Below are 228251 nucleotides of genomic sequence, written 5' to 3'. Positions count from 1 at the left end.
CGGGCGGGCTGGCCTATTACGAAAAGATGGGCTTCCGGGACCATTTGGTGGACCGCGCTGTTCCCCTGAAAGACGGCACCCCGGTGAACCGCATCACAAAACGCCTAAAACTCGACCCGTCTCATTAAGGTTTACGCGCCCGGCGCAAGAGAACGACGCCTGGCTTCTTTCTGCTAAAAATATGCAAATTCGACAGCCGCCAAACGCGCTCGGCTAAGTGTCGGACGCATTGGCCCGTAACCAGTCGACAAACACTTTCAGCTTGCCCGTCACCGTGCCGCGCCGCGTCAGCATGTAGTAGGCTAAGGTGGACTGGCCCTGCTCGAAAACACTGACCAGCCTGCCCTCTTTCAGGTCCGACGAGACCAATGCCCGCCCCTGCAGCGAGAACCCGTAGCCCGCCCGCGTCGCCGCCAGGACCATCGTGTTCATGTTGAAGTCTCTGACGTCCATTTTCGAGAAGTCCAGCCCCTGCTCGGCGGCCCAAAGCTGGGGTTCCTGCCGCCCCGGCTCTTGCAGCCAGACCTGCTTTTGCAGCGCGGCTATGTCGCCTTTGGGGACCCGCGCCGCAAGTTCGGGCGTGCCCACAACCACGTTGCCTGCGCTGACCAGATATTCCGCGTCCACCCCGTCCCAGCCGCCGCGACCGTAGCGAATTGCCAAATCAAACCCGTCGCGCTTCATATCCACCAGCGGGTAGCCGGGCACCAGCGCCAGTTTGATCTCAGGGTGGTCCGCCCAAAACGCGCCAATGCGCGGCATGATCCAGTTCTCCGCAAAGCTCGGGGTCATGGCGATCTGCAGGGGCCGGTCGGCCCCCAGCTCCCGCGTGGCGGCGACGCCGTTGGCGATCTCGGCAAATCCGTCCTGCAGGGCCGCCGCCAGTATGCGTCCCGCCTCGGTCAACCCCATGCCACGGCCTTCGCGTATCACCAGTGTCTGGCCCAGGTCGGCCTCCAACCCGCGCACGTGTTGGGCAATGGCGGCGTGGGTCACGTTCAGTTCCCGCGCCGCAGAAGAAAATCCGCCCAGCCGCGCCATCGCCTCAAAGGCGCGCAACGCAGATAAAGAAGGGATGTCCCGCCATTCCATTGCCGTACTGTTAGCTCCACTTACATATTCGAAATCTTCCTGACTCGGATATATAAGCCCATTGCTTCATAAATAATCAAGAACAGACGCAATGAAGGAGAAAGCCATGCTTTCAATTATCGCAGACGCCCTGATGACCGCTTCCCGCCAGGAACCCACCCGTTGGCCGGACAAAACCAATCCCTACGCGGACCGGTTCGTATCCGACCCCAATCGCAGGCAGGCCGCCCGGCGGCGCAGCCACAATCCCTATTCCTACTTCCAATAGGCCCCAACAGGCGCCCGAAAGGAGCCGTACCATGTTCAACTCACTGTCCAAGATGATCCTCGACGCGCAGCAGCGAAATCAGCATCCCGCTGAGGCGCATGACCCCCACCGGCGCGGCGCTATCACATCTCCCCGCGCAACCCGCCGCGAAGGCTCAACATACGAGCCCATCATCCGCACCTTCTGGTGACGCTGCCACCCTGTCAGCGCATCACACTGCCCGAACGCCTTGTCTCCCCTAGCCGCGTTCGGGCCTTTTTTGAGAACCCCAAAATGAACACCTCCTTCGACGCTGCCTTCGCAATCAAATGGCTCGCGTCTATCATCCAAATCTTGGGATATACCGCCACCGCATTCGGGGTCACACCATTGAACATCTACCTGTTTCTGGCTGGCGTCGCAGGATGGTTTATCGTGGGCGTGCTATGGAACGACAAAGCCATCATTTTGATTCATGTTGTCGCTGCGGGCGCGATGCTGACTGGTATCGCCGCGTCGACCTAACCGCAGGTTTGCCCTGCGGCTTGCACGATCCCGTCCGCGGCAGTCTTGGACCATCCCCGAAATGCCCCGCCGCGAAAATTCAGCCGCGTGCCGTCGGCCCAGACGACAAACGGGCTGCCATCGGGGCACACAGCGCGTGACACCGGCCCCTGGCCCACCAGCTTATCCATCGCGGCCACGGTCGAATGATCGGTGCGCCCGAAGTCAATCCGCAGTGGGCTGGCCACCAGCTGAATGCCGCGGCTATCCAACGTGTAGGGAATCGGGTCCGTCTTGGTCGCTGTGGCAGCGCCGTCGGTCGACGCGCACCCTGCAACCAAAGCCATGCCGAAAAGTGAGAAAACCAGCTGTTTCATTCCGCCCGTTCATCATTTGGCGTCTACACGGTGCCTATACGCAATCTAGACGTTTTCTATACACGAAAATTCGGCGCAAATCGACGGCGGTTAACGCGGGCTGCGCTTCGCCAATATCCGCTGCAAGGTTCGCCGGTGCATGTTCAACCGACGCGCCGTTTCAGACACGTTGCGGTCGCATAACTCATACACACGCTGGATATGTTCCCACCGCACCCGGTCCGCCGACATCGGGTTTTCCGGCGGCGGCGGCAGCTCGTCCCCCGAGGCCAAAAGCGCGTTGGTGACATCATTGGCATCGGCCGGTTTCGACAGGTAATCCGTGGCCCCGATCTTGACCGCCGCTACCGCCGTCGCAATCGCGCCGTAGCCCGTCAATACAACGATCCGCGCGTCCGGGCGGCGTTCCCGCAGCACCTCGACCACGTCCAGACCATTGCCGTCTTCCAGCCGCAAATCCACGACCGCATAGGCCGGCGGTCGGGCGGTCGCGACAGCCTTGCCGGCAGCCACGGTTTCAACCGCTTCCGGTTCAAACCCGCGCTTTTCCATGGCCCGTGCCAGACGGCGCAGAAACGGCTCGTCGTCGTCAACGATCAGAAGGGACCGGTCTTCACCGATCTCGTTCATCGTGCGTTCGCTCATCGTCAAAACCCTTCCCGGACTTCCATCTTGCGCAGCAATGTAGATCGCCACTCCTCACCGGTCAAACACCAGCGGACCAATGACTTACGAGGCCGCATTTGCATAGCACGCCACCGTCTCGGCCATTTGGTCGGGCGTCGCGTCACGGCGGAAGAAGTCGACAAAGCCCTTCTCCGGCAGCACCAGATAGGTAAATGTCGAGTGATCGACGAGGTAATCTTCCCCGCCGCCCGGCTGCTTTTTGTAAAAGGTCCGGTACGCCTGGCTGGCCGCTTTGACCTGGCCTGCGGACCCCGTCAGCCCGATCATCTTGGGGTGCATTACGTCCGTGAATTCAGCCAAAACCTCTGGCGTGTCCCGCTCAGGGTCAATGGTGATGAAGACCGGCGTTGCGTCCACGCCCTGCTCCTTCAAGACGTCCACGGCTTCCGCATTCCGGGCCGCATCCAGCGGGCAGACATCGGGGCAATAGGTGTAGCCGAAATAGACCAATGTGGGTTCGGTGATGACGTCCCTTTCGGTGACTGTCGCACCCGTTTCCGACACCAGCTCAAACGGCCCGCCTATGTCACCGCCTGCAACCGCGCCTTGGGAGCATTGGGCAAATTGGTCCTCACCGTCATTGGCCGTCAAGGTGAGGTACGTCGGCACCCCGATCATCAGTGCCACCAAGCCAACGGCGCTCCAAACATACGCTTTGTTCATATCGTCCACCTTGTCCGTGCTAAGTTGCCCCGTTGATCCCCCATCCCCCGTCCAGTATCAATCTGCCATTATGACGCTGCCAATCACGTTTCCCTGATGACCGACCTGTCCGCCGGATTGGGCGAGAGCAGATCCCGCAACGGGATGGTCCGGTTGCGCACCCTTATCATCTTGCGGTGGTTGGCGATTCTGGGTCAGGGCAGCGCAATTTTCATTGCCAGCCAGCTGCTGAAGCTCGACATACCGCTGGGCTTTTGCATGCTGGCCATCGGCGCGTCTGTGATATCCAACATGGTCGCTATTGCGATCTACCCGCAGAACCGTTGGCTGCCGGAAAATGAGGTGTTGCTGACGCTGCTTTTTGATCTCTCGCAGCTGGCGTTTCTGGTCTATTTGACGGGCGGGCTGAACAACCCGTTTGCCTTGCTTATCCTGGCACCGGTGACCGTGTCCGCGATGACAATGCGCACCCAGTCGACCTTGCTGATCGGTGGGTTGGCCATCGTATTGGTCAGCGCGCTGACGACCTTCCATATCCCGCTGCGGACCGACCAGGGCACCATCTTGGAGATGCCCGACGTGTTTGTCGCGGGCTTTTGGGTCGCTATCATGATCGGGATTGTGTTTCTGGCCATCTACGCAGGCCGGGTCACGTCCGAGACGCGGTCCATGAGCCAGGCGTTGCTTGCAACCCAAATGGCCTTGTCGCGGGAGCAGAAGCTGACGGATCTCGGCGGGGTTGTCGCGGCCGCCGCCCATGAGTTGGGAACACCTTTGGCGACCATCAAGCTGGTCAGCGCCGAACTGTTGGAAGAATTGGAAGACCGACCGGACCTCAGGGACGACGCCGCGCTGATCAGGGAACAAGCCGATCGCTGCCGCGACATCCTGCATTCCATGGGCCGCGCCGGAAAGGACGATCTGCACCTGCGCAACGCCCCGCTCAGCGCCGTTGTCGAAGAGGCCGCTGAGCCGCATTCCGGCAGGGGAAAAGCGGTGCATTTCAACTTCACCGCGGACACCGAAGACGACGGCCCGATGCCCGTCATCCTGCGCAAGCCAGAGATAATCCACGGGCTGCGCAACCTGATGCAAAACGCCGTCGATTTTGCGGAAGCCGAGGTTTGGATCGACGCGAGCTGGTCGCGCGATCAAGTCGTCATACGCGTCATCGACGACGGTCCGGGCTACCCGGTCGACTTGCTCGGCCGAATCGGAGAGCCATTCATTGGCCGACGCAGAAACAAGCGGCAATCGTCCAGCCGGCCCGAATATGAGGGCATGGGGCTGGGATTGTTCATCGCCAAAACACTGCTTGAACGGACAGGCGCAGAGATCAATTTTGACAATGGCTCCCCAGACTACGAAAACGCCGAAGGTCAGCTCCGAACGGGCGCAATCGCGGAAGCAACGTGGCCGATGGACACTATTGCGGCGGCCAATTCAGGCGACTCCCAGCCACTGGGGGACAACGTGCCGATCCAGATTTAACCAGCCATTAACCTCACCATGATTGTTTGCATTGGTCCTTCGCTTGCACAAAGGAAGACCCGTGACAGCTCTGCTCTTTCAACCCGCATTTTTCTTGTTCGCCGCCGGCCTTGCCACCGGATTGCTTGGGTGTTTCGCCCTTAGAAAGTCGCGGCCGTCGCCCCCCACCTCTGCCCCTGCCCCATCAGCGCAGATATTCACGTTCGAAGGTGAGGAATTGGTCGGCGTCAACGCGCCCGCCCGGGCGGCGTTATCTGCTGAAGACCTCGAACAGGATACACGCAAAAGGCTCATACAACGGCTCGCGGATATCTTCCCGCAATTTCCGCGTGCGCTGGATATTGCCATGCAGGAAAGCGCCGCGTTCGAATTGTCTGAGCTGACAACGTCCGGGCCAGTTTCCGCAAGTGTCGCGTGTGACGCCGGACATTGCCGTATCACCGTCTCTGGCCTTCCAAACCTGATGGCCAGCAGAGTGTTGGTGGACCGCGACGTCTCCGAATCGGTAGGTCAGGAGCTTGCAATTCTTCAGGGAACCGTCGCGACTTCGCCAACCGTGATCTGGCGGGAAGATCGGGTTGGAAATATCGATTGGGTCAACGCATCATATGTCTCACTGGTAGAACAATTTGCCCCCGCAGATCAGGAGGCATGGCCACCCCGCAGGCTGTTCGAAGGGGGCCAGATCGCGGCCCCCGGCGAAAAGGCCCACCCGAGGCGATCCCCACTGACCCTGAAAGATGGCACCACCCGGTGGTTCGACATCACCAGCTTCGGCCACGGCAACACGACGCTGCATTACGCCTGCGACGCCAGCAAAACCGTTCAGGCCGAAGAGTCATTGCGCAATTTCATGCAGACGCTGACCCAAACCTTTGCGGCACTGCCCATCGGCCTGGCCATCTTTGACCGGTCCCGGCAGCTGCAGCTGTTCAACCCCGCGTTGATGGACCTGACCAATCTTGAGCCGGAATGGCTGGCCGCCCGCCCGACGTTGTACGACACGGTGAACCGGTTGCGCGAAAAGCGCATGCTGCCAGAACGCAAGGATTTCAACGACTGGCGGGCCAAGATCAACGAGCTTGAGAAGCTCGCCGTCAACGGCACCTACATGGAGACGTGGATCCTTCCCAGCGGCCAGACCTACAAGGTGACCGGCCGACCACATCCAGAGGGCGCCGTTGCCTTTCTGATCGAAGACATCAGCGCTGAGGTTTCTCTGACGCGCAAGTTCCGCCGGGAGTTGGAGCTCAGCCAATCCATGATTGACAGCCTCCCCGAAGCGATTGCCGTATTTGACGCCACGGGCAACCTGGCTTTGTCCAATGACGCGTATTGCGAATTGTGGGGCACCGACCCGGAGCTTGTGCTGGAACAAACCGGTATTGTCGATGCCACACGGCTTTGGCAAACCAAGAGCCTGCCCACCCCGCTTTGGGGCGACGTCCGCGAATTTGTTTGTCACGCGGGTGACCGGACCGAGTGGTACGGCTCTACCGACCTCTCCGACGGGCGCCAGCTGAGCTGTCGATTTATGCCGCTGGCGGCAGGCGCGACGCTGGTCGGGTTCACCGCTCCCGACGACGCGGTGCTGCCTTTGCCAAAACTGCCGGAACTCGCGTCGCTCAACTCCTGACAAGGGCGGCGTTTTCGATCAGCCTTGCGAGTGGGGACGGTTGCAGTAAAACTCTTCCCCATGAGCGCAACAATCACCCTGCCTGACGAGGACGCAACGTTTCGCATGGCCGACTGTGTTGCGGATAACGCGGCGGCGGGTCTGACCGTCCTTCTCGACGGCCCGGTTGGCGCAGGAAAGACCACGTTGGCGCGTCGTGTCATTCAGACCCTGCAGGCCCGTGAGGGAAAGGCAGAAGAAGTTCCCTCGCCAACCTTTACCATCGTGCAAACTTACGCCGCCGGGTCGCTCGAAATCTGGCATGCCGACCTGTACCGCCTGACCAGCACGTCCGAGCTATTCGAACTTGGCCTGGAGGCCGCGTTCGACCAATCCTTCTGCCTTGTCGAATGGCCGGACCGGCTGGGTGACACCACGCCCCCGGCGCTGCGGGTGACGCTGTCCTATGGCGGTTCGGATACGTCCCGCAATTGCAGGCTCGAAGCCGATGGCCCGCTGGCCCAAAATCTGCAAACCACCCTTTTGAAGGCTTTCGCACCATGACCGCGGAGCGTGAACAGCACCTGCAGGCATTCCTGAAAATGGCAGGCTGGGCGGACGCACAACGAATTGTTCTGGCCGGTGACGCATCAAACCGCCGATATGACCGTCTGCGGCACCCCGACCTGGGCAAAGCCGTACTGATGGATGCGCCACCCGAGAAGGGCGAAGACACACGCCCCTTTATCAATATCGCGACCCATTTGCGTCAGGCAGGCCTTAGCGCGCCTGAGATCTTCGCACGGGACACCACCAACGGCTTTCTCATCATCGAAGATTTGGGCGATGATCTCTTTGCGAGGGTTCTGGAGAAAAACCCCGGTCCAGAGCTGCAGCTTTACCTCGCTGCCACGGATGCGCTTTACACGGCGCAGCAGGCTGAGCCGCCGGCGAACCTGCTGCCCTACGGCCCCAAAGAGATGGCGGATACCGCGCTGCTGGCTGCTGACTGGTACCTGACATATGCCGCCGAAAATCCGCCGGACATTCGGGAAGAATTCCACCTTCGCATCGCCGATCATTTACACAGCGCTCTCATCGGCCCGCCTGTGCTGGTGCAACGGGACTACCATGCCGAAAACCTGCTTTGGCTACCAGATCGCGACGGAGACCGCCGGGTCGGATTGTTGGACTTTCAGGACGCGATGATGGGCGACGCAGCCTATGATTTGGCCTCGCTTCTGAAGGATGCGCGCCGCGATGTGGACCCTTCGGTACAACATCAATGCATCGAACATTTCATCGGGGTTTCGCAATCCGACAAGCAACAGTTCGGGGCGCGCTATGCGGTCTGCAGCGCGCAGCGCAATCTGCGTATCATTGGCGTCTTTACCCGGCTCTGCGTGCGTGACGGCAAAGGCCACTACCCTGACATGTTGCCGCGCGTTTGGCGCAACCTTATGGACGACCTCACCCATCCTGACCTCGCTGAATTCGGGCAATGGGTACGGCAAGTCCTTCCCGCGCCAACCCCTGACATTGTCGCGCGGATCAAGGCCGCCAATGCCTGAGTCAGCCAACGATATTTTGATCTTCGGCGCCGGATTCGGCACCCGTATGGCGCCCCTGACTGAGACCACGCCAAAACCGTTGATCGAGGTTGCCGGCGCGCCGCTGATCGACCACGCGATCGGGTTGGCACGCGACCTGGCTTTGAACATCCACGTCAACGCGCATTATCTGGCGGATCAGATGGTCGCCCATTTACCACCCACGATTACAACGCATGTTGAATACCCCGACATTCTGGACACCGGTGGCGGCCTGAAATCCGCCCTGCCGAAGATGCACGGTGAGGCCGTTGTGACGTTGAATTCGGACGCGGTGTGGTCCGGCCCAAACCCGCTTGGCATATTGTTGGACGCTTGGCGCGACGACATGTCGGCCTTGCTGCTGTTGGTTCCGGTAGAACAGACGGTCGGATATGCCCGCAAAGGCAATTTTATCCTTGGCCAAGATGGGTCACTTTCGCGCAGTCCCGACGGTCAGGTCTACACCGGCGCGCAAATCATTCGTCGAGATGTTGTGGCGGCACATCCCGGGCGCGTGTTCTCGCTGAACGCCGTTTGGGACAGGCTGCTTGGGGAAGGCAAAGTTGCGGGCGTTACATACCCCGGACGATGGGCCGATGTTGGGACGCCGTCAGGCATCCCGCTGGCCGAAGCGATGCTGAATGTTTGACCCCAGCAAGACAGCGCGTGTTTTCGGAATGCCACCGGGTGTAGATTTTCCGCGCGCGCTTGTCTGTGGGCTTATCACGCGGTTCCAATCCCGCCCGCCGGAGGATCTGGCGCGCGTTCATCTGTATATGAACACGGCACGTATGAAGCGGCGTGTCGGCCAGCTATTTGCGGAGCACGGGGCAATGCTTCTGCCTCGCTTGCACCTCATAACCGACCTGTCGCGCGATCCGCACCTTGATTTGCCACCCGCCACCGATGGCCTAGTCCGAAGGCTGGAGCTTGCCCAGTTGGTGCGCAAACTGATCGAGACCGAAGAGACGCTCGCCGCGCGCGACATGGCCTTTGATTTGGCCGATAGCCTGGCCACTTTGCTGGAAGAGATGCAGGGTGAGGGCGTTAGTATCGAACAAATTCTTGCTCTCGATGTGGCCCAGCACTCGGACCACTGGAAGCGCAGCCTGACGTTTATCGAACTTGTCCGAAGGTTCCTCGACCCTGAGGCTGAGCTGGATACCGAAGGGCGGCAGCGCGCTGTGGTGGAGGCGCTCGCTTCGTCGTGGGACGCCAACCCGCCCGAACACCCGATCATCGTTGCAGGCTCCACCGGGTCCCGCGGCACGACGCGCGCCTTCATGCGCGCCGTGTCTCGTCTGCCGCAAGGCGCGCTTGTGCTACCTGGCTTCGATTTTGATATGCCCGGCAAGATTTGGGCAAAACTTGGCGCCACCGGCACAGGTCCGGCGGCTGAGGATCACCCACAGTTTCGCTACCACCGGTTGATGGAAGAGCTGTCTGTGACGAAAGATGATATCGCCAGCTGGGCCCCCGGCGCTTCCTTGCCAAGTCAATCTCGCAACCAGCTTGTGTCGCTGGCACTTCGCCCCGCCCCCGTCACCGATGCGTGGCTGGATGACGGCCCGGATTTGCTGCCTCTGACACATGCCACCGAAGCCCTTACATTGGTGGAAGCGCCAACCCAACGCGTCGAAACTCTGGCGATTGCGATGCGGCTACGAAAGGCGGCGCAAGAGGGCACGACAGCGGCGTTGATCACAACCGATCAGACCCTGACGCGCCGGGTGACGGCCGCATTGTCCGCTTGGCACATCACCCCCAATGACAGCGCCGGCGCGCGGCTGGACCTGTCGCCGCCCGGAAGGCTATTGCGCCAAACCGCTGCGATGATCGGGCAGGACGTAACGCCGGACCGGATGCTGGCGTTGTTGAAACACCCGCTGGTCTACGCCGACAATCGCAGTGCCCATCAGGGGCGTGTCCGGCATCTGGAAATGAAAGTGCTGCGCGGCGGCCCGCCAGCTTTGACACAGCAACACAGCCAGAACTGGGCGGAAGAGCGCGAGGCCGAAGACCCCGGGACCGTGGCCTGGCATGATTGGCTGTGGTCCTGCATCGCGCCATTGGCATCCCAGCGCGCGCAACCGCTGTGCGATCTCGTTGCGCTGCATCAGCAGGTCGCCGAACGGCTCACCCAAGGGCCAGACGACGGCACGCCCCATCTGTGGTTGAAAACGGCCGGGGAAACCGCACAAGCCGTGTTCGCCAAACTGGCCAAGGCCAGCGGCGTAGCCGGTCACTACACCGCCACGGAATACAGCGACCTCGTCAGCGCCTTGCTGTCCAAGGAAGAAGTCCGGGACCCGTTTTTCACCCATGCCAACATCATGATTTGGGGAACGTTGGAGGCCCGCGTTCAGGGGGCGGAGCTTGTCATCCTCGCCGGGCTTAATGACGGCACCTGGCCAGCAATGCCCAACCCTGACCCTTGGCTGAACCGAGATATGCGCGGGCAGGCCGGACTTTACCTGCCCGAAAGCCGCATCGGACTGTCGGCGCATGACTTCCAGCAAGCCATTGCCGCGCCCGAAGTCTGGTTGACCCGTTCCGTGCGCGACGCCGAGGCTGAAACGGTACAGTCCCGCTGGCTGAACCGCCTCCAAAACCTGATGACCGGATTGCCAGGCGACGGTCCAAAGGCGTTCGAGAACATGAGGAGCCGCGGCAAGGAGTGGGTTGACCTCGCGCAGGCCTATGACACCCCGCGCCTGAAACTGCCCAAGGCCGCCCGCCCTTCGCCACAGCCACCTGTTGATCACCGCCCAAAGAACCTTTGGGTGACTCACATCGAGACGTTGATCCGCGACCCATACGCGGTCTATGCGCGCCACATCCTCAAGCTAAGGCCATTGAAGCCCCTGCACGCCGAGGCCGACGCCGCGCTGCGCGGCGACGTCATCCACAAGGTCCTGCAGGCGTTTATTGCGGAGCACAAATCCGCGCTGCCCGAAGATGCCGCCGACAGGCTGCTAGAAAGGGCCGACGAGTTTTTGCATCGCCATGTGGCCTGGCCTGCGACCCGCGCCTTTTGGCGGGCCAAGCTGGCGCGGGCCGTGCCCTGGTTCATTCAATCCGAACAGGCGCGCCGCAAACTCGCAAAACCAGACGCGTTCGAGGCGGATGGCACCCGCACAATCGACAACCTTGGTTTCACTTTGAATGGACGGGCCGACCGGATCGACCGCGACCCATCCGGCGCGCTGGTGCTGTATGACTACAAAACCGGTACCCTTCCCACCAAGCCAATGCAGGAACACTTCAATAAGCAGCTGCCGTTATTGGCCGCCCTGCAATACGAGGGCTTTCCAGATGCCACGGTTGCGCAGGTCAGCTATGTTGGACTGGGGGCCTCGCCTGAAGAGATTGCTCAGCAGCTGACGCCCGACGAAGTCGCGAAAGTCTGGTCAGAGCTGGAAGCTCTGATCTCTGCCTACATGGACCCGGAAAAAGGTTACCCGTCGCGCCGCGCAGTGCATGAAAACCGCTGGGATCAGGACTACGACACCTTGGCCCGGTATGGCGAATGGGACATCACCGAGGATCCGATGCCAAGGCGGGTAGGACGATGACCGACGACGCAACCCGCGCCCAGATTGACGCGTCTTTGCCAAACCGCTCGACATGGCTGTCGGCGAATGCGGGGTCCGGCAAAACCCGCGTGCTGACGGATCGTGTGGCGCTATTGCTGCTGCAAGGCATCATGCCGCAGCGCATCCTGTGCCTGACCTACACCAAAGCCGCCGCATCCGAGATGCAGAACCGATTGTTCAAGCGTCTCGGGGAATGGGCAATGATGCCGGACGAGACCCTCAAAGTCAGCCTCATGGCGCTTGGTGTGAGCCCGGGTAAGATCAACTCCGAGCAACTCCGCAACGCGCGACGGCTGTTTGCCAAAGCGATCGAAACGCCGGGTGGATTGAAAATCCAAACCATCCACTCCTTCTGCGCATCGCTCCTGCGCCGTTTCCCATTGGAGGCTCAGGTTACACCCGCCTTCACCGAGATGGACGACCGCGCCGCCAAACTGCTGCGCGCAGATGTGCTGGACCAGATGGCCAACGACATGCCGGAGGTTGTGCAGGGCTTGGCGCAACACTTCACCGGCGAAGATCCCGACGCCCTGTTGGCCGAAATCACGCGCAATGCCGAAGCGTTTGCCAAACCGGTTAGCGAGACAGAATTACGCGCGCTTTTTGCATTGCCGGTTGGCACCACCAGTCAAACCATCCTGGACGGTGTATTCAACGGCGACGAGGCCCGGTTGATCGCAGACATGCTCCCGTTCCTGGATGCTGGCGGAGCGACTGACACCAAACTCGCCCAGGGACTACGCCAACTGAACTTGGACGCGCCAGACCTGTCGAGTGTTGCCGCGCTGGAACCCATTTGTCTGACCGGTGCAAAAACAAAGGAGCCGTACAGCGTCAAATCTACGCCCCCGACCAAATCCGTCGCCGCTGACATGGGGCCACTTAAAGACGCGTTCGACGCGCTCAAATCCCGCGTGGCCGATGTGCGCGAGGCGCGCCTTGCCCTTCTCTCCTTTCAACGCACTGCTACGTTGCACGCCTTCGCAACGCCGTTCTTGTCAAAGCTGGCCGCCGCGAAGCAGCAGCGTGGCAGCCTGGACTTCGACGACTTGATCCAGAAAGCCCGCCAGCTGCTGACCAACGAATATGTGGCCTCGTGGGTGCTGTTCCGCCTCGACGGCGGCATCGACCACATTTTGGTGGATGAGGCACAGGACACGTCGCCGGCGCAATGGGACGTGATCCGGCTGCTTGCTCAGGAATTCACATCCGGCCAAGGCGCGCGACCGGAGCCGCGGACGATCTTTGTGGTCGGCGACAAGAAGCAATCAATCTACTCGTTCCAAGGCGCGGATCCGGCAGAATTTGATCGAATGCGACGCTATTTCGAGGAGAAGCTCTCAGCGATTGCGGCACCGTTTGCATCCCGCGAGCTTCTGTATTCTTTCCGCTCCGCCGCGCCGATCCTGAAGCTTGTCGATCACGTCTTCACCGAAACTTTGCGAGGGGGGATGGGCGACGCGCTGGAGCACAAAGCGTTCAAGACGGAATTGCCCGGACGCGTGGATCTTTGGGACTGGATCGAAAGCGGGGATAAGGAAGAGGACAAGGCATGGTTTGACCCTGTTGATACCGTTGGCTCCGACCACCATTCCGTCCAGTTGGCGGAGCTGATTGCGCGTCAAATCCAGCATCAAATCATGCATGGGCAGATCACCGAAATCCAGCATCGTGACGGGATGGAAGAAGCGATCACCCGTCCCATCCGTGCCAAGGATTTCCTTATTCTGGTGCAGTCGCGATCCGCTCAGGCCGGCCTCTTCCACGAAATTATCCGAGCCTGCAAAACGCTGGGTCTGCCAATGGCCGGCGCGGACCGCCTGCGTGTTGGGGGAGAGCTTGGTGTGCGGGATCTCATCTCGCTCTTGTCCTTCCTTGAAACGCCGCAGGACGATTTGGCGCTTGCCGAAATCATCCGATCCCCGCTGGGAAATCTCAGCGAGGAAGACCTGTACTCGCTTGCCCATGGCCGCGACGGCCTCCTTTGGACCCAGCTAAACGCCCGCTCAGCCGAGTTTCCAGACATCTATGCCATGCTGGATGACCTGCTCAACCAGGCTGATTTCATGCGCCCCTACGACCTGCTGGAGCGGGCACTGACCTATCATCACGGCCGCGAACGGCTGCTATCTCGCCTGGGCGTCGAGGCGGAGGAAGGCATAGCGGCACTGCTGGATCAGGCCCTGACCTACGAGCGGTCTGAGGCACCGACATTGACCGGATTTCTAACCTGGCTTGCGACGGATGACGTCACGATCAAGCGGCAAATGGACAGCGAAGGCGACTTCATCCGCGTCATGACCGTGCATGGGGCCAAGGGGCTGGAAGCGCCAATCGTCATTTTGCCTCAAACCGGAACGACCAAGAATGACGTCCGCGACGACATTCTTGACGCAGGCGGCGCCGCGATTTGGAAAGCCCGTGCGACCGAAGCCACGCGCGCGCAAACCGACCTGACCGACGCCAAGAAGACCTTGCAGCAGCAGGAACGCATGCGGCTGCTCTATGTGGCGTTGACCCGTGCCGAGAGCTGGCTGATCGTTTGCGGGTCTGGGGACGTCCCGAAGAAAGGCGACACCTGGTACGAGATTGTCGAGAACGGATTGACCCGGGCGGGGGCTGTTCCAGGTTTGGAGGATACCAAGCTGCGACTTGCTCATCTCGATTGGCCCGCCGACACCACGACGCGGAGCCCGCAAGCGCAAGAGGAGCCCGCCCCCTTGCCGCGCTGGGCCACCGAGCCTTTGCCCGCACCAATCAACACGCCTGCAGCACTTTCCCCCTCCAACCTTGGAGGCGCGAAGGTTCTGCCCGGCATCCCGGACACCCTTTCGGAGGAGGACGCAAAAGCCCGCGGGACGGCGATACATTTGTTGCTGGAGCACCTCGCGAATGCCCCCAAATCGGAGCGCATCCGGCGGGCTGAGATGGTACTGCGCGGTTACGACAATCCGCTGGGGGAGGACCTGTTGGCCGTTGCAAACAAGGTGCTCGACGCGCCCCACTTGCAATTTCTGTTTGATGGCAGCGCCCTGGCGGAGGTTGACGTGACTGCAACTCTGCCTGAGTTGGAGGGGCGCCAAATCAATGGCGCCATCGACCGGTTGGTCATCACCGATGACACCGTTCTGGCCGTTGATTTCAAGTCCAACCGACATGTCCCGGCGACCCCGGAACAGACGCCTGACGGGCTGCTCAGGCAGATGGGCGCGTATGCGGCGGCGTTGGGGCAGATTTATCCAAATCGTCAGGTTGAGACGGCGATTGTGTGGACGGAAACAGCAGAATTAATGCGCTTACCACACGACATCGTGAGTGCAGCACTGCTGTGCACCACCAAACCTTGACGACTCTGCTATGCATCCATACGTTCTGGCATCTGACATATGCACTCACACCCCGGAGGGAATTACATGGCCACAGTAGCCGTAACAGACGACACTTTTGACGCCGAAGTCCGCCAAGCGGATGTGCCTGTTATCGTTGACTTTTGGGCGGAATGGTGTGGCCCGTGCAAGCAGATCGGCCCCGCTCTGGAAGAGCTTTCGGCGGAGTATGACGGCAAGGTCAAGATCGTCAAAGTGAACGTGGACGAGAACCCGAACTCCCCTGCCCAGATGGGTGTGCGCGGTATTCCGGCGTTGTTCATGTTCAAGGATGGCGAGGTGGTTTCCAACAAGGTTGGGGCTGCTCCGAAGGCGGCACTGGCAGGCTGGATCGACGAGACAATCGCCTAGTTTGGGACAATTTGGGACAAAAGTTTTTGCTCAAAAACCCAAAATGTACAAAACCCCGCGGCACAGGCAGCGGGGTTTTTTTTGACCGAAATGCTACAGGGTCCAAGCAACCTGGTTGTAGCACCACCAAAAGTATTGGAGGGTCGAGCCATTGTTAAGAGATTGCGCGATGGACGGCGGCCATGCAGAATTTGATGCAGGATTTGGATTGGTACGAACTGCATCCACACCCCAATGCGCGACCCAGACAGCCGGGCGAGCACGACCCTGAGAACGACCCGATCTATAGCTTGTTGTTCAACCGAACCCAGACCTGTTTCGCGGTCTTGGACGCAGCAAGAGTGCCCAACCTGGTGGAGCAACTTGAACAAAGTGAGCTTGAGCATCGATGCTTGTTCGTCGGGCAAGCGGAAGATGATTTGAACGAAGTTGCGCCATGGCTTGTTCGGCTGGAACCAGAGAACAGATTTACAGAAAACCTGTTGACGGACGGCCCCAACCCGGCGCCGTGGCATCTTTGGGGATATGAGCCTGGTGTATTCGTGCAATCATCTCTCAGCTTCGATGAAGTTTGGCGTCATCTACGCAAATTTACACAAGCTCCTGACCAACGCGGTCAGAATTTCTTTGTCAGGTTTTGGGACCCCGACTTCATCCTTACCTATTTGAAGCGCCCCGAAGCACCGGAAACACCCCTCATACGCAGCCTGTTCAGGCCGCTCATTATTGACCACTTCATCGCCTTCAATGTGTTTGACGAAGTGGTCCGAGTAAGCTTTCACGCGGACCGACGCGATTGGAAGGTGCCTCCAACTCCTAGCTTTGACACTCATCTGGTGGATCTCATTGGAACCGAACTTGCGAACCGACGCACTGCCCGAAATTTTGCGAGGGATTACCCCGCTATTCTGGACGATGTGCCCATGGCTGAAATTCGAGATCGGATTGCCAATGCCCGCAGCATTTCGCGCAGGATAGGCATTGACGGTCAGGGTATGCTGGGCACATTTATTTTGCTGGATGTCGTCTACGCGCCAGGGTTTTGGCGCGGACAAGATTTCGGCCACTATTGGAAAACGAATAAACTTGAACCAAACGCTCGCTTCAAAGCCTATCTTGATGTTTTGAAAGCGGAACTCGCAAAACAGGTTCCCGACTTTAAGGCTTGGTGGTAAAAATGCCGGCGATCTTATTACTCCCCCTCGTCAGCGGTGCCGTGCTTTTGGCCGGAGCGGCGATTTACACAATTCAAAACTCCCCTGGTGGCACACTGCGCCCCGGCACACGCACACCGCTTCAACCTGCGCCTGCTGGTCCATTGGATTTTGAAGGGCTGGCTGGCGGTTCTGACACCATCGACCCCCTGACAGAAACTGGCGAGGTTTATTCCTACGATAGCACCTCAGAGTCGCAAATTCGCGACCTGCAGAATGCAATGGCCGCCGAAGCCGAGACAACCTGCGAGTATTGCGCTCCTTGTGGTTTTCTTGCTGGCAAAGTGGTGAACGCGTCTTTCCCGTTTATCCCCGCCATGGATTACCAGCATCGCGTCTCCACAATGATGGGAGGCGGCGCACCGGTGTTGAATTTTTACCCCGAAATGCCAAGAATCGAAGAATGGTCAATAGCCGGGTCCCGCATGGACGGTTTCAATTCAGCGCTTTGCTTTCTCATCGAAGCGAAGATGGGTTACGGCAGGTATTTGGGGGAAAGCCCAATATCCGTCCCCGGACCGGGCGGAGAGCCAATAAACATTCTGCCCATCCTCGAGGAAGCTGTCGCAGTCGGGCGCATGGCGGCGGTGTCCACGCAGATGCGCAATCACAATACGCTGGCGCAAGGGTTTCCACTTCGCCCGGGAAGCCAGTATTTCTGGCACCACGTTTTCTGGTTCTGTAGCAACATCAAGTTGAAGCTCTATTGTTTTTCTTATGCGCGTATTAGCTTTCTGACCCGGCTTCGGGTCTTTCATATGCCGGTTAGCGCCTTGCCCCCCAGCATTTGGAGAACCTAATGATTGATGAAATCCTTGAAATCACCTGTTGGTTTCAACGGCCCGGCCCGTTCTTGTCGGATGCAGATCATGTCGTTGGGTTCCAACGCCTTTCCCAAGACCTTACGGAGGTGGCTCCGGGCCTGAAAGGACTGGCATTCAAAACGGACCAGGACGCTTCGCCCGTTCCCATAGATGACCCCGCATTGCCAAATACCGTGACCGATTTCTTTGAGCAGTTTCAAAAGGACCACCCTGACGATGAACTGTCCAAGTTTGTTTCTGGTAGCAAACCGTTCCTGGGGCCGGATGGGAAGGTCATCTGGCCATACCGCATCATGTACATGTGGGACGGGCTTCCCAACCATGATTGGCTGCGGATCGAGTGGCCGCTCAACTTCTCCGAAACGCGCATAACTGCCGAGTTGGTTGCAGACTTGGTGGGCATTCTGACCAGCTGGCGCACGGCCTCGTTGGTGAGTGCCGCGCCCTATGCGCTAAAAATTGCGGGTAAACGGTTCCCGGAATATCACAGCTCCGGCTTTGGGATTTGGTTGCCCAGCCTTCCAACCGGGATGGACATTGACGAGACCCATTTTGATCGGTTCATCAATGATGGCCGGCTCATCATGACCGCACCTGCTATGTTCAACCTCGCCGATGCGACCGCCGTGGAACGGCTCTTGAGAATTGACACACAGCTGATTGAGGCTGCGGCCCTGCCAAGCCTGGAGCAGTACCCTCCCCAACTATAGGGGCGTCCCCCAAGACGTACCGGGCTCATCGCTTATTGGGCGGCATAGGAAAGGCCCGGACCATTTCTGGTCCGGGCCCGTTGTTCAAGGCTGATAAGTGAGGGAAGTGACTCAGCCCTTGGAGAACTCTGGGTAGGCCTCCATGCCCAGCTCGGACGTATCGAGACCGTTGATCTCGTCTTCTTCCGAGACCCGGATGCCCATTGTGGATTTCAAGATGAACCACAGCAGGCCAGAGGCGACCACCGTGAACACCCCAACCACCAGGATCGAGTAGAGCTGCACACCCAGCGACGCGTCGCCGTTGGTGAAGGTCACCGCGATGGTGCCCCAGATACCGGCGAACAGGTGCACCGGAATGGCGCCGACCACATCGTCGATTTTCAGCTTGTCGAGGAACGGCACCGCGAAGACCACGATCACACCGCCCACTGCACCGATCAGCGTGGCCACGCCCAGCGACGGGGTCAGCGGCTCAGCCGTGATGGAGACCAGACCGGCCAGCGCGCCGTTCAGCACCATGGTGAGGTCCGGCTTCTTGTACAGCACCTGCGTCAGGATCAGCGCCGTGATGGCCCCGCCAGCCGCCGCCGTGTTGGTGTTGGCGAAGATGCGGGAGATGTCGGCCACGTTGCCAGCGGTATCCATGTACAGCTGCGAGCCCCCGTTGAACCCGAACCAGCCGAGCCACAGGATGAACGTACCCAAAGTCGCCAGCGTCAGGTTGGAACCCGGCATCGGGAAGACCTTGCCGTCTTTGTACTTGCCCAGCCGTGGCCCGAGGATGATCGCGCCGGTCAAAGCCGCCCAGCCACCCACGGAGTGCACCACGGTGGAGCCCGCAAAGTCGAGGAAGCCCATGCCGTCCAGGAAGCCGCCGCCCCATTTCCAGGACGCCTGGATCGGGTAGATGACGGAAGTCAGCACGACCGTGAAGATCAGGAACGGCCACAGCTTGATACGCTCGGCCACGGCACCCGACACGATGGACGCGGTCGCGGCGCAGAACATCAGCTGGAAGAAGAAGTCCGACCCGACGGAGGCGTAGGTCAGATCGGGCTCCGCGCCCTCAAGGCCAACGGGTTCCATCGCTGCAGGTGCGAAGGCCCCGATGATGCCTTCCATAGTCCAGCCGTCGCCGGGGTACATCAGGTTGTAGCCGATCAGGTAATAGAAGATGGAGGCCAAGGAAAACAGGCCCATGTTCTTGGTCAGCTGCATGGTGACGTTCTTGGACCGCACCAGACCGGCTTCCAGCATGGAGAAGCCCGCCGCCATCCAGAAGACCAGAAAGCCCGCGACCAGGAACATGAAGGTGGTGAAGATAAAGCCGATATCCGCGTTGGTCGGCGTGGTGTCCGCCTCCTGCGCGAAGCCTAGTGTCGGCAGCAGGGCTGCGACAGAGGCGGCGGTGAGAAGTGTTTTGATGTTCATTTTACTCGTTCCCATCTTGCGCGCTCAAAGCGCCTCGTCATTGGTTTCGCCGGTCCGCACGCGCACCGCTTGGCTCACGTCGAGCACGAAGATTTTGCCGTCGCCGATCTTGTCGGTCTTGGCCGTGGTGGTGATGGTCTCGACCACTTGGTCGGCCATGGCGGCGGCGACCACGATTTCGAGCTTCACTTTCGGCACGAAATTCACGGCGTATTCGGCACCGCGGTAGATTTCGGTATGACCGGACTGAGAGCCGAAGCCCTTGATCTCGGTGACCATCATCCCGCGCACGCCGATGGAGGTCAGCGCTTCGCGGACCTCTTCGAGCTTGAATGGTTTGATTGCAGCAATGATTAGTTTCACTGTTTTTTCCCTCTTCCGGATCCCGTCTGGCGGGCGATAACGGAACAAACAGCGCTGCAGCTGCAGCATTCAACGAGTCGGAGCGGGAAAATGGGCTGAAAACCGGCCCTGTCACACAAAATTTGCACAAATTTTAGTCAATGCTCAAATATTGAGCAGATGATGTTTCGAATGTGAGCGAGTTTCTCTCTACATTCGCGGCCAACCTCCCTATATCTAGAATGAAAAGAAAATAGCCATTCATAGAGCAGGTCAGAATGAGCAACACGGGCAAACGTAAGCCATTGGTGGCCGAAAAGCGCTATACGAAGGCAGCGCCCAAAAAGGCGGCCAAACCAGCCAAGCGAAAAACCAAGCGCCGCAGCAAACCCAAGAAGAAAATGGGATTGCTGGGCTATCTTTTTGCGCCGTTCAAATTCCTGTTCCGCCTGATCTGGAAACTGACATGGCGCATTGCCGCCATTGCCATCCTGCTGCTGGGCGGCGCTGTCGCCTACACCTACACCACATTGCCCGAGCTGGAGGCCTTGCTGGACGGGCGCACCCGTGGGTCGGTCACGCTGCTGGATCGCGAAGGCGTGGTTTTCGCGCGGCGCGGCGACCAGTTCGGCGGGCCTGTGAGCGCGCAGAATGTGGCCCCCGCCCTGAAAAACGCGGTCGTCGCGGCTGAGGATAAACGGTTCTACCGCCATCTGGGCGTCAGCCCGCGCGGCATCGCGTCCGCCATGCGCATCAATATGCGCGAAGGGCGCAAACCCTGGCAGGGGCATGGCGGGTCCACGATCACACAGCAAACAGCGAAGCTGCTTTGCCTTGGCGTACAATTTGATCCGGCCAAATGGAGCTCTGAGGCCAAGTACGAGGCAGATTGCCGCCGCACCACGCTCGCCCGGAAAGGGAAAGAAGCGCTGTTCGCCCTCGCCATGGAGGCCAAATACACAAAGGATGAAATCCTTTCGATCTACATGAACCGCGCCTATCTGGGTGGCGGCGCGCGCGGGTTTGAAGCGGCCTCGCAGAATTATTTCGGCAAGCCCGCGATCAACGTGAATATCCCCGAGGCCGCGATGCTGGCAGGCGTCTTGCCCGCGCCATCCCGTTACGCGCCCACCGGCAACCTGCAACGGGCCCGCGACCGCGCCGCGACCGTGCTGCGACTGATGCGCGAACAGGGCTACATCACCTCCGCCGAAGAAGCGGCCGCCAATGCTGCCCCTGCCGGCCTATCCAAAGCCGCCGCCGCCCGCGCGGGCGGGTTCTTCGTGGATTGGGTGATGGACAGCGCGCCATCTTTTCTGACCCGCGACACGACCGAAGACGTGATCATCAAATCCACCTTCGACAACCGCCTGCAGACCGCCGCCGAGGACGCGCTGGAATTTGTGTTCGAGACCAAGGTCAGCGCCGGATCGAAGGCGGAAGCCGCGATTGTGGTGATGTCGTCTGACGGCGCGGTGCGCGCCATGGTCGGGGGCCGCGAAAAGGTCACCGGCGGCTTCAACCGCGCGACAGAGGCGAAGCGGCAGACCGGGTCTGCCTTCAAGCCGTTCGTTTACGCCGCCGCAATGGATCTGGGCTTTCAATACGATTCAACCGTGGTGGACGAGCCGTTCACGATCAACATTCCCGGCTCAGGGGCGTACTCGCCCAAGAACTACTCCCGCGACTTCAAGGGCATGATGACCCTGACCGACGCGCTGCGCCAATCGATCAACACCGTCGCCGTCAAAGTGTCGGAGGCCGTGGGTCGCGACAACGTGCGCGACGTGGCAACGCGGTTTGGCATCGACAACGCGCTTGCCGACGGCCCGGCTTTGGCCTTGGGCGCGTCGGAAAGCACGTTGCTGGAGATGACCGGCGCCTATGCCGGCATTCTGAATGGCGGCAACGCGGTGACGCCTTACGGGCTGACCGAATTGCGCCTGAAAGGTGATGATGCGCCGCTCATGGGCAAGGAAGGTGGTATTGGGGAGCGAGTGATTACCCCCCAAGCCGCCGAGCAGCTGATCTACATGATGCGCCGCGTCGTCACCGACGGCACCGGCACCCGCGCGCGGCTGGACGACCGCGAGGTTGCGGGCAAGACCGGCACCACCAGCGCGGCCAAGGACGCGTGGTTCATCGGGTTTACGTCTGACTATGTGGTGGGGGTGTGGATGGGGTATGACGACAACACCCCGTTGAAGGGCGTGACCGGCGGCGGCCTGCCTGCCGACATATGGCGCGAAACGGTCGCGCGGGCGACAGCGGGGACACCGGTTACACCGCTGCCGATGATCCGCCCCGCCAAACCGCCGCGCGTGCAACCTGTGCAACCGCAACAGCAGCAGACCACGACCGCCCAAAGTCCCCGCCAACCGCAGCGCCAACAACGGCGTCAAACCACCGAGGACGTGATCCTAGATGTTCTGGGCAAGATTTTCGGGAATTAGGGCCTAGCCCGCCTTCTTCAGGTCAGCGGTCAGCCGCGCAATGCTGCCGCCACGACGGTCCAGCATCGCGCCGATCTCCGCACGCTCCGAGGTCAGCGTGTTGACGCCCTCAATGATGATGTTGAAGATCTTCGCCTTGCCGCTGCGGTCCGAGACCAGCCAATTCACCTTGAACGGCGCAGAGCCGCGCAGCTTGGCGGTGGACAGCACCTCGATGTTGCTTTTGGACTTACGCGACCCGCTGACGATGATCTGCCCGCCCACAAACTCGTTGAACCGGCGGCCGTATTTGCGGGTAAAATACCCGCGGAACGCTTTGACGTAGGCGTTGACCTCCGCCTTGGACGCCGTGCGACGCGCCGCCCCCAGCGTGGTCAGCGCGATGATGTTCACATCCGCGTACCGCGCGAAAACCCGTTCGAAATCGGCGATCATCGCGCTCTGCGACTTGCCGGAGGCGATGATCTTGTTGATGTCGCCCACCGCGGCATTGACCAGCTGCTCCGCCTGAGGGCCGGACAGCGCCGCCGCCGGGGACGCGCCGATTGCGGCTGTCGCTGCGAGACCCGCCAGAAACAGGCGGCGATCGGGGAGGTTATTCAAGGCCATAGACATCCTCATACGGGTCGACATCGTCAAGTTGGGTTTCGCCGGTCAGCGCGAAGCGCCGGTTCTGCAGGTAAAGCAGCCGCGCCTGCGCGTAGCTGTCCTCGCTCTCATATAGCACGGAATCCACCAGGTCGCGGAATTGGTAGCGGTCGCCGAACCGCGCCAGCACGGTCGAGCCGGTGGCCGCGGCGCGGTCCTGCCCCTCAAGCACAAAGTTCAGCGGGTTGGTCAGCGTGTCGACCACCCTGCCCGCCGCTTGCCGCGAGGTGCTGGGCCCCAGAATGGGCAGCTCCAGATAGGTGCCCTCCTTGACGCCCCAGACATGCAGCGTTTCGCCAAAGTCGCTGGGGTCGCGCGCGATGCCGGCCTCGGTGGCCACATCCAGCAGCCCGGCAAAGCCAAAGGTCGAATTCACCAGGAAGCGGAAGGTGTTGGCGCCCGCCTCCTCGATCCGGAATTGCAGCAGGTTGTTGAGAACGGTGCTAGGCAGGCTGAGGTTGGACGCGACATTGCTGACGCCCTTGCGCAGCGGGCCGGGCGCCGACTTGCCGTAGGCGTTGGAAATGGGGCGGACAATCGCGCGGTCCAACGACCGGTTTATCTTGTGGGTCTTGCGGTTGGTCGCCTCATACGGATCGGCGAAGCCCACCCCAACCGGCGCGGGCGTGCACCCGGCCAAGGCGACGCCGGCCAGAAGGAGCACCGCCAAAGCGCCCGGTTTTGCTTTCATCACAGGGAGATAACGCAATTTCCCATCCAATTTTGTTCAAGTTTGCGACTAAGACTTGGTATTTATCCAGACTTGGCCCTGCGCGCCAGAAGTTCAAGACACGATCTGATAATGATTTGGCGATAGGTGTTTGCGCGGCACAAGCACCATGGTAACCTCCCGCTCAAAACAAAAAGCGCGCTAAGGGCATACACACGTGAGACAGGACGCACTGCACTCTGGACGGGCAGAATTAGGAGCCGCGCGGCGTGAAAGCCGCCACCTGTTCTGGGCCGCCTTCATCTTCAGCATCTTCGTTAATTTGTTGATGCTGACAGGCCCATTATACATGTTGCAGGTCTATGATCGGGTGCTTGGAAGCCGGTCGGAGGAAACGCTGATCGCGCTGTCGATCCTTGTGGCATTTCTGTACGGCATGATGGGGCTTTTGGACTACGCCCGCGGCCGCGTTCTGGCCCGTGTCGGCGCGCGTTTCCAGGACAGGCTGGACCGGCGCGTCTTCACTGCAATGTTACGCAAATCGAACCTCGCGCCCAACGCCGCGGACACCAAGTCCGGGCTGCGCGACCTGGAATCGGTGCAGGGCCTGCTGTCTTCGCCTGCGTTGCTGGCCCTGTTTGACATGCCATGGACCCCGGTCTTTCTGGCCGCGATCTTCATTTTCCACCCCTGGCTGGGATACCTTGCCGTCGCGGGCGGCGGGCTGCTGATCCTTCTGACGGTTTTGAACCAGCGCATCACCCGCCAACCGCAACTGGATGCGAGCATCAATTCGGTGCAGGCGCACCGTCTGAGCGACGAGATCATGGACGAGACCGAGATCGTGCAGGGTCTGGGCATGCGCAAGGCCAGCTTTGACCGCTGGCAAAAGGTGCGCGAAGTGGCGCTGCGCAGCTCGCTTGTAAAAAGCGACCGCGCGGGCTCCATTACCGCGCTGACGAAAACCCTGCGCCTGTTTTTGCAATCTGCCATGTTGGGGCTGGGTGCATATCTGGTGCTGCAGAACCAGATGACCGCGGGTGCGATGATCGCGGGCTCCATCCTGCTGGGCCGGGCGCTTGCACCGATCGAACTTGCGGTCGGGCAATGGTCGCTTGTGCAACGCGCCCACCTTGGCTGGCAAAGCCTGACCGCGCTGCTTTCGGAAGTCGCCGAGTTGCCGGAGCGGACCCCCTTGCCAAAACCTGCGGCAAAGCTGGTGGCAGAGCAGGTGACCATCATCCCGCCGGGCGAAAAGCAGGCGACATTGCGCATGCTGTCCTTTGACCTGCAACCGGGCCAGGCCATGGGCGTCATCGGCCCATCGGGGGCCGGAAAATCCACCCTCGCCCGCGCGCTGACCGGCGTTTGGCCAACGGCTGGCGGCAAAATTCGGCTGGATGGCGCGGCGATTGACCAATACGACCCTGACGTTTTGGGTGACCACATCGGGTATCTGCCGCAAAAGGTGTCGCTGTTTGACGGCACAATCGGCGAAAACATCGCCCGGCTCGACCCCAACGCCAAGCCCGAGGACATTATCGACGCCGCCAAGAAGGCGGCCGCGCATGAGCTGATTTTGAAGCAGCCTCAAGGCTATGACACGCCGGTCTCGGCCGCACGTGGCCGACTGTCCGGCGGGGAATTGCAGCGCATCGGGTTGGCCCGCGCCCTGTTCGGCCAGCCCTCCATCCTGGTGCTGGATGAGCCCAACGCCAACCTGGACAATGACGGGTCAAACGCCCTGAACACCGCCATTCGCACGATGAAGCAAGATGGCAGGTCAGTGATCATCATGGCGCACCGGCCATCGGCCATTCGTGAATGCGAAACCCTGCTGGTGCTTGACGGCGGCATGCGCCGCGCCTTCGGCCCCCGCGACGAAGTGCTGAAAAGCACCGTGCAAAACCACGCAACCATCGCCAAAAAACCTGGACCGGGAGGCATGACATGACCGGCGAAAAATGGCCCGCCACCTTTCCGGTGATGCTTGGCAGCCTGGCGCTGATCATTTTGGTCGCGGGGTTTGGCAGCTGGGGCGTGATGGCCAATATCGCCGGCGCAATCATCGCGACCGGCAAGATCGAAGTCGACCAGAACCGTCAGGTCGTGCAACACCCTGACGGCGGCGTTGTGGCCACTGTCCAGGTCAGCGAAGGGCAGCGCGTCGAGAAGGGGCAAACGCTGATCACCCTGGAAGCCACGCAACTGCGGTCGCAACTGATCATTGCCGAAGGGCAACTGTTTGAAATTCTCGCCCGCATCAGCCGCCTTGAGGCGGAGCGGGACGGCACAGACGCATTGGCCGTCGACCCGCTTTTGGCGACGACAGCGCAGAACCGCCCGCAGCTGCAGAACCTCATCGACGGGCAGGAACGCCTGTTCCGCACCCGGTTAGAGGCGCGCGACCAGGCCGTCGAGCAACTGGAAAAACGCAAAGCCCAGATCGCCAATCAGGTGGACGGCATCCGCGCCCAGCAAGACGCGCTGAGCCAGCAGCTTGACCTTCTTGAAAGCGAAGTAACGGCGCAACAGGACCTGCTGGACAAAGGGCTGGCGCAGGCCAGCCGCGTGTTGGCCCTGCGCCGCGAAGACGCCCGCCTGCGCGGCCAGCTTGGTGAACTGACCGCCGCTGACGCCGAGAGCGAAGGCCGCATCACCGAGATTGACCTTGAGATATTGCGCCTCAAGACCCAGCGCGAAGAAGAGGCGATCACCCAGCTGCGCGACATGCAGTACCGCGAATTCGAACTGCGCGAAGACCGGCTGAATTTGCTGGAACGCCTGTCCCGGCTGGAGATCACCGCGCCGGTCTCGGGCCTTGTGTTCGGGCTGACCGTCTTCGCCGAACGCGCCGTGATCCGGCCCGCCGACCCGTTGTTGTTCATCGTCCCGCAAGACCGCCCGCTGCTGATTACCGGCGAAATTGATCCGCTCAACATCGACGAGGTGTTTCTCAATCAGGACGTCACGCTGCGGTTCTCCACCTTTGACGCGCGCAACACGCCCGAGGTTTTCGGCAAGGTCACCAACATATCCGGCGACGTTTTCACCAGAGAGTCGAACGGCCAGAGCTATTACCGGATCGAAATGGCCCTGAACGAGGGCGAGATTGCCCGCCTTGGCGATGTGGCGCTGGTGCCCGGCATGCCGGTGGACGCGTTCATTCAAACCGACGAACGCTCCCCGATTGCGTATCTGGTCAAACCACTGGCAGATTATTTCAACCGCGCCTTCCGCGAGACCTGACATCGCGGTTGCCCGCGCCGGTCGCCACGGCTAGCCTTCCGCCAACACCCACACTCAGGCGGAGGCCACCGACATGCCCGGAACTTTTGAAACCAAACTTGCCGATCTTGGGATCACCCTGGCGGACGCCCCGCCGCCCGCCGCCAATTACGTGCCGTCGGTGCAGGTCGGCAACCTGCTGTTCGTGTCGGGCCAGATCTCCAACGGGCCGGACGGGTTTATCACCGGCGTGCTGGGCGACGATATGAGCGTCGAGGACGGCGCCGCCGCCGCGCGGACCTGCGGGATCAGCCTGCTGGCTCAGGTCAAAGCGGCCTGCGGCGGCGATTTGGACCGGCTGGAGCGGGTGGTCAAGCTGACCGGTTTTGTGAACTCCACCAAGGATTTTGGTGACCAGCCCGCGGTGGTCAACGGCTGCTCCGACTTTCTGGTGGAGGCGCTAGGAGATGCGGGCCGTCATTCAAGGTCCGCCGTCAGCGCGGGCGCGCTGCCCTTTGGCGTGGCCGTGGAGATCGAAGGCATCTTCCAGATCAAACCGTGACGCTTCCGCCCAGCTTCTTCGCCAAGCCGATCACCCACCGGGGCCTGCATGACCGCGCGCGCGGGATCGTGGAAAATTCGCGCGACGCGTTTGAAGCGGCGATTGCGCAAGGCTTCGGCATTGAATGCGACCTGCAGCTGTCAGCCGACAACGAGGCGATGGTGTTTCACGACTACGACATGGCGCGGCTGACCGGCCTGCCCGGCCCGATCCAGCAGCGCGACGCCGCGACACTGGCCAAGACCCGGCTGACGGACAGCGCCAACACGATTGAGACACTGCCCGCGATACTCGACTTGGTGGCGGGGCGTGTGCCGTTGCTGATCGAGCTGAAAGACCAGGACGGCGCAATGGGGCCGAATATCGGCCAATTGGAAACCCGCACCGCCGCCGCATTGAAGGACTATCAGGGCGATGTGGCCGTGATGTCCTTCAACCCGCATAGCACCGCGCGCATGGCGGAGCTGCTGCCGGACGTTCCGCGCGGCATTGTGACCAGCAGCTACGATTATGCCGACTGGCCGCTGCCCAAGGATACGTGCGACCGCCTGCGCGGCATTCCGGACTACAAGCGCACAAAGGCCAATTTCATCTCACATCAGGTGGATGACCTGACCCGCGACCGCGTGGCCGAGCTGAAGGCACAAGGCTCGCGAATTTTGTGCTGGACGGTGCGGTCGCAGGCGCAGGCCGACGAGGCGCTGAAAGTGGCGGAAAATATCACGTTCGAAGGCTTCCTTCCGGCTTGACCCAAGCGCCCCCCACCCCATCTGTCAGGTGATGCAACCCGCGATGCCCCCGAGATGACCGAGACCGAAATAGAGATAACCGTGCTGGGGTCGTTGGCTGAGCTGACCCCGCAGGAATGGGACGCATGCGCCTGCCCGGAGGACACCGACGGCAGGCCCGAAGACCCGTTCACCACCTACCGATTTCTGCGGGCGTTAGAGACATCGGGATCGGTGGGCCAAGGCACCGGCTGGCAGCCGCAATATCTGATCGCACGCGCGGGGGGGCAAGTGATCGCGACCGCGCCGCTTTACCTCAAAGGTCACAGCCAGGGCGAGTACATTTTCGATTACAATTGGGCGCATGCCTATGAAAACGCGGGCGGGCGGTACTACCCGAAACTGCAATCGTCCGTGCCGTTCACACCAGCCACCGGCAGGCGGTTCCTGACGCGGCCCGGATGGGAGGAGACCGGCATAGCCGCGCTGACGCAGGGGGCCGTGCAACTGGCCGCCAACAATCAACTGTCCTCGATCCATGTGACGTTCTGCACCGAGGCAGAGGCGGACGCCGGCGCACAGATGGGGCTGATGCGCCGCGCCAGCCAACAGTTTCATTGGCACAACGGGGGCTACACAACCTTTGACGATTTCCTCGCCTCGCTATCGGCGCGCAAACGCAAGAACATCCGCAAGGAGCGCAAACAGGCAAACGCGTTTGGTGGCGAAATTCTGTGCCTGACCGGCGACCAGATCGAGCCCGAGCATTGGGACGCGTTTTGGGTCTTTTACCAAGACACCGGCGCCCGCAAATGGGGCACCCCCTATCTGACGCGGTCCTTCTTTGACGAGATGCAGATGAGCATGCGCGATGACATGCTGCTTGTGCTGGCCCAACTGGATGGCCGGTATGTCGCGGGCGCGCTGAATTTCATCGGGCGCAACACCCTTTATGGCCGCTATTGGGGCTGCCGCGAAGACCACCCCGCACTGCATTTCGAACTGTGCTATTACCGCGCGATAGACTTCGCGATTGCACACGGGCTTTCGACGGTTGAGGCCGGGGCGCAGGGCAGCCACAAACTGGCGCGGGGCTACCTGCCAGTGGAAACCCACTCGCTGCATTGGATGCGGGATGAGGGTTTCCGGGACGCCGTGGGCCGGTTTCTGGAGGCCGAGCGCGAGGCCATCAACGAAGAGATTGAGGTGCTGACGGAGTACGGCCCCTTCAAGAAAACACAAGGAGATGACCATGACTGACACTACCGATTTGGAACAAAACGGCTGGACAAGGTCTGAGGACGGAAAGGCCATCGAAAAGACCTTCAAGTTCGGGAACTTTGTGGAAGCGTTCGGCTTCATGACCAGGGCCGCCATCCACGCAGAAAAGATGAACCACCACCCTGAGTGGTTCAACGTCTACAACCGGGTGGAGGTGCGCCTAACGACCCACGATACGGGGGGCATCTCGCCACTGGACGTCAAACTTGGCGGCGTTATGGACAAGCTGGCGGGCTGATATGAAAAAGGCGACTCTGACAGAGCCGCCTTTCTCAATTCAATGGGGTCGCGCCTAGATCGAGGCCAGCAGCGCCTCCCCGCCGGAGGTTTCGCAGACGCCCGGACTTTCCTCGGCCTGCAGCACCTTGACGACGCCGTCTTCGGCATAAAGCGCATATCGCTTGGACCGGCCGTGAAGCCCCGCAGGTGGCGCGTCAAACGCCATTCCGATGGCGTTGGTCAGCTCGGACGCGGCGTCGCCCAGGAAGGTCAGGCCCGCGTCGGCTGCACCTGTGCTTTCGCCCCATGCGGCCATCACAAACGGGTCGTTGACCGACACGCAAATGATCTCGTCCACGCCTTTGGCGTCGAAATCGCCCTTGGTGCGCATAAAGCTGGGCACATGCGCCGAGGTGCAGGTGCCGGTATAGGCGCCGGGCAGCCCGAAGATCACGACCTTGCGGCCTTTGGTCAGGCTGGACAGCGATACGCCCTCCGGGCCTTCAGCGCCCATGCGCAGCAGGTTGGCATCTGGCAGTGTGTCGCCCACAGAAATTGTCATGACGGTTCTTTCCCTGATTGAGTTTGTCTTCGGGATGAATATAGGGTCCCCCAAGGCAATGGCCAGTCAGGAAAAGGGGAAGTGCGGTGACGCATGTTGTTGTGATTGGAGCAGGTCAGGCGGGGTCATCGCTGACCGCCAAGCTGCGCAACCTCGGGTTTGACGGCGACATCACCCTGATCGGCGAGGAGCCTGTCCCCCCCTACCAGCGCCCGCCCCTGTCCAAGGCCTACCTGCTGGGCGAGATGGAGGAAGAACGGCTCTACCTTCGGCCGGAGGCGTTTTACGACGAACAAAACATCACCTTGCGGCTGGGGGCGACGGTGGACAGCATCGACGCCAATGCGAAGACCGTGACGGTCGGCGGGGATCAGATTTCATACGACCACCTTGTGTTCACCACCGGATCAACCCCGCGCGCCTTGCCCGCCAAAATTGGCGGCACATTGGACGGCGTGCACGTTGTGCGCACGCTGGCTGATGTTGACGCCATGGCCCCCGAATTCGGCGACGGCCGCCGCGCATTGATCGTGGGTGGCGGGTATATCGGGCTGGAGGCCGCCGCCGTTGCCGCCAAGCTGGGCGTCAAGGCCATCGTCGTGGAAATGGCCGACCGCATCCTGCAGCGTGTGGCGGCAGAGCAGACGTCAGACTTTTTCCGAGACCTGCATACCGTGCACGGCGTTGAGATTCGCGAGGGCGTCGGGCTGGACCAGCTGAAAGGCGAGGGGCGCGTCACCGGCGCGCGCTTCACCGACGGCTCCGAGATTGACGTGGATTTCGTCATTGTTGGCGTCGGCATCACACCGAACGACCAACTGGCCGCCTCTGCCGGTGTGGCGTTGGACAACGGCATCAAGACCGACGCGCGGGGACAAACATCGATTGCCGGCATCTGGGCGGCAGGCGACTGCGCCTCCTTCCCCTATCGCGGGGCGCAGATCAGGATGGAAAGCGTCGGCAACGCGATTGACCAGGCGGAGCTGGTGGCGGAAAACATCATGGACGCAGGCAAGGACTACGACCCCAAACCGTGGTTTTGGTCCGACCAATTCGACATCAAGCTGCAGATCGCCGGGCTGAACAGCGGTTATGACATGGTGGTGACACGGGAGGACGGCGACGCCACGTCTTTCTGGTATTACAAGGGCCGCGAATTGCTGGCTGTGGATGCGATGAACGACCCGCGCAACTACATGATCGGCAAGCGGCTGATTGAGGCTGGCAAACACCCCGCGCCAGAGGTCATCGCCGACCAGGGCACGGATATGAAAGCCCTGCTCAAAGCATGAGGATCATCGCGGGGCGCTTCAGGGGCACGCACCTGACAGAGCTTGGCCAAGGCGACGATCCCGCCCATCTGCGCCCTACCACCGACCGCGTGCGCGAGAGCCTGTTCAACATGCTCGAAGGTGGGCGGTTCGGGTCACCTGTTGTGGACGCCCGCGTGTTGGACCTGTTCGCGGGCACCGGCGCTTTGGGGCTGGAGGCGCTGTCACGCGGGGCGGAACGTGTGTGTTTCGTGGAAAATGGCAAACCGGCCTTTCGCATCCTGTCCAAGAACATCGCCAAATTGCGCGCGGCGGAGGAAACCACCGTGCTCAGCAAAGACGCCACCAAACTGGGGCCGAACCCGTACAAACCGTTCACCCTGATCCTGCTCGACCCGCCTTACGGCAAGTCGCTCGGCCAAAAGGCCCTGCTGGAGGCCAAACAAAACGGCTGGATCGGCGCGGACGCGTTGATCGTTTGGGAGGAAGCCTCTGCCCAAATTGCGCCGCCGGGATTCACCCAGCTGGACACCCGCGCCTATGGCGGCACCCATATCACCCTGTTGGAGCCGGCATGAGCGATTGGCCCGACCATTTCTGCCCCGGCTGCGGCGTCAAACGTAAAGCGACGCCGCGCTATGTCTGGCACTTCTGCAATGACTGCCGCAACCGCGCGACCAACGGGTCGGGACGCGTGGTACAGTGCCAAAACGAGTCGATGTCGGGCGGCTTTCAATGGCGCTACGAGGGCGACGAAGACTGGACCAGCTGCCGCGGCCTTTATGCCCTCATTTCCAACCGCGACGTCTACCTGTCAGAAGCCCGTTTCGGCGGCATCGTGGCGCAGCCGCTGACCTCCCGCCAAAGGGCGGAAGGTCTAGAGGGGACATTCCGCAACATGGACGTTCGCAAACAGTAACCAACGGCGAAAGACCGCCATTGCAGCGGCCTTTCTGTGCGTTTGCATTTGCCTCAAGTCACGTCGGGGGCTCAGTTCCCAGCGACAAACGCCCGCGCATCTTCGACCAGGGCTGCGCCGTCCAGTCCTTTTTCGGTCAACTCGGCAATCCACTCGGCGGTTACCTCTTTCCCGAGCTCCTGAATGCGGGCGGTTTCCGCCTCGCTCAGCTCGGCAATCTCGTTGCCATCAGCCTTCATTGCCTCGCGGCCGACCACGTCGCCCTCGTCATGGGCGCGCCCGGCCCAGCCGCTGGCCTCGATCCCGGAATTGGCGTCAATCACGGCCTTCAAGTCGTCCGGCAGGCTGTCATATTTCGCCTGGTTCATCGCCCAGATGAAGTAGAGGTTATAAAGCGCCTTCTCGCCCGCCACGTCGGTGTGGCTGTCGGTCAGCTCGTTCAGCTTCAGCGAAGGCGACATTTCCCACGTGATCACCCCGCCATCGACCACACCTTTCGACAATGCTTCAGGGAAGGCCGGAACCGGCATGCCAATCGGGGTCGCCCCCATCTTGTCGAGCAGCAAAGTGGCGGGCCGCGACGGGCCGCGCAGCTTCAGCCCCTCGAAATCCTCGACCGACGCAATGGACGCGCCCTTTTTGTGGACGATGCCCGGCCCGTGCATGTGTGCCGCGATCAGTTTCACGTCCTTGAAGTCGTCCATCAGGTGTTTTTCGGTAAACTGCCACGCCGCGCGAGACGCCCGTTCGCCGGATTTCGGCGTCATGAAGGGCAGCTCCATCGCCTCGGCCTCGGGGAAACGGCCCGGCTGATAGCCCGGGATCACCCATCCGCCGTCGACCGCGCCGTCGCGGATCAGATCATACTGGTTCGGCGCTTTGCCGCCCAACTGCATGAACGGGTACAGTTCAACCTTGATGCGGCCGCCCGAGTCAGCCTCGATTTTGTCAGCCCAAGGCTGCATGAAATAGGTCGGGTTTGCCGATTTTGGCGACACGAAATGCTGGAATCGCAGCGTCACCTCTTGGGCGAACGCGCCCGAGGTGGTTGCCAATGCAATCAAAGCAGCGGTTGTTGTTTGGAAAAAGGTCATCTGAAGGACCCCCCGTATATAGTCTGAGCCAACGACGCGATCCTCGCCGCGTCGCAGCGTATATGTGGGGGTTTCGCGGTCAGTTGCAAGTGGTTCGCAACAAATAATCGTCAACATGTAGTGGTCGTTCGTCTTGTTCACCCAATGGTAATATGGGATGATCCATAAAAATCGAGCAATAAAACAAACCACCAACAGGCACCCGCATCCCATGCTAGACGCCACCAATCTGCTGTCCGATGTCTTCGGATTCGACGCCTTCCGCCCCGGCCAGGCCGAAATTGTGGAAGCCGTGTGCAATGGCGAAAACACCCTCGCCATCATGCCCACCGGCGGCGGCAAATCTCTGTGCTTCCAACTACCGGCATTGTACCGCGACGGGCTGACGGTCGTTATTTCCCCACTCATCGCGCTGATGCGCGATCAGGTGCGCGCGTTGAAGGCATCTGGGGTCTCGGCGGGTTGCCTGACCTCCGGCAACACCGAAGAGGAATCGGACGAGGTCTTCGCCGCCCTGCGCGCAGGCGAATTGAAACTGCTCTACCTCGCCCCCGAACGGCTGGCCAAAACCGCCACCCAAGACATGCTGCGCCGCGCAAATGTCACCCTGATCGCCGTGGACGAGGCGCATTGCGTCAGCCAATGGGGCCACGACTTCCGCCCCGACTACCTGCGCATAGGCCAACTGCGCCAATCCTTGCAGGTTCCGCTCGCCGCCTTCACCGCGACCGCCGACGCTGAAACGCGGCAGGAAATCGTGGGCCGGCTGTTTGACGGCGAACAACCCACCACCTTCCTGCACGGGTTTGACCGCCCCAACCTGACGCTGGCCTTTCAGGCCAAGAATTCGCCGCGCAAACAGATCCTCGACTTTGCCGATGCGCGCCGCGGCCAGTCCGGCATCGTCTATTGCGGCACGCGTGCCAAGACCGAAAGCCTCGCCCGCGCCTTGACCGAAGACGGCCATTCGACCTGCCACTACCATGGCGGCATGGACCCCGAAGACCGCCGCGTGGTGGAAACCCGCTTTTCCCGCGAAGACGGGTTGGTGGTTGTGGCCACCATCGCCTTCGGGATGGGCGTCGACAAACCGGACGTGCGCTGGGTCGCGCATGCCGACCTGCCCAAATCCATCGAGGGATACTACCAGGAAATCGGCCGCGCGGGCCGCGACGGCGCGCCTGCCGACACGCTGACATTGTACGGCGCCGACGACATCCGTTTCCGCCGTCAGCAAATTGACGAGGGGCTGGCCGATGCGGAACGCAAGATCGCCGACCACGCGCGGCTGAACGCGCTTTTGGGGCTGGCCGAAGCCCTGACCTGCCGCCGTGACGCGCTGCTTGGCTATTTTGGCGAGACCGAGATCACCTGCGGCAATTGCGACCTGTGCGAAACCCCGCCCAAAACCTTCGACGGCACCACCCATGTGCGCAAGGCGTTGTCCGCAATTCTGCGCACCGACGCGTGGTTCGGCGCGGGCCACCTGATCGACATCCTGCGCGGCACCACGACCGACAAGATCAGCCAGCGTGGCCACGATCAGTTGCCCACCTTCGGGGTCGGCGACGATCTGGACAAACGCGAATGGCAGGCCGTGTTTCGCCAGATGCAGGGCCATGACCTGATCCGCCCAAACCCCGACCGCCACGGCGCGCTGTTCATGACCGACAAGGCGCGGCCCATCCTGAAGGACGAGGCCTCAATCACCCTGCGCCGCGATACGATTGTAAAAGGGCGTTCAGGCCCGCGCGTGCGCACGTTGGTCTCCGACGAGGATGCGCCGCTGCTCTCGGCCCTCAAGGCCAAGCGCCGCGCCTTTGCGGAGGCTCAGGGCGTACCCGCCTACATCATCTTCAACGACAAAACGCTGATCGAGATGGCGGAAAAACGCCCCGCGTCGCTGGATGACTTCGCCCGCATCTCCGGCGTCGGCGCGAAGAAGCTGCAAAACTATGGCAAAGGGTTCCTCGATGTCATCAACGGTGCGGAAACGGAAACCCTGCACCCTGCGCGGCGCAAGCTGGCCGGCGGCAATGCCGGCTCCATCTACGACCGGCTGCTCGACGCCCAGAACCGGCTGAAAACCGGCGAAAGCGGCTTTGACAAACCGATCACCTGCTCGGCCTCGCTGTTGGCCAAGATCGCCGAAACCAGGCCGCGTGATCGCACCGCCATGACCCGCATCCTGGGCGACCGCCGCGCTGATCGGTTTGCCGACGCGTTTCTCGAAGTGCTGGCCGACAGCTAACACTGGACGCCGCGCCGCACCCCGCTAGATTACGCCTCAACCGAAGGGGATATTCCAAATGCTGACCGTCATCTCGCCCGCCAAAAAGCTCGACATGTCCGCCACGGACCTGGCCCCAACGCTGCCCGATTTTCAGGAGGACGCCAACCTACTGGCCAAATCCGCCTCCCGGCTCAGCGCGAAGAAACTCGGCGCGCTGATGTCGATCTCCGACAGCCTGGCCAAGCTGAACTATGACCGGTTCAAAGCCTTCGCACCGGCCTCCACGCCCGACAATTCCAAACCCGCCGCACTCTGCTTTGCGGGCGACACCTATACCGGGCTTGAGGCCAAAACGCTGGACGCCGATGAAATGGCCTACGCTCAGGACCATCTGCGCATCCTGTCGGGCCTCTATGGCCTGCTGAAACCCCGCGACGCGATCCAACCCTACCGGCTTGAGATGGGCAGCCGCCTGAAGACCGGCCGCAAAAACACCCTCTACGACTATTGGGGCGACAAAATCGCGCTCAAGCTGAACGAGGATGCCGAGGCACAGGGAACGGATACGCTCGTCAATTGTGCCAGCCAGGAATATTTCGGCGCGGTCGATCTGAACGCGCTGAACCTGACCGTTGTCACGCCCACCTTCCTCGAAGACAAACCGGGCGGCCCCAAGATCGTCAGCTTCTTTGCCAAACAGGCGCGCGGCGCCATGGCGCGGTTCATCGTGCAGAACCGGGTCACCTCGGCCGATGGTCTTCAGGATTTCGACACGGGTGGCTATAGCTATCAGCCGGACCAATCGACCCCCGAAAACCCGGTCTTCTTTCGATCCGAGGCGGCGCTCAATGCCTTCCGCGAAGCGTCTTAGGCTTCTTTCTGCCTAAAATATGCCGGGGGTATGGGGGCTGGCCCCCAATAAATCGGGGGTCTGGGGGTGAAACCCCCAGCCGGTCGACGCAGCACAGCTGCGGCGAAACTCAAGCCTTCAACGCCGCGTCATAGGCAACCAACTCGACCGTGTTGCCCTCAGGGTCGGTGGTGAACACCCCGCGCCAGCCAACCCACTCAAACAGCTCGACCCGGTATTGCTGCCCAATAGCCTCGTACCAGGTCATAACGGCCTCCTGTTCAGCATATGGCAGGCTCAGCGCAATATGGTGCAGCGACGACTTCGCCCCCGTTTCGACGTGATCCTCGCCGGTGGGGTGCAGGCCGGGGCGCACCGGCGCGGCCTTGCCAAACAGGGCCAGCACGGATGTATGCCCGCCAAACCCTTCGGCAATCTTGAAAAACACAATCGGTGCGTCCGCTTCGGTCATCAGCTCCAACCCGATCACGTCCCGATAAAACGCCACCATTGGCGCCACATCGTTGCACCTGATCGCAATCTCGCCCAAGGCGCGCACCTTGAAATTTCTATTTTCTTTCATCACGCTAGCTCCGTGTGAGACAGGCTTTGACCCGCACCCCATATTACCTTTAACCTGATACTAACCCTTTCACTCTGGTCAGGCAGCCCCCAGATCAGAACAAGACCAAACGCAAAAGGGACCAAAAAAGAGGACCCCGGGGACGATGAGTAAGACCACGCGCAGAGCCTTCCTTTTGGGCACCGGAGCCGTCATCGGCGGCTGGGCCACGCGGCGTTACTACACTGACCCTATCCCCGTGGGCACTCGGCTTGCGTCGCCTGCAGATCCGCTGATCCTCAACGACGCGTCCGAGCTGTCGCCGACCCCCGTGGCCAAGCACATCACCGTCACCGACAAGTTCGACGCCAAGTCCATCGCCGCCCTCCGCGCCGAGTTGAAAGACGCCGAGGCCAACCGCCGCCCCGTCATCGCCTCCGCCGCGCGTCATTCTATGGGCGGGCAGTCTATGGCACGGCAAGGCACCACCTACACCATGGCGCATGACTGGCTGGAACTGGACAAAACCAACCTCACCTACCGCACTGGGGCTGGCACCCGCTGGTCCACCGTCATCGCCCGGCTCGACGCCGAAGGCTTCTCTCCGGCGGTCATGCAGTCGAATAACGACTTCGGCGTCGCCTCGACCTACTCCGTCAACGCCCATGGCTGGCCCGTGCCCTTCGGCCCGATGGGGGCGACGGTCCGCTCCATCCAGATCATGCTTGCCGACGGGCAACTCATCACCTGCTCGCGTGACGAAAACGCCGACATCTTTCTGGCCGCCATGGGCGGCTACGGCCTGATCGGCGTCATCACCGAGATGGAGATCGCCATGGTTCCCAACGCCCGTTTGGAACCCACATTCACCACCGTAGACCCACTCAATTTCGGCCCCGAGTTTGTACAAGCCATCAAGGGCACCCCGAACGTACAAATGGCCTATGGCCGCATGGACATCTCCAAGGACCGTTTCCTTGAGGACGCCATGATGATCACCTACCGCCCCACCTCGGACCAATCCGACATCCCCCAAGCCCCCGGCTCCGGCTGGATGTCCAAACGCGCCCGCGACATCTTCCGCGCGCAGGTGGACAGCGACATCGCCAAGCATGGCCGTTGGTGGTTCGAGGCCAAGCTGGGCCCCTGGATCGGCGGCGGCGACACCACCCGCAACACGCTGCTGAACGAGCCGGTGATTACGCTCGACGACCGTGACCCCACCCGTACCGACATCTTGCATGAATACTTCATCGCGCCCGAAAACTTCGGCAGTTTCGTCTCTGCCTGCCGCGAGATCATCCCAAGCTCCTACCAGGAACTGTTGAACATCACCCTGCGCTATGTGCAGCCCGACCATGAAAGCTGGCTCAGCTACGCCCCCACCGACCGCATCGCGGCAGTGATGCTGTTCAGCCAGGAAATGTCGCTGCGCGCCGAAGAAGACGCCCGCCGCATGACCCAGAACCTGATCGACGCGGCCATCCGGTTGGGCGGCACCTACTACCTGCCCTACCGCCTGCATGCGCGCCAGGACCAGATCGTGGCGGGCTACCCCGGCCTGCGACCCTTCGCGGCCAAGAAACGCGCCATGGACCCCAAGCTGTTGTTCCGCAACGCGCTTTGGGACAATTACATCGCAAAGGCATAAACCTATGACCGCCCTCCGCATCATCGCCTTCGGATACGCCGCCGCCCTGTTTATTGCGGCGTCCCTCAACTACCTGCCGATCCCCGGCATCATCGACGAAAACGGCAACGCCTTTGGCGTCTTCGCGCTTGATTTGTTCGACGACAGCCTGCACGTGGCCTCCGGCCTCTGGGCGCTTGCGGCGGGGCTGATTTCTCATCGCGCGTCGAAAATCTTCCTCACATGGTTCGGCGCGCTATACCTTGCCGACGGCGCCATGGGCCTTGTGACCGGCTCCGGCTATCTCGATTTCGGCATCTTCGTCTACGGCTGGTACGAATATCCCAGCTTCCTGATCAAGCTTGCCGCCAACGTGCCCCACCTCTTTCTCGGCGGCTTCGCCCTGTTCTCTGCCTTCATGTTCGACCGCAAATGAAGCGCCTGCTGAAATGGTTGGGCCTGTCGCTCCTGCTGCTGATCCTCATCATCGCGGGCCCCATCCTCTATGTCGAAACCATGTGCCGCGGCGAGGCGCTTACCCAAGAGCAGGCTCAATACATCACCGACCCCGCCAACCAACGCCCCGAGGCGCGCACCTACATGGTCTACCCCGAATGGCACATCGTCTACGCCTATGAAGGCTACGCAGAAGCGCTGAAAACAGGCCACCCGCATAACTTCCCCTACCTCACGGCCATCACCGGCTTCTGGTCCGCCACCTGCGGGTTGACCGAACAGGCCGACCAATTGGGGGAGGCAGGCTTCAACTCCAAAGCAACCATCTACACCATCGGCGCGTCCTTCACGTTGGAGATGCTCTTCAAAGCCGCCTACGAGGAAACCATAGGTCGCCTGTTCTCCGCCTTTGCCCCGTCCCCGCAAGACGGTATCGAGGCCGAGATGGCCCAAGACTACGCGACCTTCCTACAGCAGGTTCCGTGGTACAAATACGACTTCCCCGCGTGGTCCGAAAAGCTTTGGGCCGCTGAGCCCGTCGCAACACGGGGATGGGAACGCCGCATCGCCCTCGGCCTCGAATGGGGGGCCAAGACGCAATACGCCAAGGTGATCGCCAATGCCGCCGCTGGCCTCGGTGCGGACGAGCTGCGTATGCAGGTCGCCATCACCGGCGTCGACGCCACGTACCTCGCCAGCCTGCCGGACGTCACGCTCATCGACCAGTCCGAGGACACCCTCATAGCCGAGGTCGCCCGCTACCGCGTCTTCACCACGCTGGCCCAAACCATCGCCAATGCCGACGGGCAATTCCTCGAAATCGCGGGCAATGACGACATCCTCATCAGCTATCTGGGCGCCACCCCGCCCGAGATACCCGACGCTGCAAACATCATCTCCTCCACCACCCGCGTGGGCTTTGCAGAGCAAAACCGCTATCTTATCGCCACCAAGGTCCCGAGCCTCACACAGACGCTCAACACTCTCGCCGGTCAACGCGGCGGCATTGAACATATCTATGACTATTGACCATCACTGTTTCAAAAATACCTCCCCCGGAGGGCCGGTTCGTCACATGAAACACCTTCTGATCTTAAGCGCCGCCCTGCTGGCATGGCTCACCATCGCCGCCGCCGCCATGGTGCCGGGCACGATCAACACGGCGGTCATCCCCGCGACGACGCGCGCGCTTCCCGACAATGTTGCCATCATCGGCACAAGGGGTCCCCTACTGGTGGTCTACAGCGAGGACCCAAACTACGTCCGCAACCTTTACAAGTCCGGCGTGAGGTTCGTCCTTCCCGCCCGCAAGAAAACCTGCCTTAACCTGCAAAATGCATAGCCACGTGGCAGTCAGAAAGAACCGACGTTAGATGGTTGTGCGCAATTGGTAGCCCGGCAAGAAAAGCAAACGCACCTTCGTCACCGAAAGGGCATTGTCCCATGTCACCCGATCTATGGCGAACAGAGCGCTGCCTTTCGGGACGCCGAAAATATCGGCGTCATCCGGTAGCGCCTGAATTGCTGAGAACGCAATATCGCCATGCGTATAGGGCGCATGTTTCAGCAACCACTCATTGGCGCTGAGCTCTTCAAACGTCTCGTCGAGAGCATCCGGGACGATGTTTGTATTGATCCAGCGATCTTCAACTGCATATGGCCCGTCATCCGCCAGATGAAGGGCACGGACATGTAGCAACGCCGCATCGGCCCTGGTTTTCATCGCGCCGCTGGTGCTGAGCGGCGGTACAGCAGTTTTGCGTTCGATGAGCTGGTAGCCATACCGGCCGCCGCGCTCTTCGACCTCATGCCGGATCACGGCGATATCGAGCGTCGCCTTTGCCACCGGCTGGGCCGCAACCCGGGTGCCGGCCTTGCGCCTGCGGTCCAACAGACCGCTATCGGCCAGAGAGCGCAACGCGCGGTTCACCGTCGAACGGGCGCACCCGAATTCGATTGCCAAATCCGCCTCGTTCGGGATCAGCTCACCCGGCGACCACTCGCGTGCATGAATGCGCCGCAAGACCTCGTCCTGCACGCTTTGCCAGTTGCGAAAGGTGGGCAAGGTCATAGGGCATCTTTCAAGGCGTCAATTGTCCGCTTGTACCCGGCGACGATCTGAGCGCGCCGGACGTGTTCACCGCCCCTTACCATATGCCGGCCAGCGGACCAAACATCCGTCACCAAGCGGTCGTCCCCCGCAAAAAGCCAGGAATCCAAGGCGGTGTCCCGCACACGGCCCCAAAGATGCTCAGACGCCGTATCCAATGCAAACATATCCGCCCAGTGTCCGGGTTCAATCCGCCCGGTGCGGCGCCCTGAAGCCTGTGCGCCACCGGCTACTATTTCGTCGAACAGACGTCTTGCCGTGGACTTGTGATGCGACGCAAACGCTGCGCGCGTGCCATCCCTGAGACGTTGTGAGTAATCCAGCGTGCGCAATTCCTCACTCAGTGAGACGCGGATGTTACTGTCGGAACCGATGGCAATGGCGCCTGAATTGTCCGTCCACCGCACCCCGTCAAATATGCCGTCGCCGAGGCTGCTTTCCGTCATCGGGCAAAGACCGGCGACGGCGCCGGAGCGGGCGAGCGCCACGGTCTCGGTTGGGGTCATCTGCGTGCAGTGAATGAGGCACCAGCGCGCATCCAATCCCATGTTATCCAAAGCCCAAGCCACCGGGCGGGCACCCCATGCCTGTTCAACCTGCTCAACCTCGGCCCGTTGTTCCGCAAGGTGCATATGGATTGGCCCGCTCGGGAAGGCGGTGCCATAGGCCTTGAGATCGGCGATCCCCACGGCCCGCAACGAATGAGGGGCCACACCAATGGACGCGTCACTCGAGGCAGCGCTGATCCCGCAGGACGCAACACTGTGAAGCGTCTGGAACCGCTCGAACGTATTACCAAACCGGATCTGGCCCGCCGTCAGGTCGCGCTGATCACACCCACCATACTGGTAATGGACAGGCAACAAACATAGCCCCATTCCCGTCTGATTGGCCGCGGCCATAACCCGTTCTGAGATCTCGGCAATATTGTCGTAGGGCGTCCCACCCGGCTGGTGGTGCAGGTAATGAAATTCGACCGATGCGCCGTAACCGGCTTCCAGCATCTCCATCTGCACAAAGGCGGTGATGGCTTCGACATGGTCGGGCGTCAGGCGATCAAGGAAGCGGAACATCAACTGCCGCCAAGTCCAGAAGCTGTCGGTTGGGTCCGGGCCACGGCGTTCGGTCAGCCCTGCCATGGCGCGCTGAAACGCGTGGCTGTGCACGTTGACTGGGGCGGGCAACAGCATCGGCACGCGCATCCCATTGGCGGTTGTATTCGGCTGAACCGCACTGATCCATCCATCGGCATCTATGTCGATGGAAACGCCGGATGCCCACCCACCCGGCAACAATGCGGTTTCGGCCCAAATCGTGGTCATTGTCGCTCCGCTTGACAGGTTATTATGTACGCACATAAAAACATTATGAGTGAATTTTAGCAAGCGAGTCGGTCTCATGCTCCTCACGAACGCCCACGTTGCGACCCTGCAAGACGATCACGGATATGGTCTGATCGCCGATGGAGCGATCGCGATTGAGGGTGCACGCATCGCGTGGGTCGGCCGCGCTGACGACGTGCCCGACAGTTACCGGACCGGCCCCGAACATGATTTGGGCGGTAGGCTTGTCACCCCCGCGCTGATTGATTGCCACACCCATGTGGTGTTTGGCGGCAACCGCGCGGCAGAGTTCGAGCGGAGGCTGAACGGTGCCAGCTATGAAGAGATTGCCCGCGCGGGAGGTGGGATCGTCTCCACCGTGGCCGCAACCCGCGCAGCATCGGAAAAGCGGTTGCTGGCCGACGCTTTGACGCGTGTGGACGCGCTGATCGCCGAAGGCGTCACGCTGATCGAGGTCAAATCCGGATACGGCCTCGATCAAGAGACCGAGCTGAAAATGCTGCGCGTCGCCCGCCAGATCGCGAAAGCCCGGCCCATCGGCACCCGCACCAGCTTTCTTGGTGCCCATGCGGTGCCCCCTGAATTCATTGGCCGGACGGATGCCTATGTTGACGAGATCTGCATCCCGACACTTCGCGCGGCTCATGCCGAGGGGTTGGTCGACGCCGTTGACGGGTTCTGCGAAGGGATCGCGTTTGACATCGCGCAGATTGCCCGTGTGTTTGACGTCGCGGTTGAGCTGGGATTGCCGGTCAAGCTGCACGCCGAGCAGCTGTCCCACAGCGGCGGCACGCGGCTGGCTGCAAAATACGGCGCGCTTAGTGCGGATCATGTTGAATACGCGACTGACGCAGATGCTCAGGCGCTTGCAAAGGCCGGGACCGTCGCCGCGCTGCTGCCGGGGGCCTTCTATACCCTGCGTGAAACCCAAAGCCCCCTTATCCAGTCTTTCCGCAACCATGGCGTGCCGATGGCCTTGGCCACTGACTGCAATCCCGGCTCGTCACCGCTGACATCATTGCTGCTGTCCATGAACATGGCCTGCACCCTGTTTCGCATGACACCGCTCGAAGCGTTGCTGGGTGTGACGGCCCATGCGGCTGCGGCGCTTGGCGCATTGGATTGCGGCAGGATTGTTCCGCGCGCCTCTGCCGACCTTTGCGTCTGGGATGTCAGCCACCCGGCAGAGCTCGCCTATCGCATCGGGTTCAACCCGCTTCACCACCGCATCTACAAAGGGTCGCTATGACCGTCACACTCACGCCCGGCATGGCAACGCTCGAGCAGTTGCACGACATCTGGTCAAACACCCACGCCGTTGTTCTGGACCCGTCATCTTATGCCGGCATCCATGCGGCCCAGGCGCTTGTGTCACATGCCGCCAATGGTGATGCCGCCGTCTACGGTGTGAATACGGGGTTCGGAAAACTCGCCAGCGTCAAGATCGCGGCCAAGGACGTGGCCACGCTGCAGCGCAACCTCATCCTGTCGCATTGCTGCGGCGTGGGCGAGGCGTTGGACGAAGCGACCACGCGCCTGATGATGGTCCTCAAACTGTTGTCGCTTGGGCGCGGCGCATCCGGCGTCGCGATGACCACAGTCGAGATGATCCAGGACATGCTGGAAAAGGGGGTTACGCCCGTGATCCCCTCCCAAGGGTCTGTTGGGGCTTCCGGCGATCTGGCGCCGCTGGCCCATATGGCCGCCGCGATGATTGGCGAAGGCGAAGCCATTTTTGATGGCACAAGAATGCCTGCCGGCGAAGCCCTCTCCCAAGCGGGCATCGCACCAATCGTGCTTGGCCCAAAAGAAGGCCTTGCCCTGATAAACGGCACGCAATTCTCAACGGCTTGCGCCTTGGTGGGCCTGTGGGGCGCTTGGCGCAATGCAGCAACCAGCGTGCTGACCTGCGCGCTTTCTACGGACGCCATTATGGGATCGACCGCCCCTTTGGAGGACGCGATCCATACGCTGCGGGGGCACGCAGGACAGATTGCCGTGGCCCGTGCCCAGCGGGCCCTGATGGAAGGCTCGCAGATCCGCGAAAGCCATGTGGACGGCGATAGCCGGGTGCAGGACCCCTACTGCATTCGATGCCAGCCGCAGGTGACCGGGGCGGCAATGGACCTTCTGCATTTTGCGGCACGGACCCTTGAAATCGAGGCAAATGCGGTCACCGACAACCCGCTGGTGTTGGTGGATGATGATCTGGTGGTTTCTGGTGGAAACTTCCATGCCGAGCCGGTGGGCTTTGCGGCGGACCAAATCGCCGTGGCCATTTCCGAGATCGGCGCAATTGCACAACGTCGGGTGGCGCTTATGGTCGATCCGACCTTGTCATTCGATCTGCCACCGTTCCTAACCCCAGACCCGGGCCTGAACTCCGGTCTGATGATTGCCGAGGTGACGACAGCCGCCCTGATGAGCGAAAACAAACATCTCGCCAATCCCTGCACCACGGACAGCACCCCCACCTCGGCCAACCAGGAAGATCACGTCAGCATGGCCGCCCATGCGGCCCGCCGGCTGTTGCGTATGAACAAGAACCTGAACGTGATCCTAGGTGTCGAGGCCATGTGCGGCGCGCAGGGAATTGAGTTTCGCGCGCCGTTGCACACCAGCGCCCCTTTGAAAACGGCGATGTCCGTGCTGCGTGGCAAAGTGCCGGCAATCGTCGAAGATCGTCATTTGGCCCCGTCAATCGAAGCGGCCGCCGGCTTGGTTGAAACCGGGGTTTTCGTCGCGTCCGCAGATTTGCCAGCCTACGTGCAGGGATGGGCCGAATGACCCCGGTCAGCGTCAAACAGGGCACAGGCCCGATCGTTCTGGGCCTGCCGCATACCGGAACGTTCGTGCCCGAAGACATCGCGGCCAAGCTGAACCAAAACGGACGCCAGCTGTCGGATACTGACTGGCATACCGACCAGCTTTATGACGGGTTGCTGTCGGACGCGACCACGGTCCGCGCGAACTTTCATCGCTACGTGATCGACGCCAATCGCGACCCGTCCGGCGCGAGCCTTTATCCCGGGCAAAACACCACCGCCCTGGTGCCGCTGACCGATTTCGACGGCAAGGATATCTGGGACATCCCGCCCACAATTGCCGATGTCGACGCGCGCCGCCGCGCGTATCACGCGCCCTACCACGCCGCGATGACGGAAGAATTGCAACGCGTCCGCGATCTGCATGGGGTAGCGATCCTCTTTGACTGCCATTCCATCCGCAGCAGAATCCCGCACCTGTTTGACGGCAAGCTGCCCGATTTCAACGTCGGCACAAATGAAGGCAACACCTGCGCCCGCCTGCTGGAAACCGCTGTCTACGGATTGTGTCGCGCCGAAGACGGCTACACCACAGTCCTAAACGGGCGGTTCAAAGGGGGGTGGACAACGCGCCACTACGGCCAGCCGGGCAACGGCATCCACACCATTCAAATGGAGCTTGCCCAGTCCACCTACCTGACAACCGAAGCCAGCCCCTGGGCCTATGACGCCGCAAAATCCACGCGCCTGCGTCGCCCGCTGTCCCGCCTGTTGGGCAAACTCTCGCACATCGTTTTGAACGGAGACCTCACATGACAAATTCCCGCCATAACCTGCGCGATATATACCCCCCAACCGGTTCCGATATCACCGCCAAGAGCTGGCTGACGGAGGCGCCGATGCGGATGCTGATGAACAACCTGCACCCTGACGTCGCTGAAAATCCCCATGAATTGGTCGTCTATGGCGGCATCGGCCGCGCCGCGCGCACGTGGGAGGACTTTGACGCCATCGTCGCGTCCCTCAAGGACCTTGAAGACACCCAAACGCTGCTTGTGCAGTCCGGCAAACCTGTTGGTGTGTTTAACACCCACAAGGACGCCCCGCGCGTGTTGATCGCCAACTCAAACCTCGTGCCGCATTGGGCGACCTGGGACCACTTCAACGAGCTCGATAAGAAGGGGCTGGCCATGTATGGCCAGATGACCGCCGGATCATGGATTTACATCGGCACCCAGGGCATCGTGCAGGGCACCTATGAAACCTTCATGGAAGCTGGCCGTCAGCACTATGAGGGCAACCTCAAGGGCCGCTGGATCCTGACGGCCGGCCTGGGCGGGATGGGCGGCGCGCAGCCTTTGGCCGCCGTCATGGCAGGCGCGTGTTGCCTAGCCGTTGAATGCGACGAAACCCGCGCCGATTTCCGGCTGCGCACCCGCTATGTCGATGAAAAGACGCATGACCTGGATGAAGCATTGGCCATGATCAACAAGTGGACCGCCGTGGGCGAGGCGAAGTCCGTGGCCCTCATTGGCAATGCCGCCGGCGTCTTTCCCGAACTGCTCAGACGCGGCATCAAACCCGATATGGTCACCGACCAGACCAGCGCGCACGACCCCGTTCACGGCTACCTCCCCCTAGGCTGGACCGTTGCGGATTGGCGCCGGAAACAGGAGACCGACCCCAAAGGCGTGGAAAAGGCGGCACGCGCGTCCATGAAAGTGCAGGTCGCCGCGATGGTCAATTTCTGGAATGCAGGCGTGCCGACGCTGGATTACGGCAACAACATCCGGCAGATGGCACAGGAAGAAGGGCTGGAAAACGCGTTTGCCTTCCCCGGGTTCGTCCCCGCCTATATCCGCCCCTTATTCTGCCGCGGCATCGGCCCCTTCCGTTGGTGCGCCCTGTCTGGCGACCCCGAAGACATCTACAAGACAGACGCCAAGGTCAAAGACCTGATCGCGGACCCGCATCTGCACAACTGGATGAACATGGCGCGGGAGCGGATCGAATTTCAGGGCCTGCCCGCCCGCATTTGCTGGGTTGGCCTCGGCCTGCGCCACAAGCTGGGCTTGGCGTTCAACGAAATGGTCCGCACGGGTGAGCTGAGCGCCCCTGTCGTGATCGGGCGCGATCATTTGGACAGCGGTTCTGTTGCGTCGCCAAACCGCGAAACCGAGGCGATGAAGGACTGCTCTGACGCTGTATCAGACTGGCCGTTGCTCAATGCGATGCTGAATGTGGCGGGCGGTGCGACATGGGTGTCGCTGCATCACGGTGGTGGCGTCGGCATGGGCTTCTCGCAGCACTCGGGCATGGTCATCTGCTGCGACGGAACCGAGGACGCAGACCGCCGGATTGCCAATGTGTTGTGGAATGATCCGGCCACCGGCGTGATGCGTCACGCGGATGCAGGCTATGATATGGCGCTTGATTGCGCGCGGGAAAACGGCCTCAACCTGCCGGGCATTCTGGGCCACTGACGGGCGGGTTTGCCAAACAGGCGCGGCCGCCCAATGCGACGCGCCCACCGTGGCGGACGCGTCCTCATATGCAGCTTCGTTTTGGCAAAAAATACTCAAATACCAGACAGATCAAGCCTGCCGAGACGCCCTCTTCCGCTCATGCGGGTCCAGATGGCGCTTGCGCAAACGGATGGCATTCGGGGTCACCTCAACCAGCTCGTCATTATCGATGTAGGCAATCGCCTCCTCCAGCGACATGCGCACCGGCGTCGTCAGCCGAACTGCCTCATCCGTGCCAGAAGCCCGCACGTTCGTCAGCTTCTTGCCTTTCAGCGGGTTCACCTCCAGGTCATTCTCCCGGCTATGTTCGCCGATGATCATGCCCTGATAGACGTTCTCCTGACTGCCTACGAAAAACTTCCCACGGTCCTCCAGGTTGAAGATCGCGTAGGCCACCGAAACGCCATTTTCCATAGAGATCAAAACCCCGGCGCGCCGCCCCGGAATGTCACCCTTATGCGGCGCCCATTCATGGAACACCCGGTTCAGAACCCCGGTCCCACGCGTATCGGTCAGAAACTCGCCGTGATACCCGATCAGCCCGCGCGACGGGACGTGCGCAATGATCCGCGTCTTGCCGGCGCCCGCCGGTTTCATCTCCGTCATCTCGCCTTTGCGAACGCCGGTGATCTTCTCAATCACCGACCCGGAATATTCGTCATCCACGTCAATGGTGACCTCTTCGACCGGCTCATGGCGCACGCCGTCAATCTCTTGAAACAGCACCTGCGGGCGCGAGATCGAAAGTTCAAACCCCTCGCGGCGCATGTTTTCGATCAACACGCCCATTTGCAATTCGCCGCGGCCCGCAACTTCAAACGCGTCGCCGCCCGGCGTGTCCGTGACTTTGATCGCGACGTTGCTTTCGGCCTCTTTCATCAGCCGGTCGCGAATGACCCGAGACTGAACCTTCTTGCCGTCCTTGCCCGCCAGCGGCGAGTCGTTGATCCCAAATGTCACCGTGATCGTCGGCGGGTCAATCGGCTGCGCCGGGATCGCGTCTTCCACCTCAACCGCGCAAATCGTGTCCGCCACGGTTGCCTTCGACATACCGGCCAGTGACACGATGTCACCGGCCTCAGCCACATCAATCGCCTCGAAATTCAGGCCCCGCGAGGCCATGATCTTGGTACAGCGGAACTGCTCGATCTTGCTCCCGTCGCGTGACAACGCCTTCACGGTCTCGCCAGCTTTCAGGGTCCCGCTCTCCACGCGCCCGGTCAGCAAACGGCCAATGAACGGGTCCGACCCAAGCGTCGTGGCCAGCATCCGAAACGGCTCGGCACGCGCCGCCATCTGTGCGGGCGCGGGCACATGGTCGACGATCAGGTCCAGCAACGCGGTCAAATCCTTGCGCGGGCCGTCCAGTTCCATATCTGCCCAGCCCGACCGGCCAGAAGCGTACATGGACGGGAAATCCAGTTGATCGTCATTCGCCCCAAGATTGGCAAAAAGATCAAAACACTCGTCCAGCGCGCGATCCGGTTCCGCGTCCTGTTTGTCGACCTTATTGAGCACCACAATCGGGCGCAGCCCCAGCGCAAGCGCTTTCGAGGTCACAAACTTGGTCTGTGGCATCGGCCCTTCGGCCGCGTCCACCAGCAGCACAACCCCGTCCACCATCGACAAGATGCGCTCCACCTCGCCGCCAAAATCGGCGTGACCCGGCGTGTCGACGATGTTGACGCGGATGCCTTTCCACTCAACTGACGTGGCCTTGGCCAGAATGGTGATCCCGCGCTCCCGCTCCAGATCGTTGCTGTCCATCGCCCGCTCGGCCACAGCCTGATTTTCCCGGAACGAACCCGACTGTTTCAACAATTCGTCCACCAGCGTGGTCTTGCCGTGGTCAACGTGCGCGATGATCGCAATATTGCGAAGGTCCATGAGATCTAACCTTGAATGGAAGTGTTGCGCGCACCTAACCGATACGCCCTACAAAGGCCAGCCCTTACACAGAGATGCGGCAATCGGGCTTCGTTTTGGCCAAAATACTCAAACCACGTCTAGGCAGAGCGACACCCCCTCGAAAGAGCAACGCGCCTGCCGATATCTCCTAGAAAAATGCGCGCGCAGGCGCTCAATGAGATCAGCGCAACCTCTGCAATATCCGCAGGCTGGCATAGCCGTCCTGCACCAGCCCCTGCGACTTCTGATACCGCCGCACCGCGTTGATCGTCAGCGGACCGATCTTGCCGTCAATCTTGCGTGTATCAAACCCTTTCGCGGTCAGCAGTTTCTGCATCTCGACCCGCTCCTTGAAGGTCAAAGCCCGGTCCCCGCGCGGCCAGCTGGCCTTGATCGCCGGCCCGCCGCGCAACCGGTCCGACAGATGCCCGACCCCGATCACATAGGCGTCGGCCGTGTTGTAGCGCTCGATCACCTCGAAATTCTTGAAGATCATGAAGGCCGCACCCTCGGCGCCCGCAGGCAGCAGGATCGAGGCCGCCCCATGGTTGGGCACGACCCGGCCCTGCATGTCCTTCACTCCCAAACCGCCCCAATCGGCGGGGGATTTCAGCACCTTGCGGTTGGCTAGCGTGTAGTCAAACCCATCCGACACCTGCACCTCAACCCCCCATGGCTGGCCTGTTACCCAGCCAAACTTCGCCAGATAGTTTGCGGTCGAGGCCAGTGCATCCGTGGGATTATCCGACCAAATGTCGCGCTTGCCGTCGCCGGTGAAATCCACCGCGTAGTCGAGGTACGAGGTCGGGATAAACTGGGTATGTCCCATCGCCCCCGCCCACGATCCGGTCATGGACCGGGGTGCGACATCGCCCGCCTGAATGATCTTCAGACCCGCAACCAGCTGCTGCTCAAAGAAGGCGCCACGCCGCGCGTCAAAGGCCAGCGTTGCCAGCGAACCCACCAGATCCTTGGATCCGCGAAAGGTTCCATAGGCGCTCTCCAATCCCCAAACAGCAGCGACCACATGTTTGTCCACGCCAAACCGCGCCTCTATCCGGTCCAGCACCGCGCCATGTTTGCGCATCGCCGCCTTGCCATTGGCAATCCGCGTGTCGCTGGCCGCTGAGTCCAGGTAATCCCACAAGGTCTTGGTAAATTCCGACTGGTTGCGGTCGCGTTTGATCACCTCGGGGTCATATGTCACCCCGCGAAACGCGCGATCAAAGGTCTCCGGCGAAATCCCTTTGGCCAAGGCCCGCCCCCGGAACCCTTTGATCCAAGTACCAAACCCGGCCTTATCCGCCACCTGCACAACCGGGGCTGAGACGGTCCCACGGATTTGAGGTCGAATGGAGCGCACAACCCCCGGCACTTGCGCGCCTGTCAGCACCACGCCCGATGTGCTGGCGGCTGCCAATTCAATCACCGGTCGCGGTTCGGGCCGCACAGAGCGTTCAAGTGCGATAGCCGGCACTGCCCCCGCCAAAGCCACGATTATCCCTGAAATTAACCTGTTCATCTGAGTACCGCCCGGATTTTTGTTCCGTTTCTTGTTGGCGGGCAATCTAGCGCTTCTCGGCCGAAGCTGAAAGCCCCGGCGCAGTATGCGCGCTATTTGCGGCGCGCGGCCTTCTTGCGCAGCTTTGATCCCTTCTTGCGGTGCTTGACCAGCTTGCGCCGCCCGCCACTGCCCCCGGGTCGTCGCCCGCCGGGGTTTTGCGGCACAGCGCGGCCCTCCAGTTCCAGCAAGTCGAGCGTTAACCCGCCGGTCATCGGTGTGGCCTCCGCAATGCGAACCAAGACGCGCTGCCCCAAACCAAGCGTCAGCCCCGTCTTTTCGCCCCGCAGTGTCTGCGCCTCGCGGTCATGTACAAAATACTCCCGCCCAATGCCACGCACCGGCACCAGCCCGTCCGCGCCGGTCTCGTCCAATTTCACAAACACGCCGAAGCTGACCGCGCCGGAAATGCGCCCCGCCACCTCGGTGCCAACCCGGTCAGCCAAAAAAGCCGCCAGGTAGCGGTCTGTCGTGTCCCGCTCCGCCACCATCGAGCGCCGCTCCGTCGTGGAAATATGCTCCCCGGTTTCTTTCAGGCCGTCTATCGCCGCCGCATCCAACCCGTCACCGCCCCATTTATGAGCACTCACCAGCGCGCGGTGCACGATCAGGTCGGCATACCGCCGAATGGGCGAGGTAAAATGCGCGTAATTCTTCAAGGCCAACCCGAAATGCCCGAAATTCTCGGGCGCATAGTAAGCCTGCGTCATCGACCGCAGGGCGCTGATATTCATCAACTCCGCATGTTCCGTGTCCTGCGCCTGCGCCAGCAGCCGGTTCAGGTGCCGGGTCTGCAAAACCTGCCCCTTGGCCAAGTTGAACCCAGACGCCCCCGCGATCTCCCGCAGGCTCTCCAGCTTCTCAGGCGAAGGTTCCTCATGCACCCGGAACAGCAGCGGCACCTTCTTTTCCTGCAACGTCTCGGCGGCCGCGACATTGGCCAGCACCATGAATTCCTCGATCAGCTTATGGGCGTCCAGCCGATCGCGAAACGCGACGCTCGTCACACGGCCTTCATCATCGAGCACTATCTTGCGCTCCGGCAGGTCCAGCTCCAACGGTTGCCGCCGCTCCCGCGCGGCTTTCAGGGCCTCATAGGCCACATAGAGGGGCGCAATCACACCGTCCATCAAAGGCGCAACCTTGTCGTTTGGCCGCCCGTCCTGCCCCGCCTGCACCTCCTCATAATTCAACGCAGCAGGGGAATTCATCAGCCCGCGCACAAACCGGTGCCCCAGCTTGTTGCCGTCCTTGTCCAGCACCATGCGCACCGCGATGCAGGCCCGCTCCACGCCCTCATGCAGGGAGCAAAGATCGCCTGAAAGCGCATCCGGCAGCATCGGCACCACGCGGTCGGGGAAATAGGTGGAATTGCCCCGTTTACGGGCCTCCCGGTCCAGCCGCGACCCCGGCGTCACATAATGCGCCACATCGGCAATCGCCACCCAAACCACGTGGCCGCCTTTGTTCTTCGGGTCGTCATCGGCATGCGCGTAGCAGGCGTCGTCATGATCGCGCGCATCCGACGGGTCGATCGTCACCAAAGGCAGGTCCCGCAAATCTTCGCGTTTTCCCAGCGAAACAGGCTTTGCGGCCTCGGCATCCGCAACCACCTCTTCCGGAAAATCATCCGGTATCTGGTGCTGATGGATCGCAATCAAAGACACCGCTTTGGCGGCAGATGGGTCACCCAACCGCGCGGTGATCCGCGCCTGCGGCAGCCCCATGCGGGACTTGGGCCCGGTCTGTTCCGCCTCGACCAGCTCGCCGTCTTTGGCCCCTTCGGTCGCGCCCGCAGCCACCCGCCATTCGCGGTCCGATCCTTTGTCGATCGGCGTGATCCGCCCCCCTTCGGAGGATGCCCTGAACAGCCCGATGATCTTTGCAGGCCCTGCGCCGATGCGCCGGATCAGCCGCGCCTCATAGGCGTGATCTTCGCCGCTCACCTTGGCCAATCTGCACAGTGCGCGGTCCCCTTCCGCCAAGGCCGGGTCACCTTTCTTCTCAACAAACAAGATGCGCGGCGCATCGCCCTCGCCTTCCCACTCGGCCGGTTCCAAAAACAGGTCACCGTCCGCATCTGGCCCAATGACCCGACAGACCGACACAGGCGGCAGCCCGTCCTTTTCCCGATAGGTCTTCTTGCGCTTGGTCAGATGGCCGTCCGCCTCCAGCTCCTTCAACATGCGTTTCAGGTCAATCCGCGCCTGCCCCTTGATGCCAAAGGCCCGCGCAATGTCGCGTTTGGCGGTTTTGGTCGGGTTGTCCGAAATCCATTGTAGAATATCGTCGCGGGAAGGAAGCTTGCTCATCCCTCAGCTCCTAGCATGGCCCACGGCGCGGCGCACTCAGCTTCTTTCTGCCCAAAAAATGCAAATCCCCAAGCGCTCAAAGGTCGCCAACGGTGTCCACATCACGCAGCCGGTCTACATGCGCTATGCGCAAGCCCGCCAAGCTGCGCTCGGTGTCGCGCAGCGCGTGCGCACTGGACCAACGCACGTCCGCAAAGATTCCCACAGGCACCGCCGCTGAGCGGCGCATACCTATGAGCCAGTACCCGCCATCCTCCGAAGGCCCAAAAACCGCCTCGGCGCGCCCAAGCGCCTTGAAGGCGCTTGCGACCCGCGCCGAAGTCACGTCAGGGATATCGGCACCGATGATGCAGACCGGCCCGGGCGGCAAGCCACGCAACAGCCGCCCCATCCGTGCGCCAAGGTCGCCCCGACCTTGCGCTATCCGTGGCAGATGGGCGGGCCAAACCCGGCTGGCCAGCCCCTCAGCGTCAGGCGACACCGCCAGCACCAGCTCCCAACGGGGGTCTTCAAGGCTGCGCAGCAACCGGTGCACCTGGTGGCGGAACCACCACGCCGCAGCCACCATCCCCAGATCAGCCCCAAGGCGGGTTTTGACGCGGCCCGGATGCGGCTCCTTGACCATGACGACCAGTGTTTTACGCAAAATAGTCCCGCAGAATGCGGCCATAGATCGCTTTCAGCTGGTGGATTTGGTCCACCCGCACCCGCTCGTCCACCTGATGCATGGTCTTACCCACCAAGCCGAACTCCACCACCGGGCAGTGATCCTTGACAAACCGCGCGTCTGAGGTACCGCCCGAGGTCGACATCTCCGGCACCTTGCCGGTCTCTGCCTCCACGGCCGTAGCGACCATGGCTGACAACTCGCCCGGCGGGGTCACAAAGCTTTCGCCGGACACCTTCACTTGCATCGAAATCGTGGCCCCGCTTTCTTCCGCCAATGCGTCCGCGACGCTCTGCAACCACTGGGCAATGGACCCCGAGCTATGCGCGTCGTTGAAGCGGATGTTCACGGTTGCGCGGCATTCCGCAGGGATCACGTTGTTGGCGGGGTTGCCGGTGTCAATCGTGGTGACTGCCAGGGTGGAGGCGTCAAAGTGGTCAGTCCCCTGATCCATCTCATGTCTGTCCAACTGGTCCACCAGCCGCGCCATCACCGGCACCGGATTCAACGCGCGGTGCGGGTAGGCCGAGTGTCCCTGCACGCCCTTCACCGTGAAATAGGCCGTCATCGACCCGCGCCGCCCGATTTTCATCATCTCGCCCATCTCGTTGGGACAGGTGGGCTCACCCACCAGGCAGCCGGTCATCGCCTCGCCTTGCTCTGACATCCAATCCAGCAACGCCACGGTTCCGTCCGTTGCCGGCCCCTCTTCGTCGCCGGTGATCGCCAGAATGACTGCCCCGTCAGGTGGCGACTCCCGCACAAAATCCACAGCAGCGGCGGCAAAGGCCGCGACGCCGGATTTCATGTCTGTGGAGCCACGCCCGTAAAGCCAGCCGCCCTTGATCTCGGCCCCGAACGGGTCAACGCTCCAGTCGGCAGCGTCGCCAACCGGCACCACATCGGTGTGGCCGTTGAACCCAAAGCTGCGATTGGCCCCTTTGCGGCCCCAGCGCGCATAGAGGTTGCAAACCTCGCCCCGATCAACGCGGTGACACTCAAATCCGGCCTCACCCAAAATGCGTTGCAGCAGCTGCAATGCCCCGCCTTCTTCCGGCGTGACCGAGGCGCATCGGACAAGGTCTGCGGTCAATGCCACCGGGTCAAGTGCTTGTGTCATATGGGTTTCCGTCCATGATGAGGCTTGCCCGTGTTCTGCCATGCCCCGCTCAAGGCAACAAGCAAAACGGCGTAATCCGCCATGGCCAGGTGCGTCAAAAATCGCAGTGGGTCGGCCCCAATTTGAACACAAGTTGGGCCGCAATGTCTTAAAATTATCAGTAAATCGCCCTTGATCGTTCACCAATTCGAACAGATTGGCAGTTACTCATTCCCCAACGGAAACCATGTTCGGTTTGTGTGGGATAAAGAGTTATGAAGCAGATCACAGTACAGGCATATGGCCAATTAGCATATCTCGGCAGGGTCTCGACCCAGCCGGAACTCGTGCTACAGGCAAATGGGCGGCCGTCAGTTGGCGGCGGCGTTCTTCCCGGCATTGGGAACATCAACGCGGCGCCACAGGCCTGCGCGGAAACAGGTCTGTTGGGGACCACGCGAGTGGCAACGCCAGACGGCCCGGTCGAATTGCAGGAACTGGTGCCAGGCGATCTGGTCCTTGATGGCAACAATGTTGCAGTCGCCGTGAAACACATTCTGAAAACCCCGATGACAAAAACGGCCATCTGCATCCGCGCGCCGTATTTCGGGCTGGACCAGGATCTGGTGATTGGCGCGGATCATCGCGTCGCGATTACGTCCGACACTGCAGAATACCTGTTCGGCGCTGAAACGGTGTTGGTGCCGGCTTGGGCCATTAAGGACGGGCGCAAGGCGCAGCATTGGGAACTTGCCCCGAAGGCACAGCTTTATCAAATCCAATTGGAAACCGCCGCGACCCTGAAAGTCGGCAAATGCGCGCTGGAAAGCATGCCGAAATCAGGTCAAACCGTCGGCAAGGTATTGTCGGTGGAAGAAGCCCGCTGTTTCGCGGCCGAGCACAAGTCCGGCTACCAGAACTAGGTCTCCGTCGCTCCCTGCCCTGACCCTTTTTCTTCAAAAAAGGTGGTGCTTTGCGCCACGACAATCGAATTCTCGTCGCGCGCGCGTTGCATCAGTTCGCGCTCTTCGTCCGGGATGTCATGTCCTTCCGCCAGCCTTTCGTCCAAGCTGCCGTAACCCGTCACGTCCAGAGGGGCCAATCCGGCCTGCTTGAGCAATGCCACGCATTCGCGAACGGCCTCCGCCTCGTCCACGCCGCTGGAATAGCAAACCATCGCCGCACCGCTGGCGCCGTCCGGCAGATCGTCACCGTCTTTGCGTCCAACCTCGACGAGCAAGGTAAACACCTGGTGCTTTGAGCCCGCCTTTGCCCCCGGTTTCGCCATTAGGTTTGCCCTTTTCGATCCGCATGCGTTCCCTGCGGGTCCGAGTGCCGCGCCGGCACAAAACTGTCAAGACTCTTGAGACGGGAAGGACACTTGGCTAGGGTACACGGTGCAACGTGGGGACGGCGCAATTATGTTAAGATTCATTATGTTGGCCGTTATGGCTTCTATCGCAATGCCGGTTATGGCGCAGGAAGATCCAATCAAGATCACAACTGTGACCCGCGCGCCCTTCTCGATGGTCGAGAACGACGCCGACATCGGTTTCAGCGTGGAGCTCTGGCAAATGCTGGCGGCCGACCTCGGGCGCCGCACCGAATTTGACCGCGCAGATACCTTCGCCGAGATGCTGGATCGCGTCAAAAACGGCGAGGCAGACGGCGCCATTGCCAACATCTCGATCACGGCAGAACGGGAAACCGCTCTGGATTTCTCTCAACCGATATTCAACAGCGGGCTACAGATCATGCTACCGCTGGAAAAAAGCGGGTCTTCTGTCCTCGGCGCGTTGTTCACCCGCGACATTGCGGTCGCCGTGTTGATCGCGATTGGCCTTCTGTTTGGCGGCGGAATGCTGATGTGGCTGTTTGAGCGCCGGCGCCAGCCCTATTTCGACCGCCCCGCAAAAGAGGCCGTCTTCCCGGCGTTTTGGTGGGCCCTCAACCTGGTGGTCAATGGCGGTTTCGAAGAGCGCATGCCAATTTCGCGAGCCGGCCGGTTCTTTGCTGTTGTCCTGGTGGTGGCCAGCCTGTTCATCGTCTCCGTGTTCGTTGCAAAAATTACTGCCGCGATGACGGTTGATGCGCTGCAGAACTCGGTCACTTCAGTGAATGACCTGGAGGATCGCAGGGTTGGAACGCTGCAAGACTCTACCGCCGCGCTGTATCTCGACCAGCGGGAAATCAACTACATCACCTTCGCCAACGTGGAAAATGCTTTCGCCGCGTTTGAGGCCAAAACGCTGGATGCCATCTTCTTCGACGGGCCGATCCTGTCCTACTACGTCCGCACACGCGGGGCCGGGAAGGCCCGCATGGTGCAGCGCGTGTTCAAGCCTGAAAATTACGGCATGGCGTTGCCGTCAGGCAGCCCGCTGCGCGAACCGATTAACCGCGCGCTGCTGCAAATGCGCGAAGACGGCCGCTATGACAGCCTTCGCACAAAATGGTTTGGATCGCAGCGGTGACTTAGTCCCGCAGCAACTCGTTGATGCCTGTTTTGGACCGCGTGCGCTCGTCCACCCGCTTCACGATGACCGCGCAATACAGGTTGATGCCGTTCTTCGATGGCATCGAACCTGCCACAACCACCGAGTAGGGCGGCACTTCGCCATACATCACTTCGCCAGTCTCGCGGTCCACGATCTTGGTGGACTGGCCGATGAACACGCCCATGCCAAGCACGGACCCTTCACGCACGATGCAGCCCTCAACCACTTCGGACCGCGCCCCGATGAAGCAATTGTCTTCAATGATGGTCGGCCCGGCCTGCATCGGCTCCAACACGCCGCCAATGCCGACGCCGCCCGACAGGTGCACATTCTTGCCGATCTGCGCGCAGGATCCGACGGTGGCCCATGTGTCGACCATGGTGCCCTCGTCTACATATGCGCCGAGGTTCACGAAGGACGGCATCAGCACCACGGTCGGCGCGATATAGGCAGATTTGCGGACCACGCAATTTGGCACGGCGCGGAAGCCCGCCGCTTTCCACTGATTGTCGCCCCAGCCTTTGAACTTGCTGTCGACCTTGTCCCACCAGCCACCACCTTGTGCGCCGCCGTCATGCTGCTCCATGTCTTTGATGCGGAATCCCAGCAGCACGGCCTTCTTGGCCCATTGGTTCACATACCATGACCCATCGTCTTGCTTCTCCGCCACGCGCAGCTTGCCGCTGTCCAACGCATTCAAAGTATCTTCGATCGCGTCGCGTTGCTCGCCGGTGGTGGCCGGCGTGATCGTGTCGCGCGCATCCCATGCGGCCTCGATTGCGGTCTCAAGTTGAGCGTTGGACATATGTCGGCTTCCTCTAATCGTGTGTGGCGTCAGCGTTGTGCAGCCTATAGACCTAACGGAACGCCAAAGGCAATCAAGAGGGCTACGATGAAAGACGACAACCGAAAGCACCCGTTCCGCTATTCCAAGCAGGACGTCGAAGCCGCACAAGAGGTGCCCGACACCCCGCAGACCCGCTCCCCCGCATATGCTTTGGCCTTTGCGGACAACGAATTCCTGTGCCGCGACGAATTGCGCCCGGTGCGGTTGCAGCTGGAACTGCTCAAACCGGAGATGCTGATGGATGAGGAAGACATCCGCTCCACCATCGTGCTGTTCGGCGGCGCGCGCATTCCGGAGCCTGCAAAGAAAGACACCGCGCGCACCGAAACGCTGTCGGGCCTGTCGCAATATTACGAAGAAGCCCGCATCTTCGCCAAACTGATGACCGAACGCTCTGACGGGCATGAGGACGTCATCGTCACCGGCGGCGGCCCCGGCGTGATGGAGGCCGGCAACCGCGGCGCCATTGACGCGGGCGGGCGCTCCATCGGGCTCAACATCGTGCTGCCACATGAGCAAGCCCCCAACGCATATGTCACGCCGGAGCTGTGCTTCAATTTCCACTACTTCGCCATCCGCAAAATGCATTTCCTGATGCGCGCCAAGGCCGTCGCCGTCTTCCCGGGCGGGTTCGGCACGTTGGATGAAACCTTCGAAGCGTTGACCCTGATCCAGACCGGCCGCATGGCGCCGGTTCCGTTCCTCTTGTTCGGCGAAGAGTTCTGGCGCTCCATCATCAACTGGGAGGCCCTGGCCGACGCGGGCACCATCTCGGAAGAGGATCTCAGCCTGTTCAAATTCGTCGAAACCGGCCAGCAGGCGATGGACGTGATCGACGCCTGGGAGAAATCCCCCGCCCGCGCGGCGATCCCGGGGCGCTGAAGTCTTCGGCTTACAACGGCCGCCTCGTCGCCCACCCCTGACCGAGTGTTTGCATAACGCCGGCAAGCTTGGAATGATTGCCCCAGATTCGTTCAAAACCTTTTAGCGACCTGATTTATGTCCACAATCTCGTTCGAGGCTGCCCCGCCTGAACATCAAGAGCTGCAATTGAATACCCAGCGCCATCGCTTTGCAGGGATCAGCAGCGATGCGTCGCCAGATGAGGCCTTGTTGCATCTGGCGTTTCATGGTGACCACCGGACATATCTTCTGGTTGATGGCACCCTTCGAAAAAAATGTCACAGGGCTGTTTGACCTTGATGTCGTAGACGTGCCCACGACCTGCTTGTTCAAGGGCGAGCTGTCCACAGATGTGGAAGAGGCAGCCCCCTATCTGGTCGACCTGACCTTGCCGGAGGATCAGAGCGTTGCCGGCCAAACCGCCCCCGCATTTCATCGCGACTATTTCGAAAAGCATTGGGGACGATCAACCGGTGTTCTTGTTCGGACCACCGCGTCCCATGATGAACTCCGCGACCACTTCCGAAAATTCACCAAAGTCCAATGCGAAAATGAAGACGGCTGGCAGTTCTTTCGATTTTGGGAACCAAGAATTGCGGCGCAGTATTTTTCAATCATCGCAACGTGGCCAGAACGGATCAGCAAATGGTTTACCACATCCGGGGGTCATCAGCTGACACTGCTCATCGAACAGGACAACGGGAAGGGCGTTTTGGAAGTCTCGCCCAACAAGCTGATACCGGCATCAAACCGCGCTGTGGGCCCTCTGACTCTCAGCAGTTACGAAATGGATGTGTTTCGCACGGATCAAACCCGACGCGATATCAACAAGATCTCAGGTTTGCTGAGGAAAACCTTTCCAACGGAGCTTAATCATCTCTCCGATAGCCTTCTGACGCGGGAGATCTCTCATGCGGTCTCCGTCGCCCGTCAAGCAGGATTCCTCCGGTTTGAAAACCTCTTCCTTATTTCAGCTTGGGCCGCATTTTTCGGGCGGCACTGGCTCAATAATCAGACCAGCGCGATACTGCACTCTGACCACGCGGAGGATGAGCGTATCAAAGCCCTCAAGCAGGCTATGAGCAAAAAGGAAACTCAGGATGGACCCTGATGAAATTACGGCTCGTGCAGAACCGGTAGGCATGGTCAACGCCGGAGAATTTGCATGTCCAACGGGCAAATGTGCCCGACCCATTGGCGTCCAGTTTTTGTACGATGACGGCTTCAATACACCCATTGTGGATATGCCCATAGAACTACGCGATGGTGCTGGCGCCATGCTGGTGGCTGAACTTCCGACGACCGCGCCAATCTCTGTTGGCGCGCGGGATGCTGTAACGGGCACGGGCGCGCTCAGAACCGATCTAGGTGTCGCGCTATATGGTGAAGCTCCTTACAACGGTGCCGCCCAAGCATTGACCAACCCCGGCCGCGACATCGGCGCAACTGAGCAAGAAGCTTGGGAACTGGAAAAAACACTCGTCGCCGGTCTGTTCGATTTCGAAGTCAAAATGACCGACAAGTTCGCACCCTTCGTGTTGGAATGGGAACGTGAGGGTTTTGCTGGCGCTGGGGCAGAATTCGTCAACGGCATAGGTAAGGGGCTGTCGAACTGGTGGAATAGCGAAAAAGAATTTTGGGGAAGCGCTTGGGGGTTTCTGAAAAGTTCCGCGGCAGCGATGGAAAGCTATTTGCGTCGAAACCCTGACCTGTCGCTGGGGCCGATAGGTATTTCCAATTTCCTCAGCCGCAAGCTGTTGGAGACGTGGAACAACAACGAAGACGAAATTTTCGAGGCGTTGGAAAAAATCAGCGCCTGTTTCAAGAAGCTGATGGCGGGGGACTTTGACGGCTTCATGACAGACCTGCTCAAGCTAAGCGGGCTGGCTGCGCTTGGCGGGGTAATCGGCGAATTTGGCGAATTGATCCAACAGTCGATCCAGGACGGTATCGAATGGATGAATGGCCTGATCGAAATTGTCTCTTACACGCCTGTTTTGGGCCTGATTGCCAATACCATGATGAAGGTCGTCTTTATGATGACACCCAACTTCTGGGCTAAGCTCTTTGGGGAAGGCACGGGCTTCATCCTCCCGGAAGTGTTGATTTGGGCCATCACGTCGATCATCGCCGCGCTATGTACCACGACCGGTGTTGGCGCTGCGGCCAGCGCCGGGTTGCTGGGAACCCGTGCTGCGAACTTGGCGCGCAAAATCCGCTCTGCCATCAAAGGGTCCGGTGCCGTTCGCGCTGTGCTCGCCTTCATGGACGACATCGCGAAGATCATTGAGCAAATCGGCCCACTCGGAACCAAGCTGCGCCAGGCCATCCGCTTTGCAGCCGACGACATAATGGACGCAAGACGCCGCATGTATCGCCCATCCTCCTACTATAAGCGAAGGTTGGATGAATTGGCTCGAACGCATCCCGGTGCGCATGGCCCTCAGAATCACGGTTGGAACGTATCAATGAAAGCGCTGCGAGAGCGTATCTTGTTAAAGAAAGACCCGGCCACCAATAAGATAAAGAATTTCGCACCGCCGTATTCGACCAAATTCAATTCTGCTGTCGATCAGGTGAGGGCCTACGACTATCTAATAGAAAATCTGGACAAGTACGAAGAACCATTAGCGAATGCAAGAAAGACCAATAACGACTACATAGTATTAAAGTTCGACATTGTTGACCTCTGGGAAGAGAAGGCCAATGTCAGGTTTTCGGGTTACAAGCGCGTTGGTTCTAGCAAAAATCCCTCCGGAGTCGATAGTGTAGACTTCACGGACGGAACTATCGCAACTGGATTTAAGGTCAGCCATCCGGACGACCCTGGACAACCACTAACGCTGATTTATGACAGCTCATACCCAAAGCCAAAGGAATAAGAATGCCACCTTTGAACAAAAAAGAGTTCGAGCTTCGGTACTCATCCGTTTCGTCTGTCTTCGATAGCTACTTCAATGCTGGGCATTTTGACGAAGAACGACTGACAAACTATGGCGATAATTCTGCTCCACACTCGGAATTTCTAGAAGAAAGGCTTCGCGAGTTTCTCGAGCATCGTCCCATAAACGACGACGAATACGAGAGATTCTTTGGCTTTGACTTCGACGGAACTGATAGGCTCTACGCCTATTTCGGGCTCGTATATAATTGGTTTTTCGCCAATGGCCCGGAACCAGATCTAACCGATTTTCTAAAGGACTAACGTGGTCGCAAAGGTCACTAATTCCGTCTATCTGTTTGGCGAAACATACCCAGAACTTCATTGGCTGTTCGAGACATATCTGGACGGCGACAGCGACCGGGACGAATTTCTGGAAGCCGAGGTCAAGGACAATAACGGCCCGTCTAAGCCCAGGCTCAAACAGGATTTCGAGCTGTTTCTGGAATACCGCCCTCTGCGGCACGAAGACTACGAACGCAAATTCAAAACCGATTTCGCATCAGAAACCGCGCTCTACAATTACGTGCTCGGCCTCTATCAATGGATTTACAAAGATAGCCCGGAGCCTGACTTGATCGACTTCTTGGCCGATTAACCTCACTCAAGGCACCAGCCTGTACTCCACAAATTCGGTCTTCTGGAAGAACCGGAAATTGTCGTCCGAGATCATGGTGACGCGGATGTTGCCCGCGTCATTCGCCCAGACGGATATGCCTTCCAGATTGTCATGCGTGCCCGGGGTGGTGGTCAGCAGCGTCTTTTCGTCCCGCAGCCGGCCCTGCCCGACAATGAAACTGCGGATGCGGGTGGAAAAAGCGGACACGCCGTTGAAATCGCGCTCCAGGATGTACAGCCGACCGTCTGGCCCGAAATCCGCCCCGACAACTAGGAATCCGCCGCGGCGCGGAATTTGCAGGCGGCTGTCCCACCGGCCTTTGTTGTTGCGCCAAACAGGGAACGGTCGGTCCAACCGGCCGGACCGCTCGGGCACCGTATACAGCACACCGTTGCCATCGACCGCCAAAGCCTCCAACGAGGAGTTGTTTTGCAAGTAACGAAAGGACGGTGGCATTTTCAGCACCTCGGACGGTCCGTCCAAAGCCGCGAACTTCCGAATGACATGATGCCCCTCAAACGAGACGTAGATGTCGCGCCCGTTATGCACGGCCAGCCCTTCGGCGTCCGTGCGATAGCTGACCAGCGGCTCTGCGTCGGTGCCCAGGATGGTGCGGAATTTGGCGTTGTCGATGCCTACGATCCGGCCACGGGACCGGACAAAGACCCCTTCGGCAAAAAGCCCCTTGTCGGTGGTCGCCAGAAAGCTGCTGCCATTGGCCGACACTTCGATGGAGGAGAAGCCGCCAAAGCCCTCTGCGGGCTCGCCCCAGGTGCGCGACCCGACAAGCTCCAATGACTGGGCCACCGCCGCGGCGCCCCAGACAAACAAAATCAGAACCGACAGGCTCAGTTTGATTGCAGCACTCCAACGCATTGGTTTGGTAGGTCGGCCAACCGCAATTCGCGGCGTTTCTTGGGCGGCGGGGCGTTCGGGTCAGGGGGCGGCGGGTTCAGAATGTTGTTGACCCATTGCTGCGCGTCGGCGCATCCGTCACCGGCCGGCGGCGGGGTCTGATCCACGCAGCCGCGCGACCCCTTGGGGCAGGCCAGCCGCACATGGAAATGGTAGTGATGCCCCCACCAAGGCCGCACTTTGCGCAGCCACGACCGGTCGCCCTTGGCGTCCTTGCACATCTGCACCTTGGCACCCGGGAAGACAAAAATCCGCGCCACGCGCGGGTCCGAGGCCGCAGCCTTCAGCACCTCGTGATGCCCACGCGTCCAACCCGAATTCACAAACGCGCCGTTGGACCGCCGCATCGAAATGGCCGAGATATTTTCCCGCTGGTTGGCGCTCAGGCTCATGGACTTTGCGGGGTTCATCCAGATGTCCGCGTCCAGCCCGATCTGATGGGACCGGTGACCCGTCAGCATCGGCCCGCCGCGCGGCTGGCTCAAATCGCCAACATATAGTCCTGCCCACCCCTGGCGGGTGGCCACCCGGCTTAGATCTTTGACAAAATCAACCGTGTCGGGATGCCCCCAATTGCGGTTGCGCGACAGGCGCATCGCCTGCCATGTCGGCCCGGTTTCTGGAAGCTGCACCAGCCCGGCGGCGCATCCGTTGGCATAAGACCCAAAAGCTGCAGGCGTTTGCGCCGACCCCGACCGCTTCGCCCCAAACAGCGTCTTTGCGATGATCTGCCCCTGCGCGCCCAGGTCTTTGCGCACCTCAGGCGCGGCGGCACGGTCCGACCCGCCACAACTTATCAAAACAACAGTGGAAAGCCCGGCGATTAAGTGGCGGAAGCCCATACCTCTTCATCCTCTCCTTCAGGTTTCACCCAGAGTAGCAGGATGAGTCCCAAAAGGAAGAGCACGATCACGGGACTTACGCCAATCCGCTGACTTTCTGAAACAGTTGTCACAATCGCAATCAGCATCGGCGCAAGAAAAGATGTGGCCTTGCCCGCAAGCGCATAAAGCCCAAAGGCTTCCGTCATGCGCTCGGGGTTGGCTTGCAACACCAACATGGTGCGCGACGCTGCCTGCAGCGTGCCTCCAGCCGCGCCGACAACGCAGCCGCAGAAATAAAATGCCAAGTCCGAGGTCGAGAAAGGCCCAAGCACATCCTCCATCGACACCATGACGCCGAAGATCGACTCTTTCGAAATGGACACAATCCCAATTGCCGCCAACATCAGCGCGACAATGCAGGAGACGATCACAGGCTTCGGACCAAACCGGCTGTCTGCACGGCCTCCCAAAAAGGCGGAAATCGCGCCCGCAATAATTGCCAAGATACCGAAGACCCCAACATCGACCACAGTCCAATCCAGAACGAGCACCGCGTAGACACCACCAAAAGTGTACATGCCGTTCAAAGCATCCCGATATAGCATCGATGAACCAAGATAGGCGGTGAGGCTCGGGCTCTTCGGAAGCTTCGATAGTGTGACTTTCAGGTCTGAAAAGCTCTTTCGCACTACGTTCTTGGGGAACGGTTTGTGCGGCCCCGGCTCACGCACCCAAAGAAAAAATGGGATCATGAAGATCATGTACCAAAGCGCGGTGAACGTCCCTACAGATCTGGTCCCTTCACGCAATTCCGGATCAAGGCCAAGTATTGGCTGAATTCCGATCAGCGTCTTTCCCTGCTCATTCTCAGCAAGCAGACAGAGGATCAACACGAGAGACACCAAACCGCCCACGTAACCAATCGAAAACCCGGTGCCGGACAGTTTTCCAATTTCCTCGCGTGGCCCCAAATCAGGCAACATGGCGTTGGTAAAAATTGTGGCGAACTCCATGCCAATCAGACCGATAATGAAGAGGCCCAGCACCAATGCGACGTTCATGACATTGGGCGCAGCCAACCAAACTCCACACGCCCCAACGACATACAGAGCTGAGAATACCCAGATAAACGGAAGCCGCCGGCCTGAGCTATCCGCGACAGCCCCCATTACCGGAGCCAACGCGGCAATCAACAGACCTGAAATTGTAAGCGCCCAGCCCCATGTTGACTGGGCCTGGGCCTTTGCTGCGCTCTCGATTAGGCCGCCGTCCATCAGCTGTTTCGCAACAACCGCAGCAAAATATGGCCCGAAAACAAATGTGAGCAATGACGTATTATACGGCTGGCTGGCCCAGTCGAACATCATCCAGCCGCGCACGCGCTTCTTTAACGGAATATCCGTCATACCTTCATTGTCCCCCAGACTATGTCGTGGATTAACCACCCGGAAACTATCGGAGGCAAGGTAAAACTTACCTTAATTTGTGACGCTTACGTCAGCGTCAGCTTTAGAATGGCGGCCATGGGCGCCGCGCCTCGGCGTCGATCCATGCCGCGATCCAGTTGGGAACATCTGGCGTTTCGGCACCAGGTGCCACGGCCTCCACAATTTTCGCAGTTGGCACGATGCCGTTTTTGTCCGTCACCGCTGCACGATAGAGGATATGCGAGGTCGCCTCCCCCTTGCTCCACATGGATTGCTCCAGATACAGAAATTTGTCATCCCAGCAGACGGCGCGCGACCGGATTTCGACCTTCTGAAACATCCGCACGCGGCGGCGATACCGCACCGACGCGCCCGCCATGGTCAGCCCCCATTTGTTGTCGTTCAATGCGCGGATCAGCCCCGCGCGTTTAGCGAGCGGCAGGCGGGACAGGTCGTACAAGGTCAGGGTGCGGCCGTTGTTCAGCTCCATCCACAGGTCAATGTCCCACGGCCAGCAGCGATGGGTCGACACATGCGTGTCCGTCAGCCCCAAATCGGGGGCATTGCGGAATTTTACGAATTCTTTGATCAGGCGGATGACAGGGTACATGCCCCTCAGTTGGCGCTTCTGGCCGCGAGGTCAACCCGAACCACGCGTCACGCCCATCTTGCGCAAAGGACGCCCGCGCACTACCTGTCTTGAACAGACCAAATCGGAGCCACTCATGACGTCCCTGTTTCAAATCCTGCTATTGCTGATCGGCGTGGTGCGCACCGTCATTATCATCCACTTCATCATGAGCTGGTTGATCAGCTTCAACGTGGTGAACCTGCGCCAACCCATCGTGGCGCAGCTATGGTTTGGTCTGCAGAGGTTGCTGGAGCCGATCTACGGCCCCATTCGCCGTTTTGTGCCGAACATCGGTGGCATGGATCTCAGCCCGCTGGTGGCATTGCTGGGCGTCTACGCGATCGAGATCATCCTGCACAACAACGCCAGCTTCTTCCTCTAAGACGCAAACGGCGCGGCGCTGCCCCAAAGCTGCTTGACCCGCTGGTCGCGGCCGCAGGCGTTGCGGTATTTCTTGTAGGCCTTGGCCTTGGACACCAACCCGAAACGGGTCAGCACCTTGTCGTTGCTCTTGTAGTAGTCCTGATGCCCCGCATCGGCGGCGTAAAACGGCCCGGCCCGCAAAATCGGCGTGACGATCTTCTGACCCAGCTCCGCCTCGGCGCGCGCTTTGGCGGCTTCGGCGGCCTGCTGCTCCGCCCCGTTGCTGACAAACAGCGCGGTGCGGTAGCTGGCGCCGCGATCGCAGAACTGCCCGCCCGCATCCGTCGGGTCGACCGAACGGAAGAACATGTCATAAAGCTTGCCCAGCGGCAGCTTGGCGTTGTCGTAGGTGATCTGCACCGCCTCGTAGTGGCCGGTCCCGCCTTTGGTCACCTGCTTGTAGGTCGGGTTGGCCAGCTTGCCGCCCGCAAATCCCGAAACAGCACCTTTAACGCCCGGCACACTTTCAAAATCCGATTCCACGCACCAGAAACAGCCCCCCGCAACGGTGATGGTCTTGGTCTCAGCATAGGCGCCGCCCGCCAGCATGGCGAAAGCGGCGGCAAGGAAAACGGGTTTCAGCATGGGAGCACTCCTGATCTAACGCTTGCGGTACGATCTAGGGGGCGGCGGCGCATCTCAACCCACGACCGCGTGAGCTCACCAATCGGTGATCAATCCAGGGCGTCCACGTACCCGTCAATCTGTTTGACCCGTTCGCCGCTGTTGGGGTGGGTCGACAGCCATTCCACCGGCTCCACGCCTTTTTTCGACATCTCCAGGAAGAACAGCTTCAGCCCCGCGGGGTTGTAGCCCGCGTCCCGCGTCAGGGAGACGCCGAATTTGTCTGCCTCCGCCTCATGCTTGCGCGAGAAGCTCAACGACAACAGCAGGTTGCCCTCCAGCAAAATGTCTTCAATGAACGGGCCGGTGTCGCCCGCAAGGAAGCCAATGATGAAATAGAGCCCCAACGACCGGTAGGTCTGCGTCAGCCCGTGCTTCTCAACCACATGCCCGATCTCATGGCCCAGCACCCCCGCCAACACGTCGTCTTGCCCGAAGCGTTGCGCGAATTGGTCGGTCATGATCACTGTACCGCCCGGCAGGGCAAAGGCGTTCGGCCCCACCTTTTCCATGTTGCGAAACAGCAGGTTGAAATTGGCGTCGTTCACGTCGTCGGCGGGCAGCGCGGCCAGCAGGTTGGTGAAGATGGCCCTGATGCGCTCCTGCTCGGCGTCATCCAGCGTGGTGGGTTGGGCGCGCATGGCAAAGTCGATGGTTTGCAGGGTGCCTTTGTCCAGCTGTTCCACCAATACGGGCGGGGTCAGCGCAATCGCGCCCGCAACCAGCAGGTCCAACCCGTATTTCCAGATGATGATGCAGCCAACAATCGCCGCCGCTACAAACCCGATCAGGCGCGGGCGAACGGCCTCGTATTCGTTCAGCTTTTCGCCGTAGGTTTTGCCCGTCAACGCGGCGATCTCTGCGCGGTCGTCGGTCTCGTAAAGGGCGCGGTCGGGAAAATGCAGCTTTCGGGCGGCTGTCCCAATTGGCGGGTCAACGCGGATCTGGCTTAGCGGGGCAGAGGTGATAACTGTGCCGGTGTTATCGACTATGTCGACGACAACGTCGTCTGGCCCCGACCCTTCGCCCTGAACGGGCGCGCGGGTCAACAGCCGCGCCGCAATCTGCGCAGAGCTGTTAGATGCAAAGGCCCGTCCTTCTACGGACAGGCCAAAGCGTTGATACGGATCGGTGGCGGCCACTTACAGGGGCATCCCGAAGTCGACGCCTTCCAGATCGGTATAGGCATCCGCGACTGACATGCCGTCTTCCACCTGCTTGCCCACAAAATCATCTAGCGACCCGCCGGGGATCAGGAAGGTCTGTGTCGCCAGGTATTTGTGCATCCGCACATGCGCCCATGGCAGCATCAGCCCCAAGGTAAAGGCCACAACAATCGCATTGGACAACGCGATCCACAAAAGCTTCGCCGGGCCAACGGTGGACCGGAATTGGTGTCCGCCTGTCAGGGTGGTGTTGTTGTACATCGTGTTGCGGATCATGGCCTGATAGATGAACCCTGCGGGCAGCAGGGCCACAAAGAACAACAGATACAAAAGGCCAAGAACTCCAAGCGCCGCCGGGTCCGGGTCGCCGCCGTTGTCCAGCGCTTCCAGCGCTTCAAATGCGCCAACAACGCTGTTGCCCAGAAGCAGGGCCGACAGCAGGCCCACCACCAAAACCCATCCGAACGCAAAGCCGAAGGCTTTGACGAAGGGTTTCAAGGAGACATCAAGCAGAAATTCGGCATTGCCCAAACGGTAGTTGTTCACCACGTATTGCTTGACGGCTTTGTCCACGATCGGGAAGGCAAAGAACATCACGACAATACCCGCAATGCCCAAAATTGCGCCCAGGGCCACGCTGCCGCTGGTAAATGCCAATGCGCCGCCGCCGCCCAAAAGCGCCGCGATCACGATATAGGCCACGATCGGCATCAGGATGAAGACCACAAAGGCGCGCCCTGTCTTGCCCACAAAGTTGAACCGTACGTTGGAGAAGCTGGAAACCCGCGCGTTGAACTGCATGGATTTCACGATCAGCCACGGGATCAACACCAGCAAGCCGAGCACCAGGATGATGCCAAGGAACGGCACCAGCGAAATGATCAGCGAGAACGCGACATAGCCACCGATGAAAATCAGGCGGCCAATCAGGATTTGCCCGCCGGTTGCGTGGTAGTCAAAATTGCGGTCCTGAACGAAGGTGTGGTTGTAGAAATATTTCTTGGTGCGCACCTTGGCCCATGCCGAATAGATGCCGATTGTAATGATGCTCAGCAGCAGGTTCACGATCCAGATGCCGAACCACTCGCCGGCCTTTCCGCGAAACTCAAACTGCTGGGTTCCGCCCGAACTCAGGTCACTCATTGCACTGTCCCTTTTTTGGTTAATTACTTGGGGGTAATCGTATCTCTGCCGCCCTGTCTTGTGAATCCCCTTTCTTTCCGGCCCAAAAAGCCGCTTTCTTGTCGATGGGATACGCGCTCTAGTGATGTCAAAGAATGGGGATTGAGCCATGAAAATTGCCTGCTGGTCCGGCCCGCGCAACCTGTCCACCGCGATGATGTACAGTTTCGCAAACCGCACCGATTTCACCGTCATGGATGAACCGTTTTACGGATCTTTTCTGCGCGAAACCGGCCTGCCCCATCCCATGGCCTCTGACGTGATCAAGGCGCATGAAAGCGACTGGGAAAAGGCCGCGGCCTCCTGCGCGGTCGAGGGGCGCCCGCATGTCTATCAAAAACATATGTGTCATCACATCTTGGAACAGACCCCCATGGGCTGGGCTGAGGACTGCCGCCATGTCTTCCTAATTCGTCATCCGGCCCGGGTGCTGGCCAGCTATCAGGCCAAGCGGGAAGAGGTGACGCTGAACGATATCGGCGTCGAACAGCAAATCGACCTGTATGAGGAATTCGGCGGCATTGTCATCGACAGCGCCGATATCCGGGACAACCCCGAAGCGATGTTGCGTGCGCTCTGCGCCGCGCTGGATCTGGATTTCGACCCGGCTATGCTGTCTTGGCCATCAGGCGGCATCGCCGAAGATGGCATCTGGGCACAACACTGGTACAACGCCGTCCACAAGAGCACGGGCTTTGCGGGGCCCGAAGGTCCGTTGCCGGACCTTTCAGGACATCTTGCAGAGCTGTGCGAGGATGCCCTGCCAGCATACGCGATTTTGCGCACGCAGAGGCTCAAACCTAGTTAACATCAGGTTAAAGTGATTACATTCAGAGGCTTAGAAGGTTCCCCGCGGGGAACCTTTTCGTTTACTTGAACCGCTTGTCGCGTGCGGCCAGCAGTTTGAGCCGCAGCGCGTTGAGTTGAATAAAGCCCGCCGCATCCGTCTGATCATAGGCCCCTGCGTCTTCCTCAAACGTCACATGCGCCTCGGAATAGAGCGAATGGTCAGACCACCGGCCAACCGTCCGCGCCGAACCCTTGTAGAGCTTCAGCTTCACGGTCCCCGTGACGTGCGCCTGCGAGGCATCGATTGCCGCTTGCAACATCTCGCGCTCCGGTGAGAACCAGAAGCCATTGTAGATCAGTTCCGCATAGCGCGGCATCAGCTCGTCCTTCAGATGTGCCGCCCCCCGGTCGAGCGTGATCGACTCAATCCCGCGATGGGCCTCCAACAGCAAAGTTCCCCCCGGGGTCTCGTACACGCCGCGGGACTTCATGCCGACAAACCGCCCCTCGACCAGATCAAGGCGGCCGCAGCCATGCTTTCCGCCCAGTTCGTTCAGCTTGGCCAGGACGGACGCTGGCGACATCGCCTCGCCATTGATGCTGACCGCATCGCCCCTCTCAAACCCGACTTCCACATATTCCGGGGTCTCGGGCGCATCTTCGGGATGCACGGTCCGCTGGTATACGTAGTCCGGCGCCATCTCGGCTGGGTCTTCCAGAACCTTGCCCTCGGACGAGGTGTGCAGAAGGTTCGCGTCTACACTGAACGGTGCTTCGCCGCGTTTGTCCTTGGCAATCGGGATCTGGTTTGCCTCGGCGAATTCCAGCAATTTGGTGCGCGACGACAAATCCCACTCCCGCCACGGTGCAATGACCTTGATGTCGGGGTTCAACGCATATGCGCTAAGTTCGAACCGCACCTGATCGTTGCCCTTGCCCGTCGCGCCGTGGGACACCGCGTCAGCGCCGGTTGCCTCCGCAATTTCAACCAACCGTTTCGAGATCAATGGCCGCGCGATCGACGTGCCCAGCAGGTAGAGCCCTTCATAGACCGCATTGGCCCGAAACATCGGGAAAACGAAGTCACGCACAAATTCTTCGCGCACATCCTCGATGAAGATGTTTTCGGGTTTGATGCCCAACAGTTCCGCCTTCTTGCGCGCGGGCTCCAGCTCTTCGCCCTGACCAAGGTCGGCGGTGAAGGTGACAACCTCGCAGCCATATTCGGTCTGCAACCATTTCAAAATGATCGAGGTATCAAGGCCACCGGAATAGGCGAGAACAACTTTTTTGGGCGCGGACATCAAAACGTCTCCGAAGATTGGGTGTTTGGCGGGCGATACCGCCTTCGCAGATGGGACGCAAGGCCGCGCGCCGATGTGATTGACGGCTGAGCGCGATCAGGCGTTAACTGAGCGGCATCAATTCCAAGGGGCACGACACATCAACATGACCGATTTTGAAACGGCGGCGCGCCGCGCAACGGCCCAGATGCGCCAGGTCTTCGACGCCACCCCGCTGCAGCGCAATGACTACCTGTCCGACAAATTTGACGCCAACATCTGGCTGAAGCGCGAAGATCTGTCGCCGGTTCGGTCTTACAAGATACGCGGCGCATTCAACGCAATGCGCAAGCAGCGCGCGCTGAACCCCGACCAACGGAACTTTGTCTGCGCAAGCGCCGGGAACCACGCGCAGGGGTTTGCCTATATGTGCAAGAGCTTTGAGGTTCGCGGCGAGATTTTCATGCCGATCACCACGCCCCAGCAGAAGATCGACAAGACCCGGGCCTTTGGCGGCGAAAACGTCAAGATAAGGTTAACCGGGGATTACTTCGACCAGACCCTCGCGGCCGCGCAAGCGCATTGCGCCGAGACTGGCGCGCATTTTCTGGCACCGTTCGACGATGTGGATGTGATTGAAGGCCAGGCCTCGGTCGCGGTTGAAATCCTGGACGGCCTGGAACACGCGCCCGATTTGGTGGTCTTGCCCGTCGGCGGCGGCGGGTTGTCGGCGGGGGTGACGAAATTCATGTCGCTGACCGCCCCCTCAACCGCGTTTCGATATGCGGAACCTGCCGGCGGTGCCAGCCTTGCCGCCGCATTGGCAAGTGGCGCCCCGACAACACTGCCCCATGTGGACAATTTCGTTGACGGCGCGGCCGTCGCCCGCATCGGCAATCATACATTTGCCGAACTGTCCGGGGTGAAACCGGACCATGTCCTCAGCGCGCCCGAAGACAGGATTTGCACCACCATCATCGAGCTACTGAATGTCGAGGGAATCGTGCTGGAGCCCGCAGGCGCGTTGGTGCTGGACGTGATGGACGAATTACGCCCCTTGGTGAAGGGCAAGACCGTTGTTTGCGTGACCTCGGGCGGGAACTTCGATTTCGAACGGCTGCCGGAGGTGAAGGAGCGCGCCATGCGCTACGCGGGGCGCAAGAAATACCTGATCTTGCGCATGCCGCAACGCCCGGGCGCTTTGCGCGAATTTCTTGACCTTCTGGGGCCAAATGACGACATCGCGCGGTTTGAATATTTGAAGAAGTCGGCCCGCAACTTTGGTACGGTGCTCATCGGCATCGAGACGGAGGACGCGGCCACTTTTGATGACCTGTTTGAAAAAATGGAGATCGCAGGATTTGAACACCGCGATATCACCAATGACCCCGTACTGTCTGAGTTTCTGATTTAGGCCTGCACGTCAGGCCACCTGTTTGTCGCGCTGATATCGGTCCAGGAATGCGTCCTTGGAGGTCGCGAACAATTCATTGATATGAGCCAAATCGGCATGCTGCGGAGCCGTTTCGGCCTGACTGCAAGCAACCTGAAAGGAATGAAACCCAAGATTTGCCGCGCTGCCTTTGAGGAAATGAAAATCCTCCGACAGGCTGGCGGGCGATTTTCCGGCCAAAGAGGCCAGCCTTTCTTCCACCTCCGCGATAAACATGCCCGCGATTTCGAGAAAATCTTCTTCCCCGAAATCCTGGCGAAGTTCTTCTGTGCGCACCCAATCGACCATATCACTTACCTATCCGTTCTGCGCGTCGAAGCAGACCGCAAATCCCTTAAGAACTTCCTTCCCCCGGGGAGTTTTTCAGTCGCATTTTAACGTTTACGCCATCTTAAGAGTAGGTGCCTCATGAGGCCCCTATGAGCCGAGCAAGTCTATTTCCGATACAAGACATTTCAACGCCTGACCTTTGGGATGACGAAGGCGTCACGAACCCTGACGCCCCGCCGCTGGTGCTTGTTGTGGATGACAGCGCCATGCAACGCGCGATGTTGATGAAGTCCCTCAGCAAATGGGGCTACGACGTCCTGGAGGCGGAGTCGGCAATGGACGGCCTTGCGATCTGCCGCGAACATGACATCACCATGGTGATCAGCGACTGGATGATGCCCGGCATGAACGGTCCCGAATTTTGCCATGCTTTCCGGCAGCTGGAACGGGAAAGCTACGGCTATTTCATCCTGCTGACCAGCAAGGCCGAGAGCCGCGAAGTCGCCGAGGGGCTGAATTCCGGCGCGGATGATTTTTTGACCAAGCCTTTTGTCTTCGGCGAATTGAAAGCCCGCCTGCGCGCGGGGGAACGTATCGTGGCCATGCATTCCCAGCTGGTTCAGAAGAACCGGGTGTTAAACAACGCCTTAACCACCATCCAGTCGCTGTATGACAATGTGGAACGCGACCTGTCGGAAGCGCGGCGGCTGCAAGAGTCGCTGGTACCGGAAACCGAGGTCGAGTTCGGCAGGGGCCGCGCCGCCTTGATGCTGAAACCCAGCGGCCATGTCGGCGGCGACCTGGTCGGGCAATTCCGCGTCAGTGACACGATGGTCGGGCTCTTTTCGCTTGATGTCTCCGGGCATGGTGTTGCCTCCGCCTTGATGACGGCGCGGCTTGCCGGATATCTGAGCGGGCAGTCTCCGACCCAGAACATCGCGCTGGTGGATCAGGGCCACGGGGTCTTTGTCGCCCGCAACCCGGCCGAAACCGTCAAGCTGCTGAACCAGACCCTATTGCGGGAGATGGAGACAGATCACTATTTCACCATGGCTCTTGCCATGGTTGACCTCAAAACGGGGCGCATGAATTGCGTGCAGGCCGGGCACCCGCACCCAATGATCCTGCGAGCAGATGGCCAGATTGAAGAGCTTGGAGGAGGCGGGATGCCCATCGGGCTGCTGCCGGATGCGCGCTATGACAGCTTCAATGCGAAGCTTAGACCGAACGACAAGCTGATCCTCTACTCCGATGGCGTGACCGAAGCCGAAAACCCGCAAGGCGAGCCGTTGGACGAGGCGGGCCTGATCGGGATGTTGCAGCGCACACCCGGACGAGACGGGGCCGAAATTCTGAACGATGTGTTGGTCGATCTGGAGGTTTTCTGCGGCACATCCGAATTTTCCGACGACGTGTCGGGGTTGATCTTTGAATATGACGGCTGAGGGCTATCGGCCAAAAAAGTTTTGGACGAATGCGCGGTCGCCAGGGTTGCCCAAATCGCGCATTGCGACCGCTGGCGTGACCCACCGCGCCTCATGGTGAGGTTCCAACGGAGGTGAGCGGCGCATGACAGGTCGCGCAAAATAGATGCGGCAAATTTTTTCGGCCCAGTAACCGTATTCCGGCATGTAGACGTAACGCCGGAACGCGCCCAGCCGGCGAGGCTCCGAAATGGTGTAGCCGGTTTCCTCTATGACCTCGCGGTGCAAACCCGACAACGGGCTTTCACCCGGGTCAATTCCACCACCGGGCAACTGCAATTCCGGCGCGGGTTCGGACTGGAACGTCACCAGCATCTTTTCCCCTGTCCACAAAATGGCATAGGCGCCATGGCGGATGCGGTAGGATTGGTCGGCCCGGATGGCCTCCCCATAGCGTTTGATCACGTGTTTCGCCTTTCTGCGGCCGGGGTTGCACGCCCTTTCTGCCAGCCTGCCACGCCAGATGCCATGCACAAACCGGGCAGCGGGGCTGCGCCACGCACCCAAACGCCCCCTTGGTCACAGGATTGCCCCGCCTATATAGACGCGGTATGCCAACAAAAGGCGCAAAGGGTATCCCCATGACACTTGGACAAAAAATCGCGTGGGACGACACAGTCCTGCCCTTCCAACTGGACCGCTCCGACATCCGGGGCCGCGTTGCGCGGCTGGACGGGGTGTTGGATCAGGTCCTGATGCAGCACAGCTACCCACCGGCCGTCGAGGCCGCCGTGGCCGAAGCCGCTTTGCTGACCGCTTTGATCGGACAGACCATTGATTTGCGCTGGAAGTTGTCGCTGCAAATTCGCGGCGACGGCCCGTTGCGCCTGATCGCCACGGATTACTATGGTCCCACCAAGGAAGGCGCGCCGGCGCGCATCCGCGCCTATGCCAGCTACGACGACGAGAAACTGCGCCCCGACGCGCCGCATTTTGAGCAGATTGGCAAAGGCTACTTCGCGATCCTGATTGATCAGGGCAAAGGCAGCAAACCGTATCAGGGCATCACGCCTTTGGCGGGCGGCAGCCTTGCGGCCTGTGCCGGCACCTACTTTGCCCAATCCGAGCAACTGCCGACGCGGTTTGCGTTGACCTATGGCCGCAGCCAGGAACCAGGCCAGGACGCCACCTGGCGGGCGGGCGGCGTAATGTTGCAGCATATGCCAAAAGCCTCGCCATTGATGGCAAAGGACGACGCCACCGGCGACGCGGGATTGCTGGACGGCGCCGACCTGCTGGACGGCGAAGAGGGTGAAAACTGGACCCGCGCCAACGTGCTGTTGGACACTGTGGAAGAGATGGAGTTGATAGGCCCATCGGTCGCCCCGACCGACCTGTTGGTGCGACTGTTCCATGAAGAGCGCCCCATCGTCTATGACGCGACCCCGGTCACTTTTGGCTGCACCTGTTCGGAGGAAAAAGTCCGGCAGTCCATGTCGATCTATTCGGCCAAGGACATCGGTCATATGACCACTGATGAGGGCACGTTGACCGCGGATTGCCAGTTCTGCGGCGCGCATTACGTGCTGGACCCGGCGACGCTCGGGTTTGAGGCTGAAGGTGCGGATGACCCGCTCAAGTGATCTGATAAAACGGATTGGGGCCGCGCTGGAACACCCCGGCGCGGCCTCCTCTGACTTTGACCTGAACCCAGGCGTGGTTTTACCTGAGGGGCGCGTCTTGCGCGACGCCGCTGTGCTGATCGTGCTGAATGATCTGGATGGCGCGCCACGGGTGACGTTGACCAAGCGCGCCTCCGGACTGAAGCACCACCCCGGCCAAATCGCGTTTCCCGGCGGCAAGAAGGACGACACCGACGTCAATCTGCGCGCCGCCGCTCTGCGTGAGGCCCGCGAAGAGATCGCCCTGCCAAGCGACGCCGTCGACATGATAGGCACCCTACCGGCCCACGAGACCGTCACGGGCTTTTCGGTCACGCCGTTCATCGCCCGCCTGACGCGACGCTTTGAGCCCATTTCAGAAATCGGCGAGGTCGCAGAGGTTTTCGACGTGCCGCTGTCCCATGTGCTGAGACCCGACAATTACATCGTCGAAGGCCGCATGTGGCAGGGCCAAAAGCGGCTCTACTATACCGTTCCATACGGCCCCTACTACATCTGGGGCGCGACCGCGCGGATGCTGCGCGGGCTGGCGGAACGGGTGCAGACATGACGCAGGTGACCGGCACATGGCTGAACGGCGCGGGCACGCAAGCCCTGTTTGACCTGTTTGAAACCGCCGGGCATCAGCTGTTTTGCGTGGGCGGATGCGTGCGTAACGCTCTTCTGGATCAACCCGTGGCAGATATTGACATGGCGACCGATGCGACGCCGCCCACCGTATCCGCGCTTTGCGAAGATGCCGGGTTGCGCGTGATCCCCACCGGGATGAGCCATGGCACCGTCACCGTCATCTCGGACGACATCCCGTTCGAGATAACCACGTTTCGCAAAGACGTCGCCACCGATGGTCGCCATGCCACAGTGGCTTACTCTGCCACCGTTGAGGAGGACGCGCGGCGGCGTGATTTCACGATGAACGCGCTTTATGCGGGTCGGGACGGCTCGGTTCTGGATCCGACAGGTGGCCTTGACGATGTGGCACGCCGGAACATCAGGTTCATCGGCGATGCCGGCGCTCGCATCGCTGAGGATTATCTTCGTATCCTAAGGTTCTTCCGGTTCTACGCCTGGTACGGCGACCCCGGCGAGGGCATTGACGCCGAGGGCCTAGCCGCCTGCGCCGAAGGCGCTGACGGTCTGGACGGTCTGTCTCGCGAACGAGTCGGGGCGGAGATGTGCAAATTGCTGTCAGCGCCCGACCCCGCCCCCGCTGTGGCGGCGATGGGGCAGTCGGGTATTCTGGCGCGGGTCATGCCCGGCGCGGACGCTGGCATTTTGGCGATCTTGGTGCATCTGGAAAACGGCATGACACCGGATTGGAGTCGCCGGGCCTTGGCGCTGGGTGGCGGAGACCTCAAAGCGGATTGGCGTCTTTCCAACAGCGATGCGTCAGACCTTGCAATGGCTCGGGGCGACTTGGCGTCAGACGCATCGGTGGCCGAGCTGGCCTACCGCTTTGGCTCAGGCCATGCCCGCAATGTCGCCTTGGTCCGGGCGGCGAGCTTGCAGCGGCCGGTTGACCCCGACCTGGAAGATGAAATTGCGCGCGGCGCAGCGGCGGAGTTTCCGATCAAAGCCGCCGATTTGATGCCGGCCTTTCAGGGCGCGGATCTTGGCGAGAAGCTACGCCAACTCAAGCAGGAGTGGATCGCGTCCGACTTCACCTCGTCTCGCGCTGCCCTGTTGGACTTATGAATATCGACCCCCTGTATATCTTTGTGTTTGCCGGACTGTTCTCCCCCGGGCCGAACGTAATTTTGCTTACCGCGTCAGGGGCGCGGTTTGGCTTCCGCCCGACGCTGCCGCATGTCTTGGGCGTCGCAGCCGGGGTGGGCGTGACGTCGGGGCTGACGGGCTTTGGCATCGGCGCCTTGCTGCTGGCACAGCCTACGCTTGCCTTGGCGCTTAAGCTCATCGCTGTCGCATGGATTATGTGGATGGCGTGGAAGCTGTTTCGATCGCGGTCCGGGCCGCAGGCCAAAACGAAAGATCGCCCCTTCACCTTCATCGAGGCGGTGCTGTTTCAATGGGTGAACCCCAAGGTTTGGGCCGTCGCCCTGGCCGCATCAGCGGGATATAGCTCAGGGCTGTCTCCGTCGGGTGAGGCCATTCGGTTGGCCACAGCGTTCAGCGGCATAAACCTCTTTGTTTGCTTGTTTTGGAGCTATGCCGGGTCCTTGCTGACTTACCTTTTGAGGACCCCGCAGGCATGGCAGATATTCACCACCGTGATGGCCCTGGCGCTTGCGGCCTCAGCAGTGATGGTATTCCTGTCGTAAAGACGATATACGGAACGGCTGAGCAGAGGCGATGCTATGTTTCGATACCTTGAAAATCTGGTAGACCCCTATGTGGCGTACGACGAAGTCGACGCCCCGCCGACCAAGCTGTGGCCATTCTTCAAGGCCTATTCCGCACCATTCAAAAAGCTGTTCTGGATCGCCGGTATCCTGTCGTTGGTGGTCGCCGCAGTCGAGATCGGACTGATCTACTACATGGGCCGGGTGGTTGACATCCTTGGGACTTCGGACCCCGCGACCTTCATGGCGGATCACGGTTTCGAGATCATTGCCGTCGCGCTGTTCATCGTCTTCCTACGCCCGATGATCCAAGCCTTGGATGTCGGCATATTGAACAACGCCATCCTGCCGAATTACGGCACGCTCTTCCGCTGGCGCGCGCATAAGCACGTGCTGCGCCAATCGGTGGGGTGGTTCGAGAATGACTTTGCCGGCCGCATCGCCAACCGCATCATGCAGACACCCCCCGCCGCGGGGGAGGCGATCTTTCAAGTGTTCGACGCGATCACCTTCTCGCTGGCCTATTTCGTGGGTGCGGCCATCTTGCTGGCGGATGCGGACCCGCGACTGGCCATCCCGCTGACCATCTGGCTGCTGCTTTACGCGTGGCTGGTGGCATGGACCATGAAGCGGGTCGGCCCAGCGTCGAAAGCGTCGTCAGACGCGCGCAGCCAGGTGACGGGGCGTGTGGTCGACAGCTACACCAACATCCATTCGGTCAAGCTGTTTGCCCATCACGACCGCGAAATCGATTTTGCCAAGGAGGCGATTGAGAACACCCGCCAAACGTTTGCGCGCGAGATGCGGATTTTCACCATGATGGACCTGATGCTGATGACGCTGAACGGGCTGCTGATCGTGGGCGTCGTGGGCTGGTCTATCTGGCTTTGGTCGCAGGGCACGGCCACCGTGGGCGGCGTGGCGGCGGCCACGGCTTTGACCCTGCGGCTGAACGCGATGACCGGCTGGATCATGTGGGCGCTGTCCTCCTTCTTCCGCTCGCTGGGCGTGGTGTCGGAGGGGATGGAGACCATCGCGCAGCCGATCACCTTGGTGGATAGCCGCAACGCCAAACCGCTGCACCTGACCGAAGGCGAGATCAAAATCCGCAACCTGTCGCACCACTATGGCGGCGCCGTGGGTGGGCTGAACGGCCTGTCGCTGGACATTGCGCCGGGCGAAAAGGTGGGCATCGTAGGCCGGTCCGGGTCGGGCAAATCGACGTTGGTCAAGCTGCTTTTGCGGTTCTACGACGCGGAACAAGGCGACGTGCTGGTGGACGGCCAGAACATCCGCGACGTGACCCAAGACAGCCTGCGCAGCCATATCGGTATGGTCAGTCAGGAAAGCACTTTGCTGCACCGTTCGGTGCGCGACAACGTTCTGTATGGCCGCCCCGACGCATCAGAGGCCGACATGATCGAGGCCACCAAGCGTGCCGAGGCGGATGAATTCATTCACGACCTGTCGGACCCCGAAGGCCGCAAGGGCTATGATGCTCATGTCGGCGAGCGCGGCGTGAAACTGTCGGGCGGGCAGCGCCAGCGGATCACCCTTGCTCGGGTGATCCTGAAGAATGCGCCCATTCTGGTGTTGGACGAAGCCACCAGCGCGTTGGACAGCGAGGTAGAGGCCGCGATCCAAGACACGCTTTATGGCGTGATGGAGGGCAAAACCGTGATCGCAATTGCGCACCGTTTGTCCACCATTGCGCGGCTCGACCGCATTGTGGTCATCGAAGAAGGGCGCATCGTGGAAAATGGCACGCATGACGCGCTTTTGGCGCAGGGCGGGCTATATGCTGGGTTCTGGCAGCGGCAATCGGGCGGCTTCCTGAACACCACCGAGGCGGCGGAATGATCAACGAAGCACTCAAACGGCTTGAACCGGTGCTGGCACGGCTCGGCAATCTTATCGACGCCTTCCAGCCCGCCGAAAGCCCGCCGCCGCGCACGCTCTGGGCGTTTTGCAAATGGTGTTTGGCAGGGTCGTGGCCGGTGCTTGGAATCGCCGCCGTGTTCTCTGCGATTGCAGGTACGATGGAGGCCCTAACCGCGCTGTTGCTGGGGTGGGTAATCGACGCTGCGACCGTCACCGCACCGTCAGAGTTCTTCGCCACCAACTGGCCGTTGGTGCTCCTGTTTGTCGGGTTCTTCCTGTTGCTCCGCCCGCTCACCTTCGGGATAAGCGCCGCGTTCAACGGCATCGTGGTGCCGCCGAATGTCTACCCGCTGATCCAAAGCCGTCTGCACCGCTGGACGCTCGGGCATTCGGTGGATTATTTCGACAGCGACTTCGCTGGCCGCATTGCGCAGAAGCAGATGCAGACCGCCCGCGCCCTGACGGATGTAACCGCGGAAACCATTAACGTGGTGTTCTTCGCCTTGGCCTCTATCGTCGGCTCGGTCCTGTTGCTGTTCACCATCAACGGCTGGATGGCGTTCGTTCTGCTGGTCTGGCTCATTGGCTACATCTTCATGATCCGCTGGTTCATGCCCCGCATCCGCAAACGCTCTGCCGCGCGGGCGGGGGCCCGGACCATGGTGACCGGGCAAGTGGTGGACACGATCACCAACATCAAGACCGTGAAGCTGTTCGGCCATGCGCGGCACGAAGACGAAAGCGCCCTGGGTGCCATGGCAACCCTGCGCGACCGCGCGTTGGAGTTTGGCGCTTTGTCCACTGGTTTCCGCTTCGCGCTCATGGCCACGGCGGGCATCCTGCCGATCCTGCTGATCGGTGGCACCGTGCTGCTGTGGCAAGGCGGCGGGGCAAGCACGGGCGACATTGCCGCAGCGGGTTCAGTGTCAATCCGCATTGCGCAAATGACCGGGTGGGTCAGCTTCGCGCTGATGGGGATGTACGCCAACATTGGTGAGGTTGAGGACGGGATGAGGACCCTGACCCCACCTCATCAACTGGTCGACCGTTGGGGCGCCAAGTCGCTTCAGGTCAGTCAAGGGCGGGTGTCATTCGAGGGCGTGACCTTCCGCTATGGCCGCGACATTGGCGGTATTGACGACGTGACCCTGACCATTGAACCGGGCGAAAAGCTGGGCTTGGTCGGCGCGTCCGGGGCAGGCAAGTCCACGCTGGTGGCCCTGCTATTGCGGCTCTACGACATCGAGAAAGGCGCGCTGCAAATTGACGGACAGGACGTGTCCGCCGTCACGCAAGACAGCCTGCGCCAGCAGATCGGCATGGTCACGCAGGAAACGGCGATGTTCAATCGTTCTGCCCGCGACAACATCCTCTATGGCAAACCCGGCGCGTCCGAAGCAGATGTGGTTGCGGCCGCCAAAAAGGCGGAAGCTCATGCCTTTATCCAAGGCCTTGAGGATCACAAAGGGCGCACCGGCTATGACGCCCATTTGGGTGAACGCGGTGTCAAACTTTCGGGCGGTCAACGCCAGCGGATCGCCATTGCACGGGCTATGATCAAAGACGCGCCCATTTTGGTGCTGGATGAAGCGACCTCGGCTTTGGACAGCGAAGTTGAGGCCTCCATCCAAGCCGCCCTTCAGGTCGCTATGCAGGGTAAAACCGTCATCGCCATTGCGCACCGCCTGTCCACGATCGCGCGGATGGACCGCATCGTCGTGATGGAAGACGGCCACATTGCCGAACAAGGCACGCATGACGCGTTGCTGGCGACGAACGGGCTTTATGCACGCTACTGGCAACGTCAGTCCGGCGGGTTTATAGGCATCACCGAAGCAGCCGAGTAGCCACATGACCCTGACCATCACACGCATCACCGCCGCCGGCGACGGCATGGCGGAGGACGCAGGCCCTTTCCCGCGCACCTTGCCGGGTGAGGAAGTTGACGTGGTCGACGGCACTGCCCGGTTGTTGACCCCGTCCCCCACCCGCGTCAAACCGCCTTGCCGCCATTTCAAAAGCTGCGGCGGCTGCGCGATGCAGCATGCTGACGACGGGTTTGTGGCTGATTGGAAAACATCGGTCATTGCCACCGGCCTCGCCGCGCGCGGGATTGAGACGGACATCCGCCCAATCCTGACCTCACCGCCCCAAAGCCGTAGGCGCGCCGCGCTGCATGGCAAGCGCACCAAATCGGGCGCGATGGTGGGCTTTCATGGCCGCGCCTCCGATGTGCTGATCGAGACCCCGGATTGCCAGTTGCTGGACCCCGCGATCATTGCGGCCCTGCCCATTCTGGAACAGCTGACCGTCATCGCCGCCTCCCGCAAAGCGGAGCTTGAGTTGGTCGTGACGCTGTCCGAGAACGGCATTGATCTGGATATGCGCAACTGCAAGCCGCTCGATCCTCGTGTCATCGGTGAGGTGTCGGCCTTGGCTGAAAAACACCGTTTTGCGCGCATCGCGTGGGACGGCGAGGTGATTGGCCTACGGGCGCCTCCGGTCCAGACATTTGGCCATGCGCTGGTTTCGCCACCTCCCGGCGCGTTTCTGCAAGCCACGTTGCATGGGCAAAACATGCTGATGCAGGCCGTGGCTGAGGCTGTTGGCGGGGCAAAACACGTGGCTGATCTGTTCGCTGGCTGCGGCACCTTCTCCCTGCCCGCCGCAGAGACGGCGGAAGTTTGGGCGCTGGAAGGCGAGGCCAGCCTAATTGCGGCGCTGGACCAAGGCTGGCGGCAAGCAACCGGGCTGAAAAAGGTGACCGCTGACACGCGCGACCTGTTCCGCCGCCCTGTCCTTCCGTCCGAGCTGTCCAAAACCGACGCTGTCATCATCGACCCGCCGCGCGCGGGAGCGGAGGCCCAAACCATCGAGCTGGCCAAATCGGAGGTCCCGCGCATCGCAGCGGTATCCTGCAACCCAGTGACCTTTGCGCGTGACGCGGACATACTCATCAAGGGCGGCTACCGCCTTGATTGGGTGCTACCTGTAGACCAATTCCGCTGGTCATCGCATGTAGAGCTTGCAGCCCAGTTCACCCGCGCCCATATGGCGTAGAACCCATAACGAGTGAGCAGTCAGTGAGCCGCGCAAAACTTCAGACCATTCTAGACGGAAACCGGTTCCGCTATTCCATCCTCGCGGTAATCTTGTTCAACGCAATTTTGCTGGGGCTGGAAACTGTCAAGCCGGTGATGGATGTCGCTGGACCGGCAATCTTGTTTCTTGATCAGGTTTGTCTGATCATCTTCACCGCCGAGCTGATCCTGAAATTCTATGCCTTCCGCTTTCAGTTCTTCCGCAGCGGGTGGAACATTTTTGATCTCATCATCGTCACTATTTCCTGGATACCAGGGTCCAACGGGTTGTCAGTCCTGCGCGCCTTGCGGGTGCTGCGGCTGCTGCGCGTTGTCTCGGTCGCGCCGTCACTGCGCCGCGTGGTCGAGGGGCTGATCACCGCCCTTCCGGGCATGGGGTCGGTCTTCGTTCTGATGGCGATGATCTTCTACATTGGGTCGGTGATGGCCACGAAGCTGTTTGGTGAAAGCTTCCCGCAATGGTTTGGTGACCTTGGAAATTCGGGCTATTCGCTGTTCCAGATCATGACGCTGGAAAGCTGGTCCATGGGTATCGTGCGCCCGGTGATGGAGGTCTACCCCTACGCGTGGATGTTCTTCCTGCCGTTCATCCTGATGACCACCTTCGCGGTGGTGAACCTGCTGGTCGGCCTCATCGTAAACTCGATGCAGGACGCCCACCACGTCGAAGACAACGAGAAAACCGACGCCTACCGCGACGAGATCAAGGAGCGGCTGGACGCTATCGAGAAGCTGTTGAAGGAACGCGCCTGACGGCCTTGACGACCTGCGCCACGCCGGATGCGATGACCATCAATACCAGCATTGTCACAGTCGTGGTCCCGTAGAACGTGGCCCTTCCAGCGACGTCCAAGTTGTTCAGGAACAGATATGGCAGCCCAGTGGTGACCGACCCAACCGGGGCATCATTCAACGGCCGGATGATAAATTCGATCCATACCAGATAGGCCACAGGCAGCGCCACCACCCACGCAGCCACCCGCTTCAGCCAGGTAAACGCGCCCAGCAGGAACACCGCGTCAAAGACCTGCAACGCGGGGCCCAGCCCATGCAAGAAGTACTCGTCATACCAAGGGCCCGGCTGGCCATCAGTGCCGTAGAATAACGACGGGTCCTCAAAGTAAATCTTCCAATACATCAGCACTACGGTCAGGTTCAAAACCACCGTGACGGAGGCGAAGACATCGCGATGCGCGGTGCTCCAGCCCATGGATAGGCGCAGCATGAACCACGCGGACAGTGTTGATGCCGTCAGCGCCCAGATCGTCAGAAACCGGAAGTGCCCGCCGACATAATCCCAGTTCCCGGTGAACAGCTTGTAGATGAAGAACGTGGCCGTCAGCAGAAAGATCAGCCAACGGATCGCGCGCATTGCGGGGGTTGTTTGGTCCATGGCAAAGCCTTTCCTGCTTGGGTTAGGAATTTAGGGCTTATGCCACGTCCGTAAACCGTGACGTTGGGTTCAGGCTCGCTTCGCGTCGAGATCGGCAATGCCAAGCGTGTCCAGCACCTTGGCCACAATCTGCGGCGCGTTCATCGCCGCCGTCGCATACATGTCGGCGGGGCTGGCCTGGTCGATAAAGATATCGGGCAACACCATAGAGCGGTATTTCAGCCCCCTATCAAACACGCCCTCGTCGCTCAGCAGTTGCGCCACATGGCTGCCGAAACCGCCAACCGCGCCTTCCTCGATGGTGATCAGCGCCTCATGATTTGCAGCGAGATCAAGGATCATCTCTCGGTCCAAAGGCTTCGCAAAACGCGCATCCGCAATCGTCGGGGTGATCCCTCGCGCAGCCAGACTTTCGGCAGCCTTTTGCACCTCTTGCAGGCGGGTGCCGAAGGACAGAATAGCAACCTTGCTGCCCTCCTGGATCATACGGCCCTTTCCGATTTCCAGTGGCACGCCTTTCTCCGGCAGGTCGACGCCAACGCCTTCGCCCCTAGGGAAGCGGAACGCGATGGGTCCGTCGTCATGCGCAGCCGCCGTGGCCACCATATGTACCAACTCTGCCTCATCGGCTGCCGCCATCACAACGATGCCGGGCAAGTTCGCCAGATAGGCCACGTCGAACGACCCCGCATGGGTCGCACCATCCGCGCCGACCAACCCGGCGCGGTCAATCGCGAAGCGCACCGGCAGGCGTTGCAGCACGACGTCGTGGACGACTTGGTCATAGCCGCGCTGCAGGAAGGTCGAATAGATCGCGCAGAACGGCTTCATACCGCCTGCGGCCAACCCGGCGGAAAATGTCACACCATGCTGCTCCGCAATGCCGACGTCAAAACAGCGCGAGGGGTAGCGTTCGTTGAACAGGTTCAGCCCGGTGCCGTCTGGCATAGCGGCGGTGACCGCGACAACCTTGCTGTCGGCTTCCGCCTCTTTGATCAACGCTTTGGCAAAGACCGAGGTGTAGCTGGGTGCATTCGATTTCGCCTTTTGCTGCTTACCGGTCACCACGTCGAATTTGGCGGTCGCATGGCCCTTGTCCATTGCCGCCTCAGCCGGGCCGTAGCCCTTGCCTTTCTTGGTGATCGCATGGATCAGGATCGGCCCGGTGGCGCGCTCTTTCACGGTTCGCAGAACCGCCAAGAGCTGCTCCATGTCATGGCCGTCAATCGGCCCGACATAGGAGAATCCCAGCTCTTCAAACATGGTGCCGCCCACGGTCATGCCTTTCAGCATTTCCTTGGCCCTGCGCGCGCCTTCCTGAAACGGCTCTGGCAGTAACGACACCGCGCCCTTGGCGGCGGCTTTGAATTCCTGAAACGGCGCACCGGCATAGAGGCGCGACAGGTAGGTCGACATGGCACCGACCGGCGGGGCGATACTCATTTCATTGTCGTTCAAAATAACGATCAGGCGCTTCTTCAGGTGGCCCGCGTTGTTCATCGCCTCATAGGCCATGCCCGCGCTCATCGAGCCGTCGCCGATCACGGCGATGCAGTCGCCCAGCCCATGTTCCGGCGCGCCGCCTAGATCGCGGGCCACGGCCATACCCAATGCTGCAGAAATAGAGGTCGAGCTATGCGCCGCCCCAAACGGGTCATACGGGCTTTCGCTGCGTTTGGTGAACCCCGACAGCCCGTCCTTCATGCGCAGGGTGCGGATGCGGTCACGGCGGCCTGTCAGAATCTTATGCGGGTAGCATTGGTGGGATACATCCCAGATCAGCCGGTCTTTCGGGGTGTCGAAAACGGCGTGCAGCGCTACGGTCATCTCGACCACGCCAAGACCCGCGCCCAGATGCCCGCCGGTTTCTGACACGGCGGAAATTGTTTCTGCCCGTAGCTCATGCGCAAGTTTCACCAGCTCGGTGTCATTCAGCGCTTTCATATCTGACGGGAATTGAACGCGGTCCAGCGTCGGGGTGTGGGGTCTGTCACTCATCTCGTGCACCTTTCCGCGCGTCATGTGTCGCGCGAGATAACGAACCGTGCGGCGGCCTTCAAGTTCTCCGCGGCGTCGCCATAGGGCGACAACGCCACTTCCGCCTCCGCCACCAACGATTTGGCCTTCGCCTTGGCCTCATCCATACCAAGCAGCGATACGAATGTCGCCTTCCCGGCGGCGGTGTCTTTTTGCAGGCGTTTCCCCGCTTTCGCGGCGTCGCCTTCTATATCCAAGATGTCGTCGGCAATCTGGAATGCAAGGCCCACGGCCCCCGCATATTGCCGCAGGGGTGCGGGGTCGGCTTTGCCTAGGATGGCACCCGCGCAGGCGGACCATTCGATCAACGCCCCGGTCTTGCCCGCTTGCAGCCGTGTTATTTGCTCCAATGTCAGGGGGGCCTTGGCGCTTTCGGCTTCGATATCCAGAACCTGACCCAGCACCATGCCTTCCGCGCCTGCGGCTTTGGCAAGGGTGGCCATCAATTCAACCCGCACGCCCGCATCTGATGAGGTCCGCGCATCTGCCAAAATCTCAAACGCCAGCGTCTGCAGCGCGTCGCCTGCCAAAACGGCAATCGCCTCGTCCCATTTGACATGTACGGTGGGGTTGCCGCGCCGCAGGTCATCGTCATCCATGCAGGGAAGATCGTCATGGACGAGCGAAAACGCGTGCAACGCCTCAATCGCCGCCGCGACGCGGTCGGCTTGGGTGGCTGGCACGCCGTGCAGTCGCGCGCCTTCCATCACCAGAAACGCGCGCAGCCGTTTGCCGCCCTGGCAGGTGTAGCGCATGGCGTCGGCGGCTGTGCCATCCAAGCCGGCCATGGCCTCATCCAATGCTATTTGAACGCGGGTTTGCGCGTCTTTCAGCGCGGCGGCGAACATTTACATGCCTTCGACAGGAGTGGTCCCGGAGGGCTGCCCGCCATCCAACGTGATCTGGGCGACCTTTTCTTCGGCCTCGGCCAGCTTGGCCTCGCAGCGCTTCTTCAGCTCCGCGCCGCGTTCGTACAGCTTGATCGAGTCCTCCAGCGGCACGTCGCCCCGCTCCAGCCGGTCAACCACGCCTTCCAACTCGCTCATCGCTTGCTCAAAAGACATCTCGGATACGGGTGTGTCGGTCATCGGCCCCTCGCCAGTAGAACTTCCAAATGCGCCTTGGTGGACGCTGCTAGTGCCTGCAAATCATATCCACCTTCCAAAGTCGAGACGACCTTGCCCCCGCAATGCGTATCGGCAACTTCACACAGCTTTTCGGTGATCCAGGCGAAGTCCTCCTCGGTCCAATTGAGATTGGCGAGGGGGTCGTTCGCATGGGCATCAAACCCTGCTGAGATCAGCAAAAGCTCCGGCTTGAAAGCCTCCAGCGCGGGGAATGCGATGCGCTCATAGGCGGCGCGCATGTCGCGGCCACCGGATTCGGGCTGCAACGGCATGTTGATCACATTGTCATGCGCCCCCGTCTCGCTTGGTGCGCCGCTGCCGGGCCAAAGGGGCATCTGGTGAGACGAAATGAACAAGGCCCGCGCTTCGTTCCAAAGCAGGTCCTGCGTGCCGTTGCCGTGGTGCACGTCGAAATCCACCACAGCGACCCGCGACAGGCCGTGCCGCTCCAACGCGTGCTTTGCAGCAATCGCGGCGTTGCCAATGAGGCAGAACCCCATCTGCGTCGCTGTCTCCGCATGATGGCCGGGCGGGCGCATGGCGGCGAAGGCGTTGTTGGCCTCCCCGCCCAGCACCATATCGACGGCTTTGGTCATCGCGCCCACGCCGCGCATCGCGGCCTGAAAGGAACCGGGCGACATATGCGTGTCCGCATCCAGCGAGGCAAATCCGCTCTCCGGCTCGGCGGCCCGAATTTTGTCGATGTAGCTTTGCGGGTGGCACAGCAGCACGTCGGCCTCTTCCCCCAAAGGCGGCCCCACTCGCAGCAGAGCGTCGTCCTCAATCGTATCAAGCGCCGTATAAATCGCCATCAACCGGTCGACCCGTTCGGGATGCCCGGGCGGGGTCACGTGGCTTAGGCCATCGGAGTGAGTCAAAAGCGCTGTTGTCATTGATTTTTATCCCAAGGCGGCCGCAAAAAGTGAAAGTAGGATCGCTCCAGTTATTGACCGTTGTAGGCGTCGCATCAGCTTAAACACAACATCGTCGGCCAGTACTGTGAGGCTAAAGACGTCTGGTCTAAAAAGAACGGCGGTTTGAAGTCGCGTCAAGTCGATCACCCAACCCGGAAAGACCCAACGGGACAGTGCCGAAAGCGGATCTAGCTGATCCATTGCACGCATGGACTCTGGGTCGATCGAAATCATTCTGCGTCTCAGCTTTAGCAAGGTAGCGGCGTTAAGCAGACACAAAATAGCGCGAAGGAAATCCATCAATCCGGCGCTAGCATGTACCCCGCCCCGCGTACCGTCTGCAGATAGCGGGGTTGCTTCGGGTCGGCCTCAATCTTGCGTCGCAGCCTCGTGATCTGCACGTCAACCGCACGTTCCTGCGCCTGTCCCTTGTCACGGCCCAGATCCTCAACGAGCTTTGAGCGCGAAAGCGGCTCCCCCACCCGACCTGAGAAGATGCGCATCAGCGACACTTCGGTCGCGGTCAGCCGTACCATGTCCTCGCCCCGCCACATCTCGCCGCGGTCGATGTCGTATCGGATGTCGCCCAGATGCAGCACCTTGGGGGCATCGTTGATCTCTTCCGTTGCCGGAACCCGTCGCAGGATGGCGTTAATGCGCAGCAGCAGTTCTTTTGGTTCAAACGGTTTCGGCAGGTAGTCATCCGCCCCCGCCTCCAGCCCGGAAATGCGGTCCGAGGACTCTCCCTTGGCGGTCAAAAGCAAAATCGGAGTGTCCTGCGTCTGCCGCAGCTCTTTGGTGAAGGTGATGCCGTCATCACCCGGCATCATCACGTCCAGCACGATCAGGTCGAAATCCAACCCTTCCAACAACCGCCGCGCGTGGTCCGCGTCGCGGGCTGCCGTGGTCCAGAACCCGTTGCGTGACAGGAACTGCTGCAACAGCGTGCGGATGCGTTCGTCGTCATCAACGATCAACAAATGCGCGTCGTTTTGGGAAAGGTCCGCCATCACATACCGTCCTTGAGCTGGTCAAAATGCTTGCGCATCTCGGGATCCATAATCTGTTGTAACACGCGGCGGAAGCCCGCAACCGCTTCTGGTCCCGCTTCGCGATAGGCTGCACGCATGCGTTTGCGCTGCGCCTCGCTCAGCACTTTTTCCAGCTCACGGCCCGCCTCGGTCAGGAACAAATGCCTTTCGCGCCGGTCTTTGACACCAACCTTGGATTCCACCAGCCCATCTTCGATCAGCGCACGCAGCACCCGGTTCAGCGACTGTTTGGTGACGCCCAGAATGTCCAAAAGGTTATTCACCGTGGTCCCGGGCGACCGGTGCACAAAGTGCAAAGCGCGGTGATGCGCGCGGCCGTATGATTTCTCTGACAGGATGCGGTCAGGGTCAGCGGTGAAGCCGCGATAGGCGAAAAACATCGCCTCGATCCCGCGCCGCAGCTGGTCGTCGGTCAGAAACAGCAGGTTTTCCCCACCGGGCCGGGTCTGCGACCCCAGTCCGTTCTCCGCCATGTCATGTCCCTCCTCGGTCAGGTGCCGGGTTCAGAAGTCAGTTTATGTCAGCCTTGTTGACTTTCCAAGACGCGAATGGTACCGAATCGACGAAATCGTGAAATATTATGTCCGAAACGGACCAATATTGCGCAACAAATGAAAACGCTCGAAGGCGGCGATGAAAGGAAGACAACAATGGCTGGTGGCTATGATGATCGTGACGGCGTCATCTGGATGGATGGCAAACTTGTAAACTGGCGCGATGCCAACGTCCACATTCTGACGCATGGCATCCACTACGCCTCCTCCGTTTTTGAGGGTGAGCGGTGCTACAACGGCAAGATCTTCAAATCGCGCGAGCATTCTGAGCGTCTGCGTTTCTCGGGCGACGAGCTGGACATGCCCATCCCCTACACTGTCGACGAGATCGAGGCCGCCAAGGTCGCCGTGCTGGAAGCCAACGGTTTCACCGACGCCTATGTGCGTGCAATCGCTTGGCGCGGGGCTGGCGAAGACATGGGTGTCGCGTCCAACCGCAACCCGGTCCGCATGGCCGTGGCTGCGTGGGAATGGGGCAATTACTACGGCGACGCCAAGATGAAGGGCGCCAAGCTTGATATCTCCAAATGGAAGCGTCCCAGCCCTGAGACCATCCCCTGCCACGCCAAAGCGGCGGGCCTCTATATGATCTGCACCATGTCGAAGCACGCGGCCGAGGCCAAAGGGTGTTCCGACGCCATGATGTTCGACTATCGCGGCTATGTGGCCGAAGCCACCGGGGCCAACATCTTCTTCGTCAAGGACGGCGAGGTGCACACGCCGGACCCTGACGCCTTCCTGAACGGGCTGACCCGCCAGACGGTTATCGGCATGTTGAAAGACCGCCAGATCAAGGTGCATGAGCGCCATATCATGCCCGAAGAGCTGGAGGGCTTCGAGCAATGCTGGCTCACCGGCACCGCCGCCGAGGTCACACCCGTCGGCCAGATCGGTGACTACAATTTCGAGGTTGGCGCGCTGACGCGCGACATCTCGGAAGGGTATGAGAAACTGGTCCGCAGCTAGGCGCGCGCGCCCCGTTCAATGCGTAAAAACTGGCGTGTCATTGATGCGCCGGTTTTTTTGTGTCCGCTGCGTTGTTGCAGTGCCAATGTGGCCGTCGCTGGCCGGTCGGCCAAATCATGGCGATAGGCGTGCCGCAATGCGGACGTGGATTGTGACGGATCTGACTTATCAAGAACATGCTTCATGGTGAGAACCTCCTGTTCAGGGGGCCAACATAGCACAAAACCCAGTCTACATTAACCTTACCCTTGCGGCGTCATCACTTTGCGCGCCTGCGCGCGTTCTTTGCCCAGCTGCCGTTCGCGCCAGATGATCAGGATGCCCGCCACCACGATTAGCGCGATGCCCAGCAGCATGACCACGGTCGGCACCTCAGCGAAGATGAAATAGCCAATGCCGATGGCAAACAGGATGGATGAATATTCAAACGGGGCCACCACCGATGCGTCGGCGTAACGGTAGCTCGATGTCAGGAATATCTGGCCAACGCCACCCACCAGCCCGGCAGTGATGAGCACCAAAAATTCTGTGGGCGTCGGCATCACCCAGCCAAACGGGATCGTCAGCAGCGACAAGGTGGAGGCCGTGATGCCGAAGTAGAACACGATGGCAGATGTCGGCTCCGTCGCTGTCAGCTTACGCACGAAGACATGCGCCAAGGCCGCCATAACGGCGGAGCCAAACGCCACAACCGCGCCCAATGCCAAGAACGGGTCAACGCCGGCTTCTGTAAACGCGGTTAGGCGCGGCCACATGATGATGAGGACCCCGCCCATGCCCAAGGCGACGGCGGTCAGGCGGAACACCCGCACCCGTTCGCCCAGAAACATCGCCGCAAAGACCACCACCAGCGCCGGTTGTGCATATTGGATGGCCTTTACCTCCGACAAGGGCAGCAGGCCCAACGCGGCAAATCCCATGCTCATGCCCATTGTGCCCACCAGCCCGCGCCACAGATGGCCAACGGGGTTGTCGGTTTTCAGGCCGGTGCGCAGCTCGCCCCGCCATGTGATCCAGATCAGGATAATCGGCAGCGCGCAGAAGGACCGGAAGAAGACAATCTCACCGGCCGGCACCGTCGCCGACGCAATCTTGACCATGGTGGCCATGATGATGAAGCAGGTGACCGCCCCCAGCTTGGACCCAATCGCGAGCGCGATGTTTTGTTTCGCCGGGGCGACCGCCACGGGCTACAGGAACACGCGTTCAAAGGCCCAATATGCGCCGATAATCGCAATCAGGATCGAGCCGCAGATCGACACGGCGCGGAACATAATGTCGGGGTCACGGACCCGCATTTCCTCGTCATCCAGGTCCGCCATATGGGCCGCCCGCACGCAGAGCCACAGCACCAGCGCCGCAATCCCGATAACGGCCAGCTGCCCGACCTCAACCCCGATGTTGAACCCGATCAACCCGGCAACGAAGCGCCCGGGCGCCAGCCCGAATTCCCCAAGCACGGATGCAAAGCCCAGCCCGTGCAGCAAGCCGAAGCCGAAGATAATCACGGGTCGCCACCACTTGATGCCCTTGGCAAAAATGTTCTCAACCGCGACGTAAACAATCGACAGCGCGATCAGCGGCTCCACGATGCTGGCTGAAATGGTGACAATCTGCAGGCTGGCAAGCGCCAGCGTGATGGTGTGCGCCACCGTAAAGACGGTCACCTGCGTGATCAGCAGGCGCATCTTCATGGACAGGAAGAACAAGCCCAGCACGAACAGGATGTGGTCCAACCCTTTGGGGATGATGTGGTCGAACCCCACCGCGATATAGCGCACAAAGACCGCCCAGCCGCTTTCAGTCGCGGCCCCAACACGCGGCAGCGGTTCGCTTAGCGCTCCTTTGTCCAGAAAGCCTGCATAGGCGTCATCGCCCCCGCCGCTTTGGCGCACAATGATGGGGCCGTTTGCGGCGACCCAGCCGATTTTTACATCCGAATTGTTGTTCGGCAGCGCGCCTGACAGCTGAATGACGCTGTCGCGCGGCAGTTCCAGATCGTCTTGGGCAATCACTTTTACCGAATTGAGGTCAAGCAACACCGTTTCGCCATCCGCATCCACAATCACGCCGCTTTGCAGCTGACCCCAGGCCGCTTCCAGCCGCTTTGCGAATTCAGCGTCGGGCAGCGCGCGCAGCTCGTCATACAGAGCGGCCTCTGGCGCATTGTCTGTGTCTTCCAGCCCTTCAAGGTCGATCCCAGCCACCAAGGTCTCGGCGTTCAGGGTGATCTGCAGCTCAATGCGCTCCTCTGACAGGGTCGCGTCGGCAATGGCGGGCCTGATTTCATGTGCCAGCGCCCCAGACATGAACGTGAACAGCGCGACCATTGACATGGCCAAAAGGAACGCCACCCTTGTGGCAACTGATTTTGAGAGGTGTCCCATGCGTCTACTAAGCTCCACTTTTGCCGCCCTTGGCCTCGCCCTTTTCGCCGGCTCTTCCAGCGCGCACGAGTTTTGGATCGAACCGCTGGCATATCAGCTACAACCCGGCGGGGAGATCAAGGCCGAACTGAAGGTGGGGCAAGAGTTTAGCGGGTCAAGCTATCCGTACCGGCCCAGCCAGTTCGAACGGTTCGACATGGTGCAGGGTGATACTGTGACACAGGTGGTCGCACGCATTGGCGACAACCCCGCGCTCAACACCACAACCGATGCAAACGGCCTTTTGGTTGTGGTCCATGAAACCGCCGACAATCGGCTGACCTACACCGAATTTGCCAAGTTCGAAAAGTTTGTGGCCCATAAGGCTTTCCCCGACGCCATTGCCCAGCACGACGCACGTGGGCTGAGCCGGGAGAAATTCGTGGAATCCTATCGCCGCTACGCCAAGGCGTTGATCGGCGTGGGGGACGGCGCGGGATCAGACACAGCCGTTGGCCTCAAGACCGAGATCGTGGCGCTTGCCAATCCCTATACTGACGGCATCAGCGAGATGCCCGTCCGCGTGCTGCTCGATGGCGCCCCAAGGGTCGCCACGCAGGTAGAGCTATTTGACAAAGCGCCCAATGGCGACGTCACCGTAACGCTTTATCAAACTGACGAAAACGGCGAGGCGACGTTCCCCGTGACCCAAGGCCATGCTTATCTGGTGGACGCTGTCTGGGCAGAAGCGCTGCCCAACAACGACACCGAAAAGGGTGCTGTTTGGAAAACTCATTGGGCCGCGTTGACCTTCATGGTGCCCCAGTAATCGCGATGGGCGCCAATAAGGAAACCCCGGCGCCGACCATCGGCACCGGGGCTCATTACTTTGTAGACCCGACACGGCCATCTGGGTGGGGGCTGATTGAACCGCGCCGGGGTGAGACTTAACTCGCTACAAGGACGGATATGGCGCTCGACTTTGGCGCAATTGAGATTGGATTGCGTGGTTTCAGCGATATCAACAGGGCAATTTCGGGGCAGCGCTTGATTTGCGGCCTGTTGCGGGCCAAGTTAGGTCAATGAATGACGTCAGCCCAATTCAGCTCAGCGGGACCAAGCCGCCGCAACAGGTCGCGTTTCATCGGCTTGAGCTGGGGCAAATCATGACAATCTACGGGCGCATGGTCGCCGCAGGCGAATGGCGCGACTACGGCATTTCGATGCTGAAGGACGTCGCGGTGTTTTCGATCTTCCGCAGATCCGCTGAGCACCCGATTTACCGCGTTGAAAAGCGCCCAAAGCTGGCAGCCAAGCAGCAGCAGTTTGCGGTTATTGGCATGGACGGCCGCATTCTAAAGCGCGGCTCCGACTTGCGGCAGGTGCTGCGGGTTCTCGACAAGAAGCTGATCCGCGCTGTTGACTAGCCGCTTGTGCCGTTGAATGGCCCGTCGACCTTGCCGGTTCTACCTATCCAATTGGTTGGCAACACCAAACGCGGACCCGATCAACGAGAAGATCGTCCGGGCGTTGTTGACCGGGCTTTCGGTCGCGTAGACCACGTCTTTTGGGTTGATGCGGAAATTGCGCGCGCTGAACAGACCATCCGCAGAGGTGAGGTCCATGGTAAATACCACACGCTGGTTTTCTGGGCCGTTGATGCCGTCGGCGCGCACCGCGCGGGATCCGTACTCACGCAGCACTAATATGCCTTCCGGGTTGGCGCGGTTGTCGTTGACGCCCCCCATAATAGTGACCGCATCAAGCGCCGACAGATGTTCCTTTGGGAAAGTGATCAGTTCTTCCCGGCCAGTCGCGCCAAGCGCCAGGAAGTAGCTTTCGTCCTCCGCCACCACAATTTTGTCGCCGCTGCGCAAAGTGGTGTCCAGACTTGGCGTCTTCAACAGCTTGCCCAATGAGATCGCGTAGGTGGTATTGCCGCGCAGCAGGCGGATTTGAGGGTTCTCAAAGCCGCCGCTCGCCCCGCCAGCTTGTGACAAAGCTGTCAGGACCGTCATGTCACGTTCTTCCAACGGGATTGAGCCAGGATTGCCCACCCCAGACACAACGTCGACGGAGTGGCGTTTGCCAACCTCTGCCGTCAGCTGCACCTGCGCGGAGGGCGACACAACGAGCAGCGCTTCCTGAATCTTTTCGCGGGCTGCGGCCTCAGTCATGCCACCAATGTTGAGGGACCCGACATAGGGCACAAAGATCGTGCCATTGGTCGAAACACGGGCAACTTGCAACTGAGCAACCTTTTGCTCACCAGAGGTCAGCAGCGAGTTCTCATCATTGTCCCAGACCGCCATGCTGACAGAATCACCGGGCAAAATGACCCGCCCGATGGGGCCTTTGCGCTTCCCAATCCAGCTGTAGCGCGTGACACCACCCGTCCGGGGCCAATCGGCAAACCGAGGCAGAAAATCCTTTGTGACCGGGTAAACCGCAAACTGAGCGTTCTCAGCGTCCGCGTTTCTAACAATTTCGGATTGAAGCGCCGCGCCGCGCGGCAGCGCGCAGCCTGACACAGCCAAAGAAAGGGCCAGCAACGTGGAGCAGCTCAGTTTATGGATCATGTCTCTCTCGCCATCAGGATAAGGGCCGGTTGCAGATACAGCCTCTCATTTTGTCCCTAAAGACCACGAACAGTGGGTCTAGGTCAATTGATAACAAGATGTGGAACACCCCCGGCAGCCGACAGCCGCCTCGAGACTAGGTTTCGGATATGTCAAATCCACCGCGGCCAACCGAAACGTAGCTCACAAATCCCGCGCGTTTCGCGTCTTTGGGGGAGTAGACATTGCGGAGATCAGCCATGCAGGGCGTCGCCATTTTTCGGGCAAGTTTCTTTAGATCAAGCGCACGGAACTCGTTCCATTCGGTGAGCACTACGACCACATCGGCATTATGCACGGCCTTGTAGGGATCATCGACCCAATTCACGCCTGGCAACAACGCCTCCCCCTCGTGCCGGCCTTGCGGATCGACCACCCGCACCTTTGCCCCTCCACCCACCAGGGCTGGCACGATGGTCAGGGACGGGGCGTCGCGCATGTCATCCGTATTGGGCTTGAACGTGACGCCCAGCACCGCGATGGTTTTTCCGTTGAACGCCCCATTGCAAAGATCGCGCAGCTTCTCGATCATGCGCATTTTGATGCCATCATTAACCCGCATCACGGTTTCGGTGATTTGCATGGGCACGGCGTGTTCCTGCCCGATGCGCGCCAATGCAGAAGTGTCTTTCGGAAAACACGACCCGCCGTAGCCGGGGCCGGCATGCAAGAACTTGTTCCCGATGCGGCCATCCAGCCCCATGCCGCGCGCCACAGATTTCACATCTGCGCCGGTTTTTTCGCACAGCGCGGCGATTTCGTTGATGAAGGTAATCTTGGTGGCGAGAAACGCGTTGCCCGCATATTTGATCATCTCCGCGCTTTCCAGATCGGTGACCATAATCGGGAAGTCCCGTAGATAGAGCGGGCGATATATGTCGCGCAAAACCTCAGCAGCACGGTCCGATTGCACGCCAACCACAACGCGGTCGGGCTTCATGAAATCGTCAATCGCCGCGCCTTCGCGCAGAAATTCCGGGTTGGAGACGACGTCAAATTCCAACTGGGGCGCGGCTTTCTTGACGACCTGCTTGACCTGCCTGTTGGTGCCGACAGGGACCGTCGATTTGGTCACAATGACGGTATAGCCGGTGACGGCTTGGGCTATCTCTTCGGCAGCGGCATAGACATAGGTAAGGTCGGCATGCCCGTCGCCACGGCGCGTCGGCGTTCCGACGGCAATAAAAACCGCGTCGGCATCGGCGACAGCGGCCTCGAGATTCGTGGTGAAGGACAACCGGTCGGCATCGACGTTTTTGGCCATCAACGCATCGAGACCAGGCTCGTAGATCGGCACATCCCCTTTGTTGAGCATGTCGATTTTGGCTGGGTCCTTGTCGACGCATATCACGTCATGACCGAAATCCGAGAAGCAGACACCTGAGACAAGGCCGACATAGCCGGTGCCAATCATTGCGATCTTCACCAAAGAACTCCTTTACTGCCACCCATGGGGGACATGAGAGATCGGGGCCGCCCTGTCAACAGATTGGAACGCAGCGGCCCGACTTGGCCTGCCCCGCGGGTTGTACGGGCAACGCAGGATTTTGCCTTTCTTTGGGAGTGCATTCACCGTTAACTTTGGCCAAGCAAGCGCTATCGGCGCATTCAACTTCAGGCATCTTGAGGACGGGTAACCACCTTGGCATCAGGCGAACAAAAAACCTGCATTGTGGTTTTGGGCATGCACCGATCCGGAACCTCTTTGCTGTCGGGGTTGCTGGGGCATATTGGCTTCGAACATTCTGACCGGCTGATGCCCGCCAATTTTGCCAACCCGGCGGGGTTTTGGGAACCCGCGGAAGTGGTCAACCTCAACAATCGGCTTCTGGTGCACAAGCAACGGTACTGGGCCGACCCCAAGCCGCCTTCCTTTGACACGACGCCAAGTGTGTCGGAGGAGCTCATGGCGCAAGAGGCGACCCAACTCATCGGCAACGAAATCGAGCGCAAACAGAGCCTTGTCCTAAAGGACCCGCGCCTTTCGCGGCTGTTGCCGTTCTGGCGACCTGTCCTAAAGCAGCTTGAATTGAATACGGCCGCGTTGATCAGTTGTCGCAGCCCGATGGAAACGGTTGCCTCCTTGCAGGCACGCGACGGGTTGGAGGTCGATCATGCCCTCGCCCTATGGGTGGGCCATATGATCGAGGCAGAGCGCGGTTCCCGCGGGATGCAGCGCGTTTTGGTGACATATGGCGACCTGCTGGATGACCCGGTCAGGACATTGACACAGGCCGTCGACGCGGCGCGCCTGACCCCGAAAATTGAGCCGACCGCAGCAGCAGCACAGTTATCGAGCTTTGCTGACCAAGGTGCGCGCCATCATCGCGCCTCGGCGTCCGACATTCCCCGTGAAACGTTTTTCGGCGGCCTGGCAGCGCAGATGTTCGAATTGCTGGACCGCGACCGAGGTTTAGACGACTGGGCCTGCTTCGACGACCTTGCAAATAAGTGGAGTACCCATTGGGCCAAGACATCCCCCGGCAACGGCCCGTCGGAGTTGGCGCAGGGTCAGGCCGCCTGGCATCACCAGCGCGCCGCCGTGTTGCGGCAGAACCCGGCAACCATCCATCAGGCATTCAGTGCAGCGGAAGAAGCAACAAGACGCTCCCCGCTGGTCAATCAGCACCATGTGCTGTTCGCCCAAATTGCTTTGGCGGTAGGCGCGCCGAAAATCGCCATCGACGCGGCCCAAACCGCGTTGGATCTTGGGGCCGACACATTCGCTGCCCACGCCACACTGAGCCACGCAGCCGCCCGTCTGGGAGAAAACCACCGGGCGTTGGAGGCAGCTCGGGAGTGCCTGCGATTGTCGCCAGAGGCCGCTGGAATGAAGCAGCTTCTTGGGGACCTGCTTCGCAGGATCGAAGAAGCTGATCCCCTGCGGGTTAAGCGCACAATAGGCAAGGAATCGTGACTTTGTGGTCCCCGCCGAACAGGACGTGCTATCCCGAGACCACTGATTGCAGGTCAAAGATCGGCAGAAGCACCGACAAGACAATGATCAGCACACCACCACCGACCACGATCATCAACATTGGCTCCAGCAGGGCTGCAATGCGTTTGCGTTCGTTGCTCAGCCCGTTCTCAACCAGAACTGCGCTGCGTTCTGCCATACGGGCCAGCTTGGCGGATTGTTCCCCGGCGCTGATCAATTGGCGGGCGACGGGCGGGATAATCGACAGGCTACGCAGGGCGTCCGACAGTGATTGCCCCGACTTGATACCATCGGTGACAGCGCGGCCCTCCGTCTGAAATTTCTCGATGACCAACACGGCCGATGCACTATCGGCCGCGCTGAGGATCGCGTGCTTGCTGGTCAGCACCAACGCAAGGGTGCGCAGGTACTGCACCGCCGCAGCCAGCCGGATCAGGCGACCAAACACCGGCAAGCGCAGCAGCAACGCGTCACGCGCGTTGCGAAACGTCTGTATTCGCATTGCCAGGGCAAACAGCACCACTGCTACGACTGCCACGGCAAGCAAATAAGCCCAATACGCCGCAAACCAGTCACTGACCGCCAGCATACGCTGGGTCAGGTCCGGCAACGGGCGACCAGACAACTCAAACATCGAGACGATTTCAGGGGCCACGCTGGTCATCAGAATGGCGCAAACAAGCACCGAAACGCAGGCCACAAAGACGGGATAGATCAGCGCGGTAGATATCTGCGCCCTGTCAGCGCCTACGTTTTCGAGGTGGTCGGCAAGTTCGGCAAATACAACATCCACATCGCCGGAAACCTCGCCCGCGCGAATTGCGGCAATGTAGTAGGGCGGAAACCCGGCCCCACTGTCCTCCAGGGATTGCGAGAGCGAATGACCCTCCATCAACGCGGCCTTGGAACGGGCAGCAAGACGCTCCATCTGCGGGGATGACCCGGCGCTTCCGACGGCTTCCAGTGCCGCTTCGCTTGTCAGGTCCGCCCCCAGCAACACCGCCATTTGACGGGTAAAAACTGCCCTTAAGTCGGCGTTCAGCCTGTTGCGGCCTGACCACCAGGAAGACGGCTTGCGCGCCCGCGCCGTGAGATCGGACACAAAGAGATCTTGGGCCTTCAGCAGCTGGCTGGCATGAGCTTCCGTTTCGGCAATGACCGTACCGGACTTTTTGTTACCCCCACCGGTGTAAGCGATGTAATCATAAGCCCTCATGCGGTGTCACCTACGACGCGGAGCGTCTCGGCAATGCTGGCTGTCCCCTTGACCACCTCTGCCAACCCTTGCCCGATCAGCGTATCGCTGGGATCCAGCGCGATATGGCGCAGTTCGGTCTCACTTGCGTCGTTATCAATGGCGGTCCGCAGCGCTTCGCCGACCTCGATGATCTCGAAAATGCCAACCCGACCCTGATATCCAATGTTGGAGCAATTGGCGCACCCTACGGCATGCAGAACCTCGGCGGGTGCAGCCACATTGTTACGTTCGAAGATATCGCGCTCTGACGCTGTTATCGGTCTGGCTTCCGCGCAATCGGGGCACAGCTTGCGCAAAAGACGTTGCGCGATCACTGCCCGAAGCGTCGATGCAATCAGGAAATTGTCCAGCCCAAGGTCACGCAGCCGGACGACCGCCCCGACAGAGCCATTGGCGTGGAGCGAGGAAAACACAAGATGCCCGGTCAGGGCCGCTTGCGACGCAATTGAGGCGGTTTCCGCATCCCTAATTTCGCCAACAAGAATAACGTCCGGGTCTTGGCGCAACGTGGCGCGGAGGCCCGCCGCAAAGCTCATCCCGATTTCGGCGTTTATTTGGGTTTGGGAAACTGAGGGCAGATCGTATTCAATCGGATCTTCAACGGTGACAATGTTGCGCTCATCCCGGTTGGCTAGTTTCAGCAAGGAATAAAGCGTGGTCGTTTTGCCGCTGCCCGTCGGGCCCGTGGCCAGAATAATCCCGTTTGGCAACGCCGAGAGGCGTTCAAGTAGCGCTTCCTGATTTTCCGACAGGCCCAGATCAGCCAGTGGTACCAGCCCCGTAGAACGGTCCAAAATTCGCAAGACGACACGTTCGCCGTAATTGCCCGGCATCGAGGATACTCGCGTATCAATCAAGCGCCCGCCAAGCCGCAGCGGGATGCGACCGTCTTGCGGCAAGCGGGTCTCGGCAATGTCGAGCCCCGCCATCACCTTCAATCTTGATATGATCTGTCGAACTGGCACGTCTTTGCGGTCCATGATGGATTGCAAGAACCCGTCGACGCGCATCCGGGCGCGCAGCCCATCCTCGTGCGGTTCAACGTGCAAATCCGAAGCTCCCGCCCGGACCGCACGAAGCAAAAGCTGGTTGACCAGTTGGATCACCGGCGCCTCGTCCACATCGTCCAGCAGGTCGCGTTGCTTGTTGTTCGACTGCTGCGCATCCTCCAAATCAAAGCTGAGCGTGTCGTTCTCGACGGTGTTGTCGGCTCCGTTCTGGTAGGCGCGCGACACGGCGAGGTCGAACACCTCTTTGGTCTCGGATATGATGGTTAGCGGCTTGCCCGCACGCCGACGCGCTTCGCGCAAGCCAAGCGCGGTAACATCTGGCCCGACTGTAAGTTGGTCCCCATCCAGCAGCACCTGCTGGGCACTCGCAAACCCAAACGGGAGCCGATCAGTTCCGGAATTGGAGCCGGGAAGGGAGCGGTGGGAAGTTTCTGTTTTGCGCGACATCGTCAACAAACCCGGCATCAAACGGTTGATTCAAATCCGCGCCATCGAACGGGAACGCCTTTTGGCTGGATTTCGGGAACTGTCCATCATTTGCGGGGCGAATGGCAAGGCTCGCCTTACGGGCGTCGCGGGCCGCCTCGCGAGTGAGCTTCTTCGCCTCGTGGTCGTTGGCCACCAAGCGTGGCCGCAACATGATCAACAGCACCTTTTGCGACTTCGAGGCGTTTTTGCCGCGGAACAGCCCACCAATCAGCGGGACATCCCCAAGACCAGGCACCTTCTGTGAGACCGAACCGGAGCCATCTTCAAGCAATCCACCCAACATGATGACATTGCCGCTGCGCACCAACACGGTTGTACTGAGCGCACGGCGAGATGTGATCTCCCCCCCTGCAGCGGCTGAAGAGTTTGTGAGGTTGGACACTTCTTGTTCAATGTCCAAGCGAACCGTCTTGTCTGCATTGACCTGAGGCGTGACCTTCAGGGTCAGACCCACGTCCTGACGCTCGATCGTTTGGAACGGATTTTCAGGCTGCGTAGAATCGCCGGTGCTGGTGAAGCTGCCGGTAACAAAAGGCACGTTCTGCGCCACTACGATCTCGGCCTCTTGGTTGTTCAATGTCAGGATGGAAGGCGTCGACAGCAACCGGGTCGAGTTGCTGCTGGTGATCGCAGACAGAAAGCCCGCAAAGCTTCCCGCGCTGTTGACCGCACCAATTGACCCGCCCGCGCCGGGGGAAGAGGCCGCGCCTGCAATGAGACTGGTTAGGCTCGGTCGTCCTTGCAGGGTGAATTCCACACCGCCAACGATGGCGTCGTTTAGAATGCCCCCAAATTGCGCGGTCAGGTCCGAGAACCCTTCCGAGGACATCTCGAAAATCACCGCCTCAACCAGTACCTGCTGCGGGCGGCGGTCGAGGAAACGGATCATACCGACAATGCTTTCAACCCGTTCGCGCGGCGCGGTGATCAGCAGAGAGTTTGTGGACGGCTCCGGCACAATGCGGATTGTTTCGGGGTTGGCCGCGTCCGGTGTCTGGTTTGTGATGCTGCGCAACACCACATCAGCCAGCGATGCCGCGTCCGCGTAATTCAGTTGCTCAACCGCAGAGACCAGATTGTTGCTTTGCGTGTCCAATCGCGAGGCCAACACACGAACCTGGTCGACCAGCTCCAACGAGCCGGAGACCACCAGCGCGTTTGACCGGCGGTCAACGGTAACGGTCGAGCCTTCCGGCACGATGTCCAGCGATTGCACAACTTGCAGAACTTCAGCGGCGTTTGCATTTCTGAGCCTGATCATCTGAATCGGCTGCTCTTGTCTTACATCCAGCTGACGTATCAGTTTCTCAATGCGGCGGAAGTTGTCGCCCCGGTCGGACAGGATCAGCATCTTCGCGCGCGGCAGCGGTGTCAGGATGGCTTCGGCCGGCAGCAACGGGCGGACGACGGATATCACGTCATCAAGCGGCACGTTCTGGATCGGAATGACCCGCGTCTCAAAACTTCCGTCTAAGACAAAAGTTCCGTCGCTCGACGACAATTCCCGCGCGACATTGAGCGGGACAATTCGATCGGCATTGTTACCCGGCACGATGGTAAGCCTGTTGAGTTCCAATACGTTGAGGAACACCTCATAAAGCGCCTCGTCGCTCATGCCGCCCGGCGACAGAACCGTCACCGTCCCACGCACCTGCGGGTCAAGCACGAAGCTGCGGCCCGTCGCCTCCGCCACAATGGTGATGAAACTACGCATATCTGCATCGCGCAAATCGAGTTTTACCTGAGCCGACGCCGCCATCGGAAGGAGCGTTGCAATGAGCAACGAGATAGCGAGGCTAACCGCCCGCAATCGTACAATTACAGTCATGATCGTTCTGCCTGTCTCAATCAGCATTTTCGGCCTTGTTTTTGGCTCTTTTTGCTATCGATCCAAATGTACCCCAAAGCTGCAGAGAAATCATGCATTCTTTATAACGTGGCCAGAGGTTGTGCCTTATTCGCCGAATCCGAGTAATTCGCGCCCTCGCGCAGTCTCGAGCCACAGGCCTTCAGCGTCGATCTCAACCACTGTTGCCCCCTCCTCAAGCTGGTCGCCGACCGTCAATACTTTCTCGCCCGCGGGATGGGACACGATGGCCCAAACGCCGCTATCCAGCTCGACCGTGCCATTCAAAACGTATCCCAAAGCGTCGACCGGGGGGCTTTGCGGCGGCGGTGGAGCAGGCGGAGCAGGGGGCTCTGGGGGTTGCGGTTCAGGAACGACGATTTCACCAAAAACGGCCGGCCAACGTTGCGATTCCAGCGATCTTGGGGGCTGCGGTTCAACTGCGGGACGCGATGGATTTGAGTTTGAAACGTTCGCTGCAACAGGTTCTGATTGCAGCACATGTTGCACCTCAAAACCCGCAATGCCGATACCAGCAAGAGCCAAAAGTGATGCCAAAAAGGCAAAATACCGCATAAATCTTGCTCCGCGAGCGGGGGTTTCTGCCGCCGTTTGTGGACGGTTACCCCATTTTATGCTACCCGACGGAAAAATAATAATGAATTGAGCAGGAACATGTCACTCGCGAAAAAGCTGGGCCTTTTGGGCTTTGTCTGTGTTGCCGTTGCCAGTTGTGACGACAGCGGGCAGATTGCGTCTCGGGCCAACTCTGACGGATTTCAGGCCAAGTATGTAGCGTCTCGCACAGCGTTGGAGACCGGCAAATACGACAAGGCGCTCAAGGGATACGCGCGCCTTTTGGAGGAATCCGGTCCACATGAACCACGCATCCGCTTGGAATACGCCCATGTTCTGTTGCGATCCAACGCATTTGCAAAGGCCGCCAATCAGGCGAAGGTCCTTGCCAGCCAGGAAGATGGCGCGGCACGTGCTGCCGCTTTGTCCGTTCAGGGCACTGCCGAACATGAAATGGCTTTGGCAGCTTTGCGCAACGGAGCATCCGGTCCGGAGCCGAAGGCACTGCTGAAATCAGCGCTTGCGGCATTGTCGGAGGTAGTCAAAAAACACCCTCATATGGACCCGGTCGGCAGCCTCGCCAAGCGCAAGGCCGCTATCGAAGCGCAGCTAAAGTAGCCGGTTGTCAGCTCTGCGGGACCAATTTGAATGCCGCGGAGACGAGACCCGGTTCAGGCCCGCGTTCAATCTGAAAGTCCGCGATACGGTAGCCCCAGCTAAGCCGGGCGGCATTGAGCCAATCCCCGAGCTTCACAAATGGCACAGCATCGAAACGCAGCTCGATCTCGTTGTCATTGCGGCGTGACAATTCGCTGACGGCATCACGGAGATTGGCGTTGAGTAGACTGCGCTCTACCCCACTGACCCCTATTGGCGGGGGCGCGGCGTCTTCATTGACCAACTTTAGCCGCTGCCCTTCCTCACCCCTCGCCGCGACCCAATTCAGGAGCGCCGCGCTGTCGTTGAGTTCAGCAAGGGCGACATCGCGCTGGTCTTTCAATGGGGCAAGAGCGCCAAAATAGATCAAAACAGGCAGCGCAACGAAGAACAGGAGCACCAGCAGCGCACGTTCGCGCCCGGATAGATCGACGAGGAAATCCAACACGCGTTCTCTCATTGCTCGTCCACCGTATCTTTCGTCAGCGCAAGTTCGGCCAGAACCTCCCTAGTTTCGCTGTCCAGTTCGGACCGAACGACCGTTGCAATCAGCCCTGCCTGGCCCAGCGCGAGCACCAACTGATCCAGCGAGGCGAAGTCCTGCAGCCGAAGGTTGGCGACCAACCCGGATGCTGCATCGTAGCGCATCTCATCCAATATCGAGCCCTGCTGGCCTGTGACGCCGATCGCTTGAGCAAATAGATCAAGCGGCGAGGTCTTTTGCCGCTGCGCACTAGCACGTGATTGCAGATCAGACAGCGCGCTCATAGTTTGCGCCCGGATATCAAGAATTGGCCCGGAGGGCACAAATACCTCGCGCGTGATACCAAGCGCTTCTTCGCGGTTGTTCTGGGCGGCTTGGCGCAACTTGTCTGCCTCTAGCCACAACGCCGCTGACCAAAGCGCGGCCGCGACAAGCCCAAAGGCCAACGGCCAGGCCCAGGGCAACACGTTACGGCGCAGACGCGCGCGCGCGGCACGGGGGTCCTTGCGCAAATCAAACCGTTCCTCGCCATGGCCAAGCACTTTGGGCACAGGCAATTGATGGCGCGTCGCGTCTTTGGTGGACGCCAACGTGACCATATCCGATTGCGAAATGAGCGCCTTCACCGCGGGAGGAAGCGGCGTAAGAGGCAAAACCGCCTTTGGCGCATTACGGCCCAGCGCCGACTTCAACTGAAGGATGGCCAAGTCAGGTTCACTTGAAAACCCATCCTCAAGCCCCAACCGCGCTGACAGGATACCGTCCGCAAATGAAAGCGTCCAAATATCAGCGGCTGCAGGAAGCGCAAGGTAATCAGGCAAGACGGCGCGACATGCTGTGCCGGCGGCAGCCCGCCAGGATTTGATGTCCTCGGTATTGGCAGCGATGACATGGGTCCAATCGCTTCGCGAGGCCCCAATGTCAAAAGGCCGAAACTCCACGTTCTCCGGGGTTAGACCAACCTGATCTTGCAGCACCCTTTGCGAAATTTTTTCCCGCGCAGAGCCGCGCAATCCATCGGGCAGGTCCAACGGAAGTATTGGCGCTGCAGCGCCGGGAACCAGCACAACTTTCGCACGCGGTGCTTGCTTGGACAGCGCACCAATGTTTACGAACCGGCGATCTTGTTGGATCCTAGGCTTGCTGGAAGACGCGCTCATCAAAGTGGCCCCAGCCGATACCAGATTTCTGTCACACGCGGCGTACCCCGTCGTCTGATCACGGTCTCCCGCCGGAATGTGCTGTCATTGAGCTGCGCCACGCTTTCCGCAATAAACCAATCTGACCCTACCGCAAACTTTTCTAGCACCAGATTTGCAGCGACCTCGTCCTGAAGTTGGGACATGATGATATCGAAGAGCATATCCAAAGAGGCAATCGGCTCCTGCTCGCGGCCTTGCAGCAAACCGTTGATTTCCTGGCTGCTGTTGGGAAGGATGGCGTCGATCACCTCTCGCGGCGCGGTGTTGATGTTGATCTTCGCCTCGGGCGGCATGACGCTAGCATATTTGCGAAGTTTTTCGAAACTCTCATCTGTCATTCCAGGGACATCCCGAAGCTGCCAAATGCTGACAAGTGGCCCGCCGTCGGGGTCAATTGGAATGGGCCTCTGACCATAGATGGCGCGGTTACTCGGGCCACCGAGTTTAACAAAGTCGATGACAGCCTCAGCCAGATTGGAAGATAGGGAGGCACTGTCGGCAAGGCGCAGAAAGGCTTCCTGATTGGCAACGTCCGGTGCCCAGTTCAGCCAGTTGATGTTGAACCCGGATTGTAGGTCCCTGATCTGACCTGATACCTGCCCACGGTCCACATCGACGGTGTAGCTTGCCTCAGCCCAGTTATCGGACGGATGATCGGTGATCCCACGACGCCCATCCTCGCCCAGCAGTTGAACGGCCAATGCGTCGAAACCGTCCAGGTAGAGCTTGGTCTGCGCGACGCTGACGTCCAGAAACTGCACGTCCCGCACTGCCTGCGCCCGCCCCATGACCAAAACAACCGCCGCGGACATCGCGGCCACGATTACCAGTGCATTCAACATCACAAAGCCGCGCGTGCCCCTCATTTCAGGGTCTCCACCAGCCGAACCGGGCCGATGCCGTCGACGATCATGGTCAACTCGATCGCGACGGGCAGCTCGCTGTTTATCCCGCCACTTTGTAATTGCACGGCATCTTGCCAACCTTGCCGCGCCAGAAAGATGCGCATATCCAATTGCGCTACTCCATCGAGGACCGGAACGGGGCTGACACGCTGCGCGCCGTTCACCGGTGACAGCGTCGGCCAAACGGTCCGCGACAGCACACCGGTTGTCGGATCGACCGACCACGTGACCCGGTGAAATGCAGGTAGCGCAAGGCTTGTCAGGTTGCGCTGCCCGCCAATTGAGATTGAAAAAGACTGCCCCCCTACCCCGGTTTCCAGGCTCGATTGCGCTGATCCATCGGCGTCATCGAACGGGATGGGCACGGCATTCGCGAGGTCGTTGCGAAGCAATGCGAGACCATTGGCCAGCTTTGTGGTCTGAACGGCGGCACCCTCCAGCCGGGTCTGCGCCCGCAGCGTCCCGTTCAGCGCTTGCACCCCCATCACCGCGATCACAGCAAAGATCGCCATGCTGACGACCAGTTCTATCAAAGTAATGCCCGCGTCCTGCCTGTTCATTGGCGCCGGGCCTCGGTCGTCAGATAGGTCACGAATTGTGCGCCCACGCCCGTTTCGGATCGCGCGACGATTGTGGCTTCGAACAGCCCCGCAGCCGTACGGGCCAACTCGGTGTCGAGCTGAAATCGGTACGGGCCCATATCGACCTCGGCTGGCAGTGCATCTGATCCGGTTGGCCCCAAGAGCTTCAATTCGGCCACGCGGTTGAGCGCGACGTGATGCGCCAACAACCGCGCATCAGCCTGCCCAAGTTCGAGGGAAGTTTGCTGAAACCCTCGAAGGGCTGCGATGGTTCCGACTGACAAAATCACGATCGCAACGATCAGCTCAACGAGCGTGATGCCTTGATCGGCTATGTTGATGTCGACCTGACGGTTCATGACGGCGCACATTGCAACGCGGCCCAGCCATCCGTGCTGCAGTTGAAGTCTTGGCCTGCCGTTTGAAATGTCACACGGAATGCTGTGGTTGCGCCATTGGGTAGAAACAGGATCGTCGGCAGGTTTTGACCTACACGCGCACCGGTTGCGTCATATCTGACGCGGTGCTGCCACCTTTGTTCTCTGCCAGCCGGCAGCCACCGACCATTTTGTTGCTCCGCCCCCTGAAAGCCGCGCGGCGAAACAAAGAGCCCCTTTACCGTTTGGCCGTGGATCGCATGGGCCCGCAACGCCGCAAAACGCTTTTCGAATGCGGCAATATCCGCGAGATCATTTGAGCCGCTCCGGCCAGCCGAAAGTGTGGCGCCAACAGCAAGAACCGCCAGAATCGAGAGAACCACCAACAGTTCGATCAGGCTGAAGCCAGTGTCGTCTTTGGCATTTACAGGGAGGCTCAGTTGATCAGCCATGTCCCGACATCCGCATCGGGTCCCGTCCCGCCGGGCACGCCGTCAGCCCCGTATGTGAATACGTCGAATTCCTCATGCACACCCGGATGCAGGTATTGGTAGTCCCGCCCCCATGGGTCTTTCGGCAACCGTGCAATATAGCCGTTTGTCGCCCAATTCGGGGCAAGCGGCGCAATGGTCGGCGCAGACACAAGGGCCTGCAGCCCCTGTTCGGTTGTCGGGTATTTGAAATTGTCCAACCGGTAGAGACCAACAGCGCTCGATATGGCCGCCAAATCTGTAGCCGCACGAGCGGCGCGCGCCTGATCGGGGCGATCTATGACACGCGGAACGATGACCAACGCCAAAACGGAGAGGATGACAACGACGACCATCAATTCAAGCAACGAAAAACCGTCATCCGGGTGCCGGGAGGCTGTTTGGCCAGTGCGTTTAGTCAATTGCAAAGTCATGGTAACTCGTTCCTGATGCAGATCAGGTGTAGGCGGCAGCCTCCGGTATTGTCAATTTCTAACGGAAATCATGGCAGCGCGGACCATGCGGCCGACAATGGAATGGGACGCGACGTGGACTGGACCCTTTTTGCAGCGATTTTTGTGGTGCTGATCAGCCCTGCCATCGGATCTTTCCTCGGTGTGTTGGTCGACCGGCTTCCTCGTGGCGAGGACGTGGTACGCAAGCCGTCCACATGCCGAAACTGCGGCACCGGTTTGGCAGCCACCGACCTCGTGCCGGTGGCGTCTTACGCCATTTTGCGCGGGCAATGCCGGACCTGTCATTCCGAGATTCCAGCATGGCATTTCTACATCGAAATTGCCGCGATAGGATTAGGGGTCATTGCCGCGCTCGCAACAGGCAACGTTGTTGCGGTTGTTGCATCTGCTGCCTTTCTTTGGCTGCTACTGGGATTGGCTGTTGCAGATGCCGTTTGGTACCGCCTGCCCGACCTCATGACCGCAGGGTTGTTGGTAGCGGGCTTCACAATCGCGTGGGCGGATCCGCAACGCACCATCATCAGTGCCGTCATTGGATCTGCTGTTGGTTGCGGCGGGTTTTGGGCGCTCAGGGGTGCTTATCGGCAAATACGTGGGCGCGAAGGGTTGGGGTTGGGGGATGTAAAGCTCATGGCAGGAATTGGTGCTGGCATTGGTCCGATGGCTCTGCCGGCGCTGCTGCTACTGGCATCCTTGGCGGGGCTGGTTTTGGCAGCAACTCGCGCCAGCCATACCAAAATACCACTCAAGGGCACCAACAAATTGCCCTTCGGCGCCTTCCTTTCGCTGTCGGCAATGGTCATCTGGTTTGTGATGACGGTGCTGCCAAATATCTCCATCATGCTTGCCTTACGCTAGAAATTCTCACAAAGTCCGGCGTGTTTCCAACAACATACAGGCCGCGTGCGCCCTTGTATCGGAGTTCTTATGTCGCTTAGCCGTTTCGTCCCCTTTGTCAGTGTTCTTGCTCTCTCGATTGGTTCAACCGCGATCGCCCAAGACGTGCCGTTGATGGAGGACATTGTAAGTGCCTATGAAGCCGAGGATTTTGTAACGGCGCGGACAGGTTTGGCCCAAATCGCTGAGACGGGTAATCCGGTTGCTCAGTACCGCTATGGCAGGATTTTGTTTGAAGGGCGTGGTGGTCCCAGGGATTTAGAAAACGCGGCGGTATGGCTTGAGAAAGCCGCCGCCCAGAACAATGGGCCAGCGGCGACGCTCCTGGCAAAAATGCTTTTGGGGGTCGAGGGTATCAAACCCGACCCAGAACGCGCGGTCAGTTTTCTGCAGCGCTCTGCCACCCGGGGCGATCAAGAGGCGCAGTACACGCTAGGCCTCTTGATGCAGCAAGGCGTGGGTATTGATGCTGACCCTGAGCAGGCCTTTAACTGGCTTTTGGCGGCTGCGGAGGCGCAGCACACAAGTTCTCAATACGCGTTGAGTGAGGCCTATGCCAAAGGCGTGGGGGTCCAGAAAAGCGCTGCTGACGCGGTGTTTTGGTTGCGCAAGGCGGCGGTGAACGGGTCTCGCGGCGCCCAGATTGATTTGGCGATCCGGCTGGATGAGGGCGACGGCGTTGCGCAAGACCGCGCGGAAGCCGTGTCTTGGCTGACACGCGCCGCGGACAAAGGTCACCCGATGGCACAGCGCATATTGGGCAGCAAATTTCTGGCCGGCGATGGCGTAGACAAGAATGCCTCCGAGGCGTTGAAATGGCTTGAGGCGGCGGCGGCACAGGGTGACGCACTTGCCCAAAGCAATCTTGGATACGCATATTACTCTGGCGAAGCAGGTGAGCAAAGCGATGCGAAAGCATTTGAATGGTATCAACGGGCGGCGTCGGCCGGGCTTGTCCGCAGTATGCTTGCTCTGGGGCTTATGTATCAAAATGGGCGCGGGACAGAGGCTGACCCTTTGCAGGCGGCCAGCCTTTACGAAAGCGCTATGCTCGCAGGTAATGAAATCGGCAAAATCAAACTGGGTCAGGTCGTTGCAAGCGGCGCGCTAGATGGGCGCTACGATCGCAGGAAGGCGGCCACGTGGGTCGCAGCCGCAGCCAAAGATGGCGACGACAACGCGACGGAGTGGCTTGTGGCGCAGTCTGCGTCGGGCAATCAACGCGCCGCAGGGCAGCTCGCGATGATTTATCTGGCCGACGAGGATCGTAAAGACGAAGCGCTGGAACTGCTTGCGGACGCGGCCAATGCTGGCGACAGCTTTTCCCAGTTCAAGCTTGGCGAGATGCATGCGTCCGGCACGGGTGTCGAGCAGGATTTTGTCGTCGCGCACAAGTGGATGAATGTCGCAGCCACACTCGGCTCCAAGGCCGCGGAAGAGCAGCGGGAGATCTTGTCTCAATTGCTGACCCCCGAACAGCTTGCAAATGCACAAGCGCAAGCGCGCGTTTACTTCGAGCAGGAGAAGCAGCGGGCGCCGGACACTGATCAAACCGTCAAAATCACCGAATGACGCATTCGCATAGATCATGGGCCTTTGCGCTATTTGCCGCGGCGGTGCTGGGTTCGAGCGCTGTCTTCGGGCAATCAATTTCCGAACTTACAAACGCGGCCCAATCGGGTGATGTCGCGGCCCAGGCACAGCTAGGTCAGATTTATGATGACGGGATCATCGTAGCCCAAGACTTCAAGCAGGCTGCCAGATGGATGGAGCTCGCCGCGGAAAACGGCGACCCGGCCTCCCAAAACCGCCTTGGGAAATATTATCACGCGGGGCGCGGTGTCGAACAAAACCAAGACCTGGCAATCGCCTGGTTGGAGAAAGCCGCGGTTACTGGAAGTGCGGACTACCTTTTTGATCTTGGTCTGGCCTTGGAGAACGGCGCTGATGGATCATCAAAGCCGGTAAAGGCATCTCAGCTCTACCGACGCGCGGCAGAATTTGGCCACGTCGGCGCAGCCGTCAGCCTTGCGGTGCTTGCCCAGGAAGGCAACGGCATTGACCAGGACCTGGATTTGGCACTTCAGCTCTACCAAAAGGCTGTGCGCGCCGGAAACGCCAAGGCAATGAACAACCTGGGGCTGCTCTACGTCCGAGGCGAAGGGGTGGACCAGGACTACGGATTAGCCGCAGAGCTGTTCGCAGCTGCCGCAGAAAAAGGGCTGAAAGAGGCGACACGCAATCTTGGCGTCTTGTACCAGAATGGCTACGGAGTTCCGTTGGACGAAGAGCGTGCGACAGAGCTGTACCGGCAAGCGGGCCAGTCTGAGACCACTGCGACCGAAAGCAGTCTTCGTCCGCTATTTGATGACCGTTTGGGGCCTTTCGTTCCCGCTCCGGAGGCGATTGCGAACTATGCCCACTCCGCGGATGCGGGCGACCCGATAGGGCAATTTATGATGGCGTGGGCGCATTTGGAGGGCGTTGCACCGAACGCCTCGGCCAGAAATGCTGCGCGTTGGTTCGAAAGGGCGGCCGCTAAGGGGCACGCCACGTCGATGGCCAACCTTGGACTGCTATATTTCGCAGGTCACGGCGCGCCTCAGGATTTTGTATTGGGGTATAAATGGCTGACTTTGGCCAGCCGGTATGGCGACCAACGCGCGAAAGACATACGCGATCAGCTTGGCCAACAAATGGTCCGCGCGCAGATCATCGAAGCGCAAAAACTCGCTCAGGCCGAGCAACCCTGAACGGACTACGGCAACTAGGTACCCCAAAAAGTTAACCTAACGTTAATAAAATACCGTGCATTTCGGCGGAATTTCGCGTATTGATTAGAAATGTGTGACGATCTGCTGTCGTCACGTTGATGCGAGGGTGGTGCGCATCGGCCCAGTTGGCCAGTGTGTATGGAAGGATGTATTCTATGAGAAGACTGCTAGCGCGCAGCGTTGCTGCAGCTATAATTTCTCTGGCTTCCGCCTCTGCCGTATTTTCGAACCAAGCAACTCAACAGCATAATTCGAGCGCGTTCTGGTTTGAAAACTGGGGCCAGATGACCAATGCCACGTTGAAAGTATTAGCCCCCAACGGTGCGATGACCGAAATTCAGGCCGCGGCCGGAACACCGGTTTTCCGGCTTGATCCGGCGCAAATCCTTGATGGGGTTTATCGGTTCGAACTGACTGCGGCAAAGCCGGAAAAAGTCAAAATCGTAAATCCGCAGAACAACGGGCGCGGCGACGCAGCCTCCGACGAGGTGAACGAATCATTCTATCTGAGTGGTCAGTTCGTCGTGGATCGGGGCGTGATTGTTGCGCCTGAGGAAACAACTGAAGATAGCAACTAAAAGACGAAATACTTAGAGGGTTACAGATATGAAAAACACAACGCTTACAAAGCTCGCCATGTCGGCAAGTGCACTTTGTCTGGGTGCCAACATGGCTGCTGCGGATATCGTGCAAAACGATGATGTGATCATCACGTTCAGCCTCTGTGTCGGCAATGACTGCAGCAACGGCGAAAGCTTCGGCTTCGACACCATCCGCATGAAGGAAAACAACATTCGGCTGCATTTCGATGACACCAGTACCTCGGCCAGCTTCCCGCAGAATGACTGGCGCATCGTGGCCAACGATAGCAGCAATGGCGGCGACAACTACCTGGCCTTCGAAGACGCTACCGCAGGGCGCATCCCATTCCGCGTTGAAGCCGGTGCTCCGGCCAATACGCTCTATGTCGAAGCTGACGGGGACGTGGGTATCAAAACGTCCAACCCGATTGTCGACATTCATGTTGTAGAAGGCAACACCCCGACCCTGCGCCTCGAGCAGGACGGCTCGGACGGCTTCGCGCCTCAGACCTATGATATTGCTGCAAACGAATCGAACTTCTTCATTCGTGATGTAACCAACGGCAGCAACCTGTTCTTCCGCGCGAAGCCTGGCGCTCCTGAGGACTCGCTCTTCATTGCAGCAGATGGTGATATTGGTATTGGCACAGATGGCCCCCAGACTGACTTCCACATCAGAACGAGTGAGACGTTCACATCCCTGCGCCTTACCGCGACGGGTGCGTCCCCGACAGAAAGCGTGGACATGACATTTACCGATGGTGGTGCCGATGGGTCCCTACGCTACAACTTTGATGATGGCGATGGGAACGAGTTTGATCTGAACAACGACGGGAACCTTACGCTGACCTCCAGCGAGACTTTCAACACATTCCGCATCGCCGCATCTGGCGCGTCGCCAAACACAGGCGCTGACCTCACGTTCACCGATGCGGGTGCAAGCGGACAATTTCGGGTCAACATCGACGCTGGGGATGCTCAGGAAATGTCGCTTGATGACGCTGGTAACATGGTGATCACTGGTACGTTGACCCAAGGATCGGACCGCAACAACAAAATCGGTATCGTTCCGGTTGATAGCGACGAAATTCTGGAAAAAGTGTCGGCTTTGCCTGTCAGCACGTGGACCTACAAGGGCGACGCAGATACTGGCGTTTACCACATTGGCCCAATGGCCCAGGATTTCTATGCCGCATTCGGAACAGGCCACACCGACAAAGGGATCTCATCTATTGATGCCGCTGGCGTCGCGCTGGCCGCGATCCAAAGCTTGACGCAGCGCGAAGCTGAATTGAAAGCGCGCGTCGCGAAATTGGAAGCCATGCTTTCCGAATAAACAATCGCAACAGCAAACGGTTTGAAGGCGGCCCCAACCGGGCCGCCTTTTTTATGCATTTGATGAAGCAGCCCTCTTGAGAAAAATGAGCCCTGACCGAGAAAAGAAGCTTCCAGACATTTCCGCCGCCGCGATTTCTCTGAACCGCGGATTGTCGATGGATACCGCGTATCCCCTCGCCTCCATCTTTTCGATCCAGTAGCTGGCCGGCTGCAAATTGACATGGTGATGCCCCCGCTGGCCAGGTTCGGCATGGGTCATAACAATCACTGGCGCGTTGGTCAGTGTGTCCAGCAGGTTGTCCACATATGTTTCTTCCACATGCTCCGCGACTTCGACACAATAGGTCAGATCGCACGGGTACACATAGGGCCCAGTGACAAAGTCGTGCTGGGCGATTGGAAACACTGCGGTGTCGACATTGGACGCAAGCCCATCGATGCCATGCGCATGCAACCCTGCCCGCCCAAAGTACGCGGCGGCATGTCCTTGCCCTGCGCCAACATCCAACATCGTGCGGGGAGCAAAGCGGTCAACCAAGGCTTGCCAAAGACGGGGCGTGATGGTCAGACCATCGCCGTGCATCAGGTTCCCACCAAGGTGTTTTGCGGAAGGTTCCGTCACGAGGAAATCCTTCCAGTGACCAATTTCGCTACTCATAGTCTCTCCTAGTGACCGCTTTGCTTGACCGCAAGACAGTGAAGCTTTGGTAAACGGGTAACCGTTTGGAACGGTCATCAGCCCCAACTCGCGGGTGTAGTCCGAGTCACGCCATTTTACGGATCCTTCGAAATAGGCCGTCAAGCCTGGATCTTTCCCTAGAACCTCGTTGTAGGCAACATACTGGCGCGCGCCAGCAAAGTGTTCCGCGCGCTCCACCTCCGACAAAGCCAAGTCCGCGTAATCCTGCAGAAACTTGAAATGCAAAAGCAAGCCAGAAACTGGCGCTACTTTTGCTCCAGACAGGATATGGGTTGAGGCTTCCAGATCGAGATCGGGCCGCCACTTAATCAAGGGATACTTGTTCAGGTAAGGAGACGGAAACGGGCGGTCTTGATCTTCCCAGAACAACCGTTCGCGAGGGCCCCCTCGCTCTAATGTATTCAATCCGGGAATTGGCTGCGAAACGCTGTACCCTCCCGCGTCAAAATATGGACAACATTTTAGCAGGCTGTCGCCAGCCAGATATGCCGCATCCCTGATGGGCCCGAGGGGGTACATGTCCAGCATCGGCGCTGCCATCGTCTCGCACCCCTGGTCATCTAGGTATCCTGTAAGTTGTCTCAGTGATGTGGTTTCGTAGTGTGGATAGACAAAGAGTTCGTCTGCATCGACGACGAGGACCCAGTGACCCTCAGCCCAGTCATGCAGGACTTGGTTGGTCCAATCGACGCCGCATCTGCTGTCTGCGTAGGATTGTTCTGTTTGGAACAGCGTGACGTCCGGTTGTTCTGAAAGGTAAGCGGCGGTGCCGTCATCAGACCCGTTATCAATGATCAGAAACTGGTCGATTCCGATGGTGCGGTAGTGGCGCATAAAATCCTGAAGCCTCAGCATTTCATTGCGCATCACTGCGACAACTACGATATCTTCTTTGGCTATCTCTGGGGGCGGCGATGTCAGGGTCACTGCCTTCGACTGTCCCGCCTCATTCATATCCAAGAGCCTTCATCAATTGCAGCTCGGGCTCATCGAAGGACTCCAAAATCTCCGTGCGGTTCTTGTGTCTTCGGCCTGCGTTTGGTTGTACCAAAGAGGCCGCGTATTCCAACCAATCTTCATTCGCAGATATCCCTACGAAATCGGTGAGCAGCCTCAACTCTGCCTTGGGGTCAGCCAAGATGTCCTCATATCGGACCTCATGATAGCTGCCCGGTTTTAGACTCGGGGCCTCGTCGCGAACCCTTTGAAGCCGGTCATGCCAAAGCCGCGCAAAGCGCCGCATCGGCTGCGCGGAAAACCCACCCGCAGGTGGCGCATAGTCCAGCGCCATACTCGGCCAATGCAAAATGTCCAATTCCGCCAGGGCCTGATATCCGGGATGACCCGACATAGACGCACTGACATCGGCCCCGTCGCGGATCAGGTGTATAATTTCGCATTCTGGCCAATAGGTCTGCAAGGTCGACACGAAGTAGAAATAGTCAGGTGTCTTGTCTGCCCAATAGGTGAATTTCTTGGGCTGCCCAAGAAAGCGTGCAAGTGCTTCACAGAATTCCGGAACTGACATTTTTTCCGCCCAGAACGGCGACGCGGCAAATTCTGCTGCGCTGAATGGGACGACAGGGTCGCCCGTGACATGATTGGTCCTCTGAACAATGTCCATGAGCGCTTCGGAAGGGACCGTTTGAATTCCAAAACGTTCGAAAAGCGTGGGGATCCAGTGTGTTTCCCGGAAGACAAATAGATCGGGATGACTATTCATCATGCGCCACAGCAGCGTTGTGCCACAACGGCCCGTCCCAACAATGCAGAACTTCACGCGTCTAATCCCGCGGGCACGAGAAACGGTTCTTCGCGCACGATGTCACCTGCAGCCAATCCAGCCCGCAGCTGCGCGCCAGACGGCAGCGCATCCCTGAGGGGGGCTTCTATGCCGTGCTCAAGATACATTCTGTACCAGCGCCGCCAGTGCCACCCTACTGATTCCGGCAGTTCGCGGTTTGCCAGATAGGCCTGGCCACCCTGATCTACCTTCTTTTCGAACTGCTTCGGCGATCTGACCGGGTAATGAAAAATCTGAATCGGCGGCGTCGCATGAGATTGCTCGTCTGAAAAATGGGCCGAGTGGTTTCCCTGTGTTACCTTTTGCAATCCAGCAGTGCGGACCAAAGCCTTGCCGGGCAAGTCGAGCAGAAAGTATGGGGCGGGCAGCTGGCCTTCATAAAGGTCGGTGATCTGCCATTTGGTTCGGGGAAGCGGGTAAGCGGCGCGGTAGATCAGTTCTTCGCGCCAGCCGGATTGGCCAAGAGTGTGATGGTCCGCCACCATGTTCCACCGAGATACGTTCAGCTGGCTGGCGTCTGGGTAGGCAGCGATCACGTCCTTAAGGTTACCGCGTCGAGGCACCCAAAACTCATCGGCATCATTGTTCAAAACCCATTCGGCACCAAGCGCGTCTCGGGCGTATAATGCAGCTTTGGTAACCCATTTGCTTTGGGCGTAGTCTCGTCCAGCTTCGTCAAAAACCGTCGCAACCCCCGCGCGTTGGTATTCATCCAGAATATCGCGGGTACCGTCGACAGAACCGTTGTCAATCGCAACGACAAGGTCGACACCTTGCCGAAGATGAAACTCAATGTTCTCACGCACAATGTCCACTTCGTCGCGGACCAGAAGCGTCATCGCCAAAGTCATATTTGCCTCATCCCCAGTCCCAAAATTGCTACCAGAATTGCCCAGTTTCGGCAACTGCAAGGGCCGGGGTCCTCTGACATCTCGACAGGGCCGACATTTGAGGCTTGATTGGGTAAATTGCTAATTATGTTGGCCTGTTAGCACGCAAACTGATATCAATAGCTGTGCTGAACGTCAGATAGTCCAACATGTCCATGACACCCAATGTATCGATTTCATATCCGCAGCGTTTTGTCATGGCGGTCATTCTGATCGTGATACTTGCCGCGCTCTTTTGGACCGGCTCTCGGTATCCTGAGTTGGACGAAAAGGCGATGATGAGCGGGGCCATCCAACTGGAGGATCCGCTTGGGTTTGAGGCGTTGTTTCCCTTGACCCCCGACATGTCCTTTGTCGAGCGCGTCTTCTTTTCCACGCTCAACTGGATCAACACCAACAAAAAGGGAATGACCTTCGGCGTGTTGTTCGCTGCAGCATTCCTGACAGCGGCTGGTTACCTGAAACAGAAGGGGTTTCGGGACGGGGTTCCAAACGCGATCTTCGGAATGTTTCTTGGCGCGCCGCTGGGTGTGTGCGTGAACTGCGCCGCTCCAATCGCCAAGGGCATGTATTCGGCGGGGCTGCGCGCAGAAACAACGCTTGCGGCAATGATCGCGTCCCCAACATTGAACGCCGTTATCTTGACGATGATGTTCAGCCTGCTCCCGTTCTACATGGCCGTTGCGAAGATTGGGCTGAGCTTGGTGGTGATCTTGCTGATCGTACCGCTGATTTGCGGAACATTGCTGCCGGGCCGGACCGGTACCGTAGCTCTCAAAGACCCGCCTCTTCCGCCCGAATATTTCGTGGAAACATCGCAGAGCGAGTCGACGCATGTCGCGCTCTTGGAGGTTTCGAAAAGCTATGCATCAAACCTATGGTTCATCATAAAGATGACGGTGCCCTTGATGCTCTTGGCGGGCTTTTTGGGAGCGTTAGCCGCGACACTGCTGCCCGGCTCGATGATCCTTGGGTTGCCATTCAGCGTATGGCTTTTGGTGTTGGTCGCCTTGGTTGGCGTCTTCCTCCCTGTGCCAATTGCGTTTGATGTTGTTGTCTGCGGTGCATTGCTGACTTTGGGTCTGGCGCCGGGATATGTCATGGCGTTGCTGTTCACGCTTGGCACGTTCAGCGTCTATTCCTTTTTCATCGTCGCCCAATCCATCTCCACGCGGATCGCGGTGACCTTGACGCTGGCCGTAGCTTTGATTGGCGCGGCAGCGGGGCTTGCGGCACAGAGCTATCACAACTGGCAAGGCGACCGCGCATTAGACCTGCTTCTTGGCGGGCTCATCGCAACGCCGGCTTATGCCCAGTCTGCCGATGTCACCATCACGGCCGCGCCCTTTGCACCGCGGTCGTTGGCTGCTGACAAGCCGTTCACGCGGCTGGAGGCTGCCGAAATAGGCATCGACAAGCCGCTGGAATTCTCTTTCGAAGACATGTGGCCACCTTTCTGGGAAGGTCGCAGCGTGGCCAGCGGCGACATTGATCGCGATGGGGATCTGGACCTTGCGATCGCCTCAGACGAAGTCGGATTATACCTCTACAAGAACGACGGCACCGGCCAGTTTCAAAGGTGGGAAACCGACATCGGCACAGTCGCCGACCTGCCGGTGTTTAACGCTGTACTTGTGGATTTGGATGATAACGGCTGGCTCGACCTCTTTTTGGCGACTTACCGACAGGGGAATTGGATTGTGCCAAATCAAGGTGGAGCGTTCGACTTTGCAAAAATGCGGCCAGTTCCCAATGTGCCCAACGCCGTCATGTCCCTGTCTTTGGCCTTTGATGATGCCGATCTCGACGGGGATCTCGATGCCGCGCTTGGGAATTGGGCGGCGGGATGGTATCGACATGTGCCCGGCGAAGAGTCTCGTAACCGATTGATATTGAACAACGGTCTAGACAGTTTTGGCGATCGCTATACGGACCTACCGGCGATCCCCGGCGAAACGCTGAGCCTGCTGTTCTCAGATATTGATCGCACCGGGACGCCCGATCTTTTGGTCGGAAATGATTTCCGAATTCCGGACGCTTTCTACATTGGTGATGGCACGGGCGACTTTGACATGTTGGATCATCAAGACGCTGTCATCCCACAAACCACAACAACCACCATGGCAATCAAGTCCGCGGATTTGTTGAACGACGGGAAAACGCAGCTTTACTTTGCGCAGATCGCGGGTCGGGCCTCGGGGGTCTCCGAGATACTGAAGATGCAGCCGATTGAACTGTATTGCGACGCCATTGTGGACCCCGACGCAAAGGCCACATGCGCCAAGAACATGGATATCAAGACCTGGTACAAATCCGGCAACAATTTTGATCCGACCTATGCCAGCAAATGTCAGACGTTGGCAGCGGACTACCAGGCGCAATGCAAGGCGATGCTGATCAAGGATCTCGCCATTCAGCGACGTGACCCGAAAGTATGTGCGTTGATACCGGCGTCCCAACCCAATGCGCGGTCGTTTTGCGAAATCCACTTTTGGCCGCCACGCCCTATCACCGATGCCGAAAAAGACGCCTCAATCCCGCAGATTTTGCGCTCCAACGTCCTGTTGGAACCGCAAGGTGCGGCGTATGAGGACAAGGCTGAAATGCGGGGGCTAGATGTCGGTGGCTGGAGCTGGGACACCAAGATTGCCGATTTTGATCTCGATGGGCATCAGGACGTCTACATCGTTAACGGCACCTGGGTTCCTAACGAAGTGACTCCATCGAATTTGTTCTTCCACAATGACGGTGCCGGTGGATTTGTCGAGGCCTCCGGCCCATTTGGCCTGGAGGACTATTTGATGACGGCCTCCGCCACGCAGTTTGACATGGACAATGATGGTGACCTTGATCTGCTCACCCACCCCGTCAATGGGCCAATGGTGGTGTTTCGCAACAACGCGCAAACTGGCAATGCCATCGTATTTGAACTGGTAGACCTGCAAGGCAATCATGATGGCATCGGGGCGCGGCTCGACATCAGGTTGGAAAGTGGAGAGACGCTAAGTCGGGAAATTCAGATAGGTGGCGGGTTTATGTCATTTGACGCACCGCGGGTTCATTTTGGTCTGGGTGCGGCTACCCAGATTGAAGGGTTGTCTATTCATTGGCGAACCGGTGAGCCAACGGTGCTTGATCAGCCGATGGATGCCGGAAAGGCATACCAAATTACGCGCCGCGCAAGGTAATCCAAGCCCGCATCCTGCAAGCACAAGGGGAAAAAATTGTTATTATTGGGTTTCATATTAACCCCAACTCTATGTAGATCACAGAATTAGCGCCTCTGAGGGCATGACGTAATCAAACGAAAGCAGGGCCACCGAATGACCCAAGATATCACCCCTGTTATCCTGTGTGGCGGTTCCGGCACCCGCCTTTGGCCAGTGTCGCGCAAGAGTTTTCCGAAGCAATTCATCGCCCTGATTGGCAATAGCAGCTTGTTTCAACAGTCCAGCACACGTTTGGCAGGCAAGACCTTCGCCGCGCCGGTCATTGTGACAAATTCTGATTTCCGTTTCATCGCGACGCAGCAACTGGCTGAGTTGGGCATTGACCCAGACGCCGTGCTCATCGAACCCGAAGCCAAGAACACCGCACCGGCCCTGCTAGCCGGCGCGCTGCAGCGCGCAAAGACGGAGCCGAACGCCTTGATGCTGGCGGCGCCGTCCGATCACCTGATCACGCAGGAAGATGTGTTTCACGCGACGATTGCCAGCGGCGTTGAAGCTGCGCAAAACGGGAGGATCGTCACATTTGGCATCACGCCGGATCGGCCGGAAACCGGGTATGGATATCTGGAAACCGGCGCGAAAGATGGGGCGGGTGCAATCGCATTGACACGTTTTGTGGAAAAGCCTGACCACGAAACCGCAGTCAAAATGCTGGCGTCCGGCAACTTCCTCTGGAATTCCGGTATCTTCATGTACACCGCGCAAACGCTGATTGATGCTTTTGCGGCGCACGCCCCGGATATGCTCAAACATGTGCAGGCGGCCATGGACAACGCAAAACCGGACCTTGGATTCTTGAGATTGGACCCTCCGTCCTGGGCAAAATGTGAAGACATATCCATCGATTTCGCAATCATGGAGAAAGTCGACAACATCAGCGTCGTTCAGCATACGGGCGACTGGTCTGACCTCGGAGGCTGGGCCGCGGTACACCAACATGCTGATGCTGACGGGGACGGCGTCGCCCTGCAGGGCACCTCGTTTGCGGTTGATTGCAAGGATACGCTGCTGCGCTCCGAAGTTGATACCCTTCAATTGGTCGGGCTCGGTTTGGAAAACATAGTGGCCGTGGCGATGCCGGATGCGGTACTCGTCGCGGACAAGGCGCGGGTCGCGGACCTTGGAAACGTGGTGAAAAAGATGCGTGCGGCTGCGATCCCGCAGGCGGACACGTTCCCAAAGGATCACCGGCCATGGGGCTTCTTTGAAACGCTCATTCTGGCGGGTCGGTTTCAGGTGAAGCGCATCGTTGTGAACCCCGGCGCGGCGCTGAGCCTTCAAAGCCATGTGCACCGGTCAGAGCATTGGATCGTTGTTGCCGGCACCGCCAAAGTAACGATTGACGACAAGGTTCAGTTGGTAGGCGAAAATACGTCCGTCTACATTCCACTTGGTGCCGTTCATCGAATGGAAAATCCCGGCAAAGTACCGATGGAGCTGATCGAAGTTCAAACGGGGAGCTATCTTGGTGAAGATGACATCATCCGCTACGAGGATGTCTACGCGCGCAGCTAGGACCGGCTGCGTGCCAAAGGGTTACTGAAACCCTTTCAGAACCTGACTATGCAAATCCAGATCGGCCCGGTTCGCATCGACCAGCACCTGCATCAGCTGCAAATTGTCCTGCGCGTCGTTCTTCTTTGACACGTTCTTGCGGGTTTCGTCCCATGTCAGTGTCGGGAAGTCTGGCCCAAGCCTTGCAGACAAACGAGCAATGGTCTCGTCAAATTTTTCGACAGCCCCTACCACGCCCTGAGCCGCAATGACGCTGAGGCCGGTCATTGCGCGATGCAGTTCCGGCTCTGGACCCGGCACAATGGAGGCAAGCCGGTGAGCGTGGAAATTCCGACATTGGCGGTCACCAGGCTGCGCAAGTCTGGTTTCAACATAGTTCTGAAAGCTCCCAGCCTTGGCCAGCTTGGCGCCCCAGGATTCCGAAAGTTGATTTCGTTCGAAGTTATAGGCTGACTTGATGCGCGAAATGGGGTCTCGCAACAGCATGACCGGAACAATCCTTACGCCGCCAACCTGCGGCAGAGGGCCAACCATAGTATGTGCAGAGTACGCGCGCGCATCCGGTGTGCCGCGTATCCATTCCTCCACAAGGGAAGTGTTGTTATCACCGGCCATCGGAAACTCGGTCGTAACCCAAGAATCCCCAAGGTTTTTCTTGAAAATACTGTCTAGTGTGGTGCCAGCATTCTTAAACAGGTGGTAATGGAGTACTACAGTTCTCAACATTCTCCGTACCTAAACCTTGTCAGGTGCGTAATCAAAACAGTTCTGCGGCTTCGAAGGCGATTTTCATCATTTTCCGCCCCTTTTCAAAGGAATATCCGTCCCTCATGTAGTTCAGTGCGTTCTCAGACATACTTTTCCAAAGGGCGTTATCGGTGTTCAACCGGTGGATCGCGTCAGCCCAGTCTTCGGGTTTCTCAACAATGAAACAATCATGCCCGGATCTTAGCCCGATCCCTTCGGCGGCAACGGGGCTCAACACGCAAGGCAAACCACTGGCCAATGCACCCAAAACTTTGCCTTTGATACCAGCCCCCGACAATAGCGGGGCGACAAAAATGCGGTGGTTGTCATGGGCGTCCTTCAGGTCTTCGACAAACCCCACTGGCTTGATCTTGCTGGCGGCCAGAGCGCGCACATCGTCACCCATACCAGACCCGTATATCGACAGCTCGATAGAGGGGTCCTTGACCGCAACAACTGGCATAACCTCCTTGGCAAACCATTTGATGCCTTCGACGTTGGGATGGTGGCGGAAACCGCCAACGAAAGACAATCCCTTGCGCGATTTTACGCCGGGGCAGCTGTCCGCAACGTCCACAACCCAAGGACATTTGGCAATCGTTGCAAGCCCGGCTGTATAGGCCTCAATCACCGAATGTTCGACTTCATTGTAAGACAGAATTACGTCTGAGCGTTCGATTATGGCCAACTCCTTGTCCCGGGTCTGGTTCGCCTCAACCAATAGCTCGGGGTCATTCTCTGTGCGGGCCGCGCGGAACTGGCGCAGGAAATGAAGATCAGCGTTGTTGAACAACACCTTTCGACCGGGCGCATATTTCCGAATGTGGTCCAACGCGTCCTCGGCCACATAGTAGCGGGTCAGGTAAAACGCGTCGAAATCCATGGCATGCTGTTCAAGGTACTCGGACATGGTCATATAAAACGGGGCATGGATCGCCTCGATCCCCATTTTGCCCAGTTCCTCCGTGTAGCTTCCCAGGTGGGCCATATTGGTCGGCAGGAATGTCACTTTGTAGCCAAGGGACTGAACCAGCTTCATTTCCTGAATGGCGGCATAGCTGCCGGCATCTTGGTCCGGACGTGGCGTGGTGTAGTCGATAAACAGGACCCGTCCTCGAATGCCGCGGTCCTTCTCCAAATCGGGGCGCTCACCCTCTTTGCCAAAGGCCCGGAATGCATCCGCCCAACGGCGCTTGAACTTCGGCCGGTTCACTTCCTGGAACCGCTTGAAGCCGCTGGAGACGTCTGTCCCGCTGGTCATCCCTTCGTAATGGAAGACCTTGGAGCCAGGTACGAAATAGGTCCGATAGCCAGCGTCACGAATTTTGAAAGCGAAGTCCGTGTCTTCGAAATACATTGGCTTTAGGTAGTCCGACAGCCCACCCACCTCGGACCAGATCTTAAGCGTGGTCATCATCGCGGCACCTGACAGGTAATCCGCCTGCCGCGTGTAGCAAAAACTGGGGTGGTTTGGGTTCTGCGAATTTCCATAGTTCCACGGATTCCCGCTGCCCCAGATGATGCCACCGGCATCCTGCAGGCGCCCGTCGGGATAAAGCAGCTTCGACCCCACAAGACCCACGTCGGGGAAACGCTCAAAGGCGTCCAGCAGGGTATCCAACCAACCGCTCGTAACCTCCACATCGTTGTTGAGAAGGGCGATATATTCGCCCTTCGCCTTGGCGACCCCAGCGTTGCAGGCCCCGATAAATCGCAGCGCCTCAGCGTTGTGAATGACCTGAATTCCCGAAACAAGCGTCTCCAGCTCTGCGGTTTCATCCGTCGAGCCATCATCCACAACGATCACCTCAAAGCTGCACTCGTTATGGGCCAGCAAAAGGCTGCAGAGCGCCAGGTAGGTGACTTCAACCTTGTTATGCACGGGGATGACCACAGACACATCGGGCTTGGACACTTTGGGGAACCGCAACGGCTTAAGCTTTACCCGGTCATATCCCCCTTCCAATGTCTTCAACGCATGCGACAAGGCCTCAAAATCGGCGCGCTTCGCATTTTTCTCCATTTGCAAGCGCATGGATTCATAGCGATCCATGGTTTGCGCAAAGTTTCCGAAATCATAGGGAGGCGGAGTTTCGCGTTGGATGATGTCATTTGGCGTGGTGGTCTTCGGCAGAATGACCAGTTTCTCCTCGAACACCTGCGTCCCGCTGAGATCTTTGATCGCCACATGCGCCTGCAGCCCCAACAGGTAGTTTGGGGGGACGCGGAAAGGCGTATCGTTGGTCCCCACAAAGGCAGCCCCGACGGGCTCGCCATTGATGAAAACAACCGATTGAGTGGATCGATCCGCCACCAACATGATCGTGTGACCGTAACAGTCCGTCATGCGGACGTTGTTGTCAGCCGGGTCAAAAATGCGGGTACTTACGCCGCCGGTGATAACCTCAATGGCCTCGTGGTTGGCCAAGTAACCGGGCACCGCTGCCTTTATCCACTTGCCGCCTTTCTTGTCGCTGCCGCCATACATCCGAACTGGCATTAGCGTTTCACTGGGAACGTGCTCTGACTTTTCGACAATGTCCGACAAGAAAATGAACGGCACGATACCTTGCCCGTCGTCGATGTAGGAATGAAAGTCGACCGAGAACGACACTTCCAGACCATTGTGACCTGCTTGAAGCGGCACGGTCACCTGCTGGTAGCCATGGCTCAGCTGGCCCCCCTTAAATCCCTCTTCAAATGCGATTTGGTGACGGCTCTGCGCGCCGGTGGCCATATCCTTAATATCGACATTCAGTGTGGCGCGGGCACGATGGGCCGCAATCTTCAGCTGCACAACTCGCGCCTCGTCAGTGGGCGGGACATTCAAGGTCGAATGAAAATGGATAGTGCAAGGTTCATGCTGCCTGCTGATCAGCAATTGTATGGTCTCTTTGCCGGAAAGGCTCCAATCTGGAAGGTGGTTGACCCGGCAGGCGTAGATATCGCCCTTCGTTGCCTCTTCCGGAGTCGAGCTGGTCTCTTGGACCGGATCGTCGAACGTAAAGCGGTTTTCGCGATTGAGTTTTTCCAAATATTGCGTGTCGCCGTCGCTCGTCTCAAAGGCAACAGAGGCATTTCCAACACCAAGTACGTAGTCCTGCGGCCCCACATCCGAGTCGGTTGACATAAAAACGGTGCCATTCGCCAAAATAATCTCTTGGACACCGCGTAAGTTGTTGTGAATTCTCATTTTTCGCCCTCTAGGCAGTATCTGACTCAAAATCGATCGAAAGGGCTATAAACCACTATTCGTTTAGACTGGAACATAATTCTTGGGGTTCCAAGCCATTAGGTCCCATTCCTTCCACCATGGCCGGTAGCGCTGTTGGGCAGAATCCCCTAAACCTTGCCGTTGAAGATCATCCAAAGCGTCGTAGAATTGGCCCATGGCAACGCAAAGTGAACCGGCACGCGCGCAATTGACGTCACCGCACGTCTCTATCCTTTGCGCGACCTATAACGGCGCGCTCTATTTGCGACAACAACTCGACAGCATCGCCGCCCAAACTCATCACAACTGGAGCCTTTTGGTGAGCGACGACAAGTCGTCAGACGACAGCCGAAAAATCATCACCGAGTTTCGCGAAGAAGGCCATGATGTGGCGCTCTTTGATGGACCGTGCAGCGGCGGAACGGCCAATTTCATGTCCCTGATTGCGCGACTGCCTGACAATACGGACTGGGTCGCGTTCTGTGACCAGGACGATGTCTGGCTTGATAACAAGCTGGAACGGGGAATAGCGGCTTTGGCAGATATTCCACCAGATCAGCCGGCGCTATATTGCAGCCGAACCTGGGTCACGGATGTCGCGCTCGAGGGTCGCAAAATTTCTGCGCCAAGGCCCCGGCCCGCGAGCTTTCGAAATGCTTTGATCCAGAATATCGCCTCGGGCAACACAATCCTTCTCAACCCTGCGGCGGCGCGCCTGATACGTGACGCCGCAATAGAGGCTGGCCCGGTGGTGGTTCACGATTGGTGGGTCTATCAGGTGCTGACCGGTGCGGGCAGTATCATCGTGCATGACGAATCCCCCACCCTTCTGTATCGGCAACATAGTGCGAACAGTATCGGCGCAAATGACGGCGTCATGGCAAAAATCTGGCGTATTGGCATGATCCTTAGCGGGGAATTTCGCCAATGGAACGACACCAACCTGGCTGCTCTTGGGCGGTCCGCTCATCGCCTTACGCCTGAAAATCGGGCGATTCTGGAGGGCTTTTCTGCCGCGCGGGACGCTCCAGCCCCCTTACGAATAAAGAAATTTGGGGGTTTGGGGCTGTACCGCCAAACAAGGTCAAGCACACTTGCCCTGTGGATTTCCATGCTATTTGGCAAGCTTTAGAGCTGCGCGTCTTCCAATTTAGCGTTTTTGTTTGGCTGTCCAGCGGTGTAACAGCCGTATATCTTTATATAAATCGCGATTCAGGGTTCGGATAAGGGGGCGATTATGTTGCAAAAGCTGTTGCGCCCAACTCTGGTGAAACGCTTCTTTGAGTGCGTCCGCGACGAAGGTTGGGGGGCCGCACTTCGAAAGACCCGCACCTATGGCGGGATCGTCTTGCGCAACGCTGGGCGCTCCGCCCTGAATTTCGGACATCGCGGCCCGGTCAATTCTGACCATAAGTATTACAACAAGATTTGGCGGACCTTGGCGCAAGAAAATGCGTTTCACGTCACTTCGGCGTCGAAGGCCTTACGCAAAGGTCGGCAGATCGCAATAGTCGCTGACATGAACTTACCGCAATGCACCAAATACCGCGTGGAACAACTGGCGGAGTTTTGGCGGTCCCGTGGGGTAGAGGTAAACTATTCTCACTACCTCGACGTGCCTCGCAGCATTAACATCATGCAAAACGCGACGCATCTTGTTCTCTACCGCATTCAAAATATGCCAACATGTTCGATGTACATGTACGAAGCCCGGCGGCTGGGTCTGCCTGTCCTGTATGATATCGACGACCCGCTGTTCTCGGTATCGGCCTACGAAACCTACGAAAACATGACCGCGCTTGACCCGAAATTGAAGGATCATTTCCTGTCGGAAGCGCCAAAGTACCTTGATGTCATGAATGGCTCGGATGTGATTTCCGTCTCAACCCCGGGAATGGTGGATCACGCCAAGCTCTACACCCGGCGGCCGGTCTACATGCGTCGCAACTTTGCCGACCAGGCGACGCTTAGCGCTGGGGCCGCTACCCTCGCGGCGACCCCTGAAAAAGGAAGTAACGACGGCGCTTTTCGCGTCGCATTCGCCAGCGGCTCGCAAGGGCACGAGGTCGACTTCGCCCAGATCGAGCAGCAGGTGATTGGATTTTTGGAAGGCAGCAGAGACCGCCGGCTGACCATACTGGGTCATTTTGACCTCACGCGTCTTCCGGAAGGGCTACGCGACCGCGTAGATGCGCATAAATTCACCGACTATGCCGGCTATCTGGAAACACTGGCCACTGTTGACTGCGCTGTAATGCCGCTGACTGACGACATCTTCAACCGCTGCAAAAGTGCCGTACGGGTGATCGACGCGTCATCGGTCGCGGTGCCCAGCATCGTGGGTCCGGTGGGCGACATGGCGCAAATGGTACGGCATGGCGAAACCGGGTTCATTGCGGAAACACCACAAGATTGGACCGACGCCCTAACCCAGCTGGCGAATGACAAAGCGGCGGCAAACAGGATGGGGCAATTGGCCCGGCAGGACCTAGAGACCCGCTGGTCCGGCTCAGGTGCCGCACATATCATCGACCCCGAATTGCTGGCTTGGGTTGAAGAGTGATGCGCCCGCATATCTTCGTCATCAACGTTTTCTATGCCCCTTTCTCGTATGGCGGCGCGACCATTGTAGCCGAGCAGGTGGTAAAGGCTCTACGGGGAAAGGGGGCTTGTGATGTGACCGCCATTTCAATGTGCAGTCGCTCCGACCTCGTCCCTTACAGCCTGATCCGCTCCGAGAAGGATGGCGTGGTCAACTATCTGATAAATTTGCCTGCGGGCCGCAACTATTCCGAGATTTACAACAATCCGCGCGTCGCAGAAATTATTGGCGATCTGGCCGACCAGTTCAGGCCTGATCTGGTCCATTTGCATTGCATTCAAGATATTGGCGCGGGCTGCATGACCGTGCTTGACGATCTCGGCATCCCCGTCGTTCTCAGCGTTCATGATTTTTGGTGGATCTGCGAGCGACAATTCATGATCCGACCCGACCAGAGTTACTGCGGCCAAAACCCCGTCAATATCGAGACATGCCGGTCATGTGTTCCCCACCACAGCGCCGCCAAACTGCGGATGAACTACCTTTTCCGGCAGGCCGAGACCGCCGCAGCCGTCACCTATCCAAGCAAATTTGCCCGGGAGCTTTGCGAAGCGTCGGGTTTTGCCCCCAACAAAGGTATCGTCTGGGAAAACGGGGTGCGCCCGCCGAAGGATGATTTCTTCACCAAACAGTCCGCGCGTCGCGCCCGTGATCCCCGCATTTGCTTTGGCTTCCTGGGTGGGCCGTCTCAAATCAAGGGCTGGCCGCTGATCCGCCGGACCTTCAGCGACCTCAACCGAGAAGATTTCAGGGGGTTGCTTGTCGATGGCAGCATTGACGAGGGTTGGTGGGGAGATGAAGATCTGGACCGGCTGCGTGGTGACTGGCAGGTGTTTCCGCGCTTTGACCAGGACAACATCGACGATTTTTACGCCGAGATTGATGTGCTGCTTTTCATGTCTCAGTGGAAAGAGACGTTCGGACTGGCAATCCGGGAAGCCATTAGCCGCGGCATCCGGGTCGTGCAGACAGACAGCGGCGGCACCACCGAGCACCCGCTCGCTGATCCCGACAAGTTGATCCCAATTGGGGCGGGAAGCGATGCGCTGAAGGCTCAGGTGGAGGAAGTGCTGCACCGCGGCAACGCAGATATGCAAACCGCCTCTGTAGCAACCTACGCGGATCAGGCAGCGCAGTTTCTCGATATCATATCGCCAATTTTGGCCGCGCAAACATCTGCGAAGGTGTAGCGCGGCATGCGGCACGCTCTCGGACATGTGTTAGACCTATGGCGGGCCCGTGCTATCTACTTGGTGCTGGCTGACCTAAGATGCAGCAATAGCACCGTTAATAATGTCGCTTACCAGTGGGGTTCGCCAAAAATTTGATGTCCGACATCGCGACACATAAGGACCGAATACCGGCCAAGCTGCGGTTTCAAACCGGGCGGGTGATCTTCGCGCTGTTGATGCGGGAAATGTCGACCACCCATGGCAGGTCCCCGGGCGGATATCTGTGGGCCATTCTTGAGCCGGTCGCCGGCATCACATTGCTGACCGTCGCATTTGGCTTCTTCTTGCGCAGCCCGCCGATGGGTACGAGTTTTGCGCTGTTTTATGCCACCGGGCTTCTTCCATTCGTGATGTACGTGGATCTGATGGGCAAGATATCGCAAACCATCCGTTTCTCGCGCCCTTTGCTAGTCTACCCGAAAGTGACCTTTCTCGATGCAATTCTGGCGCGGTTCATCTTGAATTTCATAACCCAGATTATGGTATACTACCTTGTAATCATGGGTATTTTCGTGATTTTTGACGTAGAGGTTGCGCTGGATTTCAAATCCATAGCCCTGTCGCTTGCACTCGCGTCATTTCTTGGTTTTTCGCTTGGTTCAGTCAACAGCTTGCTGTTTTCCTTTGCACCTGTCTGGGAACGGATCTGGTCAGTGATCAACCGGCCAGCTTTGCTGGTGTCCTGCATCTTTTACACCTATGAGGGTCTGCCTGAGACACTGCAAAACTACATCTGGTACAATCCGTTGGCGCATATCGTCGGGCTGATGCGACAGGGATTCTATGCGGAATACACCGCCGAATATGTCTCTGTGCCCTATGTCCTGCTGTGGTGCATCATTCCATCAACACTTGGCGTTTACTTTTTGCGGGTGTATCACAAGATTATCCTAAATGAGCTGTGACCTATGTATAATCGACCGGCCTGAGGCCGCCTCGACGTCGCAGATAGGAGCCTTTCAGAAAATGGCATATCACGTATGACAAAAAATGATCAGAATCAGGCCAAGCCGCCCCAGGTGGTGAAAACGGCGCCCCAAGTGGTAGAACCTGCGCCACCTGCGACACCACTGCGCCCGGTGACACCTGCAGTCGCTCCGGCCCCTGCAGCCCCGCCGGCCCAACCGCCCAACGCGAAGTCCGTGCGCCCGGCCAAAGTGAAGTTTCGCCACGTAGCAGCGCTCGGCAGCTTTATCATGTTGGTGATAATGCCCATCGCCGTCGTTTTTTATTACCTCTACGTTCATGCCGCAGATCAGTACTCGTCTGAAACCGCCTTCTCCGTCCATAAGGAAGAGGCCTCGTCTGCTGTATCCTCCTTGCTTGGCGGTCTCAGCAATTTCTCTGGTGGTACTTCAGATGCGGATGTTCTGTATCAATACATTCAATCCCATGGGTTGGTGAAAAAGGTAAATGATGATCTGAACCTGCGGGAACGGTTCTCGGTTCATCAAGAAACGGATCCGGTTTTCGGGCTGGAAAAGGACGCCTCCAACGAGGATTTGCTCGATTTCTGGCAGCGTATGGTCACGATCCGCCTTGAAACGGCATCGGGCATCATAACCGTCGAGACACGCAGCTTCGCCCCCGAAGACAGCCACGCAATCAATACGGCTATTCTTGCCCATAGCAGCGAATTGATCGAGCGACTGAGCCGCATCTCGCAAGAGGATACGATACGCTCAGCCAAAGAAGAGCTGGACACCGCAACAGAGCGCCTGAAAGAGGCGCGCATCCAGATTTCGACATTCCGCAAGACGTCGCGGATCATCGACCCGAATGCCGATGTTCAGGGGCAAATGGGCGTGTTGAATGAACTGGAGCAAAAGCTTGCTGATGCGCTGATCGAACTTGATCTGCTGGCGGACGTGACCACTGCAAGTGACCCGCGTGTTCTGCAGGCGGAACGCAAGGTAAAGGCGATCAGAAACCGCATCAATGAAGAACGCACCGCCGTTGTGTCGCAGGACCCAACCGGCACTGCCCGCAACAACCTTTACGCCACGCTAGGTACGTATGAGGCCATGTTGGTTGATCAGGAATTTGCAGAACAAGCATATGTGGCGACTTTGGCGAATTACGACACCGCCGCAGCGGAAGCGCGCCGCAAGTCGCGCTACCTCGTCGCCCATGTCGAGCCGTCATTCCCGCAAACGGCAGAATACCCGCAACGCGCAATTATCGGGTTGGTCTTGTCGGTCTTCATTCTTTTGAGCTGGGTGCTGCTGCTGCTGGTCGGCTACTCGCTTCGCGACCGACGCTAAATTCGGCGAGGCGCGTCACGTGATTGAGTTCCAGAATGTCACCAAGTCGTTCCGCCTCCGCGGTGGGGAGCGGCGCTATATTCTGCGCAATGCGTCCATGAACATCCCGTCTGGCGAGGTGGTTGGATTTCTGGGCCGCAACGGTGCGGGCAAATCTACCACGTTGCGTATCATCGCAGGCACCCAAGGGTGTGACAGCGGGCGGATCGTCCGTCACGGTTCCGTCTCATGGCCAATCGGTTTTGCCGGAAGCTTCCACCCGGAACTCACCGGCGCGCAGAACACGCGCTTTGTTGCGCGGGTCTATGGGGTCGACACCAACGATCTGCTGGAATACGTGCGGGACTTCTCGGAGCTGGGTAAATACTTCGAAATGCCGTTTAGAACCTATTCCTCCGGGATGCGGGCACGCCTGGCGTTTGGGGTGTCTATGGGCGTTCCGTTCGACACCTATCTTGTCGATGAGGTCACGACCGTAGGCGACGCAAACTTCCGGCAGAAGTGCAACGATGTCTTCACCAAAAGGCTGGCGGATGCGGGCGCGATCATTGTTTCCCACTCTCTGGGCATGATTGCCGAAATCTGCACCCGTGCGGTGGTGCTGGAAGGCGGCGAGATGCACATCTTTGATGACGTCCAGGCCGCGTTGGAAGTACACAGCGAAAATATGAAAAAAACCGCTGCTTGAGGCAGGTTCCAGGGCCGCTTGTTGACAGCGATATGCGGGTATGGAACGGAAGCGCTGAGAAGAAAAAGTGAAGTCGATGTTTGGATTTATGCTTCAAAAGCAGCTTCGTGCTGCGGCGATACAGTGCGAAGCGGTCCACGAAGACATCTCGGCCGGGATGTTTCGGGCGTTAAGCAATCTCAATGTCGCCACCCGGACCTATTACAACTCCAAAATATTTGACAGCCGCGGAGATTTTTTCGCTGAACTGCCGGTCGAAGGGCTGGATGCCCGATACGTCTCTTATGAAGGCGCGCCCGCATGGGACGCGGTCGCTGACGCGATCAGACGCCAACGGGCCAATTTCATCTTCGCCAACACCTTTCAGCGGGACGGTGTCGCCCGGTGGATGAAGCAGTTTGACCTGCCGATTATGGGTATCGTCCATAATCCCGACATTCTAAGGGAATCCGAACACGCGATGGACCTGATCCGCGAAGGGCGGGTCTTCGCGTTCGGCCTGGCTCAGCATGTGGTCACAAAGATTGTCGACACGGTGCCAGAACTGAGTGGCCGCTGTGCGGTGTACAATCCCGCCTATTGGATGGACCCGGCCCGCAACGAATTCGATCCCGATGACAACCGGCGCACCATCCTTATCCCCGGCGCTGTGGATTACAAAAACCGGGACTTCGAACGCCTTGTGGCGTATTTGGCTAGCGGAAAGCTCAAAACGGAAGTGCCGGTTGTCTTTCAGGTCTTCACGGGCGGTCCGGACCGCCAGCGGCTGGAACAGGACATCGCCAAAAACGGGCTGGAAGATCATTTTGAACTCGCCCCGCTGGATCCGGTCACGGGGAAGGTGCCGCATAACCGATATCTCGCGGCGCTGCGCCGTTGCGACGCCTTGATGCTGCTGCTGCCCGAAAGCCGTAAGGATTACCTGACGAACAAACTAACCACCGGAGTGGCCGCCGGTATGGGCAGTATGCGCCCGATCATCGCCCCTGATATCTACGGCCGGGTCTACGGGGTTCCGACGTTGGCAACACCGACCGACAGCCCCTTCGATATCTCAAGCTTGGATCTCTCGGCGGCCAACCTGCGGGCACATCAATCAACCATGTCCAAGTTGTGGAACAATGTGATGTTCGACAATCAAATTGCCGCCTATAAGGGCTTGGTCAAACTTGGAATTCTCAAAGGATAGACAGACAAAACATGCAACAAGACCCTGTTTTTGAGAACCTGTTCCTCAGTGCTGGCGCGATGAAGGCCGGCACCACGTGGCTCTATGTGGTGTTGGAAAAGCATCCGCATCTTTTCTTTTCCTACGAGAAAGAAATTCACTATTTTCACTACAAATACATCGACCGATCGGTGCTCAGCGAAGAGCGGCGGCTGGAAAATGCGCACAAGCGCTATTTGAACTTCAACCCGTCCCGCGCCTTTATCGGGCGCGTGCGCAACAACCTGCATTGGGTGACAAATTACCTGAACAGTCCGGTTGATGATTTCTGGTACCGCAACCTGTTCGCTTTGCGCCGGGCGGAACGGTACGATTGCGACTTCTCAAACCTCTACGCCATGTTGCCTGAAGAGGCGTGGCGGCAAATTCATGCGGATTCCAAAAACCTCAAGGTGTTGTACACGCTGCGCGACCCGGTCAAACGGCTGTGGAGCCATGTCAAATTCCATCTTCAGGTGACCGGCCAGACGGACAAATTGTCAAGCTGGAGCGAGAAAGATTTCCACAAGTTTGCCAAGCAACCGTTCATCTGGAAGAACGCCGAATATGGCGCGTGCCTGCGCAATATGCGCGCAGCACTGCCGCCAGAGGCGCTCAAATGTATCTTCTTCGAAGACATGCACGCCGATCAGCGCAAGACATTGGCCGAGATCGAGGATTTTCTCGGCATCCCGCATCACAACTTCCCCGACAATGTGCTCAACTCAAAGGTGAACGAATCCATTTCGCACCCGATGCCTGAGTTTTTCCCCGCGCTTTTTGCCGAAGATTTCCGCAGAATTGCAAATGACCTTGAGGAACAGGGCATGGTGCTGCCGCAGGGCTGGAACATCCCCTGACCAGCCAATGCTGACCTCATATCCGGCAAGACGATCAAAGGAACTGACATGAACGAGCGCGACGCGTTTATCGACTTTGCGGGGCAAATGCTGAAGCTGAATTACGCGCAGCAATTTCAAGATGTCTTCGCGCTCTGGCAAAGCGGCCTGTCTCGCACGGGGTATTTCGTGGAATTCGGTGCGCTCAATGGCATCGACTATTCGAACACCTACCTGATGGAGCTCCTCGGCTGGAATGGTGTCGTCTCAGAGCCCCATCCCGGCTACAAATCCCGCATCCTAGAAAGCCGGAAATGCAACATCACGACCGACTGCATCTGGACTGAAGATAACGGCACCGTGGAATTTCAAACAGTGATCGGCCGCCCTGCGTTGTCGGGTATTGCCGGGATCGACTATGACGACATCGCCGGGCGCGCCGGGCGTCGGGAACAAACCCAGCGCCATCAGGTCAACACCATTCGGCTGGAGACACTGCTTGCCCAACTGGGCGCGCCAACACAACCCGACTTCCTGTCGATTGATACCGAAGGGTCCGAACTTGCGATCCTGTCAGATTTCGACTTCTCCGCCTTTCAGTTTGGCGTCGTGACGGTCGAACACGGATTTTCGTCGCAGCGCGGCCCGTTGAGCGAGCTATTTGCCGCAAATGGCTACGTCAACAAATGGCCTGATATCTCGGAACATGACGATTGGTACGTGCACGAAAGCTACCTGCCACGCGGTGAGGGCTCCGCATCCACCTATCAGGCCGCGCTTCAGTCACTGACCAACGGCCTGCCGGAGAGCAATCATTTCGCCGATCGCGAAAGAAGGTTCCAGGCGCTCTAGACAGAGCGTCGGAAAACAACTGCGGTGGTCTCAGATCAGTTTCGAAATGCGGTCAGTCAATGCAGGAATGCTTGGGCTTCTAGGGAATAGACGGTTTAGCGTATCCAAGGCACTCTGCGCCCGCGGTTTGTCACCCAAGACGGCGTATTGACCGGCAAGATGGGTATACAGCAGGAAATCTTCCGAACCCAACTCAGCGGACCGGGTTGCGCGCAACAAGCTGTCTTTGCCTGCCATCTGTTCGAGCTGCGCAATACGAAATTGCACATACGCATTTTCGTTAATGACGTCTTCAAGTTCGGCCACCTTGGCAAAAGCGCGGTCAGTCTCCTTGGAGCGGATCAGCGCCTCCAATTCGTCAAGCGCCGCAAACAAAGCACCGCCCCCCATTTCGGCAGCCTTCGCGCCTCTTTCAAAGGCAATCACGTCGCCGAATGCCAGATCAGCGCGAAGTATCAATCCGCGCTCTTCAAGCAGGTCGATTAATGTCACGCAGTCATCCAGCCCAATTATCTTGGGGTGAATTTCCAGAATGAATTTGTCGATGCCGGACAGATCGGTTTTCTCGATGATTTCGACCTCGAACCCCTCGATATCGCAGACCAGAGCGTTCGCGCGATGGATTGAAATTTCTGACTCAAGCGAGGTGGTCGCAACCTGTATCGCCTTTTGCGTTGGGCTCACCTGCCGGGTTGATGATGCTTCAAAGGAATTGAGCACAAAAAACTCGATATGCGGCATCTGCTCCGCCACAACCTGCGGGCTGGCAATTGCATGTCTGAAGGTCACTGGAAGACCGTTGGCAACCGCATTTTCGCGCGCCAATTCAATGATCACGGGGTTCGCTTCAAAACTCTGGACCGCATCAGCCCCAACCAAGGTCGCAATTGTTAACGAGACCACACCCATACCGGCGCCCAACTCGATAACCCGGTCGCCCTTGCCCAGCATCCGTCGGGCAATTTCGCGCTCTTTGAATTCATACCGGCCGCGCTTCAGTGCATCCTCGGTCTTTTCGGGTATGCGGGGGTCTCCGATCGCCAAGCTGACGGGCCCAACATCAATGCGATTTGTGGAAGGCAGGGGCGGTTGTTCCGCGGCAGTGCCGGATTTTCCAGAGGCTTTGAGTTCGTTCAACAGGCTTGGAAGATCAGGCGCAGCCTCCGAGGCACGGCCGATTAACTCGGAATATTCGTTGTCGTGGCGCCCGGTTCGGCGCAAAACGGACGCAAGCGCGACCATGTAAGCCGGGTTCTCCTGAGCCTTGGCCAATGCATCACGCAGTGTTGCTTCCGCCGTTTCCATCTGCCCCTCGCGCTCAGCCGAGCGAACCTGAAAGAGGGTCCACGCGGCGACGTAATCGGCCTGTACCGGCCAACCCTCGGCAAACATGTCCCGCTCCTCGGATTTGCGGGCACCGAACGTGACATAAGTGTAGCCAGGCGTCTTGATTGGGTCTCGCTGCCCAATTGTCAGCGGGTCGCGGAGCGGATGAAATGCGCCTTGATAATACAGGTCAGCCAGCCGCGGCTCGAATCCATGGGCCGGGCTGAACGTGCGGAAGAAAACTTCCGGCGAAAATTGCCAGAATCCATGGCCCAGGTGATTGTTTGCGATGTTTAGGCACAGGAACTGCCCACCAACACGGACTGCCTCAGCCACGCTTTTCATCGCTGTTGCGATGTTGAACACATGCTCCAGAGTGCCAATGTCAATGACAGTATCAAATTTGCCTTTCAGCTCGTTTGGCAGCGGCTCATTCAAATCATGGATTACTTGGGCGCCTTCATAGGCCGAGTTGTCCATCACCTGATAAGGATCACCACCTAACGCCGAAATCAGCCGGTCCACATTTTCGTCTGCAATGTCATCCAACGATAGGTCGGGTCGGTAACGTTCGAGTACTGCGCCAAACCGCGCTCGTGCGTTTTCATCACGCATCAAAAGGCGCTGCCGACCAAGCACGACGGTAGACCCAAAATCTCCAAACTCTGCATTTGCCTTCAGAAGAAATTCAAATGCGGGCAGATCAATCCCCATTGCCGTCTCCTTGTTTCGCCGCAAGCCCCATATCTGCTCTCACCCAGTCACAAGTCTTGCGCAGGGCCGTCAACCAATCGGTTTCGGCCCTCCAACCCAATTCTTGTGCGGCAAGGCTACAATCAAGGATGCTGGTGGGCACATCTAGACCACGCGGTTCTTGATATTGAACGTCAATCTCGTGACCCAGGACGGTTTTCAGATCCGCGATCAGCTCATTCAGGCTGCGCCCGACACCCGACCCAATATTGAAGACCGTCTCACCGCCCTCATAGGTCGCAGCGGCGATCATGGCCTGAGCGACATCAGAGCCAAAAAGGTAGTCGCGGGTCGCATTGCCGTCACCCCAAATTTTGAGCGGCTGTTTGGCCAAAGCCCTTCGCGCAAATATTGGGATGGCTCCTTGGTTCTTTAGACCATGTTGATACGGGCCGAATGGATTTGCCACGCGCAACACCGTGTTTTTCATCCCGTAGGTCCGATTATACAGTTGGAAATAGAACTCTGCGGCAAGCTTATTTATGCCGTAGCTTGATATGGGCTGCGGAAGTGTCGTCTCCGAGAAGGGTGTATCGGTTGAGTTCCCATAAACCGTCCCGCCAGAAGATGTAAAAACAACCCTGTCGACAGACACTGACCGGCACAAGTCCAGAAGGTTTATGGTGCCCAAAACAGAACCGGTAACATCTTCTTTCCGATTGGCCTCTGCGCTTGCCGGGGTAGACGTGCCTGCAAGGTGGAAAACCACATCTGCACCATCAATCAGGCTGGAAAGCTTCTGCATATTGTCAAGCGTCCCGCTCATCCAGTGGACGTCTTTGAGGGGGTCTTCAAAGTAACGAGTTCGGCCAAAAGCGCGGACATGGGCGCCCTCAGCTTTCAAAGCCATAGCCAGGTTCGCGCCAAGGAACCCGCCCCCGCCCACAATTACGCAGACCGCGCCTGAGAGCGACGACGTCACTCTGCGCTCCAATCACTCCGGGCGGCATTGAGATGCAATTCAAGATCTGCTGCTGATGCGGCGATGGTGTGCCCTGCGTCAAAGCGTGCCCGTTGCACGACATCCACATGATTTAGATAGGCCTTGTCCGTGGCAAGCTCAGCCAGCTTTGCGCCATATGCCTCAGCCGTTTCATGCATCATCTCATCAATAAGGAAGTTGCACGCGTCGTTGCCATAGAAACTTAGGACGGGTGTGTGGCCATAGACGGCCAAAGCCATGCTCACTGCGCCGCCAGTGCGTCGCGGGTTCGCGTAGACATCCGAAAGTGACATGTAATCACCAATTTCACGCACATAACCCTTGCACAAAACCCTGTCCGCCATGACGGCAAACCGTTCTCCAAGGTTATCCCGAATTTGGTCTTCATTCTGCACACCCATGAGCATCCAGACAACTTTGTTGTTTTGTTCCATCAAGTTAGCCATCACACCGATAATTTCGGCATCAATCTCGTGGCCAAGCCGGTTGCCTGCTGTCACGACAACAAAGGCGTCCTCATCCAATCCGACATCTTCGCGCGAAAGGCCAGCACCAGTCCCAAAATTGCCATAGCCGAAAGAATGGTAGTGCCATTTGTCCGGGTGAATATGGCTATCGTCGATCTTGCGTTCTTCACCCAGATACAAATAGCGCGAAAAGTCATACGGTGGTCGGTTGCGGACGCTGGTCTGCAGGTAAACGGTCGCAGCTGATTGTCCGCATCCGTGGACATGGACAGAGCTCATTTCGAAGTTTGGGACGAATACTGCATTGGGCCGAAAGGTCTCTTGGAAATTGAGAAACCAGTTTAGATTACCCTCTTCAGTTAAGGGCGGCGGTGCCATGTAAAGCGCATCTGCCGGAGCACCGTATTCCGCAATGACGCCTTCCAAAGTAGCCCTGTAAGCACGAGGGTCCTTGCGAGCGTGCGCGACAGAGGTTCCGACCGGGAAGGAGACTTCATTGGTCAGAACCAGCGCCGCCTCTACCCCTTCCAGGTCACGTAATCCGCCCAAGTAACCCGCCACGACCCTAAGAATGTTGTTATTTGGGTTGTTTGGCAGCCATGGAACCCAAATTGCGACACGCAATGGGTCATCGACACTTACTGTAGCGGATTGCGTGTAGCAGTTGCTCAGCGCGTCCGCGACAACGCGTTTCATTGCCAGATAATCTGCGCCATAGCGGCGTGGGCGCGCATTGCGGGCAGTCAGATAGGTATTCCAGGCATACGCAGCCAAAATCAAAGCGTCAGGTTGGACCTTTGCCAATTCTGTTGCAGCTGGCAGCTCGGCTTCGGGGTCGAACACCCAGCCCGGGAAATCGGTTAGGCCGTCAAACAAATTTTCGATTTCGGCATAGAGCCCATCTGCGCTACCGCATTGATCGACATTCTCCAAAAGGTGCCTAAAAATCTGCAAAAAACCAATCTCCGTTGCTTGCCGATGTGGCTAAATTATATTTGCGGAAGAATCCATGGGTTAGACCGCTTTCGCGGGTCTTCGAAGACCTATCGGCCAAAGATTGCAGTATCTAGTGGGAAAACCTCGGGAAATGCGCCATGTCGTTGGTAGATCGGCGGGTAAATCCCTAAAAGATGAAATCCAAAGCGTCCAAATCGGATAGCTGGACACCCAACAGCAAAATTGTGCTGTCGTCCCCGGTGTTGATCAGAACGTCACCGCCAACTTGTTCCGCGGCGGCCAGGACGGCGTCAAAATTGTTGAGGCTGTCCAGCAACGTCAGATCTATGCGCTCCAAATCATTGCGCGCGTCAAAGTCACGCACCGTGTCATGGCCGTGACCGCTGGCAAAGGCGAAGGTGTCGGCGTTGAAATTGCCCGACATCACATCGTCGCCGGTGCCGCCGTCGATCCAGTCAAACCCGGAGCCGCCTGACAACTCGTCATCGCCCGAATCCCCCCAAAGCACATCATTGCCGGGTCCTCCCCACAGCCGGTCCCTTTCGGTTCCGCCCGACATCAGGTCGTCCCCCCATTGGCCAAACAGCGCGTCAGTGCCCTGACCACCGACTAGCGTATCATTGCCAGCACCGGCGAAAAGCCGGTCAAACCCAGCGCCGCCATCCAGCCAATCCGCCCCGGCTCCGCCCAGCAGCGTGTCGGCCTGCGCGCCGCCAAACAACAGGTCATCACCGTCGCCGCCGTCCAGCAAATCAAACCCCGCTTCCCCGAACAGCATGTCGTCCCCTGCGCCGCCCGAAAGGCCGTCGACGGTCCATCCGAAGTTGCTGCCGGCCCGCAGCACGTCATCGCCGTCACCGCCTGACAGGCGGTCGGGCGACGTTCCTCCCCACAGTTGGTCGTTGCCCGCCCCACCGTTAAGATTGTCGAAACCCGCGCCGCCGACGATCAGATCGTCGCCATCACCGCCATTGATAAGGTCAGCGAAAGAGCCGCCGTCCAGGCGGTCATTCCCCGCTCCGCCCTCAAGCACGTCGAACCCAACGCCGCCAAAGATCAGGTCATCGCCGCTGCCGCCGAATATTGTGTCATTCCCGGCGCCCCCATCAATCATGTCGTCACCGCCGCCGGTATCCGCGGTATCTGCCCCCCTGCCCAACATGACAATATCGTTGCCTGCGCCAAGCGTGATCGGGTCGGCCTGACCGTCCCCTGAATAGGTCTGTGCCATGGTGCTGACGTTTGGAAAGGTCGGGGCAACCATAAACATCGCCACATCTGGGGCATCCGGCATCTCCGGGTGCGGCGGTGATCCAGACGGGGGGACAAGCGGGCCCGGATCAATCACGACCCGGTCGATTCCGACAAAGGCGTCGAGCCCGAGATCAGAAAGCTGCAAGGCCCCACCGTCGGCGACGTGAAGCTCGATCACTTCGCCGCCCACGAATAGCTCTGCGCCGTAGCTGGTCAGGGACACGCCGATATTGTTGGGGTCGAACAACGCGGACAGAGAGGTCAGGTCAAGTCGGTCCACGCCGATTTCAAAATCCATGATCCGGTCACGGTCGCCGTCACGGGTCAGAATGAACGTGTCGGCCCCGTCCCCGCCCCATAGCGTGTCTTCGCCGGCACCGTCCACCAGAACATCGCTGCCCGCGCCGCCATGCAGGGTGTCATTGCCGTCCAACCCGATCAAACTGTCATCGGTTGCGGCGCCATTGACCGTGCCCCCGCCGGCGGCCGCGGTGATCTGTGGCCCCAAATCTGAGAAGTTGAAGTCATATTCCACAAGGAACGGCTCAGACTGCGTCGCCACAAAAATACGCGCGCCGTTGGCGGTCGCAACCACCTCCAAGGCGCTGATCCCGGCCAGCGGGCTGTCGACGCTGCCTGCGACGTTGGTGACGATGTGAAGCCGCCCTTCCGGCAAGACCTCGAAAACGGTCAACCCCGCATCATCGCCGGAGGCAACAAGGAAGTTGCGTCCATTGACCTCGAACGCCTCTAACTGCGACGGAGAGGAGAAGCGTGTATCGCTTGTATCAAGCACATGGTCCACCGGCGTCAGGGTGCCGCCGGTCGCATCAAGGGCGAACACTGTAAGTGAATTGCTGTCCTGTCCTGCAACCACCACATAAGTGGTGTCTCCCACGTCTGCCACGGCCAGGGCACCCGGCGCATTGAACCAAACGCCGTCACCAACATTGACCGAGGTTTCATGGCTGAACTGCCCGCCGTCCAACCGCAGCAGGTCAAGTTGGTCAAGACCCGGCCGCGTGGCGAGGGCAAAGGTGGCCCCTTCGTCAGTGAAGACCAAAAGCTCTGTGACGTGACCCCCAACGCCTTGCGGTCCGGCCATAATCTGGGTGCTTGTGACCTGCGACCCGGCAAAGTCCAATTGCACAAGCGCGCCCGATTGCAATGCGGCCAATCCCGTCGCTCCGTCAGCCGTCAAGGCAAGTTCGCGCAGCAGCGCGGCATCAAACCCTTCTGTGCCAAGGGCAACCGCGTTCTGAACCTCCCCAAGGCCCGCGCCGGAAACGTCCAGCTCAAACGCCTGAACCATATCGGAGAAAAGCCCACCAAGCAGCAGCTGCACGCCGTCGGCGGTGTGACGCGCTGCCAGGTCGACATCTACAAGCTGGGTGAAGACCGGCGACAGTGCGGTCGACGTCAGCAAAGCGGCCTGACCCGACGCGCCACCCAAAGATATGGTCGACACCTGCCCGCCCGCGCGGGTGGTGGCGTATAGGAAAGCCTCCCCGTCGATCTCATGGACCAGCAGGTCGGTCAGACCCGCCGAAGCAGCGGAATTCTGCAAACCCAGTGTTATTGGAGCGCTAAAATTGGCGCGTGGCATCGCGGCCCCCGTCATTGCGATTGATTGGCCATTTGTTTCCCCGTGACGGAAGGCAAAATTCTGTTTCAGAAGGTGTCTGTACTGCGACTTTTGCTGACAAATTGAGGTGAAACCGCTGCAAATTGAGCATGCCCCCTGGGCCAAGTGACATCGTTGGGGCGGACTGCTATAGGCAGGCTAACAGGCCGAGAGGAATTGCGTTGCTGGACGTAGAAAAGACCATTTTGCCGGGTGTCATGTTGATCACCCCTCCAAGATTCGGCGACGCACGCGGTTTCTTCTCTGAAAGCTGGAGCCGCAGGGAAATGGCCGCGCATGGGCTCGATTATGACTTTGTGCAGGACAATCACTCTGTCTCGGCGTCGAAAGGCACGATACGAGGTCTGCATTTTCAGGCCCCCCCGGATGCGCAGGCAAAGCTGGTGCGATGCGGACGCGGGGCGCTGCTGGACGTGGCCGTCGATATCCGCGCGGGCTCACCCACCTTTGGGCAATCAGTCGCCTATGAGCTCAGCGCTGTGAATGGCCGTCAGCTGTTGGTCCCGGAAGGGTTTGCGCATGGGTTTCTGACGCTGACCGACGACACAGAGATCATCTACAAATGCAGCAACTACTACGCACCTGCCTCTGACGGGGCGGTGCGTTGGGACAGTTGCGGTGTGGATTGGGGGTTTGACGGCACGCCGGTCCTGTCGGACAAGGATGCCGCCGCTCCTCCCTTGGCGGAGTTTGACACGCCGTTTAGTTGGGAAGGGCCCTCGCCATGAAGATTTTGGTTACCGGTGGGGCCGGGTTTATCGGCTCTGCGGTGGTCCGTCTCGCCATCTCGCGCGAGCATGATGTGGTCAACCTCGACGCGCTGACCTATGCCGCCTGCCCCGCCAACGTCGCAAGCGTCGCGGATACGCCAGGCTACGCGTTTGAGCAGGCCGACATCCGCGATCCGGCGGCCTTGAAACGTATCTTCGCACAACACCAGCCCGACGCGGTGATGCACCTCGCGGCGGAATCGCATGTTGATCGTTCCATTGACGGGCCCGGCGACTTCATCTCGACCAATATCGACGGCACCTTCCAGCTGCTTCAGGCCGCGCGTGATTTTTGGGAAGGTCAGGGCAAGCCGCAAGATTTTCGGTTCCACCACGTCTCCACTGACGAGGTCTACGGTTCTCTGGGTGCGGACGGGATGTTCACGGAAGACACTCCCTACGCGCCAAACAGTCCCTATTCTGCGTCAAAGGCTGCCTCCGACCATTTGGTACGCGCCTGGGCAGAGACCTACGGCCTGCCCGTGGTGATGACGAATTGCTCGAACAATTACGGCCCCTACCACTTCCCCGAAAAACTGATCCCGGTGGTGATCCTGAACGCGCTCGCGGGGAAATCCATTCCGGTCTACGGCGCTGGCGAAAATGTGCGCGACTGGCTCTATGTGGAAGATCATGCTGATGCGCTTTTGTGCGTGTTGGAAAACGGCGTGCTCGGGCGCAGCTACAATATCGGCGGAGAGAACGAGGCGACGAACATCGACATTGTCCGCAACATCTGCGCCATTCTGGACCGGCTCCGCCCGCAGGACACCCCCTATTCAGAGCTGATCACCTTCGTCGCCGACCGCCCCGGCCACGACCTGCGCTACGCCATCGACCCGACCCGCATCCGCGACGAGCTGGACTGGCGTCCGTCAGTGACGCTTGAGCAGGGCCTGGAAAAGACCGTCAATTGGTACCTGGAAAACGAGGACTGGTGGCGCGCCCTGCAAAACCGCGACGGGGTGGGCACCCGGCTTGGCACCAAGGCCTAAGCGACGCCAACTTATACATCTGATTTAGTTGTGATAATTGTAGATCGATATGAGCAACCCTAAGACCCTTCTGGTGTTCGGCAAGACTGGGCAAGTCGCGACCGAGTTGCGCGGCCTTGCGCCCGATGCGATCTTCCTCGGCCGCGAAGAGGTGGATCTGTCCAATCCTGACGCCTGCAACGCCGCGGTCAGAACGCACGCACCCTCCGCCGTCATCAATGCCGCGGCCTACACTGCGGTTGATCAGGCGGAAGGCGATGAAGCGAACGCACAGCGGGTGAACGGGGACGCCCCCGGCGCAATGGCAACAGCCTGCGCCGAGTTGGGCATCCCCATGGTCCATCTGTCGACCGACTACGTCTTTGAAGGCAAGGGCCAAGCCCCGCGGGCGCCTGACGCGCCCACCGCGCCACTCAGCGCCTATGGCCGCACCAAACTGGCGGGAGAAGCCGCAATCCGCGCCTCCGGCGCTACGCATGCGATATTGCGGACCAGTTGGGTGGTCTCGGCCCATGGCAATAACTTCGTCAAAACCATGCTGCGCCTCGGTGCGGAACGCGACCGGTTGACCATCGTCGCCGATCAGGTCGGCGGCCCCACCGGCGCACGAGAGATCGCAACCGCCTGCCTCAACATTGCGGCCCAGCTGGCCGCGGACCCCGGCAAGGCCGGAACCTATCACTTCGCCGGGGCGCCAGATGTAAGCTGGGCGGATTTTGCCCGCCAGATATTTGCGCAATCCGGCCTGAACACCGAGGTCGTGGACATTCCCAGCGAAGATTACCCGACCCCTGCCACCCGGCCGCTGAATTCGCGGCTGGATTGCACCAGCACCCAAAGCACTTTCGCCATTTCGCGGCCGGATTGGCGCGCATCCCTTGGCCAAATCCTGTCAGAACTCGGAGCCCTCAAATGAAGCAACGCAAAGGTATCATTCTGGCCGGGGGGTCCGGTACGCGGCTCTTTCCGATCACGATGGGCGTCTCCAAGCAGCTTCTGCCGGTCTATGACAAGCCGATGATCTACTACCCGATCTCGGTGCTTATGTTGGCGGGCATTCGCGAGATCGCGATCATCACCACCCCGCATGATCAGGACCAGTTCGTGCGCACCCTTGGCGACGGAAGCCAGTGGGGGGTGTCCTTCACCTATCTGGTGCAGGAAAGCCCCGACGGGCTGGCGCAGGCCTATCTGCTGGCCGAAGAGTTTCTGGCAGGCGCGCCCTCGGCGCTGGTGCTGGGGGACAACATATTTTTCGGCCACGGGCTGCCCGAGCTGCTGGCCGAAGCGGATGCCCGCAGCGATGGTGGCACAATTTTCGGCTACCACGTGGCTGACCCGGAACGGTACGGCGTGGTCGCGTTTGATGACGACGGGACGGCGCAAAGTATCATCGAAAAGCCGAAGGTGCCGCCGTCAAACTACGCTGTGACGGGCCTTTACTTTCTCGACGGCGACGCGCCAGCGCTCGCCAAGCAGGTTGTTCCCTCCGAGCGAGGAGAGTTGGAGATAACGTCACTTCTGGAGATGTATCTGCAAATGGGCAAGTTGACGGTAAACCGTATGGGGCGCGGCTATGCCTGGCTCGACACCGGCACGCATGGGTCCTTGCTGGATGCGGGAAATTTCGTGCGCACGCTAACCAAACGTCAGGCGCAGCAAACCGGGTGCCTTGAAGAAATCGCGCATGAGCTGGGCTGGATCAGTGACGCCGACCTGCTGGCCCGTGCGGAGCAATTCAGCAAGAACGATTACGGCAAATATCTGCGCGACTTGCTGAAATAGAAAACGGCGGCGCAAGGTCCACACCATACGCCGCCGATTGAATGTATTTCGGTCTTCAGATCAGAAGATGAAGTCAGAGGCGTCCAGATCTCCAATGGACACACCTTCCAGCAGGATCGAATTGCCGCCGCCGGTGTCGATCAGCACATCTGCGCCGCCATTTACCGTCGACATGGCCCCTTGGACCTGGCCGAAATTGTTCATCGAGGACAGGTTCGAGAAATCAATGCGCTCCGCCGCGCTCAAGGCGTCGAAGTCGCGAATGATGTCCTGGCCGTGCCCATTGTCGAAGACAAAGGTATCGGCGTTGAAGTTGCCCACCAGCAAATCGTTGCCGGTACCGCCGTTCAGGATGTCGAACCCGGCGCCGCCATAAAGCGAATCCGTGCCCTCGCCGCCGTCCAGGTTGTCATTGCCGACGCCGCCAAACAGCCGGTCAAAACCCGCGCCTCCCAGAAGGATATCAGCGCCTGTTTCGCCGAACAGGTTGTCGGCCTGCGCACCACCATTGAGGTAGTCATTGCCGGTGCCACCGCTCAGCGTGTCAAAGCCGCCTTCACCATACAGCCGGTCATTGCCTGCGCCGCCGACCAGCCCGTCCACCGAGCTGCCGAAGTTGGTGCCTGCGCGCAGCGTGTCATCGCCGTCGCCGCCAAACAGCCGGTCAGCGCTTGCTCCGCCCAGCAGCAGGTCATTGCCGTCCTCGCCATACAGGTTGTCGAACCCTTCGCCGCCCAGCAGCGTGTCATTGCCGGTGCCGCCATACAGCTGATCCGCGAAAGACCCGCCATCAAGGAAGTCATTGCCGGCATCGCCATACAGCGTGTCGAAACCAACGCCACCAAGGATGGTATCGTTGCCGCCCCCGCCGTGAATTTCGTTGCCCGCGCGGTTGCCGGTTATTTCGTCATCGCCGGAGCCGCCGATTGCGTTTTCGATCGTCACGCCGCGCCCGATGGCCACGTTGTTCACGCCACCATCGATGTCGGAATAGGCCATCTCGTTCAGGTCAATCCGGTTGGCCACCGAGCTAAACGAGATATCGACCGTGTCCGTCCCGCTCACATCGTAGATCGTGAAAACGGTGGACGAACCATTGTCCACCGCCGTGTTTGTCGCCGAGGTCAGCGCGATGTCCCAATAGGTTTCCAGGTAGTTGCCGAGGTTCGAATTAGCGCCCCATGTCGTGTCGCCAGCGGTGACCGACGTGGACGCGTCAGGTGCCCCGTACAGGTTCTGGATCGCAACCAGGTCAGCCATCATCGCAGTGATTGGCTCACCGTAGCTACCCTGCACAGACGTGTTTTGCGTCTGGCTGAAATAGGACATGACGGAGACCAGATAGCTGTCGTTTACGAAAGTCTCGTCCGTGCCGTAAGTCGCGCTGCCATTGTAGGCACCCTGGTGACCCAAGCCCAACGCATGGCCGATCTCGTGCACATAGGTCGAGAAGGAGTAGCTGTCGATTGACGTCCCGTACTGGGCAAGCCACGCGGTCGAAACGTTGATCGTGGAGGACTGCGACACACCGTTCTGGGCTACTGTAGATGCAAATGCGCCCGACTGGTTATCGTCAAAGGTCATGTCGGCAGTGCCGAAGACCTCGACAAATTCGATATTTGCGACCATCTCCCAGGCCTCAAAGGCCCAACGGGCAAGCTGTTGGCCCTCGGCAGTTAGCGCCGTGATGTTGACGGTGATCTGATTGCTGGTCGATGTGTCCCAAGCGCGGCCCCCACGAGCGCCCCAATAGCCATCCGTCAGGAATGCGGCCAGTTCATCCAGCGTCCCGACCTCGGGTGGTGGCGGCGGCGTGGTGGTGTCCATCGACAGCTCATAAGTGCCGGTGTATAGCGGGCCGGTCGTGGGGATATAGGCGTCAGCGACCAAGTAGTAGGTCCCGCTCGTGGTTGCGGTGAACGTGATCGTTGAATCGCGGCCCGGGCCGTCGTCGTCGTCTTGTGCGACAATGGACACGCCCGACGAATCCAGCAGGTACAAATAGGGGTCTTCCAGCGTGCCATCCCCGCTCCCCTGTCCAGACAGTTCGAACACATAAGTCTCACCCGCCACCAGTTGAACTCTGACGAAGTCGGCTTCGCCCGCAGATGACAACGTGCCGACAAACGTGTCGCCAACGCCGATGGCGTAGGGCGTCGTGGCATTTGCGGGCGCATCGACCCCTTCAAAGAAACGGGCGTGGTCGTGACCGCCACCTTCATGATCCTGGCAACCACAGTCGCAATCAGGTGGGTGGGAGCCATCAAGGTGGCCGCGGAATAATGTGTTATCTGGCACTAGCTTATCTCACTTAATCGCTAAAATATTGGTGTGGGGTCGGCACGCGTAATCATCGAAGGGCCGAGGTGACATGTGGGGAGGACGCAATCAGCGCCTCCGCCAGCTTGCGGGTGTCCTCGAGGGACAGGTTCATATTCACATCCGGGCCGCTCTTTTTGGCGGCGGCTCCGGGCAGGTGAAGGTCCAGCCGGGCGCTGACCTGCGACGCGTTGTGGTCGGTGATCACGAAGGACACGCCGACGTCTCCGGTTGCAGCGGGCTGTTCGTCGCCGCGGGCCACGCGGCGGATGACTTTGCCGGGCGCAGAAAAGGCGATGGCCTGCTCCATCGCGTCGCACAGCGCCTTGCCGCCCACGTCGGGGCAGCTCAGCCTGACGACGCTGCGGTCGGGGCTGCGAGCGCTTGCGCCGTCGGCGCCGGGCGCCGCCATCACGAGGCCCCCCATCGCCAAGACGGAAAGGCGCTTTGCCCAAGTTTCTTTCATCTTCCGAACCCCTTGGTGCGCCAACCTTGACGGCGCTGCAGAATTGACCGGTCGTTGCATAACCCAAGTATCAAGTTGCCACCCCATCTAGGCAACCCGTTCGTCGGGTCAAATACGTTAAATCGCGTTAAACAACGCAAATTTGGCGTTAATATGACCAATAGAATTGAGCGTACAGGCCGGTTATCGCCGAATATGCAGCCATTCCGGTGTCCTAAAGCGGTCGCGCTGCGCCGCGACACTGCTCCGAGGGAGAAATCCGCGCGCGGTGTCAGACCCGCCTGATCGAAGTCACAGGGCCGTTGCCCGCCGCCTCGATTCGGGCGATTGCGGCGTCCAGGGGTTCGTAGACGGTCGACATGTGGAAGGCGTTGGCGTGCAACAGCATGTTGGTTGCGGTGACAATGCCCACATGCCCGGACCAGAACACCAAATCGCCGCGCGCAGGGGCTTCCGCGGCCCGCAGCGCGCGGCCAAGCTGGGCTTCTTGCATGTCGCTGTCACGCGGGCAGTCCAGCCCGCAGGCGCGCCAGGCGGCCTGAACCAGCCCTGAACAGTCGATGCCCGCGCGCGTGCCGCCGCCCCAAAGGTAGGGGGTGCCCAAAAATTGGGCCGCAGCTTCGGCCGGGTCGGTCATCCAGTCCCCCAACGGGCGCAAATGCGCGCTCGGCACATAGGTGCCGGAACGCAACCTGCTCCACCGGCCTTGCGTCCCGTCAACGCAGACACGCGACCCGAAATACAACGCGCCGCTTTGGATCAGCTTCATATCCGCGTCGGGGTAGGTATGGGTCTGCGGGACGGCGACCCAATGCGTCTGCTCCACTGCGTCGGCCAAATCACTGCTCCGCACGTAGCCGCAATACCCGTCATGCTGGCTTTGGCCGAACGCAAATCCGTCACGGTCCTCCAACGCCAGAAACGCGTCTCCATGGACCAGCTGGGAAATACGCGAACCGCCCGGCACCTTGACCATGTCGGCGGCGGCCGCGCCGCAATGCCGGTTGAGGCCGTCTACATAGCGGGGCGCGTCCACCTGGCCCTTCAGGAAGGACGCGGCAACCCGTTCATTTGCGGGTGTCAGGCGTTGGTCTTTCACAGGTTCAGCGCTTCCGGCAGGGCCTCGAAAATGGCGCGGGTGGCCTGACCCACACCCCCCTTCGGGCGCGCGGGCGCCGCGGCGGGTTGCCAGCCGTAAATGTCGAAATGGGCGAACCGGTCTGTATGTTCCACAAATCGACGCAGGAACAGCGCGGCGGTGATCGACCCGCCAAACCCGCCTTTCGGCGCGTTGTCCAAATCGGCAATCCCCGGCTCGATCATCGCCTCATAAGGGTCGTGAAGCGGCATCCGCCAGACCGGGTCCCGCGCGACGCGCGCAGCCCCCTCCAACGATGCCGCGAATTGGTCGTCATCGGTGAAGAACGGCGCAAGGTCGGGCCCGACGGCCACGCGGGCCGCGCCGGTCAGGGTCGCCATGCAGATCATCAGGTCAGGCGGGGTTTCATCCGCCAAGGCCAAAGCGTCAGCCAGCACCAGCCGCCCTTCGGCGTCCGTGTTGTTGATTTCCACGGTCAGACCCTTGCGCGAGGTCAGGATGTCCTGTGGACGGTAGGCCGAGCCGTCGATGGCGTTTTCCACCGCAGGGATCAGCACACGAAGCCGCACGGCCATCCCGCTTGCCATGATCATCTGGGCCAACCCCAAAACGGCGGCTGATCCCCCCATATCCTTTTTCATCAATCCCATCGAGGACCCGGGCTTGATGTTCAATCCGCCCGTGTCAAAGCACACTCCTTTGCCGACCAGCACCAATGTCGGCCCGCTGTCGCCCCAGGACAGGTCGACCAGCCGCGGCGCCTCGTCCGAGGCGCGGCCCACCGCATGGATCATCGGGAAGTTGTCGGTCAGCAGGGCATCACCTTTGGTAACCGAGATCGAGGCCCCATGCTGCGTTGCCAGATCGCGGGCGGCCTCTTCCAACGCGTCGGGGCCCATGTCGCTGGCTGGCGTGTTGATCAGGTCACGGGTCAGCGCCTCGCCATTGGCGATATGTTGGGTGGTTGCGGCGTCCACACCGTCGGGGCAGACCAGCTGCGCCTGATGGGGGGGTGATGCCTTGTAGCGTTCAAAACTATACTGCGACAGCAGCCAGCCCAGCGCGTGCTCCCGCAAAACCTCCGCGCTGTGATGTGACGCGATGCTGTACGTCCCTGCCGGCAATTGTGCGGCAGCGCTTGCCAGCGTGAACCGGCTTCGACGCTGCGCCGAAGCGTTGCCGATGCCCGCCAGCACCATCGCAATCCCGCTTTGGTCTTTGGCGGGGACCACGCAGGTCTGCCCGGCATTCGCCTTGAACCCCATGGTCAAAACCCAATCGGCGACGTGATCTGGCTGCCCGCCCAGCCACGCATCAATCGTGTCGGATTCCAGAACGTGCAACGGGATGGCGTCGGGGGTCGGCGGGGCAAAGGTCAGCATCGGGGGGTCCTGTCAAACTCCCCGGCAGCCTAGCCGCCCTGCGCCGATCCGCAAGGTCTCATGGTCGGGTTACACGCTGATATCGCACAGTTCCCAGACCGAATTGATGGAACTGTCCGCGATGCGGTGCAGTCTGCAAATGCTCGCGCTGAGCGCCGGCCCGTCTGAGCGGTCGGCGCAGGCAGCGACATCACGCGCCACGCGGGCAAACAGGGTCAGGCCCAGGTTTTCCGCAATCTTGGACATGCCGCCGCTTTGCTCGATGACGTCCTTCCATTGGTGCGCCTCATAGGCGGCGCGCAGCGTTTCCATGCCGCGCCACAGGTTGTCGACCGAGAGGGCAATCATCTCTTCGGCTCGCGTCTCCCCCATTTTGACGCACAGTTCGACCAAGCGGTCGCCATCGACCGATACAGGTTCGCAAAAGCGTAATTCCATTGGCTGTTCCACTCAAACCCCTTTCAGCGCCCCTCGCTCAAGAATGGTTTGGTCATGCAGGCGTCAGATGAAGAAAGTCTTGCTCCGGAATGTCATTTTCCCTCGAATTCCTGACAATTCTTACGTAGCTACGCACCACTGACACAATACGACTGGATGCAAACATGCCCATTGCCAAGCCGCTGCCTGCCTATTTGATCCAACGCTACCAGGGGTGGAAAGCCACCACCTATGCCGACAATGAGCCGTGGTACCGCCGCTTGGCCGAGGAAGGGCAGAACCCCCGCGCCATGGTCATTTCATGCTGCGACAGCCGGGTGCATGTGACCTCGATCTTCGGGGCCGAGCAGGGCGAGTTTTTCATCCACCGCAACATCGCCAACCTGGTGCCGCCCTATCTGCCGGATTCCAACCACCACGGCACGTCTGCCGCCGTGGAATATGCCGTTAACGCTTTGAAAGTGGCGCATATTATCGTGCTGGGCCATTCCAACTGCGGCGGCGCGGCAGGTTGCCATGACATGTGCGCGGGTAAAGCCCCGGAGCTGGAGAAGGACACCAGCTTCATCGGCCGCTGGATCGAAATTCTGCGCCCGGGTTACGAGCGGGTCAAAGACATCGCGGACGAGGCAGAGCGCAAACGCGCGCTGGAAAAGCAGGCGGTGTTGGTGTCGCTCGAAAATCTGTCGAATTTCCCCTTTGTCGCGTCCGCCATCGAGAGCGGGCATCTCAGCCTGCACGGGCTGTGGACTGATACCGGCGAGGGCAGCTTGGAGCATTACACCGAGGAGACCGGCTTCCAGCGAATCTGACCCGTCCCTCAAAATCCGGCCAATTCGAACCAAATTGCGCGCATCATATGCTACCGCCTTAACCATCAGGTAGCGCGTCTGCCCTAGGCCAAGGGGGCAGATGGTAAAAGGTGCGTCGCATGGCAACGTTTACGGTAAACGGTTACGAAATTCGGTCGGATCTGGGCAATCAGGTCGCGGAAACGAAATTGGCGGAGCTCCAATTCGTCGCGCCGTTGGGGGAGGCCACGCTTGATGTGCGCTACCTCTCGGACGGGCCCACCTCGGCGGAGGTCTCGCTTGCCAATTACAACCTGCTGTTGAACGGGCTGCACCTGAATGACGGGGTGTTGCCCGACCGGATTGAGATGTTCAATGCCACCTGGACCCATGAGGACGGCACAACCGAAACGTCACGGGTGTTCAACGTCGCCTATTCGGACACGGATGGATGGCAGGATTTCCTGTTTGCCATCGGACAGGCGGGCTTGCCCGATTTTCGAAGCATCGCGGCCGCCAACAACATGCTGAAAGGCGCGGACTACAATGTGCTGGAGGGGGCCGACGCCGGCAACACCTTCACGATCCAGCTGGAAAATATGCCCGGTGTGTCGGTGTCGGGGGTGATCCGGCAGATGTTTGAGGCGGAGGCGTTGGATCCGCAGGCGAAAGACCATTTCGACTTTTCCTACGATGCCGACAGCATGCCGCCCGATATGACGGAATTCGATATTGCCGCCCGCGCGGAACATGTTGATCTGCTGAACCCCGACCCGGAACCGGCCGCCGATCCGGGGACCGTTCCGGATGACGATTTGCCGAACCCGGACACGCTGCCCGGCTACGATGACTTCGCAGGCTAGATCAGGGCCGCCAGATCAGGTCCTGCCCCTCCGGCCATGACAGGTTCACGCTCATCGTGACGGTCTTGGTTTCGCCGGGGGCGACCTCCAGCAGCCATTTTCCAACGCCGCGGCGTTTCTCGACATCCGTCTCGTCGGGGTTGGGCTGCGTGGACACCTGCAAAACCAGGTCTTCCTGTTCGGTGAACGGCATCGCAAACAGCGTTTCAACCATTTCCGGTTCCGATGTCAGGTTTTGCACGGTGAACTCCATGCCCTGCTTTCGGGTGTTCGACGTGCTCAGCAGCCCGCGGTCACCGGTGTCGTTGTTCAATATCTTGTAGTCCAGTCGCAGGCCTTCCAGCGCACCAAAGGACAGGACCGCCTCGTCCCCCGCCGGTATCAAGTCAATCTCCGAGCGGCTGACAAAGCTGCCGTCACGGTAAAGCTGCACCACGCCGGGCAAGATGGGCTCCGGCTGGTCATTGGTAAATCGCGCCATCAGGAAGGCCGTGTCGTCAAAGCGCGGCGCAGCTTGGTTGAACAGCTCGGCCTCAAAGGTGAAATCACCCAGAGACAGCGACAAGAATCCGTCATTGGGCGAAATGCTGACGGGATCGGGGTAGTCATAGGTGATCGAAAGCCCGTCAATCACCACGCTTGCGCTGCGTTCTGCGATGACCGGTTCTTCGACAAACGCCTCATCCGCCACCATGCGGCTGATCCCGTCAGAGCGTGGCGCAGCAGAGGCAAAAACCTCTTTCTGCTCCCGCTTCACAATCTGCGCGCCGCGGGCATTTACGCGGCTGGGGTCAACTTGCGCATAGGGGTCTGCCGTTGACAGCGTCAACGCCACATCAGACCACAACTCGCCCGTGCTCTGAGAGACGACAACTTTGCGCGCCATCGTCAGCTCACTCGCGTCGCGCAACAGGTCCAAATCATAGCTGGCCTGCCAATAGGCGCCGCCTATCAGATGCTTCAGGCTCAGATCGGTCGCGACCGGCTCCGGCGCATCGACCGAGATGGCCAGCATGTTGATCGGCCCCGCAGGTGGGGTCAGCCTCGCCAAATCTTGCTGCGCCTGCGTCAAAACCTTACGCGCATCTGCAACCGCCTCCTCGGCATCGCGCCCGGCTTCAATCGCGGCCTGTTGCGCCAGAAAGCTTTTCTCAATCTCCTCAGAAACCATATCGCCCACGGCCAGCAGCGCGGCGGCGTCCAATGTATCCAGCGCCCCGGCAGACACAGACTGCAAGAACAAGATACGCGTCGAAATCGCGCCGATCGAGGCTTTCGATACCGCCTCCTTGTCCTGCGCCGCTTGCAACGCGTCCTCGGCGGCGTCAACGGCGGCTAGCGCCGCAGCTTGCGCATCACTGAACACCGCTTCCGCGTCTGTCACAAAGCCCGGCAGATATTCCATCGAACCCACGCTCAATGCACCCAGCCCCTCGATCCGGGGCAGCCCTTCGCTAACGGCCCCTGGCGGCACCGGAAGCAGAATGCGGTGCGATCCTGCGGGAATGTCAACGGCAATGGACCGCGTCAGCGTGGCCCCCTGCGGGTACACCGTGGCGGCGGTCACCGGCGCATTGACCTGAAAATCGGCGGCGTAAAGCGGCAGCGCGCACAGCACGGTGGACGACAGGAAAACGGACTTAAACATGAAAAGGGCCTCAAATCGGTTTGATCTGAGGCCCAGTCTCTAACGCGTCTGCAAAGAAGGCAAGCTAGCCCTTCTTCAGCACCCGGTTGCCCAGCAGCTCTGCGATCTGCACCGCATTCAACGCGGCCCCTTTGCGCAGGTTGTCGGACACGCACCACAGGTTCAAACCATTCTCGATGGTCGAATCCTGGCGGATGCGGCTGATGAACGTGGCAAAGTCGCCCACGCATTCAATCGGCGTGACGTAGCCGCCGTCTTCGCGCTTGTCGATCACCATGACGCCCGGCGCCTCACGCAGGATGTCGCGCGCCTCGTCTTCGTCCAGGAAATCTTCGAACTCGATGTTGACCGCTTCCGAGTGCCCTACAAAGACCGGCACCCGCACGCAGGTCGCCGTCACTTTGATGTCTTTGTCGACGATCTTCTTCGTCTCCGCGACCATCTTCCACTCTTCCTTGGTAGAGCCGTCATCCATGAACACATCAATATGCGGGATCACGTTGAACGCGATCTGCTTGGTGAATTTCTTGGCGGGTTTGTCGTCGGTCGGGTTGTAGATCGACTTGGTCTGGTCCCACAGCTCGTCAATGCCGTCTTTGCCGGCGCCCGACACGGACTGGTAGGTGCTGACAACGACGCGTTTGATCCGCGCGCGGTCATGCAGCGGCTTCAACGCCACCACCATCTGCGCGGTCGAACAGTTCGGGTTCGCGATGATGTTCTTGTTGGAATACTGCATCACGGCCTCGGGGTTCACCTCCGGCACGATCAGCGGGATGTCCGGGTCGTAGCGATAAAGCGACGAGTTATCGATCACCACGCAGCCCGCCTTGGCGGCGTTCGGCGCGTATTTCTTCGTGGCCTCGGAACCAACGGCAAACAACGCCATGTCCCAGCCGGTGAAGTCGAACGTGTCCAGGTCCTTCGTCGTGAGTGTCTTATCGCCAAAGCTAACTTCTGTACCAAGCGAACGGCGCGACGCGAGCGCGGCCAATTCGTCTACGGGAAACTGGCGTTCCGCCAGGATGTTCAGCATTTCGCGGCCCACGTTACCGGTGGCGCCAACGACGGCGATTTTGTAGCCCATGATCCTAAGGGTCCTTTTAGGGTTAAAGTTTGATGAGTCCTTGCGGACGCGGCTGCATACCCCCATGTGGATGCGGTTAAAAGGCCCAAAGCCGCTGCTGCTTGCCGCAACGGGGGCTTTCACGCTAAATGTGACCTCAAAACCGGCCCCAGACGCCGCAAAAAGGCAGCAAACAGTGCAAACACCGGCCGTAGACCCCGCACAAATCGTGTCTGACCAGACGCCCCTGCAGCTGTTCGGGCGGCTTTGGCGCGGCTATTTGCGCAAGCATATCTGGTGGCTGGCCCTGGCGATGGGGCTGATGATCATCGAGGGCAGCACCTTGGGCATCCTCAGCTACATGCTGCAGCCGATGTTCGACGTGGTGTTTGTCGAGGGCAAGTCGGACCTCGCCTTCTACGTCGCCCTCGGGATTTTTCTGCTCTTCGTGGTGCGCGCGTTTAGCGGGCTGTTCCAGCGGGTGATTATGACCCGCACGTCCTATCTGGCCTCCACCGAGCTGCAGATCGAGCTGCTCGGCCACACGCTGGATCTGGACAACGGCTTCCATTCCCGCACCTCGCCCGGCGCGCTGATTGAGCGGGTGCAGGGCGACGTCACCGCCATTCAGGGGCTGTGGAACATCATCATCACCGGGGCCGGGCGGGACTTCATCTCGCTGATCTCGCTGATGGCCGTGGCCATCTCCATCGACTGGAAATGGGCCGCCATTGCGGTGGTCGGCGCGCCGGTGCTGTTGCTGCCATCGATCATCGTGCAGCGCTACATTCGGCGCAAAAGCCACGTGCTGCGCGAGATTGCCGGCAAACGCACCACCCGGCTGGACGAGATTTTCCACGGCGTCACCCCGATCAAGCTCAACCGGATGGAAAGCTACCAGAACACCCGGTTTGCCGAGCTGTCGGGCCAATGGGTCCGCTCCACCGTCAAGGCCGTGGCGGGGCAGGCCACCGTGCCGGGGCTCGTCGATGTCGCCGTGGGGTTGGGCTTTTTCTGCGTGCTGCTGTTCGGCGGGCCGGAAATTGCGTCAGGCGAGAAAACCGTCGGCCAATTCATGTCCTTCTTCGCCGCCATGTCGCTGGCGTTCCAGCCGCTGCGCCGGTTGGCGGATGTGGCGGGCTACTGGCAGGTGATGCAGGCCAGCCTCTCGCGTATCTTCGGGCTGATGGACACCAAGCCCGAGGTCAAGGACACCGCCAAACCCGGCACGGCGATCCCCACCGACAGCACCGTCACCTTTGACGATGTCAGCCTGTCCTATGGCGACCTGCCCGTCCTGAAAAACCTCAGCCTGACCATCCCGAAAGGCACCACAACCGCGCTGGTGGGCCAATCGGGGGCCGGCAAAAGCACCGTGTTCAACGTGCTGACCCGGCTAATTGATGCGCAAACCGGCAGCGTCAAAATCGGCGGCACCAACATTGCGGATCTGAAGCTGGATCAGCTGCGGTCCATGTTCTCGGTCGTCTCTCAGGACGCGCTGTTGTTCGATGAAACGCTGCGCGAAAACATCCTGCTTGGGCGCACGGATGTCACGGATGCGCAATTGGCCGATGTGCTGAAGGCGGCCAATGTCACCAACTTCCTCAAATCCATGCCGGATGGGTTGGACACGCAGGTCGGCCCGCGCGGGTCAAACCTGTCAGGGGGGCAGCGCCAGCGGGTGGCAATCGCGCGCGCGTTGCTGCGCAACACTCCGATCCTGCTGCTGGACGAGGCGACATCCGCCCTGGACGCGGAATCGGAAAAGGTCGTGCAGACCGCCCTGGACAAGCTTGCCAAGGGCCGCACCACGCTGATCATCGCGCATCGGCTCTCAACCATCCGCAACGCCGACCAGATTGTCGTGCTCGATCAGGGGGAGCTGGCGGAACGCGGCACCCATGATGAATTGCTGGCCAAAAAGGGCATCTACGCCAATCTGCACGGGCTGCAATTCCGCACCGATGACCAACCCGCCCCGGCAAAACCCCGCGCCGTTTTGCCGTCGCAAACGGGTCCGGCGGTTGCCGTGCTGCCCTATCACAACCGCCCCAAATGGACGATGACCAATATCGCGCTTGATGATCTCGATTGGCCGCTCGGCCGCCCCGCCCGGTTGAAGCACGGCACCGTGGCAGACATGGATCGCGCCGACCATTTGCTGATCTACTCGCGCAAACAGGTCTATTGGCAGCCCCGCCCGACGCTGAAGCCGAACGTATCGGTGATGATACTCGAGCCCGAGGCGATCCATGGCAAACACTTGAAATTGGCCAAACGCCATCACCGCCGGTTCCACCGCATCCTGACCCACAGCCCCGTTCTGCTGGACACCATCAACAACGCCCGCGCCCTCGCGCCTGCGGCGACGATGCTGACCACCTGGCCCGCGCAACCCGCGCCCAAGCAACATATGGCGTCGCTCATTGCGTCGAAGAAGAAAGACCAACCCGGCCACAAACTGCGCCACGACATTGTCGATCTGATCCGCGAAAAGTCGCTTGACGTGGACATCATGGGGCGCGGCTATAAGGCCTTTGACAACAAGGCGGACGGGTTGCTGCCCTACCGCTACTCGGTCGTGATCGAGAACACACAAGGGCACGGCTACTACACGGAAAAGCTGATCGACGCCGCGCTCTGCCGGACGGTTCCGATCTATTGGGGCGCGCCCGATATTGCGGACCATTTTGACACCGATGGGATGATCATCTGCCAATCCGCAGACGATATCGCCGCCGCATTGGCCACCATGTCAGAAGACGACTATGCCAGCCGCGCCGACGCGATCGAGCACAATTTTCACACCGCCGAAGCGCAGGCCAACCTGCATGCCCATGCGGCCTCGTTGCTGCTGAACACCTAACGCCGCGACAAGGCCTTGATCCGGCGGCGGTACAAAAGCCGCGGCACGCTGACCTTCAGCTCCTGCCAAATGCCCCGCTTCTGTGACAAGGTGCTGCCGCCGGTCTCCGCCGTGCGATCCGACACGCCGGATGGCACCACGCATGCCACGTCAACACCCGTATGCCACCGCATCTGCAAAAAGGCGTCCACGGGTCGGTCAATCTGGCCTGACACCGCCAGCAGGGCCTTGGCAGCGGTAAGGCTGACCAGCTGGGCGGAGGTCCTAAGCGGGATGATCTCCGGCCGCACCAGCGCCACGTTGCCGTCCCGCGCCAGTTCTTCGCACGGCCCTTTGATGTCTCGCACCTGAAACTGGATGTAGCCCCAATCATCCGAATGCCGCTTGGCCAGGGTCAGCGCAGCGTCGAAGGCCGCCGCGTCAATATGCACGTCATCTTCAACAATCAACGCGCGGGGCAAATCATCCTCCACCATCTGTTGCCAGGCCGTTTTGTGGCTTTCAAAACAGCCAATCTCGCCAGGGCTCAACTCAAACGGGTAGGCAGGCCAAAACTGCGCGGGGCCGGGGTAAATGGCGGCGCGCGCCGCGCCGCTCATCGCCGCGCCGTCGCTGGCAGGCAGAATTTCGGCATCAGGCGTATGCGCCACAATATGGTCGACCTGCGCCTTGCGGGCGGTCGCGCGTTCTAGATGGATCACAAATGTCTTCATGCGCCGGCGCTCCAAAGCTCTTCATAGACGCGCGCGATCCCCGCCGCCTCCGTCTCGATCCCGTAGCTATCACAAGCCACCCGCCGGGCCGAGGCCGACATCTCCGCCAACCGCTCGGGCGCGGACAGCAACGCGCTGACCTCCTGCGCCGCGTTCTCCGGCTCGACCACCAGCCCGGCCTTGCCCTGCGCCGAAAAGGCGCGGAAATATCCGGCGTCACTGGCCACGAACGGCGTGGCGGACGCCATCGCCTCCAGCGGCGTCATCCCGTAGCCCTCATATCGCGGCAGCGGCACCAGCAGCGACAGTGCCCGCATCATCGCTGGCATCGCCGCGCCGTCAATCTCGCCCACAAACAACAACCGCTCCGCCAGCCCCGCCTCCGCAACCTTGGCTTTCAATCCCGCCAGAAACGCCTGATCCCCGGACCCTGCTTTCCCAATCACAAGCGCCGTCACGTCGGGCACGTTCGGCAACACCTCCAACATCGTGTCCACAAATCGGTCGGTGCCTTTCTCCGGCCTGATCCGCCCAACGCACGCCACCCCCCGCGCGCCGCCATATCCCAGCGCCGACCAAGCCGCGTCGCGGTCGGACGAAGGCGCAAATCGCGCTGTATCCACCCCATGCGGCACCACCGCGCGCACATGCGGCACAAACTCCGCCGCGCGGTCCGTCGTCGCAATCACCGCGTCCATCTTTGAAATCAGCCACCGCGGGAACGCCGAATGCCGCCGTTGCGCCGCGCTGGTGAACACCAGCTTCACAGGCCGCCGCAGCACGTCCCGCGCCCAGATCCCCGCCCGCATCTCGGTGTTGCGCCGCACATGCCAGATGGAGAACGCCCGCCCCTGCGGCGCGGCGCGGCACATCGCAAGGGCCTGCCGCTTCGACACCGGCGCGGCGACCCCCGGCAACGCCTCGCCCACCAACGCCAGGTCATATTCCTGCGCCGCCACAACCCCCGCAATCGTCGCCGAAACGCCGGTGAAGTTGCGGTTGAAATTGGTCACGTACAGCTCAGGCATCCTGCCACTTAATCCACCTTCGCGCGCCGCCGCAACAGGGCCAGCGCGATCAGCACCCAGCCCAGCACGCCCTTGCCGTGGTCAGACAGTGTGGCGCGGTCGGTGAAGGTCAATAGCCGGGCCACAAGGTCGAACCCCGGCAGCCGGGCCACCCATTGCAACGGCAGCCCGTCAAAAATCAGCAAATAGAACATGTAATAGGCCTGCGGCGACAGCCAGACGAAGCCCCAAAACGCCGCCAACGCGATCAAGACGCGCCAGACGCGGCCCAATCCGGCGCCCGCGAACCACACAACACACCCGCAAAGCGCAAATAAGATCAACGAGATGGCGACAACCCCGACCCGGCCACCGACGCTTAGGGTGAAAAAACTGTCCTCGCCATATCCCATGCGACGCAGCTTGCAATCGGTTGCAACGAATTGCAACATGCGGGCCAGTTTGTTGCAGTCACACCGGGGCCATATGGCGATTACCCTCAAAGATGTTGCCCTGCGCGCAGGCGTGTCGCGCTCTGCCGTGTCGCGCACGTTTACCGAGGGCGCGTCCGTGTCCGACAAGACTCGGAAAAAGGTGCAAAAGGCCGCGACCGAGCTGGGGTACCGCCCCAATGCGCTCGCCTCCTCGCTGACCACGGGGCGCACCAAGCTAATCGGGTTGGTCTCCGACAACTTCCACAACCCGATCTTTCTGGAGGTGTTCGATCTCTTCACCCAAGGGTTGCAGCAACGCGGGCTCAGGCCACTTCTGGTCAACCTGTCCCAACAAAGTGACCGCGCCCAGGCGGTCGAGATGCTGCGGCAATACTCGGTCGACGGGGTCATCGTCGCCTCCTCCACCCTGCCCCCCAGCTTTGCGAAATCGTTCCGCGACGCGGGCGTTCCCGTGGTTAACTCCTTCGGCCGTCACACCACCAGCCCCGATGTGCATGTGGTGGGTATCGACAATGTCGAATGTGGGCGCATGGCCGCCCGCACCCTGATCGAACGCGGCTACCGCAAGCTGGCCTTCATGGGCGGGCCTGAGCAGGCAACCTCTACCCAAGACCGGTTCGCCGGGTTCCGCGAGGTGGTGCGCGACGCGTCCGGCGTCAGCCAGACCCACAGCTTTGCAGATGCCTACAGCTTCGATGCCGGCCGCGCCGAGATGTCCCGCCTTATCACGCAAGGCGCGGCGGAGGCGTATTTCTGCGGCGATGACGTGCTGTCCATCGGCGCGCTCAGCGCGATGCAATCCGCGGGGCTGAAGGTGCCGCAAGATATCGGCCTGATTGGCCTCAACGATATGGAGATGGCGGGCTGGGACAACATCTCCCTGACCACCATTCACCAGCCGATCCAGCAGATCATTGCCTCCTCAATCGAGCTGGTGGTCGCCATGCTCGATGACCCCGGGCGCTACCCCGAGGCCAGATTGTTCCCCTGCCACATCGTGGAACGCAGCACCCTCAGAAAAGGGTAAACGCGATGCCTGTCGGTACAGGGTGTGTACAGCCTGTGTACGCGGTGTGTACGCCGGTTTTTCCGCTTAAATTAACGATTGCGGGACCGCGTTAACCCATTCGCCATCCTTCTTGGCCGATGCCACGCAAGCGTGCACCGCCGCCATGGACCGCAACCCATCCACTGCTTTGGGGTAATGCGTCGCCGCCGGATCAGCCGCACGGCCTTCCTTCTCGGCACGGATCACTTCGGCCAGATCGGAATAGATGTTGGCGAATGCCAGCGGCATCCCTTCGGCATGGCCAATGGTCACTCGCGTCGCGCGATCCGCTTCGGGCGACAGGTCTGCCTCGCCGCGTTCGATCACCTGCACGCGGCCATTTGTCGGCGTCCAATACAGCTGGTTCGGCTGTTCCTGCGCCCAGCGCAAACCGCCTTCTTCGCCGAACACCTGAAGGGTCAATCCGTGCATCCGGCCCACGGCCACCGCCGACGTCCAAAGCCTGCCGACTGCCCCGCCATTCATCCGGAAATTGACCATTGCGTCGTCTTCCAGCTCGCGGCTCGAAATTGTGGACGCGAAATCAGCCGACAGTTTTTCCACCTCTTGGCCGGTCACAAATGACGCCATATGCATCGCATGAATCCCGCAATCCGCGAACTGCGCAGACGCGCCCATTTGCGCCGGATCGTACCGCCAGCGAATGCGCGGATTGTCGGCCTGCGCGGCGTCTGCGTGATGCCCATGCGAAAATTCTGCCACCACAACACGCACCGCACCAAGGTCACCGCGCGCAATCATCGCCCGCATATGGCGGACCAGCGAATAGCCGGAATATCCGTAATTCACCGCACAGATTTTGCCGGAGGCTTTGGCGATCTTGACGATCTCTTCGCCCTCTTCGACCGTCATCGTCATCGGCTTTTCGCACAGCACATGAAAGCCCTTTTCAAGGAAGGCTTTGGTGATCTCGAAATGCGTGGAATTTGGCGTCGCGACGGTCACCAGATCAACGCGATCGTCGCGCGCGCTTTCGCCCGCCAGCATTTCTTTCCAATCGCCATAAGCGCGGTCCTGGGCGACGCCCAATCGCTGCGCATAATCGCGGCCCGCATCCGGGTTGTGGTCCAAAGCCCCTGCAACAAAAGAGAAATCTCCGTCCAGCCCGGCACCCAACCGGTGCGCCGGACCAATCTGAGAACCTTCGCCCCCGCCAATCATACCCCAGTTCAAACGTGTCATATCAGGCCTCAAAAACCGATGGATTGCAGATAGGCGCGGTTCTTCTTCGCGTCGCCCAGCGGGTCGGGATCAAGCAGCGGGTCACAGTCCTGTTCGACCGTGCACCACCCCTCGAAATTGTTGTCCAGAAGCACTTGGCGGACAGCTGGGAAATCCACGTCGCCATCGCCCAGATTACAGAAAATGCCTTGCCCGCACGCATCGTAAAAGTCGGTGCGATTGGCCACGACCTTGGCCTTCACCTCGGGGTCAATATCCTTGAAATGCATATAGCTGATCCGGTCGATATGGCGCTTCATGAACGCCACGGGATCGTAGCCCGCATAGGAATGGTGGCCGGTGTCAAAGCAGATCTTCATGATGCTTTCATCGACCTCATCCAGCAGGCGCTCCAGCTCTGGCTCAAAGTCAATGAAGCCGCCGGCATGGGCGTGCATACCCACCGTCAGGCCGTATTCTTCGGTGCCCATTTTGGCGATGGTGGCGATGCGGTCGCGGAAGGCAGACCATTCCGCATTGTCCATCTGCTCCGCTTCATCGGCGCGGCCAGCGGTCGGCGCACGGCGCGGCGAGATGGAATCGATCAGCACCAGATGCTCCGCCCCATGAGCAACCAGCGCCTTGCAGGTGCGCACCGCGCCATCCATCACATCGTCCCATTGCGCAGCGTCATGGAAGGGCCGGAACACCACGCCCCCAATCAGGGATTGGTCATGCTCTGCCAGCTCAGCCGCCAGCGTCGAAGCCTCCTCCGGCATGAAGCCAACCGGGCCAAGTTCGATGCCCTTATAGCCCGCATCCGCGTTCTCCTTCAGGACCGTTTTCCAGGTCGGATTGCGCGCGTCATCCGCAAACTCGACACCCCATGAGCAGGGCGCATTGCCAATTTTAATCATATTTTCGTCTTTCATGGTTAGACGTTGACCCATGCCTTTTGCTGGCTCGACTCCAGCGCCGCATAGACGACTTTGTTAACGTTTAGGCCTTCCTCAAATGTCGGCCAAATGTCCTCTCCGGTTTCAATCGCGGTTAAGAAATCCTTAACCTCGATAATGATCTGGTCTTGATACCCCGTGCCATGTCCCGGACCTTGGCAGAACGCCGCATAGTCAGGATGCGCCGGGCCGGTGAGAATTTTGCGGAAACCGCGCTCTTCTTCGGGGCCTTCCGCGAGGTACAGCCAAAGGGCGTTTTGGTCCTCTTGATCGAACCTGATCGCGCCTTTGGTGCCATGCACCTCGTATGCGTAACCCATCTTTCGGCCAGTGGCCGTTCTGCTGAAAAACATGTGCCCCATCACGCCGTTTTCGAACCGGCACATCATCTGCGCGTGGTCGTCATTGGTGACTGCAACACCGCCCCGGTTGGCATGTACGGTCTCGACCTCGGCAATCAACGAGTTAATACGCCCCACCAGACCGTGCGCAGCATTGATCATATGCGGCGCCAGATCACCCATCGTACCATTTGAAACGCCAGTACTGCGCCACGTCGCCGGACCATCAGGATCAGCATCAAAGTCTTCGGTGTGCTCCCCCCGGAAATATGTCACGTCACCGATCCGGCCGTCGGCAATCAACTTGCGGGCAAACTGGGATGCAGGGGTCCGGATATAGTTAAAGCCCACCATATTGCGGCATCCACTCGCTTTGGCAGCGGCGACCATTGCCGCTCCGTCCTCAATCGAGGCTCCCAAAGGTTTTTCGCACAAAACGTGCAAACCTCTTGAAAAGGCAGCCTCGGCGATTTCGCGATGTGTAGATTGCGGCGATGCAATTACAATTGCTTCAACTGTTGGATCCTCGATGAGATCGCGCCAATCGACAGCCGCTCTGCGAAACCCAAAGGACTGTCGATATTTTTCGGCTGAGGCCTGGCTTGATGCCGCCACAACTTCGAGCCTGGGTCGCAGGCGTGTGTCAAACACCGATGCAACCGACGACATGGCAACAGCATGGGCTTTGCCCATGTATCCGCCCCCAATGATACCAACGCCAATTTCGGACATCGTCGCCACCTTCAAAAACAATTTGCAACCGGTTGCAAAACGAGTATCTTCAACTGCGCCCTGTGGTCAATAGGGCAATCGATCCTGTCCGATTCTTTTCTGCCCAAGGGAGCCTGCAGATGAGCCAGTCCGATAAAACTGTCCGCCTGACGACCGCACAGGCGATTATCAAATATCTCGCTGCGCAGTACATTGAAATTGACGGCAGAAAAGTGCGGCTATGCGGCGGCGGCTTCGGAATTTTTGGCCATGGCAACGTAACTTGCCTTGGCGAAGCTCTTTACGATCACAAAGAAGAATTGCCCCTGTACCGTGGTCAAAATGAACAGAGCATGGGGTTCGCGGCGGCCGCTTATGCCAAGTACCATCTCCGCCAGAGATTCATGTTTTGTACAGCGAGTGCCGGCCCCGGAACTGCAAATTTGTTGACCTCGGCAGCATTGGCACACGCAAATCGGCTGCCCATGTTGATGTTGTGCGGCGATGCTTTCCTTACGCGCCTGCCTGACCCGGTCCTGCAGCAACTTGAGCATTTCGGCAATCCAACCTTGGGCGTAAACGATGCGTTCAAAGCAGTCAGTCGATATTGGGATCGCATTTCGCATCCGGCGCAGATCATTCAATCGCTTCCCGCGGCTATTTCGACAATGCTCGACCCCGCAGATTGCGGGCCAGCCTTTCTGGGCCTCCCCCAAGATGTTCAGGGCTGGGTCTTTGACTATCCGATTTCGTTCTTTGACGAAAAGACGCACCGGATCAGGCGGCAATTGCCTGATACCGAAGAGCTGGCAGATGCCACCTCGCTACTACGTACAGCAAAACGCCCGGTCATCATTGCTGGGGGCGGCGTCCAGTATTCCAAAGCGGTTGCCGAGCTGACCAGTTTTGCCGAAACCCATCAAATCCCGGTGATAGAGACCATTGCCGGTCGGGCGAACATGCTTGCAGATCATCCGCTGAATATCGGCCCTGTCGGTGTAACAGGGTCAAATTCGGCGAATACCATAGCAGAACAGGCGGATGTCATCTTGTCCATCGGATGTCGGCTACAAGACTTCACGACAGGGTCGTGGACAGCATTTTCGAAAGATGCGCGCATTATATCGCTCAACGCTGCGCGGCATGACGCAGGAAAACACCAATCAGTTCCGGTCGTTGGCGATGCCAAGCTTGGCCTTGAGGCCATGGATGCGGCAATGGTGGGCTACAAAGCCCCCGCTGGCTGGACCAAATCCGCACAACAGGAACGCGAAAAGTGGGACAAATACGTCTCCGACAATGTCGCGCATGGAAATAGACCGAATTCTTATGCACAGGCGATTGGCGTGGTGAATGCTTTGTGTGACCCCCAGGACCGTATCGTCGCAGCAGCAGGCGGTCTGCCTGCCGAGGTGACAGCCAACTGGCGTACGCTGGGGATCGGAACTGTGGACGTCGAATTTGGCTTCTCCTGTATGGGTTATGAGATTGCAGGCGGTTGGGGTGCGCGCATCGCTCAATCAGAAAGCGAACCTCAGCAGGACACAATCGTATTTTGCGGTGACGGCTCCTATCTTCTGATGAACTCTGACATCTATTCTTCGGTCCTGACACAGAAGAAGATGATTCTGCTCGTGCTCGACAATGGCGGTTTCGCGGTCATCAACAAGCTTCAGAACAACACCGGAAACGAAAGTTTTAACAACCTGATCGCGGATACGCCTACAGTTCCGGAAGCCTTTGGCGTCGATTTCGAAGCGCACGCAAGATCGATGGGTGCAAATGCCGAAACAGTGTCTAATCCGGCTGAACTAGGGGATGCGTTCAATCGCGCGAAGGCAGCTGAAAAGACGTCCGTTATCGTCATGCAAGTCGATCCCTACGAGGGGTGGACCGCGGAAGGTCATACATGGTGGGAAGTAGGCACGCCGCATGTATCCGACAATCCAAAGGTTCAAGCCGCCCACGAAGAATGGGAAAGCGCCCGCGTGAAACAACGGAAAGGTGTTTGAGATGCCCGGTCTAATTTCAGGAATCTTGCAAAACGACTTCGTTGTGATTGGCCGTGCCGGGATGGACTTCTTTCCTCACCCAGCGGGGACCAAAACAGAAGAGGCGACCGAGTTCCGCTCCGGCCTTGGTGGATCAGCGGCGAACACAGCCGCTGGCATCTGTCGATTTGGCGGCAAGGCGGATTTGGTCACATGCGTCTCGGACGACAGCATCGGTCGGTACTGCACCAATCAGCTGGACCACTACGGTGTGGGCCGAACGCATGTGCGTTCTGTGGGTGGCGAATTTCGCAATTCACTCGCCGTCTACGAATCCCGGGTCGAAGAGCATCAAACCGTCATCTATCGGAATGGCGCGGCTGACTTCGAAATGAACATCGAGGACGTTGAAGCCATTGACTACGGCGCTTACGGCGCCTTGATCACCGCCGGTACCGTGTTTGCGGCAGAACCTTCGCGCAGCGCAGCATTTCGCGCGTTTGAGCTGGCAAAGGCCGCTGGCCTGCCGATCATCTTCGACATTGACTATCGTCCCTATTCCTGGCCGTCGCCCAAGGTAGCAGAAGGTGTTCTTAGCCGTGCAGGCGACCTGGCAGACATGATCGTTGGAAATGACGAAGAGTTTGGTTTCATGGCAGGAGACATCGGCAAAGGGCAGGCAAAGGCCCAATCCCTCGCAAACAAATCTGCAGAGATTGTGATCTATAAGATGGGTGAAAAGGGCGCTGTGACTTACGCTGATGGCGATGTGATCACAACAGGCGTCTACCCTGTGACCGCCCTGAAGCCGACGGGCGCAGGCGACAGTTTCATGGCAGGGTTGATGGCCGCGATTGCGGCCGGGCACGGGCTTAACGACGCGATACATAGAGGTTCTGCCTGCGCTGCCATCGTTGTCGGTAAGCCCGGCTGCGCCCCTGCATTGCCAAATTTGGCAGAATTAGAGTCTTTCCTTCAAACACATCCCGGCCCCACAAGCGCTTGAGAGGACATCATGCACATAGCTCCATACGACAATCAGAATAAACCTATCGTCGATATCAACGACGCAACGGTGCCGCTGAACTACTTCAACATTGTGAAGCTGAAGAAGGGCGAAGCCTTCGAGTATCAGGTTCCCGGGTATGAGACCTGCATTGTCCCGGCGACGGGCAGCGTTGACACGGATACCGAAGGCTTCAAGGCAGATGATATCGGCGGGCGGGTTGGCGACGTTTGGGGAGGCGAGCCCGAAGGCGTATACGTGCCCAGCGGCGCGAAGTCTGTGATGGTTTGTACCAGCGACGAGGCTGAGGTCTTCATCGCAGGGGCCCGCTACGATGAGGTGCTGGAACCCTTCGCCGTGCGAAGCGACGAGCTGGATCTTGTTCAATACGGCTCTGACGACACCAAGACCCATCGCAAAATCAAACATATCCTTGGAACGAAGTACCACGACAAGGTCGGGCGGCTGCTGGTCAGCGAGCTGTTCACCGTAGGCGCGGGCGGCTGGTCCGGCTTTCCCAGCCACAAGCACGATACGGACCGTCTGCCGATAGAGACGCGCCATGACGAGACCTATAATTTCCGCTTCAAGCCAGATCACGGGTCGGGCGTTCAGATGCTTCAGCGTCAGGATGGAAAGCCGGGGGATGCCTATCACCTCGTCGATGGATCAACGATCTGCCTGGACAACGGGTACCACCCCTGCGCCGTGCTGCCGGGCTATGAAATGTACTACTTCACCATTCTTGGCGGTTTGTCTCAGCGCAGCCTGATCCAGTATTTCCAGCCGTCTCACGCCGATCAGATCGAAACGATCCCTGGCATCAAAGACATGATTGCGAAGTTTAAATGACATTGGCAACGCTGGCTGATGTATTGCAGCCCGCGCTTAGAAACGGGCATGCGGTTGCAGGTCTTGTCTGCCTTGGCTGGGAAGATATGCGCGCGTACGCTTACGCAGCTGAGGCCGAAGGCTGCCCGGTCATCCTGCAAGCCGGCCCGGGGTGCCGTGAGCACACTCCGTTGCCGGTACTAGGCAAGATGTTTCGGCATCTGGCTAACGAGGTCAGCGTGCCGGTTGTGGCCCATTTGGACCATGGCTACACATTTGACGAATGCAAAGAGGCGCTCGATTCAGGCTTCTCGTCCCTTATGTATGACGGATCGCGCAAGCCGCTTCAGCAAAACATAGATGAGACTGCCGCGATCGTGGAAATGGCCCATGGTGCAGGCATTTCCTGCGAGGGAGAGATCGGCTTCGTCGGTTATGCGAACGGTGAGAATTCCGCAGGAACAGAGCCTGAAGAGGCAGCCATTTTCGCCTCTGCAACCGGTGTCGATGCTTTGGCCATCTCCGTTGGAAATGTCCATCTGCAGGAAAATCAGGATGGCGGTTTGGACGTCGACCGGATCAGGGCGATTGAGACCGTGACAGACGTGCCTTTGGTAATCCATGGCGGATCAGGTGTGCCATCAGCGCAGCGGGCGGAGCTGGCTCACAGCTCATCCATCTGCAAGTTCAACATCGGGACCGAGCTGCGCATGGCGTTTGGGAGTGCTCTTCGAGCATCGGTTGCGTCAGACGAAAAACGCTTTGACCGGGTTCAAATTCTGAAAGACACGCACGATCCCGTCATGGCAGCAGCAAGGCGGGTGCTTGCAACACTCAAATAGGATCAGTCTTCATCGCCGCCCCGGTGCAGTTTGGCGATGAAAAAGCTGTGCCCGGCCCAAAGGCCCATGGCGCAGAACATTACGCCCCAAAAGTAGCTGCCGGTACTGAACTCAAACAGACCCCACCCGATACAAATCCCAAAGACGAGCACGCGAACCCACAGCGGGTCGAAAAACGGATGCTCAAAGTCAAAACCCTTCATCCTAATATCTCGGACATCGCAACTTCGCGTTTCTCTTTCACCGATAGCAACGCAGCTTCGGCCATGGCGAGCGCGCGAAGCCCGTCCAAACCTGTGGTCGGAGGCGGCGTCTTGTTGGTCACCGCTCTCACAAAGGCTTCAATCTCGTTGGCATAGGCAGCCGTGTAGCGCGTCATAAAGAAGTCGAGCAATGGGGGTTGGTGATACCCGTTTGCATCCGCGATCACGACATTCGCCTTATGCGTGTTTTGCGCCGAAACAGAGCCTTTTGAGCCATGCACCTCGATCCGCTGATCGTACCCATAGGCGGCGCGACGCGTGTTCGTGATCGTGCACTGCGCGCCGGAAGCAGTGCGCATAACTACGTTTGCACTGTCAAAGTCGCCATGATCCCCAATCGCTGGGTCCGTCAGAACGGACGCAGTTGCGAAGACGGCGTCCACCTCTTCTGGCAACAGCCAACGTGCGACATCAAAATCGTGAATCGTCATATCTCGGAAGATGCCGCCAGACCTGTCGATATAGTCCAAAGGCGGCGCACCTGGGTCGCGACTGGTTAACGTCACCATCTCGACCTCGCCGATCTGACCGGCGTCAATTGCGTCTTTCAGCGCGTTGAAGTCAGGGTCGAACCGACGCTGGAAACCAAGCATTAGCGTGCCGCCAACGTCAGTTACAACGTCCAAACAGGCCCTAACTCGGGCCAAGTTAAGATCAATTGGCTTTTCGCAGAACACCGCTTTGCCTGCCCGGCAAAACTGTTCGATCAGGTCGGCATGTGTGTCCGTTGGCGTACAGACCACCACGGCGTCAATGTCGTCGGAGGCCGCGATCTCGTCTATGCTGCGCAGGTCACAGCCGAACTCGGCCTTTACCTGTTTGGCAACGGCGTCGACCGGTTCAGCGAGAGCAGCGAAGTGCGCACCCGATACTGTCGCAATGGCTTTGGCGTGGACCTGACCAATACGGCCCGCCCCCAGAACTCCGAATCTGATCACTTATGCCGCACCCTCAAATTCCGCACCGGTCTTGGCTCCAGTGATGTAGGCAACTACGTCTTGGCCGTCCGTCTCATCCTTATTGAGATTGGCCACCATCCGGCCACGACGGAACACGACAATGCGGTCCACCAAATCGAAAACCTGCCGCATGTTGTGGGAAACGAGGATCAACGGCTCGCCTTGTTCTTTCAGGGTTCGAATGATGTTTTCCACCTGCTCCGTTTCCTGCACCCCCAAAGCCGCCGTCGGCTCATCCATGATTGTCAGCTTGGAGGCAAAGGTCGCCGTCCGCGCAATTGCCACACATTGGCGCTGTCCGCCTGACATGTTCTGGATGGAGTTGCGAATGTTGGGGATCTTGACGCCTGTCTTCACAAGCCCGTCCATCGTCGCCTGACGCATGGCTTTGTAGTCGAGAAAGCGGAACGGCCCGAGCCAATTGAACTTGGTGATCTCGCGGCCCAGAAACAGGTTGTCGGGCACATCGAGGTCATCAGCCAAGGCAAGTGTCTGAAACACGGTTTCAATGCCTGCCTCGCGCGCGTCGAGCGGCCCGCCAAAGTTCACCTCATCGCCATAAAGCCAGACCTTGCCACTGGTGCGTTGTTCAACGCCGGTGATCTGGCGCACGAAGGTGGACTTGCCTGCGCCGTTGTCGCCCATGATGGCGACGTGCTCGCCCTTTTTCATCTCGAAGTTGGCACCGACCAGCGCGTGGACCCCACCGTAATGCTTGGTCAGGTTTTCGGTCTTTAGAACAATATCGCTCATGTCAGTATCCCCTAAGCCCGATTTCGTTGTCGGTATTGGTCAAACAGGATCGCTGCGATGATGATGCCGCCCATGGCCATCAGCTGATAGGACCCGTCCAGTTTGATGTAAGTAAAGCCAGAGCGAATGACGCCCAAAACCATCGCGCCCAAAACAGTGCCGATGATCGAGCCACGACCACCCTGCAAAGAGATGCCGCCGATGACGGCCATGGCGATTGCGAAGAGTTCGTAGAATTCGCCCATACCGGCCTGCGCCGTTTCGCTTTTGGCGGCGAGGACCACGCCCGCAAAAGCAGCCAGCATTGAGGCGATCATGTAGACCGTCACCTTGTGGCGTTTCACGTTGATGCCCGACATCCGCGCGGCTTCCTCGTTTGAACCGATCGCATAGGTGTGTTTGCCATAGACCGTGTAGCGCATGATCACGTGGAAAATGACCGCGAGCGACAGAAACCACACAACCGGCATCATGCCGGAGCCGATAAATTTGAAGCTTTCGGTCGGGAAGGAAATCGGATTGCCGCCGGACCACCACAACGCGATACCACGGCAAATCAAGAACATTCCCAATGTTGCGATAAACGGCGGGATCCGCATGTAAGCGATAAACGTGCCGTTGACCGCGCCGATAAAAGCGCCAAAGGCCAAGGCCACAAAAACCGGGACGAGGACAGGCAAATCCATGGCCCATATGCCGAACAGCGCTTTCGGGTTTGGAAAGCCGTTCACCAGCTCGGTCTGCGCGAAACTCATCGCAATCATAGCAGTGGCGGCGACCAGGGGACCTGAGCTTAGGTCAATGCCTGCGGTAATGATGACCTGCGTCACGCCAAGTGCAATGATGCCGATAATGGCAACCTGCAGGATGATGATCTGTAGTCGCGCCTCGTTAAAGATGCTGTCAAAACGGTCCTTGGTGTCGAACAGGAAGCTTTGATTATTCATGTAAGGCAGCGTCTGCCCCAGAAGTTCGAAGATCGCAATAATCACAAACAGCGCGAAAAGGATGTTCAGCTCGTTGGGCCACGATTTCTTGGTTTTGTCGAATGTTAGCCCGCCCGTGCCGTGGCTGGTATCTGTCATTGGTGCCATTCCCTGTTCAGCGCTTTGGTAGGTCGGGACGGCGCCCAGGCGCCGCCCCGTGTCTTGCAAATCGACTTAGTTTTTATCGAGGAAGTCGCCCATGTTCGCAGGTGTAACCAGCTTGAACGGGATGTAGACCTTCTGGTCCACTTTCTCACCATTGATCAGCTTGATAGCCGCATCGATGGAGCCCGTACCTTGACCAACAGAGTCCTGGAACACGGTCACATCATAGTCACCTGCCGCCATCACCAACAGCGCGTCTTGTGATGCATCAACACCGCCGACCTGAACGTCAGCCATGTCCATGCCAGCCGCTTTCATAGCCTGGATCGCGCCAATAGCCATCTCGTCATTGTTGGCCAGAACGAAGTCGAACGGCTCGCCGGAAGACATCCAGTTGGTCATCAAGTCTTGCGCTTCGTCGCGCGACCAGTTGGCCGTTTGCTCGTCGATGATGGTCATGAAGTTGCACATGTCCATGCCGATCACGTCATGCACGTCTTTCGAACGCTGAACAGCCGCTTGGTTCGACAGCTGGCCGTTCATCAGGTAGCCAGTTGCGCCGCCGCCTTTGCCAGCTGCGCGCAGGTTTTTGCAAACCTCGAATGCGGACAATGTGCCGGACTCGATCTCGTTGGACGCCACAAACGCTTGGGTCGGTGGCAGCTCGTTTACGTTGTCAGGCTCGCGGTTGACATAGACCAGTGGCGTGTCGCCAGCCGCTGCAGACACAGCCGCACCCGCAGACGTGTCAACGATGTTCACGATGATCGCGTCAACGCCGGACGCTACAAAGTTCTTAACCTGGTCAATTTGCTTCGCCAGATCGTCGGTCGCATCTTCTTGCTGGTAGTTCAGGCCGTCAATTGTCGCGGCATATTCGGTCATACCGTTGCGCAGAACGGTCAGCCAGTTGTCATCAAAACGCGAGAATGTCGCGCCGATGTCTTGCGCCATTGCTGACGTCGTCATCAAGGCGGTAAGTGCGCCTGTCATTAGTAGTTTCTTCATGGTCTTCCTCCCATTGATGGTGTCCGGCACACCAAAGTCTGTTTCGCCGGATGCCCACATTGGGGCGTTAATTTCATCTCACTCCGTCATGCGGCCATTTCCGCGAGCCGAGATTCGATGAAGCCGAACGACCGCAAAATCTCTGATTTAGGGTCGCTTAATTTGTGTACATCAGGCGCAAAGGCCTCGATTGAGACGGCGCCGACGTAACCGCCCGCGATCAGTTGCTCCACTTGCGTGACGTTGCCCAGACGGTCACGCCCATCAACCAAGACACGGTGCGGATCCGCCATTTCAAGAATGGCCAAGTCGGGGTCAACAACGCCTGATACGTGTACGATTGCTGTGTGGTCAGGGAAGACAGGGCCGCCCCCTGCCAGGAAATGATGGAACGTATCATGGATTAACATGATGCGATCTTTAGCGCGCAGGGCCTCGATGATTTCAACTGCTTCTGATTTGTACTGCATTGAGCAATGTTCGAACCCGAGTGGCTCTACAAACCCCATCAGATCGTGTGCTTCCAGCAGTGGCTTCAATTCGCGCAGCGCGATACGCAGGTTGGCTTGACGCTCTCCATTGCCAAGACCATGTCCGTCGTTACGCGGGATCAGACTGACGCCCTTCGCGCCACAAGCCGCTGCTATCTCCATCAGCGCATTTGCCTCTTCGGCCTTGCCGTCTGACCAATCGTTGAATGACTTGATCTCGGCGACTGTCAAAATATCCAAACCCGCTGCGCGGGCGGCATCGCTTGCATCGGCGGGGTTGGCCCCGTCAAATACTGGTGTCGCAAGATCAGTGCGCAACTCGACCCCGGAACACCCCGTTGCTTGAGCAAGTTCCAGCAGCCCATCAAAACTCAGGCCGGGCGCGGTCATATGATTTAGTGCCTTTGGCAGCATTGCCACCGATCCTCCCAGATACCCCCGCATGGGGTGCCGCGCATAACACACGGGACAGCTCAATCAGGGTGGTCGACGAAAGGCCGGTCGGTCAACAGGATGAATCATTACGTCTCAATCATGAGACTCCGTGACCCAAATCAATGATACAAAAGTATCTTTAGGTAAGTTCCGGAACATGAAGAACAGTGTCAAAGAACCGCTGCCCGGGAATGGATGCCGTGTCGCCTTGGGTGGCTTGCACCATGTACCCGACCAGTTCTGCGCAAAGCGGCTCAAGCGGGGTTCCAAACACCGCGTTTACGTAGCCACTGGCCAGCCCCGCGCGGGATTCCTCTGTCAGTTCGTTTACCACAAGGGCGACCTCTCCCGGTTTTCGTTCTTCCATCAACGCCGTGATCGCGCCTTCCATGCCGCCTGCCGCAACATAGATTCCAACCACATCCGGGTGTCGCGACAACAGGTCCAAAGTGGCCTCGTGCGTTAGCACCCGCGTCTCTAGATTAACCAACGTATCCAATACATCGAACCGCGGTAAATGTTCCCGAAAGAAACTACGGAATCCGGCCTCCCTAAGGTCATGTCCGTGCCAGCGGTGACCGCCCACAAACAGGGCGATCTTTCCAGGCTTTCGTGCGGTCTTGGCTAGCAACCACCCTGCGCCACGGCCGATCTTTAAGTTGTTCATTCCAATATAATTTACACGCTCACCCTGCGCAAAATCCGAGAAAATCGAAAACGTGGGCACCCCGCGTTTGTTCAGCACGCGCACAGCATCATTGACGAGGTGGTGGTTGACCGCCGTTGCCCCGACGACATCCACCCTGTCGGCGATATCCAACAGTATCTCAGACACAGCATTTGGAGACTGGGACGGCGCAAATTCAACGACCAGTTCGCCGCGAACCGTTTCAAGATTTTCAACGGCTTCTTCAAGGTGGCGCACAAGATTCTGGTAAAAGCTCTGCTTTTCTTTCTGAAGCACAAACCCAAATCGCACGAGTGGCAGGTCAGACCGCAGCCTTTGAGAGATCAGGTTGGTGCCATGGTAGCCGATACGCCGCGCGGCCTCGGACACTTTGCGCCCCGTCTCTGCGCGGACAGCAACCGTTCCGGCCAGAACGCGGTTGACCGTAGCAACGCTCACCCCCGCTTCAGCGGCGATATCCTTGATAGTTGGCCTGCGCGACAAAACACTCACCTTTGCCAGAAATCATATCAGCCAGCATATCACAGATGATACATTTTGCAGCAAGATGTTTCATGGCCCGCGGCCAGCGGTCACTTCTTCCAGCGAAGCTTCGCGGGAAGCATCGGGCTGATCCTGGGTGAAGTTCCGGTCTCCGGGCGGCTGCGTGTACGCAATACGGGCGCTTCCGAGACATCAGACCGGCTTTCACGCAGGACGATGTACAGCCCACTTGCGATGATCACAGAGGACCCCAATAGCGTGCCCATGTCGGGCAGCTCATTAAAGAAGAAGAAGCCATATGCCGTAGCCCAGATGATCTGGGAATACTGCATCGGCGCAACGATCACGGCCTCCCCGGAGTTGTAGGCGGCGATCAAGAACCGCCCTGCTGTCCAAGCAAAGAGTGCAATGACGCCCAGCCGCGCAAGGTCAAGCAGTGGTAGAGGCTCATATACATAGGGCAGCATGGCCGCCATCACGATGAAATTCGCCATCATCGGATACAGCATAATCACAACGGTGCGTTCTTCCCGCCCGATCTTGCGTACAATGACCGATGCGAAGGCGCCGCCGACAGCGGCGGCAAGCGCCGCCAGGTGACCCAGCTCTAACTCGGTCTGTCCGGGGCGAAGCACGATTATGACGCCGACAAGGCCTACGAGCACCGCAACCCACCTACGAAGTCGGACGACTTCCCCCAAAACCGGGATCGCGAGCACGGTGATGAGCAAGGGCGACGCAAAAATGATCGCGTATACCTGCGCCAGAGGAAGGACCGAAAACGCGTAAAAGGCGCAGAATCCGGTAACAACAGCCGCAACGGTCCGCGCCGCCATCCAATAGGGATGTTTGGGGATCAGCGTTCCACTGGTGGTGTCGCGCATGAGATAAAGGGTCGCCAGCGGAAAACTGAACAAAACGCTGAAAAACACAATCTGGACGGGGGAATAGGCGCCACCCAGAATTTTGATGATCACGTCATGGGTCGAAAAAATGGCAAACGCGATCAGCGCGTAAAGGGCGCCGCGGGTGTTGGACTTAGGCGAATCACTCACGCGGCATTCCTTTGATTTCTTACAAGCTGGCGTCCAGTGCGGCGAGTACGGCGTCGCCCATCTCGGTCGTGGATACCGGGTCGGCATCGCCCGCTTGCATCAGGTCGGCGGTCCGAACACCACTGGCCAAAACCGATTGCACAGCGTTCTCAAGGCGCGTCGCCTCCTCGCCCTGATCAAATGAATAGCGCAGTGCCATGGCGAAGCTGAGGATACATGCGCTTGGGTTGGCTTTGCCCTGCCCAGTGATATCAGGCGCGGACCCGTGTACCGGCTCGTATAGCGCTTTCGGGCGGCCATTCTCTGCAGGAGCCCCAAGGGATGCGGATGGCAGCATGCCCAGCGAACCGGTCAGCATCGCCGCGCAATCAGACAATACGTCGCCAAACAAGTTGTCAGTGACGATCACATCGAACTGTTTGGGCGCCCGCACCAGTTGCATGGCACCATTGTCTGCGTACATGTGGGACAGCTCAACTTCCGGGTACTCGGCCTCATGGATTTCGGTGACCACGTCACGCCACAAGATGCCCGACTCCATCACATTGGCCTTCTCCATCGAGCAGACCTTGTTGTTGCGCCGTTTGGCCAACTCAAAGGCGGACCGGGCCACGCGGGCAATCTCGGACTCGGTATAGCGCTGCGTGTTTACACCAACGCGTTCATTGCCCTCTTTGTGGATGCCACGCGGTTCCCCGAAATAGACGCCGGAGGTAAGTTCCCGCACGATCATAAGGTCCAGACCAGCCACGATGTCCTTCTTGAGGGAAGAGAAGTCTGCCAATGCGTCGAAACATTGAGCGGGGCGCAGGTTGGAATACAGGTCCATCTCTTTGCGCAGGCGCAACAGGCCACGCTCTGGCTTCACGCTGAAGTCTAGATCGTCATAAGCCGGACCACCTACGGCGCCGAGAAGAACGGCGTCGACTTCCAGGGCCTTCGCCATCGTCTCATCCGCCAGCGGGACGCCATGCTTGTCATAGGCCGCCCCACCAACCAGATCGGTCGTCACATCAAATGCAATGCCGCGCTTTTCGCCAAACCAGTCAATGATGCGCATCACTTGGTCCATGACCTCAGGGCCGATGCCGTCACCGGGAAGGATAAGAAGGGATGGGTTGGACATAGCCGTTGCTCCGCTGCGTTTTCTGTTGGCTGCGGGCCTAGCGTGGGTCGCCTAGGGGGTCAAGGCAATGAGGCCTTGTTTATAATGGGGATGTTGTCGTCATGACTGAGCCATGGTTTGAGCCCTTGACCCAGATGATCCCAAACCGCGCTGACGCGGGGGGTGTGGCGAAGGGCTTCATGGGTGGTAAGCCAAACCTCCAACCCCGGCATAGGAAAGTTAGGAAGAACGGGGACCAGTCCCATCTTTTGTGCGCTCCGCTTTTCCAATATGCCGATGCCACAGCCGGTCCGGATCATCTCGCTGTGAACTGTTTGTTGGTCGCAACGAAATACAAAATCATTGCGCGTCAACTTCCACCCGAGTTCTGCCGCGCCGCGAATGAATCGTTCGGACCGGTCATATCCAAGCAGGTCATGTTTCATCAGCTCGGTGACGGAAGACGGCATACCCTTCCGCGCGATGTAGTCCTTTGATGCCGAAAACCCGAGCTGCAATATCCCAAGCTTTCGCGTGACAATCTCCAGTTGGGTTGGGCGGAACATGCGTAGCGCCACATCTGCTTCGCGAAAGAGCAGGTTGTCCGCCTCGTCAGTCGCATTCAACTCGATCTGAATGTCGGGGTGGGATTGCCGGATGTCAGAAATGATCTGCGGCAATATGTATTGCGAGACAAACACGCTGGCGGTGATCCTTACAGTGCCCGATACCGACATATCGCGGCCTGCGGCCGCAGTTGCGAATTTCGTCGCCGCCTCTGCCATGGCGGTTGCGGAAGGCAAAATTGCCTGGCCCGCGTCGGTCAGCATGAACCCCTTCGCCTGACGGGCAAACAAAGCGACACCTAGCTGCGCTTCGATCGCTTTGATTTGCCGGCCCAATGTCGGTTGGCTCACGCCCGTTGCCCTTGCCGCCGCCGACAAGGAGCCATGCCCGGCAACCGCCAGGAATGCCTGCACAAGCGACCAATCAAGTGAATGTAGCCCATCTTCCATTCAATTATGAATACCATATGTACAAATTTTGGCAATTTCATTTCACTGATGAATATTTAAACATGTTAGAAATCACGCCAAGGAGGGCGCGGACATGACAAAGACTGTACTAATTCTTGGCGCATCAGGGCGGTTTGGCCGCAACGCGCAATGCTCGTTCTCATGGGCAGGCTGGGACGTACGCACCTATGATCGTGCCACCGACACGCTTCCCGACGCAGCTTGGGGGGCGGATCTGATTATCAACGCATGGAATCCAGCCTATACGGATTGGGCGCGAGACGTACCGAAGCTGACAGCCCAGATTATCGAAACGTCACGCGACACCGGGGCCACTGTCCTCATTCCCGGCAATATCTACAACTATGGCCCTGAAATGCCAGACATCCTTAGCGAAGGGACGCCGCACCGTGCCACAAATCCACTGGGCCGTATCCGCATCGAGATGGAGCAGGCCTATCGCGATGCCGGCGTCCGCACCATCATCCTGCGCGCAGGCGATTTTATTGACATCGACGCAAGCGGCAACTGGTTCGACAAGATCATCACCGCCAAGGCGGCCAAGGGACGGATTAGCTACCCGGGCAATCCTGACCTGCCGCACGCATGGGCATTTCTGCCTGACGTAACCGACATGGCGGCTGCCCTCGCCGAGCAGTTGGACCAACTTGATACATTTTCCGAACTCTGCGTGCCAGGCTTCACCCTTACCGGGCGGGAATTGACCGACGCGATCAGCAAGGTGACCCGCCGGGAGCAGCACCTACGTCAAATGTCATGGCTGCCGATCATGTTTGCCCGTCCGTTCTGGAGCATGGCCGCGCCTCTGTTGGAGATGCGGTATCTCTGGGATACACCGCACCAGATCATGTCGAACGCATTGCAGCAAAGACTTCCGGAATTTCAGCCAACATCGCTGGAGGATGCACTGGCCGCATCACTTCCAGCGGATGTCAATCCAGACGGGTTTGTGCGCCGTCCCGTCAGCGCCCTCCCCCGGCGTTTGGTCCCGTTCAACTGCAGCTGCGGCAACACCCAAACCAGCTGACGGCAGCACGTAGTCGACCCGAAGACTGCCAATGTCCCGCCCCCAATCAACAGTGTCCTGCTCCGGCGGGCCCTGGTGGTGGGGGTTTTCAACAAATCCGTGATGCGCCTCCGGTGTGACGTCCTGCACCGCGTCAAGCGACAGCAACTTCAGCAGTTCCGGCTTTAACCCGTCTCCATCATAGGGGTCGTTGTTCAGGCCACCCAACAGCACGAACGCGCCCTTGTCGGCGCTTAGAATGTAGCGCCGCCAAAAGCGCAGCTGATCGGCATTGCGCAATCCGTTGCGATCTTCCGGTCCGTCAAATACTGGTGGGCTGGTTTGCGTCGCAAAGATCCGAACGGTTCCACCCGGGGTCCGGACGGGCACATCCCACGCGGCAACACTATGTAACCTCAGGACCGAAAGTTCATCTTCCGTGAAATAGCCGACAGGCAACTCGGCATTCGGGAGGTCGCGCCAGAGCATCCCGGACAAGTCCTTCGCGCCTTTCTGATCAATAGGGTACCGTGACAAGATGGCCATGCCACCCTGTCCCGAGAACAGCCCGTATCCCTGCCTGTCGCGAGCCGTGTCCAATCGTCCGTCCCGGTCAATATCCAAACCAGTTGAAACGCCAGAATTCGGGGGGCGGGCAAAGGCGTACCGCATCTCATGGCCTGCCTCTTTCAGGCGCGCTTGCAGCAATGACAGGGCGATAAGTTGATGGTCGTAGTCAATCGACTGGAGCGCCAAAACGTCAGGCTTGATCCGCGCTATGGTTCCGACCGTCTCCCGCAAGGCCGCGTCCTCGAACCGGTCGAGGTCCCGGACCAATAGACCCGGCCCCTTGCGGGACAGGCCGGCATTGTAGGTCATGAAACGATATGTCTCGGCTTGAACCGCGGCCGCGGTCGAAAGTCCGATCAGGCAGCCAACAACCCAGCTTGCACGGCGCGCGCGCCACGTTGGCGTTTGTCGTCGATCATGTCGGCGATGCGGTTCATTGCGATGCCACGCATGAACAGGCTGGCCGGAAGAAAGGTCCATATCGCAAGCATCCAAACGAGCGTCTGCGGCGTCGACACCATGGAGGCGTCAAACAAACCCGAGGCCGCCCGGGCTACCGCTGGCAGGAAGAATGGCAAGAAGAACCCTAACATAATGTTAAACCGCGCATCCTTGTTCAGGCGCGCAACAATGTCGCCACCCATGGTCGGGTCGAAGGTCGGCAGATTGGTCCAGAAGTTGAACGGCTCGGATTTGTTCGGCCAGCCACCAAGACGCATTGCGATCAGGAAAACCGCCAATGTCATCAGGGCGATGAGATAGCTCAAACCGGCGGCAGCGCGCATCAACGCCACATGCTGCGCATTATCCGCATCGGGAAGCAACAGGATGATCAAGCGCACCGGGCTGTAGGGGAAATCAATCACGTGACCGATCAGCAGGCCAATGGCTGACACAACGCGGGTCAGCGTGGTCTCGTCATATTGGCCGCGGAACAGCACCGACAATAAGAACACGGTCAGAAACAGCGACACGAACCGGACACGGTTAAACGGCGGCGCATTGCGGAATTCGATGAGGCTTGGGTAGCTTGAACCATATTCGATCAGCGTAATCACCGCCCCGAACAATGCGACAAAGGCGACGATCTGCTTGGAATCTTGCGTCATGCCGGGAAGGAGCAACGCGGGCGTCATGAGCAAAAGCATGACCAAAACTGCCCGTATCACCGCGCCCGTTAAGCGAGATATCACGTCTACCAACCCTTCAAACTGGCCGAAAACGCTACTTAGGCGCTCTCTGTTCCACTTTGTGCCCTTGGCTATTGCCGAAAGGTGCCTCATTTTCGCCCCAGTTTTGCCGCTATTCAGATCGTCCTTCAACTGTCTGATAAGACTGGGGGATTTTATTGGGAGAATTAGTGGTATTCTTGTGTCACCGATTTTTGGGCCTGGCCATATGTCGGGGTGATGGGTCAATACCTTCCAATATGTGGGGTAGAAAGTGGCATCGACATGGCGTCGGGCTACAGTTCCGGCGAAAGAAGACGTTAACAAAGCCCAGCCGCAAAGAACCGTGGATTCAGCTGGTATCCACCGACTGCGCCAACCAGTCACGCGGCGGGACGCCTTTGATGCGAAGAAACTCACGGTTGAAATTTGATTTCGTGTTGAAACCGGCCGTGAACATGGCGGAGGTCACGCTTTCGCCGTTCTGCAACGCCTCGCACGCCACATCGACACGCCAGGCATTGACGTAACGCGACACGTTCTCCCCCGTCGTGCGGTTGATCGCGCCGGACACGACCTTGATCGGCAAGACTAGACGCCGCGCCATTTGGGTAAGCGTCAGGTCCGGGTCGAGATACAGCCTTTGCTGCGCCATCAGCGCTTCGAGCCTCGACATGACTTTGGCGTCCTCCTCAGGATCAGACGGCGTTTTTAGCGCGGGTTCTGTCGGTCCTTCGTCGCTTTGTTTCCACAAACTGTTCGACAGGCTCAAAGCACCGAGCAGCAGCAACATGCCCGTTGACGACAGCGCGACAATCCAAGGCTGCCACGCCCCCCGGTCTGCAATCTGAGCAACCACGATCAGCGCGTCCCCAAATGCGGACACGATAAGCGACACGCCGATGACCCGCCAAATCAGCCCGGGAACGTTGCCCGCCGATAGCCGCGTGATCGGCAACGCATCGGAACCGCGCAGCGACACAACCAGAATGGCGATACCATAGGAGAGAAAGACCAGCGGGATGAGAAAGTCCAAAGGCTCGCGCACAAAAGCGACGCAGAACGCGATGAAGACCGGAACCAACACATGAGGGAGATCAAGCCGCGCATCGAATTGGCGCACGGCAGAGGTTTGGAAAGCAATCCAAGACAGGGGCGGAATGGCGGCCGCAGTGATGGGCTGGAGCGCGAATGCCCATCCGATCCCGTAATGCTGAGCCAATGAGATAATCAGACTTTGCAGCGCGCTCAGAAACAGCAAGGCCGCAATGAAGCTACGCCCGCGCCCGTCGACGACAAGTTTCAGAAAAAGGAACCCCAGCACAAGGCTTCCGAACAAAGGTATTGGCAATACTGGCATCAACGCGGGTCCTTTCTGAACTCTGATTTAGTCCCAAATCGCGTTCCGCTCGACCTCAAACCGGTTCGAGGACGCTGCAAACCCCGAATTGTCTCATGAAAGCTCCAGTCAACATACAGTCAGAGGAGCAATCAGATGAAACTCGCCGTAACCCTAACCTTCGCCGCCATGGCCCCGACACTCGGCTTGGCCGACACGCCGGTAGGCATGATGGATTTTACCTATGAGGCCGCCCATCACGGCAAACCTGTCGCTGCCGCAATTTGGTATCCCTCGACGGAGGGCCCGCTGACGCGCGCTGCGGAAAACGCGGTGTTCTACGGCGTCGACGTGCGTCAGGATGGCCCTCTTGCAGACGGGGCCGACTTCCCCGTTGTCATGCTGTCCCACGGATTGGGCGGGAATTGGCGATCTCTCGCATGGCTCGCCACAGATTTGGCGGAACAGGGCGCTATCGTCGTCGCAGTGAACCACCCCAACAGCTCGACCTTTGATTTCGACATGGCGAAGGGGCTGAACCACTGGACCCGCGCCCGCGATATGTCCCGAGCGTTGGACAAGCTGATGGATGACACCCGCTTTTCCGGACGGATCGACAGATCGCGAATCATGGCCGCCGGGTTCTCATACGGCGGGTGGACGGCCCTTTCCATGGGCGGCGTTACTGGCAACCTCGCCGGCGAGGTCGAGGAATGCGAAATGCGGCGAGAAACGTCCTCGCATTGTGCTGATCTGCTCGACGCGGGCGTCAGCTTTGCCGAACTGGACGCTGAGATGTGGGACGCGTCTTATAAGGATGCCCGCATTACCCATGTCGCCGCCATGGATCCGGCGCTTCATCATGGCTTCACAGCCGACAACGTGGCCGATCTGTCGGCTGACACGATGTTGCTGTCGCTCGGTGACGGGGAAAACCGTTTGGTCGCGACAGATTTCGACGCGAGCGGTTTCATTCACCTGTTGCCAGAGGCCGAAGTGGTCCGCATCCCGTCGGCATACCACTTCTCTCTCCTGCCGCTGTGCAAACCAGCCGGTCCGGCGATCTTGAAAGAGGGGAGTGATGATCCGGTTTGCACCGACCCCGAAGGGGCGAACCGCGCCGATATCCATGCCCAGGCGCGGGACGCGATCATCGCGCAGCTGGGCCTATAAACGAAAACGGCCCGCCTTGTTACCGGGCGGGCCGCTCCAATTTTCTTTGCCGGGGTTAAACCCAGGGCCGTGCCTGAGACGCTTGCGCTTCGAAGCTCTTAATCGACCCGGCCTTCTCCATCGTCAGACCAATATCGTCCAAACCGTTCATCAGGCAATGCTTCTTGAAGCTGTCGACCTCGAAGCTGAACACCTCGCCGTCGGAGGAGGTCACCGTCTGCGCCTCAAGATCAATCGTCATGCGAGCGTTGGCACCCTTCTCGGCGTCCTTCATCAACGCGTCGACCTGATCCTGCGGCAGCACAATCGGGATGATCCCATTCTTGAAGCAGTTGTTATAGAAGATGTCCGCATAGCTTGGCGCGATCACGGCGCGGATGCCGAAGTCCTTGATGGCCCAAGGCGCGTGCTCGCGCGACGAGCCGCAGCCGAAGTTTTCGCCAGCGACCAAAATCTCGGCCTCGCGGTATTGCGGTTTGTTCAGCACAAAATCTGGGATCTCGTTGCCTTGGCGGTCGAACCGCATCTCGTCAAACAGGTTTGCCCCGAGGCCCGACCGCTTAATCGTCTTCAGGAATTGCTTGGGGATGATCATGTCGGTGTCGATATTCACCAGCGGCATAGGGGCCGCGATGCCGGTCAGGGTTTCAAACTTGTCCATTACATCACCTCACGAACGTCAGTCAGTTTGCCGCTGATCGCGGCGGCGGCGGCCATGCCTGGTGACACAAGGTGCGTGCGCCCCTTGTAGCCCTGGCGGCCCTCAAAGTTTCGGTTCGACGTGGACGCGCAACGCTCGCCCTCGGCCAACTGATCGGGGTTCATCGCAAGGCACATGGAACACCCTGCCAGACGCCATTCGAAACCGGCCTCTTTGAAGATGTCGGCAATGCCCTCTTCCTCCGCCTGGGCACGCACCAGACCGGAGCCTGGTACGACCATAGCCCGCATGCCTTCCTTGATCTTCTTGCCTTTGACGATTTCAGCTGCAGCGCGCAGGTCTTCAATCCGACCGTTGGTGCAGGAGCCGATGAAGACGGTATCAATCTCGATCTCGGACAGCGGCGTGCCGGGCTCAAGGCCCATATAGTCCAGCGAGCGCGCAACAGCGTCGACCTTGCCACCTTCGAAATCCGACGGCGAGGGCACGACAGCCGTAATCGGCAGCACGTCCTCGGGCGAGGTGCCCCATGTCACGCTTGGCGCGATGTCTTCGCCTTTCAGCGTCACAACCTTGTCGAAATGCGCGCCTTCGTCGGTAAAGAGCGTCTTCCAGTAGGCAAGCGCCGCTTCCCATTGCGCGCCTTTTGGCGCATGTGGGCGACCCATGCAGTAGTCATAGGTCTTCTGGTCAGGCGCGATCAGACCGGCGCGCGCGCCGCCCTCGATGGCCATGTTGCAGACCGTCATGCGGCCTTCCATCGACAGGTCGCGAATGGCCTCCCCGCAATATTCGATCACATAGCCGGTCCCACCTGCAGTGCCGGTTTCACCGATGACGGACATAGTGATGTCTTTTGCGGTCACACCCGGCTTCAGCTTGCCGGTGATTTCGACCTTCATGTTGAGCGACTTTTTCTGGATCAGCGTTTGCGTGGCCAGAACATGTTCAACTTCCGATGTCCCAATGCCGTGCGCCAAGGCGCCAAAAGCACCGTGGGTCGCGGTGTGGCTGTCGCCGCACACAACGGTCATGCCCGGCAATGTCCAGCCTTGTTCAGGGCCAACAATATGCACAATGCCCTGACGGACGTCAGACACGGGGTAGTAGTGAATGCCAAACTCTTTGGCGTTTGAATCCAAGGCGGCAACCTGAACGGCGCTGTCTTCTGTCATGTTCTTGGGATCATCACGGCCCGCGGTTGTCGGCACGTTATGGTCCGGAACGGCGATGGTTTTGTCCGGCGCATGCACTTTGCGACCGGCCATGCGCAGGCCCTCAAAGGCCTGTGGTGAGGTCACTTCGTGGACCAGATGGCGGTCGATATAAAGAAGGCAGGTGCCGTCATCGGCTTCATGGGCGACATGCGCGTCCCAGATCTTGTCATAGAGCGTCTTTGGGGAACTCATCGGTTCTCTCCTGAAATGTGGTGTTTTGGCTAGTCTCGAACGGTGTGGCTAAGGTGCGTTACGATAGTCGCGCCAACACAGCATGGGTCGCGCCGAAAAAGCGTTCATTCAGACGTGCGCGGTCATCCATGTCGAAAACAGGGGTCATGTCGGCTGGGATACACGCGTGCGGCGAGTCTCGCAAGGGTCGCCGCTTGTCTGTTCGCCCGCGCATGTGCAAAGCTGTTTCAAAGCAGGAGGCCAACAGGCAATGTCAGGACATGTAGGGGGCCCAAGGGGGCCGGACAATCTTGGCGACAGGGCGGTACCAGCCAACGATACCGCCGAACCGACGCTAAAGCCATCCGTCACCGAACCAGTCGAAGAGATTTTGGACGTTGGCCAGGGCCTGCTGGACCGCGGCGAGATATTCCTGCTTTCAATGATGCGGGAAAGCAACCTGTACCAGATTGGCCTCGCAATCGTTCTGTTTGGGGTGGCCTACCTGCTGCGCATCACGCTCGGCCCGCGCATTCGGGCTTGGATGGGCACCCGCGAAGGTTGGCCCAAATGGCGGATGCGCATCCTTGTGGTTATCCACCAACGCCTGCAAGCCATCTTCTTCGTGGCACTCTTGTGGGGCGCCGTCTTAATTCTGCGAGAGGTCACCTGGCCCAGCCGATCCTATCTGCTCGGTATCATTGCGACGCTGGCCTTCGCATGGCTGACGGTGGTGTTCCTGACCCGGCTGATCAAATCGCCCTTTCTGCGCAAACTGGTGCGCTACGGCGCGTGGACCTATGTCACACTGCGCATCCTTGGCCTGACGGCAGAGGCATCGCGCATCCTGGACAGCATCGGCTTTGATCTGGGCGAGGTCCGCATCTCGATGCTGATCATTTTGCAGGCGCTGGTTGTGGTCGGGGCATTGGTCGCCTTGGCGCGGTTTGTAACCACCACGACATCACGACGCATCCAGTCGAACGAAGACATCTCACCTTCCATGCGCGTGCTGATCGTCAAGGTCATGCAAATCGGCTTCTACGGGCTGGCATTCTACATCGGGGTCAAGGCGGTCGGCATCGACCTGACGGGCCTCGCGGTGCTGTCGGGTGCCATCGGTGTTGGCCTCGGTTTTGGTCTGCAAAAGGTCGTGTCAAACCTTGTCTCCGGCGTCATCATCTTGCTCGACAAATCCATCAAGCCGGGTGACGTCATCAGCTTGGGCGAAACCTTTGGCTGGATCAACACGCTTGGCGCGCGTTATGCGTCCGTGGTCACCCGCGACGGCAAGGAATACCTGATCCCGAACGAGGACCTGATCACCAATCAGGTGGTGAACTGGTCGCACTCAGATGACTTCGTACGCCTCGATATCTTCTTCGGCACCGCCTATCACGACGACCCGCATGACGTGCGCAAAATGGCGATCGCGGCAGCCAAGTCCGTGGACCGTGTGCTCAGCTTCCGCCCGCCGGTTTGCCACATCGTGGGTTTCGGGGACTCAAGCGTCGACTACATCCTGCGGTTCTGGATCAAGGACCCGACCGGTGGGCTGACCAACATTCGCGGCAATGTCTATCTGGCGCTGTGGGACGCATTCCGTGAAAACGGCGTGTCGATCCCATTCCCGCAGCGCGAGGTCAAAATGATGGGCGGCGAGATGCCCGGCCTGCCGAAAGAAACGCCCGACCCACGAGATGACTGACCTGCTGGATCAAAGCGCCACGGCTCAGATCAAGGCGCTTAGAGAGGGCGCGCTGTCCGCACGCGAACTGATGTCCGCGACGCTGGACCGGATCGAAAAACGCAACCCGGCGGTCAACGCCATCGTCGCCCTACAGGACCGCGACCTGTTGCTCCAAGCCGCAGACAACGCGCCGGATGGGCCGCTCAAAGGTCTTCCCATTGCGGTCAAGGATTTGGCGGAAACCAAGGGGATCACGACGACCTATGGCTCCCCAATCTTTGCCAATCACGTCCCGGCTGCCGACAACCCGATGGTCGCCAAAATGCGCGCAGCAGGGGCGGTTGTCATCGGCAAGACCAACACGCCCGAATGGGGGCTTGGATCGCACAGCTACAACCCCGTCTACGGCGTCACCCGCAATCCTTATGACACCACCAAGTCCGCCGGTGGCTCTTCGGGCGGCGCGGCGGTAGCCCTTGCAACGCGGATGACCGCTTTGGCGGATGGCTCCGACATGATGGGATCCCTGCGCAACCCGGCTGGGTGGAACAACGTCTTCGGCTTTCGCCCCTCCTATGGGCTGGTGCCCAATGCCGGTCCGGGGGAGGATTTCTTGCACCAACTGTCCACCAACGGCCCCATGGCCCGGACGCTGGAAGATCTCGATTTGCTGCTCGACGTGCAAGCCGCATATGATCCAAGCCATCCTCATTCCGCTGGACCCTACGCGCCCACCGGCAGCCTCAAGCCCCTCAGGATAGGCTGGCTGACCGATTGGGGTGGTGCATACCCAATGGAAGACCGCGTCTGCACCCTGTGTGAAACGGCCTGCACCGTATTGGCCGATCTGGGCCACACGGTCGTGGCCATGGACCCGCCATTCTCCGCCGCCGCTCTTTGGGACAGCTGGGTGACTTTGCGCAATTGGGCGGTTGCCGCGAAATTCCGACCGCTCTACGAGGAGCCCAGCAAACGCGACCTGCTGAAACCCGAAGCCATTTGGGAGATCGAGCGCGGCCTCGCCCTGACCCCAACCGCAATCTCCAAAGCCAGCGAAATCCGGTCCGACTGGTTCCGTAAGACCGCCAAGATGGATGTGGATGTTCTTGCGTTGCCGTCGGCCCAGCTCTTCCCCTTCGACGCCGCGTTGGACTGGCCCAAGGAAATCGCCGGGACACAAATGGATACCTATCACCGCTGGATGGAGGTGGTCGTGCCAGCCTCACTTACCGGCCTGCCAGCACTTTCCGTTCCGGCTGGCTTCGGCCCTGACGGCACGCCAATGGGGCTGCAGCTGATCATGCATCGCGGTCGCGATGCGGAGGTGCTCGCGCTTGGCAAGGCATATGAACAGGCAACCGATTGGATATCGCGCGCGCCTGACTAAAGCTGTCCGCCCTACATTTCGTCTAATTTTTAGGCGTTTGTCCGTTTTGCTGGCAAAGATGTGAGCAAAGTCGCTTGGTCGTGATGCCAACAGTCACAGATGCTGGCCTATCCCGAACGCATGACACTAACTCTGCATGCCCGATCCGGGCGTCAACGCCGCGCAAGGGGCCATCCTGGCAGATAGCTCCCCTCGCGCGACTACAACATCACTGTTGCGGGCCCTGAGTACACTGCTCAGGACTGCGTTGGGAAGGGCCATGCGCGCCGCCTGACACGCCCGCAGCGACAACAGGGACAATTGACCTATGACGCTGAAACTTTCCTCAATCATGACCGCTGCGCTTCTGGGCAGCACCGCCGTGGCTGCCGCCGAATGCGCTGATCCCGTAAAGATCGGGGTTCTGCACTCCTTGTCCGGGACGATGGCCATTTCCGAGACCACGCTGAAAGACACCATGCTGATGCTGGTCGACAAACAAAACGCCGCTGGCGGTGTGCTGGGTTGCCAGATCGAGGCCGTGGTCGTGGATCCCGCATCCGATTGGCCCCTTTTCGCTGAGAAAGCCCGGGAGCTTCTGACCGTCTCCGAAGTCGACGTTATCTTCGGCTCCTGGACCTCGGTATCGCGCAAGTCCGCGCTGCCGGTGCTGGAAGAACTTAACGGCTTGATGTTCTACCCCGTTCAATATGAAGGCGAAGAAAGCTCCAAGAACGTCTTCTACACCGGCGCGGCCCCGAACCAGCAGGCCATCCCTGCGGTGGACTACTTTCTTGACGAGCTAGGCGTAGAGAAGTTTGCGCTGCTCGGTACCGACTACGTCTACCCGCGCACGACCAACAACATCTTGGAGCAGTACCTGCAGGACAAGGGCATCGCCAAGGAAGACATCTTTGTGAACTATACCCCTTTCGGTCATTCGGACTGGGCCACCATCGTGGGTGACGTCGTTGGGCTGGGCGAGGATGGCAAACAGGTGGGCGTGATCTCCACCATCAATGGCGACGCCAATATCGGCTTCTACAAGGAACTCGCGGCGGCAGATATCTCCGCCGATGACATCCCGGTCGTGGCGTTTTCCGTGGGCGAAGAAGAGCTGTCCGGCCTTGATACGTCAAACCTCGTGGGCCACCTCGCCGCGTGGAATTACTTCCAATCCGCTGAAACCGACGCAAACGCCGAATTCATCGCCGCATGGAAAGAATTCGCGGGTGAAGAGCGTGTGACCAATGACCCGATGGAGGCCCATTACATCGGCTTCAACATGTGGGTGAACGCGGTTGAGGCCGCTGGCACCACGGACGTGGATGCGGTGCGTGAGGCCATGTATGGGCAGGAATTCCCGAACCTGACCGGCGGCACTGCCGTGATGCTGCCAAACCACCACTTGGCCAAGCCGGTCCTGATCGGTGAGATCACCGCCGAGGGTCAGTTCGACATCATCAGCCAGACCTCAGAGGTACCGGGCGACGCGTGGACGGACTTCCTGCCGGCCTCCAAAGTGCTGACCTCCGATTGGAAAGAGCTGGGCTGCGGCATGTACAACACCGAGACCAAGACCTGCGTCCAGCTTACATCTAACTACTAAGCATTTGGCGGGGCCGCATTCAGCGGCCTCGTCTTGTTTTACGAGTGACTTGTTTTCCACCAGAGCTCTGACTGACCCCGAAAGACTGACATGCGCCGTATTATCCTTGCCATTGCCTTGATCTTTGGCACGCTTCATTCCGCGCAGGCGCAGGACCCTGCGACACCGTTCCAAGACATATTGCAGACGCATGGCGGCGAAATTGCCAAGCCGTCCCGCAAGCGCGTGGGGGTCGTGCTCGATCAGCTGGTGGGGTCCGACCTTACGCAGGTACCTCAGTTCCTGGAAGCATGGGCTGCGAAGAACGTGTGGCAAGATCTGGACGGCACCTTCTTCATCGGGGTCGCAGACGGGGCGGAGCTGACGCTGACCGATGTCGACACCTCTGACACCTTCACCGGTCAGAAATCAGAATTCATCCAGCTCAAACCCAATGGCGGTGTCAGGCGGCTGATTGGAACGGCCCTGGTGCAGTTCCAGCTTTCCGACCCAGACCCCGAACGCCGTATGGACGCGCTGACATCCATTGCCCGCAAGCCTGAGGCCGCACAATTGGCGCCTCTGCTGGCCTCGATCGACGGCGACGCAGACGCCGATATCAAAGCGCGCAAAGTACAGCTGGCCAATTTCCTGTCCGCGCGGTTTGCAGACCTGCCCGCAGACAGGATTGCCGCGATTGAAAGCCTGTCGCGCGACACATCCGTTGAAGCGCGCAGCGTCTTGAACCAGATTTTGACGGTGAAGACCGGCGTCTCAAAGAACGCGCCAGAGGGCAATGTTGCGCAGATACTGGACCCGACCACCGCGCCTGACGCGTTTTACCAACAACTGATCGATGCAGACCTGGCCCCAACGCGGACGCCTCCGGACGTCGTTCGGGCCGCTCTTGAGGCCAACATCATCGACGGCCGCGTGGCAGACATCCCGGTGGCCCTGCTGGACACCGACGAGGCCCGCAACCGCGCCTACGCGCGACTGGCCGAGGCCGGTACGGTGCCGCAACTGGTGACCGATGTGTACCGCGACGCAGCCTTGTCGGAGCATGTGTTCTACGAGATCTACAGCGAAACAGATGCGACGATCACCGCAGCGGCGCAAGCCGCGCTAAAGTCGGTCGAGACCCGCGTCGGCTGGGCGCAAACCGCCGATTTGGCGTTGGACGGTCTGTCGCTGGCCTCGATCTACTTTCTCGCGGCCATCGGGTTGGCCATCACCTTCGGCGTCATGGGCGTCATCAACATGGCCCATGGCGAGTTCATCATGATGGGGGCCTATACCGGCTACGTCGTGCAACTGTTCATCCCCGACTACACCGTCTCGATCCTCGTCGCCCTGCCTTTGGCGTTTGCCATTACCTTCGGCGCGGGCGTCACGATGGAGCGGCTGGTCATCCGGCATTTGTATCACCGCCCGTTGGAAACCCTGTTGGCCACCTTCGGAATCTCAATCGCGCTGCAACAGCTGGCCAAGAACATATTCGGCACGCAGGCCCGCCCTCTGACCTCGCCCGATTGGCTGGACGGGGCGCTGGTGTTCTCGGACGTGATTCAAATCAGCTACATCCGCATCGCGATTTTCGTGTTGGCGCTGCTATTCCTCGGGCTGATCCTGTTTGTGCTGAAACGTACAAGGCTGGGCCTTGAGGTGCGCGCGGTGACCCAGAACCCTGGCATGGCGGCTTCTATGGGCATCAACCCCGACCGCATCAACATGCTGACCTTCGGGCTGGGCTCCGGCATCGCCGGGATCGCAGGCGTGGCTATCGGGCTCTACGCCAAGGTGACCAGCGAAATGGGCGCGGACTACATTGTGCAATCCTTCATGACCGTCGTGGTCGGCGGGGTTGGCAACGTCTGGGGCACGCTGGCGGGCGCCTCGATGATCGGGTTCCTGCAAAAGGGGATCGAGTGGCTGAACCCGTCCAACACGCTGGCGGCGCAGACCTATATGATCCTGTTCATCATCCTCTTCATTCAATTCCGGCCCAAGGGCATCGTCGCCCTCAAAGGCCGCGCGGCAGCGGATTGATCCCATGAAAAACACCTTCATCGCGCAAAACCCGTCGGTCCTGTGGTTCCTAGCCGCGCTTGGGCTGTTCACCTTCGGCGTCACCATGCTGTCCGAGGTCACCGGCATAGGGGTGATCTCCACCTCCTTCGTCAAAACCTTGGGCAAGACGCTGTGCCTGTGCCTGATCGCAATCGCGATGGACGTGGTCTGGGGCTATTGCGGCATCCTATCCTTGGGCCACTTCGCATTCTTTGGCATCGGCGGCTACGCCGTCGGGATGTGGCTGATGTACGCGCGGACCGAAGGCATCGTGTTGGAGAGCCTGACCAACCAAACCATTCCGCCGACGCCGCAAGAAATTTCGGACGCTATTGGGAACCAGATCTTCGGTGTCGTGGGATCAGCCGAGTTCCCGCTGATCTGGGCCTTCGCGGACAGCTTGTTGCTGCAACTGCTGATGGTGGTCCTTATCCCCGGCCTGCTTGCGCTGGTCTTCGGATGGCTGGCCTTTCGCAGCCGCGTCACCGGGGTCTACCTGTCAATCCTGACCCAAGCCATGACGCTGGCCCTATCGCTGTACCTGTTTCAAAACGACAGCGGGTTGCGCGGCAATAACGGCCTGTCCGGCCTGCAAAACATCCCCGGTTTCGACACCACCCCACAAGCCACCATCTCGATCATCTTCTTCATCGCCTCGGCGGCGGCTCTGGCAGTTGGCTATGTGTTCTTCGCGTGGGTCGTATCGGGCAAGATGGGCAGCGTCATCAAGGGCATCCGCGACAATGAGGCGCGGGTGCGGTTCCTCGGCTACCACGTGGAAAGCTACAAGCTGTTCGTCTTCACCATCACCGCCGTCGTGGCGGGCATAGCGGGCGCGCTCTACTACCCGCAGGCGGGCATCATCAACCCCGGTGAGATTGCGCCGATTGCCTCTATCTATTTGGCCGTCTGGGTCGCCATCGGCGGCCGGGGGCGGCTGTACGGCGCTGCGATCGGCGCGGCCTTCGTGTCGCTCATGTCGAGCTGGTTTACCGGCGGCGGCGCACCGTCGATCCCGGTAGGCTCTTATACAATCGAGTGGACCGATTGGTGGCTGGTGCTGCTCGGCTTCAGCTTCGTGGCGGTCACGCTGTTTTTCCCAAAGGGCATTGGCGGACTCTTTGATTATCTGGTCAGGAAACCGTCATGAGTATGCTTTTGGAAGTCTCCGGGGTTACCGTTTCATTTGACGGGTTCCGCGCCATCAACAACCTGTCGATCAACTTTGCCGAGCCCGAATTGCGCGCCATCATTGGCCCCAACGGCGCGGGCAAAACCACCTTCATGGACATCGTGACCGGCAAAACCAAACCGGACGAAGGCACCGTCAAATGGGGCGAAAAGAACATGTCCCTGCTGGGCATGTCGGAAAGCCAGATTGCGATGGAGGGCATTGGGCGCAAGTTCCAGAAACCCACGGTGTTTGAAGATCAAACCGTGCGACAAAATCTGGCCATGGCTCTTAAAAACCCGCGCGGGCCGTTCACCGTGCTTATGCACAAGAAAACCGCCCGAAACGCCGAACGCATCGAAAAAATCGCCGAGGAAATCGGCCTTCTGGACAGCCTCACCCGCAGCGCAGGTGAGCTGAGCCACGGGCAAAAGCAATGGCTGGAAATTGGGATGCTGCTGGCGCAGGAGCCGCGGCTGCTATTGGTGGATGAACCCGCCGCAGGCATGACGGTGGAAGAGCGTGAGAAGACGACCGACATCCTCAAACGCGCGGCAGAAACACGTGCGGTTGTGGTGGTGGAACATGACATGGAGTTCGTGCGCCGCCTGAACTGCAAAGTCACCGTACTGCACGAAGGTGCGGTGCTGGCCGAAGGCAGCCTGGACCACGTCACATCCAACCCGACGGTCATCGAGGTTTATCTGGGGCGGTCCAATGCTTGATGTTGAACACCTTGACCTGCACTACGGCCAAAGCCAGATCCTCTATGGGCTGTCACTCAACGCAGCACCCGGCCAGATCACCGCTGTTATCGGCAATAACGGGGTCGGGAAAACCAGCCTGCTAAAAGCGATTGCGGGGCGTCATCCGACCTCTGCCGGAACGGTCAGAGTGGCCGATCAGGTGGTGCGGCTGACCTCCGCCTTCGCCGCTGCGCAAGCTGGCATCGCCTACGTCCCCCAAGGCCGCGAAGTGTTCCCGATGATGACCGTCATGGAAAACCTGGAGACCGGCTTCGCCTGCCTGCCCAGAGCCGACCGCACCATCCCCGATAATATCTTCGACCTCTTCCCGGTGCTGCAAGACATGAAATCCCGGCGCGGCGGTGACCTGTCCGGTGGGCAGCAGCAGCAACTGGCCATTGCGCGCGCGTTGGTCACCCGGCCCAAGGTGCTGCTGCTTGACGAGCCGACCGAAGGCATTCAGCCCAACGTGATCCAGCAGATCGGCGACACGTTACGGCTGCTGCGGTCTCAAGGTGAAATGGCGATCATTCTGGTCGAACAAAACGCGGATTTCGCTTTTGGGCTGGGCGACAGCTTTGTCGTGGTTGAAGGCGGCCGGGTGAAACGCCGGTCCGGCAAGTCGGATTACACCAAGGAAATGCTTCTGGAAGATCTTGCGCTCTGACGACGGCAAAGAGCCCGGCGTCACGAACGGCCAAAAACCGACGCCAGTATTTCCGGCATTTTGGTCGCATCCTCATCGGTGAAGGCATCTGGCTGGTCGCTATCGATATCAAAGACCGCAATCAGATCACCTTGCCCGTTAAACACGGGCAAAACCAGCTCGGAACGAGTGGACGATGCGCAGGCGATATGCCCGGCAAACGCGTCCACATCTGGCACCAGCTGAACTTCACCTGTCCGCGCAGCCGCGCCGCATACGCCGCGGGAGAATGGGATCACGAGGCATCCGTGCCCGCCCTGATACGGACCGATTTTCATCAGCTCTGGCTCAACCACCCGGTAAAAACCGGTCCAGTCGAACCTGCTATCCGCGTGATGCACTTCGCAGGCCACGGTCGCCATTAAGGCGACCGCGTCGTCTTCACCCTCGGTAAGGCTCAAGATCGCTTGCTGCAGCGCTGCGTAGTCCAGCATCAGACCCGTTCGATCGCAATCGCGGTGCCTTCGCCGCCACCGATGCAAATCGCAGCAACTCCGCGTTTCAGCCCACGCGTTTCCAGCGCGTTCAGCAACGTCACCATGATCCGCGCGCCAGACGCCCCAATGGGGTGACCCAAAGCACAGGCTCCGCCGTTCACGTTGACCTTGTCATGCGGCACGCCCATCTCATGCATGAACGCCATTGGGACCACCGCAAACGCCTCATTGATCTCCCACAGGTCAACGTCGTCTTTCGTCCACCCGATCTGCTCCAACAACTTCTGCACCGCCGGGATCGGCGCTGTGGTGAACCACCCCGGCGCTTGCGCATGGCTGGCATGGCCCATGATCCGCGCGCGGATTTGCATGCCCTGCGCCTCAGCCGCATCCTGTGACGCCAGCAGCAGCGCAGCCGCCCCGTCCGAAATGGACGACGCGTTCGCTGCGGTCACCGAGCCGTCCTTGCGGAACGCTGGCTTCAGCTGCGGTATCTTCTCGGGCCGCGCCTTGGCGGGTTGTTCATCGGCTTCCACGACCACGTCGCCCTTGCGCGAAGACATCGTGACCGACGAGATTTCACGATCAAATGCACCAGAGCTTTGCGCATCCAGCGCACGACTTAGGGAGGCCAGTGCATATTGATCCTGCGCCTCGCGGGTAAACTGGAATTTCTCGGCGCAATCCTCCGCGAACGTTCCCATCAACCGCCCCTTGTCATAGGCGTCTTCCAACCCGTCGAGGAACATCGAATCCTGAACCTGTTGATGCCCGATCCGCGCACCGTCACGCATCTTTGGCAACAGATACGGGGCATTGGTCATGCTCTCCATGCCACCGGCGATCATTGTGTCCGCGTGGCCCAGTGCGATTTGGTCAAACGCAATCATCGCGGCTTTCATGCCCGACCCGCACATCTTGTTGAGTGTCGTTGCGGGGACGTCTTCCCCAAGACCGGCAGCAAACCCGGCCTGGCGCGCGGGCGCTTGTCCCTGACCGGCTGGCAGCACACAGCCCATGAGGACTTCGTCGACGGTGGTTGCCCCAGCTTCCGCCATTGCGGCCTTGATTGCGGCTCCCCCCAATGTTGGCGCGTCGGCGTCGCCAAAGTCTCCCTGAAACCCGCCCATCGGCGTGCGGCTTGCCCCGGCAATTACGACATTCTTCATCCCAAATCTCCTTCGTCCCTTACGGGCGTCTGAATACCGAATAGTAATCTTTAATGTCTACAGCCGTTTTGAACATGTGATGGAGCGATCAAAATGAACCTGACGAGCAAGACTGAGAACGGCGTACTGGTACTCACACCGGACACCACCCGTATCGATGCCGCGAGCGCTGTTCACATCAAAGATCAGTTCCGGGAAGCGACCAGCGACGTGGACGGCCGGGTGGTGATGGATCTGACGTTGGTTACCTTCATGGACAGTAGTGGCCTGGGCGCGATGGTGTCGGCACTGAAACTGTTGAGGGGGCGCAGACTGGAACTTGCCGGCCTGACGCCCGTCGTCGAAAAAGTCTTCAAGCTGACGCAAATGGACCAAGTCTTCATCATCCACCCCGACCTTCAAAGCGCAGTTTCCGGAAATGGCGCGAATGCAGCTTAACGCCAATCATACTCCGAAGGGAGTGAATACCGATACCGCGCACGCCAAGCGGTTTCATTTCTCCTGCGAAATTGGAGGGGACTGCCTTGGCACCATGATTGAGCGGGTCGTCGAGACGGCCAAGAAAACCGGCCATTACGGCCCGACCATTTTGGGCAACACCCATCTGGTTCTGGCCGAAGTTGTGAACAACATAGCTGAACATGGCTACGGCCATAGCGATCAGGGTAACATCGAGATTACCTTGGAATTATCGGAAAACGAAATCACGATCGAAACCACCGACTTTGGCGTCCCAATGCCGAACGAAAAACTGCCAATCGCCGTTTTGCCGGATCGCCACGTTCCATACGATACTTTGCCGGAAGGCGGATTTGGATGGTATCTGATCCATACTCTGGCGCCTGGGCCAATATACACACGGCTCGGAAACGCCAACATTCTGAAGTTCGTTATTCCTGAGTCTGCTCCTTGACCGACATTCAGGCCTAACTGTTTCGAAACGGAAAACAATCCGGCTCATTGTTTACCAGAAACTACGCGATGCCACTCTTTGGCCACGATATTGGCAACCCGCGGACTGAATTCCCACGCAGAAGGGTTTCGTAGCTGCATAGCTTCCCTCGGCGCTGCGTTTATCAGCCCCCACCCAGATGCGTGGCGTCGAGGAACCTAAGCTGCATCTTCCCCACCACTAGACTTTCGCAGATTGCCTCCTATCCTCCGACTTCAATCATTGTCGCGAAGAGGCACCTAATGCGAGATTTTCACCAACCGGGCCGCTCGACGGTTTTCGCACAGAACGGCATGTGCGCCACCTCTCATCCGCTGGCTGCGAAGGTTGCAGTTCAGATGTTGGAAGCTGGTGGGAATGCCGTCGATGCGGCAATCTCTGCCGCCGTGCTTCTGGGTATTTGTGAACCTCAAATGACCGGAATTGGGGGTGACTGCTTCTTCTTGGTCAAGCCCGCCGGGTCTGACGATATCATCGCGCTAAATGGCTCCGGCCGTGCACCTTCTGCACTGGATGCGTCTGTCCTTCGGGCAGCCGGGCATTCCGTGATGCCCACCTATGATGCAAATGCGGTAACGGTGCCGGGTGCAATTGACGCTTTTTGCAGGTTGTCCAAAGATCACGGAAAGCTCGGGCTAAAGAGCATTCTGGCGCCGGCGATCTACTATGCCGAAGCAGGCGTACCAGTCGGCCCCAGAACGAGCTTTGACTGGTCAGAAGCCGAAGGCACGCCTGAAGGGGCCGGTGCCAAACACTACCTCATCAATGGTAAGGCACCAAAACCGGGGCAAGTGTTCCGGGCCCCCAAACAGGCGGACGTATTGCGGCGGATCGCGGAGCATGGCCGAGATGCATTTTATGAAGGAGAAGTTGCGGAAGACATGGTTGCCTCCCTGCGTGCAGCAGGTGGCACCCACACCTTGGACGACTTTTCATCAACCGCTTGCGAATACACCACACCAATTTCCGGCACCTACAAAGAGATCGAGCTGGTCGAGCATCCGCCAAACGGACAGGGCGCAACAGCGATCTTAATGAACAACATCCTATCGGAATTCGACATTGCCGCCCTCGACCCGCTTGGAACGCAAAGAGCGCATATCGAAGCGGAGGCAGCCAAGCTGGCCTATTACGCACGCAACCGGTTCTTGGCCGACCACGACCACATGAGCCGCCTGGATCACATGCTGTCGATGGACACGGCCAAGGCCCTTGCCGCGTTGATTGACCCCAACAGGGCAATGGCGGAACCGGCAAAATTGTCCGAACAGGTCCACAAGGAGACGATCTATCTTACGGTCGTCGACAAGGATCGCATGGCTGTGTCGCTGATCTATTCGATCTTCCACAGCTTCGGGTCAGGCATCGCATCGGACAAGTTCGGAATCCTGTTTCAGAACCGCGGCGCAGGGTTCTCTCTGGAAGAGGGCCATCCCAATGAAGCGATGGGCGGAAAGCGCCCCATGCATACGATTATCCCAGGCATGTTGAAGAAAGACGGGAAAGTAACGATGCCCTTCGGCGTTATGGGCGGCGCTTACCAGCCGAACGGGCATTCAAGGTTTATGTCGAACATAGCGGATTTTGGGATGCACGCCCAAGAAGCCATCGACGCGCCACGCAGTTTTTCGGACGCCGGCGACATGAAGGTCGAACGTGGCTATTCAAACAAGGTCAGACAGGAACTGTCGGATTTGGGCCACAGTGTCTCTGTCCCGGAAACACCCATCGGTGGGGCCCAAGCGATCTTCATTGATGAGGAAAACGGCGTTCTGCACGGCGCGTCTGATCCCCGCAAAGACGGCTGCGCGTTGGGCTACTAGTTGAAGTCGAACTGCAGCGGGTATTGGCCCCGGCCATCATAGGCACCGAACATGGCGCTTAGATCGGGGTGGTCCACCGGCTCACCGGTCATGTCGCGTTCCAGGTTCTGCTCGGACACGTAAGCCACGTAGTAGCTTTCGTCATTTTCTGCGAGCAGATGATAGAACGGCTGATCCCTCCGCGGGCGCGACGCCTCGGGGATATTGTCGTACCATTCTTCGGTATTGGAGAACTCGGCATCAACGTCAAAAATCACTCCGCGAAACGGGTGTTTCTTGTGACGGACAATCTGCCCCAGCGTGTATTTTGCCTGTTGTTTAAGCATAACAATTGCAACCCCTAATATGCGTAGATAGACCCTGCGAGGGTCGTTTGTCCATTCAATCAACCTCAAATTTGAGGAAACAGTCTGTGAACCTGCTACTGACAGTGCTGGAAATTGTGGCGCCCGTCTTCATCCTGGCGAGCATTGGATACGTCTGGGTGAAACTGGGTTTCGACTACCGCATCGAGTTTGTCACCCGGCTTGCTATGACCTTGTCGGTGCCCTGCCTCATTTTCGCGGCGCTCATGCAAACCACCATCGCGCCAGATGCTCTCGCGACAGTCTTCATGGCCACCATCGCGACATACGCGCTGATCACCATCGGGTGCTATCTGCTGGTCAAATTTGGCAAGCTGGACACGCGCACCTATCTCGCACCGCTCATCTTCGGCAATACGGGCAATCTTGGTCTCCCGCTCGCATTGTTCGCATTTGGTGAACAGGGCCTGGACTACGCGGTCGTCATCTTCGCGATGATGGGTATCTACTCCTTCACCTTTGGCGTCTGGCTGGTGTCTGGCGGCGGTTCGCTCAGAAAGGTCGTCCAGGAACCACTGGTCGGGGCAACGCTGCTTGGGGCGCTGTTTCTTTGGCAGGGGTGGGAAACGCCCACATTCCTGACCAACACGATCGAGCTGATCGGCCAAATGGCGATCCCCCTAATGCTGATCACGCTTGGGGTCGCGGTAGCGCGTTTGACCCCTGGCAGCGTCTCACGCGCCATATGGCTGTCTCTCGTCAAGGTGGTTTTGTGCATCGCGGCAGGTTGGGCCGTTGGCACATATTTCGAATTGCCGCATGTAGCGCTAGCCGTGTTGATATTGCAGGTCTCAACCCCCGTGGCCGTCACGTCTTACCTCCTTGCGGCGAAATACGAGGCGGATGCAGACCCTGTAGCAGGCCTTGTGGTGGTCTCAACGCTGATGTCGGTCGGCTTTATCCCGCTAACACTCGCTTTTTTGATCTGACGCGCCAACCTGTCGCTTTGCGAAAGAGCGATTTTAGCTTAAACTGCCCTCAAAAGCCGAAAACGGCACCGAGCAAATATGAGCAGGCACATGATCCGACCATTCCGCGCTATGGCGCTTTTACTGTTTTTGGCAGCTTGCGGTTCTTCGACCGGAACCGCACCGCGCGATTTGGACAATGCATGTTCGATTGTGTCGCAAAACCCCAACTGGTTGCGGGAAATGAAGCGGGTGGAGCGCAAGTGGGGCGTGCCCGTCCACGTGCAAATGGCGACGATTTATCAGGAAAGTAAGTTCATTTCTGACGCTCGACCGCCTTTCCGCTACGCGTTGGGCGTGATCCCAGTGGGACGGCAGTCTTCTGCCTTGGGCTTTAGCCAAGCGCTGGATGGAACCTGGAAAGAATATCAGCAGGATCAAAACGCATTCCGTGCAAAGCGGGAACGCTTCGGCGACGCTGTCGACTTCATGGGGTGGTACATGGACGGCAGCGAGCGACGCGTCGGCGTGTCCAAGTTTGACACGCGCAATCAATATCTGGCTTACCACGAAGGCCGGACGGGATTTGCGCGAGGGTCCTACAACCGCAAAGCGTGGCTTGTTCGGATTGCAGGTGAGGTTGCCGCGCGCGGCGAGACTTACCGCGCGCAGTTGATTGGATGCCGGAAAATTTGAGCGGCTAGTTCAGGCCCCGAGCCTGGATTTCTTGCGGGATATTGAACTTCGATGACGGGATTGAGCTGACCTTCTTTAGGTCTCGCATGATCACCGTCGTTTGTTGACCGGCATCATTGGTGATGACCCACTGGCGCAGCTGCAACGGGTTCCCGGTAAATTTCAGCTGGATATCACCATATTCAGGGTGTTCAGGGTCTTGCACCTTCACCACTGTGGCGTTTCCATCTTCCTTGTGACCGACAATCATCTTTGACCGATTGAAGTCGATATTTTTTGCAAGGATGAGGTTCAATGGCGTGCGTTTGAGTGGGAACTGCTCTGGTGGCACGTTGGACTTTGGGTCAAAGATCGCAACCTGGGAACCGCCTGCAATGACAAGGCTTCTGTCCGGAGGGTCGTACTCAAACCGCGCGCGCCCGGGGCGCTTGATATATATCGTTCCGTTCGTGATCGACCCATCATCGTTAATTTGGGTGAAAGAACTTTGGGCAGATGTGATGCCACTAATGTACCCCGCCAGTGCATTTAGCGGGATTTTGTCTGCCCAAGCTGGCGCTGCCAAAGCGAGCGACATCAGGGGCGCGAGGAACAGTTTTTTCATCATCATGTACCCTTAGTTAAGCAATTGGGCACAGGATTAAACCCGCGCCCAGTCACAACTCTGCAATATGGTGAAAGGTTGCCTAAGCCTGCTCAGGCACCAAAATCTCTCGTTTTCCAACGTGATTTGCTGGTGAAACAAGGCCTTGCTCCTCCATCTGCTCCACCAAACGCGCTGCTTTGTTGTATCCAATGGCGAGTTTCCGCTGGATATAGGAGGTCGAACATTTGCGATCTTTGATCACAATCTGAACGGCGGTGTCATAAAGCGCATCTTCGCCGTCTGTGTTGCCACCAAGGCCAAGCACCATGTCAATGTCGCTGGATTTTTCGTCGTCCGGGCCCTCGACGACGCCAGACATGTATTCGGGCGGCCCGAACGACTTCAGATGGTTGACGATTTCCTCCACCTCTTCATCTGACACAAACGGCCCGTGGACGCGGGTGATTTTTGACCCACCAGCCATGTAAAGCATATCGCCCATACCAAGCAGCTGCTCGGCGCCCATTTCTCCCAAGATAGTGCGCGAGTCGATTTTCGACGTCACCTGGAATGAAATACGTGTCGGGAAGTTGGCCTTGATCGTACCGGTGATCACATCTACCGACGGGCGCTGCGTGGCCATGATCAGGTGGATACCCGAGGCACGCGCCATCTGCGCGAGGCGCTGGATGCAGGCTTCGATCTCTTTGCCAGCGACCATCATCAGGTCGGCCATCTCGTCCACGATCACCACAATATAAGGCATCGCTTCGGGCTGGAATTCCTCGGTCTCGAACATTGGCTCGCCGGTTTCGTCATCGAACCCGGTCTGCACGGTGCGGGAGAACATTTCGCCTTTCGCGAGCGCATCTTTCACCCGCGAATTGTACCCGTCGATGTTCCGCACACCCATTTTGGACATTTTGCGATAGCGTTCTTCCATCTCGCCCACGGTCCATTTCAGGGCCACAACCGCCTTTTTCGGGTCGGTCACAACGGGCGACAGAAGGTGCGGGATGCCGTCATAGACGCTGAGTTCCAGCATCTTGGGGTCGATCATGATCAGGCGGCATTCTTCCGGCGTCAGCTTATAGAGCAGCGACAAGATCATGGTGTTGATGGCCACAGATTTACCGGAGCCGGTTGTACCCGCGATCAAGAGGTGAGGCATCTTGGCGAGGTTGGCCACGATGCTTTCGCCGCCGATGTCTTTGCCAAGCGCAAGCGGCAGTTTCTGGGTGCCGTCACCGAAGTCGCGCGACGCGAGTATTTCCCGCAGGACCACCATTTCGCGCTTCTCGTTTGGCAGTTCGATGCCGATCACGGAACGGCCAGGCACGGTGGACACACGTGCCGACAGCGCGGACATGGAACGGGCGATATCGTCAGCTAACCCGATAACGCGGGAGGCTTTCAGGCCGGGCGCGGGCTCCAGCTCGTACATGGTGACGACGGGGCCGGGGCGCACGCTGACGATCTCACCCTTGACGCCGTAGTCATCTAGCACGGCTTCCAGCATCCGGGCGTTCTCTTCCAGTGCCTCGTCGCTCAGGACGTGGCGTTCGACAACTTCGGGATTGGACAGAAGGTTCAGCGGGGGAAGTTCGAAATCCGCCGCTTTGTCATCAAATTTCAACGCAGGCTGCGCCTCGGCTTTCGCACGGGAGGACGGGGCCGGCGCTTTGCGCACAGGCTGCTGGACCACAGCTTTGGGTTGCGGGGTGTACACATGCGGTTCGGGGGCGGCCGGTTTGGGCTCAAGAAGCGCGTCCTCAGCGAGATGCGCATCGGGATCAGCATCAGCTGTTGGCGTGATGTAAAGCGGGTCAGGTCCGCGCGTCAAAACAGGTTCGGCGCGCATTGTCGGCGCTTCGGGCGTTGTGTTTGCTTCCAACGTCGGAACCCGGCGTGCGCGGTTTTTGATCACATCGCTGATGCGGGATTTGATGCGGTCCTCTGGTTCAAGCTCGACGTCATAGGTGACCGCTTCGTCCAGCGCGGGTGCGGGCGGTTCCGTGACGCGTTTCACCAGCGCAGGCACACGTGCCAACAGGCCGGTTTTGGGCTGGGGTGCGGCCACTTCGATCTGCGGCTCAGGCGCAGGTTCGGGCGTTACAACTGTTGGCGCGCGGCGCAGCGACGGGCCTGCGACGGGGACGTCTTCTTGATACTCGGCATAGGCGGCGGCTTCTTCCGCTGCGGCAATGCGGGCTTCCTTGCGTTCAGCCCTGACTGCAGAGGCTTTGCTGGCAGCCGCCACTGCACCCCTTGCGGCCCCTTTGGATGCAGCGCCAAACAGCTTGGCAATGCTCGCATAGGTCAAGATCACGCCGATAAACATGAACCGCAGCACCGAGCGCAGTTCTTCCTTATCAAAACCCAGCACAAAAAGAGACAGCAAGAACAGGCTGACGAACACGAGGAATGCCATGACCTTCAGGCCGAACACGGCGCTTACGGGGGCAACGCCCAGAATAGCGCCCAGCACTGTGTCACCAAACAATCCGCCCAATCCGAAGGAGTGGGTCCATTCGGTCACCGGTACATGGGTGGAGGCATAGACAGAGGCCAATGCGACCGCCAGTGGTGCAAAAAGCAAGCGGCCGATGGCGCGCTGTTCGCCGCGATGCAGGATGAAGCGCAAGCCCCAGATTACCGTGATGAACGGGATCGCCCACGCGCCAAAGCCCACGATGACAAAGAGCGGTGAGGCCAGAGACGCACCAAAGCGGCCGAGCCAGTTCTTGGCCGGCTCATCTGTGGCGGATAACCAGCTTGGATCTTCGGGGACGTAAGACACCAGCATCAGCGTCACCAGCACACCAAAGCCCAACAGGGCGAGGCCAAAAAGCTCCTTGCCGCGTTGCTCGATCGCTGCCTGCATGTCGCTGTCCAAAAACGGATCGCGTTGCCTTGCCTGATACGCCATATGTTCGTCCCTCGCCTTAACCGTAGATGCAGTTCTTCAGGGCTTGGAGCCCCGGCTGCAATTCGTTCATGGGGGCCACAAGAGCCGCCCTAATATATTTTTCTCCGGGGTTCCCCCCCTGAGCGTCGCGACCCAGATAGGCACCGGGCAAAACCTTGACGCCTTTCTCAAGCCACAGCTTTTTCGTTGCCTCTTCACCGTTGTTCACGGGCAGCCACAGGAAGAAACCCGCCTCGGGGGCTTCGAATCCCTGCACGCCTTTGAACAGCTCGTCCGCGTAGTCCAGCTTTTCGCGATACAGCGCGCGGTTGGCCTCGACATGATCCTCGTCGGCCCAAATCTTTTCGGCGACGCGCTGCAACGGCAGCGCCAAGGGCGCGCCTGCATAGTTGCGCAGCGACTTCATGCGCTTGATGTTCTCGGGGCCGGAGGCCGCAAAGCCCGACCTCAAACCAGCAAGGTTCGACCGTTTGGACAGCGAATTGAACAACATGACCCGTTCAGGGTTTGCGCCAACCTGTGCCGCAATTGTCAAAGCGCCGGTAGGTTGGGCCTCGCGATAAATCTCGGAATAGCACTCGTCGGCGAAGATGGTGAAATCGTATTCTTCTGCCAATGCGATCAGGTCTGCCCAATAGTCCCGTGTCGCCACAGCCCCTTGCGGATTGGATGGCGAGCAGATGTAGCACACCGCCGTGCGGTTCAGGATGTCTTTGGGTAGCGCCCTGTAATCTGGCAAGAAGCCCGATTCACGGGTCGCAGGCACGTAAACCGGCTCTGCCCCCACGGCGAGCGCGGCCACGGCATAGACCTGATAGAACGGGTTTGGTGTCAGGATGACAGGGCGCATTTCGTTTTTCTGCTCTTCGCAAATCGCAAGCGAGGCGTTGAACAACCCCTCGCGCGTGCCGTTGAGCGGGAAAATCTGGGTGTCGGCGGGATAGTCCACGCCGTAGCGATGTTTGATCCAATCGGAGATTGCGGCGCGCAATTCCGGTGTGCCGTCATTTGGCGGATAAGGGCCGAAACCGCCCATGTTCTGCGCGATGATGTCGGCGATCCAATGCGGGGCGGGATGCAGCGGAGAGCCAATGGTCATGTCCACAGGCGCACCGTCCGGCTCAAGGCCGTTCAATAGCGTCCGAAGACGCGGAAACGCATATGGGGGCAGGTTCGAAAACCGCTCTGGATAGGTCATTGGACCAACTATACTGCCTCAAGGTACGGGATCATTTCGCCCCGTTTCCTTAGAAAGTAGCTACTGAGCCGCCCCCGGTCCAGCAAAACCAAGCCAGATTTGGCAATCGGCGCAATGTGTTGTGTCTTTTTGGCCCTTTAGCTGAGCGCGGCCTCTGCGGCAGCGCCGAGACGCAGCAGCCGTTCTTCGCTATTTGGTGCGCTGAGGAACATAATGCCGGTCGATGGCACGCCTGTTGGCAGTGTCAGCCCCGCCAACCCCATCAAATTGCCAATGCGGGTATTGCGCAGCGCCAGCAGGTTTTCTGTGACGTAGTAGTCGCTGTCGGTCATCAGCCGTTCCAGATTTGGCGGCAATATGGGCGATGTGGGTATGACGACCGCATCAAATGCCGCCGTTTTCGCGGCCCAAACGGCCTGCAGCTCGGTCAAACGCGCCCAAGCGCCCAGAAAGTCCTTGGCCAAAGTGTCTTTGCCCGACCGGAACCTGTTTAATATCTCTGGGAACATTGCGTCCGGGTTAGCCTCAATTTCAGTTTGCCAGACGGCGTAGGCCTCTGTTGCGAAGAGTACACCCGACAGGGCAAGCGCTTCGGAAACCTCAGGAATTTCCGTGTAGGTAATCTGCGCCCCTGCCTTCTTGAGACGCTTAAGCGCGGCTTTGAAGCCCGCTTTGGGTTCTTTGCGGATGTCATCAAACGCGGCTGTTTCGAGCACCAATAACCTCGCGCCTTCCAAGTCTGCCCCCTCAAGGTCTGCGGTTTTCGTGCCCTCCAACGCCGCAAGCAGATGCGCCGCATCTTCAACGGACCGGCAAAGCGGGCCGACGGTGTCGAAACGTGGGCAAAGCGGGACTGAGCCTTTGACGGAGACGCGGCCAATGGTGGTCTTTAGGCCCACAAGGTCATTCCACGCAGACGGGATGCGCACCGACCCGCCCGTGTCGGACCCGATGCTGCCTGCCGCCAACCCGAAGGCTACGGATGTCGCGGAGCCTGACGAGGACCCACCCGCGACCGCGTCGTGATCGTTTACGCAAGGCGGGGTCGCGGTCACAGGGTTCAGCCCCAAGCCCGAAAACGCCAGCTCGGACATGTGGGTTTTGCCGACACAAACGAGGCCCATGGCCGTGGCGTTGCGCAGAACTTCCGCGTCCGCATCCGGCACACGCCCTTTCAGCAGGCCGCTTCCCGCTTCGGTGACCGTTCCGGCGCTGTCAAAGAGGTCCTTCCACGAAATTGGCACACCGTCCAACATGCTGCGCCGAAGGCCCAGCTTTGCCCGCTCCGACGCCGCCTCTGCCTCTGCCAATGCGCGTTCAGCCGTGAGAGTGGTGAATATGCGATGCGAATACTGGTGTGCTTTGGCCGCGTCCAGATAGGCTTGGGTCAACGCGACGGGGTCAATATCGCCTTTGGCGATGCCCCGCCCCAAGTCAGTTGCACTCATTGTCAGCCAAGCTTCAGACATCGACGTATTCCTCTTTATTGGTGCGGCGACGGTAGCGGCGCATGGGCGCATGGACAATCCCGCGCGCACCACCATATTGCGGGTCATGGGCATACAGAATGACATCACCATCGTGGGCGGCGGCCTGAACGGAACCGGGTTGGCGCTTGCACTGGCAAGCGGCGGATTGACCGTCACGTTAATCGACCGGCTGCCCGCCGACGAACGAAGCCTTGCCGATTTTGACGGCCGGGCATACGCGCTTGCCCTGGCATCCACCCGGCTGCTGGGTGCAATCGGCGTTTGGGAACAGATCGCACCTGACGCCCAACCGATGTTGGAAATCAAGGTGACCGACGGCCGCGCCGGGGAAGGCCCCTCCCCTTTCTGGATGCATTTTGACCACTCCGAGATCGAAGAAGGCCCCATGGGTTACATGGTCGAGGACAGACATCTGCGCTGCGCTTATCTTGATGCGGTTGCCGCGCACCCGAACATTACCCACCTCGCGCCTGCGACGGTGACAGAGCAGCATGTCCAGAACGGCTGGGCGGAGGTCATCGCGGATGGCCAAGCGGTCCGGTCGCGGCTGATCGTAGGGTGCGATGGTCGCCAAAGCGGTACGGCAATGCGCGCAGGTATTAAGCGCAGCTTAAAGGATTACCAACAAACCGCGCTGGTTGCCGCGATTGGCCACGAGAAACCACATGGCGGGATCGCGCATCAGTTCTTCATGCCCGCTGGGCCGCTGGCCATCCTGCCACTGACCGGCAACCGAAGCGCAATCGTCTGGGCGGAAACCACGGCCCGCGCCGAAGAGTTGGGCGCGCTGGATGACGACGCATTTATCGCAGCCCTGCGGCCAGCATTTGGAGATTTTCTGGGCGACATTCATGTCGCGGGCGCGCGGTTCTCCTACCCGCTGAACTTGACCGAAACCGAGGCTCTGGTCGCCGAACGGATTGCGCTTGTCGGGGACGCTGCCCACGGGGTTCACCCGATCGCCGGGCAAGGCCTGAACCAAGGCCTGCGCGACGTCGCCGCCCTTGCGGAAGTTGTGACCGACGCGCTGAGACGGGGTGAGGACATTGGCGCCCCCGACGTGTTGGAACGCTACGCAGCGTGGCGCAGGTTTGACGCGACGTTACTGGCCCGTGCGACGGACACGTTCAACGCGCTGTTCTCGAACGATAATCCGACGGTCCGATTGGTGCGCGATCTGGGGTTGGGGTTGGTGAGCAGCTCGCCCGCTCTTCGAAGGGGCTTCATCCGCGAAGCCGCTGGCCTCACCGGTGACCTGCCCCGCTTACTGCAGGGCCGGACGCTTTAGTCCAGCTGACGCGCTTCATCTACCAACATGATCGGAATACCATCGCGGATGGGGAAGGCGATCTTGCCCGCCTTTGACACCAGTTCCTGCTTTTCGGCGTCGTAGCTCAATGTGCCTTGGGAGACGGGGCAGACGAGCCCGTCCAGCATCCGACGGTCAAACCCAGTATCGCTCATTGCAGCATCTCCTCGCTGTTGCCGCCACGCAGGGCGAATTCGATTAACGTGACCAGAGTTTCCCGGCGGGTGCTTAAGGATGGAGCTTCCAGCAGCGCCTGCTTTTCCTCAGGATCAAACGGGCACAACATCGACAGCGAGTTGATCAACAGCTCGTCCTCCGCCTCTTTCAGGCTGTCCCAGTCTGTTTGCAGGTCTTGGTCGGCAAAGAACTTTTCAAGCAGCTTTAGGAACCGGGGGCGGTCGAACGCGTCGTCTTTTTCGACGAACCCCAGGTCACGCTCGAACCCAGCCCAGCTGGTGCGCGCTTTGCGGTAAGGGCTAAAGCCAGTCACTTCTTCCTGAATGCGGAACCTCGAAATGCCGCTCAGCGTGATCATGTAGCGACCATCTTCAGTCTCGGAGAATTGGGTCACACGGCCGGCACAGCCAATGGCATGAAGTTGCGCCTTGCCGCCCGGCCCATCATGAGGCTGCACCATGCCAATCAACCGGGACGGAGTTTTCAGCGTATCTTCGAACATCTGCAGATATCGCGGCTCAAACAAATGCAGTGGCAACCGAGCACGCGGCAGCAGCAACGCTCCCGGCAAGGGGAAGATTGGAATTGTGTCCGGGAGATCGGCGGCTGAGAACATAACGAACAGCTAGCCCGCAGTTTGGATCAGGCAAATATCATCGACGACAATCTGCGGCGACCTGACAAGACAAGCGGGTCTTCGGCCTTCAAGGCATCAAAAACGGTAAAGAGTTGCGTCTTCGCAGCGCCGTCATTCCATTCCCGGTCACGGCGGAACAATTCCAGCAGATGGTCAATCGCACCTTCCGCATCACCGGCAGCGTGCATAGCAATTGCTAGATCGTAACGCGCCTGGTGGTCGTTTTCATCTGCAGCGACGGCGGCTTCCAGCTCGGCCAGCGGGCCCGCGCTCTCGGCCTGTTTGGTAAGGTCCAGCTGTGCCTTCGCCGTTTCAAATTCCGGCGTCGCCTTGATCTCGTCCGACGCATTTTCGATCATCGCATCCGCTTGATCTATCTCGCCCATGGCAAGATTGGCCCGGATCAAACCGCCATAGGCCGCCGCGCTTGTGGCGTCCTCACCCAAAATAGCCGCGAATGTCTGTGCCGCATCCACGGCGGCGCCTTCTTCCAACATGGCCTCTGCGGCTTCCAGCGCATCTGCGAGGCCTCCGTCAGCTTCCCCGCCTGACAGCCCGATCAACTTGTCAATAAAGGCCTTGATTTCGCTTCCGGGCAGTGCGCCCTGGAATGCATCGACGGGCTTGCCTTCGTAAAACGCATAGACCGTAGGGATAGATTGGATCTGCAACTGACCGGCGATGCCCTGATTCTGGTCGACGTCAATCTTCACCATCTTCACCGCGCCCTTGGCGGCTGTGACAGCCTCCTCCAAGGCGGGGCCAAGCGTTTTGCAGGGGCCACACCAAGGCGCCCAGAAGTCGACGATAACGGGAACCTCTTTCGAGGCCTCGATAACATCTCCCATGAAGGTCATTTCGGAGCCGTCTTTGATCAAATCGCCAGCGGGGGCGGCGTTTCCAGCGTTCAGTTCTAGCATTTGGGCCTCAGCTTAAGAATGGTGTTGCCGTGTATATGGAGACGCGGCGCTCAAAGATCAAATGTTGCGAAGACCGGGGCGTGGTCGGATGGTTTCTCCCACCCGCGTGCGTCACGCAGCACGCGGCTGCCATGCGCAGCGTTGGAAATGTCCGGCGTGGCCCAAACATGGTCCAACCTGCGCCCCTTATCTGCGGCATCCCAATCGCGGGCGCGGTAGGACCACCACGAATATAGCTGACCTTCGGGGATGTCCTGCCGGGTGACATCGACCCATTTGCCTGCCTCCATTGTCTCCGACAAATGCTCGACCTCGATGGGCGTGTGGCTCACAACTTTGAGAAGCTGCTTGTGGGACCATACATCGTCCTCACGTGGCGCGATGTTGAGGTCCCCGACCAATATTGATTTTTGAGGCGCATTCGCGCGGTAGGCGTCGCGCATATCCGTCAGGTAATCAAGCTTCTGGCCAAACTTCTCATTCACTGTGCGGTCAGCGACATCGCCGCCAGCGGGTACGTAATGGTTGTGGATGGTCACGCCGTTTTCCAGCTTCCCGGCGATGTGGCGGGCATGGCCAAGCTGGGCGAAGTCCTCAGCGCCAGCTTCAACCATCGGAATCCGGGACAGAATAGCGACGCCGTTGTACCCTTTCTGACCGCGCGCAACCATGTGGGTGTAGCCCAGGGCATGGAAGCCCGCTGTCGGTATCTTTTCCACCGGGCTTTTGCATTCCTGCAGACACAACACGTCCGGCGCTTCTTCTTCCAGTAGCTTCAGGACAATTGGCTCCCGCAGGCGGACAGAGTTGATGTTCCAGGTGCAGACGGTGAAAGGCATGATGAAGCTCCGCTGTTTACATTGCCGCGTCGGCAGCCGACGGTTGAGGGACGTTAGTCCGACGCCCTCCCAATCACCAGAGCAGAGGTGACCCAGATGTCGCTGATTGCAACAAACCGCAACTACCGCCTGTTGTTTTCCGCCGCCGCAGTTTCGAACCTTGGCGATGGGATTGCTATGCTTGCCTTCCCTTGGCTCGCCACGCTGGTGACGCGCGACGCCGCGCTTATCGCACTCGTCGCCGCTGCGTCCCGACTGCCTTGGCTCTTGTTCTCTTTGCCAGCTGGCGTGATTACCGATCAATATGACCGTCGACGCTTGATGGTATTGGCGGACGTGTTGCGCACTTTGATCACCGCTGGCGTCATAGGCCTGGTGCTATCGGCCCCTGCCCTACCTTTGGCGGACGACTCGGCACAGGCACCAATCTTTATCTTCGGCCTTTGTGCGGCGGCTTTACTTCTGGGCAGCGCCGAGGTTTTGCGGGACAACGCCGCCCAAACCGCAATGCCCTCCATCGTGGAAAAGTCAGAGCTGGAAAAAGCCAATGGCCAGCTCTGGAGCATCGAGCAGATCATGGGGCAGTTCGTTGGACCCCCTGTCGCGGGCATCCTAATCGCCCTCGCTGTCCCCATCCCCTTCGTGGTGAACGCGTTGATGTTTGGCGGTGCGGCTTGGTGCATGTGGCTGGTGGTACTGGCCCCACGCGACAAGCCGGACGTCATCAATGGCTTCTGGTCGCAGATGCGCGAGGGCATCGACTGGATACGCAGTCACGCCCTCATATTGCGGCTGGCCATTATGCTGGGCGGGGTTAACTTCGTGTTCTTCATGTCGGCCACCATTCTCGTGCTGTTGTCTCAGGAAATCTACGGCCTCAGCGCGGCGGGCCATGGCATATTGTTGACTGCAGGTGCGGTCGGCGGGGTCGCCGGAGGCATGATTGGGCCGCTCGTCAGCAAACGTCTTGGCGGGCATCGCACCGTGATGATGACCCTATTTGCGTTTCCCCTTCCGCTGTTGATCCTGGCTGTGACGTCCAACCCCTATGTCGCCAGCATTGCTTTGTTTATGGAGGTGTTCTTCGGGATGATTTGGAACGTTGTCACCGTGTCTTTGCGCCAACGGATCATTCCCGACGAGCTGCTGGGCCGGGTCAATTCCATCTACCGCTTTTTCGGTTGGGGCACGATCCCGCTTGGCGCTCTCTTCGCGGGCTTTCTTGTAAACGGGTTGGAGGGTGAGTTTGGGCGGGAACTGGCGCTTCGCGCGCCCTACATCTTTGGAGTTGCCGCCTCTATTTTCATGGCGATCTACGGTGCGTTGAAGCTGCGCATCCCGCCAAGCTAATGGGGCTAAAATCCTTGGAGCAGGTCCAGCAACGCCTCTTGAAACAGCGCTGGGTCCTCGATCTGGGGAATGTGGCCAACGTCATCTAGGACCTTAAGTTTTGAACTGGGTATCAGAGCGTTTAGCTCCTCCCCTTGGGTAAGGGGCGTCGCGGTGTCCTCGGCGCCCCAAATGATGCCAACGGGAAGCGATAACGTCGCGTAGCTGTCCCTCCGGGTGCTCAAGGCATCAGTAGGCGGCACCAACAGAGTTGGCAGCCAATCCGCAATCGCCGGGGTCGTGCCGGCTACGGTGAAGGGCACACTCAACACGTCCAGGTACTCCTGCGTCGCCGCCTCCTTTCGGTGCAAAAACAGCTGCAGGAGTGGCTTCAACGCCCAGGGATTTGTCACCGTGAGCGAAACACCAACCTCGCGTAGCGCAGGCGATCTAAGCGGCAGTGGCAGCGTCTTCTCCGCTTCATGCGACCCCACACCAATTGCGCCATCGACGATGACAAACGCATCAAAGCTGTCCTGCGACAACATAACGGCTTCGGTCGCGGGTCCGGCGCCGAATGAGTGCGCAACAAGAACGGGCGATATTCGCATCGCATCCGTCAGTGCCAAAATCCGAGCGGCTTGTTTGCCACGGCTATAGTCACCGTCTTTGTCTCGCTCCGAAAACCCCATTGGAGACAAGTCAAACGCAATGGCGCGGTACCCCGCCGCCGCAAGCGCATCGGTCGTTTCATACCAAAACCGCGACCACCCGACAGAGCCATGGACCAAAAGCACGGGCCGGCCGCCATTCGGCCCATATTCCTCGACATACACCTCGCCTTGGCTGGTCTCGATCATCCTTCCTTCCGGTGGAGCACTCAGATCTCTCGGCTCTATTTCGCGCCAAGCTGCAGCTGCGCGGAAACCGACCAGACAAACCACAACGGCAAGGAAAGCAAAGCCCGCTATTTTTAGAAAAAGACGCATTGTGCCTCCACATGTCTGACTAGGCTAATACAAGCCCAGACCAAAAAAAACGCCCGGGCGCGAGGCCCGGGCAGTCCAACAGGGAGGTGTCACATCATAACCCCGATGTGACCAGGGGATTGCTTAGACGTTCAGTCTGTAGCCGCCCGATTCGGTCACAAGAAGGCGGGCATTAGACGGTTCTGGTTCGATTTTTTGACGAAGACGGTAGATATGTGTCTCCAATGTGTGCGTGGTCACGCCTGCATTGTAGCCCCAGACCTCGTGCAACAGTACATCGCGGGCCACGACACCGTCAGTTGAACGGTACAGGAACTTGAGAATATTGGTCTCTTTCTCCGTCAGGCGAACCTTTTTCTCATCCTCGGTGATCAGCATCTTCATCGCTGGTTTGAACGTGTATGGTCCAAGCTGGAACACGGCGTCTTCCGACTGCTCGTGCTGGCGCAGCTGAGCGCGGATACGAGCCAGAAGGACCGGGAATTTGAAGGGTTTGGACACGTAGTCATTCGCGCCAGCATCAAGGCCAAGGATCGTGTCAGCATCGCTGTCATGGCCGGTCAGCATTAGAATGGGGCATTTCACACCTTGTTTGCGCATCAGGCGGCACAGTTCGCGGCCGTCCGTGTCCGGCAATCCGACATCCAAAACCACGAGATCGTAGATGGCCTCTTTGGCCTTCTCCATCGCGTTGGTGCCATCCTCAGCCTCGAACACGTCGAAGTCTTCGGTCATAACCAATTGTTCTGAAAGCGCTTCGCGAAGGTCGTCGTCATCGTCGACAAGCAGGATTTTCTTGAGAATAGCCATGTCAGTTCCTCTATCTGTTGCTATGAAGATGTCGTGACGCAGGCAAATGAACAACTCACGCGCCTGTTATTCACGGCGTCGTGTCGTGTAGACGGCAAATGTTTCAAATTCCTGTCATTCGCAGTAAAGATCGGACCTGAATGTTACAGATGGTGGCCACATGAGCCTGTTGCCGAACACAACTGAACTTATCGCGCGTGCGCGATCCGACCTGCGCATGGGCGTTCCCATCGTTTTGGACGACGAGTTGGTGTTTGCGGCCGAAACTTTGAATACAGGCCGCCTCGCGACCCTGCGCCTCAAGGATAGCACCTTGGTTCTGGGGGTTACGGTCTGGCGGGCCGAAACGCTGAAAGCCCGCGCCTATGATGGCGATGTTGCCCGAATCGTTGTCCCCGATGACGCGCCGCTGTCGTGGATACACTCCATCATTGATCCGGTAGATGATCTGAACGCGCCGATGAAGGGCCCCCTGCGCACCCAGCGCGATGGGTCGGCCGAAACGGTGCGCCTCTCTATCAACCTGGTGAAATCAGCGCGGCTGATCCCAGCCGTCCTGACCACTCCGGTCGGCGAGACTGCCATAGACGGGCTCACACGCCTTTCGCTGGCGGCTCTGGAGGCTCATTTGGAACGCGCGAACCCGCTGTTGCCAGTTGTCAGCGCAAACCTGCCGCTGGCCGTGAGCGAAGCGGGGAGGTTGCATGTGTTCCGGCCCGATGACGGCGGTGAAGAGCATTATGCGGTCGAAATCGGCAGGCCGCCTCGTGACGCGCCTGTTCTGACCCGGCTTCATTCTGCTTGTTTCACCGGCGATTTGCTCGGATCCCTCAAATGCGATTGCGGGCCGCAATTGCATGGCGCGCTGCGCCAAATGGGCATGGAGGGGAGCGGGGTGCTGCTTTACCTCAATCAGGAAGGGCGCGGGATCGGACTTGCCAACAAAATGCGTGCCTATTCACTGCAGGACCAGGGGTTCGATACCGTCGAGGCGAACCACAGGTTAGGTTTTGAAGACGACGAACGCGATTTCCGCGTTGGTGCGGAAATACTGCGCTCCATGGGATTCAGCCAAATACGGCTGATGACCAACAATCCGCGCAAGGTCGACAGGATGGCATCCTGCGGCCTCGAGGTGGTAGAGCGCGTCCCCTTGAAAGAGGGCAAAGGCCCCTTCAACGCAGATTACCTAGCGACAAAGGCCAAGAAGTCGGGGCACCTTCTGTGACGCCATCGGACCTCGTGGTCACCCGCTGGGGATGCAGGTTCCACGGTCGCCTCTTTCCCTGCAGCATCGGCAAAGGCGGCATCAGCACCAACAAATGCGAGGGGGATGGTGCTACCCCGACGGGGATCCATAACATCGTTGGCATGCTCTACCGGCCGGATCGGATGGCCAAACCCTCGGACTGGGCCGTCCCGATTGGACCGCGTGACCTTTGGTCAGATGATGCGACGCATGACGATTACAACCATATGACGCAAGCACCGTATGCGTTCAGCCACGAGCGGCTTACCCGTGCCGACCCTTTGTATGATTTGGTATTTCTGACGAACTGGAACTGGCCCTATGCGGTCAAAGGTCGGGGATCAGCGATCTTCATTCATGCCTGGCGAAAGCCTCGACATCCGACCGAGGGCTGCGTGGCATTCCGCCCTGATCATCTGCTCTGGATCGCCAAACGCATCACACACCAGACCAGACTGATTGTTCAACCGTAGTCACGGTCTCCGAAGATGGCTGAGCCGACCCGCACATGGGTCGCGCCCTGCGCAATCGCGCGCTCAAAATCCCCGCTCATGCCCATGCTGAGCCCGTCCAGCTTGTTCCGCTTCGCGAGCTTGGCCAGCAAGGCAAAATGCAGCGACGGCTCTTCGTCGGCGGGCGGGATGCACATCAGGCCAATGACTGGCAGCCCAAGGCCGCGGCACTGGGCGACAAACGCGTCTAACTCCTCCGGCATGACACCTGCCTTCTGCGGCTCCTTGCCGGTATTCACCTGAACGAAGAGATCAGGGCAGTGTCCCAGCTCGGTAGATAAGGTGGCCAATTTGTTGGCGAGCTTCGGTCGGTCAACGCTATGTATCACGTCAAACAGCAGCATTGCCTGTTTGGTCTTGTTCGTTTGCAGAGGTCCGAGCAGATGCAGCTCCACGCCGCCAAAGCGCCCCTTGAAATCAGGCCATTTTCCGGCGGCTTCCTGCACCTTGTTTTCACCAAAGACGCGGTGACCTTCCACCAAAACGGCTTCCACCCGCTCGTTCGGCTGGACCTTCGAAACCGCGATCAGTTTCGTTTGGCCGGCTGGCTTCCCCATTCGGCGCTCTTCGGCGTCGATGCGCTCTTTGATGTCTTGCAGCGGCATTTCTGGCTCCCTTGCTGGGTTCCTTGATCACCACATTGTCGCGCAAAAGAAAAGAGCGGACCCGAGGGCCCGCTCTCTCAATTCTTTGGTAGTGGTAGAGCTTAGAAGCTCAGGCCAAGGCCCAACGATGCGCGCTGGAAGTCAAAGGCTGCGCCGTCGACGTCGTCACGGCTGTAGCCGAAGTGCACAACCGCACCGCCGCCCAGATCGTAGGCAGCTGCAAAGCCGTAGCCTGCGGCAGTTGGGTTCGGGCCTGTGTCAGCTTCGAAACGGCCGTAGTTGGCGTGCAGCGACAGGGCACCTGTGGTGTAACCGATACCGATGCCGAGGTGGTCACCGTCTGTGCCAACCACGTCACCCGAGAAGGTCGAGTACACGATGCCAGCGGACAGGCCGTTTGCGAACGTCGCGTCAGCCGAAACACCAACGGTAGAACCGAGTGTGTCAACGTCTTGGTAACCAAGACCCAGGTTTACAGTCGTGCCGGACAGGTCGATCGCGTATTTGAAACCAAGCGCGTAGCCAGGCGACAGGCCTGCAACACCGTTGTCGTCGTCGACGGACACAGCAACGCCGAAGTCGCCTACTGTGTAGTCCCAACGCAGGATTTGGCCGTCATAGGCGCCGTCCAGGTAAGAACCCAGGTAACCAGCGTGCGATGTTTCGTCATCAGCGATCGAGCCAGGGTTGCCGACGTTGCCAGCTTCTGTCAGGGCCCAGTCCATAGCGCCGTCAGTGTCACCCATGGTGATTGTGCCGAAGCTGCCGGAGATGAAGATCGTTGCGCCGCCATCGTCAGCGTTGTTGCCGGTTGCGCCGTTAACGATTGCAACGCCTGGAATTGGAACACCACCAGGTGCTGTCACAAGGGTGTTGTTTCCGCCAGCTTCGTCCAGATCGACGGATGCGCCGAAGGTCAGGCCGTTGTCGGTTTCGCCGGACATGGTGAATGTCACGTCGATGTCGGTGAAGAACTGCGTTTCAGCTGCAGACGTCTTGAAGATACCCATTTCGGCGCGGCCGGACAGGGTGACATCTGCGGCTGCGGCACCAGTAACGGCAACCAGAGCGGTAGATGCGATAAGAATCTTTTTCATTTTTGTGCCTCATGTTTGGAGGATTTTGGATCACGGCATACCGCGTGTGTCATCTTAATAGCGTCAATGTTTCGTCACAGCAAAGCCCAGATGGAACAATCCGCTTCCGTCGGCACATTTTTGCAACGCTTGGTATTTCACAAAAAGAGCGGACCCGAGGGCCCGCTCTCTCAATTCTTTGGTAGTGGGTGAGCTTAGAAGCTCAGGCCAAGACCCAGTGATACGGTGCTGAAGTCTGCAACACCAACGGTGTCGAAGTCAGATTTACCGTAGCCGAAGTGTACAACTGCACCGCCACCCAGGTCGTAAGCTGCGGCAATACCGTAGCCCGATGGATCAGCAAGAGCAGCCGAGTCGGTGCCGAATTTACCGTAGTTTGCGTGGATCGAGAACGCGCCGGTTGTGTAACCAACGCCGATGCCGAGGTGGTCACCGTCTGTGCCAACCACGTCACCCGAGAATGTCGAGTACTGGATGCCAGCGGACAGGCCGTTGTTGAATGTCGCGCTTGCGGACACACCAACAGTGGAACCCAAAGTGTCTACGTCTTGGTAGCCAAGACCCAGAGCAACAGTCGTGCCGGACAGGTCAAGGTTGTATTTGAAACCAATTGCGTAGCCAGGCGACAGGCCTGCAACGCCGTTGTCGTCATCGATGGACACAGCAACGCCGAAGTCGCCTACTGTGTAGTCCCAACGCAGGATTTGGCCGTCATAGGCGCCGTCCAGGTAAGAACCCAGGTAACCAGCGTGCGATGTTTCGTCATCAGCGATCGAGCCAGGGTTGCCGACGTTGCCAGCTTCTGTCAGGGCCCAGTCCATAGCGCCGTCAGTGTCACCCATGGTGATTGTGCCGAAGCCGCCAGAGATGAAGATCGTTGCGCCGCCATCATCAGCGTTGTTGCCGGTTGCGCCGTTAACAATCGCAACGCCTGCGATCGGAACACCACCTGGAGAGGTAACCAGGGTGTTGTTTCCGCCAGCTTCGTCCAGATCGACGGATGCACCGAAGGTCAGGCCGTTGTCGGTTTCGCCGGACATGGTGAAAGTCACGTCGATGTCGGTGAAGAATTGTGCGCCAACACCTACAGCGTTGGTGTCGAAGATACCCATTTCGGCGCGGCCGGACAGGGTGACATCTGCGGCAGCGGCGCCGGTAAAGGCGACCAGAGCGGTAGATGCGAAGAGAACTTTTTTCATCGTTTTCCCTCGAAGGTTATTATTAGACATCTCAATTCAGGGAATCCGAACTGAGTCCAAGCTTGTTTCGACCCATCACGGCCGCAATGCAAGAATAGGACCGACGATCCGAAATCTAAGCATATTGAGTGGTGCCATCATGCCACACAGATTTGCTCACGCCCCCACCGGACCAATGATTACGGTCTACTTAATAATTCTTGTGACCGGGCGGATGCTTGGGTAATACGGTCAAAAGCCTTCGAAATAAGAGGTCGGGTCAGCATGTTGATCGCTAAATCGAGTAAGTTCGCCGTCGCTGGTCTGTTGATTGCAGCCCTTTCAGCGTGCGGCAACAGCAATTTCAGCGGTCTAAGCGGCCCTGTCACAAGCGGCAACGTCGGCAAGAACGAACGCCGCGAGAATGATCCGAACGGCTTTTCCAAAGACTTTGACAGCGCCGCCCGGGCCAATGCAGTCAAAAAAGGCGACTCGGTCTTTGACCTGTTCCGCAACAACGACGATCCAAATGTCACGCTGCGGGTGAACAAGTATCTCTGGAACGCGTCCCTTGATGTGTTGAATTTCATGCCGGTGCAGCGCGCTGATCCGTTCACGGGAACGATTTCAATGGGTTACGGGCGTCCGCAAGGCTCTGGCCGCGCGTATCGCGCCACGATCTACATTACTGACCCGGCTCTTGATGCGCGGTCCCTGCGGGTTGCTCTGCAAGGCTCCGGCGGTGCGTCCGTCAGCACTGAGACAGTGCGCGCAATTGAAGACGCGATTCTGACCCGTGCGCGGCAGCTGCGTATCCGCGACACCAAGCTCTAGACCCCGCGTCCATCCCAACATAATAAAGCGCCGGGCCTTCACGCCCGGCCTTTTTCGTTCCTGAGGAATCACAATGTCCCGCTACAATGCCCGCACCGTTGAACCCAAATGGCAAAAAGCCTGGAACGAGGCGGAAGCGTTCCTCGCCAAGCGCGACGACGCGAAACAAAAATACTATGTGCTGGAGATGTTCCCCTACCCGTCCGGCAACCTGCATATCGGGCACGTGCGCAACTACACGATGGGCGACGTGATCGCGCGGTATAAGGCGTCTTGTGGCTTCTCGGTGCTGCACCCTATGGGGTGGGACGCGTTCGGTATGCCCGCCGAAAACGCCGCCATGGCGTCAGGCGGCCACCCCAAGGATTGGACCTACGGCAACATCGCCGCCATGCGCGACCAGATGAAGCCGCTCGGATTGTCAATCGACTGGACCCGCGAATTCGCGACCTGCGACCCGGAATATTATGGCCAGCAGCAGGCGCTCTTCCTGGATATGTTGGAAGCCAACCTGGTTTACCGCAAAAACGCCATGGTCAACTGGGATCCGGTCGACATGACCGTGCTTGCCAACGAGCAGGTGATTGACGGGAAAGGCTGGCGCTCGGATGCGCCGGTCGAACGACGCGAGCTGACGCAATGGTTCTTCAATATCACTTCGATGGCAGACGAGCTGTTGCAGGCGATTGACGGGCTGGACAATTGGCCCGCCAAGGTCAAGTTGATGCAGTCCAACTGGATCGGCAAATCGCGGGGCATTGATATCCCGTTCCAGCGCCGCGACGGCGGCGATCCTATTGTGTGCTACTCCACCCGTCCCGATACGATGCGCGGCGCAAGCTTCCTTGCGATTGCCCCTGACCACCCGGTTGCCAAGGCACTTGAAGCAGACAGCCCCGACCTTGCCGCGTTTATTGACGAATGCCGCAAGATGGACACGACCGAGGCCGCCATGGAGAAGGCCGAGAAGAAGGGGATCGACACGGGCATTCGCGTGGCGCACCCGATTTACCCTGATCAGGACCTGCCTGTCTGGATCGGCAATTTCGTCTTGATGGACTACGGCACCGGTGCGGTGTTCGGGTGCCCGGCGCATGACCAGCGGGATCTTGATTTTGCCCGCAAATACGACCTGCCGGTGCAAAATGCGTTCTACATGCCGGGTGACGAGACCGAAGTGGGAAACGAGGCCCTCGTGCCCGACAAAACCGATGAGGTCGTCTTCATCGACCACTTCGCAGGTATCGAGAAGACGACCAGCGCCGACGCGATTGATGCCACCATCGATTATTTCGAAGCAAAGGGGCTCGGCACAGGTAAAGTGCAGTTTCGACTGCGCGATTGGGGCCTTAGCCGCCAGCGGTATTGGGGCTGCCCTATCCCAGTTGTGCATTGTAGCGATTGCGGCGTGGTGTCTGAGAAGAAAGAGAACCTTCCCATCGCTCTGCCCGATGACGTCACCTTCGACATTCCCGGCAACCCGCTCGACCGCCATCCGACCTGGCGCGACACGTCCTGCCCGTCTTGCGGAAAGCCCGCAAAGCGCGAAACCGACACGATGGACACGTTTGTCGATTCGTCGTGGTATTTCGCACGGTTCACCGCCCCAAGGGCGGCCACCCCCACGGATGTGGATGATGCCGCCTATTGGATGAACGTCGACCAGTATATTGGCGGGATCGAGCATGCGATCCTGCACCTGCTCTATTCCCGCTTCTTTGCCCGCGCGATGGGCAAAACCGGCCATCTGCCGCAAGGCACCGAAGAGCCATTTGACGCGCTCTTCACCCAAGGCATGGTGACGCATGCGATCTTCCAAACCCGCGATGACAAGGGTCGGCCCGTCTTCCACCTCCCTGAAGACGTTGATCAGGACAAAAAAGCGCTGCGCGCGACAGGCGAGCCGGTGGAAATCATCCCCTCCGCCAAAATGTCCAAATCGAAGAAAAACGTGGTGAACCCGGTGGATATCATCGACCAATACGGCGCGGACACCGCGCGCTGGTTTGTGCTGTCCGACTCGCCGCCGGAGCGAGACGTCGAATGGACCGCCGCGGGCGCCGAAGCGTCCTGGAAATTCCTTGGCCGCGTCTGGCGGCTTGCCGCCGAGCTGGAAGATGGCACCGACACCGACGCTGCGTTGGAAAAGGAAGCCGCGAAGGCGATCCACGAAGTCACGATGGGGATCGAGTCGTTCGGCTTCAACAAATCCGTCGCCAAGCTGTACGGGTTTGCCAACACCATCCAAAAATCCAAGGCGGGCCCCGGCGCGAAACGCAAGGCGGTCAAAACGCTGGCGCAGCTTATGTCGCCGATGACCCCGCATCTGAGCGAAGAGATTTGGCAACATCTGGGGGGCGAAGGCCTTATTGCGCAGGCGAAGTGGCCCAAGGCCGACGAAAGCTTGTTGAAGGATGACACGGTGACCATGCCGATCCAGATCAACGGCAAACGCCGTTCCGAGATCGAGGTGCCAGCCGACCTGCCCAAGGAAGAGGTTGAAAAGCTGGCCTTGGCCGACCAAGCTGTGATCAAGGCTTTGGACGGCGGCACGCCGAAAAAGCTGATCGTGGTTCCGGGGCGTATCATCAATGTGGTTGTCTAGACGCACACTTCTACTTGGGCTTGGGCTTTCCGCGCTTGCGAGTTGCGGGTTTGAGCCGGTCTACGGCACCAATGGCAGCGCATCGGCCTTGCGGGGCGCGGTCTTGGTGGATGATCCGAAGGACCGCCAGCAGTTTCAACTGACAGAACAGCTGGAAGCACGATTGGGACGCGCGACCGCGGCGCGTTACGGCTTAAAGGTTGACTTGTCCGTGCAGGAAGAGGGGCTGGCGATCTCCGGCTCCAACGACATTACGCGTTACAATGTTCTGGGCGTCGCCGATTTCGTGCTGCGCGACCTTGCAACAGGGCAGCCCGTCATGTCCGACAAGGTGAACACGTTCACGTCCTATTCGGCCTCCGCCCAACCGGTGGCGACACTGGCTGCGGAACGGGACGCGACGCAACGGTTGATGACCGCCTTGGCGGACAAGATTGTCACGCAGTTGCTGCTCAATGCGGGCAATCTGTGACATGAAGCTGAACGCCCGCGACGCGCGCGCTTTCTTTGCCAAGCCCGACCCCAAACGCGCCGGGCTTCTGATCTACGGGCCCGACGCCATGCGCGTCGCGCTGCGCAGGCAGGACACGATCGCCGCACTCGTCGGCCCCGACGGCGAGGAAGAAATGCGCCTGACCCGCATCCCCGCCGCCGAGCTGCGCAAGGACAAGGCCATGCTGATGGACGCGATGACGGCCCAAGGGTTCTTCCCAGGGCAACGCGTGGCCTTTTTGGAAGACGCCAACGACACCGTGTTCCCGTCGGTCGAGACCGCGATGAAAGAGTGGCGTGACGGCGACGCCTTCATCCTCGTCACCGCAGGGCAGCTCAAACCGACCTCCAAACTGCGCAAGCTGTTCGAAGGGCATAACAACGCCTATGCCGCCGCGATCTACGCCGACCCGCCCGGCCGGGACGAGATCGAAGACACGCTGAAAAAAGCTGGCGTGCAGGATATTTCCGCCGACGCGCTGTCCGACCTGATGGACCTTGGCCGCGTGCTGGACCCGGGCGACTTTCGCCAAACGGTTGAAAAGCTGAGCC

214 protein-coding genes (2 of these 214 cut by a window edge) are annotated in these 228251 nt (G+C 59.3%); 108 read left to right on the top strand and 106 right to left on the bottom strand.

Annotated features, from left to right (window positions below):
* Positions 1-128: the end of a GNAT family N-acetyltransferase gene (locus Q0899_RS15375; protein ID WP_298361549.1), read on the top strand. 361 nt of this gene lie to the left of the window's left edge; only the last 128 of its 489 coding nucleotides appear in the window; the start codon falls outside the window, past its left edge; its stop codon occupies positions 126-128.
* 85 nt (positions 129-213) lie between these two features.
* Here the strand turns inward: Q0899_RS15375 and Q0899_RS15370 are convergent, their stop codons facing one another.
* Entirely contained in the window at positions 214-1092 is an 879-nt protein-coding gene (locus Q0899_RS15370) for a LysR family transcriptional regulator (protein ID WP_298295477.1), read from the bottom strand.
* Between the two features lie 106 nt (positions 1093-1198).
* Here Q0899_RS15370 and Q0899_RS15365 point away from each other — a divergent pair, with 106 nt between their 5' ends.
* From Q0899_RS15365 to Q0899_RS15355, 3 genes are all read left to right on the top strand, one after another.
* Complete coding sequence (locus Q0899_RS15365; RefSeq protein ID WP_298295476.1) at positions 1199-1360, top strand: hypothetical protein; 162 nt, start codon at positions 1199-1201, stop codon at positions 1358-1360.
* Positions 1361-1391: 31 nt separating this feature from the next.
* Entirely contained in the window at positions 1392-1550 is a 159-nt protein-coding gene (locus Q0899_RS15360; RefSeq protein ID WP_298295474.1) for a hypothetical protein, read from the top strand.
* Between the two features lie 83 nt (positions 1551-1633).
* Positions 1634-1864 carry a DUF6552 family protein gene (locus Q0899_RS15355; RefSeq protein WP_298295471.1) on the top strand — a complete coding sequence of 77 codons (231 nt, stop codon included), beginning with the start codon at positions 1634-1636 and terminating at the stop codon, positions 1862-1864.
* Here Q0899_RS15355 and Q0899_RS15350 read toward each other — a convergent pair.
* From Q0899_RS15350 to Q0899_RS15340, 3 genes are all read right to left on the bottom strand, one after another.
* Positions 1861-2220: a hypothetical protein gene (locus Q0899_RS15350; RefSeq protein ID WP_299193919.1), complete on the bottom strand. Its 360-nt coding sequence runs from the start codon at positions 2218-2220 to the stop codon at positions 1861-1863. The two genes, Q0899_RS15355 and Q0899_RS15350, sit on opposite strands and share 4 nt — an antisense overlap.
* Positions 2221-2310: 90 nt before the next feature.
* Positions 2311-2865: an ActR/PrrA/RegA family redox response regulator transcription factor gene (locus Q0899_RS15345; protein ID WP_298361544.1), complete on the bottom strand. Its 555-nt coding sequence runs from the start codon at positions 2863-2865 to the stop codon at positions 2311-2313.
* Between the two features lie 84 nt (positions 2866-2949).
* A complete protein-coding gene (locus Q0899_RS15340) occupies positions 2950-3570 on the bottom strand; it encodes an SCO family protein (protein WP_299193917.1) in 621 nt (206 codons plus the stop codon).
* A 96-nt stretch (positions 3571-3666) separates the two neighbouring features.
* Between Q0899_RS15340 and regB the strand changes: the two genes are divergently transcribed.
* The 11 genes from regB to Q0899_RS15285 all read left to right on the top strand — a co-directional run bounded on the left by regB (position 3667) and on the right by Q0899_RS15285 (position 18349).
* Positions 3667-5061: a sensor histidine kinase RegB gene (gene regB, locus Q0899_RS15335; protein ID WP_298295463.1), complete on the top strand. Its 1395-nt coding sequence runs from the start codon at positions 3667-3669 to the stop codon at positions 5059-5061.
* Positions 5062-5122: 61 nt separating this feature from the next.
* The gene (locus Q0899_RS15330; RefSeq protein WP_299193915.1) at positions 5123-6697 is read left to right on the top strand and encodes a PAS-domain containing protein; all 1575 of its coding nucleotides are present in this window, start codon (positions 5123-5125) and stop codon (positions 6695-6697) included.
* A gap of 60 nt (positions 6698-6757) precedes the next feature.
* Complete coding sequence (tsaE, locus tag Q0899_RS15325; protein ID WP_298295459.1) at positions 6758-7240, top strand: tRNA (adenosine(37)-N6)-threonylcarbamoyltransferase complex ATPase subunit type 1 TsaE; 483 nt, start codon at positions 6758-6760, stop codon at positions 7238-7240.
* Positions 7237-8247 (top strand): phosphotransferase, encoded by a 1011-nt coding sequence (locus tag Q0899_RS15320; protein WP_298295457.1) that lies wholly within the window; start codon positions 7237-7239, stop codon positions 8245-8247. The genes tsaE and Q0899_RS15320 overlap by 4 nt, the downstream gene beginning before the upstream one ends.
* A complete protein-coding gene (locus Q0899_RS15315; RefSeq protein WP_299193912.1) occupies positions 8240-8917 on the top strand; it encodes a nucleotidyltransferase family protein in 678 nt (225 codons plus the stop codon). Before Q0899_RS15320 ends, Q0899_RS15315 begins: the two co-directional genes overlap by 8 nt.
* Positions 8910-11843, top strand: coding sequence for a double-strand break repair protein AddB (addB, locus tag Q0899_RS15310; protein WP_299193910.1), 2934 nt, complete (start codon positions 8910-8912; stop codon positions 11841-11843). Before Q0899_RS15315 ends, addB begins: the two co-directional genes overlap by 8 nt.
* A complete protein-coding gene (addA, locus tag Q0899_RS15305) occupies positions 11840-15211 on the top strand; it encodes a double-strand break repair helicase AddA (protein ID WP_299193908.1) in 3372 nt (1123 codons plus the stop codon). Before addB ends, addA begins: the two co-directional genes overlap by 4 nt.
* A 66-nt stretch (positions 15212-15277) precedes the next feature.
* A complete protein-coding gene (gene trxA, locus Q0899_RS15300; protein WP_298295449.1) occupies positions 15278-15601 on the top strand; it encodes a thioredoxin in 324 nt (107 codons plus the stop codon).
* Positions 15602-15783: 182 nt separating this feature from the next.
* On the top strand, positions 15784-16776 hold the full coding sequence (locus tag Q0899_RS15295; protein WP_299193906.1) for a DUF4123 domain-containing protein: 993 nt from the start codon (positions 15784-15786) through the stop codon (positions 16774-16776).
* 2 nt (positions 16777-16778) lie between these two features.
* The gene (locus Q0899_RS15290; protein ID WP_299193904.1) at positions 16779-17615 is read left to right on the top strand and encodes a Tox-REase-5 domain-containing protein; all 837 of its coding nucleotides are present in this window, start codon (positions 16779-16781) and stop codon (positions 17613-17615) included.
* Positions 17615-18349 (top strand): hypothetical protein, encoded by a 735-nt coding sequence (locus Q0899_RS15285; protein ID WP_299193902.1) that lies wholly within the window; start codon positions 17615-17617, stop codon positions 18347-18349. The genes Q0899_RS15290 and Q0899_RS15285 overlap by 1 nt, the downstream gene beginning before the upstream one ends.
* Before the next feature lie 111 nt (positions 18350-18460).
* On the opposite strand, the gene Q0899_RS15280 is transcribed toward Q0899_RS15285, so the two are convergent.
* Positions 18461-19783 carry an ammonium transporter gene (locus tag Q0899_RS15280; protein ID WP_298295443.1) on the bottom strand — a complete coding sequence of 441 codons (1323 nt, stop codon included), beginning with the start codon at positions 19781-19783 and terminating at the stop codon, positions 18461-18463.
* Between the two features lie 24 nt (positions 19784-19807).
* Entirely contained in the window at positions 19808-20146 is a 339-nt protein-coding gene (locus Q0899_RS15275; protein ID WP_298295441.1) for a P-II family nitrogen regulator, read from the bottom strand.
* Between the two features lie 257 nt (positions 20147-20403).
* On the opposite strand from Q0899_RS15275, the gene Q0899_RS15270 reads away from it, so the two are divergent.
* Positions 20404-22578 carry a transglycosylase domain-containing protein gene (locus Q0899_RS15270; protein WP_299193899.1) on the top strand — a complete coding sequence of 725 codons (2175 nt, stop codon included), beginning with the start codon at positions 20404-20406 and terminating at the stop codon, positions 22576-22578.
* Positions 22579-22581: 3 nt separating this feature from the next.
* Here Q0899_RS15270 and Q0899_RS15265 read toward each other — a convergent pair whose 3' ends face one another.
* A complete protein-coding gene (locus tag Q0899_RS15265) occupies positions 22582-23187 on the bottom strand; it encodes a phospholipid-binding protein MlaC (RefSeq protein ID WP_299193897.1) in 606 nt (201 codons plus the stop codon).
* Positions 23174-23935: a VacJ family lipoprotein gene (locus Q0899_RS15260; protein ID WP_298361520.1), complete on the bottom strand. Its 762-nt coding sequence runs from the start codon at positions 23933-23935 to the stop codon at positions 23174-23176. The genes Q0899_RS15265 and Q0899_RS15260 overlap by 14 nt, the downstream gene beginning before the upstream one ends.
* Positions 23936-24113: 178 nt before the next feature.
* Between Q0899_RS15260 and Q0899_RS15255 the strand changes: the two genes are divergently transcribed.
* The 6 genes from Q0899_RS15255 (at position 24114) to Q0899_RS15230 (ending at position 29933) form a co-directional block, all read left to right on the top strand.
* Positions 24114-25850, top strand: coding sequence for a type I secretion system permease/ATPase (locus Q0899_RS15255; protein ID WP_298295435.1), 1737 nt, complete (start codon positions 24114-24116; stop codon positions 25848-25850).
* Positions 25847-27145: an HlyD family type I secretion periplasmic adaptor subunit gene (locus tag Q0899_RS15250; protein WP_299193894.1), complete on the top strand. Its 1299-nt coding sequence runs from the start codon at positions 25847-25849 to the stop codon at positions 27143-27145. The genes Q0899_RS15255 and Q0899_RS15250 overlap by 4 nt, the downstream gene beginning before the upstream one ends.
* 73 nt (positions 27146-27218) lie before the next feature.
* Positions 27219-27686, top strand: coding sequence for a RidA family protein (locus Q0899_RS15245; protein WP_298361516.1), 468 nt, complete (start codon positions 27219-27221; stop codon positions 27684-27686).
* Positions 27683-28435 (top strand): glycerophosphodiester phosphodiesterase family protein, encoded by a 753-nt coding sequence (locus tag Q0899_RS15240; RefSeq protein WP_298361514.1) that lies wholly within the window; start codon positions 27683-27685, stop codon positions 28433-28435. Before Q0899_RS15245 ends, Q0899_RS15240 begins: the two co-directional genes overlap by 4 nt.
* Before the next feature lie 54 nt (positions 28436-28489).
* Positions 28490-29674, top strand: coding sequence for a GNAT family N-acetyltransferase (locus tag Q0899_RS15235; RefSeq protein WP_299193892.1), 1185 nt, complete (start codon positions 28490-28492; stop codon positions 29672-29674).
* Complete coding sequence (locus tag Q0899_RS15230; RefSeq protein WP_298295427.1) at positions 29667-29933, top strand: 4a-hydroxytetrahydrobiopterin dehydratase; 267 nt, start codon at positions 29667-29669, stop codon at positions 29931-29933. The genes Q0899_RS15235 and Q0899_RS15230 overlap by 8 nt, the downstream gene beginning before the upstream one ends.
* Positions 29934-29987: 54 nt before the next feature.
* Here the strand turns inward: Q0899_RS15230 and Q0899_RS15225 are convergent, their stop codons facing one another.
* Entirely contained in the window at positions 29988-30476 is a 489-nt protein-coding gene (locus tag Q0899_RS15225) for a peroxiredoxin (RefSeq protein ID WP_298361510.1), read from the bottom strand.
* Positions 30477-30562: 86 nt separating this feature from the next.
* Between Q0899_RS15225 and Q0899_RS15220 the strand changes: the two genes are divergently transcribed.
* Genes Q0899_RS15220 through Q0899_RS15210 form a run of 3 tightly spaced genes read left to right on the top strand, consistent with a single transcriptional unit; the run spans position 30563 to position 32666 of the window.
* Positions 30563-31768, top strand: coding sequence for an FAD/NAD(P)-binding oxidoreductase (locus Q0899_RS15220; RefSeq protein WP_299193889.1), 1206 nt, complete (start codon positions 30563-30565; stop codon positions 31766-31768).
* Positions 31765-32325: a 16S rRNA (guanine(966)-N(2))-methyltransferase RsmD gene (gene rsmD / locus Q0899_RS15215; RefSeq protein WP_299193887.1), complete on the top strand. Its 561-nt coding sequence runs from the start codon at positions 31765-31767 to the stop codon at positions 32323-32325. Before Q0899_RS15220 ends, rsmD begins: the two co-directional genes overlap by 4 nt.
* Positions 32322-32666 (top strand): hypothetical protein, encoded by a 345-nt coding sequence (locus tag Q0899_RS15210; protein ID WP_299193885.1) that lies wholly within the window; start codon positions 32322-32324, stop codon positions 32664-32666. The genes rsmD and Q0899_RS15210 overlap by 4 nt, the downstream gene beginning before the upstream one ends.
* Before the next feature lie 71 nt (positions 32667-32737).
* Here the strand turns inward: Q0899_RS15210 and Q0899_RS15205 are convergent, their stop codons facing one another.
* Complete coding sequence (locus Q0899_RS15205; protein ID WP_299193883.1) at positions 32738-33760, bottom strand: TRAP transporter substrate-binding protein; 1023 nt, start codon at positions 33758-33760, stop codon at positions 32738-32740.
* A 211-nt stretch (positions 33761-33971) separates the two neighbouring features.
* On the opposite strand from Q0899_RS15205, the gene recQ reads away from it, so the two are divergent.
* Together recQ and yaaA are read left to right on the top strand one after the other, a co-directional pair.
* Complete coding sequence (gene recQ / locus Q0899_RS15200; RefSeq protein ID WP_298295417.1) at positions 33972-36011, top strand: DNA helicase RecQ; 2040 nt, start codon at positions 33972-33974, stop codon at positions 36009-36011.
* A gap of 58 nt (positions 36012-36069) precedes the next feature.
* Positions 36070-36864 carry a peroxide stress protein YaaA gene (gene yaaA / locus Q0899_RS15195; protein ID WP_298361500.1) on the top strand — a complete coding sequence of 265 codons (795 nt, stop codon included), beginning with the start codon at positions 36070-36072 and terminating at the stop codon, positions 36862-36864.
* A 109-nt stretch (positions 36865-36973) separates the two neighbouring features.
* Here yaaA and Q0899_RS15190 read toward each other — a convergent pair whose 3' ends face one another.
* Positions 36974-37426, bottom strand: a complete 453-nt coding sequence (locus tag Q0899_RS15190) for a VOC family protein (protein ID WP_299193881.1) — start codon at positions 37424-37426, stop codon at positions 36974-36976.
* Positions 37427-37571: 145 nt separating this feature from the next.
* Between Q0899_RS15190 and Q0899_RS15185 the strand changes: the two genes are divergently transcribed.
* The 4 genes from Q0899_RS15185 to Q0899_RS15170 are packed head-to-tail and all read left to right on the top strand — an operon-like array spanning position 37572 to position 40833.
* Positions 37572-39056, top strand: a complete 1485-nt coding sequence (locus Q0899_RS15185) for an FAD-binding oxidoreductase (protein WP_299193879.1) — start codon at positions 37572-37574, stop codon at positions 39054-39056.
* Positions 39057-39060: 4 nt separating this feature from the next.
* Positions 39061-39471: a hypothetical protein gene (locus Q0899_RS15180; protein ID WP_298361495.1), complete on the top strand. Its 411-nt coding sequence runs from the start codon at positions 39061-39063 to the stop codon at positions 39469-39471.
* The gene (locus Q0899_RS15175; RefSeq protein WP_299193877.1) at positions 39468-40520 is read left to right on the top strand and encodes a hypothetical protein; all 1053 of its coding nucleotides are present in this window, start codon (positions 39468-39470) and stop codon (positions 40518-40520) included. The genes Q0899_RS15180 and Q0899_RS15175 overlap by 4 nt, the downstream gene beginning before the upstream one ends.
* A 46-nt stretch (positions 40521-40566) precedes the next feature.
* Entirely contained in the window at positions 40567-40833 is a 267-nt protein-coding gene (locus Q0899_RS15170) for a hypothetical protein (RefSeq protein ID WP_298295404.1), read from the top strand.
* 27 nt (positions 40834-40860) lie between these two features.
* On the opposite strand, the gene Q0899_RS15165 is transcribed toward Q0899_RS15170, so the two are convergent.
* Both Q0899_RS15165 and Q0899_RS15160 read right to left on the bottom strand, forming a co-directional pair.
* Positions 40861-41562 (bottom strand): GntR family transcriptional regulator, encoded by a 702-nt coding sequence (locus Q0899_RS15165; protein WP_298295402.1) that lies wholly within the window; start codon positions 41560-41562, stop codon positions 40861-40863.
* On the bottom strand, positions 41559-42923 hold the full coding sequence (locus Q0899_RS15160; RefSeq protein ID WP_299193875.1) for a formimidoylglutamate deiminase: 1365 nt from the start codon (positions 42921-42923) through the stop codon (positions 41559-41561). The genes Q0899_RS15165 and Q0899_RS15160 overlap by 4 nt, the downstream gene beginning before the upstream one ends.
* A 76-nt stretch (positions 42924-42999) precedes the next feature.
* On the opposite strand from Q0899_RS15160, the gene hutI reads away from it, so the two are divergent.
* Genes hutI through hutU form a run of 4 tightly spaced genes read left to right on the top strand, consistent with a single transcriptional unit; the run spans position 43000 to position 48192 of the window.
* Positions 43000-44193 (top strand): imidazolonepropionase, encoded by a 1194-nt coding sequence (hutI, locus tag Q0899_RS15155; RefSeq protein WP_299193873.1) that lies wholly within the window; start codon positions 43000-43002, stop codon positions 44191-44193.
* Complete coding sequence (gene hutH, locus Q0899_RS15150) at positions 44190-45731, top strand: histidine ammonia-lyase (protein WP_299193871.1); 1542 nt, start codon at positions 44190-44192, stop codon at positions 45729-45731. Before hutI ends, hutH begins: the two co-directional genes overlap by 4 nt.
* Positions 45728-46525: an N-formylglutamate deformylase gene (gene hutG, locus Q0899_RS15145; protein WP_299193869.1), complete on the top strand. Its 798-nt coding sequence runs from the start codon at positions 45728-45730 to the stop codon at positions 46523-46525. Before hutH ends, hutG begins: the two co-directional genes overlap by 4 nt.
* Positions 46522-48192 carry a urocanate hydratase gene (hutU, locus tag Q0899_RS15140; RefSeq protein ID WP_299193868.1) on the top strand — a complete coding sequence of 557 codons (1671 nt, stop codon included), beginning with the start codon at positions 46522-46524 and terminating at the stop codon, positions 48190-48192. Before hutG ends, hutU begins: the two co-directional genes overlap by 4 nt.
* A 111-nt stretch (positions 48193-48303) precedes the next feature.
* On the opposite strand, the gene typA is transcribed toward hutU, so the two are convergent.
* From typA to dapE, 5 genes are all read right to left on the bottom strand, one after another.
* Complete coding sequence (gene typA / locus Q0899_RS15135) at positions 48304-50121, bottom strand: translational GTPase TypA (protein ID WP_299193865.1); 1818 nt, start codon at positions 50119-50121, stop codon at positions 48304-48306.
* A gap of 202 nt (positions 50122-50323) precedes the next feature.
* Positions 50324-51664 (bottom strand): lytic murein transglycosylase, encoded by a 1341-nt coding sequence (locus Q0899_RS15130; protein ID WP_299193863.1) that lies wholly within the window; start codon positions 51662-51664, stop codon positions 50324-50326.
* A gap of 92 nt (positions 51665-51756) precedes the next feature.
* Complete coding sequence (rnr, locus tag Q0899_RS15125) at positions 51757-54015, bottom strand: ribonuclease R (RefSeq protein WP_299193861.1); 2259 nt, start codon at positions 54013-54015, stop codon at positions 51757-51759.
* 76 nt (positions 54016-54091) lie between these two features.
* Entirely contained in the window at positions 54092-54661 is a 570-nt protein-coding gene (locus tag Q0899_RS15120) for a TIGR04282 family arsenosugar biosynthesis glycosyltransferase (protein ID WP_299193859.1), read from the bottom strand.
* Positions 54654-55802, bottom strand: a complete 1149-nt coding sequence (gene dapE, locus Q0899_RS15115) for a succinyl-diaminopimelate desuccinylase (protein ID WP_299193857.1) — start codon at positions 55800-55802, stop codon at positions 54654-54656. Before dapE ends, Q0899_RS15120 begins: the two co-directional genes overlap by 8 nt.
* Before the next feature lie 254 nt (positions 55803-56056).
* Between dapE and Q0899_RS15110 the strand changes: the two genes are divergently transcribed.
* Positions 56057-56704, top strand: a complete 648-nt coding sequence (locus Q0899_RS15110; protein ID WP_298295390.1) for a Hint domain-containing protein — start codon at positions 56057-56059, stop codon at positions 56702-56704.
* Here the strand turns inward: Q0899_RS15110 and Q0899_RS15105 are convergent.
* The gene (locus Q0899_RS15105) at positions 56701-57069 is read right to left on the bottom strand and encodes a hypothetical protein (RefSeq protein WP_299193854.1); all 369 of its coding nucleotides are present in this window, start codon (positions 57067-57069) and stop codon (positions 56701-56703) included. The genes Q0899_RS15110 and Q0899_RS15105 overlap by 4 nt on opposite strands.
* A gap of 133 nt (positions 57070-57202) precedes the next feature.
* On the opposite strand from Q0899_RS15105, the gene Q0899_RS15100 reads away from it, so the two are divergent.
* On the top strand, positions 57203-58255 hold the full coding sequence (locus Q0899_RS15100; RefSeq protein WP_298295386.1) for a transporter substrate-binding domain-containing protein: 1053 nt from the start codon (positions 57203-57205) through the stop codon (positions 58253-58255).
* A 1-nt stretch (position 58256) separates the two neighbouring features.
* Here Q0899_RS15100 and dapD read toward each other — a convergent pair whose 3' ends face one another.
* Entirely contained in the window at positions 58257-59084 is an 828-nt protein-coding gene (dapD, locus tag Q0899_RS15095) for a 2,3,4,5-tetrahydropyridine-2,6-dicarboxylate N-succinyltransferase (protein ID WP_298295384.1), read from the bottom strand.
* 87 nt (positions 59085-59171) lie between these two features.
* Here dapD and Q0899_RS15090 point away from each other — a divergent pair, with 87 nt between their 5' ends.
* The 4 genes from Q0899_RS15090 (at position 59172) to Q0899_RS15075 (ending at position 63568) form a co-directional block, all read left to right on the top strand.
* Positions 59172-60008 carry an LOG family protein gene (locus Q0899_RS15090; protein ID WP_298295382.1) on the top strand — a complete coding sequence of 279 codons (837 nt, stop codon included), beginning with the start codon at positions 59172-59174 and terminating at the stop codon, positions 60006-60008.
* Positions 60009-60255: 247 nt separating this feature from the next.
* Positions 60256-61140 carry a DUF4123 domain-containing protein gene (locus Q0899_RS15085; RefSeq protein WP_298295379.1) on the top strand — a complete coding sequence of 295 codons (885 nt, stop codon included), beginning with the start codon at positions 60256-60258 and terminating at the stop codon, positions 61138-61140.
* On the top strand, positions 61130-62911 hold the full coding sequence (locus tag Q0899_RS15080; protein ID WP_299193851.1) for a hypothetical protein: 1782 nt from the start codon (positions 61130-61132) through the stop codon (positions 62909-62911). Before Q0899_RS15085 ends, Q0899_RS15080 begins: the two co-directional genes overlap by 11 nt.
* 324 nt (positions 62912-63235) lie before the next feature.
* On the top strand, positions 63236-63568 hold the full coding sequence (locus tag Q0899_RS15075) for a hypothetical protein (RefSeq protein WP_299193849.1): 333 nt from the start codon (positions 63236-63238) through the stop codon (positions 63566-63568).
* A gap of 6 nt (positions 63569-63574) precedes the next feature.
* Here Q0899_RS15075 and Q0899_RS15070 read toward each other — a convergent pair whose 3' ends face one another.
* The 4 genes from Q0899_RS15070 to Q0899_RS15055 all read right to left on the bottom strand — a co-directional run bounded on the left by Q0899_RS15070 (position 63575) and on the right by Q0899_RS15055 (position 67365).
* The gene (locus Q0899_RS15070; protein WP_298295373.1) at positions 63575-64465 is read right to left on the bottom strand and encodes an esterase-like activity of phytase family protein; all 891 of its coding nucleotides are present in this window, start codon (positions 64463-64465) and stop codon (positions 63575-63577) included.
* Positions 64438-65346, bottom strand: coding sequence for a penicillin-insensitive murein endopeptidase (mepA, locus tag Q0899_RS15065; RefSeq protein ID WP_299193846.1), 909 nt, complete (start codon positions 65344-65346; stop codon positions 64438-64440). Before mepA ends, Q0899_RS15070 begins: the two co-directional genes overlap by 28 nt.
* Positions 65328-66734, bottom strand: a complete 1407-nt coding sequence (locus Q0899_RS15060; protein WP_298295369.1) for an MFS transporter — start codon at positions 66732-66734, stop codon at positions 65328-65330. The genes mepA and Q0899_RS15060 overlap by 19 nt, the downstream gene beginning before the upstream one ends.
* Positions 66735-66837: 103 nt before the next feature.
* Positions 66838-67365 (bottom strand): acyl-CoA thioesterase, encoded by a 528-nt coding sequence (locus Q0899_RS15055; RefSeq protein ID WP_299193844.1) that lies wholly within the window; start codon positions 67363-67365, stop codon positions 66838-66840.
* A 115-nt stretch (positions 67366-67480) separates the two neighbouring features.
* Between Q0899_RS15055 and Q0899_RS15050 the strand changes: the two genes are divergently transcribed.
* A complete protein-coding gene (locus Q0899_RS15050; protein ID WP_298361454.1) occupies positions 67481-67768 on the top strand; it encodes a YggT family protein in 288 nt (95 codons plus the stop codon).
* Here Q0899_RS15050 and msrA read toward each other — a convergent pair.
* From msrA to Q0899_RS15035, 3 genes are all read right to left on the bottom strand, one after another.
* On the bottom strand, positions 67765-68394 hold the full coding sequence (gene msrA, locus Q0899_RS15045) for a peptide-methionine (S)-S-oxide reductase MsrA (protein ID WP_299193841.1): 630 nt from the start codon (positions 68392-68394) through the stop codon (positions 67765-67767). The two genes, Q0899_RS15050 and msrA, sit on opposite strands and share 4 nt — an antisense overlap.
* 89 nt (positions 68395-68483) lie before the next feature.
* Positions 68484-69575 (bottom strand): M48 family metallopeptidase, encoded by a 1092-nt coding sequence (locus Q0899_RS15040; RefSeq protein ID WP_299193839.1) that lies wholly within the window; start codon positions 69573-69575, stop codon positions 68484-68486.
* On the bottom strand, positions 69576-70742 hold the full coding sequence (locus Q0899_RS15035) for a YjgN family protein (RefSeq protein ID WP_299193837.1): 1167 nt from the start codon (positions 70740-70742) through the stop codon (positions 69576-69578).
* A 148-nt stretch (positions 70743-70890) separates the two neighbouring features.
* Between Q0899_RS15035 and Q0899_RS15030 the strand changes: the two genes are divergently transcribed.
* On the top strand, positions 70891-71589 hold the full coding sequence (locus Q0899_RS15030; protein WP_299193835.1) for an HAD family hydrolase: 699 nt from the start codon (positions 70891-70893) through the stop codon (positions 71587-71589).
* Positions 71590-71650: 61 nt separating this feature from the next.
* Here the strand turns inward: Q0899_RS15030 and Q0899_RS15025 are convergent, their stop codons facing one another.
* On the bottom strand, positions 71651-72874 hold the full coding sequence (locus Q0899_RS15025) for an argininosuccinate synthase (RefSeq protein WP_299193833.1): 1224 nt from the start codon (positions 72872-72874) through the stop codon (positions 71651-71653).
* A 145-nt stretch (positions 72875-73019) separates the two neighbouring features.
* Between Q0899_RS15025 and ilvA the strand changes: the two genes are divergently transcribed.
* Complete coding sequence (gene ilvA, locus Q0899_RS15020; protein WP_299193831.1) at positions 73020-74267, top strand: threonine ammonia-lyase IlvA; 1248 nt, start codon at positions 73020-73022, stop codon at positions 74265-74267.
* 9 nt (positions 74268-74276) lie between these two features.
* Here ilvA and Q0899_RS15015 read toward each other — a convergent pair whose 3' ends face one another.
* Positions 74277-74594, bottom strand: coding sequence for an Hpt domain-containing protein (locus Q0899_RS15015; RefSeq protein WP_298295351.1), 318 nt, complete (start codon positions 74592-74594; stop codon positions 74277-74279).
* Between the two features lie 131 nt (positions 74595-74725).
* Between Q0899_RS15015 and Q0899_RS15010 the strand changes: the two genes are divergently transcribed.
* Complete coding sequence (locus Q0899_RS15010; RefSeq protein WP_299193829.1) at positions 74726-76021, top strand: PP2C family protein-serine/threonine phosphatase; 1296 nt, start codon at positions 74726-74728, stop codon at positions 76019-76021.
* A 3-nt stretch (positions 76022-76024) separates the two neighbouring features.
* Here the strand turns inward: Q0899_RS15010 and Q0899_RS15005 are convergent, their stop codons facing one another.
* A complete protein-coding gene (locus Q0899_RS15005) occupies positions 76025-76465 on the bottom strand; it encodes an NUDIX hydrolase (RefSeq protein WP_298295347.1) in 441 nt (146 codons plus the stop codon).
* 176 nt (positions 76466-76641) lie between these two features.
* Between Q0899_RS15005 and Q0899_RS15000 the strand changes: the two genes are divergently transcribed.
* From Q0899_RS15000 to Q0899_RS14965, 8 genes are read left to right on the top strand one after another with little or no spacing between them, the layout of a single operon-like run.
* Positions 76642-77643 carry an Hsp33 family molecular chaperone HslO gene (locus Q0899_RS15000; RefSeq protein WP_299193826.1) on the top strand — a complete coding sequence of 334 codons (1002 nt, stop codon included), beginning with the start codon at positions 76642-76644 and terminating at the stop codon, positions 77641-77643.
* Positions 77627-78232 (top strand): CoA pyrophosphatase, encoded by a 606-nt coding sequence (locus tag Q0899_RS14995; RefSeq protein ID WP_298295343.1) that lies wholly within the window; start codon positions 77627-77629, stop codon positions 78230-78232. The genes Q0899_RS15000 and Q0899_RS14995 overlap by 17 nt, the downstream gene beginning before the upstream one ends.
* Complete coding sequence (locus Q0899_RS14990; protein WP_299193824.1) at positions 78229-79377, top strand: CCA tRNA nucleotidyltransferase; 1149 nt, start codon at positions 78229-78231, stop codon at positions 79375-79377. Before Q0899_RS14995 ends, Q0899_RS14990 begins: the two co-directional genes overlap by 4 nt.
* Positions 79374-79961, top strand: coding sequence for a LysE family translocator (locus Q0899_RS14985; RefSeq protein WP_298295339.1), 588 nt, complete (start codon positions 79374-79376; stop codon positions 79959-79961). Before Q0899_RS14990 ends, Q0899_RS14985 begins: the two co-directional genes overlap by 4 nt.
* A gap of 36 nt (positions 79962-79997) precedes the next feature.
* Entirely contained in the window at positions 79998-81842 is a 1845-nt protein-coding gene (locus Q0899_RS14980; RefSeq protein ID WP_299193821.1) for an ABC transporter ATP-binding protein, read from the top strand.
* Positions 81839-83710, top strand: a complete 1872-nt coding sequence (locus tag Q0899_RS14975) for an ABC transporter ATP-binding protein (protein WP_298361430.1) — start codon at positions 81839-81841, stop codon at positions 83708-83710. The genes Q0899_RS14980 and Q0899_RS14975 overlap by 4 nt, the downstream gene beginning before the upstream one ends.
* Positions 83711-83714: 4 nt before the next feature.
* Positions 83715-84923 carry a class I SAM-dependent RNA methyltransferase gene (locus Q0899_RS14970; RefSeq protein WP_299193819.1) on the top strand — a complete coding sequence of 403 codons (1209 nt, stop codon included), beginning with the start codon at positions 83715-83717 and terminating at the stop codon, positions 84921-84923.
* A 23-nt stretch (positions 84924-84946) separates the two neighbouring features.
* Positions 84947-85717, top strand: a complete 771-nt coding sequence (locus tag Q0899_RS14965) for an ion transporter (protein WP_298295331.1) — start codon at positions 84947-84949, stop codon at positions 85715-85717.
* Here the strand turns inward: Q0899_RS14965 and Q0899_RS14960 are convergent.
* The 7 genes from Q0899_RS14960 to Q0899_RS14930 form a co-directional block, all read right to left on the bottom strand.
* Entirely contained in the window at positions 85686-86357 is a 672-nt protein-coding gene (locus tag Q0899_RS14960; protein WP_298295329.1) for a hypothetical protein, read from the bottom strand. The two genes, Q0899_RS14965 and Q0899_RS14960, sit on opposite strands and share 32 nt — an antisense overlap.
* A 69-nt stretch (positions 86358-86426) precedes the next feature.
* Positions 86427-88355 (bottom strand): 1-deoxy-D-xylulose-5-phosphate synthase, encoded by a 1929-nt coding sequence (gene dxs, locus Q0899_RS14955; RefSeq protein ID WP_298361426.1) that lies wholly within the window; start codon positions 88353-88355, stop codon positions 86427-86429.
* 20 nt (positions 88356-88375) lie between these two features.
* Complete coding sequence (locus Q0899_RS14950; protein WP_299193815.1) at positions 88376-89242, bottom strand: farnesyl diphosphate synthase; 867 nt, start codon at positions 89240-89242, stop codon at positions 88376-88378.
* Positions 89243-89482, bottom strand: coding sequence for an exodeoxyribonuclease VII small subunit (locus Q0899_RS14945; RefSeq protein WP_298295323.1), 240 nt, complete (start codon positions 89480-89482; stop codon positions 89243-89245). It abuts the gene before it with no gap.
* Positions 89479-90414, bottom strand: a complete 936-nt coding sequence (locus Q0899_RS14940; protein ID WP_299193813.1) for a histone deacetylase family protein — start codon at positions 90412-90414, stop codon at positions 89479-89481. Before Q0899_RS14940 ends, Q0899_RS14945 begins: the two co-directional genes overlap by 4 nt.
* A 320-nt stretch (positions 90415-90734) precedes the next feature.
* On the bottom strand, positions 90735-91445 hold the full coding sequence (locus tag Q0899_RS14935) for a response regulator (protein WP_298295319.1): 711 nt from the start codon (positions 91443-91445) through the stop codon (positions 90735-90737).
* The gene (locus tag Q0899_RS14930) at positions 91445-91960 is read right to left on the bottom strand and encodes a MarR family transcriptional regulator (protein ID WP_298361420.1); all 516 of its coding nucleotides are present in this window, start codon (positions 91958-91960) and stop codon (positions 91445-91447) included. Before Q0899_RS14930 ends, Q0899_RS14935 begins: the two co-directional genes overlap by 1 nt.
* A 177-nt stretch (positions 91961-92137) precedes the next feature.
* On the opposite strand from Q0899_RS14930, the gene Q0899_RS14925 reads away from it, so the two are divergent.
* The gene (locus Q0899_RS14925; protein ID WP_299193810.1) at positions 92138-93007 is read left to right on the top strand and encodes a branched-chain amino acid aminotransferase; all 870 of its coding nucleotides are present in this window, start codon (positions 92138-92140) and stop codon (positions 93005-93007) included.
* Positions 93008-93249: 242 nt separating this feature from the next.
* Here the strand turns inward: Q0899_RS14925 and Q0899_RS14920 are convergent, their stop codons facing one another.
* On the bottom strand, positions 93250-94194 hold the full coding sequence (locus tag Q0899_RS14920; protein WP_299193808.1) for a DMT family transporter: 945 nt from the start codon (positions 94192-94194) through the stop codon (positions 93250-93252).
* Between the two features lie 3 nt (positions 94195-94197).
* Positions 94198-95394: a HupE/UreJ family protein gene (locus Q0899_RS14915; protein ID WP_299193806.1), complete on the bottom strand. Its 1197-nt coding sequence runs from the start codon at positions 95392-95394 to the stop codon at positions 94198-94200.
* Between Q0899_RS14915 and Q0899_RS14910 the strand changes: the two genes are divergently transcribed.
* Together Q0899_RS14910 and Q0899_RS14905 are read left to right on the top strand one after the other, a co-directional pair.
* Positions 95393-96202: a DUF4198 domain-containing protein gene (locus tag Q0899_RS14910; RefSeq protein ID WP_298361412.1), complete on the top strand. Its 810-nt coding sequence runs from the start codon at positions 95393-95395 to the stop codon at positions 96200-96202. The genes Q0899_RS14915 and Q0899_RS14910 overlap by 2 nt on opposite strands.
* A gap of 253 nt (positions 96203-96455) precedes the next feature.
* The gene (locus tag Q0899_RS14905) at positions 96456-96800 is read left to right on the top strand and encodes a DUF2794 domain-containing protein (RefSeq protein ID WP_298361410.1); all 345 of its coding nucleotides are present in this window, start codon (positions 96456-96458) and stop codon (positions 96798-96800) included.
* Positions 96801-96839: 39 nt separating this feature from the next.
* Here Q0899_RS14905 and Q0899_RS14900 read toward each other — a convergent pair whose 3' ends face one another.
* Entirely contained in the window at positions 96840-97952 is a 1113-nt protein-coding gene (locus Q0899_RS14900; RefSeq protein ID WP_299193804.1) for a polysaccharide biosynthesis/export family protein, read from the bottom strand.
* A gap of 136 nt (positions 97953-98088) precedes the next feature.
* Positions 98089-99417: a UDP-glucose/GDP-mannose dehydrogenase family protein gene (locus Q0899_RS14895; protein WP_299193802.1), complete on the bottom strand. Its 1329-nt coding sequence runs from the start codon at positions 99415-99417 to the stop codon at positions 98089-98091.
* A 258-nt stretch (positions 99418-99675) separates the two neighbouring features.
* Here Q0899_RS14895 and Q0899_RS14890 point away from each other — a divergent pair, with 258 nt between their 5' ends.
* On the top strand, positions 99676-100908 hold the full coding sequence (locus tag Q0899_RS14890; protein WP_299193800.1) for a hypothetical protein: 1233 nt from the start codon (positions 99676-99678) through the stop codon (positions 100906-100908).
* 28 nt (positions 100909-100936) lie between these two features.
* On the opposite strand, the gene Q0899_RS14885 is transcribed toward Q0899_RS14890, so the two are convergent.
* The 4 genes from Q0899_RS14885 to Q0899_RS14870 all read right to left on the bottom strand — a co-directional run bounded on the left by Q0899_RS14885 (position 100937) and on the right by Q0899_RS14870 (position 106108).
* On the bottom strand, positions 100937-102145 hold the full coding sequence (locus Q0899_RS14885; protein ID WP_299193798.1) for a type II secretion system F family protein: 1209 nt from the start codon (positions 102143-102145) through the stop codon (positions 100937-100939).
* Complete coding sequence (locus tag Q0899_RS14880; RefSeq protein WP_299193796.1) at positions 102142-103644, bottom strand: ATPase, T2SS/T4P/T4SS family; 1503 nt, start codon at positions 103642-103644, stop codon at positions 102142-102144. The genes Q0899_RS14885 and Q0899_RS14880 overlap by 4 nt, the downstream gene beginning before the upstream one ends.
* A complete protein-coding gene (gene gspD / locus Q0899_RS14875) occupies positions 103586-105514 on the bottom strand; it encodes a type II secretion system secretin GspD (RefSeq protein ID WP_298295299.1) in 1929 nt (642 codons plus the stop codon). The genes Q0899_RS14880 and gspD overlap by 59 nt, the downstream gene beginning before the upstream one ends.
* Positions 105515-105640: 126 nt before the next feature.
* The gene (locus tag Q0899_RS14870) at positions 105641-106108 is read right to left on the bottom strand and encodes a hypothetical protein (protein WP_298295297.1); all 468 of its coding nucleotides are present in this window, start codon (positions 106106-106108) and stop codon (positions 105641-105643) included.
* Between the two features lie 99 nt (positions 106109-106207).
* Between Q0899_RS14870 and Q0899_RS14865 the strand changes: the two genes are divergently transcribed.
* The gene (locus Q0899_RS14865) at positions 106208-106726 is read left to right on the top strand and encodes a tetratricopeptide repeat protein (protein ID WP_299193792.1); all 519 of its coding nucleotides are present in this window, start codon (positions 106208-106210) and stop codon (positions 106724-106726) included.
* Between the two features lie 7 nt (positions 106727-106733).
* Here Q0899_RS14865 and gspM read toward each other — a convergent pair whose 3' ends face one another.
* The 7 genes from gspM to gspG are packed head-to-tail and all read right to left on the bottom strand — an operon-like array spanning position 106734 to position 111206.
* The gene (gspM, locus tag Q0899_RS14860; protein ID WP_299193790.1) at positions 106734-107225 is read right to left on the bottom strand and encodes a type II secretion system protein GspM; all 492 of its coding nucleotides are present in this window, start codon (positions 107223-107225) and stop codon (positions 106734-106736) included.
* Complete coding sequence (gspL, locus tag Q0899_RS14855; RefSeq protein WP_299193788.1) at positions 107222-108409, bottom strand: type II secretion system protein GspL; 1188 nt, start codon at positions 108407-108409, stop codon at positions 107222-107224. Before gspL ends, gspM begins: the two co-directional genes overlap by 4 nt.
* Complete coding sequence (gene gspK / locus Q0899_RS14850) at positions 108409-109317, bottom strand: type II secretion system minor pseudopilin GspK (RefSeq protein WP_299193786.1); 909 nt, start codon at positions 109315-109317, stop codon at positions 108409-108411. Before gspK ends, gspL begins: the two co-directional genes overlap by 1 nt.
* A complete protein-coding gene (locus Q0899_RS14845; protein WP_298295290.1) occupies positions 109314-109916 on the bottom strand; it encodes a type II secretion system protein GspJ in 603 nt (200 codons plus the stop codon). Before Q0899_RS14845 ends, gspK begins: the two co-directional genes overlap by 4 nt.
* Complete coding sequence (locus Q0899_RS14840) at positions 109913-110296, bottom strand: type II secretion system protein (protein WP_299193783.1); 384 nt, start codon at positions 110294-110296, stop codon at positions 109913-109915. Before Q0899_RS14840 ends, Q0899_RS14845 begins: the two co-directional genes overlap by 4 nt.
* Complete coding sequence (locus Q0899_RS14835; protein WP_299193781.1) at positions 110293-110766, bottom strand: prepilin-type N-terminal cleavage/methylation domain-containing protein; 474 nt, start codon at positions 110764-110766, stop codon at positions 110293-110295. The genes Q0899_RS14840 and Q0899_RS14835 overlap by 4 nt, the downstream gene beginning before the upstream one ends.
* Positions 110751-111206 (bottom strand): type II secretion system major pseudopilin GspG, encoded by a 456-nt coding sequence (gspG, locus tag Q0899_RS14830; protein ID WP_366942108.1) that lies wholly within the window; start codon positions 111204-111206, stop codon positions 110751-110753. Before gspG ends, Q0899_RS14835 begins: the two co-directional genes overlap by 16 nt.
* On the opposite strand from gspG, the gene Q0899_RS14825 reads away from it, so the two are divergent.
* From Q0899_RS14825 to Q0899_RS14805, 5 genes are all read left to right on the top strand, one after another.
* On the top strand, positions 111186-112118 hold the full coding sequence (locus tag Q0899_RS14825; RefSeq protein ID WP_299193778.1) for an A24 family peptidase: 933 nt from the start codon (positions 111186-111188) through the stop codon (positions 112116-112118). The two genes, gspG and Q0899_RS14825, sit on opposite strands and share 21 nt — an antisense overlap.
* A 69-nt stretch (positions 112119-112187) precedes the next feature.
* On the top strand, positions 112188-113729 hold the full coding sequence (locus Q0899_RS14820; RefSeq protein WP_299193776.1) for a hypothetical protein: 1542 nt from the start codon (positions 112188-112190) through the stop codon (positions 113727-113729).
* Entirely contained in the window at positions 113726-114910 is a 1185-nt protein-coding gene (locus tag Q0899_RS14815; protein ID WP_299193774.1) for an SEL1-like repeat protein, read from the top strand. The genes Q0899_RS14820 and Q0899_RS14815 overlap by 4 nt, the downstream gene beginning before the upstream one ends.
* A gap of 176 nt (positions 114911-115086) precedes the next feature.
* The gene (locus tag Q0899_RS14810; protein ID WP_298295276.1) at positions 115087-115509 is read left to right on the top strand and encodes a hypothetical protein; all 423 of its coding nucleotides are present in this window, start codon (positions 115087-115089) and stop codon (positions 115507-115509) included.
* Positions 115510-115537: 28 nt separating this feature from the next.
* On the top strand, positions 115538-116848 hold the full coding sequence (locus Q0899_RS14805; RefSeq protein ID WP_298295275.1) for a tail fiber domain-containing protein: 1311 nt from the start codon (positions 115538-115540) through the stop codon (positions 116846-116848).
* Positions 116849-116899: 51 nt separating this feature from the next.
* Here the strand turns inward: Q0899_RS14805 and Q0899_RS14800 are convergent, their stop codons facing one another.
* The 3 genes from Q0899_RS14800 to Q0899_RS14790 are packed head-to-tail and all read right to left on the bottom strand — an operon-like array spanning position 116900 to position 120205.
* A complete protein-coding gene (locus tag Q0899_RS14800) occupies positions 116900-118504 on the bottom strand; it encodes a glycosyltransferase family 2 protein (protein ID WP_299193771.1) in 1605 nt (534 codons plus the stop codon).
* Positions 118497-119330, bottom strand: coding sequence for a sulfotransferase (locus tag Q0899_RS14795; RefSeq protein WP_299193769.1), 834 nt, complete (start codon positions 119328-119330; stop codon positions 118497-118499). The genes Q0899_RS14800 and Q0899_RS14795 overlap by 8 nt, the downstream gene beginning before the upstream one ends.
* Positions 119327-120205: a glycosyltransferase family 2 protein gene (locus Q0899_RS14790; protein WP_298295268.1), complete on the bottom strand. Its 879-nt coding sequence runs from the start codon at positions 120203-120205 to the stop codon at positions 119327-119329. Before Q0899_RS14790 ends, Q0899_RS14795 begins: the two co-directional genes overlap by 4 nt.
* A gap of 236 nt (positions 120206-120441) precedes the next feature.
* On the opposite strand from Q0899_RS14790, the gene Q0899_RS14785 reads away from it, so the two are divergent.
* Together Q0899_RS14785 and Q0899_RS14780 are read left to right on the top strand one after the other, a co-directional pair.
* Positions 120442-123432 (top strand): FG-GAP-like repeat-containing protein, encoded by a 2991-nt coding sequence (locus Q0899_RS14785; RefSeq protein WP_299193767.1) that lies wholly within the window; start codon positions 120442-120444, stop codon positions 123430-123432.
* Between the two features lie 135 nt (positions 123433-123567).
* Positions 123568-124989: a mannose-1-phosphate guanylyltransferase/mannose-6-phosphate isomerase gene (locus Q0899_RS14780; RefSeq protein WP_298295265.1), complete on the top strand. Its 1422-nt coding sequence runs from the start codon at positions 123568-123570 to the stop codon at positions 124987-124989.
* 21 nt (positions 124990-125010) lie between these two features.
* On the opposite strand, the gene Q0899_RS14775 is transcribed toward Q0899_RS14780, so the two are convergent.
* On the bottom strand, positions 125011-125715 hold the full coding sequence (locus tag Q0899_RS14775; protein ID WP_298295263.1) for a hypothetical protein: 705 nt from the start codon (positions 125713-125715) through the stop codon (positions 125011-125013).
* A gap of 31 nt (positions 125716-125746) precedes the next feature.
* Positions 125747-128866, bottom strand: coding sequence for a glycosyltransferase (locus tag Q0899_RS14770; protein ID WP_299193764.1), 3120 nt, complete (start codon positions 128864-128866; stop codon positions 125747-125749).
* 259 nt (positions 128867-129125) lie between these two features.
* Between Q0899_RS14770 and Q0899_RS14765 the strand changes: the two genes are divergently transcribed.
* From Q0899_RS14765 to Q0899_RS14750, 4 genes are all read left to right on the top strand, one after another.
* Entirely contained in the window at positions 129126-130082 is a 957-nt protein-coding gene (locus Q0899_RS14765) for a glycosyltransferase (RefSeq protein ID WP_298295259.1), read from the top strand.
* Positions 130083-130187: 105 nt separating this feature from the next.
* Positions 130188-131513 carry a glycosyltransferase gene (locus Q0899_RS14760; RefSeq protein WP_299193761.1) on the top strand — a complete coding sequence of 442 codons (1326 nt, stop codon included), beginning with the start codon at positions 130188-130190 and terminating at the stop codon, positions 131511-131513.
* Entirely contained in the window at positions 131513-132742 is a 1230-nt protein-coding gene (locus tag Q0899_RS14755; RefSeq protein ID WP_299193759.1) for a glycosyltransferase, read from the top strand. Before Q0899_RS14760 ends, Q0899_RS14755 begins: the two co-directional genes overlap by 1 nt.
* A 137-nt stretch (positions 132743-132879) precedes the next feature.
* Positions 132880-133689: an ABC transporter permease gene (locus Q0899_RS14750; RefSeq protein ID WP_298295254.1), complete on the top strand. Its 810-nt coding sequence runs from the start codon at positions 132880-132882 to the stop codon at positions 133687-133689.
* A gap of 95 nt (positions 133690-133784) precedes the next feature.
* Here the strand turns inward: Q0899_RS14750 and Q0899_RS14745 are convergent, their stop codons facing one another.
* Positions 133785-133982, bottom strand: a complete 198-nt coding sequence (locus Q0899_RS14745; protein WP_299193756.1) for a hypothetical protein — start codon at positions 133980-133982, stop codon at positions 133785-133787.
* Between Q0899_RS14745 and Q0899_RS14740 the strand changes: the two genes are divergently transcribed.
* From Q0899_RS14740 to Q0899_RS14720, 5 genes are all read left to right on the top strand, one after another.
* Entirely contained in the window at positions 133981-135048 is a 1068-nt protein-coding gene (locus Q0899_RS14740) for a sugar transporter (protein WP_299193754.1), read from the top strand. The two genes, Q0899_RS14745 and Q0899_RS14740, sit on opposite strands and share 2 nt — an antisense overlap.
* Positions 135049-135067: 19 nt before the next feature.
* A complete protein-coding gene (locus tag Q0899_RS14735; protein ID WP_298295249.1) occupies positions 135068-135736 on the top strand; it encodes an ABC transporter ATP-binding protein in 669 nt (222 codons plus the stop codon).
* A 76-nt stretch (positions 135737-135812) separates the two neighbouring features.
* Positions 135813-136925: a hypothetical protein gene (locus tag Q0899_RS14730; protein WP_299193751.1), complete on the top strand. Its 1113-nt coding sequence runs from the start codon at positions 135813-135815 to the stop codon at positions 136923-136925.
* An 11-nt stretch (positions 136926-136936) separates the two neighbouring features.
* A complete protein-coding gene (locus Q0899_RS14725) occupies positions 136937-137803 on the top strand; it encodes a sulfotransferase (RefSeq protein WP_298295245.1) in 867 nt (288 codons plus the stop codon).
* A 48-nt stretch (positions 137804-137851) separates the two neighbouring features.
* Complete coding sequence (locus Q0899_RS14720) at positions 137852-138634, top strand: FkbM family methyltransferase (RefSeq protein ID WP_298295243.1); 783 nt, start codon at positions 137852-137854, stop codon at positions 138632-138634.
* Positions 138635-138664: 30 nt separating this feature from the next.
* On the opposite strand, the gene Q0899_RS14715 is transcribed toward Q0899_RS14720, so the two are convergent.
* The 4 genes from Q0899_RS14715 to Q0899_RS14700 form a co-directional block, all read right to left on the bottom strand.
* A complete protein-coding gene (locus Q0899_RS14715; RefSeq protein WP_299193748.1) occupies positions 138665-140674 on the bottom strand; it encodes an FkbM family methyltransferase in 2010 nt (669 codons plus the stop codon).
* The gene (locus Q0899_RS14710) at positions 140664-141599 is read right to left on the bottom strand and encodes an NAD-dependent epimerase/dehydratase family protein (protein WP_299193746.1); all 936 of its coding nucleotides are present in this window, start codon (positions 141597-141599) and stop codon (positions 140664-140666) included. Before Q0899_RS14710 ends, Q0899_RS14715 begins: the two co-directional genes overlap by 11 nt.
* A 32-nt stretch (positions 141600-141631) precedes the next feature.
* The gene (locus Q0899_RS14705) at positions 141632-143077 is read right to left on the bottom strand and encodes a hypothetical protein (RefSeq protein ID WP_299193744.1); all 1446 of its coding nucleotides are present in this window, start codon (positions 143075-143077) and stop codon (positions 141632-141634) included.
* A 169-nt stretch (positions 143078-143246) separates the two neighbouring features.
* A complete protein-coding gene (locus Q0899_RS14700; protein WP_299193742.1) occupies positions 143247-145940 on the bottom strand; it encodes a hypothetical protein in 2694 nt (897 codons plus the stop codon).
* 203 nt (positions 145941-146143) lie between these two features.
* Here Q0899_RS14700 and rfbC point away from each other — a divergent pair, with 203 nt between their 5' ends.
* From rfbC to rfbA, 4 genes are read left to right on the top strand one after another with little or no spacing between them, the layout of a single operon-like run.
* A complete protein-coding gene (rfbC, locus tag Q0899_RS14695; RefSeq protein WP_298295955.1) occupies positions 146144-146707 on the top strand; it encodes a dTDP-4-dehydrorhamnose 3,5-epimerase in 564 nt (187 codons plus the stop codon).
* Positions 146704-147744, top strand: a complete 1041-nt coding sequence (rfbB, locus tag Q0899_RS14690) for a dTDP-glucose 4,6-dehydratase (RefSeq protein ID WP_299193740.1) — start codon at positions 146704-146706, stop codon at positions 147742-147744. Before rfbC ends, rfbB begins: the two co-directional genes overlap by 4 nt.
* Positions 147745-147793: 49 nt before the next feature.
* Entirely contained in the window at positions 147794-148660 is an 867-nt protein-coding gene (rfbD, locus tag Q0899_RS14685) for a dTDP-4-dehydrorhamnose reductase (protein ID WP_299193738.1), read from the top strand.
* Positions 148657-149529, top strand: coding sequence for a glucose-1-phosphate thymidylyltransferase RfbA (gene rfbA, locus Q0899_RS14680; protein WP_299193736.1), 873 nt, complete (start codon positions 148657-148659; stop codon positions 149527-149529). Before rfbD ends, rfbA begins: the two co-directional genes overlap by 4 nt.
* A gap of 60 nt (positions 149530-149589) precedes the next feature.
* Here rfbA and Q0899_RS14675 read toward each other — a convergent pair whose 3' ends face one another.
* The 5 genes from Q0899_RS14675 to Q0899_RS14655 all read right to left on the bottom strand — a co-directional run bounded on the left by Q0899_RS14675 (position 149590) and on the right by Q0899_RS14655 (position 155233).
* Positions 149590-151827, bottom strand: coding sequence for a M10 family metallopeptidase C-terminal domain-containing protein (locus Q0899_RS14675; protein ID WP_299193734.1), 2238 nt, complete (start codon positions 151825-151827; stop codon positions 149590-149592).
* 52 nt (positions 151828-151879) lie between these two features.
* Positions 151880-152314 carry a hypothetical protein gene (locus Q0899_RS14670; protein WP_299193732.1) on the bottom strand — a complete coding sequence of 145 codons (435 nt, stop codon included), beginning with the start codon at positions 152312-152314 and terminating at the stop codon, positions 151880-151882.
* 271 nt (positions 152315-152585) lie between these two features.
* Positions 152586-153413 carry a C40 family peptidase gene (locus Q0899_RS14665; RefSeq protein WP_299193730.1) on the bottom strand — a complete coding sequence of 276 codons (828 nt, stop codon included), beginning with the start codon at positions 153411-153413 and terminating at the stop codon, positions 152586-152588.
* Positions 153410-154795 carry a M17 family metallopeptidase gene (locus tag Q0899_RS14660; RefSeq protein WP_299193728.1) on the bottom strand — a complete coding sequence of 462 codons (1386 nt, stop codon included), beginning with the start codon at positions 154793-154795 and terminating at the stop codon, positions 153410-153412. The genes Q0899_RS14665 and Q0899_RS14660 overlap by 4 nt, the downstream gene beginning before the upstream one ends.
* A 69-nt stretch (positions 154796-154864) precedes the next feature.
* Positions 154865-155233 carry a hypothetical protein gene (locus tag Q0899_RS14655; RefSeq protein WP_298295218.1) on the bottom strand — a complete coding sequence of 123 codons (369 nt, stop codon included), beginning with the start codon at positions 155231-155233 and terminating at the stop codon, positions 154865-154867.
* Between the two features lie 164 nt (positions 155234-155397).
* On the opposite strand from Q0899_RS14655, the gene Q0899_RS14650 reads away from it, so the two are divergent.
* Both Q0899_RS14650 and Q0899_RS14645 read left to right on the top strand, forming a co-directional pair.
* Positions 155398-156045: a carbonic anhydrase gene (locus Q0899_RS14650; protein ID WP_298295216.1), complete on the top strand. Its 648-nt coding sequence runs from the start codon at positions 155398-155400 to the stop codon at positions 156043-156045.
* A 119-nt stretch (positions 156046-156164) separates the two neighbouring features.
* A complete protein-coding gene (locus tag Q0899_RS14645) occupies positions 156165-156887 on the top strand; it encodes a hypothetical protein (RefSeq protein ID WP_298295214.1) in 723 nt (240 codons plus the stop codon).
* 1 nt (position 156888) lies between these two features.
* Here the strand turns inward: Q0899_RS14645 and Q0899_RS14640 are convergent, their stop codons facing one another.
* Both Q0899_RS14640 and Q0899_RS14635 read right to left on the bottom strand, forming a co-directional pair.
* The gene (locus tag Q0899_RS14640; RefSeq protein WP_299193724.1) at positions 156889-158535 is read right to left on the bottom strand and encodes a DUF4139 domain-containing protein; all 1647 of its coding nucleotides are present in this window, start codon (positions 158533-158535) and stop codon (positions 156889-156891) included.
* Positions 158536-158599: 64 nt separating this feature from the next.
* Positions 158600-159622, bottom strand: a complete 1023-nt coding sequence (locus tag Q0899_RS14635; protein ID WP_299193722.1) for an aspartate-semialdehyde dehydrogenase — start codon at positions 159620-159622, stop codon at positions 158600-158602.
* Between the two features lie 175 nt (positions 159623-159797).
* On the opposite strand from Q0899_RS14635, the gene Q0899_RS14630 reads away from it, so the two are divergent.
* The gene (locus Q0899_RS14630) at positions 159798-162470 is read left to right on the top strand and encodes an ATP-binding cassette domain-containing protein (protein ID WP_299193720.1); all 2673 of its coding nucleotides are present in this window, start codon (positions 159798-159800) and stop codon (positions 162468-162470) included.
* Here the strand turns inward: Q0899_RS14630 and Q0899_RS14625 are convergent.
* The 3 genes from Q0899_RS14625 to Q0899_RS14615 are packed head-to-tail and all read right to left on the bottom strand — an operon-like array spanning position 162467 to position 164642.
* Entirely contained in the window at positions 162467-163183 is a 717-nt protein-coding gene (locus tag Q0899_RS14625) for a glycosyltransferase family 25 protein (protein ID WP_299193718.1), read from the bottom strand. The two genes, Q0899_RS14630 and Q0899_RS14625, sit on opposite strands and share 4 nt — an antisense overlap.
* Positions 163180-164211: a glycosyltransferase family 4 protein gene (locus Q0899_RS14620; RefSeq protein ID WP_299193716.1), complete on the bottom strand. Its 1032-nt coding sequence runs from the start codon at positions 164209-164211 to the stop codon at positions 163180-163182. Before Q0899_RS14620 ends, Q0899_RS14625 begins: the two co-directional genes overlap by 4 nt.
* 8 nt (positions 164212-164219) lie before the next feature.
* On the bottom strand, positions 164220-164642 hold the full coding sequence (locus Q0899_RS14615; RefSeq protein WP_299193714.1) for a hypothetical protein: 423 nt from the start codon (positions 164640-164642) through the stop codon (positions 164220-164222).
* A 34-nt stretch (positions 164643-164676) separates the two neighbouring features.
* On the opposite strand from Q0899_RS14615, the gene Q0899_RS14610 reads away from it, so the two are divergent.
* On the top strand, positions 164677-165672 hold the full coding sequence (locus Q0899_RS14610) for a LacI family DNA-binding transcriptional regulator (RefSeq protein ID WP_298295201.1): 996 nt from the start codon (positions 164677-164679) through the stop codon (positions 165670-165672).
* A gap of 66 nt (positions 165673-165738) precedes the next feature.
* Here the strand turns inward: Q0899_RS14610 and Q0899_RS14605 are convergent, their stop codons facing one another.
* From Q0899_RS14605 to Q0899_RS14595, 3 genes are read right to left on the bottom strand one after another with little or no spacing between them, the layout of a single operon-like run.
* Positions 165739-166896 (bottom strand): Gfo/Idh/MocA family oxidoreductase, encoded by a 1158-nt coding sequence (locus tag Q0899_RS14605; RefSeq protein WP_298295200.1) that lies wholly within the window; start codon positions 166894-166896, stop codon positions 165739-165741.
* A gap of 8 nt (positions 166897-166904) precedes the next feature.
* Entirely contained in the window at positions 166905-167792 is an 888-nt protein-coding gene (locus Q0899_RS14600) for a TIM barrel protein (RefSeq protein ID WP_298295953.1), read from the bottom strand.
* A gap of 17 nt (positions 167793-167809) precedes the next feature.
* The gene (locus tag Q0899_RS14595) at positions 167810-168904 is read right to left on the bottom strand and encodes a Gfo/Idh/MocA family oxidoreductase (RefSeq protein ID WP_298295199.1); all 1095 of its coding nucleotides are present in this window, start codon (positions 168902-168904) and stop codon (positions 167810-167812) included.
* Between the two features lie 119 nt (positions 168905-169023).
* On the opposite strand from Q0899_RS14595, the gene iolD reads away from it, so the two are divergent.
* The 4 genes from iolD to Q0899_RS14575 are packed head-to-tail and all read left to right on the top strand — an operon-like array spanning position 169024 to position 173553.
* On the top strand, positions 169024-170895 hold the full coding sequence (gene iolD, locus Q0899_RS14590; RefSeq protein ID WP_299193710.1) for a 3D-(3,5/4)-trihydroxycyclohexane-1,2-dione acylhydrolase (decyclizing): 1872 nt from the start codon (positions 169024-169026) through the stop codon (positions 170893-170895).
* Position 170896: 1 nt separating this feature from the next.
* On the top strand, positions 170897-171880 hold the full coding sequence (gene iolC / locus Q0899_RS14585) for a 5-dehydro-2-deoxygluconokinase (RefSeq protein WP_299193708.1): 984 nt from the start codon (positions 170897-170899) through the stop codon (positions 171878-171880).
* A gap of 9 nt (positions 171881-171889) precedes the next feature.
* Entirely contained in the window at positions 171890-172732 is an 843-nt protein-coding gene (locus Q0899_RS14580; protein ID WP_298295193.1) for a 5-deoxy-glucuronate isomerase, read from the top strand.
* A complete protein-coding gene (locus tag Q0899_RS14575; protein WP_299193705.1) occupies positions 172729-173553 on the top strand; it encodes a class II fructose-bisphosphate aldolase in 825 nt (274 codons plus the stop codon). Before Q0899_RS14580 ends, Q0899_RS14575 begins: the two co-directional genes overlap by 4 nt.
* A 2-nt stretch (positions 173554-173555) precedes the next feature.
* On the opposite strand, the gene Q0899_RS14570 is transcribed toward Q0899_RS14575, so the two are convergent.
* From Q0899_RS14570 to Q0899_RS14525, 10 genes are all read right to left on the bottom strand, one after another.
* Complete coding sequence (locus Q0899_RS14570) at positions 173556-173756, bottom strand: DUF3329 domain-containing protein (protein ID WP_298295189.1); 201 nt, start codon at positions 173754-173756, stop codon at positions 173556-173558.
* Positions 173753-174754, bottom strand: a complete 1002-nt coding sequence (gene iolG / locus Q0899_RS14565; protein WP_299193703.1) for an inositol 2-dehydrogenase — start codon at positions 174752-174754, stop codon at positions 173753-173755. Before iolG ends, Q0899_RS14570 begins: the two co-directional genes overlap by 4 nt.
* Entirely contained in the window at positions 174755-175528 is a 774-nt protein-coding gene (locus Q0899_RS14560; RefSeq protein ID WP_298295185.1) for an ATP-binding cassette domain-containing protein, read from the bottom strand.
* Between the two features lie 11 nt (positions 175529-175539).
* Positions 175540-176613 carry an ABC transporter permease gene (locus tag Q0899_RS14555; protein ID WP_298295182.1) on the bottom strand — a complete coding sequence of 358 codons (1074 nt, stop codon included), beginning with the start codon at positions 176611-176613 and terminating at the stop codon, positions 175540-175542.
* Between the two features lie 75 nt (positions 176614-176688).
* The gene (locus Q0899_RS14550) at positions 176689-177627 is read right to left on the bottom strand and encodes a substrate-binding domain-containing protein (protein WP_298295180.1); all 939 of its coding nucleotides are present in this window, start codon (positions 177625-177627) and stop codon (positions 176689-176691) included.
* Between the two features lie 86 nt (positions 177628-177713).
* Positions 177714-178532, bottom strand: coding sequence for a TIM barrel protein (locus tag Q0899_RS14545; RefSeq protein ID WP_299193700.1), 819 nt, complete (start codon positions 178530-178532; stop codon positions 177714-177716).
* A 160-nt stretch (positions 178533-178692) separates the two neighbouring features.
* A complete protein-coding gene (locus tag Q0899_RS14540) occupies positions 178693-179724 on the bottom strand; it encodes a LacI family DNA-binding transcriptional regulator (protein WP_298361305.1) in 1032 nt (343 codons plus the stop codon).
* Positions 179725-179813: 89 nt separating this feature from the next.
* A complete protein-coding gene (locus tag Q0899_RS14535) occupies positions 179814-180779 on the bottom strand; it encodes a DMT family transporter (protein ID WP_298361303.1) in 966 nt (321 codons plus the stop codon).
* Positions 180780-180798: 19 nt separating this feature from the next.
* Positions 180799-181905: a 3-isopropylmalate dehydrogenase gene (gene leuB / locus Q0899_RS14530; protein WP_298295174.1), complete on the bottom strand. Its 1107-nt coding sequence runs from the start codon at positions 181903-181905 to the stop codon at positions 180799-180801.
* Positions 181906-181964: 59 nt separating this feature from the next.
* Complete coding sequence (locus Q0899_RS14525; RefSeq protein WP_298295172.1) at positions 181965-182900, bottom strand: LysR family transcriptional regulator; 936 nt, start codon at positions 182898-182900, stop codon at positions 181965-181967.
* 94 nt (positions 182901-182994) lie between these two features.
* Here Q0899_RS14525 and Q0899_RS14520 point away from each other — a divergent pair, with 94 nt between their 5' ends.
* Positions 182995-183948 (top strand): epimerase, encoded by a 954-nt coding sequence (locus tag Q0899_RS14520; protein ID WP_299193697.1) that lies wholly within the window; start codon positions 182995-182997, stop codon positions 183946-183948.
* Here the strand turns inward: Q0899_RS14520 and Q0899_RS14515 are convergent.
* The 3 genes from Q0899_RS14515 to Q0899_RS14505 form a co-directional block, all read right to left on the bottom strand.
* Positions 183838-184806, bottom strand: coding sequence for an endonuclease/exonuclease/phosphatase family protein (locus tag Q0899_RS14515; RefSeq protein WP_299193695.1), 969 nt, complete (start codon positions 184804-184806; stop codon positions 183838-183840). The two genes, Q0899_RS14520 and Q0899_RS14515, sit on opposite strands and share 111 nt — an antisense overlap.
* A 47-nt stretch (positions 184807-184853) precedes the next feature.
* The gene (locus tag Q0899_RS14510) at positions 184854-185645 is read right to left on the bottom strand and encodes a hypothetical protein (RefSeq protein ID WP_298361297.1); all 792 of its coding nucleotides are present in this window, start codon (positions 185643-185645) and stop codon (positions 184854-184856) included.
* A 373-nt stretch (positions 185646-186018) separates the two neighbouring features.
* Complete coding sequence (locus Q0899_RS14505) at positions 186019-187026, bottom strand: AraC family transcriptional regulator (protein ID WP_299193693.1); 1008 nt, start codon at positions 187024-187026, stop codon at positions 186019-186021.
* A gap of 135 nt (positions 187027-187161) precedes the next feature.
* Here Q0899_RS14505 and Q0899_RS14500 point away from each other — a divergent pair, with 135 nt between their 5' ends.
* A complete protein-coding gene (locus Q0899_RS14500; protein ID WP_299193691.1) occupies positions 187162-188178 on the top strand; it encodes a hypothetical protein in 1017 nt (338 codons plus the stop codon).
* Between the two features lie 55 nt (positions 188179-188233).
* Here the strand turns inward: Q0899_RS14500 and leuD are convergent, their stop codons facing one another.
* Both leuD and leuC read right to left on the bottom strand, forming a co-directional pair.
* The gene (gene leuD / locus Q0899_RS14495; protein WP_298295160.1) at positions 188234-188839 is read right to left on the bottom strand and encodes a 3-isopropylmalate dehydratase small subunit; all 606 of its coding nucleotides are present in this window, start codon (positions 188837-188839) and stop codon (positions 188234-188236) included.
* Positions 188839-190248 (bottom strand): 3-isopropylmalate dehydratase large subunit, encoded by a 1410-nt coding sequence (gene leuC / locus Q0899_RS14490; RefSeq protein ID WP_298295158.1) that lies wholly within the window; start codon positions 190246-190248, stop codon positions 188839-188841. Before leuC ends, leuD begins: the two co-directional genes overlap by 1 nt.
* Before the next feature lie 250 nt (positions 190249-190498).
* On the opposite strand from leuC, the gene Q0899_RS14485 reads away from it, so the two are divergent.
* The 7 genes from Q0899_RS14485 to urtE all read left to right on the top strand — a co-directional run bounded on the left by Q0899_RS14485 (position 190499) and on the right by urtE (position 199525).
* Positions 190499-191935 (top strand): mechanosensitive ion channel domain-containing protein, encoded by a 1437-nt coding sequence (locus Q0899_RS14485; protein ID WP_299193688.1) that lies wholly within the window; start codon positions 190499-190501, stop codon positions 191933-191935.
* A complete protein-coding gene (locus Q0899_RS14480; protein WP_299193686.1) occupies positions 191928-193304 on the top strand; it encodes an amidase in 1377 nt (458 codons plus the stop codon). The genes Q0899_RS14485 and Q0899_RS14480 overlap by 8 nt, the downstream gene beginning before the upstream one ends.
* A gap of 307 nt (positions 193305-193611) precedes the next feature.
* On the top strand, positions 193612-194892 hold the full coding sequence (gene urtA / locus Q0899_RS14475; protein ID WP_298295154.1) for an urea ABC transporter substrate-binding protein: 1281 nt from the start codon (positions 193612-193614) through the stop codon (positions 194890-194892).
* Positions 194893-194982: 90 nt separating this feature from the next.
* Complete coding sequence (gene urtB / locus Q0899_RS14470; protein ID WP_299193683.1) at positions 194983-196920, top strand: urea ABC transporter permease subunit UrtB; 1938 nt, start codon at positions 194983-194985, stop codon at positions 196918-196920.
* Positions 196921-196924: 4 nt separating this feature from the next.
* Entirely contained in the window at positions 196925-198091 is a 1167-nt protein-coding gene (urtC, locus tag Q0899_RS14465; RefSeq protein ID WP_299193681.1) for an urea ABC transporter permease subunit UrtC, read from the top strand.
* A complete protein-coding gene (gene urtD, locus Q0899_RS14460) occupies positions 198088-198837 on the top strand; it encodes an urea ABC transporter ATP-binding protein UrtD (RefSeq protein WP_299193679.1) in 750 nt (249 codons plus the stop codon). The genes urtC and urtD overlap by 4 nt, the downstream gene beginning before the upstream one ends.
* Positions 198830-199525, top strand: coding sequence for an urea ABC transporter ATP-binding subunit UrtE (urtE, locus tag Q0899_RS14455; RefSeq protein ID WP_299193676.1), 696 nt, complete (start codon positions 198830-198832; stop codon positions 199523-199525). Before urtD ends, urtE begins: the two co-directional genes overlap by 8 nt.
* A 20-nt stretch (positions 199526-199545) precedes the next feature.
* Here urtE and Q0899_RS14450 read toward each other — a convergent pair whose 3' ends face one another.
* Together Q0899_RS14450 and Q0899_RS14445 are read right to left on the bottom strand one after the other, a co-directional pair.
* A complete protein-coding gene (locus Q0899_RS14450; RefSeq protein ID WP_299193674.1) occupies positions 199546-199998 on the bottom strand; it encodes a GAF domain-containing protein in 453 nt (150 codons plus the stop codon).
* Entirely contained in the window at positions 199998-201170 is a 1173-nt protein-coding gene (locus Q0899_RS14445) for an acetyl-CoA C-acyltransferase (protein WP_299193672.1), read from the bottom strand. The genes Q0899_RS14450 and Q0899_RS14445 overlap by 1 nt, the downstream gene beginning before the upstream one ends.
* A gap of 93 nt (positions 201171-201263) precedes the next feature.
* On the opposite strand from Q0899_RS14445, the gene Q0899_RS14440 reads away from it, so the two are divergent.
* The 3 genes from Q0899_RS14440 (at position 201264) to Q0899_RS14430 (ending at position 203945) form a co-directional block, all read left to right on the top strand.
* Positions 201264-201608, top strand: a complete 345-nt coding sequence (locus Q0899_RS14440; RefSeq protein ID WP_298295143.1) for an STAS domain-containing protein — start codon at positions 201264-201266, stop codon at positions 201606-201608.
* Positions 201598-202083 carry an ATP-binding protein gene (locus Q0899_RS14435; protein ID WP_298361275.1) on the top strand — a complete coding sequence of 162 codons (486 nt, stop codon included), beginning with the start codon at positions 201598-201600 and terminating at the stop codon, positions 202081-202083. The genes Q0899_RS14440 and Q0899_RS14435 overlap by 11 nt, the downstream gene beginning before the upstream one ends.
* A 281-nt stretch (positions 202084-202364) precedes the next feature.
* The gene (locus Q0899_RS14430; RefSeq protein WP_299193669.1) at positions 202365-203945 is read left to right on the top strand and encodes a gamma-glutamyltransferase family protein; all 1581 of its coding nucleotides are present in this window, start codon (positions 202365-202367) and stop codon (positions 203943-203945) included.
* On the opposite strand, the gene hspQ is transcribed toward Q0899_RS14430, so the two are convergent.
* On the bottom strand, positions 203942-204271 hold the full coding sequence (gene hspQ, locus Q0899_RS14425; protein ID WP_298295137.1) for a heat shock protein HspQ: 330 nt from the start codon (positions 204269-204271) through the stop codon (positions 203942-203944). The genes Q0899_RS14430 and hspQ overlap by 4 nt on opposite strands.
* Before the next feature lie 86 nt (positions 204272-204357).
* On the opposite strand from hspQ, the gene Q0899_RS14420 reads away from it, so the two are divergent.
* Together Q0899_RS14420 and Q0899_RS14415 are read left to right on the top strand one after the other, a co-directional pair.
* Entirely contained in the window at positions 204358-205239 is an 882-nt protein-coding gene (locus Q0899_RS14420; RefSeq protein WP_299193667.1) for an AEC family transporter, read from the top strand.
* A gap of 90 nt (positions 205240-205329) precedes the next feature.
* The gene (locus tag Q0899_RS14415; RefSeq protein ID WP_298295133.1) at positions 205330-205914 is read left to right on the top strand and encodes a lytic transglycosylase; all 585 of its coding nucleotides are present in this window, start codon (positions 205330-205332) and stop codon (positions 205912-205914) included.
* A gap of 4 nt (positions 205915-205918) precedes the next feature.
* Here Q0899_RS14415 and Q0899_RS14410 read toward each other — a convergent pair whose 3' ends face one another.
* The 4 genes from Q0899_RS14410 to Q0899_RS14395 all read right to left on the bottom strand — a co-directional run bounded on the left by Q0899_RS14410 (position 205919) and on the right by Q0899_RS14395 (position 212096).
* Entirely contained in the window at positions 205919-206524 is a 606-nt protein-coding gene (locus Q0899_RS14410; protein WP_299193665.1) for an outer membrane lipoprotein carrier protein LolA, read from the bottom strand.
* 76 nt (positions 206525-206600) lie between these two features.
* Positions 206601-209429, bottom strand: coding sequence for a DNA translocase FtsK 4TM domain-containing protein (locus Q0899_RS14405; protein WP_299193663.1), 2829 nt, complete (start codon positions 209427-209429; stop codon positions 206601-206603).
* A gap of 16 nt (positions 209430-209445) precedes the next feature.
* Positions 209446-210627 (bottom strand): aminotransferase class I/II-fold pyridoxal phosphate-dependent enzyme, encoded by a 1182-nt coding sequence (locus tag Q0899_RS14400; protein WP_298295129.1) that lies wholly within the window; start codon positions 210625-210627, stop codon positions 209446-209448.
* Positions 210628-210764: 137 nt separating this feature from the next.
* Positions 210765-212096, bottom strand: a complete 1332-nt coding sequence (locus Q0899_RS14395) for an amidase (RefSeq protein ID WP_298295127.1) — start codon at positions 212094-212096, stop codon at positions 210765-210767.
* 49 nt (positions 212097-212145) lie between these two features.
* Between Q0899_RS14395 and Q0899_RS14390 the strand changes: the two genes are divergently transcribed.
* Positions 212146-213405, top strand: a complete 1260-nt coding sequence (locus Q0899_RS14390; protein WP_299193660.1) for a UbiH/UbiF/VisC/COQ6 family ubiquinone biosynthesis hydroxylase — start codon at positions 212146-212148, stop codon at positions 213403-213405.
* Here the strand turns inward: Q0899_RS14390 and Q0899_RS14385 are convergent.
* From Q0899_RS14385 to Q0899_RS14370, 4 genes are read right to left on the bottom strand one after another with little or no spacing between them, the layout of a single operon-like run.
* On the bottom strand, positions 213402-213581 hold the full coding sequence (locus tag Q0899_RS14385; protein WP_298295122.1) for a Trm112 family protein: 180 nt from the start codon (positions 213579-213581) through the stop codon (positions 213402-213404). The two genes, Q0899_RS14390 and Q0899_RS14385, sit on opposite strands and share 4 nt — an antisense overlap.
* Positions 213578-214219 carry an LON peptidase substrate-binding domain-containing protein gene (locus Q0899_RS14380; protein ID WP_298295120.1) on the bottom strand — a complete coding sequence of 214 codons (642 nt, stop codon included), beginning with the start codon at positions 214217-214219 and terminating at the stop codon, positions 213578-213580. Before Q0899_RS14380 ends, Q0899_RS14385 begins: the two co-directional genes overlap by 4 nt.
* Before the next feature lie 26 nt (positions 214220-214245).
* Positions 214246-215160, bottom strand: coding sequence for a thioredoxin (trxA, locus tag Q0899_RS14375; protein ID WP_299193657.1), 915 nt, complete (start codon positions 215158-215160; stop codon positions 214246-214248).
* A 50-nt stretch (positions 215161-215210) separates the two neighbouring features.
* Positions 215211-215999 carry an exodeoxyribonuclease III gene (locus Q0899_RS14370; protein ID WP_298295117.1) on the bottom strand — a complete coding sequence of 263 codons (789 nt, stop codon included), beginning with the start codon at positions 215997-215999 and terminating at the stop codon, positions 215211-215213.
* A 96-nt stretch (positions 216000-216095) separates the two neighbouring features.
* Here Q0899_RS14370 and Q0899_RS14365 point away from each other — a divergent pair, with 96 nt between their 5' ends.
* A complete protein-coding gene (locus tag Q0899_RS14365; protein WP_299193655.1) occupies positions 216096-217349 on the top strand; it encodes an MFS transporter in 1254 nt (417 codons plus the stop codon).
* Positions 217350-217354: 5 nt separating this feature from the next.
* Here Q0899_RS14365 and Q0899_RS14360 read toward each other — a convergent pair whose 3' ends face one another.
* Both Q0899_RS14360 and Q0899_RS14355 read right to left on the bottom strand, forming a co-directional pair.
* Positions 217355-218188 carry an alpha/beta hydrolase gene (locus Q0899_RS14360; RefSeq protein ID WP_299193653.1) on the bottom strand — a complete coding sequence of 278 codons (834 nt, stop codon included), beginning with the start codon at positions 218186-218188 and terminating at the stop codon, positions 217355-217357.
* A 252-nt stretch (positions 218189-218440) separates the two neighbouring features.
* Entirely contained in the window at positions 218441-219127 is a 687-nt protein-coding gene (locus Q0899_RS14355; protein WP_298295111.1) for a response regulator transcription factor, read from the bottom strand.
* Positions 219128-219287: 160 nt separating this feature from the next.
* Here Q0899_RS14355 and ribA point away from each other — a divergent pair, with 160 nt between their 5' ends.
* Positions 219288-220355, top strand: a complete 1068-nt coding sequence (gene ribA / locus Q0899_RS14350) for a GTP cyclohydrolase II (protein ID WP_298295109.1) — start codon at positions 219288-219290, stop codon at positions 220353-220355.
* Positions 220352-220849 carry a L,D-transpeptidase family protein gene (locus Q0899_RS14345; RefSeq protein ID WP_298295107.1) on the top strand — a complete coding sequence of 166 codons (498 nt, stop codon included), beginning with the start codon at positions 220352-220354 and terminating at the stop codon, positions 220847-220849. Before ribA ends, Q0899_RS14345 begins: the two co-directional genes overlap by 4 nt.
* On the opposite strand, the gene Q0899_RS14340 is transcribed toward Q0899_RS14345, so the two are convergent.
* The 3 genes from Q0899_RS14340 to Q0899_RS14330 form a co-directional block, all read right to left on the bottom strand.
* Entirely contained in the window at positions 220840-221493 is a 654-nt protein-coding gene (locus tag Q0899_RS14340; protein ID WP_299193650.1) for a YggS family pyridoxal phosphate-dependent enzyme, read from the bottom strand. The two genes, Q0899_RS14345 and Q0899_RS14340, sit on opposite strands and share 10 nt — an antisense overlap.
* Positions 221494-221594: 101 nt before the next feature.
* Entirely contained in the window at positions 221595-222590 is a 996-nt protein-coding gene (locus Q0899_RS14335) for a porin (protein ID WP_299193648.1), read from the bottom strand.
* A 194-nt stretch (positions 222591-222784) separates the two neighbouring features.
* Complete coding sequence (locus tag Q0899_RS14330) at positions 222785-223789, bottom strand: porin (protein ID WP_299193646.1); 1005 nt, start codon at positions 223787-223789, stop codon at positions 222785-222787.
* A gap of 264 nt (positions 223790-224053) precedes the next feature.
* Here Q0899_RS14330 and Q0899_RS14325 point away from each other — a divergent pair, with 264 nt between their 5' ends.
* From Q0899_RS14325 to holA, 4 genes are all read left to right on the top strand, one after another.
* Positions 224054-224602 carry a DUF3576 domain-containing protein gene (locus tag Q0899_RS14325; RefSeq protein ID WP_298295099.1) on the top strand — a complete coding sequence of 183 codons (549 nt, stop codon included), beginning with the start codon at positions 224054-224056 and terminating at the stop codon, positions 224600-224602.
* A gap of 73 nt (positions 224603-224675) precedes the next feature.
* Positions 224676-227207: a leucine--tRNA ligase gene (leuS, locus tag Q0899_RS14320; protein WP_299193644.1), complete on the top strand. Its 2532-nt coding sequence runs from the start codon at positions 224676-224678 to the stop codon at positions 227205-227207.
* On the top strand, positions 227194-227679 hold the full coding sequence (lptE, locus tag Q0899_RS14315; protein WP_299193642.1) for an LPS assembly lipoprotein LptE: 486 nt from the start codon (positions 227194-227196) through the stop codon (positions 227677-227679). Before leuS ends, lptE begins: the two co-directional genes overlap by 14 nt.
* Position 227680: 1 nt before the next feature.
* Positions 227681-228251, top strand: partial view of a DNA polymerase III subunit delta gene (gene holA, locus Q0899_RS14310; RefSeq protein ID WP_299193640.1) — the 5' portion only. 452 nt of this gene lie beyond the right edge of the window; 571 of the gene's 1023 nt are visible here — the first part of the coding sequence; its start codon is at positions 227681-227683; the stop codon falls past the right edge of the window.

This window comes from uncultured Litoreibacter sp. (assembly GCF_947501785.1).
Taxonomy (GTDB): Bacteria; Pseudomonadota; Alphaproteobacteria; order Rhodobacterales; family Rhodobacteraceae; genus Litoreibacter.
This window is presented reverse-complemented; position numbering and strand designations above follow the sequence as displayed.

What these genes read in the sequence shown, in the direction of transcription:
- Q0899_RS14925 (WP_299193810.1), top strand. Translation starts at nt 92,138, where the DNA reads ATGGCTGGTGGCTATGATGATCGTGACGGCGTCATCTGGATGGATGGC.
- Q0899_RS14660 (WP_299193728.1), bottom strand. Translation starts at nt 154,795, where the DNA reads ATGCTGACCTTTGCCCCGCCGACCCCCGACGCCATCCCGTTGCACGTT.
- Q0899_RS15030 (WP_299193835.1), top strand. Translation starts at nt 70,891, where the DNA reads ATGAAAATTGCCTGCTGGTCCGGCCCGCGCAACCTGTCCACCGCGATG.
- leuC (WP_298295158.1), bottom strand. Translation starts at nt 190,248, where the DNA reads ATGAGTTCCCCAAAGACGCTCTATGACAAGATCTGGGACGCGCATGTC.
- Q0899_RS14615 (WP_299193714.1), bottom strand. Translation starts at nt 164,642, where the DNA reads ATGTTGCAATTCGTTGCAACCGATTGCAAGCTGCGTCGCATGGGATAT.
- Q0899_RS14385 (WP_298295122.1), bottom strand. Translation starts at nt 213,581, where the DNA reads ATGAGCGATACTGGGTTTGACCGTCGGATGCTGGACGGGCTCGTCTGC.
- Q0899_RS14605 (WP_298295200.1), bottom strand. Translation starts at nt 166,896, where the DNA reads ATGACACGTTTGAACTGGGGTATGATTGGCGGGGGCGAAGGTTCTCAG.
- Q0899_RS15350 (WP_299193919.1), bottom strand. Translation starts at nt 2,220, where the DNA reads ATGAAACAGCTGGTTTTCTCACTTTTCGGCATGGCTTTGGTTGCAGGG.
- rfbB (WP_299193740.1), top strand. Translation starts at nt 146,704, where the DNA reads ATGAAGATTTTGGTTACCGGTGGGGCCGGGTTTATCGGCTCTGCGGTG.
- Q0899_RS14415 (WP_298295133.1), top strand. Translation starts at nt 205,330, where the DNA reads ATGATCCGACCATTCCGCGCTATGGCGCTTTTACTGTTTTTGGCAGCT.
- Q0899_RS14435 (WP_298361275.1), top strand. Translation starts at nt 201,598, where the DNA reads ATGCAGCTTAACGCCAATCATACTCCGAAGGGAGTGAATACCGATACC.
- Q0899_RS14405 (WP_299193663.1), bottom strand. Translation starts at nt 209,429, where the DNA reads ATGGCGTATCAGGCAAGGCAACGCGATCCGTTTTTGGACAGCGACATG.
- Q0899_RS15010 (WP_299193829.1), top strand. Translation starts at nt 74,726, where the DNA reads ATGAGCCGAGCAAGTCTATTTCCGATACAAGACATTTCAACGCCTGAC.
- Q0899_RS14430 (WP_299193669.1), top strand. Translation starts at nt 202,365, where the DNA reads ATGCGAGATTTTCACCAACCGGGCCGCTCGACGGTTTTCGCACAGAAC.
- Q0899_RS15015 (WP_298295351.1), bottom strand. Translation starts at nt 74,594, where the DNA reads ATGGTCGATTGGGTGCGCACAGAAGAACTTCGCCAGGATTTCGGGGAA.
- Q0899_RS14580 (WP_298295193.1), top strand. Translation starts at nt 171,890, where the DNA reads ATGCACATAGCTCCATACGACAATCAGAATAAACCTATCGTCGATATC.
- Q0899_RS14810 (WP_298295276.1), top strand. Translation starts at nt 115,087, where the DNA reads ATGAGAAGACTGCTAGCGCGCAGCGTTGCTGCAGCTATAATTTCTCTG.
- Q0899_RS14550 (WP_298295180.1), bottom strand. Translation starts at nt 177,627, where the DNA reads ATGAAGAAACTACTAATGACAGGCGCACTTACCGCCTTGATGACGACG.
- Q0899_RS14790 (WP_298295268.1), bottom strand. Translation starts at nt 120,205, where the DNA reads ATGACTTTGGCGATGACGCTTCTGGTCCGCGACGAAGTGGACATTGTG.
- dapD (WP_298295384.1), bottom strand. Translation starts at nt 59,084, where the DNA reads ATGTCCAACGCTCAACTTGAGACCGCAATCGAGGCCGCATGGGATGCG.
- Q0899_RS14610 (WP_298295201.1), top strand. Translation starts at nt 164,677, where the DNA reads ATGGCGATTACCCTCAAAGATGTTGCCCTGCGCGCAGGCGTGTCGCGC.
- Q0899_RS14840 (WP_299193783.1), bottom strand. Translation starts at nt 110,296, where the DNA reads ATGAACCGTCAGGTCGACATCAACATAGCCGATCAAGGCATCACGCTC.
- Q0899_RS15315 (WP_299193912.1), top strand. Translation starts at nt 8,240, where the DNA reads ATGCCTGAGTCAGCCAACGATATTTTGATCTTCGGCGCCGGATTCGGC.
- Q0899_RS15345 (WP_298361544.1), bottom strand. Translation starts at nt 2,865, where the DNA reads ATGAGCGAACGCACGATGAACGAGATCGGTGAAGACCGGTCCCTTCTG.
- Q0899_RS14755 (WP_299193759.1), top strand. Translation starts at nt 131,513, where the DNA reads ATGCGCCCGCATATCTTCGTCATCAACGTTTTCTATGCCCCTTTCTCG.
- Q0899_RS14780 (WP_298295265.1), top strand. Translation starts at nt 123,568, where the DNA reads ATGACCCAAGATATCACCCCTGTTATCCTGTGTGGCGGTTCCGGCACC.
- Q0899_RS14980 (WP_299193821.1), top strand. Translation starts at nt 79,998, where the DNA reads ATGTTTCGATACCTTGAAAATCTGGTAGACCCCTATGTGGCGTACGAC.
- addA (WP_299193908.1), top strand. Translation starts at nt 11,840, where the DNA reads ATGACCGACGACGCAACCCGCGCCCAGATTGACGCGTCTTTGCCAAAC.
- Q0899_RS14520 (WP_299193697.1), top strand. Translation starts at nt 182,995, where the DNA reads ATGACAAAGACTGTACTAATTCTTGGCGCATCAGGGCGGTTTGGCCGC.
- Q0899_RS14910 (WP_298361412.1), top strand. Translation starts at nt 95,393, where the DNA reads ATGCGTCTACTAAGCTCCACTTTTGCCGCCCTTGGCCTCGCCCTTTTC.
- Q0899_RS14915 (WP_299193806.1), bottom strand. Translation starts at nt 95,394, where the DNA reads ATGGGACACCTCTCAAAATCAGTTGCCACAAGGGTGGCGTTCCTTTTG.
- Q0899_RS14390 (WP_299193660.1), top strand. Translation starts at nt 212,146, where the DNA reads ATGGACAATCCCGCGCGCACCACCATATTGCGGGTCATGGGCATACAG.
- Q0899_RS14440 (WP_298295143.1), top strand. Translation starts at nt 201,264, where the DNA reads ATGAACCTGACGAGCAAGACTGAGAACGGCGTACTGGTACTCACACCG.
- Q0899_RS14750 (WP_298295254.1), top strand. Translation starts at nt 132,880, where the DNA reads ATGTCCGACATCGCGACACATAAGGACCGAATACCGGCCAAGCTGCGG.
- Q0899_RS14715 (WP_299193748.1), bottom strand. Translation starts at nt 140,674, where the DNA reads ATGGGGATTGATCTGCCCGCATTTGAATTTCTTCTGAAGGCAAATGCA.
- Q0899_RS14545 (WP_299193700.1), bottom strand. Translation starts at nt 178,532, where the DNA reads ATGCTGCCAAAGGCACTAAATCATATGACCGCGCCCGGCCTGAGTTTT.
- Q0899_RS14935 (WP_298295319.1), bottom strand. Translation starts at nt 91,445, where the DNA reads ATGGCGGACCTTTCCCAAAACGACGCGCATTTGTTGATCGTTGATGAC.
- leuS (WP_299193644.1), top strand. Translation starts at nt 224,676, where the DNA reads ATGTCCCGCTACAATGCCCGCACCGTTGAACCCAAATGGCAAAAAGCC.
- Q0899_RS14770 (WP_299193764.1), bottom strand. Translation starts at nt 128,866, where the DNA reads ATGTCAACCGACTCGGATGTGGGGCCGCAGGACTACGTACTTGGTGTT.
- Q0899_RS14740 (WP_299193754.1), top strand. Translation starts at nt 133,981, where the DNA reads ATGTTGGTGATAATGCCCATCGCCGTCGTTTTTTATTACCTCTACGTT.
- Q0899_RS15225 (WP_298361510.1), bottom strand. Translation starts at nt 30,476, where the DNA reads ATGACAATTTCTGTGGGCGACACACTGCCAGATGCCAACCTGCTGCGC.
- yaaA (WP_298361500.1), top strand. Translation starts at nt 36,070, where the DNA reads ATGCTGACCGTCATCTCGCCCGCCAAAAAGCTCGACATGTCCGCCACG.
- Q0899_RS15110 (WP_298295390.1), top strand. Translation starts at nt 56,057, where the DNA reads ATGAAGCAGATCACAGTACAGGCATATGGCCAATTAGCATATCTCGGC.
- Q0899_RS14595 (WP_298295199.1), bottom strand. Translation starts at nt 168,904, where the DNA reads ATGTCCGAAATTGGCGTTGGTATCATTGGGGGCGGATACATGGGCAAA.
- Q0899_RS14785 (WP_299193767.1), top strand. Translation starts at nt 120,442, where the DNA reads ATGGCGGTCATTCTGATCGTGATACTTGCCGCGCTCTTTTGGACCGGC.
- Q0899_RS15370 (WP_298295477.1), bottom strand. Translation starts at nt 1,092, where the DNA reads ATGGAATGGCGGGACATCCCTTCTTTATCTGCGTTGCGCGCCTTTGAG.
- Q0899_RS14445 (WP_299193672.1), bottom strand. Translation starts at nt 201,170, where the DNA reads ATGAAGAATGTCGTAATTGCCGGGGCAAGCCGCACGCCGATGGGCGGG.
- Q0899_RS15280 (WP_298295443.1), bottom strand. Translation starts at nt 19,783, where the DNA reads ATGAACATCAAAACACTTCTCACCGCCGCCTCTGTCGCAGCCCTGCTG.
- gspM (WP_299193790.1), bottom strand. Translation starts at nt 107,225, where the DNA reads ATGAGAGAACGCGTGTTGGATTTCCTCGTCGATCTATCCGGGCGCGAA.
- Q0899_RS15235 (WP_299193892.1), top strand. Translation starts at nt 28,490, where the DNA reads ATGACCGAGACCGAAATAGAGATAACCGTGCTGGGGTCGTTGGCTGAG.
- Q0899_RS14325 (WP_298295099.1), top strand. Translation starts at nt 224,054, where the DNA reads ATGTTGATCGCTAAATCGAGTAAGTTCGCCGTCGCTGGTCTGTTGATT.
- Q0899_RS14570 (WP_298295189.1), bottom strand. Translation starts at nt 173,756, where the DNA reads ATGAAGGGTTTTGACTTTGAGCATCCGTTTTTCGACCCGCTGTGGGTT.
- Q0899_RS14930 (WP_298361420.1), bottom strand. Translation starts at nt 91,960, where the DNA reads ATGGCGGAGAACGGACTGGGGTCGCAGACCCGGCCCGGTGGGGAAAAC.
- Q0899_RS15105 (WP_299193854.1), bottom strand. Translation starts at nt 57,069, where the DNA reads ATGGCGAAACCGGGGGCAAAGGCGGGCTCAAAGCACCAGGTGTTTACC.
- Q0899_RS15210 (WP_299193885.1), top strand. Translation starts at nt 32,322, where the DNA reads ATGAGCGATTGGCCCGACCATTTCTGCCCCGGCTGCGGCGTCAAACGT.
- iolC (WP_299193708.1), top strand. Translation starts at nt 170,897, where the DNA reads ATGCCCGGTCTAATTTCAGGAATCTTGCAAAACGACTTCGTTGTGATT.
- Q0899_RS14820 (WP_299193776.1), top strand. Translation starts at nt 112,188, where the DNA reads ATGTCGCTTAGCCGTTTCGTCCCCTTTGTCAGTGTTCTTGCTCTCTCG.
- urtB (WP_299193683.1), top strand. Translation starts at nt 194,983, where the DNA reads ATGCGCCGTATTATCCTTGCCATTGCCTTGATCTTTGGCACGCTTCAT.
- Q0899_RS14815 (WP_299193774.1), top strand. Translation starts at nt 113,726, where the DNA reads ATGACGCATTCGCATAGATCATGGGCCTTTGCGCTATTTGCCGCGGCG.
- Q0899_RS14940 (WP_299193813.1), bottom strand. Translation starts at nt 90,414, where the DNA reads ATGACAACAGCGCTTTTGACTCACTCCGATGGCCTAAGCCACGTGACC.
- Q0899_RS15000 (WP_299193826.1), top strand. Translation starts at nt 76,642, where the DNA reads ATGACACTTGGACAAAAAATCGCGTGGGACGACACAGTCCTGCCCTTC.
- Q0899_RS14635 (WP_299193722.1), bottom strand. Translation starts at nt 159,622, where the DNA reads ATGGGCTACAAAATCGCCGTCGTTGGCGCCACCGGTAACGTGGGCCGC.
- Q0899_RS15180 (WP_298361495.1), top strand. Translation starts at nt 39,061, where the DNA reads ATGACCGCCCTCCGCATCATCGCCTTCGGATACGCCGCCGCCCTGTTT.
- Q0899_RS15130 (WP_299193863.1), bottom strand. Translation starts at nt 51,664, where the DNA reads ATGAACAGGTTAATTTCAGGGATAATCGTGGCTTTGGCGGGGGCAGTG.
- Q0899_RS14525 (WP_298295172.1), bottom strand. Translation starts at nt 182,900, where the DNA reads ATGGAAGATGGGCTACATTCACTTGATTGGTCGCTTGTGCAGGCATTC.
- hutI (WP_299193873.1), top strand. Translation starts at nt 43,000, where the DNA reads ATGCTCCTCACGAACGCCCACGTTGCGACCCTGCAAGACGATCACGGA.
- Q0899_RS14625 (WP_299193718.1), bottom strand. Translation starts at nt 163,183, where the DNA reads ATGAAGACATTTGTGATCCATCTAGAACGCGCGACCGCCCGCAAGGCG.
- Q0899_RS15285 (WP_299193902.1), top strand. Translation starts at nt 17,615, where the DNA reads ATGATTGATGAAATCCTTGAAATCACCTGTTGGTTTCAACGGCCCGGC.
- Q0899_RS14505 (WP_299193693.1), bottom strand. Translation starts at nt 187,026, where the DNA reads ATGCCAGTATTGCCAATACCTTTGTTCGGAAGCCTTGTGCTGGGGTTC.
- Q0899_RS14720 (WP_298295243.1), top strand. Translation starts at nt 137,852, where the DNA reads ATGAACGAGCGCGACGCGTTTATCGACTTTGCGGGGCAAATGCTGAAG.
- Q0899_RS14975 (WP_298361430.1), top strand. Translation starts at nt 81,839, where the DNA reads ATGATCAACGAAGCACTCAAACGGCTTGAACCGGTGCTGGCACGGCTC.
- recQ (WP_298295417.1), top strand. Translation starts at nt 33,972, where the DNA reads ATGCTAGACGCCACCAATCTGCTGTCCGATGTCTTCGGATTCGACGCC.
- Q0899_RS15355 (WP_298295471.1), top strand. Translation starts at nt 1,634, where the DNA reads ATGAACACCTCCTTCGACGCTGCCTTCGCAATCAAATGGCTCGCGTCT.
- Q0899_RS15205 (WP_299193883.1), bottom strand. Translation starts at nt 33,760, where the DNA reads ATGACCTTTTTCCAAACAACAACCGCTGCTTTGATTGCATTGGCAACC.
- Q0899_RS14805 (WP_298295275.1), top strand. Translation starts at nt 115,538, where the DNA reads ATGAAAAACACAACGCTTACAAAGCTCGCCATGTCGGCAAGTGCACTT.
- Q0899_RS14945 (WP_298295323.1), bottom strand. Translation starts at nt 89,482, where the DNA reads ATGACCGACACACCCGTATCCGAGATGTCTTTTGAGCAAGCGATGAGC.
- Q0899_RS14620 (WP_299193716.1), bottom strand. Translation starts at nt 164,211, where the DNA reads ATGCCTGAGCTGTACGTGACCAATTTCAACCGCAACTTCACCGGCGTT.
- Q0899_RS14510 (WP_298361297.1), bottom strand. Translation starts at nt 185,645, where the DNA reads ATGCTTTTGCTCATGACGCCCGCGTTGCTCCTTCCCGGCATGACGCAA.
- Q0899_RS14775 (WP_298295263.1), bottom strand. Translation starts at nt 125,715, where the DNA reads ATGTTGAGAACTGTAGTACTCCATTACCACCTGTTTAAGAATGCTGGC.
- Q0899_RS14990 (WP_299193824.1), top strand. Translation starts at nt 78,229, where the DNA reads ATGACGCAGGTGACCGGCACATGGCTGAACGGCGCGGGCACGCAAGCC.
- mepA (WP_299193846.1), bottom strand. Translation starts at nt 65,346, where the DNA reads ATGGGCTTCCGCCACTTAATCGCCGGGCTTTCCACTGTTGTTTTGATA.
- hutU (WP_299193868.1), top strand. Translation starts at nt 46,522, where the DNA reads ATGACAAATTCCCGCCATAACCTGCGCGATATATACCCCCCAACCGGT.
- Q0899_RS14360 (WP_299193653.1), bottom strand. Translation starts at nt 218,188, where the DNA reads ATGATCGAGACCAGCCAAGGCGAGGTGTATGTCGAGGAATATGGGCCG.
- leuD (WP_298295160.1), bottom strand. Translation starts at nt 188,839, where the DNA reads ATGGACAAGTTTGAAACCCTGACCGGCATCGCGGCCCCTATGCCGCTG.
- Q0899_RS15265 (WP_299193897.1), bottom strand. Translation starts at nt 23,187, where the DNA reads ATGGCCTTGAATAACCTCCCCGATCGCCGCCTGTTTCTGGCGGGTCTC.
- hspQ (WP_298295137.1), bottom strand. Translation starts at nt 204,271, where the DNA reads ATGCTTAAACAACAGGCAAAATACACGCTGGGGCAGATTGTCCGTCAC.
- Q0899_RS14555 (WP_298295182.1), bottom strand. Translation starts at nt 176,613, where the DNA reads ATGACAGATACCAGCCACGGCACGGGCGGGCTAACATTCGACAAAACC.
- Q0899_RS14985 (WP_298295339.1), top strand. Translation starts at nt 79,374, where the DNA reads ATGAATATCGACCCCCTGTATATCTTTGTGTTTGCCGGACTGTTCTCC.
- hutH (WP_299193871.1), top strand. Translation starts at nt 44,190, where the DNA reads ATGACCGTCACACTCACGCCCGGCATGGCAACGCTCGAGCAGTTGCAC.
- Q0899_RS14330 (WP_299193646.1), bottom strand. Translation starts at nt 223,789, where the DNA reads ATGAAAAAAGTTCTCTTCGCATCTACCGCTCTGGTCGCCTTTACCGGC.
- Q0899_RS14760 (WP_299193761.1), top strand. Translation starts at nt 130,188, where the DNA reads ATGTTGCAAAAGCTGTTGCGCCCAACTCTGGTGAAACGCTTCTTTGAG.
- Q0899_RS14380 (WP_298295120.1), bottom strand. Translation starts at nt 214,219, where the DNA reads ATGTTCTCAGCCGCCGATCTCCCGGACACAATTCCAATCTTCCCCTTG.
- hutG (WP_299193869.1), top strand. Translation starts at nt 45,728, where the DNA reads ATGACCCCGGTCAGCGTCAAACAGGGCACAGGCCCGATCGTTCTGGGC.
- Q0899_RS14655 (WP_298295218.1), bottom strand. Translation starts at nt 155,233, where the DNA reads ATGGAATTACGCTTTTGCGAACCTGTATCGGTCGATGGCGACCGCTTG.
- rnr (WP_299193861.1), bottom strand. Translation starts at nt 54,015, where the DNA reads ATGAGCAAGCTTCCTTCCCGCGACGATATTCTACAATGGATTTCGGAC.
- Q0899_RS14845 (WP_298295290.1), bottom strand. Translation starts at nt 109,916, where the DNA reads ATGAACAGGCAGGACGCGGGCATTACTTTGATAGAACTGGTCGTCAGC.
- Q0899_RS14835 (WP_299193781.1), bottom strand. Translation starts at nt 110,766, where the DNA reads ATGGCTGATCAACTGAGCCTCCCTGTAAATGCCAAAGACGACACTGGC.
- Q0899_RS14865 (WP_299193792.1), top strand. Translation starts at nt 106,208, where the DNA reads ATGTCACTCGCGAAAAAGCTGGGCCTTTTGGGCTTTGTCTGTGTTGCC.
- Q0899_RS14950 (WP_299193815.1), bottom strand. Translation starts at nt 89,242, where the DNA reads ATGTTCGCCGCCGCGCTGAAAGACGCGCAAACCCGCGTTCAAATAGCA.
- Q0899_RS14765 (WP_298295259.1), top strand. Translation starts at nt 129,126, where the DNA reads ATGGCAACGCAAAGTGAACCGGCACGCGCGCAATTGACGTCACCGCAC.
- rfbD (WP_299193738.1), top strand. Translation starts at nt 147,794, where the DNA reads ATGAGCAACCCTAAGACCCTTCTGGTGTTCGGCAAGACTGGGCAAGTC.
- Q0899_RS15085 (WP_298295379.1), top strand. Translation starts at nt 60,256, where the DNA reads ATGGTGACCACCGGACATATCTTCTGGTTGATGGCACCCTTCGAAAAA.
- Q0899_RS14575 (WP_299193705.1), top strand. Translation starts at nt 172,729, where the DNA reads ATGACATTGGCAACGCTGGCTGATGTATTGCAGCCCGCGCTTAGAAAC.
- trxA (WP_298295449.1), top strand. Translation starts at nt 15,278, where the DNA reads ATGGCCACAGTAGCCGTAACAGACGACACTTTTGACGCCGAAGTCCGC.
- ilvA (WP_299193831.1), top strand. Translation starts at nt 73,020, where the DNA reads ATGACCGATTTTGAAACGGCGGCGCGCCGCGCAACGGCCCAGATGCGC.
- gspK (WP_299193786.1), bottom strand. Translation starts at nt 109,317, where the DNA reads ATGAGGGGCACGCGCGGCTTTGTGATGTTGAATGCACTGGTAATCGTG.
- Q0899_RS14870 (WP_298295297.1), bottom strand. Translation starts at nt 106,108, where the DNA reads ATGCGGTATTTTGCCTTTTTGGCATCACTTTTGGCTCTTGCTGGTATC.
- urtC (WP_299193681.1), top strand. Translation starts at nt 196,925, where the DNA reads ATGAAAAACACCTTCATCGCGCAAAACCCGTCGGTCCTGTGGTTCCTA.
- Q0899_RS14450 (WP_299193674.1), bottom strand. Translation starts at nt 199,998, where the DNA reads ATGCTGGACTACGCAGCGCTGCAGCAAGCGATCTTGAGCCTTACCGAG.
- urtE (WP_299193676.1), top strand. Translation starts at nt 198,830, where the DNA reads ATGCTTGATGTTGAACACCTTGACCTGCACTACGGCCAAAGCCAGATC.
- tsaE (WP_298295459.1), top strand. Translation starts at nt 6,758, where the DNA reads ATGAGCGCAACAATCACCCTGCCTGACGAGGACGCAACGTTTCGCATG.
- Q0899_RS14900 (WP_299193804.1), bottom strand. Translation starts at nt 97,952, where the DNA reads ATGATCCATAAACTGAGCTGCTCCACGTTGCTGGCCCTTTCTTTGGCT.
- Q0899_RS14960 (WP_298295329.1), bottom strand. Translation starts at nt 86,357, where the DNA reads ATGGACCAAACAACCCCCGCAATGCGCGCGATCCGTTGGCTGATCTTT.
- Q0899_RS15100 (WP_298295386.1), top strand. Translation starts at nt 57,203, where the DNA reads ATGTTAAGATTCATTATGTTGGCCGTTATGGCTTCTATCGCAATGCCG.
- Q0899_RS15035 (WP_299193837.1), bottom strand. Translation starts at nt 70,742, where the DNA reads ATGAGTGACCTGAGTTCGGGCGGAACCCAGCAGTTTGAGTTTCGCGGA.
- Q0899_RS15340 (WP_299193917.1), bottom strand. Translation starts at nt 3,570, where the DNA reads ATGAACAAAGCGTATGTTTGGAGCGCCGTTGGCTTGGTGGCACTGATG.
- Q0899_RS14485 (WP_299193688.1), top strand. Translation starts at nt 190,499, where the DNA reads ATGTCAGGACATGTAGGGGGCCCAAGGGGGCCGGACAATCTTGGCGAC.
- regB (WP_298295463.1), top strand. Translation starts at nt 3,667, where the DNA reads ATGACCGACCTGTCCGCCGGATTGGGCGAGAGCAGATCCCGCAACGGG.
- Q0899_RS14700 (WP_299193742.1), bottom strand. Translation starts at nt 145,940, where the DNA reads ATGCCACGCGCCAATTTTAGCGCTCCAATAACACTGGGTTTGCAGAAT.
- Q0899_RS14970 (WP_299193819.1), top strand. Translation starts at nt 83,715, where the DNA reads ATGACCCTGACCATCACACGCATCACCGCCGCCGGCGACGGCATGGCG.
- Q0899_RS14365 (WP_299193655.1), top strand. Translation starts at nt 216,096, where the DNA reads ATGTCGCTGATTGCAACAAACCGCAACTACCGCCTGTTGTTTTCCGCC.
- Q0899_RS15190 (WP_299193881.1), bottom strand. Translation starts at nt 37,426, where the DNA reads ATGAAAGAAAATAGAAATTTCAAGGTGCGCGCCTTGGGCGAGATTGCG.
- Q0899_RS15165 (WP_298295402.1), bottom strand. Translation starts at nt 41,562, where the DNA reads ATGACCTTGCCCACCTTTCGCAACTGGCAAAGCGTGCAGGACGAGGTC.
- rfbA (WP_299193736.1), top strand. Translation starts at nt 148,657, where the DNA reads ATGAAGCAACGCAAAGGTATCATTCTGGCCGGGGGGTCCGGTACGCGG.
- Q0899_RS15170 (WP_298295404.1), top strand. Translation starts at nt 40,567, where the DNA reads ATGAAACACCTTCTGATCTTAAGCGCCGCCCTGCTGGCATGGCTCACC.
- addB (WP_299193910.1), top strand. Translation starts at nt 8,910, where the DNA reads ATGTTTGACCCCAGCAAGACAGCGCGTGTTTTCGGAATGCCACCGGGT.
- gspL (WP_299193788.1), bottom strand. Translation starts at nt 108,409, where the DNA reads ATGAGCGCGTCTTCCAGCAAGCCTAGGATCCAACAAGATCGCCGGTTC.
- ribA (WP_298295109.1), top strand. Translation starts at nt 219,288, where the DNA reads ATGAGCCTGTTGCCGAACACAACTGAACTTATCGCGCGTGCGCGATCC.
- Q0899_RS15060 (WP_298295369.1), bottom strand. Translation starts at nt 66,734, where the DNA reads ATGACGGATATTCCGTTAAAGAAGCGCGTGCGCGGCTGGATGATGTTC.
- Q0899_RS14335 (WP_299193648.1), bottom strand. Translation starts at nt 222,590, where the DNA reads ATGAAAAAGATTCTTATCGCATCTACCGCTCTGGTTGCCGTTACTGGT.
- Q0899_RS15320 (WP_298295457.1), top strand. Translation starts at nt 7,237, where the DNA reads ATGACCGCGGAGCGTGAACAGCACCTGCAGGCATTCCTGAAAATGGCA.
- Q0899_RS14905 (WP_298361410.1), top strand. Translation starts at nt 96,456, where the DNA reads ATGAATGACGTCAGCCCAATTCAGCTCAGCGGGACCAAGCCGCCGCAA.
- Q0899_RS14725 (WP_298295245.1), top strand. Translation starts at nt 136,937, where the DNA reads ATGCAACAAGACCCTGTTTTTGAGAACCTGTTCCTCAGTGCTGGCGCG.
- Q0899_RS14340 (WP_299193650.1), bottom strand. Translation starts at nt 221,493, where the DNA reads ATGCCGCTGCAAGACATCAAAGAGCGCATCGACGCCGAAGAGCGCCGA.
- Q0899_RS15270 (WP_299193899.1), top strand. Translation starts at nt 20,404, where the DNA reads ATGAGCAACACGGGCAAACGTAAGCCATTGGTGGCCGAAAAGCGCTAT.
- lptE (WP_299193642.1), top strand. Translation starts at nt 227,194, where the DNA reads ATGTGGTTGTCTAGACGCACACTTCTACTTGGGCTTGGGCTTTCCGCG.
- Q0899_RS14885 (WP_299193798.1), bottom strand. Translation starts at nt 102,145, where the DNA reads ATGAGGGCTTATGATTACATCGCTTACACCGGTGGGGGTAACAAAAAG.
- Q0899_RS14800 (WP_299193771.1), bottom strand. Translation starts at nt 118,504, where the DNA reads ATGAATGAGGCGGGACAGTCGAAGGCAGTGACCCTGACATCGCCGCCC.
- Q0899_RS15050 (WP_298361454.1), top strand. Translation starts at nt 67,481, where the DNA reads ATGACGTCCCTGTTTCAAATCCTGCTATTGCTGATCGGCGTGGTGCGC.
- Q0899_RS14560 (WP_298295185.1), bottom strand. Translation starts at nt 175,528, where the DNA reads ATGAGCGATATTGTTCTAAAGACCGAAAACCTGACCAAGCATTACGGT.
- Q0899_RS15160 (WP_299193875.1), bottom strand. Translation starts at nt 42,923, where the DNA reads ATGACCACGATTTGGGCCGAAACCGCATTGTTGCCGGGTGGGTGGGCA.
- Q0899_RS14730 (WP_299193751.1), top strand. Translation starts at nt 135,813, where the DNA reads ATGTTTGGATTTATGCTTCAAAAGCAGCTTCGTGCTGCGGCGATACAG.
- Q0899_RS15070 (WP_298295373.1), bottom strand. Translation starts at nt 64,465, where the DNA reads ATGCGTTGGAGTGCTGCAATCAAACTGAGCCTGTCGGTTCTGATTTTG.
- Q0899_RS14500 (WP_299193691.1), top strand. Translation starts at nt 187,162, where the DNA reads ATGAAACTCGCCGTAACCCTAACCTTCGCCGCCATGGCCCCGACACTC.
- Q0899_RS14515 (WP_299193695.1), bottom strand. Translation starts at nt 184,806, where the DNA reads ATGACCTACAATGCCGGCCTGTCCCGCAAGGGGCCGGGTCTATTGGTC.
- Q0899_RS14400 (WP_298295129.1), bottom strand. Translation starts at nt 210,627, where the DNA reads ATGACCTATCCAGAGCGGTTTTCGAACCTGCCCCCATATGCGTTTCCG.
- msrA (WP_299193841.1), bottom strand. Translation starts at nt 68,394, where the DNA reads ATGCTGAAACCCGTTTTCCTTGCCGCCGCTTTCGCCATGCTGGCGGGC.
- iolD (WP_299193710.1), top strand. Translation starts at nt 169,024, where the DNA reads ATGAGCCAGTCCGATAAAACTGTCCGCCTGACGACCGCACAGGCGATT.
- Q0899_RS14480 (WP_299193686.1), top strand. Translation starts at nt 191,928, where the DNA reads ATGACTGACCTGCTGGATCAAAGCGCCACGGCTCAGATCAAGGCGCTT.
- Q0899_RS14995 (WP_298295343.1), top strand. Translation starts at nt 77,627, where the DNA reads ATGACCCGCTCAAGTGATCTGATAAAACGGATTGGGGCCGCGCTGGAA.
- Q0899_RS14410 (WP_299193665.1), bottom strand. Translation starts at nt 206,524, where the DNA reads ATGATGATGAAAAAACTGTTCCTCGCGCCCCTGATGTCGCTCGCTTTG.
- Q0899_RS15230 (WP_298295427.1), top strand. Translation starts at nt 29,667, where the DNA reads ATGACTGACACTACCGATTTGGAACAAAACGGCTGGACAAGGTCTGAG.
- rsmD (WP_299193887.1), top strand. Translation starts at nt 31,765, where the DNA reads ATGAGGATCATCGCGGGGCGCTTCAGGGGCACGCACCTGACAGAGCTT.
- Q0899_RS15245 (WP_298361516.1), top strand. Translation starts at nt 27,219, where the DNA reads ATGCCCGGAACTTTTGAAACCAAACTTGCCGATCTTGGGATCACCCTG.
- dxs (WP_298361426.1), bottom strand. Translation starts at nt 88,355, where the DNA reads ATGAGTGACAGACCCCACACCCCGACGCTGGACCGCGTTCAATTCCCG.
- Q0899_RS14650 (WP_298295216.1), top strand. Translation starts at nt 155,398, where the DNA reads ATGCCCATTGCCAAGCCGCTGCCTGCCTATTTGATCCAACGCTACCAG.
- trxA (WP_299193657.1), bottom strand. Translation starts at nt 215,160, where the DNA reads ATGCTAGAACTGAACGCTGGAAACGCCGCCCCCGCTGGCGATTTGATC.
- Q0899_RS15295 (WP_299193906.1), top strand. Translation starts at nt 15,784, where the DNA reads ATGCAGAATTTGATGCAGGATTTGGATTGGTACGAACTGCATCCACAC.
- Q0899_RS15250 (WP_299193894.1), top strand. Translation starts at nt 25,847, where the DNA reads ATGACCGGCGAAAAATGGCCCGCCACCTTTCCGGTGATGCTTGGCAGC.
- Q0899_RS15365 (WP_298295476.1), top strand. Translation starts at nt 1,199, where the DNA reads ATGCTTTCAATTATCGCAGACGCCCTGATGACCGCTTCCCGCCAGGAA.
- urtA (WP_298295154.1), top strand. Translation starts at nt 193,612, where the DNA reads ATGACGCTGAAACTTTCCTCAATCATGACCGCTGCGCTTCTGGGCAGC.
- Q0899_RS15055 (WP_299193844.1), bottom strand. Translation starts at nt 67,365, where the DNA reads ATGTACCCTGTCATCCGCCTGATCAAAGAATTCGTAAAATTCCGCAAT.
- leuB (WP_298295174.1), bottom strand. Translation starts at nt 181,905, where the DNA reads ATGTCCAACCCATCCCTTCTTATCCTTCCCGGTGACGGCATCGGCCCT.
- Q0899_RS14395 (WP_298295127.1), bottom strand. Translation starts at nt 212,096, where the DNA reads ATGTCTGAAGCTTGGCTGACAATGAGTGCAACTGACTTGGGGCGGGGC.
- dapE (WP_299193857.1), bottom strand. Translation starts at nt 55,802, where the DNA reads ATGACACAAGCACTTGACCCGGTGGCATTGACCGCAGACCTTGTCCGA.
- Q0899_RS14645 (WP_298295214.1), top strand. Translation starts at nt 156,165, where the DNA reads ATGGCAACGTTTACGGTAAACGGTTACGAAATTCGGTCGGATCTGGGC.
- Q0899_RS15175 (WP_299193877.1), top strand. Translation starts at nt 39,468, where the DNA reads ATGAAGCGCCTGCTGAAATGGTTGGGCCTGTCGCTCCTGCTGCTGATC.
- Q0899_RS15090 (WP_298295382.1), top strand. Translation starts at nt 59,172, where the DNA reads ATGAAAGACGACAACCGAAAGCACCCGTTCCGCTATTCCAAGCAGGAC.
- Q0899_RS14890 (WP_299193800.1), top strand. Translation starts at nt 99,676, where the DNA reads ATGCACCGATCCGGAACCTCTTTGCTGTCGGGGTTGCTGGGGCATATT.
- Q0899_RS15025 (WP_299193833.1), bottom strand. Translation starts at nt 72,874, where the DNA reads ATGTCCGCGCCCAAAAAAGTTGTTCTCGCCTATTCCGGTGGCCTTGAT.
- Q0899_RS14670 (WP_299193732.1), bottom strand. Translation starts at nt 152,314, where the DNA reads ATGAAAGAAACTTGGGCAAAGCGCCTTTCCGTCTTGGCGATGGGGGGC.
- Q0899_RS14355 (WP_298295111.1), bottom strand. Translation starts at nt 219,127, where the DNA reads ATGGCTATTCTCAAGAAAATCCTGCTTGTCGACGATGACGACGACCTT.
- Q0899_RS14640 (WP_299193724.1), bottom strand. Translation starts at nt 158,535, where the DNA reads ATGTTTAAGTCCGTTTTCCTGTCGTCCACCGTGCTGTGCGCGCTGCCG.
- Q0899_RS14370 (WP_298295117.1), bottom strand. Translation starts at nt 215,999, where the DNA reads ATGCCTTTCACCGTCTGCACCTGGAACATCAACTCTGTCCGCCTGCGG.
- Q0899_RS14880 (WP_299193796.1), bottom strand. Translation starts at nt 103,644, where the DNA reads ATGTCGCGCAAAACAGAAACTTCCCACCGCTCCCTTCCCGGCTCCAAT.
- Q0899_RS15185 (WP_299193879.1), top strand. Translation starts at nt 37,572, where the DNA reads ATGAGTAAGACCACGCGCAGAGCCTTCCTTTTGGGCACCGGAGCCGTC.
- Q0899_RS14600 (WP_298295953.1), bottom strand. Translation starts at nt 167,792, where the DNA reads ATGATTAAAATTGGCAATGCGCCCTGCTCATGGGGTGTCGAGTTTGCG.
- Q0899_RS15080 (WP_299193851.1), top strand. Translation starts at nt 61,130, where the DNA reads ATGGACCCTGATGAAATTACGGCTCGTGCAGAACCGGTAGGCATGGTC.
- Q0899_RS15290 (WP_299193904.1), top strand. Translation starts at nt 16,779, where the DNA reads ATGCCGGCGATCTTATTACTCCCCCTCGTCAGCGGTGCCGTGCTTTTG.
- typA (WP_299193865.1), bottom strand. Translation starts at nt 50,121, where the DNA reads ATGGACCTTCGCAATATTGCGATCATCGCGCACGTTGACCACGGCAAG.
- Q0899_RS14745 (WP_299193756.1), bottom strand. Translation starts at nt 133,982, where the DNA reads ATGATAAAGCTGCCGAGCGCTGCTACGTGGCGAAACTTCACTTTGGCC.
- Q0899_RS15360 (WP_298295474.1), top strand. Translation starts at nt 1,392, where the DNA reads ATGTTCAACTCACTGTCCAAGATGATCCTCGACGCGCAGCAGCGAAAT.
- gspD (WP_298295299.1), bottom strand. Translation starts at nt 105,514, where the DNA reads ATGACTGTAATTGTACGATTGCGGGCGGTTAGCCTCGCTATCTCGTTG.
- urtD (WP_299193679.1), top strand. Translation starts at nt 198,088, where the DNA reads ATGAGTATGCTTTTGGAAGTCTCCGGGGTTACCGTTTCATTTGACGGG.